General features: G+C 60.1%; 217 protein-coding genes, 3 tRNA genes and 2 pseudogenes (2 of these 222 only partly in view). 104 read left to right on the top strand and 118 right to left on the bottom strand.

All coding sequences use genetic code 11. The features are described from left to right. The 3 genes in view from MUY21_RS01440 to MUY21_RS01450 are tightly spaced (at most 53 nt apart) and all read left to right on the top strand, a layout consistent with a single transcriptional unit that may run on beyond the window. Nucleotides 1-217, top strand: partial view of a tyrosine-protein phosphatase gene (locus MUY21_RS01440; protein ID WP_248408635.1) — the final stretch only. 470 nt of this gene lie to the left of the window's left edge; 217 of the gene's 687 nt are visible here — the last part of the coding sequence; the start codon falls outside the window, past its left edge; it ends in the stop codon at nt 215-217. Next, nucleotides 214-2,091: an ABC transporter ATP-binding protein gene (locus MUY21_RS01445; protein ID WP_248408636.1), complete on the top strand. Its 1,878-nt coding sequence runs from the start codon at nt 214-216 to the stop codon at nt 2,089-2,091. Before MUY21_RS01440 ends, MUY21_RS01445 begins: the two co-directional genes overlap by 4 nt. 53 nt (nt 2,092-2,144) lie before the next feature. Then, nucleotides 2,145-2,888 (top strand): folate-binding protein, encoded by a 744-nt coding sequence (locus tag MUY21_RS01450; RefSeq protein ID WP_248408637.1) that lies wholly within the window; start codon nt 2,145-2,147, stop codon nt 2,886-2,888. 6 nt (nt 2,889-2,894) lie between these two features. Here MUY21_RS01450 and MUY21_RS01455 read toward each other — a convergent pair whose 3' ends face one another. Continuing rightward, nucleotides 2,895-3,440: a pseudouridine synthase gene (locus MUY21_RS01455; protein ID WP_248408638.1), complete on the bottom strand. Its 546-nt coding sequence runs from the start codon at nt 3,438-3,440 to the stop codon at nt 2,895-2,897. Nucleotides 3,441-3,506: 66 nt separating this feature from the next. After that, a complete protein-coding gene (efp, locus tag MUY21_RS01460; protein ID WP_248408639.1) occupies nt 3,507-4,070 on the bottom strand; it encodes an elongation factor P in 564 nt (187 codons plus the stop codon). 214 nt (nt 4,071-4,284) lie between these two features. Between efp and MUY21_RS01465 the strand changes: the two genes are divergently transcribed. Further along, nucleotides 4,285-4,602, top strand: coding sequence for a DUF6280 family protein (locus tag MUY21_RS01465; RefSeq protein ID WP_191285003.1), 318 nt, complete (start codon nt 4,285-4,287; stop codon nt 4,600-4,602). A 120-nt stretch (nt 4,603-4,722) separates the two neighbouring features. Continuing rightward, complete coding sequence (locus MUY21_RS01470) at nt 4,723-6,168, top strand: cobyric acid synthase (protein WP_248409167.1); 1,446 nt, start codon at nt 4,723-4,725, stop codon at nt 6,166-6,168. Between the two features lie 9 nt (nt 6,169-6,177). Here the strand turns inward: MUY21_RS01470 and MUY21_RS01475 are convergent, their stop codons facing one another. From MUY21_RS01475 to MUY21_RS01485, 3 genes are all read right to left on the bottom strand, one after another. Beyond that, a complete protein-coding gene (locus tag MUY21_RS01475; RefSeq protein WP_248408640.1) occupies nt 6,178-6,993 on the bottom strand; it encodes a hypothetical protein in 816 nt (271 codons plus the stop codon). Between the two features lie 99 nt (nt 6,994-7,092). Next, entirely contained in the window at nt 7,093-8,478 is a 1,386-nt protein-coding gene (locus tag MUY21_RS01480; RefSeq protein WP_248408641.1) for a TolC family outer membrane protein, read from the bottom strand. 77 nt (nt 8,479-8,555) lie between these two features. Then, entirely contained in the window at nt 8,556-9,209 is a 654-nt protein-coding gene (locus MUY21_RS01485) for a protein-L-isoaspartate O-methyltransferase (protein ID WP_248408642.1), read from the bottom strand. A 195-nt stretch (nt 9,210-9,404) separates the two neighbouring features. Here MUY21_RS01485 and MUY21_RS01490 point away from each other — a divergent pair. The 3 genes from MUY21_RS01490 to MUY21_RS01500 all read left to right on the top strand — a co-directional run bounded on the left by MUY21_RS01490 (nt 9,405) and on the right by MUY21_RS01500 (nt 13,230). Next, a tRNA-Cys gene (locus MUY21_RS01490) sits at nt 9,405-9,478 on the top strand. Between the two features lie 530 nt (nt 9,479-10,008). Next, nucleotides 10,009-12,117 carry a hypothetical protein gene (locus tag MUY21_RS01495; protein WP_248408643.1) on the top strand — a complete coding sequence of 703 codons (2,109 nt, stop codon included), beginning with the start codon at nt 10,009-10,011 and terminating at the stop codon, nt 12,115-12,117. Nucleotides 12,118-12,162: 45 nt separating this feature from the next. Next, the gene (locus MUY21_RS01500) at nt 12,163-13,230 is read left to right on the top strand and encodes a TAXI family TRAP transporter solute-binding subunit (protein ID WP_248408644.1); all 1,068 of its coding nucleotides are present in this window, start codon (nt 12,163-12,165) and stop codon (nt 13,228-13,230) included. 97 nt (nt 13,231-13,327) lie between these two features. Here the strand turns inward: MUY21_RS01500 and MUY21_RS01505 are convergent, their stop codons facing one another. Genes MUY21_RS01505 through MUY21_RS01515 form a run of 3 tightly spaced genes read right to left on the bottom strand, consistent with a single transcriptional unit; the run spans nt 13,328 to nt 16,519 of the window. Further along, the gene (locus MUY21_RS01505) at nt 13,328-15,253 is read right to left on the bottom strand and encodes an AAA family ATPase (protein WP_248408645.1); all 1,926 of its coding nucleotides are present in this window, start codon (nt 15,251-15,253) and stop codon (nt 13,328-13,330) included. A gap of 48 nt (nt 15,254-15,301) precedes the next feature. Beyond that, the gene (locus tag MUY21_RS01510) at nt 15,302-15,823 is read right to left on the bottom strand and encodes a hypothetical protein (protein ID WP_248408646.1); all 522 of its coding nucleotides are present in this window, start codon (nt 15,821-15,823) and stop codon (nt 15,302-15,304) included. A 3-nt stretch (nt 15,824-15,826) separates the two neighbouring features. Further along, the gene (locus MUY21_RS01515; protein ID WP_248408647.1) at nt 15,827-16,519 is read right to left on the bottom strand and encodes a response regulator transcription factor; all 693 of its coding nucleotides are present in this window, start codon (nt 16,517-16,519) and stop codon (nt 15,827-15,829) included. 859 nt (nt 16,520-17,378) lie between these two features. Between MUY21_RS01515 and MUY21_RS16055 the strand changes: the two genes are divergently transcribed. The 9 genes from MUY21_RS16055 to modC all read left to right on the top strand — a co-directional run bounded on the left by MUY21_RS16055 (nt 17,379) and on the right by modC (nt 29,328). Further along, nucleotides 17,379-20,021: a hypothetical protein gene (locus tag MUY21_RS16055; protein ID WP_282568902.1), complete on the top strand. Its 2,643-nt coding sequence runs from the start codon at nt 17,379-17,381 to the stop codon at nt 20,019-20,021. 95 nt (nt 20,022-20,116) lie between these two features. Continuing rightward, nucleotides 20,117-22,153, top strand: coding sequence for a hypothetical protein (locus MUY21_RS01545; RefSeq protein ID WP_248408652.1), 2,037 nt, complete (start codon nt 20,117-20,119; stop codon nt 22,151-22,153). 24 nt (nt 22,154-22,177) lie between these two features. Beyond that, nucleotides 22,178-24,145 (top strand): type I secretion system permease/ATPase, encoded by a 1,968-nt coding sequence (locus MUY21_RS01550; RefSeq protein ID WP_248408653.1) that lies wholly within the window; start codon nt 22,178-22,180, stop codon nt 24,143-24,145. Between the two features lies 1 nt (nt 24,146). Beyond that, nucleotides 24,147-25,499 carry an HlyD family type I secretion periplasmic adaptor subunit gene (locus MUY21_RS01555; protein WP_248408654.1) on the top strand — a complete coding sequence of 451 codons (1,353 nt, stop codon included), beginning with the start codon at nt 24,147-24,149 and terminating at the stop codon, nt 25,497-25,499. Between the two features lie 155 nt (nt 25,500-25,654). Continuing rightward, nucleotides 25,655-26,104: a peptide-methionine (R)-S-oxide reductase MsrB gene (gene msrB, locus MUY21_RS01560; protein ID WP_248408655.1), complete on the top strand. Its 450-nt coding sequence runs from the start codon at nt 25,655-25,657 to the stop codon at nt 26,102-26,104. Next, nucleotides 26,101-26,610: a peptide-methionine (S)-S-oxide reductase MsrA gene (gene msrA, locus MUY21_RS01565; RefSeq protein WP_248408656.1), complete on the top strand. Its 510-nt coding sequence runs from the start codon at nt 26,101-26,103 to the stop codon at nt 26,608-26,610. The genes msrB and msrA overlap by 4 nt, the downstream gene beginning before the upstream one ends. Before the next feature lie 170 nt (nt 26,611-26,780). Then, nucleotides 26,781-27,539, top strand: a complete 759-nt coding sequence (modA, locus tag MUY21_RS01570; RefSeq protein ID WP_248408657.1) for a molybdate ABC transporter substrate-binding protein — start codon at nt 26,781-26,783, stop codon at nt 27,537-27,539. Beyond that, nucleotides 27,536-28,231, top strand: coding sequence for a molybdate ABC transporter permease subunit (gene modB, locus MUY21_RS01575; protein ID WP_248408658.1), 696 nt, complete (start codon nt 27,536-27,538; stop codon nt 28,229-28,231). Before modA ends, modB begins: the two co-directional genes overlap by 4 nt. After that, complete coding sequence (modC, locus tag MUY21_RS01580) at nt 28,228-29,328, top strand: molybdenum ABC transporter ATP-binding protein (protein ID WP_248408659.1); 1,101 nt, start codon at nt 28,228-28,230, stop codon at nt 29,326-29,328. Before modB ends, modC begins: the two co-directional genes overlap by 4 nt. Here modC and MUY21_RS01585 read toward each other — a convergent pair. The 3 genes from MUY21_RS01585 to MUY21_RS01595 form a co-directional block, all read right to left on the bottom strand. Beyond that, nucleotides 29,325-30,626: an FAD-binding oxidoreductase gene (locus MUY21_RS01585; RefSeq protein ID WP_248408660.1), complete on the bottom strand. Its 1,302-nt coding sequence runs from the start codon at nt 30,624-30,626 to the stop codon at nt 29,325-29,327. The two genes, modC and MUY21_RS01585, sit on opposite strands and share 4 nt — an antisense overlap. Before the next feature lie 54 nt (nt 30,627-30,680). After that, a complete protein-coding gene (locus MUY21_RS01590) occupies nt 30,681-32,075 on the bottom strand; it encodes an aspartate aminotransferase family protein (protein WP_248408661.1) in 1,395 nt (464 codons plus the stop codon). A gap of 123 nt (nt 32,076-32,198) precedes the next feature. Beyond that, nucleotides 32,199-32,858, bottom strand: a complete 660-nt coding sequence (locus MUY21_RS01595; RefSeq protein ID WP_248408662.1) for a GntR family transcriptional regulator — start codon at nt 32,856-32,858, stop codon at nt 32,199-32,201. Between the two features lie 164 nt (nt 32,859-33,022). On the opposite strand from MUY21_RS01595, the gene MUY21_RS01600 reads away from it, so the two are divergent. From MUY21_RS01600 to MUY21_RS01625, 6 genes are all read left to right on the top strand, one after another. Beyond that, nucleotides 33,023-34,108, top strand: coding sequence for a polyamine ABC transporter substrate-binding protein (locus MUY21_RS01600; protein WP_248408663.1), 1,086 nt, complete (start codon nt 33,023-33,025; stop codon nt 34,106-34,108). A 71-nt stretch (nt 34,109-34,179) separates the two neighbouring features. Next, nucleotides 34,180-35,325, top strand: a complete 1,146-nt coding sequence (locus MUY21_RS01605) for an ABC transporter ATP-binding protein (protein ID WP_248408664.1) — start codon at nt 34,180-34,182, stop codon at nt 35,323-35,325. After that, the gene (locus MUY21_RS01610; RefSeq protein WP_248408665.1) at nt 35,322-36,212 is read left to right on the top strand and encodes an ABC transporter permease subunit; all 891 of its coding nucleotides are present in this window, start codon (nt 35,322-35,324) and stop codon (nt 36,210-36,212) included. The genes MUY21_RS01605 and MUY21_RS01610 overlap by 4 nt, the downstream gene beginning before the upstream one ends. Next, a complete protein-coding gene (locus MUY21_RS01615) occupies nt 36,209-37,021 on the top strand; it encodes an ABC transporter permease (RefSeq protein ID WP_191285068.1) in 813 nt (270 codons plus the stop codon). Before MUY21_RS01610 ends, MUY21_RS01615 begins: the two co-directional genes overlap by 4 nt. Continuing rightward, nucleotides 37,018-38,364 carry a glutamine synthetase family protein gene (locus MUY21_RS01620; protein ID WP_248408666.1) on the top strand — a complete coding sequence of 449 codons (1,347 nt, stop codon included), beginning with the start codon at nt 37,018-37,020 and terminating at the stop codon, nt 38,362-38,364. The genes MUY21_RS01615 and MUY21_RS01620 overlap by 4 nt, the downstream gene beginning before the upstream one ends. 4 nt (nt 38,365-38,368) lie before the next feature. Then, nucleotides 38,369-39,694: an FAD-dependent oxidoreductase gene (locus tag MUY21_RS01625; protein WP_248408667.1), complete on the top strand. Its 1,326-nt coding sequence runs from the start codon at nt 38,369-38,371 to the stop codon at nt 39,692-39,694. An 80-nt stretch (nt 39,695-39,774) separates the two neighbouring features. Here the strand turns inward: MUY21_RS01625 and MUY21_RS01630 are convergent, their stop codons facing one another. Continuing rightward, nucleotides 39,775-41,301: a malonyl-CoA synthase gene (locus MUY21_RS01630; protein WP_248408668.1), complete on the bottom strand. Its 1,527-nt coding sequence runs from the start codon at nt 41,299-41,301 to the stop codon at nt 39,775-39,777. Nucleotides 41,302-41,436: 135 nt separating this feature from the next. On the opposite strand from MUY21_RS01630, the gene MUY21_RS01635 reads away from it, so the two are divergent. Then, complete coding sequence (locus tag MUY21_RS01635) at nt 41,437-41,997, top strand: flavodoxin family protein (protein WP_248408669.1); 561 nt, start codon at nt 41,437-41,439, stop codon at nt 41,995-41,997. A gap of 27 nt (nt 41,998-42,024) precedes the next feature. Here MUY21_RS01635 and MUY21_RS01640 read toward each other — a convergent pair whose 3' ends face one another. Both MUY21_RS01640 and MUY21_RS01645 read right to left on the bottom strand, forming a co-directional pair. Next, nucleotides 42,025-42,330, bottom strand: a complete 306-nt coding sequence (locus MUY21_RS01640; protein ID WP_248408670.1) for a DUF1992 domain-containing protein — start codon at nt 42,328-42,330, stop codon at nt 42,025-42,027. A gap of 103 nt (nt 42,331-42,433) precedes the next feature. Continuing rightward, nucleotides 42,434-44,005, bottom strand: coding sequence for a 5'-nucleotidase C-terminal domain-containing protein (locus MUY21_RS01645; RefSeq protein WP_248408671.1), 1,572 nt, complete (start codon nt 44,003-44,005; stop codon nt 42,434-42,436). A gap of 180 nt (nt 44,006-44,185) precedes the next feature. Here MUY21_RS01645 and MUY21_RS01650 point away from each other — a divergent pair, with 180 nt between their 5' ends. Genes MUY21_RS01650 through arsC form a run of 3 tightly spaced genes read left to right on the top strand, consistent with a single transcriptional unit; the run spans nt 44,186 to nt 45,923 of the window. Continuing rightward, nucleotides 44,186-44,524: a DUF952 domain-containing protein gene (locus MUY21_RS01650; RefSeq protein ID WP_248408672.1), complete on the top strand. Its 339-nt coding sequence runs from the start codon at nt 44,186-44,188 to the stop codon at nt 44,522-44,524. Next, nucleotides 44,521-45,585 (top strand): quinone-dependent dihydroorotate dehydrogenase, encoded by a 1,065-nt coding sequence (locus MUY21_RS01655; RefSeq protein WP_248408673.1) that lies wholly within the window; start codon nt 44,521-44,523, stop codon nt 45,583-45,585. The genes MUY21_RS01650 and MUY21_RS01655 overlap by 4 nt, the downstream gene beginning before the upstream one ends. After that, a complete protein-coding gene (gene arsC, locus MUY21_RS01660; protein WP_248408674.1) occupies nt 45,582-45,923 on the top strand; it encodes an arsenate reductase (glutaredoxin) in 342 nt (113 codons plus the stop codon). Before MUY21_RS01655 ends, arsC begins: the two co-directional genes overlap by 4 nt. Before the next feature lie 3 nt (nt 45,924-45,926). On the opposite strand, the gene MUY21_RS01665 is transcribed toward arsC, so the two are convergent. Genes MUY21_RS01665 through MUY21_RS01675 form a run of 3 tightly spaced genes read right to left on the bottom strand, consistent with a single transcriptional unit; the run spans nt 45,927 to nt 48,243 of the window. Next, nucleotides 45,927-47,243 (bottom strand): MATE family efflux transporter, encoded by a 1,317-nt coding sequence (locus MUY21_RS01665; protein ID WP_248408675.1) that lies wholly within the window; start codon nt 47,241-47,243, stop codon nt 45,927-45,929. Further along, nucleotides 47,240-47,755, bottom strand: a complete 516-nt coding sequence (locus MUY21_RS01670; protein WP_191285079.1) for a PaaI family thioesterase — start codon at nt 47,753-47,755, stop codon at nt 47,240-47,242. Before MUY21_RS01670 ends, MUY21_RS01665 begins: the two co-directional genes overlap by 4 nt. Beyond that, complete coding sequence (locus MUY21_RS01675) at nt 47,752-48,243, bottom strand: PaaI family thioesterase (RefSeq protein ID WP_248408676.1); 492 nt, start codon at nt 48,241-48,243, stop codon at nt 47,752-47,754. The genes MUY21_RS01670 and MUY21_RS01675 overlap by 4 nt, the downstream gene beginning before the upstream one ends. A gap of 103 nt (nt 48,244-48,346) precedes the next feature. On the opposite strand from MUY21_RS01675, the gene MUY21_RS01680 reads away from it, so the two are divergent. The 8 genes from MUY21_RS01680 to MUY21_RS01715 all read left to right on the top strand — a co-directional run bounded on the left by MUY21_RS01680 (nt 48,347) and on the right by MUY21_RS01715 (nt 56,837). Continuing rightward, nucleotides 48,347-49,471 (top strand): putative manganese transporter, encoded by a 1,125-nt coding sequence (locus MUY21_RS01680; protein WP_248408677.1) that lies wholly within the window; start codon nt 48,347-48,349, stop codon nt 49,469-49,471. A 92-nt stretch (nt 49,472-49,563) separates the two neighbouring features. After that, nucleotides 49,564-49,932: a MerR family DNA-binding transcriptional regulator gene (locus MUY21_RS01685; RefSeq protein ID WP_191285082.1), complete on the top strand. Its 369-nt coding sequence runs from the start codon at nt 49,564-49,566 to the stop codon at nt 49,930-49,932. A 252-nt stretch (nt 49,933-50,184) separates the two neighbouring features. Next, complete coding sequence (locus MUY21_RS01690; protein ID WP_191285083.1) at nt 50,185-50,574, top strand: MerR family DNA-binding transcriptional regulator; 390 nt, start codon at nt 50,185-50,187, stop codon at nt 50,572-50,574. Between the two features lie 23 nt (nt 50,575-50,597). After that, a complete protein-coding gene (locus tag MUY21_RS01695) occupies nt 50,598-52,373 on the top strand; it encodes an acyl-CoA dehydrogenase C-terminal domain-containing protein (RefSeq protein ID WP_248408678.1) in 1,776 nt (591 codons plus the stop codon). A gap of 27 nt (nt 52,374-52,400) precedes the next feature. Then, on the top strand, nt 52,401-52,613 hold the full coding sequence (locus tag MUY21_RS01700; RefSeq protein WP_091430943.1) for a hypothetical protein: 213 nt from the start codon (nt 52,401-52,403) through the stop codon (nt 52,611-52,613). Nucleotides 52,614-52,753: 140 nt separating this feature from the next. After that, nucleotides 52,754-53,389 carry a glutathione S-transferase family protein gene (locus MUY21_RS01705; RefSeq protein WP_248408679.1) on the top strand — a complete coding sequence of 212 codons (636 nt, stop codon included), beginning with the start codon at nt 52,754-52,756 and terminating at the stop codon, nt 53,387-53,389. 22 nt (nt 53,390-53,411) lie between these two features. Then, nucleotides 53,412-54,617, top strand: coding sequence for an acetyl-CoA C-acetyltransferase (locus MUY21_RS01710; protein WP_248408680.1), 1,206 nt, complete (start codon nt 53,412-53,414; stop codon nt 54,615-54,617). Between the two features lie 15 nt (nt 54,618-54,632). Further along, complete coding sequence (locus tag MUY21_RS01715) at nt 54,633-56,837, top strand: 3-hydroxyacyl-CoA dehydrogenase NAD-binding domain-containing protein (RefSeq protein ID WP_248408681.1); 2,205 nt, start codon at nt 54,633-54,635, stop codon at nt 56,835-56,837. Nucleotides 56,838-56,894: 57 nt separating this feature from the next. Here the strand turns inward: MUY21_RS01715 and MUY21_RS01720 are convergent, their stop codons facing one another. From MUY21_RS01720 to MUY21_RS01730, 3 genes are all read right to left on the bottom strand, one after another. Beyond that, nucleotides 56,895-57,458 (bottom strand): MAPEG family protein, encoded by a 564-nt coding sequence (locus tag MUY21_RS01720; protein WP_248408682.1) that lies wholly within the window; start codon nt 57,456-57,458, stop codon nt 56,895-56,897. A 91-nt stretch (nt 57,459-57,549) separates the two neighbouring features. After that, nucleotides 57,550-58,200: a sulfotransferase family 2 domain-containing protein gene (locus MUY21_RS01725; protein WP_248408683.1), complete on the bottom strand. Its 651-nt coding sequence runs from the start codon at nt 58,198-58,200 to the stop codon at nt 57,550-57,552. A 20-nt stretch (nt 58,201-58,220) separates the two neighbouring features. After that, nucleotides 58,221-59,210 carry a DMT family transporter gene (locus tag MUY21_RS01730; RefSeq protein ID WP_248408684.1) on the bottom strand — a complete coding sequence of 330 codons (990 nt, stop codon included), beginning with the start codon at nt 59,208-59,210 and terminating at the stop codon, nt 58,221-58,223. Nucleotides 59,211-59,243: 33 nt separating this feature from the next. Here MUY21_RS01730 and MUY21_RS01735 point away from each other — a divergent pair, with 33 nt between their 5' ends. Continuing rightward, entirely contained in the window at nt 59,244-60,887 is a 1,644-nt protein-coding gene (locus MUY21_RS01735) for an AMP-binding protein (protein WP_248408685.1), read from the top strand. An 81-nt stretch (nt 60,888-60,968) separates the two neighbouring features. After that, nucleotides 60,969-61,985 (top strand): hypothetical protein, encoded by a 1,017-nt coding sequence (locus MUY21_RS01740; protein WP_248408686.1) that lies wholly within the window; start codon nt 60,969-60,971, stop codon nt 61,983-61,985. 21 nt (nt 61,986-62,006) lie between these two features. Here MUY21_RS01740 and upp read toward each other — a convergent pair whose 3' ends face one another. From upp to MUY21_RS01760, 4 genes are read right to left on the bottom strand one after another with little or no spacing between them, the layout of a single operon-like run. Then, on the bottom strand, nt 62,007-62,639 hold the full coding sequence (gene upp / locus MUY21_RS01745) for a uracil phosphoribosyltransferase (protein WP_191285091.1): 633 nt from the start codon (nt 62,637-62,639) through the stop codon (nt 62,007-62,009). After that, nucleotides 62,632-63,624 carry an adenosine deaminase gene (locus MUY21_RS01750; protein WP_248408687.1) on the bottom strand — a complete coding sequence of 331 codons (993 nt, stop codon included), beginning with the start codon at nt 63,622-63,624 and terminating at the stop codon, nt 62,632-62,634. The genes upp and MUY21_RS01750 overlap by 8 nt, the downstream gene beginning before the upstream one ends. Then, nucleotides 63,621-64,835 carry a phosphopentomutase gene (locus MUY21_RS01755; protein ID WP_248408688.1) on the bottom strand — a complete coding sequence of 405 codons (1,215 nt, stop codon included), beginning with the start codon at nt 64,833-64,835 and terminating at the stop codon, nt 63,621-63,623. Before MUY21_RS01755 ends, MUY21_RS01750 begins: the two co-directional genes overlap by 4 nt. After that, on the bottom strand, nt 64,832-65,242 hold the full coding sequence (locus MUY21_RS01760) for a cytidine deaminase (protein WP_348984575.1): 411 nt from the start codon (nt 65,240-65,242) through the stop codon (nt 64,832-64,834). Before MUY21_RS01760 ends, MUY21_RS01755 begins: the two co-directional genes overlap by 4 nt. Nucleotides 65,243-65,430: 188 nt before the next feature. Here MUY21_RS01760 and MUY21_RS01765 point away from each other — a divergent pair, with 188 nt between their 5' ends. From MUY21_RS01765 to MUY21_RS01775, 3 genes are all read left to right on the top strand, one after another. After that, nucleotides 65,431-67,704, top strand: coding sequence for an NADP-dependent malic enzyme (locus tag MUY21_RS01765; RefSeq protein ID WP_248408690.1), 2,274 nt, complete (start codon nt 65,431-65,433; stop codon nt 67,702-67,704). A gap of 231 nt (nt 67,705-67,935) precedes the next feature. Continuing rightward, complete coding sequence (locus tag MUY21_RS01770; protein ID WP_248408691.1) at nt 67,936-69,825, top strand: propionyl-CoA synthetase; 1,890 nt, start codon at nt 67,936-67,938, stop codon at nt 69,823-69,825. Between the two features lie 128 nt (nt 69,826-69,953). Further along, a complete protein-coding gene (locus MUY21_RS01775) occupies nt 69,954-71,432 on the top strand; it encodes a sigma-54 dependent transcriptional regulator (RefSeq protein WP_248408692.1) in 1,479 nt (492 codons plus the stop codon). A 21-nt stretch (nt 71,433-71,453) separates the two neighbouring features. Here the strand turns inward: MUY21_RS01775 and MUY21_RS01780 are convergent, their stop codons facing one another. Further along, nucleotides 71,454-72,215, bottom strand: coding sequence for an NAD kinase (locus MUY21_RS01780; RefSeq protein ID WP_248408693.1), 762 nt, complete (start codon nt 72,213-72,215; stop codon nt 71,454-71,456). A 170-nt stretch (nt 72,216-72,385) separates the two neighbouring features. Between MUY21_RS01780 and glyA the strand changes: the two genes are divergently transcribed. Continuing rightward, nucleotides 72,386-73,678, top strand: a complete 1,293-nt coding sequence (gene glyA / locus MUY21_RS01785) for a serine hydroxymethyltransferase (RefSeq protein ID WP_248408694.1) — start codon at nt 72,386-72,388, stop codon at nt 73,676-73,678. A 116-nt stretch (nt 73,679-73,794) separates the two neighbouring features. On the opposite strand, the gene MUY21_RS01790 is transcribed toward glyA, so the two are convergent. Then, entirely contained in the window at nt 73,795-74,157 is a 363-nt protein-coding gene (locus MUY21_RS01790; RefSeq protein ID WP_248408695.1) for a hypothetical protein, read from the bottom strand. Between the two features lie 123 nt (nt 74,158-74,280). On the opposite strand from MUY21_RS01790, the gene MUY21_RS01795 reads away from it, so the two are divergent. Further along, nucleotides 74,281-75,039 (top strand): alpha/beta fold hydrolase, encoded by a 759-nt coding sequence (locus MUY21_RS01795; RefSeq protein ID WP_248408696.1) that lies wholly within the window; start codon nt 74,281-74,283, stop codon nt 75,037-75,039. 43 nt (nt 75,040-75,082) lie between these two features. Here the strand turns inward: MUY21_RS01795 and MUY21_RS01800 are convergent, their stop codons facing one another. After that, nucleotides 75,083-75,394, bottom strand: coding sequence for an ETC complex I subunit (locus MUY21_RS01800; RefSeq protein ID WP_248408697.1), 312 nt, complete (start codon nt 75,392-75,394; stop codon nt 75,083-75,085). Nucleotides 75,395-75,994: 600 nt separating this feature from the next. Between MUY21_RS01800 and uvrB the strand changes: the two genes are divergently transcribed. Then, nucleotides 75,995-78,172, top strand: coding sequence for an excinuclease ABC subunit UvrB (gene uvrB, locus MUY21_RS01805; RefSeq protein WP_282568905.1), 2,178 nt, complete (start codon nt 75,995-75,997; stop codon nt 78,170-78,172). A gap of 837 nt (nt 78,173-79,009) precedes the next feature. On the opposite strand, the gene MUY21_RS01810 is transcribed toward uvrB, so the two are convergent. The 3 genes from MUY21_RS01810 to MUY21_RS01820 form a co-directional block, all read right to left on the bottom strand. Beyond that, a complete protein-coding gene (locus MUY21_RS01810) occupies nt 79,010-81,244 on the bottom strand; it encodes a molybdopterin cofactor-binding domain-containing protein (RefSeq protein ID WP_248408698.1) in 2,235 nt (744 codons plus the stop codon). 2 nt (nt 81,245-81,246) lie between these two features. Beyond that, nucleotides 81,247-81,705, bottom strand: a complete 459-nt coding sequence (locus MUY21_RS01815; protein ID WP_282568906.1) for a (2Fe-2S)-binding protein — start codon at nt 81,703-81,705, stop codon at nt 81,247-81,249. 92 nt (nt 81,706-81,797) lie between these two features. Continuing rightward, entirely contained in the window at nt 81,798-82,556 is a 759-nt protein-coding gene (locus MUY21_RS01820) for a DeoR/GlpR family DNA-binding transcription regulator (protein ID WP_248408699.1), read from the bottom strand. Between the two features lie 112 nt (nt 82,557-82,668). Here MUY21_RS01820 and glpD point away from each other — a divergent pair, with 112 nt between their 5' ends. The 4 genes from glpD (at nt 82,669) to MUY21_RS01840 (ending at nt 87,880) form a co-directional block, all read left to right on the top strand. After that, complete coding sequence (glpD, locus tag MUY21_RS01825) at nt 82,669-84,237, top strand: glycerol-3-phosphate dehydrogenase (protein WP_248408700.1); 1,569 nt, start codon at nt 82,669-82,671, stop codon at nt 84,235-84,237. 100 nt (nt 84,238-84,337) lie between these two features. Then, the gene (locus tag MUY21_RS01830) at nt 84,338-85,678 is read left to right on the top strand and encodes an NAD(P)-dependent oxidoreductase (RefSeq protein ID WP_248408701.1); all 1,341 of its coding nucleotides are present in this window, start codon (nt 84,338-84,340) and stop codon (nt 85,676-85,678) included. Beyond that, the gene (gene preA, locus MUY21_RS01835; protein WP_248408702.1) at nt 85,678-86,982 is read left to right on the top strand and encodes an NAD-dependent dihydropyrimidine dehydrogenase subunit PreA; all 1,305 of its coding nucleotides are present in this window, start codon (nt 85,678-85,680) and stop codon (nt 86,980-86,982) included. Before MUY21_RS01830 ends, preA begins: the two co-directional genes overlap by 1 nt. After that, nucleotides 86,930-87,880 (top strand): DMT family transporter, encoded by a 951-nt coding sequence (locus MUY21_RS01840; RefSeq protein ID WP_248408703.1) that lies wholly within the window; start codon nt 86,930-86,932, stop codon nt 87,878-87,880. The genes preA and MUY21_RS01840 overlap by 53 nt, the downstream gene beginning before the upstream one ends. On the opposite strand, the gene MUY21_RS01845 is transcribed toward MUY21_RS01840, so the two are convergent. After that, entirely contained in the window at nt 87,861-88,487 is a 627-nt protein-coding gene (locus MUY21_RS01845; RefSeq protein WP_248408704.1) for a TetR family transcriptional regulator C-terminal domain-containing protein, read from the bottom strand. The genes MUY21_RS01840 and MUY21_RS01845 overlap by 20 nt on opposite strands. After that, complete coding sequence (locus MUY21_RS01850; RefSeq protein WP_248408705.1) at nt 88,480-89,196, bottom strand: TetR family transcriptional regulator C-terminal domain-containing protein; 717 nt, start codon at nt 89,194-89,196, stop codon at nt 88,480-88,482. The genes MUY21_RS01845 and MUY21_RS01850 overlap by 8 nt, the downstream gene beginning before the upstream one ends. Before the next feature lie 139 nt (nt 89,197-89,335). Here MUY21_RS01850 and MUY21_RS01855 point away from each other — a divergent pair, with 139 nt between their 5' ends. The 6 genes from MUY21_RS01855 (at nt 89,336) to MUY21_RS01880 (ending at nt 95,718) form a co-directional block, all read left to right on the top strand. After that, on the top strand, nt 89,336-90,583 hold the full coding sequence (locus MUY21_RS01855) for a Zn-dependent hydrolase (protein ID WP_248408706.1): 1,248 nt from the start codon (nt 89,336-89,338) through the stop codon (nt 90,581-90,583). 94 nt (nt 90,584-90,677) lie between these two features. Beyond that, nucleotides 90,678-92,135 (top strand): dihydropyrimidinase, encoded by a 1,458-nt coding sequence (hydA, locus tag MUY21_RS01860; RefSeq protein WP_248408707.1) that lies wholly within the window; start codon nt 90,678-90,680, stop codon nt 92,133-92,135. A gap of 2 nt (nt 92,136-92,137) precedes the next feature. After that, nucleotides 92,138-92,920 (top strand): ABC transporter ATP-binding protein, encoded by a 783-nt coding sequence (locus MUY21_RS01865; protein WP_248408708.1) that lies wholly within the window; start codon nt 92,138-92,140, stop codon nt 92,918-92,920. Next, nucleotides 92,913-93,848, top strand: a complete 936-nt coding sequence (locus MUY21_RS01870) for an ABC transporter permease subunit (protein ID WP_248408709.1) — start codon at nt 92,913-92,915, stop codon at nt 93,846-93,848. Before MUY21_RS01865 ends, MUY21_RS01870 begins: the two co-directional genes overlap by 8 nt. Next, nucleotides 93,845-94,690: an ABC transporter permease gene (locus tag MUY21_RS01875; protein WP_248408710.1), complete on the top strand. Its 846-nt coding sequence runs from the start codon at nt 93,845-93,847 to the stop codon at nt 94,688-94,690. The genes MUY21_RS01870 and MUY21_RS01875 overlap by 4 nt, the downstream gene beginning before the upstream one ends. 38 nt (nt 94,691-94,728) lie before the next feature. Then, nucleotides 94,729-95,718, top strand: coding sequence for an ABC transporter substrate-binding protein (locus MUY21_RS01880; protein ID WP_248408711.1), 990 nt, complete (start codon nt 94,729-94,731; stop codon nt 95,716-95,718). A 75-nt stretch (nt 95,719-95,793) separates the two neighbouring features. Here MUY21_RS01880 and MUY21_RS01885 read toward each other — a convergent pair whose 3' ends face one another. The 8 genes from MUY21_RS01885 to MUY21_RS01920 form a co-directional block, all read right to left on the bottom strand. Then, nucleotides 95,794-96,501, bottom strand: coding sequence for a NapC/NirT family cytochrome c (locus tag MUY21_RS01885; protein WP_248408712.1), 708 nt, complete (start codon nt 96,499-96,501; stop codon nt 95,794-95,796). 32 nt (nt 96,502-96,533) lie between these two features. After that, nucleotides 96,534-96,962: a nitrate reductase cytochrome c-type subunit gene (locus MUY21_RS01890; RefSeq protein ID WP_248408713.1), complete on the bottom strand. Its 429-nt coding sequence runs from the start codon at nt 96,960-96,962 to the stop codon at nt 96,534-96,536. A gap of 26 nt (nt 96,963-96,988) precedes the next feature. Next, entirely contained in the window at nt 96,989-97,912 is a 924-nt protein-coding gene (gene napH / locus MUY21_RS01895) for a quinol dehydrogenase ferredoxin subunit NapH (protein ID WP_248408714.1), read from the bottom strand. Further along, nucleotides 97,909-98,775: a ferredoxin-type protein NapG gene (gene napG / locus MUY21_RS01900; protein WP_248408715.1), complete on the bottom strand. Its 867-nt coding sequence runs from the start codon at nt 98,773-98,775 to the stop codon at nt 97,909-97,911. Before napG ends, napH begins: the two co-directional genes overlap by 4 nt. Before the next feature lie 26 nt (nt 98,776-98,801). Continuing rightward, the gene (gene napA / locus MUY21_RS01905) at nt 98,802-101,297 is read right to left on the bottom strand and encodes a nitrate reductase catalytic subunit NapA (RefSeq protein ID WP_248409170.1); all 2,496 of its coding nucleotides are present in this window, start codon (nt 101,295-101,297) and stop codon (nt 98,802-98,804) included. Between the two features lie 20 nt (nt 101,298-101,317). After that, nucleotides 101,318-101,590, bottom strand: a complete 273-nt coding sequence (locus MUY21_RS01910) for a chaperone NapD (protein WP_248408716.1) — start codon at nt 101,588-101,590, stop codon at nt 101,318-101,320. Then, entirely contained in the window at nt 101,587-102,087 is a 501-nt protein-coding gene (napF, locus tag MUY21_RS01915; protein ID WP_248408717.1) for a ferredoxin-type protein NapF, read from the bottom strand. Before napF ends, MUY21_RS01910 begins: the two co-directional genes overlap by 4 nt. Nucleotides 102,088-102,386: 299 nt before the next feature. Beyond that, nucleotides 102,387-103,241 (bottom strand): LysR family transcriptional regulator, encoded by an 855-nt coding sequence (locus MUY21_RS01920; RefSeq protein WP_248408718.1) that lies wholly within the window; start codon nt 103,239-103,241, stop codon nt 102,387-102,389. Between the two features lie 115 nt (nt 103,242-103,356). On the opposite strand from MUY21_RS01920, the gene MUY21_RS01925 reads away from it, so the two are divergent. The 3 genes from MUY21_RS01925 to MUY21_RS01935 all read left to right on the top strand — a co-directional run bounded on the left by MUY21_RS01925 (nt 103,357) and on the right by MUY21_RS01935 (nt 105,886). Beyond that, nucleotides 103,357-103,836 (top strand): cytochrome c, encoded by a 480-nt coding sequence (locus tag MUY21_RS01925; RefSeq protein ID WP_248408719.1) that lies wholly within the window; start codon nt 103,357-103,359, stop codon nt 103,834-103,836. A 26-nt stretch (nt 103,837-103,862) separates the two neighbouring features. Then, nucleotides 103,863-104,747, top strand: coding sequence for a cytochrome c (locus MUY21_RS01930; protein ID WP_248408720.1), 885 nt, complete (start codon nt 103,863-103,865; stop codon nt 104,745-104,747). A gap of 200 nt (nt 104,748-104,947) precedes the next feature. Beyond that, entirely contained in the window at nt 104,948-105,886 is a 939-nt protein-coding gene (locus MUY21_RS01935; protein WP_248408721.1) for a carbohydrate kinase, read from the top strand. Nucleotides 105,887-106,065: 179 nt separating this feature from the next. Here the strand turns inward: MUY21_RS01935 and MUY21_RS01940 are convergent, their stop codons facing one another. The 6 genes and pseudogenes from MUY21_RS01940 to MUY21_RS01965 all read right to left on the bottom strand — a co-directional run bounded on the left by MUY21_RS01940 (nt 106,066) and on the right by MUY21_RS01965 (nt 111,032). After that, nucleotides 106,066-106,941 carry a hypothetical protein gene (locus MUY21_RS01940; RefSeq protein WP_248408722.1) on the bottom strand — a complete coding sequence of 292 codons (876 nt, stop codon included), beginning with the start codon at nt 106,939-106,941 and terminating at the stop codon, nt 106,066-106,068. Nucleotides 106,942-107,160: 219 nt separating this feature from the next. Continuing rightward, nucleotides 107,161-107,313 (bottom strand): annotated as a pseudogene (locus MUY21_RS01945) (RraA family protein); the annotation flags it as partial. 104 nt (nt 107,314-107,417) lie between these two features. Beyond that, complete coding sequence (locus MUY21_RS01950) at nt 107,418-108,509, bottom strand: PLP-dependent cysteine synthase family protein (protein WP_282568907.1); 1,092 nt, start codon at nt 108,507-108,509, stop codon at nt 107,418-107,420. A gap of 205 nt (nt 108,510-108,714) precedes the next feature. Further along, on the bottom strand, nt 108,715-109,974 hold the full coding sequence (locus tag MUY21_RS01955; RefSeq protein ID WP_248408723.1) for a D-amino acid dehydrogenase: 1,260 nt from the start codon (nt 109,972-109,974) through the stop codon (nt 108,715-108,717). Between the two features lie 125 nt (nt 109,975-110,099). Beyond that, nucleotides 110,100-110,531 (bottom strand): nucleoside diphosphate kinase regulator, encoded by a 432-nt coding sequence (gene rnk, locus MUY21_RS01960; protein ID WP_248408724.1) that lies wholly within the window; start codon nt 110,529-110,531, stop codon nt 110,100-110,102. 48 nt (nt 110,532-110,579) lie between these two features. Then, complete coding sequence (locus MUY21_RS01965) at nt 110,580-111,032, bottom strand: hypothetical protein (RefSeq protein WP_248408725.1); 453 nt, start codon at nt 111,030-111,032, stop codon at nt 110,580-110,582. A gap of 556 nt (nt 111,033-111,588) precedes the next feature. Here MUY21_RS01965 and MUY21_RS01970 point away from each other — a divergent pair. After that, nucleotides 111,589-111,906 carry a DUF1127 domain-containing protein gene (locus MUY21_RS01970; RefSeq protein WP_248408726.1) on the top strand — a complete coding sequence of 106 codons (318 nt, stop codon included), beginning with the start codon at nt 111,589-111,591 and terminating at the stop codon, nt 111,904-111,906. A 232-nt stretch (nt 111,907-112,138) separates the two neighbouring features. Here the strand turns inward: MUY21_RS01970 and MUY21_RS01975 are convergent. From MUY21_RS01975 to MUY21_RS02010, 8 genes are all read right to left on the bottom strand, one after another. After that, nucleotides 112,139-112,213 (bottom strand) — tRNA-Gln (locus MUY21_RS01975). A gap of 138 nt (nt 112,214-112,351) precedes the next feature. Continuing rightward, nucleotides 112,352-113,812 carry a phosphomannomutase/phosphoglucomutase gene (locus MUY21_RS01980; protein WP_248408727.1) on the bottom strand — a complete coding sequence of 487 codons (1,461 nt, stop codon included), beginning with the start codon at nt 113,810-113,812 and terminating at the stop codon, nt 112,352-112,354. Continuing rightward, nucleotides 113,812-114,648, bottom strand: coding sequence for a 3-deoxy-8-phosphooctulonate synthase (kdsA, locus tag MUY21_RS01985; protein WP_248408728.1), 837 nt, complete (start codon nt 114,646-114,648; stop codon nt 113,812-113,814). Before kdsA ends, MUY21_RS01980 begins: the two co-directional genes overlap by 1 nt. A gap of 1 nt (nt 114,649) precedes the next feature. After that, nucleotides 114,650-116,371, bottom strand: coding sequence for a capsule biosynthesis protein (locus MUY21_RS01990; RefSeq protein ID WP_248408729.1), 1,722 nt, complete (start codon nt 116,369-116,371; stop codon nt 114,650-114,652). Then, entirely contained in the window at nt 116,349-117,008 is a 660-nt protein-coding gene (locus MUY21_RS01995; protein WP_191285138.1) for an ATP-binding cassette domain-containing protein, read from the bottom strand. Before MUY21_RS01995 ends, MUY21_RS01990 begins: the two co-directional genes overlap by 23 nt. Nucleotides 117,009-117,208: 200 nt before the next feature. Then, nucleotides 117,209-118,507, bottom strand: a complete 1,299-nt coding sequence (locus tag MUY21_RS02000) for a Na+/H+ antiporter NhaA (protein ID WP_248408730.1) — start codon at nt 118,505-118,507, stop codon at nt 117,209-117,211. A 148-nt stretch (nt 118,508-118,655) separates the two neighbouring features. Beyond that, a complete protein-coding gene (locus MUY21_RS02005) occupies nt 118,656-119,705 on the bottom strand; it encodes a permease (protein WP_248408731.1) in 1,050 nt (349 codons plus the stop codon). After that, the gene (locus MUY21_RS02010; RefSeq protein WP_248408732.1) at nt 119,698-120,039 is read right to left on the bottom strand and encodes a metalloregulator ArsR/SmtB family transcription factor; all 342 of its coding nucleotides are present in this window, start codon (nt 120,037-120,039) and stop codon (nt 119,698-119,700) included. Before MUY21_RS02010 ends, MUY21_RS02005 begins: the two co-directional genes overlap by 8 nt. A 96-nt stretch (nt 120,040-120,135) precedes the next feature. Here MUY21_RS02010 and MUY21_RS02015 point away from each other — a divergent pair, with 96 nt between their 5' ends. Continuing rightward, nucleotides 120,136-120,744 carry a uracil-DNA glycosylase family protein gene (locus tag MUY21_RS02015; RefSeq protein WP_248408733.1) on the top strand — a complete coding sequence of 203 codons (609 nt, stop codon included), beginning with the start codon at nt 120,136-120,138 and terminating at the stop codon, nt 120,742-120,744. Beyond that, nucleotides 120,741-121,529: an SseB family protein gene (locus tag MUY21_RS02020; protein ID WP_248408734.1), complete on the top strand. Its 789-nt coding sequence runs from the start codon at nt 120,741-120,743 to the stop codon at nt 121,527-121,529. The genes MUY21_RS02015 and MUY21_RS02020 overlap by 4 nt, the downstream gene beginning before the upstream one ends. Nucleotides 121,530-121,577: 48 nt before the next feature. Here MUY21_RS02020 and MUY21_RS02025 read toward each other — a convergent pair whose 3' ends face one another. Continuing rightward, nucleotides 121,578-121,826: an accessory factor UbiK family protein gene (locus MUY21_RS02025; protein ID WP_191285144.1), complete on the bottom strand. Its 249-nt coding sequence runs from the start codon at nt 121,824-121,826 to the stop codon at nt 121,578-121,580. Nucleotides 121,827-121,918: 92 nt separating this feature from the next. On the opposite strand from MUY21_RS02025, the gene lgt reads away from it, so the two are divergent. Genes lgt through pgeF form a run of 3 tightly spaced genes read left to right on the top strand, consistent with a single transcriptional unit; the run spans nt 121,919 to nt 124,667 of the window. Further along, the gene (gene lgt, locus MUY21_RS02030) at nt 121,919-122,827 is read left to right on the top strand and encodes a prolipoprotein diacylglyceryl transferase (RefSeq protein WP_248408735.1); all 909 of its coding nucleotides are present in this window, start codon (nt 121,919-121,921) and stop codon (nt 122,825-122,827) included. Continuing rightward, the gene (locus MUY21_RS02035; protein WP_248408736.1) at nt 122,824-123,912 is read left to right on the top strand and encodes an SAM-dependent methyltransferase; all 1,089 of its coding nucleotides are present in this window, start codon (nt 122,824-122,826) and stop codon (nt 123,910-123,912) included. The genes lgt and MUY21_RS02035 overlap by 4 nt, the downstream gene beginning before the upstream one ends. Beyond that, a complete protein-coding gene (gene pgeF, locus MUY21_RS02040) occupies nt 123,909-124,667 on the top strand; it encodes a peptidoglycan editing factor PgeF (RefSeq protein WP_248408737.1) in 759 nt (252 codons plus the stop codon). Before MUY21_RS02035 ends, pgeF begins: the two co-directional genes overlap by 4 nt. A gap of 16 nt (nt 124,668-124,683) precedes the next feature. Here pgeF and MUY21_RS02045 read toward each other — a convergent pair whose 3' ends face one another. Continuing rightward, entirely contained in the window at nt 124,684-125,184 is a 501-nt protein-coding gene (locus tag MUY21_RS02045; protein WP_191285148.1) for an Lrp/AsnC family transcriptional regulator, read from the bottom strand. Nucleotides 125,185-125,428: 244 nt separating this feature from the next. Between MUY21_RS02045 and trxB the strand changes: the two genes are divergently transcribed. From trxB to MUY21_RS02060, 3 genes are all read left to right on the top strand, one after another. Further along, nucleotides 125,429-126,370, top strand: coding sequence for a thioredoxin-disulfide reductase (gene trxB, locus MUY21_RS02050; protein ID WP_248408738.1), 942 nt, complete (start codon nt 125,429-125,431; stop codon nt 126,368-126,370). Continuing rightward, a complete protein-coding gene (locus MUY21_RS02055; protein ID WP_248408739.1) occupies nt 126,367-126,807 on the top strand; it encodes an RES family NAD+ phosphorylase in 441 nt (146 codons plus the stop codon). Before trxB ends, MUY21_RS02055 begins: the two co-directional genes overlap by 4 nt. 123 nt (nt 126,808-126,930) lie before the next feature. After that, complete coding sequence (locus MUY21_RS02060) at nt 126,931-129,006, top strand: bifunctional sulfate adenylyltransferase/adenylylsulfate kinase (protein WP_248408740.1); 2,076 nt, start codon at nt 126,931-126,933, stop codon at nt 129,004-129,006. Nucleotides 129,007-129,079: 73 nt separating this feature from the next. Here MUY21_RS02060 and MUY21_RS02065 read toward each other — a convergent pair whose 3' ends face one another. Both MUY21_RS02065 and MUY21_RS02070 read right to left on the bottom strand, forming a co-directional pair. Beyond that, the gene (locus MUY21_RS02065; RefSeq protein ID WP_191285152.1) at nt 129,080-129,319 is read right to left on the bottom strand and encodes a DUF1150 family protein; all 240 of its coding nucleotides are present in this window, start codon (nt 129,317-129,319) and stop codon (nt 129,080-129,082) included. A gap of 4 nt (nt 129,320-129,323) precedes the next feature. After that, nucleotides 129,324-129,737 carry an Hsp20 family protein gene (locus MUY21_RS02070; protein ID WP_191285153.1) on the bottom strand — a complete coding sequence of 138 codons (414 nt, stop codon included), beginning with the start codon at nt 129,735-129,737 and terminating at the stop codon, nt 129,324-129,326. A 167-nt stretch (nt 129,738-129,904) separates the two neighbouring features. On the opposite strand from MUY21_RS02070, the gene MUY21_RS02075 reads away from it, so the two are divergent. The 4 genes from MUY21_RS02075 to MUY21_RS02090 all read left to right on the top strand — a co-directional run bounded on the left by MUY21_RS02075 (nt 129,905) and on the right by MUY21_RS02090 (nt 132,707). Beyond that, complete coding sequence (locus MUY21_RS02075) at nt 129,905-130,123, top strand: DUF465 domain-containing protein (RefSeq protein WP_191285154.1); 219 nt, start codon at nt 129,905-129,907, stop codon at nt 130,121-130,123. A 54-nt stretch (nt 130,124-130,177) separates the two neighbouring features. Next, a complete protein-coding gene (purE, locus tag MUY21_RS02080; protein ID WP_248408741.1) occupies nt 130,178-130,666 on the top strand; it encodes a 5-(carboxyamino)imidazole ribonucleotide mutase in 489 nt (162 codons plus the stop codon). Then, nucleotides 130,659-131,735, top strand: coding sequence for a 5-(carboxyamino)imidazole ribonucleotide synthase (locus tag MUY21_RS02085; protein ID WP_248408742.1), 1,077 nt, complete (start codon nt 130,659-130,661; stop codon nt 131,733-131,735). The genes purE and MUY21_RS02085 overlap by 8 nt, the downstream gene beginning before the upstream one ends. Nucleotides 131,736-131,981: 246 nt before the next feature. Next, nucleotides 131,982-132,707: an outer membrane beta-barrel protein gene (locus MUY21_RS02090; protein WP_248408743.1), complete on the top strand. Its 726-nt coding sequence runs from the start codon at nt 131,982-131,984 to the stop codon at nt 132,705-132,707. Nucleotides 132,708-132,734: 27 nt separating this feature from the next. On the opposite strand, the gene MUY21_RS02095 is transcribed toward MUY21_RS02090, so the two are convergent. The 3 genes from MUY21_RS02095 to MUY21_RS02105 all read right to left on the bottom strand — a co-directional run bounded on the left by MUY21_RS02095 (nt 132,735) and on the right by MUY21_RS02105 (nt 135,056). Continuing rightward, nucleotides 132,735-133,253, bottom strand: coding sequence for a DUF2937 family protein (locus MUY21_RS02095; RefSeq protein WP_248408744.1), 519 nt, complete (start codon nt 133,251-133,253; stop codon nt 132,735-132,737). A 108-nt stretch (nt 133,254-133,361) separates the two neighbouring features. After that, a complete protein-coding gene (gene proS / locus MUY21_RS02100) occupies nt 133,362-134,714 on the bottom strand; it encodes a proline--tRNA ligase (protein WP_248408745.1) in 1,353 nt (450 codons plus the stop codon). Nucleotides 134,715-134,867: 153 nt separating this feature from the next. Next, a complete protein-coding gene (locus MUY21_RS02105; RefSeq protein WP_248408746.1) occupies nt 134,868-135,056 on the bottom strand; it encodes a hypothetical protein in 189 nt (62 codons plus the stop codon). A 173-nt stretch (nt 135,057-135,229) separates the two neighbouring features. On the opposite strand from MUY21_RS02105, the gene MUY21_RS02110 reads away from it, so the two are divergent. From MUY21_RS02110 to MUY21_RS02125, 4 genes are read left to right on the top strand one after another with little or no spacing between them, the layout of a single operon-like run. After that, nucleotides 135,230-136,324: an AI-2E family transporter gene (locus MUY21_RS02110; protein ID WP_248408747.1), complete on the top strand. Its 1,095-nt coding sequence runs from the start codon at nt 135,230-135,232 to the stop codon at nt 136,322-136,324. Next, nucleotides 136,324-136,995, top strand: a complete 672-nt coding sequence (locus tag MUY21_RS02115) for a DnaA/Hda family protein (protein ID WP_248408748.1) — start codon at nt 136,324-136,326, stop codon at nt 136,993-136,995. The genes MUY21_RS02110 and MUY21_RS02115 overlap by 1 nt, the downstream gene beginning before the upstream one ends. Before the next feature lie 53 nt (nt 136,996-137,048). Next, complete coding sequence (locus tag MUY21_RS02120) at nt 137,049-139,247, top strand: RNA degradosome polyphosphate kinase (RefSeq protein ID WP_248408749.1); 2,199 nt, start codon at nt 137,049-137,051, stop codon at nt 139,245-139,247. A gap of 50 nt (nt 139,248-139,297) precedes the next feature. After that, nucleotides 139,298-140,839: a Ppx/GppA family phosphatase gene (locus MUY21_RS02125; protein WP_248408750.1), complete on the top strand. Its 1,542-nt coding sequence runs from the start codon at nt 139,298-139,300 to the stop codon at nt 140,837-140,839. On the opposite strand, the gene MUY21_RS02130 is transcribed toward MUY21_RS02125, so the two are convergent. From MUY21_RS02130 to MUY21_RS02140, 3 genes are read right to left on the bottom strand one after another with little or no spacing between them, the layout of a single operon-like run. Continuing rightward, nucleotides 140,836-141,186 (bottom strand): hypothetical protein, encoded by a 351-nt coding sequence (locus MUY21_RS02130; protein WP_248408751.1) that lies wholly within the window; start codon nt 141,184-141,186, stop codon nt 140,836-140,838. The genes MUY21_RS02125 and MUY21_RS02130 overlap by 4 nt on opposite strands. 9 nt (nt 141,187-141,195) lie before the next feature. Further along, on the bottom strand, nt 141,196-142,239 hold the full coding sequence (locus MUY21_RS02135; protein WP_248408752.1) for an endonuclease/exonuclease/phosphatase family protein: 1,044 nt from the start codon (nt 142,237-142,239) through the stop codon (nt 141,196-141,198). Beyond that, nucleotides 142,239-142,919 carry a molecular chaperone DjiA gene (locus MUY21_RS02140; protein WP_248408753.1) on the bottom strand — a complete coding sequence of 227 codons (681 nt, stop codon included), beginning with the start codon at nt 142,917-142,919 and terminating at the stop codon, nt 142,239-142,241. The genes MUY21_RS02135 and MUY21_RS02140 overlap by 1 nt, the downstream gene beginning before the upstream one ends. A gap of 174 nt (nt 142,920-143,093) precedes the next feature. On the opposite strand from MUY21_RS02140, the gene nhaA reads away from it, so the two are divergent. Next, nucleotides 143,094-144,287, top strand: a complete 1,194-nt coding sequence (gene nhaA, locus MUY21_RS02145; RefSeq protein WP_248408754.1) for a Na+/H+ antiporter NhaA — start codon at nt 143,094-143,096, stop codon at nt 144,285-144,287. Here nhaA and MUY21_RS02150 read toward each other — a convergent pair. From MUY21_RS02150 to MUY21_RS02190, 9 genes are all read right to left on the bottom strand, one after another. After that, nucleotides 144,284-144,757, bottom strand: a complete 474-nt coding sequence (locus MUY21_RS02150; protein WP_248408755.1) for a GNAT family N-acetyltransferase — start codon at nt 144,755-144,757, stop codon at nt 144,284-144,286. The two genes, nhaA and MUY21_RS02150, sit on opposite strands and share 4 nt — an antisense overlap. Beyond that, on the bottom strand, nt 144,754-145,371 hold the full coding sequence (locus tag MUY21_RS02155; RefSeq protein WP_248408756.1) for a VOC family protein: 618 nt from the start codon (nt 145,369-145,371) through the stop codon (nt 144,754-144,756). Before MUY21_RS02155 ends, MUY21_RS02150 begins: the two co-directional genes overlap by 4 nt. Before the next feature lie 67 nt (nt 145,372-145,438). Continuing rightward, complete coding sequence (scpA, locus tag MUY21_RS02160) at nt 145,439-147,565, bottom strand: methylmalonyl-CoA mutase (RefSeq protein ID WP_248408757.1); 2,127 nt, start codon at nt 147,563-147,565, stop codon at nt 145,439-145,441. Nucleotides 147,566-147,600: 35 nt separating this feature from the next. Next, complete coding sequence (locus tag MUY21_RS02165) at nt 147,601-149,145, bottom strand: hypothetical protein (RefSeq protein ID WP_248408758.1); 1,545 nt, start codon at nt 149,143-149,145, stop codon at nt 147,601-147,603. Nucleotides 149,146-149,147: 2 nt separating this feature from the next. Then, on the bottom strand, nt 149,148-151,193 hold the full coding sequence (locus MUY21_RS02170; RefSeq protein WP_248408759.1) for an acetyl/propionyl/methylcrotonyl-CoA carboxylase subunit alpha: 2,046 nt from the start codon (nt 151,191-151,193) through the stop codon (nt 149,148-149,150). Between the two features lie 131 nt (nt 151,194-151,324). After that, complete coding sequence (locus MUY21_RS02175) at nt 151,325-151,531, bottom strand: hypothetical protein (RefSeq protein WP_191285174.1); 207 nt, start codon at nt 151,529-151,531, stop codon at nt 151,325-151,327. Between the two features lie 355 nt (nt 151,532-151,886). Next, nucleotides 151,887-152,234, bottom strand: coding sequence for a hypothetical protein (locus MUY21_RS02180; protein WP_248409172.1), 348 nt, complete (start codon nt 152,232-152,234; stop codon nt 151,887-151,889). Between the two features lie 14 nt (nt 152,235-152,248). After that, nucleotides 152,249-152,746: a DUF6497 family protein gene (locus tag MUY21_RS02185; RefSeq protein ID WP_248408760.1), complete on the bottom strand. Its 498-nt coding sequence runs from the start codon at nt 152,744-152,746 to the stop codon at nt 152,249-152,251. Beyond that, nucleotides 152,716-154,248 carry an acyl-CoA carboxylase subunit beta gene (locus tag MUY21_RS02190; protein ID WP_248408761.1) on the bottom strand — a complete coding sequence of 511 codons (1,533 nt, stop codon included), beginning with the start codon at nt 154,246-154,248 and terminating at the stop codon, nt 152,716-152,718. Before MUY21_RS02190 ends, MUY21_RS02185 begins: the two co-directional genes overlap by 31 nt. Before the next feature lie 169 nt (nt 154,249-154,417). Between MUY21_RS02190 and MUY21_RS02195 the strand changes: the two genes are divergently transcribed. The 3 genes from MUY21_RS02195 (at nt 154,418) to MUY21_RS02205 (ending at nt 157,938) form a co-directional block, all read left to right on the top strand. Beyond that, on the top strand, nt 154,418-155,632 hold the full coding sequence (locus MUY21_RS02195; RefSeq protein ID WP_248408762.1) for a multidrug effflux MFS transporter: 1,215 nt from the start codon (nt 154,418-154,420) through the stop codon (nt 155,630-155,632). A 72-nt stretch (nt 155,633-155,704) separates the two neighbouring features. Continuing rightward, nucleotides 155,705-157,108, top strand: coding sequence for a helix-turn-helix transcriptional regulator (locus MUY21_RS02200; protein ID WP_248408763.1), 1,404 nt, complete (start codon nt 155,705-155,707; stop codon nt 157,106-157,108). Further along, on the top strand, nt 157,105-157,938 hold the full coding sequence (locus MUY21_RS02205) for an alpha/beta hydrolase (RefSeq protein ID WP_248408764.1): 834 nt from the start codon (nt 157,105-157,107) through the stop codon (nt 157,936-157,938). The genes MUY21_RS02200 and MUY21_RS02205 overlap by 4 nt, the downstream gene beginning before the upstream one ends. A 49-nt stretch (nt 157,939-157,987) precedes the next feature. On the opposite strand, the gene MUY21_RS02210 is transcribed toward MUY21_RS02205, so the two are convergent. The 4 genes from MUY21_RS02210 to betI all read right to left on the bottom strand — a co-directional run bounded on the left by MUY21_RS02210 (nt 157,988) and on the right by betI (nt 162,080). Further along, nucleotides 157,988-158,227, bottom strand: a complete 240-nt coding sequence (locus MUY21_RS02210) for a DUF465 domain-containing protein (RefSeq protein WP_191285179.1) — start codon at nt 158,225-158,227, stop codon at nt 157,988-157,990. An 85-nt stretch (nt 158,228-158,312) separates the two neighbouring features. Further along, nucleotides 158,313-159,968, bottom strand: coding sequence for a choline dehydrogenase (betA, locus tag MUY21_RS02215; protein ID WP_248408765.1), 1,656 nt, complete (start codon nt 159,966-159,968; stop codon nt 158,313-158,315). Nucleotides 159,969-159,993: 25 nt separating this feature from the next. Then, the gene (betC, locus tag MUY21_RS02220; RefSeq protein ID WP_248408766.1) at nt 159,994-161,502 is read right to left on the bottom strand and encodes a choline-sulfatase; all 1,509 of its coding nucleotides are present in this window, start codon (nt 161,500-161,502) and stop codon (nt 159,994-159,996) included. Next, nucleotides 161,499-162,080, bottom strand: a complete 582-nt coding sequence (gene betI / locus MUY21_RS02225; RefSeq protein WP_248408767.1) for a transcriptional regulator BetI — start codon at nt 162,078-162,080, stop codon at nt 161,499-161,501. Before betI ends, betC begins: the two co-directional genes overlap by 4 nt. A gap of 193 nt (nt 162,081-162,273) precedes the next feature. On the opposite strand from betI, the gene MUY21_RS02230 reads away from it, so the two are divergent. From MUY21_RS02230 to choV, 3 genes are all read left to right on the top strand, one after another. Next, nucleotides 162,274-163,206, top strand: coding sequence for a choline ABC transporter substrate-binding protein (locus tag MUY21_RS02230; RefSeq protein ID WP_248408768.1), 933 nt, complete (start codon nt 162,274-162,276; stop codon nt 163,204-163,206). Between the two features lie 79 nt (nt 163,207-163,285). Then, the gene (choW, locus tag MUY21_RS02235; RefSeq protein WP_248408769.1) at nt 163,286-164,116 is read left to right on the top strand and encodes a choline ABC transporter permease subunit; all 831 of its coding nucleotides are present in this window, start codon (nt 163,286-163,288) and stop codon (nt 164,114-164,116) included. 1 nt (nt 164,117) lies between these two features. Then, nucleotides 164,118-165,176 carry a choline ABC transporter ATP-binding protein gene (choV, locus tag MUY21_RS02240; protein WP_248408770.1) on the top strand — a complete coding sequence of 353 codons (1,059 nt, stop codon included), beginning with the start codon at nt 164,118-164,120 and terminating at the stop codon, nt 165,174-165,176. A 12-nt stretch (nt 165,177-165,188) separates the two neighbouring features. Here choV and MUY21_RS02245 read toward each other — a convergent pair whose 3' ends face one another. The 5 genes from MUY21_RS02245 to MUY21_RS02265 form a co-directional block, all read right to left on the bottom strand. Further along, on the bottom strand, nt 165,189-165,665 hold the full coding sequence (locus MUY21_RS02245; protein ID WP_248408771.1) for a hypothetical protein: 477 nt from the start codon (nt 165,663-165,665) through the stop codon (nt 165,189-165,191). A gap of 110 nt (nt 165,666-165,775) precedes the next feature. After that, entirely contained in the window at nt 165,776-168,571 is a 2,796-nt protein-coding gene (gene polA / locus MUY21_RS02250; RefSeq protein ID WP_248408772.1) for a DNA polymerase I, read from the bottom strand. Between the two features lie 92 nt (nt 168,572-168,663). Next, nucleotides 168,664-168,846, bottom strand: a complete 183-nt coding sequence (locus MUY21_RS02255) for a zinc-finger domain-containing protein (RefSeq protein ID WP_248408773.1) — start codon at nt 168,844-168,846, stop codon at nt 168,664-168,666. A gap of 68 nt (nt 168,847-168,914) precedes the next feature. Then, the gene (locus tag MUY21_RS02260) at nt 168,915-169,301 is read right to left on the bottom strand and encodes an HIT domain-containing protein (RefSeq protein ID WP_248408774.1); all 387 of its coding nucleotides are present in this window, start codon (nt 169,299-169,301) and stop codon (nt 168,915-168,917) included. 33 nt (nt 169,302-169,334) lie between these two features. Beyond that, a complete protein-coding gene (locus MUY21_RS02265; RefSeq protein WP_248408775.1) occupies nt 169,335-170,912 on the bottom strand; it encodes a DUF5928 domain-containing protein in 1,578 nt (525 codons plus the stop codon). A 153-nt stretch (nt 170,913-171,065) separates the two neighbouring features. Between MUY21_RS02265 and MUY21_RS02270 the strand changes: the two genes are divergently transcribed. Together MUY21_RS02270 and MUY21_RS02275 are read left to right on the top strand one after the other, a co-directional pair. Then, nucleotides 171,066-171,884 (top strand): sulfotransferase family protein, encoded by an 819-nt coding sequence (locus MUY21_RS02270; RefSeq protein WP_248408776.1) that lies wholly within the window; start codon nt 171,066-171,068, stop codon nt 171,882-171,884. Nucleotides 171,885-171,923: 39 nt separating this feature from the next. After that, entirely contained in the window at nt 171,924-172,340 is a 417-nt protein-coding gene (locus tag MUY21_RS02275; protein WP_248408777.1) for an OsmC family protein, read from the top strand. 24 nt (nt 172,341-172,364) lie between these two features. Here MUY21_RS02275 and MUY21_RS02280 read toward each other — a convergent pair whose 3' ends face one another. Continuing rightward, nucleotides 172,365-173,360: an adenosine kinase gene (locus tag MUY21_RS02280; protein WP_248408778.1), complete on the bottom strand. Its 996-nt coding sequence runs from the start codon at nt 173,358-173,360 to the stop codon at nt 172,365-172,367. Further along, nucleotides 173,357-174,001: an endonuclease III gene (gene nth, locus MUY21_RS02285; protein WP_248408779.1), complete on the bottom strand. Its 645-nt coding sequence runs from the start codon at nt 173,999-174,001 to the stop codon at nt 173,357-173,359. Before nth ends, MUY21_RS02280 begins: the two co-directional genes overlap by 4 nt. Nucleotides 174,002-174,135: 134 nt before the next feature. On the opposite strand from nth, the gene MUY21_RS02290 reads away from it, so the two are divergent. From MUY21_RS02290 to MUY21_RS02300, 3 genes are all read left to right on the top strand, one after another. Continuing rightward, nucleotides 174,136-174,984 (top strand): bifunctional helix-turn-helix domain-containing protein/methylated-DNA--[protein]-cysteine S-methyltransferase, encoded by an 849-nt coding sequence (locus MUY21_RS02290; RefSeq protein WP_248408780.1) that lies wholly within the window; start codon nt 174,136-174,138, stop codon nt 174,982-174,984. Nucleotides 174,985-175,079: 95 nt separating this feature from the next. Further along, the gene (locus MUY21_RS02295) at nt 175,080-175,745 is read left to right on the top strand and encodes an OmpA family protein (RefSeq protein ID WP_248408781.1); all 666 of its coding nucleotides are present in this window, start codon (nt 175,080-175,082) and stop codon (nt 175,743-175,745) included. 107 nt (nt 175,746-175,852) lie between these two features. Next, on the top strand, nt 175,853-176,611 hold the full coding sequence (locus tag MUY21_RS02300; protein ID WP_248408782.1) for an FCD domain-containing protein: 759 nt from the start codon (nt 175,853-175,855) through the stop codon (nt 176,609-176,611). 78 nt (nt 176,612-176,689) lie between these two features. Here MUY21_RS02300 and MUY21_RS02305 read toward each other — a convergent pair whose 3' ends face one another. From MUY21_RS02305 to MUY21_RS02325, 5 genes are all read right to left on the bottom strand, one after another. Further along, a complete protein-coding gene (locus MUY21_RS02305) occupies nt 176,690-177,262 on the bottom strand; it encodes an ATP F0F1 synthase subunit B (protein ID WP_248408783.1) in 573 nt (190 codons plus the stop codon). Then, nucleotides 177,259-177,801 carry a F0F1 ATP synthase subunit B' gene (locus tag MUY21_RS02310; protein WP_191285198.1) on the bottom strand — a complete coding sequence of 181 codons (543 nt, stop codon included), beginning with the start codon at nt 177,799-177,801 and terminating at the stop codon, nt 177,259-177,261. The genes MUY21_RS02305 and MUY21_RS02310 overlap by 4 nt, the downstream gene beginning before the upstream one ends. Before the next feature lie 72 nt (nt 177,802-177,873). Next, nucleotides 177,874-178,110 (bottom strand): F0F1 ATP synthase subunit C, encoded by a 237-nt coding sequence (locus MUY21_RS02315; protein WP_055188564.1) that lies wholly within the window; start codon nt 178,108-178,110, stop codon nt 177,874-177,876. Nucleotides 178,111-178,167: 57 nt separating this feature from the next. Then, a complete protein-coding gene (locus MUY21_RS02320; RefSeq protein WP_248409173.1) occupies nt 178,168-178,971 on the bottom strand; it encodes a F0F1 ATP synthase subunit A in 804 nt (267 codons plus the stop codon). 28 nt (nt 178,972-178,999) lie between these two features. Continuing rightward, nucleotides 179,000-179,350, bottom strand: coding sequence for an AtpZ/AtpI family protein (locus MUY21_RS02325; protein WP_248408784.1), 351 nt, complete (start codon nt 179,348-179,350; stop codon nt 179,000-179,002). 228 nt (nt 179,351-179,578) lie between these two features. On the opposite strand from MUY21_RS02325, the gene MUY21_RS02330 reads away from it, so the two are divergent. Then, nucleotides 179,579-179,902, top strand: coding sequence for a metalloregulator ArsR/SmtB family transcription factor (locus tag MUY21_RS02330; RefSeq protein ID WP_191285200.1), 324 nt, complete (start codon nt 179,579-179,581; stop codon nt 179,900-179,902). Between the two features lie 8 nt (nt 179,903-179,910). Here the strand turns inward: MUY21_RS02330 and MUY21_RS02335 are convergent, their stop codons facing one another. Further along, complete coding sequence (locus MUY21_RS02335; RefSeq protein WP_248408785.1) at nt 179,911-180,801, bottom strand: LysR family transcriptional regulator; 891 nt, start codon at nt 180,799-180,801, stop codon at nt 179,911-179,913. Between the two features lie 115 nt (nt 180,802-180,916). Between MUY21_RS02335 and MUY21_RS02340 the strand changes: the two genes are divergently transcribed. Continuing rightward, a complete protein-coding gene (locus MUY21_RS02340) occupies nt 180,917-181,483 on the top strand; it encodes an NAD(P)H-dependent oxidoreductase (protein WP_248408786.1) in 567 nt (188 codons plus the stop codon). A 35-nt stretch (nt 181,484-181,518) separates the two neighbouring features. Here MUY21_RS02340 and MUY21_RS02345 read toward each other — a convergent pair whose 3' ends face one another. Next, complete coding sequence (locus tag MUY21_RS02345; protein WP_248408787.1) at nt 181,519-182,778, bottom strand: glycerate kinase; 1,260 nt, start codon at nt 182,776-182,778, stop codon at nt 181,519-181,521. A gap of 304 nt (nt 182,779-183,082) precedes the next feature. Here MUY21_RS02345 and MUY21_RS02350 point away from each other — a divergent pair, with 304 nt between their 5' ends. From MUY21_RS02350 to MUY21_RS02370, 5 genes are all read left to right on the top strand, one after another. Continuing rightward, nucleotides 183,083-184,240: a site-specific integrase gene (locus MUY21_RS02350; RefSeq protein WP_248408788.1), complete on the top strand. Its 1,158-nt coding sequence runs from the start codon at nt 183,083-183,085 to the stop codon at nt 184,238-184,240. Nucleotides 184,241-184,291: 51 nt separating this feature from the next. After that, entirely contained in the window at nt 184,292-185,110 is an 819-nt protein-coding gene (locus tag MUY21_RS02355; RefSeq protein ID WP_248408789.1) for a hypothetical protein, read from the top strand. 167 nt (nt 185,111-185,277) lie between these two features. Next, nucleotides 185,278-185,493, top strand: a complete 216-nt coding sequence (locus MUY21_RS02360) for a helix-turn-helix domain-containing protein (RefSeq protein WP_242110745.1) — start codon at nt 185,278-185,280, stop codon at nt 185,491-185,493. A gap of 138 nt (nt 185,494-185,631) precedes the next feature. Further along, a complete protein-coding gene (locus tag MUY21_RS02365) occupies nt 185,632-185,847 on the top strand; it encodes a hypothetical protein (protein ID WP_248408790.1) in 216 nt (71 codons plus the stop codon). 166 nt (nt 185,848-186,013) lie between these two features. Further along, nucleotides 186,014-187,225 (top strand): hypothetical protein, encoded by a 1,212-nt coding sequence (locus tag MUY21_RS02370; RefSeq protein ID WP_248408791.1) that lies wholly within the window; start codon nt 186,014-186,016, stop codon nt 187,223-187,225. Between the two features lie 497 nt (nt 187,226-187,722). Here the strand turns inward: MUY21_RS02370 and MUY21_RS02375 are convergent, their stop codons facing one another. The 4 genes from MUY21_RS02375 to MUY21_RS02390 form a co-directional block, all read right to left on the bottom strand. Next, a complete protein-coding gene (locus tag MUY21_RS02375) occupies nt 187,723-189,612 on the bottom strand; it encodes a GtrA family protein (RefSeq protein ID WP_248408792.1) in 1,890 nt (629 codons plus the stop codon). Between the two features lie 30 nt (nt 189,613-189,642). Next, a complete protein-coding gene (locus MUY21_RS02380) occupies nt 189,643-190,671 on the bottom strand; it encodes a glycosyltransferase family 2 protein (protein ID WP_248408793.1) in 1,029 nt (342 codons plus the stop codon). An 896-nt stretch (nt 190,672-191,567) separates the two neighbouring features. Then, a tRNA-Thr gene (locus MUY21_RS02385) sits at nt 191,568-191,643 on the bottom strand. 47 nt (nt 191,644-191,690) lie between these two features. Then, complete coding sequence (locus tag MUY21_RS02390; protein WP_191285203.1) at nt 191,691-193,355, bottom strand: iron ABC transporter permease; 1,665 nt, start codon at nt 193,353-193,355, stop codon at nt 191,691-191,693. A gap of 86 nt (nt 193,356-193,441) precedes the next feature. Between MUY21_RS02390 and MUY21_RS02395 the strand changes: the two genes are divergently transcribed. Then, on the top strand, nt 193,442-194,317 hold the full coding sequence (locus MUY21_RS02395; protein ID WP_248408794.1) for a hypothetical protein: 876 nt from the start codon (nt 193,442-193,444) through the stop codon (nt 194,315-194,317). Nucleotides 194,318-194,373: 56 nt separating this feature from the next. Here MUY21_RS02395 and MUY21_RS02400 read toward each other — a convergent pair whose 3' ends face one another. After that, nucleotides 194,374-194,631 carry a DUF2312 domain-containing protein gene (locus MUY21_RS02400; RefSeq protein WP_191285205.1) on the bottom strand — a complete coding sequence of 86 codons (258 nt, stop codon included), beginning with the start codon at nt 194,629-194,631 and terminating at the stop codon, nt 194,374-194,376. Between the two features lie 154 nt (nt 194,632-194,785). On the opposite strand from MUY21_RS02400, the gene MUY21_RS02405 reads away from it, so the two are divergent. Beyond that, entirely contained in the window at nt 194,786-195,001 is a 216-nt protein-coding gene (locus MUY21_RS02405; RefSeq protein WP_191285206.1) for a hypothetical protein, read from the top strand. Between the two features lie 26 nt (nt 195,002-195,027). On the opposite strand, the gene MUY21_RS02410 is transcribed toward MUY21_RS02405, so the two are convergent. From MUY21_RS02410 to MUY21_RS02445, 8 genes are all read right to left on the bottom strand, one after another. Continuing rightward, a complete protein-coding gene (locus MUY21_RS02410; RefSeq protein WP_248408795.1) occupies nt 195,028-197,121 on the bottom strand; it encodes a 3-hydroxyacyl-CoA dehydrogenase NAD-binding domain-containing protein in 2,094 nt (697 codons plus the stop codon). 165 nt (nt 197,122-197,286) lie between these two features. Continuing rightward, on the bottom strand, nt 197,287-197,499 hold the full coding sequence (locus MUY21_RS02415) for a hypothetical protein (protein WP_248408796.1): 213 nt from the start codon (nt 197,497-197,499) through the stop codon (nt 197,287-197,289). A 64-nt stretch (nt 197,500-197,563) separates the two neighbouring features. Next, nucleotides 197,564-197,890 (bottom strand): TraR/DksA C4-type zinc finger protein, encoded by a 327-nt coding sequence (locus tag MUY21_RS02420; protein WP_248408797.1) that lies wholly within the window; start codon nt 197,888-197,890, stop codon nt 197,564-197,566. Nucleotides 197,891-197,972: 82 nt separating this feature from the next. Next, nucleotides 197,973-198,986 carry a FliM/FliN family flagellar motor C-terminal domain-containing protein gene (locus MUY21_RS02425; protein WP_248408798.1) on the bottom strand — a complete coding sequence of 338 codons (1,014 nt, stop codon included), beginning with the start codon at nt 198,984-198,986 and terminating at the stop codon, nt 197,973-197,975. Between the two features lie 63 nt (nt 198,987-199,049). After that, nucleotides 199,050-201,755, bottom strand: coding sequence for an ATP-binding protein (locus MUY21_RS02430; RefSeq protein ID WP_248408799.1), 2,706 nt, complete (start codon nt 201,753-201,755; stop codon nt 199,050-199,052). Continuing rightward, a complete protein-coding gene (locus MUY21_RS02435) occupies nt 201,755-202,057 on the bottom strand; it encodes a hypothetical protein (protein ID WP_248409174.1) in 303 nt (100 codons plus the stop codon). The genes MUY21_RS02430 and MUY21_RS02435 overlap by 1 nt, the downstream gene beginning before the upstream one ends. Nucleotides 202,058-202,111: 54 nt before the next feature. Further along, entirely contained in the window at nt 202,112-202,480 is a 369-nt protein-coding gene (locus tag MUY21_RS02440) for a response regulator (RefSeq protein ID WP_248408800.1), read from the bottom strand. Between the two features lie 142 nt (nt 202,481-202,622). Then, a complete protein-coding gene (locus MUY21_RS02445) occupies nt 202,623-203,963 on the bottom strand; it encodes an XRE family transcriptional regulator (protein WP_248408801.1) in 1,341 nt (446 codons plus the stop codon). 297 nt (nt 203,964-204,260) lie between these two features. On the opposite strand from MUY21_RS02445, the gene MUY21_RS02450 reads away from it, so the two are divergent. From MUY21_RS02450 to aat, 6 genes are all read left to right on the top strand, one after another. Beyond that, nucleotides 204,261-204,542 (top strand): glucose-6-phosphate isomerase, encoded by a 282-nt coding sequence (locus MUY21_RS02450; RefSeq protein ID WP_191285214.1) that lies wholly within the window; start codon nt 204,261-204,263, stop codon nt 204,540-204,542. A 277-nt stretch (nt 204,543-204,819) separates the two neighbouring features. Next, nucleotides 204,820-205,362, top strand: coding sequence for a helix-turn-helix transcriptional regulator (locus MUY21_RS02455; RefSeq protein WP_248408802.1), 543 nt, complete (start codon nt 204,820-204,822; stop codon nt 205,360-205,362). A gap of 103 nt (nt 205,363-205,465) precedes the next feature. Further along, complete coding sequence (locus MUY21_RS02460) at nt 205,466-205,873, top strand: hypothetical protein (RefSeq protein ID WP_248408803.1); 408 nt, start codon at nt 205,466-205,468, stop codon at nt 205,871-205,873. Nucleotides 205,874-206,073: 200 nt separating this feature from the next. Continuing rightward, nucleotides 206,074-206,580 (top strand): acetyl-CoA carboxylase biotin carboxyl carrier protein, encoded by a 507-nt coding sequence (accB, locus tag MUY21_RS02465; RefSeq protein ID WP_248408804.1) that lies wholly within the window; start codon nt 206,074-206,076, stop codon nt 206,578-206,580. 10 nt (nt 206,581-206,590) lie between these two features. Continuing rightward, entirely contained in the window at nt 206,591-207,943 is a 1,353-nt protein-coding gene (gene accC, locus MUY21_RS02470) for an acetyl-CoA carboxylase biotin carboxylase subunit (protein ID WP_248408805.1), read from the top strand. A 5-nt stretch (nt 207,944-207,948) separates the two neighbouring features. Beyond that, nucleotides 207,949-208,605 carry a leucyl/phenylalanyl-tRNA--protein transferase gene (gene aat, locus MUY21_RS02475; protein WP_282568909.1) on the top strand — a complete coding sequence of 219 codons (657 nt, stop codon included), beginning with the start codon at nt 207,949-207,951 and terminating at the stop codon, nt 208,603-208,605. On the opposite strand, the gene MUY21_RS02480 is transcribed toward aat, so the two are convergent. From MUY21_RS02480 to MUY21_RS02545, 14 genes and pseudogenes are all read right to left on the bottom strand, one after another. Beyond that, nucleotides 208,569-208,898, bottom strand: a complete 330-nt coding sequence (locus MUY21_RS02480) for a DUF2155 domain-containing protein (protein WP_248409176.1) — start codon at nt 208,896-208,898, stop codon at nt 208,569-208,571. The genes aat and MUY21_RS02480 overlap by 37 nt on opposite strands. Before the next feature lie 29 nt (nt 208,899-208,927). After that, on the bottom strand, nt 208,928-209,383 hold the full coding sequence (mlaD, locus tag MUY21_RS02485; RefSeq protein WP_248408806.1) for an outer membrane lipid asymmetry maintenance protein MlaD: 456 nt from the start codon (nt 209,381-209,383) through the stop codon (nt 208,928-208,930). 54 nt (nt 209,384-209,437) lie between these two features. After that, complete coding sequence (locus MUY21_RS02490; protein ID WP_248408807.1) at nt 209,438-209,812, bottom strand: NADH:ubiquinone oxidoreductase subunit NDUFA12; 375 nt, start codon at nt 209,810-209,812, stop codon at nt 209,438-209,440. Between the two features lie 187 nt (nt 209,813-209,999). Further along, nucleotides 210,000-211,268, bottom strand: a complete 1,269-nt coding sequence (clpX, locus tag MUY21_RS02495) for an ATP-dependent Clp protease ATP-binding subunit ClpX (RefSeq protein ID WP_191285222.1) — start codon at nt 211,266-211,268, stop codon at nt 210,000-210,002. 159 nt (nt 211,269-211,427) lie between these two features. Then, complete coding sequence (locus tag MUY21_RS02500) at nt 211,428-212,057, bottom strand: ATP-dependent Clp protease proteolytic subunit (protein ID WP_191285223.1); 630 nt, start codon at nt 212,055-212,057, stop codon at nt 211,428-211,430. A 240-nt stretch (nt 212,058-212,297) separates the two neighbouring features. Continuing rightward, a pseudogene (locus MUY21_RS02505) lies at nt 212,298-213,143 on the bottom strand (ABC transporter permease); the annotation flags it as partial. Between the two features lie 14 nt (nt 213,144-213,157). Further along, nucleotides 213,158-214,432 (bottom strand): ABC transporter permease, encoded by a 1,275-nt coding sequence (locus MUY21_RS02510; RefSeq protein WP_248408809.1) that lies wholly within the window; start codon nt 214,430-214,432, stop codon nt 213,158-213,160. Between the two features lie 75 nt (nt 214,433-214,507). Beyond that, nucleotides 214,508-215,614: an extracellular solute-binding protein gene (locus MUY21_RS02515; RefSeq protein WP_248408810.1), complete on the bottom strand. Its 1,107-nt coding sequence runs from the start codon at nt 215,612-215,614 to the stop codon at nt 214,508-214,510. Nucleotides 215,615-215,727: 113 nt separating this feature from the next. Next, complete coding sequence (locus tag MUY21_RS02520) at nt 215,728-216,828, bottom strand: ABC transporter ATP-binding protein (RefSeq protein ID WP_248408811.1); 1,101 nt, start codon at nt 216,826-216,828, stop codon at nt 215,728-215,730. 181 nt (nt 216,829-217,009) lie between these two features. Continuing rightward, entirely contained in the window at nt 217,010-218,218 is a 1,209-nt protein-coding gene (locus MUY21_RS02525; protein WP_248408812.1) for an aminopeptidase P family protein, read from the bottom strand. Between the two features lie 190 nt (nt 218,219-218,408). Then, nucleotides 218,409-219,623 carry an HlyD family efflux transporter periplasmic adaptor subunit gene (locus MUY21_RS16060; protein WP_282568910.1) on the bottom strand — a complete coding sequence of 405 codons (1,215 nt, stop codon included), beginning with the start codon at nt 219,621-219,623 and terminating at the stop codon, nt 218,409-218,411. A 4-nt stretch (nt 219,624-219,627) separates the two neighbouring features. Beyond that, nucleotides 219,628-221,991, bottom strand: a complete 2,364-nt coding sequence (locus tag MUY21_RS02535) for an ABC transporter permease (protein ID WP_248408813.1) — start codon at nt 221,989-221,991, stop codon at nt 219,628-219,630. A gap of 2 nt (nt 221,992-221,993) precedes the next feature. Continuing rightward, nucleotides 221,994-222,725 (bottom strand): ABC transporter ATP-binding protein, encoded by a 732-nt coding sequence (locus tag MUY21_RS02540; protein ID WP_248408814.1) that lies wholly within the window; start codon nt 222,723-222,725, stop codon nt 221,994-221,996. A gap of 136 nt (nt 222,726-222,861) precedes the next feature. Next, nucleotides 222,862-223,578 (bottom strand): metallophosphoesterase family protein, encoded by a 717-nt coding sequence (locus tag MUY21_RS02545; RefSeq protein ID WP_248408815.1) that lies wholly within the window; start codon nt 223,576-223,578, stop codon nt 222,862-222,864. Between the two features lie 562 nt (nt 223,579-224,140). Between MUY21_RS02545 and MUY21_RS02550 the strand changes: the two genes are divergently transcribed. The 4 genes from MUY21_RS02550 to MUY21_RS02565 all read left to right on the top strand — a co-directional run. Next, the gene (locus MUY21_RS02550; RefSeq protein WP_248408816.1) at nt 224,141-225,880 is read left to right on the top strand and encodes a type I secretion system permease/ATPase; all 1,740 of its coding nucleotides are present in this window, start codon (nt 224,141-224,143) and stop codon (nt 225,878-225,880) included. Further along, nucleotides 225,870-227,165 carry an HlyD family type I secretion periplasmic adaptor subunit gene (locus MUY21_RS02555; RefSeq protein WP_248408817.1) on the top strand — a complete coding sequence of 432 codons (1,296 nt, stop codon included), beginning with the start codon at nt 225,870-225,872 and terminating at the stop codon, nt 227,163-227,165. The genes MUY21_RS02550 and MUY21_RS02555 overlap by 11 nt, the downstream gene beginning before the upstream one ends. A gap of 143 nt (nt 227,166-227,308) precedes the next feature. Next, nucleotides 227,309-228,130, top strand: coding sequence for an ABC transporter substrate-binding protein (locus MUY21_RS02560; RefSeq protein ID WP_248408818.1), 822 nt, complete (start codon nt 227,309-227,311; stop codon nt 228,128-228,130). A gap of 11 nt (nt 228,131-228,141) precedes the next feature. Beyond that, nucleotides 228,142-228,523 carry the start of an amino acid ABC transporter permease gene (locus MUY21_RS02565; protein ID WP_248408819.1) on the top strand. 449 nt of this gene lie beyond the right edge of the window, so 382 of the gene's 831 nt are visible here — the first part of the coding sequence; its start codon is at nt 228,142-228,144; the stop codon falls past the right edge of the window.

Here is a 228,523-nt window from a genome sequence, read left to right on the forward strand (position 1 = left end):
GGACCAGAAGGGCGCCGACATCGACGCGGCGCAGGCGCAACTGTCGTTGAAATACGCCCATCAACGCTGGTCAAAGGCGGGGATTCTGGATCATCTTCTGGACAGCTATGCCGCCCATTGCGACACCGATCCGATCCCGGTACGCGATTGGCTGGCGCATCACTATGACCCCGAGGCCGTGACGGCCTCGTTCCACGCCAAGCGGAGCAAAGGATGAGCGAGACCCCGCACCCTGACATGATCCGCTGGATGTGGCGCAGCTATATGCGCGCCTATCGCTGGCCGCTGATCGCCGCGGTGTTCCTGATGCTGCTCGAGGGGCTTGCACTGGGGGGCTTGAGCTACATGATCAAGCCGATGTTCGACGTGGCGTTTTCGTCTGGCAGCACATCGTCTATCGTGGGGGTTGCCCTGGTCGTGGCCGGGATCTTCATCACCCGCGCCATCGCGGCCTTCGGGCATCGGGTTCTGATGGTGCATGTGGGCCAGCGGGTTGCCGCAAAACTGCAATCGGACATGGTTGCGCACATGCTGACGCTGGACAGCAATTTCTTTCGCGACAACTCGCCCGGCACATTGATCGAGCGGGTGCGCGGCGACGCGCAGGCCATTGCCACGATTTGGGAGGTCGTCTTGGCCGCCGTCGCGCGCGATGTGGTGTCACTTCTGGCGCTGCTGGGCGTGGCCCTGTCGATCGACTGGCTGTGGGTCGTGGTCGCGGTGGCGGCTGCGCCCATTCTGACCATTCCCATGGGTATCTTGCAAAAACGGGTGCGCCGCACGACAACCGACAGCCGGTCGTCTGCCGCCCAGATCTCAACCCGGCTGGACGAGATCTTTCACGGCATCAACTCGATCAAGCTGTCGGGTACCGAACGCCATGAACAAGGCCGTGTCGACCGCGAGATCGACGCCTTCGCGCGCACCCATCTGCAAAGCCAGGCCAACCAGGGCGGCATCGTTGCGATGGTCGATATCATCGCCGCTGTCGGCTTCTTCGGCGTGCTGGTTTACGGCGGCATGCAGATCAATTCGGGCGCCAAGACGGTCGGTGAATTCATGAGCTTTTTCACCGCCATGGCGTTGGTTTTCGATCCTCTCAGGAACCTCGGCAAGGTCTCGGGCGCTTGGCAGGCGGCGTTGGCCAGTCTTGCCCGGATCCGGGGGGTGTTTGACGAACGTCCGTCTATCCTGTCACCGGCGACCCCTGCCACCCTGCCGATACCTGCGCGAAAGGCAAGGATCGAGTTGAAGGACGTGCGTTTTTCCTATGGCGACACGCCGGTCTTGCGCGGGGCGAGCTTCACTGCTGAAGCGGGTAAAACGACAGCCTTGGTGGGGGCGTCGGGCGCGGGTAAAAGCACGGTGTTCAACCTGCTGACACGATTGGCGGACGCAAAGGCCGGCAAGGTGATGGTGGGCGGCATGGATGTCACGCGGCTGCCTCTGGATCAGTTGCGCGCCTTGTTCTCGGTCGTCAGCCAAGAGGCGCTGTTGTTTGATGAAACCCTGCGTGACAACATCCTGATGGGGCGCACGGATGTGGACGAGAAAACGCTGAAACACGCGCTGGACGTGGCCCATGTCTCGGATTTTCTGCCACAGATGGAGCACGGGCTGGACACTCAGGCCGGGCCGCGCGGATCGAACCTGTCGGGTGGACAACGGCAGCGGGTTGCGATCGCCCGTGCGGTGCTGCGCAATGCGCCGTTCCTGCTGCTGGACGAGGCGACTTCGGCCCTTGATGCGAAGTCTGAAAAACTGGTGCAGAAGGCGTTGGACGAGCTGTCAAAAGATCGCACGACCCTGGTCATTGCCCACCGTCTGGCGACCGTGCGCGAGGCAGACAAGATCGTGGTGATGGATCAGGGCCAGGTGGTCGATCAGGGCACCCATGACGAGCTTCTGGCGCGTGGCGGCATCTATGCCCAGCTTTACAAGCTGCAGTTTCAGGATGAAGGCACCCCGGCTCAGGCACCAGCGCGAGGGAAACGCCGCAAGCGGCGTATGCCGCAGATCGAACAAACCGAACCATCACGCTGGTCCGTGCGCAACCTGTTCCGCGGGCTGGTGGGAAACAGCCGCGACTGACCCTTTCGCTTTGCGCAACCGCGCCTATATTGAGGCCGCGACAGGAGAGCAACATGACAACAGACACATCCCGCAGCGTGCTGCGCCTGACTGGCCGCGACCGGCAGGATTTCCTTCAGGGCCTTGTCACGAATGATGTGAAAAAACTAGCCGATGGGCTGGTTTACACGGCGTTGTTGACACCGCAAGGCAAGTATCTGGCCGACTTCTTTCTGGTGCCGGATGAAGATGCAATCCTGCTGGATGTCGCGGCACCTCTGGCCGCGTCACTGGCGCAACGCCTGTCGATGTATAAGCTGCGGGCGGATGTGCAGATCACACCCACCGACATCACGCCCGCCTGCGGGCTTGGCGACACGCCGGATGGTGCTTTTGCCGACCCTCGGCACGCGGCGTTGGGCTGGCGGGCATATGACGGGCGCGCCGGTCAGGATGGCATCGACTGGGACGCCATTCGGGTCGCCCATTGCATCCCTGAAACCGGGATCGAGCTGACCCCGGACAGCTATCCGCTGGAAGTGGGGCTGGACCGTCTGAACGGCGTGGATTTCCGCAAGGGGTGCTATGTCGGGCAAGAGGTCACGGCCCGCATGAAACACAAGACGGAACTGAAAAAAGGTCTGGCACGGGTCAGGATTACGGGCGCAGCCCCGGTTGGCACCGCGATCACCTCAGGCGGCAAGCCGGTTGGCACCTTGTTCACCCAATCTGGCGACCATGCCATTGCGTATCTGCGGTTTGATCGTGCTGGCACAGAGATGACGGCCGGGGACGCCGCTGTATCCTGGCCGGAGTAACGCCCGTCAGGCTCGTCGCCATTTGCCCGACGCCAGACCGTCCAGCGTCCAGGCCCCAACCGCACAGCGGATCAGGCGCAGCGTCGGGTGCCCTACAGCAGCGGTCATCCGGCGCACCTGCCGGTTTCGGCCTTCGCGAATGGTCAGTTCGATCCAGCAATCGGGCACGGATTTGCGAAACCGCACCGGCGGGTCACGCAGCCACAACCCCGGCGGGGTGTCGATGCGCCGGGCCTTGGCGGGGCGGGTCAACCCGTCTTTCAGCGTCACACCATCACGCAATGCCTGCAACGCGGCTTCGTCCGGGATGCCTTCGACCTGCACCCAATAGGTCTTTGGCAGTTTGTGGCGCGGGTTGGCAATCTGCCCTTGCAGCTTGCCATCATCCGTCAGCACCAACAGCCCCTCGCTGTCCCGATCCAGCCGACCGGCCGGATAGACGTCGGGCAGGTCGATGTAATCGGACAAGGTTTGACGCGGCGACCCCTGGGTGCCCTTGTCGGTGAATTGTGACAGCACGTTGAAGGGTTTGTTGAACAGGATTGTGGTCATTCCGGCCCCCTCAATGCAAAAGGGCAGAGCAACCGCCCTGCCCCGATTTGTGCTGTCCGTCCCACATCAGGCGCGTTCGGCATATTCCATGGTTTCGGTATTGACGACGATCGCCTCGCCCTGTCCGACGAAAGGCGGCACGGAAATGCGCACGCCGTTGTCCAGAAGAGCCGGCTTGAAGCTGTTGGCGGCAGTCTGACCTTTGACGACCGGTTCGGTCTCTTCAATGGTGCAAGTCACTTTCTGTGGCAGGGTCGCGTTCAGGGCTTCGCTTTCGTAAAACTCCACCACGATTGTCATGCCATCTTGCAGAAAGGGACGACGCTCCCCCAAAAGATCGGCGGGCAACTGGATCTGCTCATAGGTTTCGGTGTCCATGAAGATCAGCATGCCGTCATCTTCATACAGAAACTGCTGGTCCTTCTGTTCCAGCCGCACACGCTCGACCTTGTCCGCCGACCGGAAGCGTTCATTCAGCTTGGATCCGTTACGCAGGTTGCGCAGTTCTACCTGAGCAAATGCACCGCCTTTACCGGGTTTGACATGATCGACTTTCACCGCAGCCCACAGGCCACCATTGTGTTCAAGCACGTTGCCTGGCCGGATTTCGTTACCGTTGATTTTGGGCATGTTTTAAACCTTCGCAAAAGGTTGAACTCTGTTGGCCTGCACCTATATCTTGACGGTCTGGTTCTGGCAAGGCGACGAATTTCGCATGTCTGGAGCCTAAGACATGCAATAAATGCATAGCAGACATGTGGCTGCGGGGATACCGAATCGCGCAGAAAACGCCATATTGTCTGCTATTCCGACAAGCGCAAGAGCAGAATGATAAAGGACGACCATGCTGGACTCCGTAGACGGTACCGCTTTCAACAACGAACAAGGCAATCGCGCGCGCAAACTGTTTGCTGCGGTGGTGCTGGCCGCGTTGGATGATGCAATCGCTGATGACAAGAAATACGGCAACGGCCCGGATCAAATTGCCCGCTGGGCCCGCTCGCGCGACGGGCGCGAAGTGCTGAGCTGTGCTGGCATCGACCCGAACGAACGCGTCGTCAAAGGCTTGATGGAGTTCGTGTCCAAAGGGGTTCGCACCTCGGTGGCGCTGAGCCGCGAAGAAAGCGAACGCCGCCACGCCGCGCAGGCCGAAGCCGCCTGACCGGACGATCCCTTATGGATCACACGAAGTCGCGCCCCCCGGGGCGCGTTTTTCGTTTCAGGCCGGTCTTCGGTCGGTTCAGGGCTGGGCAGACCCGTGAAAAGCCCCTATGCAACCGACATGACCAAGGCGATCATGATCCAGGGCGCGGGCTCGAATGTCGGGAAATCCATGCTGGTGGCTGGGATTGCGCGGGCATGTGTGGCGCGTGGACTGAAGGTCGCGCCCTTCAAGCCGCAAAACATGTCGAACAACGCCGCCGTGACCGTTGATGGCGGCGAGATCGGGCGGGCGCAGGCCCTTCAGGCGCGCGCTTGTGGGTTGGACCCGGTGGTCGACATGAACCCGGTACTGCTGAAACCCGAAACCGACACCGGGGCGCAGGTGATTGTGCAAGGCCAACGCTTTGCCACGATGAAGGCGCGCGACTATGGCCGGGCCAAGGCCGATCTGTTGCCGCGTGTGCTGGACAGTTTTCACCGCCTCGGCGAAGGCCGGGATCTGGTATTAGTCGAGGGCGCTGGAAGCCCGGCCGAGATCAATCTGCGCGCCGGTGACATCGCCAATATGGGATTTGCCGAGGCGGCGAACCTGCCCGTCGTGTTGGTCGGAGACATCGACCGCGGCGGCGTCATCGCGCAGCTTGTGGGCACCCATGCGGTGTTGCCAGAGCAGGACCGAAACCGCATCAAAGCCTTCCTTGTGAACAAGTTTCGTGGCGATCCCACACTGTTCACCGAAGGCGCCGCCGAAATTGGTACGCGCACCGGATGGGCGGACCTTGGCACTTTGCCCTGGTTTGCAGACGCCTGGCGCTTGCCCGCCGAGGACGTGATGGACATCGCCACCCGCCCCGGCGGTGCATTCAGGATTGCCGTGCCGCGCCTGAACCGGATTGCAAATTTCGACGACCTGGATCCCTTGGTGAATGAACCCGGTGTCACGGTCGACATCGTTGAGCCGGGCCGCGCCCTGCCCGGCGATGCGGATCTGGTGCTGATCCCCGGATCGAAATCCACCATCGCCGATCTTGCCGATTTCCGCGCGCAGGGGTGGGATGTGGATCTGGCCGCCCATATCCGGCGCGGGGGGCATGTGCTGGGCATTTGCGGGGGCTATCAGATGCTGGGTCAGAAGATTGTGGATCAGGACGGGATCGAAGGCTCGCCCGGAGAGGTGACGGGACTGGGACACCTTCAGATCACAACCTGTCTGGAACCCAGGAAGACTCTGGCCCTGACCAAAGCGCGTCACATCACATCAGGGGAACCGGTCACGGGCTACGAGATTCACTTGGGCCGCAGCAGCGGTCCCGACACCGCGCGCGCCTGGCTGTCGGTCGATGACCAGCCCGAGGGTGCAACAAGCCCCGATGGCCGCGTCCAGGGATGCTATCTGCATGGACTGTTTTCAGCGGATGGATTTCGCAGGGCTTTTCTGAGCGGATTGGGGGCGCAGGCGGCAGGCACCGGGTTCGAAACCCGCATCGAAACCACGCTGGATGCCTTGGCACAGCATGTCGAAACCCACCTGGACCTGGATCGTTTCCTGTCCCTGGCCGAATAATCCCCGCGCCTATTCAAGCCCTTTCAGGGTCAGGGCGCGTTCGATTTCACGCCGGACGAAGCGGCGGATGGATTGGGTGATCTTCTCGCCCACTTCGCCTTGCAACTCTTCGCGCACCAATCGGGCCACCATGGCCTGCACCACCTCTTCATCAATGATGTCGGTGTCGTCGGCGACAATCTCGACAGCGCGCGCAGGCGCAGGGACAGGTTCAGAACGGCTTGGCAAAACGTCCGGGGCGCTGGCGTTGGGGGTGGGCGTATCGTCCACCGGATCGGTCACGGCGATGAACGGGGCTTCCCCCGCGTCCTTGCCCGCATTGCCCGCATCGTCAGACCAGCCATCAGCGCGGCTATCGCCTACGATGGACCCGTCTTCTTCTTCCGTGTTCAGCCGAGCAGCGTGAAACATCAAAACGTCGGTCTGGGCGGTTTCATCCCCGCCATCGGCTTCCCATTCGTCGTTCTGAGGGCTGCGGCCCGCATCAGGATGATGGTCCGCATCTGCGTCTCGCGCCGGGTCATAACCACGATGCGAAAAAACCGGGACCGAGGACGTGGCGTCCGTCTGGTCCGCAGGCTTATCCGCCGTGGTGCTAGGGGGAGTGCCGCCCGCAGGCGAGGCGTTCCGACCTGCATCGGGCTTGGCCTGTGGGGTCGCGGGTTTCGTGACTTCGGGATCATGAACCCGAAACGCCGGAGTCAGAACCAGCTTTTCCGCTTTTCCCGCATTTTCTCGGCCATCTGATGCCTTGCTTTCAGAAATCAGTCGGCGAATCGAGGAAAGGACATCCTCAATCTCGGCATTTGAAACCGGGTCAGACATGCGAAAACACCTGCATTTTGTACCACGGGCCGGTCCATCCGGCCTTCGTTACAGGAACATTACCCAATGCAGCACGTTCGCACAACTGAACGAACTGTTTCAATTTTTGCCAAGAGCTTCCAACAGGCTGTCCAGACGCTTGCCCTGCGGGCTGACACGATGGACCGGAGCGGACTTCACAGTGTTGAAATAGGCTTCGGGATCATAGGTCACGACCCCCAGTTTCAGATGTTCCGCCGTCAAAAGCCCCATCGCAGACAACAGCGAGTACGCCGCAAGATACTGGTTGGACTGGGCCGTGATCCGGCTGGCTTCGGCGTTCAGAAGCTCTTGTTCCGCGTTCAGCACGTCAAGCGTGGTGCGTGACCCAAGTTGCGCCTCTTCCCGCGCGCCGCGCAACGCCACGCGGCTGGCGCGGATCTGACGCTCGGTCGCCTCAAGCGAGGCCGCGGCGATGGCAAGCTGCGCCCAGGCATTCGCGACCCCCTGATCCACCGCCAGAAGCGCCTGATGCAACCCGGCACGCGCCGCTTCGGCATTGGCCACGGCCTTGCGGTGTTCCGCAGACAGTTTTCCGCCGGAATACACGGTGCCGCGCAAAGCCACGCCAACGCTGTTTGAGACGAAATCGGTCCCGCCGACATCCTGCCACTTGGTTTCCGCACTGCCGACCAACGCTGGCTTCATCGCCGCCATGGAAATCTCGATGGCAAGATCTGCGGCAGCAACATTGTGTTGGGCTGCCAGAATATCAGGATGGCGCTGACGGGCGATGCCCTTCGCGGCCTCAAGCGTGTTGGCCGTCATCGGCAAGGCGGGCGGTGCGGACAACGCGCCCGGCAAATCACCGGTCGCCGCGCGATATTCTTCACGCGCAATGGCAAGATTGCCCTGCGCCGAAGCCTCGTTCGCACGAGCGGCCGCCAGACGCGCCTGAGCCAGGGCAACATCCGTCTGCGTCACTTCCCCGACTTCGAACCGGTCATTTGCCGCGCGCAGTTCCTGTGTCAGAACCCGCACCGAATTGCCCTGAAGCTGGACGTTTTCGACAGCCGAGCGCACGTCGACATAGGCCTTGACCGCCCGCAACAGCACCTGTTGTTCGACACTGATCAACCCGTCACGCGTGGCCAGCACGATTTCTTTCTGAGCCGCAACCGCCGCCTTGCCGCGCCCGAAGTTGTAGATCAGAAATTCAGCCGTCAGCGACGCCGTCGTCGCCCAGGCCGAATTGCCGGAAATGCTGGTGTTGGGATCTGTCCAGCCATGGGAAATGGCATAGTTCAGCGTCGGCCGCAGCGCCGCCTGTGCGATTGCCACGTCCTCGTCAGCGGCCCGCAGCAGAGCCTGGTTCTGTTCCAGCAGTCCGCTGTGCTTGTAGGCCGATGCCATCGCGTCGGACAGTGTTTCCGCCACGGCCACGGAGGCCAGTGGAGCCTGTGCAACCGTCAGGCCGATCGCCAGCAAAAGACGTGCACTTCTCATTCCAATCCGACCGACCATTCTGCAACCTCGTCAAATTCTGCCAATGGGCCAGACGCCCCGGCCCATCAATTGTCTTTTCAAAGCACGAACTCGCGGGCTTTCTGGAACCCGTCAACCAAGGGGGCACCGGCGCTGAACCCGTGGCGCCAGACGACATTGCCGTCGATCTTGTACCCCACCTTGACCGTGCCCAGCATGCCTTCGGCAAAGATGCAGCAGATCCGGCCACCGTCCTTCAGCTGATCGGTCAGGTGTGTTGGCACGACCTCTACCGCCCCTTGGATCAGGATCACGTCATAGGGTCCGTTCTTTGCATTTCCATCTGCCAGCGGCCCGACAACCACCGCGACATTGTCGGCGCCATGCTCGGACAGGTTCGCCTGCGCTTCGGCCGCCATTGTTTCGTCTTCTTCGACCGCAACAACGAAATCGGCAAGGCGTGCCACGACCGCCGAACTGTATCCAAGCCCACACCCCAGATCGAGCACCAACTCGTCAGGCTGGATGTCCACGGCATCAAGCATTTTTGCCAGGGTGCGCGGCTCCAACACAACGCGGCCGCCTTCCAATGCGATGTTTTCCCCGACATAGGCCGCTTCGCGCTTGGCATCGGGCACATAATCTTCACGTGGGACAGAAAGCATCGCGTCGATGATCGGGAACTTGGTCACATCCGAGGGGCGCACCTGCGTGTCCACCATCATCGTGCGGCGCATGGCAAAATCAGTCATGTCTGGCCTATCTTTACTTGGACGTCTGGTTTCTCTTGCCATAGATAGACAGACGCGGCAATCCCGCACCGCATGATATGGATAAAGCGTCGCAATCACGACAAGGTGCATTATCGAAAGGTTTTGCACCAACGCAGCGGTTCCGGGCTGGACATGCCCCCGGAATTGGCGCTAGAGAAACCCAACACCACGGATGGCGAGTTGGCGGAGTGGTGACGCAGCGGATTGCAAATCCGTGTACACCGGTTCGATTCCGGTACTCGCCTCCATGTTTCGTGATGATGCGCATTCCGACAAGACCAGGTCCTGTTGGCGTCAACTGGTTGTCGCTGGCATCGGCTCGGTTTTGGTGCTGGCCAGGGCTGTCATCACACAGCGACGTTCAAGTTCGTTGGCGCACCGCGCTTCGACTACGCATGCTGTCTCTATCGGCTATTCATCAGCATGTACCGCCCTCGGGCCTGACATGAGATCTGAGCCTGCAGGTCTCCGCGGATAAGGGCTCGTGAACGGTGCCTATCCCCCACTGATTCCAAGGGATTGTTCGGGACAACGAGCAGTTCTGCGCAGCTTGGCTTGACCGCGATTCTCACAGGTCGAATCGACTCTCTGCCGAAGTTATGTTAAGGAGATAGGATTAAAGTTTTAATGGTATTTGGGGGGATGCCGTTTGCATGCTTTTATTTTTAGAGCGTTTTTTTGCCTGATTGTTCTTCTTCTGCCACTTCACGCAAGTGGTCAGACATCACTGGAAACACCTGACGATAAAGGCCCGTCCACTTCGTCGTTGCGCCAAATATTGGCGCTTTTGGAAGACGAGATCGAACAGGCAACACAAGAACGCGACCAACTGTTGGAAGAAACCGCGACTGCCGAAGCCCGGCTTCGGTCGATTGAGGAAGAACTGGTTCAGCAGCAAGACCAATCGCGCACCAATCTGCTTTTGGCGGCAGAGATCGAAAGAACCCGAAAATCGCTGGAAGGTGAATTGTCCGAGGCACAGAAATTGCTGGACAAATACACGTCGGCATCGGAATCCGCGTCGCTCGAGCTGGCCGAACGACAGGCCAAGGCAGAACAGATTGCCGCAGACACTCAGGCAGCACAGGCGGTCCTGACGGGTTTGCAAGCGAAGATCGAGACATTGAAAGATACCGCTGAACAACTGCGTCTGGACAGCGAGAAGGCGGACGACATGGCCGCAGAGATCGTCGAACTCGAAACGCGGAAGGCCGACGGCACCGCCGCTCTTGAAGATCTGACCGCGCAGATAGAGGCTGCCCGCACCGAGCTTGAGGGGCTGAAAGCTGGTATTGCCGAAGACGTTGCCGCACACGAATCCACAAAGAATGAACTTGCCGCCTCCGAAACCCGGCTGACGGAACTGCGTGACGGCATCGCCGAGGCCGAGGCAGACGCCGTACGGCTGGATGAGTTGCAAGCCCAGACGGCATCGTTGTCTCAGAAAGTTACGGCGTTGACGGATGACATCGAGGCTCGGGAAACCCGTCTGACCGATCTGAACAACCAGATGAAGGACGCGGAAAGCAAACTTGCAAACACGCGCGACGCGATTTCGGACGAAACCCTCAATCTTTCTGCCCTGCGCACCGAACTTGCCGCGGCACAAGCGATCATTGACGATCAGAACGTGGCAGCGGCAAAGCTCAACGAGCTTCGAGCGGAACTGGCAACGGAGAAGCAGGCGCATCAGACGGCGGTTTCACAGACCGCAGCAGCGAAGCAAGAGCTTCAGGCGTTAAACGCCGAACTGGCCCGGACCCGCGATGCGCTGGCTGTCGCATTGACCGAAGCCGAGGCTGCCGAGGCCAGAACTGCCAGTGCCGAGGAAGATCTGGCGGCGGCCACAGGACAGCTTGAAACTGTAGAAGCGCAAATTGCCGAGCAAGAGTCGCTGGTCGTGGACAACACCGACGCCCGCGCCAGTTTGTCTGCGCTCAGGACTGATATTCAGGCTGCAACGGCTGAAAAAGAAACGCTTGCCGAGTCGTTGGCAGCCGATCAGCAAGAGCATGCGGCGCTGCAGGCCGATATCGCTACGGCCAAGACGAATCTGGCCACCATTGACGAGACCGTAACGGCCCAGCGCCAGTTTCTTGCCGAACTGACGGATGAAATCGGCAAGAGCCAGGCGCGCCTGCTCGACCTGGCCCAACAAACCGCCGATGCCGAAGCGCGGCAGCAGGAGCTTGATCAGAAGCGTGCCGAACTGGCCGAGTTGACGGAAAAAAGCAGTGCCATCTCGGACGAGCTTGACGCCCTGCAAGACAAGGTCGCCGTAACACAGGCAGAGCTGGACACCACGCAGGATGAACAACAGCGTCAGTCTGCCGAATTGGCGCAAACCGTTGAGAAGCTTGAGAATGCCCGCAACGAACTGGCCGGGATCGAGCAGGCCAAGCGCACCCGCGAAGATGAGGTGGCACAGCTTGAAGCGGACCTCGCCGAGTTGCGCACCAACCGCGAAACGGTCCGCGCCAACATTCACTCCATGACCCAGGCCTTGACGGGGTTGATCGGGACTGGCGCGTCATCCTCAACCACAGCGCCGCCGACCGTTGCCGAGACCGCACCACAGGCCATGCCGGTTGTCGCCTCGCAAACGGAAGACGCCCAAACGACCGGCGCAACGGACGCGCAATCGCCGGATCGTAGCGAGGCAAGCCAGGTCGCGCAGCGCCGTCGCGCGGTGCCGTTGACCGCAGTTCAGGTGCAAGCCCTGCTGTCGCAAACGCCCGGTCTGTCCGGCGCCGACCCCGACGCGCTGGCAGTATTGCGGACCGAGCTGGAAAACGGCGCCTGTACGGTGCAAGCCCTGCAATCGGCCTTTGGCACGGTCAACCGGCAGACCCTGGTTGCCATGGTTCGCGAGATCGGTCCGTGTTGATTATTTCAAAGATATTTAAGCATTGAAGAAGAAGGGGATAAGCAAGTGAGACAATTTGATTTCGGGTTTTTCAAGCGGGCTTGTCTGGGCGCTTGCCTGATGGTCGGGGCGTTCGGCGGCACCACGGCCGCAGCGCAGGAGTTTGGCAAGAACATTCTAACAGGCGGCCCCAACGGCACCTATATTCAGATCGGCCGCGACCTGGCCGAAGTGGCCGAAGCCTGCGGGCTCACATATGCCATTCAGGAAAGCGCCGGGTCGCTGGAAAACTTCCTGGGGGTGCGCAGGCGGTCGAACACCCAGTTCGGCATTGTGCAAAGCGACGTGCTTGAATACCTCAAGACCTATGCCAGCGACGACCCGAACATCGCCCGCGCGATCTTTGGCGTCCGCATCGCTTTCCCTTTGTACAATGAAGAGGTCCACATTCTGGCCCGTCGCGACATCACATCGCTGGCCGGTCTGAACGGCAAACGGGTTGCGGTCGGGGTCGAAGACAGTGGCACCTTCCTGACCTCGTCTCTGGTGCTGGATCTGGCGGGGGTCAAACCGTCCGAAAGGGTCACGATCAACGCAACGGATTCGATGGAGCGCCTTCTGGCAGGGGATATCGACGCGATGTTCTATGTCGCTGGGGCCCCGACGAAGCTGTTCCAATCCGACCAGATCGACGCGACACAATTCCATCTTTTGCCCATCGACGATCCCACGCTCAGTTCGGTCTATGTGCCGACCAGCATTGCGGCGGGCACCTATCCGTTTCAAAGCGACGCGATCGACGTTGTCGCGGTCAAAGCGGTGCTGATGACATATGACTACAACGCGAAAAAGAACGAGTATCACAGGCTGAGCTGCAAGGCGGTCTCGGACATGTCGAACCTGATCCTTACAAATTTCCGCCAGTTGCAAGAGGTCGGCCACCCGAAATGGAAGAGCGTGGACCTGAACGATATACCGCCGGGATGGGATATCGGTGAATGCGTGAACGCAGGTCTTGCCGACAGCTATCAGATGCAATGCGCCTCTCCTGCCCCGATGGCGGCGGATGAATCGCTGGAAAGCCAGGCGAACGAGGCATACCGCGCCCGCATCTGCGCCGCGATTGGTTGCTGACACCTGCATGGCACGGCTTTTGCGCACTGCGCGGCGCCGTGCCAATCGGTGCTGATCGGGACCGGGCCACCTGTAAGGGAAGTCAGAAAATGCCGGATCAGGGGGCGTTCAGGGCGGCCTTGGTGGCGTCGCCTGATCCGTCACTCGCCGCAAGATCAATGGGAAACCAGTCTGACACGGCACCGGCCGACACGTCGTCCACAACCTGCGCACGCACCCGCCAAAGCGCCGCGCCTGCGGGAACGGGGTGACGCAGGACCGAGCTTTCGACGCCTTCTTTTGCCGCAACCACCCTGCCCTGACGATCGGCAAACTCGATTGCATACAGGGCCGGGTCTGCCCCGGCGCCGCTGGTCCAGACCAGCGCCGCTGTCTGACCGTCCACCAGAAACGACAGCAGAGGCAAGGGCGCCGTCGGCGCCCCCTGCACGCGGTCGGGCGGCGGCACGGTCAACCGATCCGCAGCGGCTTCGACCTGACCCGCGGCCTGTTCATAGTACCTGCGCGCCAGCACGTGATCGACTGGCACCCCTTCGCCCAACTCGTAAATCTGTCCCAGAAAATACGCCGCACGCGCGTGACCCGAACTGGCTGCCAGAGCAAAGGCCACCACGGCCGCCTGCGGGTTTTTGTCAGCTACGGTCAGTGCAAGCCGATACCAGTCGTCGACTTCTTCCGGTGGTGCGCCGAAACTGTCCAGCACAGCCAGGGCTGCCGATGTGTCGGCAAGGCGCGGCGGCGGAGGTGCGGCAGCCACCGCCTTCGGCACGGCAGGTTCATCTCCGCTCTCTTTGGATGTGCCTGCCGCGACATCCTCCTGCGTTTCGGCGACCATCTCGGTCCCGGACGCAGGCTCCCCCCCCATCTGTCCCGCAAGCATCGCCGTATCGGATGCGCCACCTGTATCGCGCGCGTCTCGGGCCGGTCCGATGACGCCATAGGCTACCAGCGCAAGGCCGGCCACCCCGGCAAGACCGGCAAACAGCCTTGGGCGGGACCGTTTCCCGCGCTTGGAGGCGGGGGGTGTGGCAGGCGAAGGCTTGGGACCAGGTGCCGCGAATGGATCCTCATCCGGATTTTTTACCGCCGCAGATGCAGGCGGCGCAGCGGGGCCAGCCGTGCTGTCCGGCATTTGCACCTTCCGGTTGCTCTTGAAACTTGGCGGCGGCAGGTCCGGCAGGTCCCCGCCCTCGCCGGTCGCCACTGGTGCCTGAACATCCAGCTTCAGACCCAAGGCTTTCGTGGTCGACAGTTTGCACCGCTCGACCATCGGGGGCTTGATCTGGGTCTGTCCCAGCGACCGGGCCTCATTCAGCAACATCTGGCAAAGCAGGTTGATCGCTTGCGGGTGTCCTTGCGTGCGGTCGTGGACCGCCTTGAGCGCCTCATCCTGGAAGCCCACATCATTGACGCCTGCGACCGTCAACCGATGCCGGACATAGCCCGCCGTATCCTTGTCCGCCATCGCATCCAGGTTGAAGGACGGCCCCAGCAACGCGGCTGAGGTCTGGTCAAGCCGCGTCAGCAGGTCAGGCAGACCCACAAGAACAATCTTGAACAACGCTTTCTCGGGCCCTTCATTCAGCCGTGCGATATCGAATAACGCAAACAGATGCGCGTCTTTCAGGTTATGGGCGTCTTCGACAATGACGGTTGGCAGGTCGATGTCCTGCTTCGCGGCCTCAAGGCTTTGTTCCAGAATACGACGGTGCAGGTCCTTTTCCCCCGGCCCCGGATCAGCTCCGAACGCTTCGAGAATTGCGCGACAGGGATCGACCTTGATCCGGGGACCGTATGGGCAGATGCCAAGCAGTCGGGCGGATTGCGCGTCCGACATCACCTTGCGAACCACGGTCGATTTTCCCGCCCCCTCGGCGCCGGTAAACACCGTCAAAAGGATGCCGCTATTGATCGCAAAGGTCAGACGGTCGACCGCCAGCGCGTGCACCGCGCTCCAATAGTCATACTCGGGTGAGGTGCTTTGAAACGCATCGACAGTCAGGACGGGATCAGGATCAGACATTCAACCTGTTACCTTCGTTTACATTCCAGTCTTGCCCAAGGCGCCGGCTCAGGCGGGGTACCCGTGGTTCTGGATCAGCATCCACACATCAGAATTCAACGCTTTGAGGTCATTCAGCGACTGTTCGATGTCATCAATGGTCGCCCCATCCAAAGCCGACTTTTGCCCGACCTTGATCTGGTTCTTGCGGTCGGCCACCCGCATCCGGATGGTCGAAATATCGCCGCTTTGGGAGTTAAATGAGTAAATGCAATGATTGTACTTGTTGCGCAGGCCGGACAGCAGCTTGATCCGGCGGGTGATTTCCAGCACCGCCTCTCGTTCCGCCTGTGACACGCGTTCAAGTTTCGAAAGCCGTTCGACAAGATCGATCCGGGCGCGCGTGGTGTTGAGCGTCAGAAAGATTACCACCGCAGTGTCTTTATCCGTATGTGACAGCCCTGCAATCAGATGGATCAACAGGCTTTCGGTGTTTGTCCAGCTGTAGTTCAAACGGCCAAGCAGCAGGAGGAACCGGTCAAAATCCCCGCCGGGTCTGTCCTGTGGGTCTGGGTGATCGACGGCGGTCATGGATTACCTTCCCTGCAGTCTGTCCAATGTTTGGCCGTGCGACAGGAACCAGTTCGTGGCGCTGACCCTGTTATGCACCTTGAGCTTGCCGAAGATGTGATGAACGTGCAGCTTCACGGTATGTTCGGACAGGCCGAGCTGTTCGGCGATGGTCTTGTTCGCCATTCCAGTGGCCAGCAGGCCCAGCACCTCGACCTCGCGCACGGTCAGGTTTGGCAAGGCCGACGGCGGAGGGGTTTTCTCTGCCGTTTCATCCGCCTGACCCGGCACTGGTGAAGTCCCAGTTTCAGCCCCGGCAGAGATCGGATTTTGACGGGTCAGCAATTCGGCGGGAACGAACGCCTCGCCCAAAAGCAGAAGCCTGAGCGCGGCGAACCAGGCGTCCAGAGACGATTTCATCGGCAAGAACCGCAGAGTGTGTTCGTCTGATGAACCCGCCAGTTGTTGGCGCAGCACGCGCCCCGCCTGCGCCGAGGAATAGGCAAGCACCTTGCCGGCACCGCTGTACACCGGGTCCAATGCAGGCCGGGTCCGCAGATAGGTTTCCATCGAAGGTTCGTCGAAGATGATCAGGTCCGTGGCCAGCTTGCTGACATCATCCAGAGCGTCCAGATCTGATACGCACCGAAGGCGCATCGCCGTGACGTCTTTGAACTCATACTCAAGCGTTCTGAGCAACCGGTCGGAGAAAACCATGCTGTTTCCCAGAAAAATCAGGACGGTATGATCGGGTTGGGCCAATGACTTTGGGGCTTGGGCAATCGGGTCTCTCTGCTTATCTCGCATCTGCAACACAACAGCGTCCTCCAATACTTGGTCTGTCGAGGAGCACTTTGGCTTGCCAGAACGAGCTGAATGACCGGCACCGGTGACGTCGCGCGTTTTCCTGACAATTGCTCCTGTCGAAAAGCAATATCTCTAAATAATTCAGTCTAAAATCGTAATTATATTCTTATGACTATAACACAGTTGGCGGCGTTGAACAAATTTTCGTCACAATTCCCATCAAACCGGTCGATAACTAATCAATTCGTACTAGGAGAACCACGCGCATCTCGCTCATGGCGTGTAAATCACGGGGAGTCGATCTAGTAAGAATCGCGCAAATGGTCTGCATCACTCGATTCAAAGTTGATTCAGCATCGATCATTTCCGCGTTTTCGAACAAAAAAAATGCCTTATTTCAAAACCCTGCACAGCTAAATCCTTTGTCCGGCTGTTTTTCGGGGCAACTCCAATACAGGCTAAACGTGCGTCTGCATTTTCAGGCGCCGTAGTTTGAATTGGTTCAGCAAGTTTATTGAAACGCCAGGTCGGCAGCCCGTCTTTTCGGGCAAGCAATATCAGGCACCGATCCATATTTTCGGATCAAACACTGGTTTCGACCGGCACAGCATAAAGGGGGGACGCGCATTCAGCTTCACGCGGCTGATCCTGTTTTGCCTCGGCAATCCGCTTCACCCGCATCTCACAACATCAAACTCAACCATGCCCGCAGATTGGCCACTTTGGAAAGACTGGTGGCGTCCATGGGCATCAGTAAAGGAATTAAGTCATGTCAAAAGACAGAGGACATCACACCGCCAACCAGTTCGCCATCGGCGAAGTGCAGGTTGACGAAGCAAATTTCGACGTCGATGCAGATATTGATGTCGGCTATGCCGATGTTGATCTTGACGCCCAGCAGCAGCAACAGCAGCAGCAGGTCGATACGTCGGATGTAAACGACAACGCCAACAATCAGGGCCAGGATCAAGGTCAGGGCCAGGATCAGGGTCAGGGTCAGGACCAGAACCAACAAGCAAGTTCCGACCAAAGCCAGACCAATGGCGGAGATGACAGCAACGACAACTCCAATTCGGTCAATATCGACTTTGGCGGCGGCGAGTGGATCCCGCGTGACGATGATGTCGTGGACATCGACGTCAAGGACGGCACCGTTGAAAATGTCGTGACCGCTGGGGGCGACATCGCGCTGGATCCCGGCGACGACATCGGTGACATCATGACCAACGTCAGATTTGGCGCGGGCAATGATACCGGCGTCGTGAACGTGCAGGAGGCTTATCTGTCCGACGATGACCACCTTGGCTCAGCCTCGGTGGCCAACAATGGCGACTTCACCCAAAACGGCAACGCCAACGGTGGCAGCGCCTCGGCTGGTGACGGTATCGCAAATGACACCTACACCGGTGACGGTGGCTCAGGTGCGAATGCGGATGGCGGCCAAGCCAATGGCGGTGAAGCGATCGGCGGATATGCCGATGCGACAGGCGGTGACAGCGGTGATGGTGGCGACAGCGACGCAACCGGCGGCGATGCCGGCGACAGCGGCGCAGCAACCGCACTGGGTCTGGGTCTTGGCCTGGGCATCAGCGGCAATTCTGGTCAGACCAATGGTGGCGACAGCGGTGACGCGGATGCCAACAGCGATGCGACCAGCGATGTCAGCAGCAACAACAACACCCAGGGGTTTGGCGGTAACAGCGGCGACTCCTATGCCGAAAGCGACGCCAATGATGGCTCGATCAGCAGCGATGCCAACGGCAACGCGGTTGGTGGCTATGGCACCGGCGGTGATGGCGGTGACGGCGACGGCGGCGACGGCGGCGACGGCGGTAATGGCACCGGCGGTGACGGCGGCGGCGGTGACGGCGGCGACGGCGGCAATGCCCATGGTGGCGACGCAACCGGCGGCATCGGCGGTGCTGGCGGAGACGGCACAGGTGGCGCATCGACCACTGGCAATGGCGGCGACGGCGGTGATGGCACCGGCGGCGACGGCGGCGGCGGTGACGGCGATGGCGGCGACGGTGGCGACGGTGGCAATGGCACCGGCGGCGATGCGGTCGGCGGCTATGGCACCGGCGGCATTGGCGGCGACGGTGGTAATGGCGCTGGCGGCGACGGAGGCAATGGCCCCGGCGGCGACGGCAACGCAAACGCCAATACCAGCAACTCGGGCTTCAGCGACAATGACGCCACGACCGACAACGATGCCTCCAGCGACAATGATGCAACCGGAAACGGCGGCGACGCCGGGGCAGCATCTGGTGCCGCAGCCGGCGCAGCAGCCGGGCTTGGACTGCTGAACCTTGCTGGTGCAGGCGCCATGGCTGGCGACCCGACGGCAACGGCCGGCAATGGCCCAGCCGATGCGGGTGGTGCGTCAGACGCAGGAGGCAACGCCGATGCGGCCGGTGACGGCAGCGGTGATGGCGATGCTGATGCCAGCGGTGACGGTGGCAAAGGCACCGGAGGCGCCGGAGCCGGCGGTGACGGAGCCATGGGTGCCCAAGGCACCGGAGGCACCGGAGCCGGTGCAACCGGCGGCCAAGGTCCAGGCGGTGCAGGCGCAACCGGTGACGGTGGCGACGGCGCAGCCGGTGACGGCGGTCAGGGTCCGGGCGGTGCTGGTGCGGCTGCAAACGGCGCTGACGGCGGCCAAGGCCCCGGCGGTGACGGAGCCATCGGTATGGGTGGCGTCGGCGGTCAAGGCCCCGGTGGGGCTGGTGCAGTCGGTGCAGCCGGTGACGGTGGCCAAGGCCCGGGTGGCGATGGTGCCATGGGCGATGGTGGCGACGGCGCCATGGGTGACGGTGGCATGGGCGGTGACGCCGATGGGTCCGCTGACGCCAAGAATGACGTCGACGGCACCGCAAGCTCGACGGCAGATACCGGAGACGGCGGCCTGGCCGATGTCTTCTCGGAATCGGCCACTGACGGTTCAGCCGACAGCATGGCAGATGCCATCTCGGGCTACGGCGGTGCGGCGGACACCAACCAGACCTCGTCCGCCAGTGCCGATGGCCAGTCCGGCGGCACCAACACCGCAGCCAGCGGTGCCGGTGGCATGGGTGGTACGGCCAACTCGACCGGAGGCTATAGCGGTGACGCCATGGGCGGCAGCTCGAACGGCGGCATGGCAGATGCCAGCGGTGTGACCGGCGGCATGGGTGGCACGGCCACCAATGGCGCAAGCGGCATGGCCGATGGCGGCAAGTGGGGTTCAGGCAATGGTGACGACGGTTATGTCACCGGCGAATCCTATGCCTCGGCCGCAGCCGTGGTGGACACCGCCGCGTTCAATCAGAGCATCGTGATGGGTGCCAACGTGCTGGGCAACACGGTCGACATGACCGTTGTTGGCGGCTCGATGAGCTCGACCTATGTCGGTGACGATTCGAACGACGCCTAAACAATCAACGTCCGGGGCCGCTTGTCGGCCCCGGACCCGTTCAGTGCCAGGTTCGTTTGTTTGACAACAGTATTCAGCAAGGAGTTGACGCAGCCATGAGCCTTGACCAGACAACCGAGTCCATCGCGCACTTCATTGGTTTGTTTCACCTCGCTGAAAACGAAGCACGGCTCAGAACGGATTACTACGAATTCAAACTGAAACAGAAACTGGCCGAGGCGGGTGAATTTGAGTTCAAACCCGTCCTCAACAAAGCCCCTTTTGAACTGGGTAAGTTCAACCCCCACTCACAGTACACGCCAACCCCCGAACCGCCTGCTCAGGTCGCAGGAAACGGGTCACTCGCCCTTCCGGCGCTGACCGTGCCGCTTGATGGCACGGGCGCCATCGGTCCAGATGGCCCCGTCCCGATCGACACCGGGGCTGCGGTGGATTTCATCATGGGCAGCGTCACGATCCTGCCCTTCATCCCCCTGCCCTCATCCGTGATCACGGTGACGATCCAGACCATTCACCTGGATGACAACGATGTGATTGGTGATGTCGATGCGGCAGGGTTCCAACCGCTCGACGGTCTGTATGCCGCACTTGAGGCCGCGATCGAACTGGCCGAAACACTCCAGCCCTGGACCACTGACGGGCTGATTGCCGAGCTTCTGGACGATGCCGGAAATGTTCTGCCATTCCTCGACATGATCAACGCGGTCGAAGACCCCGAAATCGAGGGGCTGAACATCGCGATCATCGAAGACGAGGACACGGAAGGTGTGTACGTCAACGGCGAACTGGTCGACGAGGTGCCGGAACTTGACGACCATCTGCCCGCCTTTATCAAAGCAAAGCGCGACAAGCTGAACGACGACGAGGATGAAGACCAACCGGCCGGTGTTGCCAAGGATCAGGTCATCCTGGACACCGGAAACGACGCCTGGCCAACCCCCGTCAATTCCGAACACAATGTCAGCGCCGGCGCGAACGAGGCACATAACCATGCCGCAATCCACACAAGCTGGATCGACGCGGGCGTCATCGCCGTGGCTGGCGATGTGATCAACCTGAACGCGGTATCTCAGGTCAACGTGCTTTATGACACGGACCAGTATCACGACACTCTTCAGAACGACCCAAGCGCGCCGTCACAGGCCCAGAACATCGCGTCAACCCAGATCGACAACCGCGACGTTCCCGACGGGTTCGAAATCGAAGCATCGACGTCGACCGACCTGCCGTCAAACTGGCATGTGGTGCGGCTGGAAGGCGATGTGACCGTCACCAACTATCTGCAACAGCACACGTTCGTGATGGATTCCGACCGGCTGGACCTGACATTTTCGGCCAACTCCACCTCGATCGTGACGGGCGAGAACCTGACCTACAACCTTGGTGCGGCCGCCGATTTCGGCCAGGGCTATGACCTGATTTTCGTTGGTGGCACCATGCTGTCGCTGAACGTGGTCAATCAGACCAACGTCCTGTTGGACAACGACCAATTCTATGGCTCGGGAATGGATGACGCCGCCGTGTCGGGGCACGACAACCTGTTGCGCAACGAGGCCAGCATCCATCAGGAAGGTATCGACACACAGGTCGACATGCTGGACGATTTCAAGACCGCGCTGGATGATCTGCAACAAGGGGTCGACGACCTGTCGGCTGCCGTGGCCCAAAGCGCCTATTTCGAGGGGCTGGACCAGCTCAGGGTTCTTTATATCGACGGTGATCTGACCCAGATGAACGTCGTCGATCAGGTCAACTATTTGGGCGACATGGATCAGGTGCATATGGCACTGGATTCGGTCCAGTCCGCCCTGGACGACATTCCGGTGGCCATTACCACCGGGTCCAACCTGTTGACCAACACCGCGTCAATCACCCAGACGGGCTTTGACTCGGATGTGATGGCGGGCGGCGATTATTATAACGACGCCCTCCTGTACCAGGCCGATCTGATCGACACCGACGCCAACCCAGCGGGTGTCGGCATGACCGGCCTGACCAACGAAGCCGTGGCCTTTCTGGCCGATGACATGATTGCCGATGCGGTGAACGAGTCCCTTGAAGCCGCAGGCATCACCAACGATGCCCATACCGGCGGCACGGCGTTGGACGTTATGCAGACAATGACAACTTAATCCATTTTCAAAGCGAGTGATTACATGACCAATGCGGCACAGCAGGTCCGCGACCCGGAAGCACCTTCAAAACCACGGTTGGTGTTGAAAACGGTCGACCGGGTCGAAACCGAGACGCAGCCGACATCCAAGATGGACGGCGCGGGGATCGGTGTAACCATCGACCAGAAGGCGAACCAGCCGATTTCCAACAAGCCCACCCCTCCCACCAATCGTTCCGGCGGTGGTGGCGGCGGCGGTGGCGGCGGCGCCAATTTCCACAAACGGATCGGGCCGCAGGATTTCTCGCAAAGCCTGAAGGAAGGTATGGCGGCGGTGCGCGGCAACCTCATGTTCGTGATGGTGATGACCTGCGCCACCAACATCCTGATCCTGTCGATCCCGATCTATCTGTTCCAGATTTCCGACCGGGTGCTGACCAGCCGGTCGACAGACACGCTGATCATGCTGACCATCGTGATCGCGGGGGCGGTGATCCTTCAGGCCGTGTTTGACGCGGTCCGGCGTTTCGTCCTGATGCGCACGGCGGTCGAGGTTGCGGCGAAGCTCGGCACCCCGATCCTGAGCGCCGCGGCGGCGGCTTCCCTGAACGGCACCGGGCGTGAATATCAGACGCTGGGCGATCTTCAGCAACTGCGCGGCTTCATTGTGTCCGGCACGCTGATCTCGTTCCTTGATGTGCCTTTTGCCCCGCTGTTCATCCTTGCCATTTTCCTCGTGCATCCGCAGCTTGGCATGATCGTGATCGTGACCTCGCTTCTGCTTCTGGTGATCGCGCTGATCAACCAGAAGGCCACGGCAAAGCCCTTTGCCGAAGCCAACCTGGCGCAATCCAAGGCGAACATGCACCTGGATTCGATGTCGCGAAACAGCCAGATCATCAACGCGCTGGCCATGATCCCCGAGGCCGTGTCGATCTGGGGCAAGGACACCGCCGCATCACTGACCGCGCAGGTGCGCGCACAGGATCGCAACATCATCTCGGCCGCGTTTTCGCGCGGCGTGCGCCTGTTGACGCAGATCGGGATGCTGGGCTGGGGTGCCTATCTGGCCATTCAAGGCGAGATCACGGGCGGCATGGTCATCGCCGCCTCGATCATCGCGGGCCGCGCGTTGGCGCCCATCGAGGGGTCGATCGAAGGGTGGAATGCTTTCATCCTGACCCGCGGTGCCTATGGCCGTATCCGCACGCTTCTGCAAAACTCGAAACTGCAATTCGAAAAACTGCGCCTGCCCCGACCCGAAGGCCGGCTGGATGTGGAACGTCTGCTGTTCGTGCCCCCCGGCACCAAGGATGTGGTGCTGAACGGTCTCAGTTTCCAACTGAACCCCGGCGAAAGCCTGGCGATCATCGGCAATTCCGGCGCGGGCAAGACGACGCTGGGCAAGATGCTGGTTGGCTCGATCCTGCCCACATCGGGCAATGTGCGGCTGGACCTGATGGACCTGCGCAACTGGGAACCGCGCCAGTTCGGTGAAAGCATCGGCTATCTGCCGCAGGACGTGCAACTGTTCCCCGGTTCGATCAAGGACAACATCGGCCGGATGCGCGCCGATGCGACGGACGAACAGATCTATGAGGCCGCCAAACTGGCCGATGTGCACGAGATGATCGCCAACCTGCCGCAGGGCTATGAAACGATGGTGGCCGCCGATGGCTCGCCGCTGTCGGGCGGGCAGAAACAGCGTATCGCGCTGGCGCGCGCCTTTTTCGGCAACCCCCGTATGGTGGTGCTGGACGAGCCGAACTCGAACCTTGATGCAGCCGGCGACAAGGCACTGGCGCGCGCCATAGAACATGCGCGCCGCAGCAAGATCACCGTGGTCGTGATCACCCAGAAACCCGCCCTTCTGGACGTGGTCGACAAGATCATGCTGATCCGCGACGGTTCGATCGCGCTTTTCGGAACCCGCGACACCGTGTTGCAGCGGATCCGCGACGATCAACGCGCCCGCCAACAGCCACCCAAACCACTGGGGGAGCAAACCTGACATGACCCAGTCAAACCTTCCCACCAACGCCGTCGTCCTCCATGAATGGCATGACAAAGTGCCGCGCTCGATCAAGAAACACGTGATGTTCGGACTGCTTCTGCTGGTCGTGACCTTTGGCGGGTTCGGCGCATGGGCGTTCCGCGCACCGCTTGCCGCTGCAGTCATCGCGCAAGGCAGCTTCGTCGCCACGGGGCGCAACAAGATCGTGCAGCACCTTGAAGGCGGTATCATCCATGAAATCCTGGTCAGAGAAGGCGACGAGGTCGCGGCGGGCGACGTTTTGCTGACCCTTGATGAAACCGCCGCGCTGGCCAACCGGCGCGAGTTGCACATTCGCAAAGCGCGGCTTGAGGCGACCGTGACCCGTCTTGCCGCCGAATACCGCGAGCTGGAACTGCTCGATTTTCCGCAACAACTTTTGGACGAGGCCAGTCAGGATCCGGAAATCGCGTCGATCCTTGATGGTCAGCGGCTGTCATTCAGCACCGCCCGCGCTTCGCTGAACAATGATGTCTCGCTATTGGAACGCAACATCAACGCGCTCGAAATCCGCAAGACCGGGTATCAGATCCAGCATGATTCCCACGTCAAGATGGTCGAACTGCTGGATCAGGAATACGCCGACAAAAGCAAATTGCTGAGCGGTGGTCTGATCCGCCAGACCGAGGTGAACGCGCTGCTGCGCGCCAAGATCGAAGCACAGGGCCAGATCGGGCGCCTGCAAGCCGAGGTGAACGAAAACGAGCAGTTGATGCTGAAACATCAGACCCAGATCGAAAAGGTCCGCAGCCTGTATCGCGAAAATGCGCTGGATGAATTGCAGGTCATCCAGGCCGAACTTGAAAGCGTGCGTGAAAAATACCGCAAGGCGGAAAACGTCCTGACCCGGTCCGAAGTCACGGCCCCGGTCAGCGGCACGATCCTGCGCCTGCACTATTTCACCCCCGGCGGGGTGATCGAAACCGGCAAGCCCATCGCGGAAATCCTGCCCTCCAGCGCGCCCCTGATCGTCGAGACGCTGATCCTGCGCACCGATATCGACAGTGTGCATCGTGGGCAGAACGCCGTTGTGCGGCTGACGGGGCTGAACGCGCGTACGACGCCGGTGCTGGACGGCACGGTCGATTATGTCTCGGCGGATGCGATTGCCGACAACGCAAACGGTGTCACGCGCGAAGTGTTCGTGGCACGTGTGACCCTGTCGCCCGAAGAACTGGCCCTTGTCAAAGGCTTCGTCCCGACGCCGGGTATGCCGGCCGAGGTGATGATCCAGACGGCCGAACGGACCTTTGCGCAGTACATTGCCCGGCCGCTGGCCGACAGCATGGCGCGCGCGTTCCGGGAACAGTAGGGAACCGGGAAGAACGCGCTTGCCGAAAGTGCGATGCCAGCGTGATATCTGGCCGAGGCAAGCAGTCGGTTGTGGGCCGCGATCCGCGCCCCATGGAAATTCAGCCATGCAACCCCCATCTTAGACAGGACTGACTTTTCCAAGGGGGTTCAGATTTGAAGACTTATGAAAAATCCGCTGAAGCCATCGCCAAACTGTCGCCCGAACAATATCGCGTGACGCAGGAGAACGGCACCGAGCGTCCGGGAAGTGGTGAATACCTCGGCAATAAGGCGCCCGGCATTTACGTCGACATCGTTTCGGGCGAGCCGTTGTTTGCGTCCTCGGACAAGTATGAAAGTGGCTGCGGCTGGCCCAGCTTCACCAAGCCGATCGAGCCTGCTCATATCACCGAGCTTCAGGATGCCTCGCTCGGGATGATGCGGACCGAGGTCCGATCGTCCCATGGCGACAGCCATCTGGGTCACGTGTTCCCCGACGGGCCAAAGGACCGGGGCGGGCTGCGCTATTGCATCAACTCGGCCTCGCTCAGGTTCGTGCATCGGGACGACATGGAGGCGGAAGGCTACGGGGACTATCTCAATCAGGTGGAGGATATCGGATGACACAAGAGCGTGCAGTTCTGGCCGGGGGGTGTTTTTGGGGGATGCAGGATCTGATCCGCAAGCTGCCCGGCGTGATCTCGACCCGGGTGGGATATACGGGCGGTGACGTGCCCAATGCCACCTATCGCAATCACGGCACCCATGCCGAGGGTATCGAGATCATTTTCGACCCTGACAAGATCACCTATCGCCGCTTGCTGGAGTTTTTCTTCCAGATCCATGACCCGACCACACCGATGCGGCAGGGCAATGACATCGGGCCGTCCTATCGGTCCGCGATTTATTACGTGGATGATGCACAGAAGGCCGAAGCCCTGAACACCATCGCGGATGTCGAAGCATCCGGCCTGTGGCCCGGGAAGGTCGTGACCGAGGTTGAACCCGTGGGTGAATTCTGGGAAGCAGAGCCTGAACATCAGGATTATCTTGAGCGCGTTCCCAACGGATACACCTGCCACTTCGTGCGCCCCGACTGGGTTCTGCCCAAACGCGACGCCGCCGAATGACAGGTTAAACCAGGACGCGGGCCGGTCATACCCGGCCCACGCGCCCGATCTGTCGCAGCAAAAGACCTTGCCGCCCCCGTCTGCATGTCGTTATCTGCTCGGCGATCATGTATATCCGTCGCGCCCTTTCTGTTGCCCACATTCTCCTGCATCGCTCAGGCCTGCTTGCGGTGCGGCTTGGCTGCGCGGTGGCTGTGTCCCTGTTGTTCACGGCCACGGTTGCGCGGGCGGATGAGATTACCGTGTTTGCCGCCGCCAGCCTGAAGGACGCGTTGGATAAAGCCGTTCAGGGCTTCGAGGCCGAAACCGGCCACACCGTTCATTTGTCCTATGCCGGCTCGTCGGTGCTTGCCCGGCAGATATCTCAGGGCGCGCCTGCGGATGTGTTTATCTCGGCCAATACCGACTGGATGGACGTGCTGGAAACCGATGGGCACATCGCAACCGAGACACGGGTTGATCTTGTCGGCAATGATCTGGTGCTGATTGCCCCCGCGAATGCTGCGGCCCCCACACCGGTCGAACTGACCGATCTTGCCGGGTATCTGGCCGGACGGCGATTGGCCATGGGGCTGGTCAAGGCCGTTCCCGCCGGCATCTATGGCAAGGCGGCGCTTCAGTCTCTGGGCCAGTGGGACAGCGTTGCCGCCCTGGTCGCGCAAACCGACAATGTACGCGCGGCCCTAGCGCTGGTGGCGCTGGGGCAGACGCCGTTGGGCATCGTCTATGGCAGCGACGCCTTGGCAGATGCACGGGTGCAGGTGGTGATGCGATTTCCGCCCGAGAGCCACCCTGCCATCCGTTATCCGGCAGCAGTCATCGCGGGCGAAGGCCGGGACACCGCCCGCGCATTCCTGAACTGGCTTCAGCACGACACGGCTATTGAGGTTTTTCTGAACCACGGCTTCACCGCGCTGGAGGGGACATGACCGGCTGGCTGGGTCCGCAGGAATGGCAGGCGGTTGCGCTGTCGCTGAAGGTGGCGTTCTGGGCAACGGTATTTTCCCTGCCGCTGGCAATCCTTGTCTCGCACGCTCTTGCGCGGTGGGACTTTCCGGGCAAGCAGGTCGTCAACGGGCTGGTGCACCTGCCCCTGATCCTGCCGCCGGTCGTCACCGGCTATCTTCTGCTCTTGGTTTTCGGGGCGAACGGCCTTGGCGGGCGGGCGCTGGAGGCGTTGGGCATGGGCATCGCCTTTCGCTGGACCGGGGCCGCGCTGGCCGCGGCGATCATGGGGTTTCCGCTGATGGTGCGTGCGATACGGCTGTCCATCGAAGCGGTCGACCAGCGGTTGGAGCAGGCCGCCGCCACATTGGGGGCCAACCGACTGAATGTCTTTGCCACTGTCACCCTGCCGCTTGCCCTGCCCGGCATTCTGACCGGCACCATTCTTGGGTTTGCCAAGGCGATGGGCGAGTTTGGGGCGACAATCACTTTCGTTTCGAACATTCCGGGGCAGACGCAAACCCTGCCCTCGGCCATCTACAGTTTTTTGCAAGTGCCTGGTGGTGAAACCGAAGCAATGCGGCTGGTCATCGTGTCGATCATCGTCGCCATGGCCGCGCTGATATTGTCCGAGGTCTTTGCCCGCCGCATCGCCAATCGGATGGAAGGCGCATGACCCACCCTGCCCTTTCCGTTCACCTGAAACAGGACCTCGACACCTTCGCGCTGGATGTAAGCTTCGACGTGCCCTCTGGCCTGACCGTGCTGTTCGGCGCTTCGGGGTCGGGCAAGACCTCGGTCATTGATGCGGTCGCGGGGCTGGGCACCTCGGCCACCGGGCGGGTCACGGTTGGGGATCAGGTTTTGATGGATACGGCGCGCAACATCCATCTGCCACCACACAAAAGGCGGCTGGGATACATCTTTCAGGACGACCGCCTGTTTCCGCATCTGAGCGTGGCGCGCAATCTGGATTATGCCCGCTGGATCACCCGCCAACCCAAGGATCAAAAAGCCTTCGATCGAGTGGTCGAGATGCTGGGCATCGGATCGCTTCTGCCGCGTCGCCCGGCGCGGTTGTCGGGGGGGGAAAAACAACGTGTTGCCATTGGACGCGCGCTGTTGGCCCGCCCCAAGCTGATCCTGGCGGATGAACCTCTGTCCGCGCTGGATGGTGCGCGCAAGGGGGAAATTCTGCCGTATTTCGAGCGGTTGCGCGATGAAAGCGATGTGCCGATCCTGTATGTGACCCACGCCGCAACCGAGGTGGCGCGATTGGCGACAACCGTCGTGGCGCTGGCGGCGGGACGGGTGATCCGACAAGGTACGGCCGCCGAGGTTCTGGGCGACCCCAGCTTCACACCTGGCGGCTTGCGCGATATCGGGGCGGTGATCGAAGCACAGGTGGTGACCCATCACGCAGACGGCTTGACCGAGCTGGACGCGGGCGGCCTGCCCCTTCTTTTGCCGCAAGTGGTCCGATCTGTCGGTGACAAGCTGCGGCTGCGCATCGCCGCGCAGGATGTGATCCTGTCAAAGACCCGGCCCAAGGGGATATCGGCCCTGAACATCCTGCCCGGCACCATCGCGGACATTCAGCCAAGCGACGGTCCGGGCGCGGTGGTCTCGCTGGATACAGCCGCTGGGCGTGTGCTGGCGCGGGTCACGAAACGATCCGCGCAGGCAATGGGATTGCAGCCGGGGGGGAGCATCTTTGCGGTCGTCAAATCGGTCGCCGTGGCCCCCGGCGACGTTGGCACAGCGTCACGCTAAAGCTTGTCGCGCAGGGAAAACCAGAACATGGCCGCGACCAGAAGGGGCCAGCGCATCGCCACGCCACCGGGAAAGCGTGGGGTTGGCACGGACGCCATCAGGTCGAACCGCTCGGCCTGACCTGCGATCGCCTCGGCCGCCAGTTTGCCACCCAGCGTCGCCATTGCCACCCCGTGCCCGGAATAGCCGGATGCCGACAGGACATTGCCCTTCAACCGTGCGAAATGCGGCATGCGGTTCAGCGTGATGCCCAGCGTGCCGCCCCAGGCATAGTCGATCCTGGTGTCCCTCAGTTGCGGATAGATCTCCAGCATCGGTTTGGACACCAGCTTCACAATGTCCTTCGGGAAGCGATAGCCATAGCTTTCGGCACCACCAAACAGCATCCGGTTATCTTCGGACAGACGGAAATAGTTGATGACGAACTTGCTGTCCGCCACCGCGTGACCGTCGCGGATCAGCGATTTGGCAAACCCGTCGTCCAGAGGTTCAGTGGCGAGGATGAAGTTGTTGATTGGCATGACCCGCGCGGCCACGCCCGGTTCGACCTTGCCAAGATAGCCATTGCACGCCCACAGGACGTGATCGGCGGTGACCCGCGCCGTGTCGGTTGTGACAACCACCTTTGCCCCATCGCTCACGCCCGTGACGCGGCTGGTCTCGCAGATACGCGCGCCCGCAGCCTCGGCCGCCCGTGCCATGCCGAAGGCCAGACGCAGCGGATGGGTATGCCCCCCGCCCATATCCAGCGAACCACCATGATAGGCGGGCGAGCCGCATAGCTGGCGCATCTCGTCCCGATCCACCGCGCGGATCAGGTCATAGCCATATTCTTCGTTCAGCTTGCGCACATAGGCATGGTCTTCCGGCACGTACCGTGCGCGGTGCATCGCGTGTAGGATACCATCGGTGAAGCCTGCGTCGGGTGCGTGTTTCGCCACAATGTCGCGCACCAGCTGAACGCTCTCCAACGACAGGTCCCAGAGCTTTCGCGCGTCGTCGCGCCCCACCATCTTTTCCAGCGCGTCCTGTTCCAGCCGCTGCCCGGTGCCCACCTGACCGCCATTGCGGCCCGACGCCCCGAAGCCCACGCGCTGCGCCTCGAGCAGCAGCACGTCATAGCCGCGATCTGCAAGGTGCAGGGCTGCCGAAAGACCGGTATAGCCACCACCGATGACGCAGACATCGCATCGCATATTCCCTGCCGCCGCAGGGTACGGCCCGGGGGCATCCGCGGTGGCGGCATACCAGGATTGCGGGTATTCCCCTGTGCGGTCATTGGCGGTCAGTAAGTCCATGAACCCCTCATAGGACAGGGGCCGGGAGATCCGGCCCGATCAAGTCAGGTCAGATCAGCCTGCGACCAGCAGACCTTTCTCTTTCACGATCTCATAGGCTTCGTCCAAAGACTTGCGCGCGCGTTCGATCAGCGTGTCGATTTCGGCCTTGGTGATCACCAGGGGCGGCGAGATGATCATCCGATCCCCCACATGGCGCATGATCAGGTTGTTCGCGAAACAGCGTTCGCGCGTGACATAGCCGACCGTGCCGGCATCAGCGGCAAATGGTGCGCGTTTCGATTTGTCCGGCGTCAACGCCAGCGAGGCCATCATGCCGACGATCTTGGTCTCGCCCACAAACGGGTGATCGGCAAGCGAATGCCATTTCTCGGCCAGATAGGGTGCGGTTTCTTCGCGAACGCGGTCGACGATGCCTTCTTCTTCCAGAATGCGCAGGTTTTCCAAAGCGACCGCACAGGCGACGGGATGGCCGGAATAGGTATAGCCGTGGTTGAACTCGGTCGCTGCCAGCACGTCGGCCACCTTGTCCGATACGATCGAAGCACCAATGGGGACATAGCCCGAGCTGAGCCCCTTCGCGACGGTCATAATGTCGGGTTTGATATCCAGGGTTTGACTACCGAACCAGTTGCCGGTGCGGCCGAAGCCGGTGATGACCTCGTCAACGATCAGCAGAATGTCGTATTTCTTGCAGATGCGCTGGATTTCAGCCCAGTATCCGTCGGGCGCGACGATCACACCGCCCGCCCCCTGCACGGGTTCACCAATGAACGCCGCAACCTTTTCGGGGCCGATTTCCTTGATCTTGGCTTCGAGCTGCTGGGCGCGTTCCAGACCGAATGCCTCCGGGTCCGTGTCGCCGCCTTCGGCATACCAGTTGGGTTGGTCAATAAACTCGATCCCCGGAATGGGCAGGCTGCCCTGCCCATGCATCCCCTTCATGCCACCCAGCGAGGTGCCGCCAATGGTCGACCCGTGATAGGCGTTCCAGCGCGAAATGATTACTTCGCGCTCGGGCTGCCCCTTCTCGGCCCAATAGGTGCGCACCATGCGGATGTTGGTATCGTTGGCGTCCGAGCCGCCATTGGCATAGAACACATGGTTCAGATCGCCCGGTGCCAGTTCGGCCAGCTTTTGTGCCAGCGCGATGGCGGGCACATGGGTCGTCTGGAAGAACGTGTTGTAATACGGCAGTTCACGCATCTGGCGAGAGGCCACATCCGCCAGTTCGTCACGGCCATAGCCGATATTGACGCACCACAGACCCGCCATGGCGTCCAACACCTGCTCGCCCTCGCTGTCCTTCAGCCAGATACCCTTGGCCGAGGTGATGACCCGCGCGCCTTTCTGTTTCAACTCGCCATCGGCGGTGAAGGGGTGCATGTGGTGCGCTGCGTCGATCGCCTGAAGCTCGGCGGTGGGCAGATGGTTGGTAATCTTGTTCATCTCGGGACTCCTAGAACGGTGCGGGGCGGGCGGCCATGGAATCACCAGTGGCGCCGCCCAGAGAAAAGCTGCGGTCAGAATATGATCAAAAATTTCGCTGTCAACGGCGAGACCGAAATATGATCAAACCTTTTCGGCCAGAAGGGTTTCCCGAACCTGGGCGATTCCCTGCTCGATGTCACCGCGCACCGCCGCCGCCACGCGGTCGGCGTCACCGGACTTCAGCGCCTCCAGCGCCTCGGCGTGTTTGTCAGGCAGGTTCGCCGTGCCGTATCGCCCCAGCACCACGCGCAGCGATGGGCCTGCGCGCAGCCACAGCATGTTGGCGATGGATGACAGAACCTCGGTGCCCGCAAGATCGTACAGATAGGCGTGGAACCTGTAATTGTGCTCCAGATAGCCGCGCACATCACCACGATCAATCGCCGCGTTCAGCAGGTCATCGTAGCCGACCAGCCGTTCAAATTCTGCCGGGCCGACATTTTCCGTAGCCATACGAGCCAGCTCCGGCTCGATGCTCAGACGGGCGAACGCGATTTCATCCCATTGCGCCATGTCAGGCTGCGGCACAGACACGCGGCGGTTTCCCTTGAAGATCAGAGCGCCCTCGGACGTCAGGCGGCGGATCGCCTCGCGCACCGGGGTCATGCCCACATCCAGAACCTGCACCAGCCCCTGAATTGTAACCGGCTGCCCCGGAGCAAGTTCGCCAAACAGAATCATTTCGCGCAATTTGCGGTAAACGCGCTGGTGATCTGGCAGTTTCGCGGGTTTCTCGGACAAGTGCGCCCCCTACATCACATTTGTTTTGCCAATTCCGGCGGCAAAGATAATCTTTGAAAGCAATCTACTATGCTATCGGTAATATTACCATATTGCGCCGATGGTATTTTTTTGATCAAATGTCGCAAGTCTGGGCGCAAGCCCAAAACAGGGAGAGACTGCAAATGAAAAAAACTTGGGTAACATTGGGTGTCGCACTGGCCATGGGGGCAACCGCCGCCACCGCCGAGGAAGTGCGCGTGTACAACTGGTCGGATTATATCGACGAGGACTTGCTGGCGAAATTCGAGGAAGAAACCGGGATTGACCTTGTCTATGACGTGTTCGATTCCAACGAGGTGCTTGAGACCAAGATGCTGGCCGGTGGGTCGGGTTATGACGTGGTGGTGCCTACGGCATCATTCATGGAGCGTCAGATCACTGCCGGCGTGTTTCAGACGCTTGACAAGTCCAAGCTGCCCAATGCCGGCAACCTCTGGGATGTAATCGCGGAACGCACCGCCCAATTTGACCCGGATAACGCCTATTCGATCAACTATATGTGGGGCACCACGGGTCTGGGTGTGAATGTTGGCAAGGTCAAGGAAGTCCTGGGCGAGGATGCGCCGATTGACAGCCTTTCACTGATCTTTGACCCCGCCAACATGGAAAAGCTGGCCACATGCGGCGTGCATATTCTGGACGCACCGGACGAAGTGGTGCCGGCCGCTCTGACCTATCTTGGGGAAGACCCCAATAGCCACGACCCCGAAGTGCTGGCGAAAGTCGAACCGTTGATGTCGGCGATTTCACCCTATGTGCAGAAATTCCACAGCTCGGAATACATCAACGCGCTGGCGAATGGTGACATTTGCGTGGCCTTTGGCTGGTCCGGCGATGTCCTTCAGGCACGTGACCGGGCAGCCGAGGCCGACAACGGCGTTGAAATTGCCTATAACGCCCCGAAAGAGGGTGCGCTGATGTGGTTTGACCAGATGGCTATTCCGGCGGACGCCCCCAACCCGGACGGTGCGCACAAATTCCTGAACTTCATGCTGGATGCGCAGAATATGGCGGCGGCATCGAACTATGTCTATTACGCCAACGGCAACAAAGCATCGCAGGAGTTTCTGGAAGAAGATGTGATCGGTGATCCCGCCATCTATCCGACAGAAGATGCCATGGCGAACACTTATGTGAAAGCGGCCTATCCTTCCAAGGTTCAGCGGGTCGTGACGCGCATGTGGACCGCGATCAAATCGGGCACCTGAGCCTGACCTGACGCGCCTTCCGTGTGATTTCTACATGCGGAAGGCGCCTTCATTTTCCCGCCGAGGTTATCATGTCTGACGCCGCAACTGCTCCGGTTTCTGTTTTCGCACCCTGGGAAGACCCTCAGGCCAAGCCCCTTATCCAGTTTCAGAATGTCACCAAGCGATGGGGGGATTTCACCGCCATCGACGATCTTTCCATCGACATCTATGCGCAAGAATTCTTTGCGTTGTTGGGGCCGTCAGGCTGCGGAAAGACGACGATGATGCGGATGCTGGCCGGGTTCGAGACACCTACCGAAGGCAAGATCCTTATCGACGGGCAGGACGTCGCGGTGATCCCGCCAAACAAGCGCGCCGTGAACATGATGTTTCAAAGCTATGCGCTGTTTCCGCATCTGTCGGTCGCCGAAAACATCGCTTTTGGTCTGAAACGCGACAAGCTGCCCAAGGATCAGATCGCCGCGCGGGTCGAAGAAATGCTGACCCTTGTGCAGTTGAACAAGTTTGCCAATCGCAAACCGCATCAGATTTCCGGCGGGCAGCGCCAGCGTGTCGCGCTGGCCCGGTCGCTGGCAAAGGCGCCCAAGCTCTTGTTGCTGGACGAACCGCTTGGCGCGCTGGACAAGAAACTGCGCCAAGACACGCAGTTCGAACTGATGGACATTCAGGAAAAAACCGGCACCACATTCGTGATCGTGACCCACGATCAGGAAGAGGCGATGACCGTCGCCAGCCGCATCGCGGTGATGGATCACGGCCAGATCATCCAAGTCGATACGCCATCCAAGATTTATGAAGAACCGAAATCGGTTTATGTTGCGGATTTCATCGGCGATGTGAACCTGATCAAGGGCAAAGTGTCCCACTATGACGATGGCCATGCCGCGATCAGCTGGGCCGAAGGACAGCCGGAGTTGAAAGGTATCTCGCCCCTTTCACTGACCCTTGGCAGCGAAGCGACCCTCGCCGTTCGCCCCGAGAAGCTCAGCATCTACACCTCGCGCCCGAAAGATCAGACCAACGTGATCAAGGGCAAGGTTCTGGACATTGCCTATTTGGGCAACATGTCCACCTATGTGATCGAAACGCCGACCGGTGAACATATCAAAGCCCAGATCGCGAATACGCGCCGCATTCAACGCCGGCAAATCACGTGGGAAGACAAGGTGTGGCTTAGCTTCACGGAAACCGCCGGTGTGGTGCTGGACAGATGAAACGCCTCGCTCTGATCTCTGTCCCATATCTGTGGCTACTGGCCCTGTTTCTGGTGCCCTTTCTGATCGTGTTGAAGATCAGCCTGTCGGACACAGCCCTGTCGATCCCCCCCTATACGCCAACGCTTGACCTTTCCGATGGCTGGGCGGGCGTGAAGGAATGGTGGGCCGGGCTGGATATGGAGAACTTCTGGTGGCTGACCAGTGATGACCTTTACTGGAAGGCCTATCTGTCCAGCCTGAAGATCGCCGTCATCTCGACCATCCTGACGCTTCTGGTCGGATATCCCATCGCCTATGGCATGAGCCGCGCGCCGGATGAATGGCGCCCCACCCTGATGATGCTGATCATCCTGCCCTTCTGGACCAGCTTCCTGATCCGCGTCTATTCGTGGAAGGCGATCCTGTCGAACGAAGGGCTTCTGAACCAGCTTCTGATGAACCTGGGCATCATTCAGGAGCCGCTGATCATCCTGAACACAAATGTCGCTGTCTATATCGGCATCGTCTATACCTATTTGCCCTTCATGGTGCTGCCGATCTATTCGGCGCTGGAACGGCTGGATGAAAGTCTGCTGGAAGCCGCCGAAGACCTTGGCTGCTCGCGCTTCACGGCCTTCTGGCTGGTGACCTTTCCGCTGTCCAAACAGGGCATCGTGGCCGGATCGTTCCTTGTGTTCATCCCCGCCATGGGTGAGTTCGTGATCCCGGCCCTTCTGGGTGGGTCCAAGACGCTGATGATCGGCAAGGTGTTGTGGGAGGAGTTCTTCTCGAACCGCGACTGGCCGGTGGCCTCGGCCGTGGCCGTCATTCTACTGCTCCTGCTGATCATCCCCATTGTCCTGTTCCAGCGGAACGAGGAAAAGCAAAGGGAGGCCGAGAAATGAGGCGTCTGTCCTGGTTCAACGCAATCTCCCTGACGCTGGGATTTGCCTTTCTTTACATCCCGATGCTGATCCTGATCACCTATTCCTTCAACGCGGGCAAACTGGTGACAGTCTGGTCCGGCTTCTCGACCAAATGGTATGGTGAGCTGTTCCGGAACGAGGCGTTTCTGGACGCGGCCTGGGTCACGCTGAAAGTCGCCGTGATGTCGTCCACCATCGCCACCGTCCTTGGCACCATGGCCGCATACGTGATGGTGCGCGCCGGGCGCTTTCCGGGGCGGACGCTGTTTTCCGGCATGATCTATGCGCCGCTCGTGATGCCCGAAGTGATCACCGGCCTGTCGCTGCTGCTTCTGTTCATCTCGATCGGGCTGGATCGCGGGGTTTTGACCATCGTGCTGGCGCACACCACCTTTTCGATGTGTTTCGTGTCGGTCGTCGTGTCCTCGCGCCTTGTCACCTTCGACCAGTCGCTGGAAGAGGCCGCGCTTGATCTTGGCTGCACCGGGTTCGAGGCGTTTCGCCTTGTCACCCTGCCCATCATCATGCCCGCCGTCGTGTCGGGCTGGCTGCTGGCGTTCACCCTGTCGCTGGACGATCTGGTGATCGCATCCTTCACCTCTGGCCCGAGTTCAACCACCCTGCCGATAAAGATTTTCTCGGCGGTGCGATTGGGCGTCAGCCCGGAAATCAACGCGCTGTCGACCATCATGATCGGTCTGGTGACGATCGGTGTGATCGGGGCTTCGCTGACCTCGAAACGGTCTATCGCAAAACGCCAAAAAGACGAGCAAGGGGCCATCCAATGAGCGATTTCCTGAACGAGTTCGCCACCTATTGCGACACGCATGGCCGCCCCGACCGGATCGAGCTGATGCTGTGCGATATCAACGCTGTCCTGCGCGGCAAGTGGTTGCCGGGGGACGACGAAAAGAAACTGTCTGAAGGGGCCGTGCGCCTGCCGCATTCGACCTATGTGCCCAACATCCTTGGGGCCGAAGTGTCCGAGACAGGTCTGGGCATCATCATCGGCGACCCGGACGGGCGCATCGTGCCGATCCCCGGATCGCTGAAACCGGTACCATGGGCCAAGGGCAACATGGCGCAGGTGCAGGTTGAAATGCTGGACCCGGACACCGGCAAGATCAGCGAATTGTCCTCGCGCAAGCTCTTGTCCAACATGGTGGATCGCTTCCATGATCAGGGTTGGCACCCGGTACTGGCCAGCGAGTTGGAGTTCTATCTGATCCAGCCCCGGCAGGACGAAGATGAGGCGCCAACCCCGCCCGAGCGCAGCCCGGATGCCCAGAACTATGACCTGGAGGTGTTGGAGCGCACCCAGGATGTGCTGGACGACATTCTTGAAGTGGCAGCCAAACAGGGTCTGGCAACCGATACGCTGATTGCCGAATACGGCCCCGGCCAGTTCGAGGTTAATTTTCACCACACCGACGATGTGATGAAAGCCGCCGACACGGCGCTGTTGTTCAAACGCCTCGTGCGCGGCGTGGCCCGCAATCACGGGCTGGAAGCCACGTTCATGGCCAAGCCCTATGCCAATTTCCCCGGCAACGGGATGCACCTGCACGCCTCGGTCGTTGATCGGGACGGCAAGAATATCTTCGACGACGGCAGCGGGCAGGCCTCGGACATGCTACGCGCGGCGGTGGGTGGCACGCTGGACACGATGCGCGATCTGCAGGCGATCTTTGCGCCGCATCTCAACTCCTATCGTCGCTATCGCCCGATGAGCTTTGCGCCCTCGGCCCCGGACTGGGGCTATGACAACCGCGCCGCCGGTGTGCGCCTGCCCGAAGTCTCTGGCCCGGGTGCGCGGCTGGAACACCGGATCGCCGGGGCGGATGTGAACCCCTACCTCGTGATCACCGCGATTCTCGGGGGCATCCTGCACGGGTTGAACACCAAGCCCGATCTGCCGCTTCCTCTTGACGACCCGAACGCCGAAACCGCGCCGCGCCTGACCGCCGACTGGATCCGCGCCGTCGACCGTTTCTCGCAGTCCGACATCGCGGCCGACATCTTCGGGACGCGCTATCGCGACATCTATGCCGCGGTGCGTCTGGACGAGATTGACCAACTGACCAACGAAATCAGCCAGATCGAATACCGCGCCTATCTTGGCCGGCTCTGACGCCATGCCCCGCCGCATCTATGAAGACTACGCCTATTCCGATGCGGCGCGGGCAGAATGTATCTGGCCCTTGCCCGACCACGACTGGCCTGCGCTGAAAGCAGAGGCGCGAACCGACGTGGCCATCATCGGCGGTGGTTATACGGGGCTGTCGGCAGCCCTGCATCTGGCGCAGGCGGGCGTAGGTGTCACCGTCCTGGAAGCCAATCAACCGGGTTGGGGGGCTTCTGGTCGAAATGGCGGCTTCTGTTGCATTGGTGGCGACATGCGGGGTCTGGGCGCGATCCAGAAGCGCTATGGCGACACGGCAACCCAGGCTTATTTCGACGCCCAGCGCGATGCGATCGACCTGGTGGCCGACCTTCTTGCAACCCATGCGATCGACGCCGACACCCACTCGGACGGAGAGGTCCAGCTCGCCCACCATCCCAAGGTGATGGCACGGCTCGCCACTGAGAAGGACCACTGGGCCGCCTTCGGCATCGACGCCCGCCTGATCCCGGCAGATGGCCTTGCTGCCCGGGGCCTCGCGGGCCGGTTTCATGGCGCGCTTCATGTGCCTTTGGGTTTTGCCCTGAACCCCGGTAAATATGTTGGCGGTCTTGCCAAAGCGGCCACCCGTGCAGGCGCCACGATCCATGCGCACAGCCCCGTCACGCGGATCGTCAGGACACCAAGCGGTTACACTCTTAATACCCGGCTGGGCAGGATCACTGCCGACAGACTGATCCTTGCCACCAACGGCTATGGAACCGACGGCCTGCCAGACTGGATGACCGGACGCTACCTGCCGCTGCAATCCAATATTCTGGTGACACGCCCCCTGACCGGGGACGAGATCGCCGCGCAAGGCTGGTCCTCCGACCTCATGGCTTATGACAGCCGAAACCTTCTGCATTATTTCCGGCTGCTGCCTGACCGCCGTTTCCTGTTCGGCGCACGCGGCAATATCCGGGCCAGCGCGCCGGGACAGGACGCGATGCGCGCTCGGATGCGCCGCGATCTGGCGGCCTTGTTCCCCGCATGGGCCAATATCGAAACGCCCCATTTCTGGTCTGGCCTTGTCAGCCTCTCGCCAGACCTGATGCCCTATGCCGGCCCGATCGGAGACTGGGAAAACGCCTGGGCAGGCATGAATTATCACGGAAACGGCGTCGCCATGGCCACATGGGTGGGTGCGCGGCTGGCCGACATGGCCCTTGGGCGCCAACAAGCCCTTCCCGTCCACACCCGCCCCCTGCCCCGTTTTCCCCTTGCGGGGATCCGACGCAGCTATCTCTATCCTGCTGTTCTGGGTTACCGCCTCATGGACGGTCCGCCCCCCACGTGACCCCGTGTTTTCTTCTGGCCATAAATATCCTGGGGTGAATTGGCACAGCCAAGAGGGGCAACGCCCCTTCCCCTTGTTCCCTATCCCTGCAACAGATCGGCGTAGGTTTCGCGCAGAATGTTCTTTTGCACCTTGCCCATCGTATTGCGCGGCAAGGCCTCTGCCACGACGACGCGCTTGGGCTGCTTGAATTTCGCAAGGCGGCCCGACACCCCGTCCAGGATCACACGCTCGTCGATCGACGCCCCTGCCCGGGCAACGACGACAGCCACCACAGATTCCCCGAAATCCGGGTGTGGCACGCCGATCACCGCGCTTTCCAGCACACCAGGCAGGGCATCAATCACGCCTTCGACTTCTTTCGGATAGACGTTGAAGCCCCCGGTGATGATCAGGTCCTTTCCTCGCCCGACGATCGTGACATAGTCATCGGCGTCGATCATCGCGAGGTCCCCGGTGATGAACCAGCCATCCGAACGCAGCTCTTCCGCCGTCTTCTCGGGCATCTGCCAATAGCCTGCAAAGACGTTGTCGCCGCGCACCTCCAGCACACCGATCTCGCCCCGGGGCAGTTCGGCACCCGTCTCGGGATCACACACTTTCACGTCAACGCCGGGCAGCGGGACGCCCACGGTGCCCGCGCGCCGTTCCCCTTCATAGGGGTTCGAGGTGTTCATGTTGGTTTCCGTCATTCCATAGCGTTCAAGGATCGCGTGGCCCGTGACCGCCTGCCATCGTTCGTGCGTTTCCGCCAGAAGCGGCGCTGACCCGGATATGAACAGGCGCATGTTGCGCGCGGCGTCCGTCAGCCGGTCATCTTGCAACAGCCGGGTGTAGAAGGTCGGCACCCCCATCAACGCAGAGGCCTCTGGCATGGCGCGGATGATCGCATCGGCATCGAAGCCGGGCATGAAAATCGCCGCCCCACCCGCCATCAATGTGACATTGGTTGCGACGAACAGCCCATGGGTGTGAAAAATCGGCAGGGCGTGGATCAACACGTCCTTGTCAGTGAACCGCCAGTAATCGCGAAGGGTTTCGCTGTTCGACGCCAGTGCCCGGTGGGTCAACATCGCGCCTTTCGACCGACCGGTCGTCCCCGAAGTATACAGGATCGCCGCCAGATCCAGCGCAGCGCGTGGCACCGCCCGGAACCCCGGCTCCTGCGCATCACGGGCGGGCACCAGCGTCCCTGCCTGCCCCTCGCCCAACGTCATCACATGGGCCACATTTGCATCCGCAGCCACAGACGCCAGCGCGTCCAATTTCCCCGGGTCGCAGATGAAGACGCGCGGCGCGGCATCGCCAAGGAAATAGGCCACCTCGTCCGGCGTATAGGCCGTGTTCAGGGGCAGAAACACACCGCCCGCCAACACCGTGCCCACGTAAAGCTCCAACATCGCGGGTTCCTTCGGGGCGTGCACCGCCACCCGATCCCCCGGCGCAAGGCCACGCGCCACCAGCGCCGCCGCCATACGCTCCGCATTTGACCAGAAATCACCATATGTGATCGTGCGGCCGTCGCGCACATCCGTCAGGAAGGTTGCGTCGTGGCGTCCGTCAGAGGCGCGCGAAATGGCATGGGCAAGGTGGTTCTGGTCGTACATTCTATCCTCCTGACGCTGTTCATGAATTAGCCGCGCGTCCTTGTGGGGTCAATCGACCTGACCCGGAACGGCGCGACTGCCGATCCACGCCACCGAGCAATTTGACAATCGCAGCGATTGCCCCAATCTGGGCGCATGACGGACCACAAGATTTGCATTCCTTACTATTCGGGCTTCGGCCATACGAAGCGGATCGCCCAATCCATTGCCAGGGGTGCCGGGCCCTCCGCAACGCTGTTGGATGTCGAGGACATGAGCGGCGTCGACTGGGAGGCGCTGGATGCAGCAGATGCCATCATCTTCGGGGCGCCCACCTATATGGGGTCGGCCGCAGCGCGGTTCAGCCTATTTCTGGAACAGGTGGACACGCGTTGGGAGCACGGCAGGTGGGTTGACAAGATCGCCGCCGGGTTCACAACCGCGATCCACCCCTCGGGCGACAAACTGGCCACGCTGCAACGCCTGTCCCTGTTCGCGGCCCAGATGGGCATGATCTGGGTCGGTCAGGCCGAAATCGGCGCCCCTGTGAAACCGGATCGGCCGGGCGCAAATCGCGACGGAAGCTGGCTGGGTCTGATGGTGACCGAGCAACTGGGGCAGGATGACGATCTTCCGGGCGAGGATCTGGACACTGCTTGCCGGTTCGGGCAACGCGTTGCGACGGCGACGCGACGGTGGGCGTGCGGGCGCGCCTGACCTCGCCTTCAGCGGGACTGCCGACCGCTAGCGATACGCCTTTCGTGCGATGGCAATGCGCGCCTCCATCATCGACATATCCTTCAGAATGTCGTGGCGGCGGGACGGTTCGCCGGTGGCGGCAAGTTCGTCCCGCAACTGCCGCAGTTCGCGCGACAGGCTGACAAATTCGGGCACAGCGTTGCTGTCTCGGATCAGGCGGTCCAGCAAAGCGTTTTCGGGAACTTCGACCCTTGGCAGGGGTTTGCCAGCCCCTGGCAGATCATCAAATTCACCCGCCGCCTGCGCGTCGCGAATGCGTTGGTCAACAAGGTCGAACAAGGGGTGGTCCATGAAGAAAGAATACCCCGGCACCGCAAGGGATCAAGAAATGAAAACCCCCGCCGATCTCGGGCGGGGGTTTGTCCGATTCATGGAAGCGCCATGAATACTCGGTTTACTTCTGCGTGATCCGCCCATCCAGCGTCGGCGCGGTCGACCCCAGTTCGGCCAGATATTCTGCCGTCACATCCGCAAGGTCCGGCCCGAAATCATAGGCGTTCTGGGCATCACGGAACATTTTGTATCCGTCCCCGCCATTGCGCACATAGTTGTTGGACACAACACCATAGGTCTTGGCCGGGTCGATGGGGACGAAGCTGTCACCTTCCATCACCATCACATCCGAAATCCGTTCGCCTGCGGGTTTCGACACATCGAACGTGTATTTCAGACCCGCCACCTGCGGGAAGCGGCCTGCACCTTCCTCGTGCTGGCTGACCCCGTTTTCCAGTGCCTCGACAATGGTCGCGCCGCTGACCTGGAAGGTCGACAGGGTGTTCTGGAACGGAAGAACCGTCAGGACTTCGCCCATCGTGACCTCGCCCGCGTCGATCGAGGCACGGATACCGCCACCATTCTGGATCGCGATCTGAATGCCCTGATCCTTGACCCGTGCCAGCATCGCATCGGCAATCAGATTGCCCATGGCGCATTCCTTGGAGCGGCAGCTGTCCCGCTCGCCGTCGATCATTTCCGAGGTCTGCGCCACGACCCGGTTGCGGATTTCGTCCAGAGGTGCGGCCGCTTCGGCAATGCGTGCCACGGTCGCTTCGTCCTCGGTCACGGCAGCGTCCATGATGATCGGCTCGCCCGTGGCGTCGGTGATGTTGCCTTCGTCATCGAAGGTGACGTTCAACTCGCCCAGGAATTTGCCATAGGCATAGGCCGACACGATCGCAGTGTTGCCCACCATGGTCGGATAAGGCCCTTCGGCGCGTTCGTTGGAGTTCGACAACAGCGTGTTGGTATGCCCCCCCACGATGATGTCCACGCCGGTCGTTTCAGCGGCCACCTTCTGATCGACCCCATAACCAGAATGGCTGAGCACAATGATCTTGTTCACCCCTTCCGCGGTCAGCTTGTCGACTTCGCCCTGAACCGCCTGCACGGGGTCGGTGAAGATGATGTTGGGACCGGGCGAGGCTAGTTCGTCGGTGTCCTGCGGGGTCAGACCGATCAGGCCCAGCTTTTCCCCGCCCCGTTCGATGATGGTTGACTTCGCCAGCTTGTCCGCCAGCATCGGCTCGCCCGATACATCGGCGTTGGACATCAGGACCGGGAAATCCACCGCGTCCATGAAGCCGCGCAGAACTTCGGGGCCGTCGTCGAATTCGTGGTTGCCCACAGTCATGGCGTCATAGCCCATCTTGTTCATCATCTCGGCGGCCAGCTTGCCCTTGTAATAGGTATAGAACAGCGTGCCCTGAAACTGGTCGCCCCCATCCACGAGGATCGAGTTATTCGAGCGCGCGCGCGCTTCGGCAATCGCGCTGACCAGACGGGCGGACCCGCCGAAGCATTCGCCTGCGGTGTTGTCTTCGGCCGAGCACCCGCTGTCATACTTGCTGATCGGCTCAAACCGGGCATGGAAGTCGTTGGTGTGCAGAACGGTCAATGTATAATCCGCCGCTGCTGTGCCTGCTGTCATGGCCAAAGCCGCTGCGGTCGTCATGAAACGCGTAATCATTGGGAACCCCCTGTTATTGTGTCTTGCCAACAAGTTGACGCGAGTCGGCCCGACTTGTCAAAGATCGCGATATGATTGACGAACTGACGTAACGGGAAGATGTCAGCGCGGGCAGCGACCAATTGCTGCGTTCCGCCAACACCGCTTGACGTCAGGCAAGCTGCGCGTCACATGAAGGGCATGCAGATATACAAGATCTTCCGCGCCGCAGAATGGCAGGCGTTCCAGGCAACGGGCAAAACCTTGGGCGCCCCGATTGACCTGACCGATGGCTACATCCACTTCTCGACCGCTGATCAGGTCGCCGAGACCGCGCGAAAGCACTTCGCAGGCGAAGACGGTCTGGTTCTTGCAGCCTTTGAAACCGATGCGATGGGCACCGCCCTGAAATGGGAACCGTCCCGCGGCGGTGCGCTGTTTCCGCATCTGTATCGCGAACTGGTCCTGTCCGAAGTCCTGTGGCATCGCACCTTGCCTCTTGGCGAAGGCGGCCACGTATTCCCCGAGTGTCTGGCATGAACCTGATCGAAAAAATCGGACTGAAACTTCTGCATCAGGTTGATCCGGAACGCTCGCATACGCTTGCGTTGATGGCGATGAAGGCCGGTATTGTGCCGATGCCGGGCATCGTCACAACCGACCGGCTGAAAACCTCGTTCTGCGGGATGACGTTGACCAATCCGGTCGGTCTTGCCGCAGGGTATGACAAGAACGCGAGTGTCGTGGATGCGCTGACGCAAGCCGGCTTCGGGTTCGTCGAGGTGGGCGCCGTCACCCCTCACCCGCAACCCGGCAACCCGAAACCACGGCTGTTTCGCCTGACCGAGGATCAGGCGGTGATCAACCGGTTCGGCTTCAACAACGAAGGAATGGAGGCCGCCGCTGCCCGGCTGACCCGCCGGTCGCGCCGCCGTCCGGTGCCCGTGGGTCTGAACCTTGGCGCCAACAAGGACAGCAACGATCGCGCCGCCGATTACGTGCAGGTCTTTGAAACCTGTGCCCCTTTCATCGACTTTGCCACCGTCAATGTCAGTTCGCCCAACACGGAACGACTGCGCGATCTGCAAGGGGCCGAGGCGTTGCGCGGGCTATTGTCTGGCGTGCTGGCCGCACGCGAAAACCAGGACAAGTATACACCGATCTTTCTGAAGATCGCGCCGGACCTGACCGACGCGGAACTGGCCGAAGTGGCCAAGGTGGCGCAGGACGTGGGCGTGGACGCCGTCATCGCCACCAACACCACCTTGTCCCGCGATGGACTGAAAAGCCGTCACAAGGACGAGGGCGGCGGCCTGTCCGGCCCCCCCTTGTTCGAAAAATCCACTCGCGTGCTGGCACGGCTGTCGAAGCTGACGGATGGTGACATGCCCCTGATCGGGGTGGGCGGCATTGCCTCGGCGGACGATGCGTATAAGAAAATCCTTGCCGGGGCTTCGATCGTACAGCTTTATTCGGCGCTGGCTTACAAGGGATTGAGCCTTGTGGAGGAGATCGCGCTGGGGCTGGACGCATTGTTGGAACGGGACGGGTTCGCCCATGTCGCGGACGCCGTCGGAACCGGACGAGAGGACTGGCTATGACCGAGATATGGCACAACCCGCGTTGTTCGAAATCGCGCCAGACGCTGGCAATTCTGGAAGATCGCGGCGAGGACGTTACCGTGCGCCGCTATCTGGACGATCCGCCCGATGCGGGCGCACTCAGGTCAGTGCTGACGGCCCTTGGCGTGGCCCCCATCGAACTCGTGCGCACGGGCGAAAAGACGTTCAAAGAGCTCGGGTTGTCCAAGGACAGCCCGGATGACGAGTTGATTGCTGCGATGGTGTCCCATCCGATCCTGATCGAACGACCCGTGGTGATCAAGAACGGCAAGGCCCGGATCGGCCGGCCGCCGGAAAGCGTGATCGACATTCTCTAGACTTCAGGCCGCACTGCGCTCCAGCGCAGGATAGCGCAGGCCCAAAGTCACGCCGCGCGCGATGAACGAGATCAGCAGCGCCAGCCACAGCCCGTGATTACCCAATGGCGGCATCAGGATCAGCACCGCGATGATGTAAAACACTGTGGACACCACCATCATGTTGCGCATGTCAGCGGTGCGGGTGGCGCCAATGAAGATCCCGTCCAGCATCCATGACGGCCATCCGACCAACGGCGCAAACACCATGTAGATCAGAAAGACCCGTGCGGTGGCGCGCACCTCTTCGGCGGTGGTCATCAGGTCGATGGCCATACCGCCAAACAGCAGAAACCCCAGCGCCAGCGTCGCCGAAATGCCTGCCCCCCACTGGCTGGACATGATCGCGGCCCGGCGCAGCCCGGCCCTGTTGCGCGCGCCCAGCGCCTGACCGACGAAGGTCTCGGCCCCGAAGGCAAAACCATCCATCGCATAGGCCGTGACGTTCAGGAATTGCAACAGAATCTGGTTCGCAGCCAGTTCCACGTCGGAAAACCGCGCGCCGAGGAACATGAAACTCGTGAACATCGCGGTCAGCAGCAGCGAACGGATCAGGATATCGCTGTTCACCACCGCAATGCGTTTCAGGGTTTCGGCGTGCATCACCCGTCCCCAGTCACGCCAGGCAGCGTTGGAGAACACATCCCGGCACAGCCAGATGGCCAGTGCGGCACCGCCGACTTCGGCGATCAAAGTGGCGATCGCGACACCCTCCACGCCCCATCCCAACCCCATGACAAACCACAGGTCCAACACGATGTTGACACCGTTCATGGCGACCTGAAGAACCAGAACGGCGCGCGTCCGCTCCAAAGCGATCAACCAGCCGGTAAAGGCGTTCAGCGCGATGGCAAAGGGCGCGCCCCAGATGCGGATCGTCAGATAGGCTTGCGCCATGCCCTCGACCTCGGCCGAGGCCGGGGCCAGTTTGAACGCCGCCCAGAACAGCGGGATTTGCAGCGCGATCAATGCCAGTCCGGCGACGGCCCCGATCATCGTGGCACGGGTCAGCATGGCCGACACCTCGCCCATGCGTCCTGCGCCATAGGCCTGTGCAGTCAGGCCTGTTGTGCCCATCCGCAAAAACCCAAACACCCAATAGAAGGTCGAGATGATAACCGCACCGATTCCCACCGCGCCGATCGGTGCCGCCTCGCCCAACTGGCCGATCACGCCCGTATCCACGATGCCCAGGATCGGCACCGTCACATTGGACAGCACAATCGGCCCTGCCACCGCAAGGATACGGCGGTGGGTAATCTGAACTGCACGCGAGGTCATTTCTGAGGCATCAGGAAATGGCCGGTCGCCTGTGCATAAAGCTTGTTTCGGTTGTCTTGCCAGGCCTCGACATGCACCGAAGCATAGCGCCGCCCCTGCCGAACGATCCGCGCACGTGCATAGGCGTCGCGCGGCAGACCCGACCGAAGATAGTCGATCGAAAAGTCGATGGTCTTGGGCAAATAAGGAAGGTTGTCCGGCCCCAGAGTGCCAGGATCCAGCTTGCCGCTCTCCATATCTTCCCACAGAGAGACCCAGCTGAGTTCGATCACTGCAGCGGTTTCAAGAAACGCTGCCGTCACGCCACCGTGAATGGCCGGCAACAACGGATTGCCGATCAGCTTGTCGGAAAAAGGCAGAACCGCCGTCAGCTCGTCGCCATGGCGTTCCACGGTGATCCCGAGAAAGGTCAGGTATGGCACGCTGCCCACCAAAGCCGACAGGGTCGCATCGCGCCGTTTTTTGACGACCTCGACCGGTTCCGGGCGCGGGCGTTTGACAGATCCGCTCATGTGCCATCGCCTCCGCTGATTTCGGCCGAGATTTCGGTCGAACGCCGCCTGGGATCCCCATCGGCGGAAAACGCGCCGGTTGCCGTGGCCACCGGGCGGCTTTCATCTTCATCCAGTGCAACGGCACGCACAAAGGCCACCGACCGCGTGACATGATAGCACGTGGCACGCGCGGTGATCCGCTGCCCGGGCGTCGCGGGTCGCATATAGTCGATGCGCAGGTCGATCGTGGCCGTGATGGCGGGGGCGTCCGGGTGGCTCATCACCGCCGATCCGCAGCAGGTATCCATCAGTGCCGACACCGCGCCGCCGTGAATCACCCCCGATCGCGGATCACCGATGAAACGGGGATCATAGGGCATGGACATTACGGCCTCGCCCTCGCCCAATTCGTCCAGCGTCATCCCCAATGCCCCGCAATGCGGGATGGCCTCGGTGAATTTCCGAGCGATTTCAGCTTTCTTCTCTGCAGTCAGACCTTTGATCATCACGGGCCCTCTTTTGTATCTCCGCCATTTATTGGCCCTTGCAAATCGCGCGTCCAGCCCTTACTTTCGCAATTAAGAATTATTCTCAATCGCAAGAGCTTCCATGACAGACGCCACAACCCTGACAGCCCCGATGGGGAGAATGCGCCCGAAACGCCTTTTGGTGTTGGCGATCATGCTTGCCTTGTCAGTGGCACCCGGACAACTGGGTGAACTGACACGCGAGCTGATGACCGATGCTTATGTTCAGGTTTCAGTCTTCGTGGCGGCCACGCTGTTGCTGTTTTACGGGGCCGAGCGGCTGTTCAGCTTCGACATCGGCGAAAGCCTGTCCAGAGCGCGCGGGGCACAAGTGCCTCTGGCGGCGCTGTTGGGGGCCACTCCGGGTTGCGGCGGGGCCGTCGTGGTCGTTGCTGCCTACAGTTCAGGCCATGTGGGATTCGGCGCCGTGGTGGCCACGCTGACGGCCACCATGGGCGATGCGGCGTTCCTGCTGATTGCCACGCGGCCTGATGCTGCCATCATCGTTCTGCCCCTGTCTTTGCTGGTCGGTATCCTGTCCGGCTGGCTGATCGACCATTTCCACAAGGTTGAATACCGCGCCTCGACGCTGGCAAGTTGCGAGCTTGCCCCGCTGATCGGGCGCACCCGCCCGCAGGACGTGGCCTATCTTGTTCTGGCGGCTCCGGGTCTGGTGGTGGGTGCCGCGCAACTTGCTCAGGTCGAGATCAACGCGCTGTTCGGCATTCCGGTCCAATGGATCGCCCTTGCCGGTACATTTCTGGGCCTGACGATCTGGGCCACCTCGAAACTGGCTGCAATGACCAACACCCATGACAGCCCGCTGACCCGGATGGCCGAAGAAACGAGCTTTATATCGGTCTGGGTGATCGGCGCCTATCTGGCTTACGATTACGTTGCCGAGTTCGCCGGGGTGGATATCGAGCTTCTGTTCCAGTCCATCGCCCCGCTTTTGCCGTTGATGGCCATTCTTGTCGGGCTGATCCCCGGCTGCGGCCCGCAGGTGCTTGTCACCACCCTGTACCTGAACGGCGTCATTCCTTTCGCCGCGCTGATGGGGAATGCGATCTCGAATGACGGCGATGCGCTGTTCCCGGCGATTGCGCTGAACCCGAAAGCGGCGCTGATGGCCACGCTCTATTCCACCATCCCGGCCCTGATCGTGGCCTATGGCTTCTATGTTCTGGCACCCGGCTTCATGAACTAGATCTGCGCAGCAGAGGATAAGGCTCTCGGCAATTGCACCCGCTGCAACGCTCCTTTACGCTGTGCTCCAATAAGACTGGAAATGGGGCACCGATGACCGACGACCGCCTGACCTTCAAGGAAATGTGCGCGAAATTCGACGTAACACCGCGCACGCTCAGATACTACGAATACATCGAACTTCTGAGCCCGGAAAAGGAAGGCCGCGCCCGGTACTATACCCCGCGCGAAGTTGCCCGCATGACACTGATTCTGCGCGGGCGGCGGTTTGGCTTCTCGCTTGAAGAACTGCGCCAGTGGCTTCTGATCTACGATGAAAAAGGGACCGAGGCGCAAAACCGCGCCTGGGTCGAGCTTGCCGACCGGCAACTGGTCGACCTGCGCAGACAGCAGGAACAACTGGCCGAAAGCATCACGGATTTGCAGAAGCTGCGCGATGACGTGGCCAATGCGCTGGACTGACCTGCGCTGATTCCCCCGGGAATCGCGCCCGAAGGCCGCCGTCGCCTTTGTTTTTCCAGGATCCGGCCAAACCGGCGCTGTTTTGGTTTTTGATGACAAAACATGCCCTTGCGTAATGCACTGGCGATTTCGACGTTACGTAACGACAAGAAAACCCCTGACGCCACGTTACATTTACGTCAACGTCAACTTATATAGTAAGACGTGCTGGTCAGAACACACGACCGGCGTCGGGTAAAGATTGGAGCAAGTATGACCGACGAACTGATGACCATTCGGCAAATGTGCGATGCATTCAACGTCACCGCGCGTACGCTGCGTTTTTACGAGGCGAAGGAACTGATCGCCCCCATTCGCGAAGGCCAGAAGCGGCTGTTCACCAGACGTGACCGCGCGCGACTGAAGTTGATCCTGCGGGGCAAACGCTTTGGCTTCTCGCTGGAGGAGATTCGCCAGCTTCTGGATCTCTACGACCGTGGCGATCAGCAGAAGACTCAGTTGAAACGCACCTATGACGTGGCACTTGGACATCTGGATGACCTGAAGCGCCAACGCGCTGAACTGGACGACGCAATCGACGATCTGACAAACCAGTTGCAATGGGTGAACGACAAGATCGCTTCGCTCGACGATGACCACTAAGATCTAGGACAAGGACGACCCCTATGCCCAGCTATACCGCGCCGACCAAGGACATGGCCTTCCTGCTGCATGAAGTGCTCAAGGCAGAGACACTGAACATTCCCGGATATGACGACCTGGAACCCGATTTTACGGGGGCCGTTCTGGAAGAGGCCGGAAAAGTGGCCAGCGAGGTTCTGACACCCCTGAACGTGGTGGGCGATCACGAAGGGTGCCGGCTGGAAAACGGCGTCGTTTACACCCCGTCCGGGTTCAAGGATGCGTTCGAGCAGATGAAGGAAGGCGGCTGGACCGGCTTGGACATGCCCGAAGAGTTCGGCGGCCAGAACATGCCCGTCCTGCTGGGCACGGCGGTGGGCGAGATGTTTTCGGCCGCCAACCAGGCGTTCACCATGTATCAGGGGCTGACCCACGGCGCGGCCTCGGCGATTCTGGCGCATGGCACGGATGAGCAGAAGGCGACCTTCCTGCCCAAGATGATCAGCTGTGAATGGACCGGCACGATGAACCTGACCGAACCGCATTGCGGTACCGATCTGGGCCTGATGCGGACCAAGGCGGAACCGCAGGATGATGGGTCCTACAAAGTGTCAGGGCAAAAGATCTTCATCTCGGCCGGCGATCACGACATGTCCGAGAATGTCATCCATTTGGTGCTGGCAAAAATTCCGGGCGGTCCCGACGGCATCAAGGGTGTGTCGCTGTTCATCGTGCCGAAATACAACGTGAATGACGATGGGTCGATCGGCGCGCGCAACGGTGTCAGCGTGGGCAACATCGAGAAAAAGATGGGGATCCACGGCAACTCGACCTGCGTCATGAACTATGACGAAGCGACGGGCTATCTTCTGGGTGACATGCACAAGGGGATGCGCGCGATGTTCACGATGATGAACGAAGCCCGCCTGGGCGTCGCCATGCAAGGCCTGGCGCAAGCGGAAGCTGCTTATCAGAACGCCGTGATCTATGCAAAGGACCGCCTGCAAGGACGTGATGTGACCGGCGTCAAGAACCCCGACGGACCCGCCGATCCCCTGATCGTGCATCCCGACATTCGCCGGTCACTGATGGATCAGAAAAGTTTTATCGAAGGTGCGCGCGGCTTCCTTCTGTGGGGGGCGCTGCTGATTGACCAGGCGCACCGCGCAGACGACAAGGACGCCGACGGCCTGATCAGCCTGATGACCCCGGTCCTCAAGGGTTTCCTGACCGATCAGGGCTTTGACATGACCGTTCTGGCGCAGCAAATTTACGGCGGCCACGGCTATATCGAAGAACACGGGATGAGCCAGTTCGTCCGCGACGCCCGGATCACCCAGATCTACGAAGGGGCCAATGGCGTTCAGGCACTTGACCTTGTGGGCCGCAAGCTGGCCGCCGACGGGGGCAAACACGTCATGGCCTTCTTCGATTTGATCAAGGCCTTTTGCAAGGATCAGGGTGAAGATGATGCAATGAAAGAGTTCATCGACCCCCTTAAAACCGCGTCGAAGCATCTGCAGGCCGCGTCGATGTTCTTCATGCAGAATGGTATGAAAAACCCGAACCACGCGCTGGCAGGCAGCTATGACTTCATGCACTTATTCGGCCATGTCTGCCTGGGCTACACTTGGGCGCAACAAGCCCGCGCCGCGCTGGAAGCCCTTGCAAACGGTGCCTCTGACGCCACGTTTTACGAGACCAAACTGACAACGGCGCGCTACTATATGGCACGCCGTTTGCCCGCCACGTCAATGCATCTGGCACGGATCGAAAGCGGCGCGGACACCGTCATGGCGCTGGACGCCGACGCGTTCTGAACCGCGCCAACAAAGCTAGGAGAGAACATGCCGAAACGCTTCAAACTGACCCGCCGCTTCCCCTGTGCCATGACAGAGGATGGCTATCGTCGGCTGAGGCGTTTCGCGAAAGAGGCAGGGCTTGACGAAGGTGAAGCCCTGTCCTTCCTCTTTGAACATTTCGACAGCGTAACAGACCATGAAAATCTGACAGCGCGTCTGCGCCTGTTCAATTCGGAACTGGATGCACGCAAACGCTGAACACACCGCCCGCGGCCACCACAGGAGCCTCCGGCGGGGATATTTATGACAAGAAAAATCGCGCTCTTTTTCTTGTCACAAATATCCCGGGGGTCCGGGGGCAGCGCCCCCGGCGACGAGACATCAACAAGGAGGCATGGATGACGGTTAAACTCTATTGTTTTGGGGAAAGCGGCAATGCCTACAAGGCGGCTCTGACGCTGGAGTTGTCCGGTTTGGAGTGGGAGCCGGTTTTTGTCGATTTCTTCAACGGCGAAAGCCGAAGCCCCGCGTTTCGCGAACTGAACCCGATGGGTGAAGTGCCGGTCATGATCGACGGCGATGTGACCCTGTCGCAGTCAGGCGTCATTCAGGACTATGTGTCGTCGAAATCCGGCAAATTGGGTGGACGCAGCGCGAATGAACGCCGCGAAATCCTGCGCTGGCAGTTCTGGGACAATCACAAGATGTCTTCTGTTGCAGGCAACACCCGTTTCCTGATGAACTTCCTGCCTGAAGACAAGCGCCCCGCCGAAGTCATCGCCTTCAATCAGGCGCGACTGAAAAGCGCCTACAAGGTGCTTGAAGGCGAGCTTGTTGACCGAGATTGGCTGGTTGGCGACGCCCTCACGCTCGCGGATATCTCGTGCTGTGGTTATCTGTTTTACCCTGAACCCTTCGGCTTTGACCGCGCCGAATGGCCCGCCATCGACGCCTGGCTGACCCGGATTTCGGAGACGCCCGGCTGGAAACACCCCTATGACCTGATGCCCGGCTCCCCTGCGGACCGCGCGTAAGATCCTGAAAGGAAGTAAGAAAATGACCGACGCCTATATCTATGACGCCGTGCGCACCCCGCGTGGCAAAGGCAAGAAGGACGGCACGCTGCACGAAGTGACGGCCGTGCGCCTGTCTTCGGTGGCCTTGAACGCTTTGAAAGAGCGTAACAATCTGGACGGCCACGCCGTCGAGGATGTGATCTGGGGCAATGTGACCCAAGTGGGCGAACAAGGTGCCTGTTTGGCCCGCTCCTCGGTGCTGTATTCCGATCTGGACGAGCGTATTCCAGGCGTGTCAATCAACCGGTTCTGCGCCTCGGGTCTGGAAGCTGTGAACATGGCCGCCAACCAAGTGAAGGGCGGCGCAGGTGATGCCTATATCGCCGGTGGTGTGGAAAGCATGAGCCGCGTGCCGATGGGCATGGATGGAGGCGCGATTGCGGCCGATCCGCATCTGGCGATGAAAGCCTATTTCGTGCCTCAGGGCATCTCGGCCGACATCATCGCGACCGAATACGGGTTCAGTCGCGACGATTGCGACGCTTATGCCGTCGAAAGCCAGAAACGCGCCGCTGCCGCCCGTGCGGACGGTCGGTTCAAGTCGATCATTCCGGTGCTAGACCAGAACGGGCTTGAGATCATGTCCGAGGATCAAATGATCCGCGAAACCACCATGCAAACGCTGGGCGGACTGAACCCCTCGTTCAAAGCGATGGGTGAGGCGATGCCGGGCTTTGATGCCGTGGCACTTCTGAAATATCCGCATCTGGAAAAGATCAACCACGTGCACCACGCAGGGAACTCGTCCGGGATTGCCGATGGATCCGCCGCCGTGCTGATCGGCAACAAGGAGTTTGGCGAGCGTCACGGTCTGAAACCGCGTGCGCGCGTCAAGGCAACATCCAAGGTTGGCACCGACCCAACCATCATGCTGACCGGTCCCGTTCCGGCGACCGAGCGTGTTTTGCAAGCCGCTGGCATGTCCTTCGGCGACATCGACCTGTTTGAGGTCAACGAAGCCTTCGCGTCCGTCGTGCTGCGCTTTATCCAAGCGTTTGACGCCGACACTGACAAAGTCAACGTGAATGGCGGCGCCATCGCCATGGGCCACCCGCTGGGCGGCACCGGCGCGATGATCCTGGGCGCGTTGCTGGACGAGATGGAGCGGTCGGACAAGGAGACCGGTCTGGCCACGCTCTGCATCGGGTCGGGCATGGGCGCTGCAACCATTCTTGAACGCGTATAAGAAGGAGACGTTACAATGGCTGATTTTCACTATTCCGTGGACGCCGATGGTGTCGCCACCATCACCTGGGATGTGCCGGGCAAATCCATGAACGTGCTGTCCTATGACGCGCTGCGCGAGCTGGACGCACATATCGACACCGTTCTGGCAGACGACGCCGTGAAAGGCGCGATCATCACCTCAGGCAAGAAAGATTTCGCCGGGGGGATGGATCTGAACGTGATCGCCCAGATGAAGAACGACGCTGGCGACAACCCCGCGAAGGGCCTGTTTGACGGTGTCATGGGCATGCACGGTGTGCTGCGCAAGATCGAGCGCGCAGGCATGGACCCCAAGACCAACAAAGGCGGCAAACCGATTGTCGCCGCCCTGCCCGGCATCGCGCTTGGCATCGGTCTGGAAATCCCGCTGTCCTGTCACCGCATCATTGCGGCGGACAATCCGAAGGCCAAGATCGGCCTGCCGGAAATCATGGTCGGCATCTTCCCCGGTGCAGGCGGCACCACCCGTCTTGTGCGCAAGATGGGCGCGATGGCGGCGGCTCCGTTCCTGTTGGAAGGCAAAACGGTTGCCCCCGACAAAGCCAAAGCCGCTGGTCTGATCGACGAGGTTGTTGCACCGGACGACTTGCAAGCCCGCGCAAAAGAATGGGTTCTGAACGCGACCGACGCAGATATCGTCAAACCATGGGACCAGAAGGGCTACAAAATGCCGGGCGGCGCGCCCTATCACCCCGCAGGCTTTCAGACCTTCGTGGGGGCCGCTGCGATGATCCACGGCAAGACCAATGGCGTTTATCCTGCCGCCAAGGCTTTGCTGGCTGCGGTTTATGAAGGGGCCATGGTGCCGTTTGACGACGCGCTGCGTGTTGAATGCCGCTGGTTCGTCAATGTGCTGATGAACCCGTCTTCAGCTGCCATGATCCGCTCGCTTTTCATCAACAAGCAAGCGTTGGAAAAGGGCGCGGTGCGTCCGAAACACGTGGATGATCAGTCGGTTAAGAAGGTCGGCGTTCTGGGTGCTGGCATGATGGGGGCTGGCATCGCGCTGGTGTCCGCCATGGCCGGGATGGAGGTCGTCTTGATCGACCAGACCCAAGAAGCCGCCGATCGCGGCAAGGCCTATTCCGAGGGTTATCTGGACAAGGGCATCGCCCGCAAGAAAGCCACGCCCGAGAAGAAAGAGGCCGTCCTGTCCGCCATCACCGCGACCACCGATCTGGACGCGCTGAAAGGGGCTGACCTGATCATTGAAGCGGTGTTTGAGGACATGGGCGTCAAAGCCGAGATGACCAAGAAAGTCGAAGTAGTGGTCGGGGAAGATTGCATCTTCGCCACCAACACTTCGACCCTGCCGATCACCGAACTGGCCAAGGCGTCAGTGCGTCCCGATCAGTTCATCGGCATCCACTTCTTCTCGCCGGTCGAGAAGATGATGCTGGTCGAGATCATCAAGGGTAAGGAAACCGGGGACCGTGCGGTGGCCAAGGCGCTGGACTATGTGCGCCAGATCCGCAAGACGCCCATCGTCGTCAACGACGCGCGCTTCTTCTACTGCAACCGCTGCATCATTCCCTATATCAACGAAGGGATGCGTATGGTTGGCGAGGGCGTCGCACCCGCACTGGTCGAAGGAGCGGCGAAGCTGTTGGGCTTCCCGGTGGGGCCGCTGCAACTTGTCGATGAAACCTCGATCGAGCTGGGCGTGAAAATCGCCAAGGCCACCAAGGCGGCGATGGGTGATGATTACCCTGACGACGCGGTGGACGACATCATCTTCTGGATGGCCGATCAGGGTCGCATGGGGCGCAAGGCCAATGCTGGCTTCTATGACTATGATGACAAGGGCAAACGCGCGGGTCTGTGGGAAGGTCTGGGCGAGAAGTTCCCGCTGTCGGATGATCAGCCTGACGTGACCGAGGTAAAGCATCGTCTGATGATGGCGCAAGTGCTGGAAGCTGTCCGCGCGCTGGAAGAAGGCGTGTTGGAAGACATCCGCGAAGGTGACGTGGGCGCCGTTCTAGCCTGGGGCTTTGCGCCGTGGTCCGGTGGCCCGTTCAGCTGGCTGGACATGATCGGCGCAGACAAGGCGGTCGAGATTTGCGATGGCCTGACCGACGCACACGGCGCACGCTTCACCACGCCCGCGCTGCTGCGTGATCTGGCGGACAAAGGCGACACATTCTATGGCCGCTTCGACACCGCGCAAGACGCTGCCTGATGGCCGCTGAAAACACCCAAAAAGCCCGGCCGACCGCCGGGCTTTTTCAGTTTGCGCCTACCACATCAGGGCAAGCAACAGATATCCGGCCATCCCGTAGAGCGCGGCCAGGCTCACGCTCATGAATATCCCGCGCAGCCCTGCTTTGCCCCGTAGCGCGCTGTAGGTATAGCCCAACCTGCCAATGGCAAACCCGATGATCCAGATCTGAGCCGCGAGCGTTGATGGCGAAGCCAATGCCATCAGCAAAGCCAGCCCCCCGAAATACACCGTGTTTTCGGTCGCATTTCGGTGCGCATTGTGATGCCGTTCCAACGCGCTCCAACCCAATGCCGGCACATCTTCCTTGCGCGCATTGGCTTCTGCATATTCCTCGGGCGAGGCATAGATGCCGTGATGCAGGCGGGTCAGTTCGGTCGCCGTCATCAGCCAAGTATGGTTCAGCAGCAACAGCGCGCTTGCCACAACCAGCGCTGCCATGACCCCGACAGATGGCAGGGCCACCGTCAAAGGCTCAATGCCAAGTATAAGGTTCACCACCATCGCAATCACGATCAGCCCGATGGGGTAGACGACGATGATCCGTGTAAATTTTCGTATGCGTGCCGCACTGTCCGACATGAAACCCTCCCGTTTCGGCGCGTTTCATCGCGCGCAATGCAATCGCCCATAGATAGGGGCTGAGATCGTCTTAAAAAGGGGCGGCGATCAATCAGTCAAACCGATACCCGAAACGGGCAATGTCCGCGGCACAACATTCTGCAACGATTTCAGCAAGCTCGTCGGTATAGGCGGCACGATAATCGCGGGCGCGGTCAGATCGGTTTACATGCGGCAAGGGGCACAGTGAAAACCCCAGATGGGTTTCAAAAGGTGCAAGATCATCGGACAGCGCCTCCATCCGAACGAACAGGTCGCAGCGCTCTTGCCCGTTTTGATCCGTCACATATGACGCAAACGGCGACGCGGCGAAGCTGTCCAGCGTATGCTGGTGGGTTACGAATTCCGAAAAGGTCAGGACATGCGCCAGATCGACCGCCGGATGATCGAAATGCTGTGCCTTGAGCCAGTGATAATAGCTGACCAGCCGGTCCCACGGGTTGCGCACGAGCGTCACGACAAAGTAGGCCTCGATCTGTTCTTGCGTAACGGGGCCATAAATGTCGCGCAGGCGCGAATGCTTCCACAGCCGCCCGGAGGACTGAACATGCGCCATGCGTTTGCGCCGGCGGATCGCCTTGGGCGTATCGCCCAGTAAGATGTCGTCTTTCATCGCCCGAGCCTCAAGCGCCATTGCAAGAGACGTACCCCCGGTTTTCGGCGGATGAATGAAGATGTAACGACGCCCATGCGAAATGATCATGCCCCGACCTTAGCCGGGTTTCAGACCACGCGCGAGCGCAGAGAGATGATGGCCCCCGAAACGATAATCAGAACCATGCCGAAAATGGCGCGGGCAGGCACCGGATCGCCGAACAGCACGAAACTCCACCCTGCCGCAAAGGGGAGCAACAGGTATTCATAGATCGCCACCTGTCCCGCCTCTCCCATCTGGTAGCCCTTGAAAATCAGGCCAACCGCGACAAGCGACCCCACCGCCTGCATCACCGTCAACCCCCAGCCCAGTGGCGTGGGCCAGACCAGACCGCGCAGGATGAACCCGTCCGCTCCGGCAGGCGCCTCGGGCGCCCAAACGGTCATCGCGATCGACCCGATCAGACCGAACAACCCCAGCGACAGGAAGAAGAACAGCAGCATGGACAGGGCACTTTCCCCTTCGCACCATTGCCGGGTGGCGATCCCTCCGATGGCATAGAAGAACCCGGCGGCCATCGGGACCAGCGCCAAAGGGGCAAGACCGTTGGCAAACGGGTCCAAAACGATCAGCACCCCGACAAATCCGACAATCGCGGCGCCAAGGCGGATTGCACCGACCGGTTGGCCAAGAAACAGGGCACAAATCAACAAAACCCAGATCGGCGCGGTGAACAGCCCGGCAGCAACCTGACCGATGGGCAGAAAGGCCAGGCACCCGAAATAGATCAGCATGGCCACCGCAGCGAACCCACCACGCACCATCACCGCCCACGGGCGAACAGGCGACAGTCGTGCATGTCCAAACCGGGATAGTAGCATCAGAATACCAACAGCCATGATGGCGCGCATCAGGTGGAACTGCCACAAACCAAGGTCTTGCGCTATCAGCGTCACGAAATTGTCGAAAAAGCCCAGAAGGAACATTGCCAGACAGATCGTGCCCGCCGCCGCAAATGTCCGATTTCCTGACATGTCGTTTTCGTCCTTCCTGAACGTCATCCCGGCATTGACCACACGGGTATCGTTCTGGTCTGCTTCCAGAACGACATACAGCACTGACAAACCGAAACAAGACAGGGAGCAATGCCAATGGGCTGGATGGCTGATGAAACCGGGTTGGATAAATGCGCGGCGAATTTCGTGCCTCTGACGCCCCTGTCGCATCTCAGACGCGCGGCGCTGGTCTTTCCCAAGCGCGAAGCACTGGTCTATGGCGCGCGGCGTCTGACCTATGCCGACTATCATGCGCGTGTCTCGCGTCTGGCCGCGGCACTGGCCGGGCGCGGGATCAAACCGGGCGACGTGGTGGCCACACTTCTGCCCAACATCCTTGCGCATGTGGAAGCCAGTTTTGGCATTCCCGCCTGTGGGGCCGTGCTGAACACGATCAACACGCGGCTGGATGTGGATACTGTGGCCTATATCCTTGACCACGGCGCGGCACGCGCGGTGCTGGTGGACACTCAGCTTCTGCCGCTGGCTGAACGCGCCATCGCGCAACTCGCGGATCAGGGCCAGCCCGCCCCGACCATCATCGAGGTCGCCGACCCCGATGCCGGGTTTCCCGCCACCGGAAATCATCTGGAATACGAGGATCTGCTGGCGGAAGGGGATCCCGCGTTCGACTGGATCATGCCGCAGGACGAATGGGAAAGCCTTGCGCTGAACTACACCTCTGGCACCACCGGGCGACCCAAGGGCGTGGTCTATCACCACCGCGGCGCCTATTTGATGACCATGGGCACGCCGATCAGTTGGGGGATGACGCTGTATCCGCGCTATCTGACCATCGTGCCGCTGTTTCACTGCAACAACTGGAACCACACATGGATGATCCCCGCACTTGGCGGCACGGTGATCTGCTGCCGCGACATCACCGCCAAGGCGATCTATGATGCGGTCGCGGACGAGGGCGTGAGCCATTTCGGCGGTGCCCCGATCGTGCTGAACATGATCGTGAACGCCCCCGACACCGACCGCCGCAACTTTGACCACACGGTCGAGGTCTTCACAGCCGGCGCCCCGCCCGCCGCCGCCACCCTGGCTGCGATCGAGCCACTGGGATTCAACGTCACTCAGGTCTATGGCCTGACTGAAACCTATGGACATGTCACCGAATGCCTTTGGAACGGCCCGGAATGGGATGATCTGCCGCAGGACGAGAAGGCCTTGATGAAAGCACGAACCGGCGTTGCCATGCCGATGATGGAGCATATCACGGTCCTGGATCCCGAGACGATGGAACAGGTGCCGATGGATGGCGAGACGATTGGCGAGATCATGATCCGGGGCAACTCGGTGATGAAAGGTTATCTGAAAAACCCGGATGCCACGCGCGAGGCGTTCCGGGGTGGTTATTTCCATTCGGGTGACATCGCGCATCAGACACCGGATGGCTATATCCGCATCACCGACCGGGCCAAGGACATTATCATTTCCGGCGGCGAAAACGTCAGCTCGGTCGAGGTTGAAGGCATCCTGATGCATCACCCCGCCGTCAGCCTGTGCGCCGTGGTCGCCAAGCCTGATGAGAAATGGGGCGAGGTGCCCTGCGCTTTTGTCGAGTTGAAAGACGGCGCACACGTCACCGAGGACGAGTTGATCGCCTTTGTGCGCACGCGTCTGGCCGGGTTCAAAACCCCGAAAATGATCGAGTTTTGCGAGCTGCCCAAAACCTCGACCGGGAAGATACAGAAGTTCGAACTGCGCGACCGGCTGCGGAACACGTCCTGATCCACCACGCGCATTGCCCCGACGCGGGCAACGCTCTATTCTTGCGGCAATGATAACGAGCAGGCGAGACCCGTCCCGACCATGACGGCCCTCACGAAATATCAACGGCTGGAAGCGGCCGGGTTGTGGCGCGCCGATACGCAGGCGCAGCGCCGCGATGTGATCGTGTCGCTGGGGGATGCGACGCTGACCATCACCGACACGCATGAAACCGCGCTGACCCATTGGTCCCTGCCCGCCATTCTTCGGCTGAACCCGTCCGAACGCCCGGCCCGCTATGCCCCCGGCGACGATGCCACGGAAGAGTTGGAGATTGACGACGACACGATGATCCGGGCGATTGAAAAGGTGCGCCGCGTTGTCGAACGCCGACGCCCCCACCCCGGCCGCCTGCGTCACTGGATCACGGCCGGCCTGTTTTGCCTGTTGTTGATGCTGGGTGTGTTCTGGATGCCGGGGGCGTTGCGCAGTTATACGGTCTCGGTGGTGCCGGACCCTACACGGGACGCCATCGGGCAAAGAATTCTGGATCGGATAGGCCGGGTGGCGGGCCAACACTGCGACGGGCACGAAGGGTTGGAGGCGCTGGACCGCTTGCAATCCCGCGTCCTGAACAGTGCGGATACCCGCGTGATCGTGCTGTCGGGCGGGGTGCAGACCGCGACCCACCTGCCCGGTCGGATCACCCTTCTGAACCGCGCCTTGATCGAGGATTACGAAGAACCCGACGTGGTCGCCGGTTTCCTGCTGGCCGAGGATCTGCGCCGCCAGAACACTGACCCGATGAACGCCCTTTTGGAGCACGCGGGGCTGAAAGCGACCGCTCAGCTTCTGACGACCGGCGATCTGCCCGATAGCGTCATAGACAGCTATGCAGAGGACCTGCTGACCGCTCCGCCTGCCCCGCTGGACCAATCTGCCTTGCTGGCGCGGTTTGAACAGGCGGGCGTGCGCTCCACCCCCTATGCCTATGCGCTGGACCTGACCGGGGAAACCACGCTGGACCTGATCGAGGCCGATCCGGTCCCCTTGGCAGAGGCGACGCCCCTGTTGACGGATGCCAACTGGGTGCGTCTGCAGGGGATCTGCGGCGAATAAGCGGCCCGACGGATACCTGCCTTACTTCGTGCCGAACATCCGGTCGCCCGCATCACCCAATCCCGGCATGATATACCCTTTTTCGTTCAGCTTTTCATCCAGCGCGGCTGTGATGATCGGCACATCGGGATGGGCTTCCTTCATCCGGGCCACCCCTTCGGGCGCGGCCAGAAGGCACATGAACCGAATGTTGCGCGCACCAGCCTTTTTCAACAGATCAATCGCCGCGGCCGAGCTGTTGCCGGTGGCCAGCATCGGATCGACAGCAATGACCAGACGATCTTCCAGCGCCTCGGGCACCTTGAAGTAATACTGCACGGGTTCCAGCGTTTCCTCGTCGCGGTACAGTCCGACGAACCCCACGCGGGCCGAGGGGATCAGTTCAAGAACCCCGTCCAGCAAACCATTGCCCGCCCGCAAGATCGACACCAGCGCCAGCTTGCGACCCGCCAGCACCGGGGCGTCCATCTCCTGCATCGGCGTCTTGATCCGCTGGGTTTCCATCGGAAGCTCGCGCGTCACCTCATAGGCCAGAAGCTGGCTGATCTCGCGCAGAAGCTGGCGGAAATGGTTGGTCGGCGTGGTCTCGTCGCGCATCAGGGTCAGCTTGTGCTGGATCAACGGGTGCTTCACGACGGTCAGATGTTCATACATCCTGGGCCTCCACTATCTTGCGCACACGCTCGCGTGTCGCATCATCACAAAACGCCGCCTCGATGGCGGTCAGGTTCAGGGCTTTGAAATCTGCCGCATCCCAGCCAAACTGGCGCGACAGATCTTCGTATTCTTTCACCATGTCGGTGCGGAAAAACGGCGGGTCGTCGGTGGACACCGTGACCTTCACACCTCGATCTCGCAGCCTGGCAATCGGGTGGGCTGCAAGGTCGGGATAGACACCAAGAAAGACGTTGGAGCCGGGGCAGACCTCTAGCGTGATCCCGTCTTGGACCAATCGGTCGACCAACGCAGGGTCTTCGATGGTGCGCACCCCGTGGCCGATACGTTCAACCCGCAGATCATCCAGGGCTGCCCGCACCTCGTCCGGGCCGTTCCATTCGCCCGCATGGGTAGTCAGCTTCAACCCGGCCTCGCGCGCCATGTCGAATGCATAGGCGAAATCGCCCTGTTTGCCGGATTTCTCGTCCCCGCCCATGCCAAAGCCGGTGATGAACTCGCCCGCGGTCTGTTGCGCACACCGCGCGACCTCACGCGCCGCGTCCGGGCCGAAATGGCGCACGGCGGTCACGATCCCGCGCAGCGTGATGCCCGCATCACGCTCGGCCTTTGCGGCGGCGTCCTGAATGGCAGCAAGATAGTCACGCCACGCCGACACATCACGCCCACCGCAGAAATCGGGCGAGATGAACGTCTCGACATAGACCACGCCCGCCTCGGCGCAGTTCTCCAGCACCGCACGGGTCAACCGCGCATAATCTTGCGGAGAGTTCAGCACCGAGGTTGCCGCTTCATATACTTCAAGGAAATGCCAGAAATCGCGATAGGCATAGCCGCCATCCGCCGCGAAGATACCGGACAGATCGACGTTTTTTTCCTTTGCCAATCCGCGAATGAAATCTGGCGGCGCGGCCCCCTCGATATGGGTGTGCAACTCAACCTTTGGCAATGCTTTGAAACTCATAGAAACGACTTCCCCGCCCCGCAGGCGTCCAGCCCCAAATGTGCCGCGACAGATGCCCCAATGTCAGAGAAACCGCAAATGCCAATTTCCTTTGCGCCCAGCCCGATGCCGATCACCGGGACACGTTCGCGTGTGTGATCTGTGCCGACCCAGGTCGGATCATTGCCGTGATCGGCGGTGAAGATCAGCAAGTCACCGTCGCGCATCTTGTCAAACACGCGTGGCAGTTCGGCGTCGAACCATTCCAGTGCACGGGCATAGCCCGACACGTCGCGCCGATGGCCGTATTGGCTGTCGAACTCGACAAAATTTGCAAAAACCAGATCGCCATCCTGCGCGCTGTCCATCGACGCCACAAGATGTTCCATCAACTCGGCGTCTGCGCCTTTCTTCAAGGTATCAATGCCGCGATGGGCGAAGATGTCGCCAATTTTGCCAATTGCATGAACCTTGCGTCCCGCGTCATGCACCCAATCGCACAGGGTGGGCTTGGGTGGGGTCATCGCGAAATCGCGGCGGTTGGTGGTGCGCTTGAAGCCCTCGGCCTCGGACCCGACGAAGGGGCGGGCAATGGCACGGCCAACCTGCATTTTGTGGACGATGGGTGCGATGTCCTCACACAGCGAAATCAGCCGATCCAGGCCAAACGTCTCTTCGTGGGCGGCAATCTGGATCACGCTATCGACCGAGGTATAGACGATGGGCTTGCCGGTGCGCACATGCTCGGCGCCCAGGTCTTCGATGATCTGCGTGCCGGATGCGTGCTTGTTGCCCAGAATGCCATCCACACCGGCGATTTCGCAAATCTTTCGAGTCAGGTCTTCGGGAAAGGCAGGCTGGGTATCGGGGAAATACCCCCAGTCCCATGGCACCGGCACACCAGCAATTTCCCAATGGCCGGACGGCGTGTCCTTGCCATTCGACACCTCTTGCGCCGCGCCCCACAGGCCGTGCGGGGTTGCGTTCAGCCCCGGCGTTTCATCAGTCGAGGCCAGCCGGATCGCCGCCCCCAGCCCCAGCCCGTCCAGATTGGGCATCTTCAGTGGGCCAGAGCGCCCATCCTCGGCCCGGCCTTCGGCGCAGGCCTGCGCGATATGGGCCAGTGTGTTGGACCCGGTATCCGGCACCGTCTTGTCGTTGAAAAACTTGTGCGCGTCAGGGGCGCCGCCACAGCCGGCGCTGTCCAGTACGATCAGGAAGGCACGGGTCATGTGTTCTCCATATGCTCGGTGCCAAAAGCGCCCGGCAGCAGCTCGGCCATGGTCATGGTCAGGCTTTCGCCACCCATCGTCATCATGGTGATGGTGGCATCTGCATCGGCGAACTCGGCCAGTTTCTGGCGGCATCCACCGCAGGGTGTCACCGGCAAGGGGGCATCCGCGATGACCACCGCTTCCACAACCTTGTGATCCCCCGCAACCACCATGGCAGCGATGGCACCTGCTTCGGCGCATGTGCCTTCGGGATAGGCCACGTTTTCAACATTGCAGCCCGCATATACATGGCCCGACGCACATCGCAGTGCCGCGCCCACTTTGAAACTCGAATACGGGGCATACGCATTTTCACGCGCGGTTTTGGCAGCATCCAGCAGCGACATCGGGCCTCCTGAACGGATATGAGGTTGGTATTCAGACACCGTGACCCGCCACGCAGCGGGATGCAAGGCCAAACCGCCCATATTGACGCGCCTGCGATTTCCTGCGCTATCCTGTGATTGCGCAAGCAGGCTTGATTGCGCACCTTTACCTGTAGTAAAGCGACCCAAAAGATAGTTTAAAGTTAAACTTCTTGCCGGAGGACACCGTGAGCGACGACAACTACCCCCGCAAACGCGCGCTGGATTACCATGAATTTCCGAAGCCCGGAAAGCTGGAGATCCGCGCCACGAAACCGATGGCGAACGGGCGCGATCTGAGCCTGGCGTATTCGCCGGGGGTGGCCGAAGCCTGTATCGAAATCAAGAACGACCCTTCGGCGGCAAGCCGGTACACCGCGCGGGGCAATCTGGTTGCCGTTGTGTCGAACGGGACTGCGGTACTCGGGCTTGGGAATATTGGCGCGCTGGCTTCGAAACCGGTGATGGAAGGCAAGGCGGTTCTGTTCAAGAAATTTGCCAACATCGATTGTTTCGACATCGAACTGAACGAAAAAGACCCCGAAAAACTGGCCGAGATCGTCTGCGCCATGGAACCCAGCTTCGGCGCGATCAACCTAGAAGACATCAAGGCCCCCGATTGTTTCATCGTTGAACAAATCTGTCGCGAGCGGATGAACATTCCGGTGTTCCATGACGACCAGCACGGCACCGCCATTGTCGTGGGCGCGGCTGCGACCAACGCACTGCGCGTTGCGGATAAATCCTTCGATCAGATCAAGGTCGTGTCCACCGGCGGTGGGGCGGCAGGGATTGCCTGCCTGAACATGCTGCTGAAACTGGGTGTGAAGCGCGAAAACGTCTGGCTGTGCGACATCGACGGGCTTGTCTATGAGGGCCGCGAGACCGAGATGACACCGCAAAAGGCCGCCTATGCACAGGGCAAGACCCCGGCCACACTTGACGATGTGATCAAGGATGCCGATCTGTTCCTGGGTCTGTCCGGCCCCGGCGTGTTGAAGCCCGAAATGGTGGCCAAGATGGCAAAGCGCCCGATCATCTTTGCACTTGCCAACCCCACGCCCGAGATCATGCCCGACGAAGTGCGCGCCGTTGCGCCCGATGCGCTGATCGCAACCGGTCGGTCGGATTTTCCCAACCAGGTCAACAATGTCCTGTGTTTCCCCTTCATCTTTCGCGGTGCACTGGACGTTGGCGCGACCGAAATCAACGACGCGATGCAGCTGGGCTGTATCGAAGGGATCGCGGCTCTGGCGCGTGCGACAACCTCTGCCGAGGCCGCCGCTGCCTACAAGGGTGAACAACTCAGCTTTGGCGAGGACTATCTGATCCCGAAGCCCTTTGACCCGCGTCTGATGGGTGTCGTTGCCAGTGCAGTTGCGAAAGCCGCGATGGAAAGCGGTGTCGCCACACGCCCGGTGGACGATATCGCAGCCTATAAGGCGACGCTGGACGGGTCCGTATTCCGTTCGGCCCTGATCATGCGCCCGGTCTTCGAAGCCGCCGCCACCGCCGAGCGCCGCATCGTCTTTGCCGAGGGCGAGGATGAGCGCGTGTTGCGCGCCGCCAATGCAATGCTTGAGGAAACCACCGATGCGCCGATCCTGATCGGGCGGCCCGATGTGATCGCGCATCGCTGTGAACGTGCCGGTCTGTCAATCACGCCCGGTAAAGATTTCCAGATCGTGAACCCGGAACGCGATGACCGCTATCGCGACTACTGGACCGCCTATCACCAGATTATGGCGCGCAAAGGCACCACGCCGGATCTTGCCAAGGCGATCCTGCGCACCAACACCACCGCCATTGCTGCGATCATGGTACATCTGGAACAGGCTGACAGCATGATCGCCGGGACATTCGGGCAATTCCTGTGGCACCTGAACTATATCAAGCAGATCCTCGGCACAAAGCAGCTGCATCCGGTCGGCGCGCTGAGCCTGATGATCCTGCCCGACGGGCCGCTGTTCATCACCGACACGCATGTGCACAACACGCCGACCTCGGAACAGATCGCCGAATCCGTCTGCGCCGCCGCCCGGCACGTCCGCCGTTTCGGGGTCGAGCCGAAGATTGCGCTGTGCTCGTATTCGCAGTTTGGCAACCATGATGGCGACAGCGGGCGTCGCGCGCGTGGCGCGCTTGAGATTCTGGACAGTCGTCCGCGCGATTTCGCCTATGAGGGCGAGATGCATGTCGACGCGGCGCTGGACATGGGTGTACGGAACCACATCTTCCCCGATGCCCGTTTCGACGGGCCGGCCAACACGCTTGTGTTTGCCAATGCCGATGCCGCCAGTGCCGTGCGCAACACGTTGAAGGTCAAGGGCGGCGGGCTTGAGGTCGGGCCGATCCTGATGGGCATGGGCAACCGCGCCCATATCGTCACGCCGTCAATCACGGCACGCGGGCTGTTGAACATGTCGGCGGTCGCCGGCACGCCCGTTGCCAAGTATGGCTGAGACGACTCAGGGCTGCTAATCTTTGCAAGGCGGAGTTTGCAGATTTGCAAATTCCGCCTTTTTCAAAATTCAGACGCTTGTTTCGCTGTGGTTTGCAAAAATTTGCAAGCCATTTCCTGCCCGATTGCAAATTTTTTCCGTCAAACCGTCGCACCATGAAACAGCACGCTTGCCCCAAGGACCGTCAGGCGCGTAACACTTCTTACCAAGGGAAACTGGAGGAAGTGCACCATGGCATACAAAGACGTTTACGCTGCGTGGCAGGCAGACCCGGAAGCATTCTGGATGGACGCCGCCAAGGCGATCACCTGGGACAAGTCGCCGTCGAAAGCGCTCTTTGACGAAAACGCACCGCTTTACGAATGGTTTTCGGACGGCATGGTGAACACATGCTACAACGCCGTCGACCGCCATGTCGAAAACGGCCGCGGCGATCAGGTGGCGATCATTTATGACAGCCCGATCACCGGCAACAAGGCCAAGATCACCTATGCCCAGTTGCAAAACCGCGTCGCAGCCATCGCGGGCGCGCTGAAAGCAAAGGGCGTCGAAAAAGGCGACCGCGTGATCATCTACATGCCGATGGTGCCCGAGGCCCTGATGGCGATGCTGGCCGTTACGCGGATCGGTGCCGTGCATTCGGTGGTGTTCGGCGGGTTTGCATCGAACGAACTGGCCGTGCGTATCAACGATGCCAAGCCCAAGGCGATCATCGCCGCCTCCTGCGGGATCGAACCGGGGCGCGTCATTGCCTACAAACCATTGCTGGACGGGGCGATCGACATTGCCGAGCACAAGCCGGAGTTCACCATCGTCCTGCAACGCAGTGAAGCAGTGGCTGACCTGATCGACGGGCGCGATTTTGACTGGGCGGAGCTGGAGGCATCGGCTGAACCGGCCGATTGCCTGCCGGTCGAAGGCAACCACCCTGTCTATATCCTCTACACCTCTGGCACGACCGGGCAGCCCAAGGGTGTGATCCGTCATACCGGCGGACATCTGGTGGCGCTGAACTGGACAATGAAGAACCTCTATAACGTCGATCCGGGTGACGTGTTCTGGGCGGCGTCTGATGTGGGTTGGGTCGTTGGTCACAGCTATATCACCTATGGCCCGCTGATCCACGGCAACACCACCATCGTGTTCGAGGGCAAGCCCGTGGGCACCCCGGATGCAGGCACCTTCTGGCGGGTGATTTCCGAACATAACGTGAAGTCCTTCTTTACAGCCCCCACCGCATTTCGCGCGGTAAAACGTGAAGACCCCAAGGGTGACTTCGTCAAGAAATACGACCTGTCCTGCTTGAAACAGGTCTATCTGGCCGGCGAGCGTGCCGATCCGGACACCATTGTCTGGGCACAGGAACAGTTGAAAGTGCCGGTGATCGACCACTGGTGGCAGACCGAAACCGGCTATGCGATTGCCGCAAACCCTTTGGGGATCGAGGAATTGCCAGTCAAGCTGGGCTCGCCTTCCGTTCCGATGCCGGGCTATGACGTGCAGATCCTTGACGAAGGAGGCCATCCGATGCCCGCGGGCGAGTTGGGGGCCATCGCGATCAAGCTGCCCCTGCCCCCCGGCACCCTGCCCACGCTCTGGAACGCGGAAGAACGGTTCAGATCAAGCTATCTGAACACCTTCCCCGGCTATTATGAAACGGGGGATGCCGGTTACAAGGACGAGGACGGATACCTTTACATCATGGCGCGCACCGACGACGTGATCAACGTCGCAGGGCACCGCCTGTCCACCGGCGCGATGGAGGAGGTTCTGGCCAGCCATCCCGATGTGGCGGAATGTGCCGTGATCGGCGTCACCGACCAGTTGAAAGGGCAGTTGCCCTTGGGGCTGATCTGCCTGAACGCGGGGACCGACCGGCCCGAGGGTGAGGTGACAGCCGAATGCGTCAAGCTGGTGCGTGACAAGATTGGGCCCGTGGCGGCCTTCAAACTGTGCATCGTGGTGGATCGTTTGCCCAAGACGCGGTCGGGAAAGATCCTGCGCGCAACCATGGTCTCGATCGCCGACGGCAAGGATTACAAGATGCCCGCCACGATCGACGACCCCGCCATTCTGGACGAAATCCGCGAGGCGCTGCACAGCCTTGGCTATGCCGGCTAAGGCAGGTCCATGACGGCAAGCAACTCGTCCGGCCCCGCGTCGGATGAGTTCTTTTTTGATTTTTTCCAACGGTAGGCTAGAACCAATAGAGCATATATTTTTTTGAGCAGATTTATTGGGGAGCAACCATGGCGACACCGGACCGCGGTCATTCTGACCCTGCCTGCTCCTCCGCCACCGCCACCACCGGTTCGCGTCCCGTGGTGATGGCGCTGATCCCGCCCCAGATGTCCAGCCTGTTCCCGTCCGACATTCTCCAGTCGCTGGACTGCGACATGAGGCAAGCAAGCTCGATCACGGATGCGCAATTTCTGACCGAAGGGCAGCGTTCCGATCTTGCCATCGTGCCGCTGGATGTGAACGGATGCAGCACGCTTCCCCTTATTCGCGATCTGATGAAACACGATCCCGATCAGGCGATTGTCGTTGTATCCCAAAGTGACCAGATCAACGATGCCGCCGAAGCCATGCGTATCGGGGCGCTGGATTGCATTTTCGTGCCATTCACACCGGATCGCCTGAAAAAAACAATCACTCAGGCGCTGTGCAAAAGCATCGCAGAACGCTCTGACACGACGGCATCAACCGATGTTTCCAGCCCCCCTGCGCGCCCGATCACCTTGCAGTCCACCCACAAGGAAACACCCAACCCCGACGACGCGCATCCGATACGGCACGGCATGGTCCTGTCTGATTTGTCCATGAAACCGGTGCTGCACGCGTTGGACACCATCGCGGCATCCAACGCACCAATCTATATTCAGGGGGAAACCGGCACGGGAAAAGAGCTGCTGGCGCGTGCATTTCACGCAGAGAGCCAACGCGCATCAGGCCCGTTCATCGTTGTCGATTGCGCGCGGTTGGCCCCGGACACGTTGGCCCAACAGCTTTTTGCAAGCTCGCGCGGACCGGGTGGCGCCGCCAGTGCTGCCGATGGCGGTACGTTGTTTCTGGACGGCATCACCCGGATGGATCTGCAGGTGCAAAATCAACTGATGCGCTTCCTGGAAAGCGGCGACCTATCGCCATTGGGCTCACATGATGCAACACGTGTGGATGCCCGCATTATCTGCGCCAGCAGCGAGGACGCGCAGACCGAGATCGAAGCCGGGCGTCTGCGTGGGGATCTATACTACCGCCTGCACGTCGTGCCGATCACTTTGCCCGCCCTGCGCGACCGCGGCGAGGATATTCTGGCGATTGCCAACACGAAACTGGTTCAGATGGCCCGCCGCGAAGGACGCCGGTTTCGCGGTTTCACACCTGACGCGGTCGATGTCCTGCAGGCGCACCCCTGGCCCGGAAATGTCCGGCAGTTGATCAACGTCATCTGGAACATCGTGCTGCACCACGACGGCGAAATCGTGACGACCGAGATGTTGCCAGATGACCTTCTGGCCGGGCTGTCCGTGCCTCGCATCAGCTCTGAACCAGCAGGACCGCTGGACCAGATGGGGCTGTTGGGCCGGCCGCTGGCAGAAATCGAACGCATCGTGATTGAAGAGACGATTCGCATGCAGGGCGGATCGATTCCGCGCGCGGCCCAAGTGCTTCAGGTGTCACCCTCGACCCTTTATCGGAAACGGGAAAGCTGGAGCCACCGCTGAACCGGCAGCACGGGCTGTGGATCAGACGAACTGTTCTCGGATCAATCGTTCTTCCAACCCGTGGCCCGGATCGAACAGAATGCGATGTGCGATCTCATTGTTTGACTTGATTTCGACCGACACCACGTTGCGCACGGATCGCCCGTCGGCATCGGCCATGACCGGGCGCTTTTCATGCTCCATCACATCAAACCGCACCACGGCGTTTTTCGGCAGCAGCGCCCCGCGCCACCGGCGCGGACGAAACGCGGCCATTGCCGTCAACGCCAAAACGTCTGACCCGATGGGCAGGATCGGACCATGTGCCGAGTAATTATAAGCCGTTGACCCGGCCGCCGTGCACAACAAGGCGCCGTCACAGACAAGTTCAGGCAGGCGCACCCGACCATCCACACTGATTTGCAGTTTCGCCGCCTGCGGACCGGCGCGCAACAGGCTGACCTCGTTGATCGCAAGCGCCTTGTGAATGCTGCCATCCGCCCCTTCCGCCCGCATGGCAAGCGGGTTGATCACCTCTTCCTCAGCGGCGATCAGGCGTTCGACCAGGTCATCGGGCGAATATTCATTCATCAAAAACCCAACCGTGCCGCAGTTCATGCCATAGACGGGTGCGGACAAGTCTTGCGTGTCATGCAGCGTTTGCAACATGAACCCATCGCCACCCAGCGCGACAATGATGTCGGCGGCGTCCACACGTTTGTTGCCATAACGGGCCACCAGTTCTTCCTTCGCGGCTTCGGCGATTTCGGCATTGCTGGCGACGAACGCGATATTGTGGCTCATCTTCGGGTTTCCTGTGCCTGTCCCTTGGTTTCCGAAAGAAACACATGTTTCCCCAAAGTGCCAGAAATTGCCGCGTCTTTCCGCAGCGATGTCGCTTTCCGGTCTTTGCGATCTGTGGCGTTTCCGATAGGAAATCCGGACATCTGGCTTCCAACCCAAGGATTACGCGCATGACCGCCACCCGTGACCAAGGTTTCTTCACCGAACCCCTCGCCTCTCGCGATCCCGAGCTTTACGGCTCGATCACCGATGAACTGGGCCGCCAACGCGACGAGATCGAGCTGATTGCCTCGGAAAACATCGTGTCCGCCGCCGTGATGGAGGCTCAAGGCTCGGTCCTGACCAATAAATACGCCGAAGGCTATCCAGGGCGTCGTTACTATGGCGGGTGCCAGTATGTCGACGTGGCCGAAACGCTCGCAATTGATCGCGCCAAGCAGCTTTTCGGGTGTGAGTTCGCCAACGTTCAACCCAACTCGGGCAGCCAGGCCAATCAGGGTGCCTTCATGGCGATGATCCAGCCAGGCGATACGATCCTGGGGATGAACCTTGCCTCGGGCGGTCACCTGACCCACGGCGCGGCCCCCAACCAGTCGGGCAAGTGGTTCAATGCGGTGCAATATGGCGTTCGCAAGCAGGACAACCTGATCGACTATGACGAAGTGCAGGCGTTGGCGACCGAGCACAAGCCCAAGCTGATCATTGCCGGTGGCTCGGCCATTCCGCGCCAGATCGACTTTGCGAAGTTTCGTGAAATTGCCGATTCGGTCGGGGCATTCCTGCTGGTTGACATGGCGCATTTCGCCGGTCTGGTGGCGGCGGGCGAACACCCCTCGCCCTTTCCTTATGCCGATGTGGCGACGACCACGACCCACAAAACTCTGCGCGGCCCGCGCGGCGGCATGATCCTGACCAACCGCGAGGACCTGGCCAAGAAGATCAACTCGGCCATTTTCCCCGGCATTCAGGGCGGCCCGCTGATGCATGTGATCGCTGCGAAGGCCGTAGCGTTTGGCGAGGCGCTGCGCCCCGAATTCAAGACCTATCAAAAACAGGTTCGCGCCAATGCCGTCGCGCTGGCCGATCAGTTGATGAAGGGCGGGCTGGATATCGTGACCGGCGGCACCGATACGCATGTGATGCTGGTTGATCTTCGCCCCAAGGGCGTGACCGGCAACATCGTCGACAAGGCCCTTGGCCGGGCGCATATCACCTGCAACAAGAACGGAATTCCGTTTGACCCGGAGAAACCCACCGTCACCTCGGGTATCCGCCTTGGCACACCTGCCGGCACCACGCGCGGCTTCGGCGAAGCCGAGTTCCGCCAGATCGCTGACCTGATCGTTGAAGTGATCGACGGGCTGGCCACCAATGGCGAGGACGGCAATCAGACGGTGGAGGCTGCAGTGAAGGCGAAGGTCGCCGATCTCTGCGCGCGGTTCCCGCTCTATCCGAATCTGTAAGGCCGCAACTTAACGCCGTCGCTTGCAGGTATCGGATATTGAAACGGCAGAAAGCCCCGCCAACCAGACGGGGCTTTCATTTTTTCCACCAACCGTGTTTATGTCCTGAAACTTGCTCAAATCAATCCGCGCCAAAGGGCGAGACACAGACCCAAGGCGATGACGATCAGGATATTCGTCAGAATGCTGGTCGAAACGCTGACCGCAATGCCCCGTCGTCGGTCCCACGCATCGAAGTTCAGCAAATAATGCTCGATCGCATTGGCCGCTTTCTCCAGCCTCACCTGATCCAACTGCCGCCCCAACCGCGGATGCTGGGCCAGTCTCATGGCCTCAACCAGTCTGTCACCGTCACGGCGCAAATGGCGTGGCAATAACCGACCGGCGCGGCGCAGTTTGGTTTCAAACCCCGCGCCGCGAATATCCAGCCGCTGTTCCAGCAGCTGGGCCAGCCGATCTGTGCACGCGTGTATGTCCACGACGTCGCCTGCCTTCCATGATCCCTCTTCGCGTCCATCTTATCGGCATTGCGACCAGACGCGAAAGAGGCGACAGAAGAAAAAAGGGGTTCAAGCGCACCCATCGCCGCGCTATCAAACCGCATGCTCGAGATGCAGACACATGGCACCGACACGGTGCAACCGCCGGTCCTGATTGCGCATGGGCTGTTTGGGTCCGCGCGCAACTGGGGCGTGATCGCCAAACGCATGTCAGGCACTCGCCAGGTGGTCTGCGTGGACATGCGCAACCACGGTCAAAGCCCGTGGACGGACAGCCACAGCTATCCCGACCTTGCCGCCGATCTGGCCGAGGTGGTGAACAGCCTGGGCGGCACCGCAGATGTGATCGGGCATTCCATGGGCGGCAAGGCGGCGATGGTCTTTGCGATGACCCAACCCGACATGGTGCGCCGCCTTTTGGTGGCTGACATCGCCCCCGTTGCCTATGCCCACAGCCAACAATCCATGATCACGGCAATGCGCAGCATCGACCTGTCGCAGGTTGAAACGCGTGGGGATGCAGACCGGCAACTGGCGCAGTTCGTCGATGAAGCGTCTGTGCGGGCGTTCCTGCTGCAATCGCTGGACGTCAAGGCGCGCGCATGGCGCCTGAACCTTGATGTGCTTGAACGCGACATGGATCTGATCGTCGGATTTCCCGAGATGACGGAACAGTTCACAGGCCCCGTGCTGTTCCTGTCCGGGGCGATGTCAGATTACGTGCTGCCCGACCACAGGCCGCACATCAAAACACTGTTCCCGAAAGCACGGCACGCCAAGATACCGCAGGCTGGACATTGGCTGCACGCCGAAAAGCCACGCGAATTTGAAGCCTCGGCGCTTGCGTTTCTAGACGCCTGACAAGACATGTCAAACTGACTGGTGAATGTGGGCTTGCGGCGCTTCAGTGGGTCCAGGGACCACGCCGATTGGTGGCAAAATTCTCGCCATACCCCCCCGGCCGAATATTCGGGTGACGTTTGTGCGGCTCTTGCACAATCGCGTCGATTCCGTGATCGCGGGCATAGTTCAGCGCGGCTTCTTTCGTGTCGAATTTCAACCGCACCTGGCTTTGCGTGTCGGACGAACTCGTCCACCCCATCAACGGATCCACATCCCGCGCCTCGTCCGGGGCGTATTCCAACAGCCAAACCCTGGTTTTGGCCTGTCCTGACGTCATGGCGTTACGGGCGGGTTGATAGATACGTGCACGCATCCGGGATCTCCTTGAAAGCCTGGACGGTTTATCCGGCATGCCGGGCGGATTTTCAAGGGAAATTGGCAGGTAATCCGGCGTCCGGCGCAATCGGGTACCGACAGGGCACATGCGACTTCCAACCCTGCTGCGGGCTGGAAGCGCATCGTGAGTGGTGGTTTTGAAAAAGAGAGTGGCTGCCGGTAGCTCCGAGGGAGCGAGGGGTGGGGTGGGGTGGGTGTATCGTCGCCACCGGCAGACCGTTCTGCTGCTTGCCCGTTCAACTTAGCGTGCTGCCATGGGCTGAGCAAGCCCAAAAAATACCATCAGTTGTATTTTTTGAGAGAAATTTTGCCAATTTCGACAAATATTTCTGTTATTTTTCATACATTTAGATAGCAGTAAGCAAAAAGGTGGCTTTCGCTCCTCTCTGCACTCATGCAACCTTTGGTTGCTAACTGGTAAATGCCTTCACAATTCCGAAAGCGACTATCTTGGTGTCATGATCCGAAATCTGGGCAAATCGCTCAATTCGCTAATTATGGGGAGGAAGAGGTAAAGTTTTCCTTACCCCTTGAAGCAGAACAAAATGTGACCATTCTAACCAGCGGAAGGATTCGCATGACCCACAGCCCGTTGACCAACCCGACCCTTGCCCCGACAGCCCGCCCCAAACTGGAAGGCGGCAAGCGATTTGTGATGAGCACCCCGTTCAAACCCGCAGGCGATCAGCCCACCGCCATCGCTGAACTGGTCAGCGGGATCAACAGCGGGGAACGCGAACAGGTTCTTCTGGGGGCAACTGGCACCGGTAAGACCTTTACCATGGCCAAGATCATCGAGGAAACGCAGCGTCCTGCGATCATCCTGGCCCCGAACAAAACGCTCGCCGCGCAGCTCTATGGCGAGATGAAAGGGTATTTCCCCGACAACTCGGTCGAATATTTCGTCAGCTATTACGACTATTACCAGCCCGAGGCTTACGTCCCCCGGTCGGACACCTTCATCGAGAAGGAAAGCCAGATTAACGAGCAAATCGACCGGATGCGCCACTCGGCCACGCGGGCGCTTCTGGAGCGGGACGATGTGATCATCGTGGCGTCGGTCAGTTGCATCTATGGCATCGGCAGCCCCGAGACCTATACCGCCATGACGCAGGATATCGAGGTCGGCAAGGAATACGACCAGCGATCCGTCATGCGTGACCTCGTGGCCCAGCAATACAAGCGCAACGACAACGCCTTCCAACGCGGGTCGTTCCGGGTGCGCGGCGACAGTCTGGAAATCTGGCCCAGCCACTTGGAAGACCGAGGCTGGCGCCTGTCTTTCTTCGGCGAAGAACTCGAGGCGATCACCGAGTTCGACACTCTGACCGGCGCGAAAACCGACACGCTGGAAAAGGTCCGCGTCTATGCCAATTCGCACTACGTCACGCCCACGCCGACGCTGAAACAGGCGATTCAGAGCATCAAACAGGAACTGGCCGTCCGTCTGAAGCAGTTCGAGGACGAAGGCAAACTGCTGGAAGCCCAGCGCCTTGAACAACGCACGAAATTCGACCTCGAAATGCTTGAGGCCGCAGGCTTCTGTAACGGGATCGAAAACTATTCTCGTTATCTGACGGGCCGCGCGCCGGGCGAACCTCCCCCCACCCTGTTTGAATACATCCCCGACAATGCGATCGTGTTTGCCGATGAAAGCCATGTCTCCGTGCCCCAGATCGGTGGCATGTATCGCGGCGACTACCGGCGCAAATACACACTGGCCGAACACGGGTTCCGCCTGCCCTCCTGCATGGACAACCGCCCCCTGAAGTTCGAGGAATGGGACGCCATGCGCCCGCAATCGGTGTTCGTCTCAGCCACGCCCGGCAGTTGGGAGCTTGAGCAGACCGGTGGTGTCTTCGCCGAACAGGTGATCCGCCCCACCGGCCTCTTGGACCCCGAAGTCGAAATCCGCCCCGTTGAAATGCAGGTCGACGACCTGCTGGACGAAGTGCGCAAGGTGGCCGACCGCGGTATGCGCACATTGGTCACGACATTAACCAAGCGCATGGCCGAAGACCTGACCGAATACCTGCACGAACAGGGCATCCGCGTGCGCTATATGCATTCGGACATCGACACGATTGAACGCATCGAAATCCTGCGTGACCTGCGCTTGGGCGCTTTTGACGTGCTGGTGGGCATCAACCTGCTGCGCGAAGGATTGGACATTCCCGAATGTGGCCTCGTCGCCATTCTGGACGCGGACAAGGAAGGCTTCCTGCGCTCGGAAACTTCGCTTGTGCAAACCATCGGCCGCGCCGCGCGCAACGCCGAAGGCCGCGTCATCATGTATGCTGACCGGATCACCGGCTCGATGGAACGCGCGTTGAACGAAACCAACCGGCGGCGTGAGAAACAGAAAGCCTATAACGAGCTGCACGGCATCACACCCGAAACGGTCAAAAAGAACGTGGATGACGTGCTGGCTGGTCTTTATGACGGCGACACCGATATGGCGCGCGTCACGGCGACCATCGACAAACCGATGATCGGCGACAACCTGATCGCCCATCTGGAAGGGTTGAAAGCCCAAATGAGCAAAGCGGCCGAAAACCTGGAATTCGAAGAAGCCGCGCGTTTGCGGGATGAAGTGCACCGGCTGGAAGCCGTCGAACTGGCGATCGCAGACGATCCCCTGGCGCGTCAATCTGCGATTGAGGCGGCAGGAGAGGCCGCGCAGTCGGTAAAAGGACGCTCAAAGGCCGGCAAGCCGGGGCAGCGGGCTGGTCGGAGGAAGAGGAAGGGTCGCTAATCAGTTGCGGAAGTTTCAAAGCTTCTTGAGTGCTGCATTAAGAGCGTCAATCGCCACTTCAGCGTCTTCGCCAGCCCCTTCTAGCAGTTCAACGGCCTCCTGTATCACCTGCTTTATTTCGAATACCGTTTTTGCTCCAACTTAAGGACCCGGTTGTGGCAAGTTCTCCTCGGATAAAGGGGTGGCATTGGGGTAGTCGCAATTACCAGACGCGACCTCACCAACTCTCCCGCCGTTCACACCAAAATAAGATGCGATATCGTGCTGACGATCGCCGCGTTCCAGCATTCCTTTGATAAATCTGTGTTTCTCCAAAACTGAAAGCCATATTTCTCTATCCCAATTCACTTCCACCAAAGAACCCTGAAGAGAGCGTCACGCCCCCCGATACTGCAGTCAATGCGGCAAATTCTGTCAGAGATTGTGGTGGGTTTGGCGGATCGAAAAGAACTAAGCGACTGGTTGGTACACTTTCTACATATTCAGAGCGAATGGCGCAGTTAATCTGCAGACACTGGGATCACACAAGTCCAATCCGCTCCCTAACAAAATTTGGACCCGCGGTAGCTTAAAGATCGCCTCACCAGAGCAGAAGACATTAACGGCACGGAGTTAGTTTCAAACGATCTCGGTTTTCCGCGTGCTTCACCACTATCTTAATTGCCAGATAGCAGCACCAATCAATCCACACCCCTTCTTCTGGCTCCAAATATCCTGGGGTGAATGCGCGCATGCGCAGAGGGGCAAGGCCCCTCCTCATCCCCCCTATATCAAACGCGCCCGCCATTTCTGACGAGCGCGCCTTGATGTCTGACCCCGTGAGTGGTGGAAGATCGGTCAGACGAATGTGAACGTGTTGGCGAAGGGCATTTCGGTCGGGCGTTCGCCGGTTGCCTGGAACAGCGCCTCGGCCAAGGCCGGTGCGGCGGGCGGCACGGGCGGCTCACCGATGCCCGTCACCCGATCACGGTTTTCCAGCCCGCGCACGAAAATTTCAGGCGTCTGGTAATTCCGCAGTCCTTCGAAATCGAAAAAGTTCTGCTGCTCGGCCATGCCATCGGCATAGGTGATCTGGCTGTTGATCGCATGCCCCAGCCCCCAGATCACACCACCCTGCACGAGGTTCTCGAAGTTGATCGGGTCCACGACGCGGCCCACCTCGGCCGCCACCCAGACTTTGTCCAGGGCAATTCCGGCCGCGGTTTGGCTGATCTGGACCACTTCGGCGACCGGGGTGCCGAAGGACAGGCTGAAGGCCACGCCGCGCGCCGTGTTCCGATCAAGTGATCCGCCCCAGTCCGACATATCGGCCACGGCTTCCAACACCTTGCGCGACGGCGCATCTGTCATCAGGCGCAGCCGTTCTTCGACCGGGTCGGCACCGGCCTCGTGGATCAGCGCATTCAGGAAGTTTTCGTGAAAGAACGCGTTCTGTGACGCCCCGACCGACCGCCAAGAGCTGACAGGCCCCAGTTTGGGCGGGCGATAGCCGACCACGCGATAGTCTGGAATGGCATAGGGTTGGTCCCACAGCGCCTGGGTGATTGCGCTGTCCGGACCGGGCAGGTTCATCCCCTGCCGCTCGCCCATCTGGCTGTCCAGGATCGAGGGGCTGGCCACGCGAACTTCCATCGCCGTGACCTTGCCGCCGTCAACCGAACCGCGCCCCCGCATCAAAGCGATCGGGCGGGTATAGTCCTGCGCAGTATCCTCTTCGCGTTTATAGGTCAGCTTGACCGGCGTGCCCGGCAGCGCCATCGCCAATTCGGTCGCGCGCTTGACGACCTCGTCTTCCAGTCGGTGGCCGAAACTGCCACCCATCATCAGGATATGCACATGCACATCGCGGGCCGGCACGCCCGTCATGTCGGCCACGCTGGCCTGGGTCATGCGCGGGATCTGGTTGCCGGTCCAGACATCTACGCGTCCCTCCCCCACAAGAACCGTGGCGTTCAGCGGCTCCAGCGGCGCATGCGCCACATAAGGCGCGCGATATTCAGCTTCGATTGAGGCATCGACAGCATCCATATCACCATCGTCGCGTGGCGTCGCATCCGGGGCGGCCGCATCAAGCGTGTCCGTCAATACCTGCCAGTGTTCACTCTGCGCGGCGGGGTAAGGGGCCGGACCCCACTCGACCTCGATCGCGTCGGCGGCCTGAAAGGCTCGCCAGGTGTTATCCGCGATCACGCCAACGCCGCCCGTCACCGCGATGACCTGCTGCACGCCCCGCATGGCTTCGGCGGCGGAGGCGTCAAAGCTGACAACATCGCCTCCCTTACGGGGGTTCAGACGGATCGCCGCATGCACCATCCCATCGATCCGGTGGTCGATACCATAGGCCTGCGTGCCAGTGGATTTCGCCACCATATCAACCCGTTGCATGGGCTTTCCGATCAGTCGCCACTGGGTCGACGGCCGCAAAGTCACATTCGTCACAGGATCAATCCTGGCCGCAGTTGCTGCAAGCGCCTGATACGGAACGCGCTGGCCATCCGGCAACAGCACCGCCCCGCGATCCGTTTTCAATTGGGTAACGGCAAGCCCGGTCTGTTCGGCAGCGGCTTGTTTCAGCGTCTCGCGGGCGACCGCGCCGGCCATGCGCAGTTTCTCGTACCCGTCGGGCACAGTGGTCGATCCGCCTGTCAGTTGCAGCCCCATGAATTTCATCACCGCATCGACGGTGCCCCGCATGGCATTGGCTGCCGTGCTTTGGTCCGTGCTGGGAAGGGGCACGGCCTCGTTGGCCAATGCGGTGTTGTAATAGGCTTTCGACGGTGGGCCGGGGTCGACGCGGATCTGGTCAAGCGCGACATCCAGTTCCTCGGCGATCAGCGCGGCCTGAACCGAGTAGCTGCCCTGCCCCATATCCGCCCGTGGCGTGGTTAGGGTGATGCCGTCTGCGTTGATCAGCACATAGGGTGTCAGGGCGGCTTCGTCCTTGCCCAGCCCATCAAGCAAAGGGTTCTTGGGCGGGCGTTTGTATTGATAATACCCGAACGCCACCCCGCCCAAAAGGGCGACAGATCCGACCACGAAGCTACGGCGTGCAATGGTTCCGGCCCGGCCCATGATCAGCCTCCCCGCATGGTTCTGGCCGCGGTCTTTACGGCGGCACGGATGCGGGGATACGTGCCGCAGCGGCACAGGTTGCCCGACATTGCCTCGTCAATATCGGCATCCGTGGGGTCTGGATTTTGCGATAGCAGATCGGCTGCCTGCATCATCTGCCCCCCCTGGCAATACCCGCATTGCGCCACCTGGTGTTCCAGCCAGGCCGCTTGCACGGCGTGCATTTCGTCAGGTGTCCCCATCCCCTCGATGGTCATCACTGGCCCATCCACGTCGGACACCAGGGTTTGACACGACCGCACGGCCACCCCACCGACATGCACAGTGCATGCCCCACAGGCCGCGACGCCGCAGCCATATTTCGGTCCGTTCAGCCCGATCTCGTCCCGCAGGACCCACAGCAGCGGCATGTCGTCTTCGACATCCACCTCGTGTACAGTGCCATTCACGTTAAGTTGCAACGATCCACCCTCGGCCGAAGTTTTTGCTACTGCTCGTTTGGACGGCGGATAAATGACCGCCGGTCATGTGATAGTGACCATAGAATCGTGCGTTAAGCAACATTGATATGGGTCGCCGCCGCGTGACATATCCGGGACAAATCAGCAGGAAGAGCGCAATCGGTCACGATATGATCCAGTTCTGAAACGGATCCGATGCGCGCGGGCGCGGCCCGCGTCAGCTTGGACTGATCGCAGACCAGAACAGTAGCGCGCGCCTGGTTCAACGCAGATTGGCTGACCACCACTTCCTGCATGTCGTAATCCAGAATATCCCCGTCATGATCCAGTGCGGAACAGCCGATGACAGCAAAATCAAACTTGAATGCAGACACGAAACGCGCGGCCAGTTCCCCCACGACACCACCATCGGCAGGGCGCATGGTGCCCCCCACCACGATGACCTGACAATCCGGATTGGTCCCCAGGATCTGCGCCACATTGATGTTGTTCGTGACCACCAGCAGGTTCTGATGGTGCACAAGCGCGCGGGCGACAGCTTCGGTGGTGGTGCCGATGTTCAAAAAAACCGCACAATCGTTGGGGATCATTCGTGACGTGGCCGCAGCGATCCGGGCCTTGGCGGATTGGTTCAGCGCGCGGCGCTCCTCATAGGCGATATTCGTAATGCCCGATGGCAGGATCGCCCCACCATGCACACGTTCCAGCCGACCGGCATCCGCCAGTTCCGACAAATCCCGCCGGATCGTCTGCAAGGTGACGCCGAAATGCGCCGCCAGCTTGTCGACCGACACTTGACCGTCCCGGCGCGCCATTGCCAGAATTTCGGGGATACGAAATGTTTGAGACATGGTTTGCCCTTCCTGATCCCAATTTGCCGGAAAACGAACATCTACGAAAGTCTTTTCCTTTCGCTTGCGGCAGAATCGGCGCATAATCCCTGCGAAACGAAAAGGTCTTCTTATGGCTTCGACTGACGACATCATCGACCTGTTTATCATCGGGGGCGGGATCAACGGCTGTGGGGTTGCGCGCGATGCGGCCGGTCGGGGGCTGTCCGTCACGCTGGCCGAGATGCATGATATCGGTGGCGCAACCTCGTCTGCTTCAACAAAACTGTTTCACGGCGGATTGCGGTATCTTGAGTATTTCGACATCCGTCTGGTGCGCGAAGCCTTGATCGAGCGCGAGGTTCTGTTGCGCGCGATGCCGCATATCAGTTGGCCGATGCGCTTCGTGCTGCCCTATCACAAGGATATGCGGTTTGAGGGGGACACGCCGACCTCGAAACTCCTGTCTTTCGCGATGCCCTGGATGAAGGGACGCAGGCCTGCATGGCTCATCCGGCTTGGGCTGTTCCTCTATGACACTCTGGGCGGACGTCAGATTCTTCCCGGCACCGAAACGCTGGCCTTGCCGGGCACGGCAGAAGGCCAACCCCTCGACCCCAAATTCACCCGTGCCTATGAGTATTCTGATTGCTGGGTCGAGGATGCCCGTCTTGTCGTCCTGAATGCGCGCGATGCGCAAGCACGCGGGGCCTCGATCCTGCCGCGCACAAAGGTGGTTGCAACGGCGCGACACGCGGACCATTGGATCATACGCACCGAGGACAGTCGCACGGGGCAAACCACACTGCACAAGGCCAGAATTGTTGTGAACGCCGCCGGGCCCTGGGTTGGCAAGCTGATCGACGGGGCGCTTGACGTGAACACTGCCGAGAAGGTGCGCCTTGTGCGCGGCTCGCACATCGTGACGCGAAAGCTGTTTGATCACGACAAGGCTTATTTCTTTCAGGGCACAGATGAACGGATCATCTTCGCCATCCCGTACGAGACCGATTTCACGTTGATTGGCACCACTGATGCGCCACATGAGGATGCCGATATCCGTCCGGTCTGTTCGGATGCGGAAATGGACTACCTCATCGACTTTGCCAATCAGTATTTCAGGAATGACATCACAAGGGATGACGTGGTTTGGACCTATTCCGGCGTGCGCCCGCTTTACGATGACGGGGCACGGTCGGCCACGGCGACAACGCGGGAATATGTGCTGAAGCTGAATGACGCGGATGGGGCGCCTGCGCTGAACATCTTAGGCGGCAAGATCACAACATATCGCCGTCTGGCCGAGGCCGTCATGGCGAAACTGGACCCGCATTTGCCCGTGCACGAACCGGACTGGACCGCCGGTGTACCCTTGCCCGGCGGCGATTTTGCGGTGGATGGCGTGTCTGGCATAATCGACAAACTGCAAGCGGACTTTCCATTTCTGACCCCGTTCTGGGCCAACCGCCTGCTGCGCGCCTATGGCACGGAAAGCTGGGATGTGCTGGGGGACGCCTGTTGCGAGGATGATCTGGGCACCGCCTTCGGCGCAACCCTGACCGAGCGCGAGGTGCGGTGGCTGATCGACAAGGAATTTGCGATGCGCGCGGAAGATGTGGTTTGGCGACGGTCGAAACTGGGCCTGCGGATGCAGAAAGGCGAGATCGAAGTTCTGGACAACTGGATCACGCGCAATCTCTGACGGGTCTGGGGCCGCTTTTCAGATTTATTTTTTACCATCTGGTAAAATTCTTGATTTTGTGCCTTCATGGTAAGGTCAAAACAAGAATGGGAATCGAAAAATGCCCCAAATCAACAGGGAAAACGGAGTGTCTCCGGGTCGAATAGCGCCAGCCGACGTGCAAGCCAATTTCTCGGACCTCCATCCAGAATATGACGATCACGAGGCTTTGGTGGCCGCCGATCGGTGCTACTTTTGCCATGATGCGCCGTGCATGACGGCGTGTCCGACCTCGATCGACATACCGCTGTTTATTCGGCAGATCGCGACAGGCACGCCCGAAGCGGCGGCCAAGACCATCCTTGACCAGAACATTCTGGGCGGGATGTGCGCGCGGGTCTGCCCCACCGAAACGCTGTGCGAAGAGGTTTGCGTGCGCGAAGTCGCCGAAGGTAAGCCCGTCGAAATCGGCCGCCTGCAACGCTTTGCAACCGACACGCTGATGGCGGCGGGCAAACATCCATTCACCCGCGCGGATGCGACCGGCAAGAAAGTTGCGGTTGTGGGCGCTGGCCCCGCGGGCCTTGCCTGCGCGCATCGCTTGGCGATGTTGGGACATGACGTGGTGGTATTTGAAGCCCGCGCCAAGGGCGGCGGCCTGAACGAATTTGGCATCGCGGCCTATAAAACCACCAACGACTTCGCGCAGAGGGAACTGGATTGGCTTCTGTCGATTGGCGGGATCGAAATCCGCTATGAACAGGCTTTGGGGCAATCCGTCACGTTGGACGGGCTGCAATGTGATTTCGACGCCGTGTTCCTTGGCATGGGCTTGTCCGCCGTGAACGCCCTGCGGCTGGAGGGCGAAGATAAGGACAATGTCTCGCCCGCCGTCGATTTCATCGCCGATCTGCGTCAGGCCGATAATCTGACCACCCTGCCCGTTGGGCGGCGCGTCGTCGTCATTGGCGGCGGTATGACCGCGATTGATGCGGGTGTGCAGGCCAAACTGCTGGGCGCCGAAGACGTGACCATCGTTTATCGTCGCGGGCAAGAGGCGATGGCCGCATCCAAATTCGAACAGGATCTTGCGCGGCAGAAGGGTGTCAGGTTGATCTGCAACGCGACCCCTGTCGGGATCGAAGGCAACGGGTCGCTGCGCGCCGTCACATTTGCCTATACCGAGACGCGGGATGGCAAGCTGGTCACGCTGGACGAGACCTTCACCCTGCCCGCCGATCAACTGTTCAAAGCCATCGGCCAGAAACTGGGCCACACGCCCGACGCGCTGGCGCTGGATGGCGGCAAGATCAAGGTCGATGCCACGCAGAAAACCAATCTGGCACATGTCTGGGCCGGGGGCGATTGCGCCTCAGGCGGCGACGATCTGACCGTCACCGCCGTTGCCGAAGGTCGCGATGCGGCCATGGACATCCACGCCACTCTGACAGGAGCAAGCTAATGGCCGACCTGACATCAAATTTTCTTGGAATTGAATCCCCCAACCCGTTCTGGCTGGCCTCGGCCCCACCCACCGACAAGGAATACAACGTGCGCCGCGCGTTCGAAGCTGGTTGGGGCGGTGTCGTGTGGAAAACGCTGGGGGCTGAAGGGCCGCCCGTCGTCAATGTGAACGGCCCGCGCTATGGCGCCATTCACGGCGCAGACCGTCGCCTGTTGGGTTTGAACAACATCGAACTGATCACCGACCGCCCGCTTGAGGTCAACCTTGAGGAAATGGCCCGCGTGAAGAAGGACTATCCCGATCGCGCGCTGATCGCATCCGTGATGGTGCCCTGCGAAGAGGATGAGTGGAAACGCATCATTCCCCGCATTGCCGAAACCGGCTGCGATGGGTTCGAGCTGAACTTCGGCTGTCCACACGGCATGGCCGAACGCGGCATGGGGTCCGCCGTGGGGCAAGTGCCGGAATATATCGAAATGGTCACGCGCTGGTGTAAGGAAGCTACCGACCTGCCCGTCATCGTGAAGTTGACGCCCAACATCACCAACATCCTGAACCCGGCGCAGGCCGCGAAGGATGGCGGGGCCGATGCGGTCAGCCTGATCAACACGATCAACTCGATCACCAATGTCGATCTTGACCTCATGGCACCCGAGCCGACCATCGACGGCAAAGGCACCCATGGTGGCTATTGCGGCCCGGCGGTGAAACCCATCGCCCTGAACATGGTCGCCGAGATTGCCCGCAACCCCGGCACGCGCGGCCTGCCCATTTCGGGCATCGGCGGCGTCACCACATGGCGCGATGCGGCCGAGTTCATGGCCCTTGGCGCGGGCAACGTGCAGGTCTGCACGGCGGCCATGACCTATGGATTCAAAGTGGTGCAAGAGATGATCTCGGGCCTGAGCCAGTGGATGGACGAAAAGGGCTACACCTCGATTGACGAGGTTGTGGGCCGCGCCGTGCCCAATGTCACAGATTGGCAATATCTGAACCTGAACCACGTCACCAAGGCGCGGATCGACCAAGAGGCTTGCATCAAATGCGGGCGCTGCTATGCAGCCTGTGAGGACACATCGCACCAGGCGATCAGCATGTCGGATGATCGCGTCTTTGACGTGAAGGACGACGAATGCGTCGCGTGCAACCTCTGTGTCAATGTCTGCCCGGTCGAGGGCTGCATTACCATGGAAACCATCGCGCCAGGTGCCGTGGACGAACGAACAGGCAAGGTTGTTGAGAAAGAATATGCCAACTGGACGACCCACCCCAACAACCCAACCGCCACTGCCGCCGAATAAGACCGGCGAGGCCCTGTCCCCCGCGCGACAGGGCCATCTGGCGATGCTGTCCTTCTCGGCGCTGGTGTCGCTGTCGTTCAGCTTTGGACACATCGTCGCGAAAGAAATCACCCCCGCCGCCCTGAACACGGTGCGGTTTGCACTGGCCGCGCTGGTCCTTTTCGGACTGGCGCGCGTCTTGCGGGTGCCGGTGCGCCCCGTCTTTCGCGGGTTTTGGCGGTTCGGGCTGATGGGCGGGCTGATGGCCGTTTATTTCATCACGATGTTCGAGGCCTTGCGGATCACAACCGCCGTATCCACCGCCGCGGTCTTTACTCTGACGCCTTTGATGGCGGCAGGCTGCGGATTGCTGATCGCGGGGCAGAGGTCAGGCCGTTGGACGCTGATCGCTCTGACCATCGGCGCGGCTGGGGCCGTCTGGGTGATCTTTCGCGCGGATATCGGCGCGCTGATGCGGTTCGAACTTGGCCGCGGCGAGGCGTTGTTTGCCGTCGGCGCGTTGGGTCATGCGCTGGTGCCTGCGCTGGCGCGGAAGCTGGCCCATGACGTGAAACCGTTGCAAACATCGCTTGGCACCGTGCTGGGATCGCTGATCGTGACCGGCATCTACGGATATGGCGACCTGATCCACACCGATTTTGCCGCCCTGCGTCCGGCGGTCTGGCTGGTCATCGCCTATCTTGCCATCGTCACCACGGCTGGCACCTTCTTTCTGGTGCAATACGCCGCCCAGCGCCTGCCCGCCGGAAAGGTCATGGCCTACACTTATCTGGTGCCAAGCTGGGTGGTGCTGTGGGATTTCCTGTTCTATGGCGCAACGCAACCGCCGCTTCTTTTGATAGGCGTGGCCGCCACACTTCTGGCGCTGGCAATGCTGCTTAGGGGAGAAGCGCCCTGACGAGCATGTGTTTGATGAACGCCTCGGCGTCCTCGAACCGCGTGTCACTGCGTACGGGACCCAGAACCGCCTGCACCTGAAGGTCGAAATCGGCATAGTGCTGCGTCATCGCCCAGATCGAGAAAATCAAATGATGCGGGTCGATGGTGGCAAGCCGCCCCTCGACCATCCAATTGGCAATCACCGCGGCCTTTTCATCGACAAGCGTTTTCAGATCGTCTGTCAGCATTTCCCCAAGTCGGGGCGCGCCATGCAGAATCTCGGTCGCGAACAACCGGCTTTCACGCGGCATCTTTCGCGACATTTCCATCTTCCGGCTCACATAGGTCAGGATTTCGTCCAGCGGCTCGCCATCGGCAGACAGGTCGCGCAGGGGACTGACCCATTCTTCCAGCAGACTTTCCAGCAGCTCGGAATAGATCGCTTCCTTGCCATTGAAATAGTACACAATATTCTGCTTGGACAACCCGGCGGCATTGGCGATCTGATCAAGGGTCGCGCCGCGCAGACCTTTCTCGGAGAACACGTCCAGAGCAGCCTCGAATATGGCCTGCCGCTTTTCGCGCTGGATGCGGGTGCGGCGCGGGGAAACATCTGCCTTAGCCATCCGTCGCGACCCCATCCTGCCCCGGCAATGCCACCCCGGACAACAGCAGGTCTTTCACCGCTGTCTTGGTGTCCTCCCATTGCGCGTCGCTCAGTTCGACCCCGTCATTCAACGTCGTGATCTGGTGGGTGAAGTCAGCATAATGCTGCGTCGTCGCCCAGATTGCATAAAGCAGGTGGCGGGCACTGATCGGGCGAATCTGGCCGTTTTGCACCCACGCCTCGATCACGGTGATGCGGTTTTCGGTCCAGGAGCGCAACTCGTCTTCCAGATAGTCCTGCACGATGGGGGCACGCTGGATGATCTCGTTCGCCCAAACCTTCGAGCCATAGGGCCGGGTTCGGGCAAGATCGAGCTTGGTGTCGATGTATTCACCCAGCGCATGGATCGGGTCGTTGTCGACGCTGATGCTGTCTGCGGCGGCGCGCCAGATATCGAAGATCTCGCCCACCACGCGGCGATAGAGCGCCTCTTTCGTTTCGAAGTAGTAGACGACATTGGACTTGGGTATCCCGGCGGACGCGGCGATCCGGCTGATGGATGCGCCAGCATAGCCAAATTCGGCAAACACCTTTTCGGCGGCGACCAGAATGCGGGTCGTCACCTCTTCGCGATTGCGGCTTTGGATGCCTCTTGTCGTCTTGTTCACGTCGCTCTTCACACTCACCTTCCATGTGCAAAACCCGCACAGGGTTTCATCTTGTGCCATGGGTTCTGCCCGAAAAACAGGTGTTTCTGCACGATCGGTCAGAAAAAGATTGACCGATCGTGCAGAAATCCGTCAGCCTGTCATCAAGACGGAATCTAGAATCCGCGCCGCCGAAAGCATATCCAATTGGGAGATTGACATGAGCCACGGAAGCAATTTGCGCATTGATCCTGACCGCCTATGGGACAGCATCATGGAGATGGCCCAGATCGGCCCGGGCGTTGCGGGCGGCAATAACCGGCAGACCCTGACCGACGCAGATGCCGAGGGCCGTTCCCTGTTTCAAAAATGGTGTGAAGACGCCGGATGCACCATGGGCGTCGACACCATGGGCAATATGTTTGCCACGCGTCCGGGCGAAGACCCCGAGGCCCTGCCCGTCTATATGGGCTCGCATCTGGATACGCAGCCCACTGGCGGCAAGTATGACGGGGTTCTTGGCGTGCTGGGCGGGCTGGAAGCCATCCGCACGATGAACGACATGGGGGTCAAGACGAAACACCCCATCGTTCTGACCAACTGGACCAACGAGGAAGGCACACGCTTTGCCCCGGCCATGCTGGCCTCGGGCGTGTTTGCCGGAAAATACACGCAAGACTGGGCTTACGACCGCGTGGACGCCGAAGGCAAAAAGTTCGGCGACGAGTTGAAACGCATCGGCTGGGTTGGCGATGAAAAGGTCGGCGCCCGCAAGATGCACGCGATGTTCGAACTGCACATCGAACAAGGGCCAATTCTGGAAGCTGAAGGCAAGGATATTGGCGTTGTCACTCATGGTCAGGGGTTGAACTGGCTGGAAGTGACGATTGTGGGCAAGGAAAGCCACACCGGATCGACCCCGATGCCCATGCGGATCAATGCGGGTCGTGGCTTGGCCCTGATCACCGAACTGGTGCATGAAATCGCGATGAAGCACCAGCCCAACGCGGTGGGGGCCATCGGTCACATCGACGTTTATCCGAACTCGCGCAACATCATTCCCGGCAAGGTCGTCTGCACCGTCGATTTCCGCTCGCACCTGAAAGAGGTGATCGACGCGATGATCGCCGAGTTTGACGAGCGCGCGCCGAAGCTCTGCGCGGATATCGGCGTCGAGATGAGCTGGGAAATGGTCGGCACCTTCGACCCGCCCGCCTTTGACGAGGGCTGCGTGGACGCCGTGCGAAATGCCGCGAAAGAACTGGGTTACAGCCATATGGACATCGTGTCCGGCGCGGGTCACGACGCCTGCTGGATCAACGAAATATACCCGACCGCGATGATCATGTGCCCTTGTGTGGATGGGTTGAGCCACAACGAGGCCGAGGAAATCTCGAAGGAATGGGCACAGGCGGGGACAGATGTGTTGTTGCACGCCGTTCTGAACACCGCGGAGATTATAAAATGATGTGACGGTCGGACCGGGGCGCTGCCCCGGACCCCGGGATATTTAACGCCAGAAGAAGCAGGGAAACTGCGCCTGGCCATCAGGGAGACAAGATATGAGCACCACAGCCATCAAAAACGGCACCGTCGTGACCGCTGACCTGACCTACAGGGCAGATGTCCTTGTTGAAGGCGGCGTCATCATTGAAATCGGGGCGGACCTGAAGGGCGACAAGGAGTTGGATGCCACCGGCTGCTATGTCATGCCCGGCGGGATCGACCCGCATGTGCACCTCGAGATGCCATTTATGGGCACCTACTCATCGGATGATTTCGAAAGCGGCACGCGCGCCGGTCTGGCGGGCGGTACCACGATGGTGGTCGATTTCTGCCTGCCCAATCAAGGCGAAAGCTTGCTGGACGCGCTGAAGCGCTGGGACAACAAATCGACCCGCGCAAACTGTGACTATTCGTTCCACATGGCCGTAACCTGGTGGGGCGAGCAGGTGTTTAACGACATGAAAACCGTCGTTCAGGACCGCGGCATCAACACCTTCAAGCACTTCCTGGCCTATAAGGGCGCGCTGATGGTGAATGATGACGAGCTCTACTCTTCGTTCAGCCGTCTGGCCGAACTGGGCGCGACCCCGATGGTGCATGCCGAAAACGGCGACGTGGTGGCGGAACTCTCCGCCAAGCTGCTGGCCGAGGGTAACACCGGGCCGGAAGCCCACGCCTATTCCCGCCCGTCGCAGGTCGAAGGCGAAGCCACCAACCGCGCGATCATGATTGCCGACATGGCCGGTGCACCGCTCTATGTCGTGCATGTGTCCTGCGAGGAAAGCCACGAGGCGATCCGCCGCGCCCGCATGCAGGGCAAACGGGTTTGGGGTGAGCCGCTAATCCAGCACCTGACGCTGGATGAAAGCGAGTATTTCAACAAGGATTGGGACCACGCCGCACGCCGCGTGATGTCGCCCCCCTTCCGCAACAAAAAGCATCAAGACAGCCTATGGGCTGGCCTGCAATCGGGCAGCCTGTCGGTTGTCGCCACCGACCATTGTGCGTTCACAACCGAGCAGAAACGCTATGGTGTGGGGGATTTCACCAAGATCCCGAACGGCACCGGCGGTCTGGAAGATCGCATGCCGATGCTCTGGACGAATGGCGTGGCCACGGGGCGCCTGACGATGAATGAATTTGTCGCCGTCACCTCAACCAACATCGCCAAAATCCTGAACTGCTATCCCAAGAAAGGAGCTGTTCTGGTGGGGGCCGACGCCGACCTTGTTGTGTGGGATCCCGAGAAGGAAAAGACCATCACGGCAGGCAGCCAACAATCGGCCATCGATTATAACGTGTTTGAAGGCCACAAGGTCAAAGGCCTGCCCCGCTTCACGCTGACACGCGGCCAGGTTGCGGTGCATGACGGCGAGATCAAGACCCAGGAAGGCCACGGCAAATTTGTCGAACGCGCGCCGAATGCGACGGTCAACGCGGCGCTGAGCAAGTGGAAAGAACTGACCGCGCCGCAGCCGGTCAAACGCACCGGCATTCCAGCGACAGGGGTCTGACTTTGGCTACAGAAACCGCGATCAAGGCCGAGACCCTCTCGCTGACCTTTCAAACCAATGACGGCCCGGTGCATGCGTTGAAAGACGTGTCGCTTGACATCAATAAGGGCGATTTCGTCAGCTTCATCGGACCGTCAGGCTGTGGCAAAACCACCTTCCTTCGCTGCATGGCGGATCTGGAACAACCCACGGGCGGGTCAATCACGGTCAATGGCGTGTCCGCCCGCGAGGCGCGCAAGTCACGCGCCTATGGCTATGTGTTTCAGCACGCAGGGCTTTATCCGTGGCGCACCATCGGGCGCAATGTGCGCCTGCCGCTTGAGATCATGGGCTATCCCAAGGCCGAGCAGGACGCGCGCATCAAGAAGGTTTTGGAACTGGTTGATCTTGCAGGGTTTGAGAAGAAGTTTCCCTGGCAATTGTCAGGCGGGATGCAGCAGAGGGCGTCGATTGCGCGCGCACTGGCCTTTGACGCCGACATCCTGCTGATGGACGAACCCTTCGGCGCGCTGGACGAGATCGTGCGGGACCACCTGAACGAGCAGCTTTTGAAGTTGTGGGCAAAGACGCAGAAAACGATTGCCTTCGTCACCCACTCGATCCCCGAGGCGGTGTATCTGTCGACCAAGATCGTCGTCATGTCACCGCGTCCCGGCCGGATTTCGGACGTGATCGAAAACCCCCTGCCTGCCGATCGTCCACTGGACATTCGCGACACGCAGGCGTTTCTGGATGTGGCACACCGGGTGCGCGAAGGGCTGCGCGCGGGGCATTCCTATGACTAAAACCGCGCTTTCCGTCCTGACGGTTTTGGCGTCGATCGTCGTCATCTGGTATCTGGCGGTCGCCCCGATGAACATTCGTGTGGCCCTGGACCAGGCCGAGCGCACAGGCGCCGCGATTGATCCGCCTTCTGCGGTCGAGCGGCGCAATATATCGGTCTGGACCCTCATGGCACAGAACCGCGAGCACATCGCGGAGGGCTACAGCCTTGAGCGACCGCGCCTGCCCACCCCTGCGCAGGTCGGACAGGAGCTGTGGCGCACCACGGGCGAAATGGTTCTGAAAGGGCGCACATGGTCCAAACGCTCGTTGATCTATCACGGCTGGATCACGCTGCAATCAACCTTCTGGGGCTTCCTTCTGGGCACGACCATCGGGATCGTCGGCGCGATTGCCATCGTGCAATCACGGGTGATCGAGATGTCGGTAATGCCATGGGCGATCATATCGCAGGCCATTCCCATCGTGGCGCTGGCGCCGATGATCATCGTGCTGTCCTCACAAGTGGGAATCGAAGGGCGCGGCTTTCCCAAAGCCCTAATCTCATCCTACCTGTGTTTCTTCCCGGTACTGGTCGGGATGGTGAAAGGTCTGCGTTCGCCCACCGCCGAGCAGCTGGACTTGCTGAAGACCTATAGCGCCTCGGGTGTGCAGCGGTTTCTGAAACTGCGCGTGCCTGCGTCACTGCCTTATCTGTTCACCTCGCTCAAGATCGGGATTGCGGCCGCGCTGGTCGGTGCCATCGTGGGGGAACTGCCAACAGGTGCGATCAGCGGTCTGGGCGCACGGATCCTGATCGGCGATCAGTTCGGCACACCACTGGCGATCTGGGCGGCGCTGTTTGCCGCCGCGATCCTGGCTGGCGTGCTGGTCACAGTGATTGACCGCACGCAGCAGGTGCTCTTGCGTCGGATGGGGATGCGCTCATGAACTGGTTGATCCTTGCCCTTGTTTTCTGGCTGGCCGCATGGGCCGCGAATGTCGCAATGGTCCGGTCGAAATGGGCCGAGACACGGTTGGTGCGTGTCGTGGTGCCAGTGATCTTCGGGCTGACGCTTGTCGTCGCCTGGGAGGCCCTGGTCCATGCCTTCAATGTCTCGGCGGCAATCCTACCCCCACCCTCTGCCGTCGCAGATACGTTCGCCAGATCAACCGGGATGCTGTGGGAGGATTTCACGCAAACCGTGCTGAAAGGCGCGCTGCGCGGCTATCTCATCGGCGCGGCAGCAGCGTTCGGTGTGGCGATATTGATCGACCGGTCACCCTTCCTGACCCGGGGCCTGTTGCCCATCGGAAACTTCGTCGCGGCCCTGCCGATTGTTGGGGTCGCCCCCATTCTGGTCAGCTGGTTCGGGTTCGACTGGCAATCCAAGGCGGCGGTCGTCGTCGTCATGGTGTTCTTCCCCGTATTGGTCAACACCGTGCAGGGGCTGCGCGAAACAGACGTGATGTTACGCGATCTGATGAAAACCTATGCGGCTGGCTATTTCACGACCCTGTGGAAGCTGCGCATTCCCGCCGCCATGCCGTTCATTTTCAATGGATTGAAGGTCGGGGCGACGCTGGCCCTGATCGGAGCCATCGTAGCCGAATATTTCGGATCCCCTACCCGAGGCATGGGGTTCCGTATCTCAACCGGGGTCGGAAGCCTGTCAATCGACCTCGTCTGGGCCGAGATCGTCGTCGCGGCCTTGGCAGGCACGCTGTTCTATGGTGTGGTTGCGTGGTTTGAAAAGAAGGTGACGTTCTGGCACCCATCCCAACGAGGCTGAGCAAACAAAAAAACATAAGGTTCAACAAGGAGAAGATTATGAAAGTCAAATCAGTGATCGGGGCGATGGCCCTGGCCGTCACATCTGGCACCGCCATGGCGGCAGATGATGTGACCTTGCAGCTCAAATGGGTCACGCAATCCCAGTTCGCGGGCTACTATGTCGCGCTGGATCAGGGGTTCTATGCTGAAGAGGATCTGAACGTCACAGTCCTGCCCGGCGGGCCGGACATTGCGCCCACGCAGGTGATCGCAGGTGGCGGGGCAGATGTGATCGTGGAATGGATGCCGGCCGCATTAGCCGCACGCGAAAAAGGTCTGCCACTGGTCAACATCGCCCAACCTTTCGCGTCCTCGGGCATGATGCTGACCTGTTGGGGCGATGTGGGTATCGAAAGCCCGGATGATTTGACCAATCGCACGCTTGGTGTCTGGTTCTTCGGCAACGAGTTTCCGTTCATGAGTTGGATGTCAAAAATGGGCATTGCAACCGATGGGGCCAGCGAAAACGGGGTCGAAGTGCTGAAACAGGGCTTCAACGTCGACCCGCTCTTGCAACGACAGGCCGACTGCATTTCGACCATGACCTACAACGAGTATTGGCAGGTGATCGACGCAGGTGTGACCCCGGAAGAGCTAATCACCTTCAAGTACGAGGATCAGGGCGTCGCGACACTGGAAGATGGCCTTTACGTTCTGGAAGAAAATCTGAGCGACGAGGCATTCGTCAACAAGATGGAACGCTTTGTGCGCGCCTCGATGAAGGGGTGGAAATGGGCCGAGGAAAACCCGGAGGACGCGGCCATGATCGTCCTGGAATATGACGAAACAGGCGCCCAGACCGAAAAGCACCAGGTTCGCATGATGGGCGAGATTGCCAAGCTGACTGCCGGTTCCAATGGGGCACTTGACCCGGCGGCCTATCAGCGGACGGTCGAAACGCTGTTGTCCGGCGGATCCGACCCCGTGATCACCAAGGAACCCGAAGGGGCCTGGACGAGCGTCATCACGGATGCAGCGTTGAACTGACTCAGATCAGAGGTCAAAAAAGGAAACGGCGCGCCAATCACGGCGCGCCGCTTTTTTTTCACACCCCTGTCAGGATCAGTTGGTCGATCCCGACAGATATCCGTTCAACTCGTCCTTGGCATCTGCGACGACGCGCCCATCGGGCAGCGTCAGATTGCCCTCGGCGGCAAGCTGGTTGGACATTTCCTCATACTCAGCCTGCCAGTTTTCGGGCAACTCATGCGCAACGCCCTGGTGACAGTCGATGCAGGTTTTGCCTTCGTCCAACGCGATCTGGTGATTGTCGGCGGCACGGTTTTCCTGCTGCGTAAAATCCATGAAATCGAAGCTGTGGCAGTTGCGGCATTCCTTGGAATCCGTCGATTTCATCCGGCGCCATTCCCGCGTTGCCATGACAAGCCGGTGATCTTCAAACTTCTCGCGCGTCCAGATGGATCGGGTGATGAAGTGGCCGTAAAGCTCTTTCGACGCCTGGATCTTGCGCACGATCTTCGGGCCCCAATCCTTGGGCACGTGACAATCCGGGCAGGTCGCCCGCACGCCAGAGCTGTTGTTCTGGTGAACGGTGCCCTGGTACTCTGCATAGACGTTATCTTCCATCTCGTGGCACGAGATGCAGAATTTCTCGGTATTGGTCATTTCCAGCGCCCAGTGGAAACCGCCCCAGAAGACAACCCCGACGAAAAAGCCGGCAACCAGAATGACACCGAGTGATACTGCCCCTGCCGGGGACCAGAATTTGCGCCACAAACGGCGGATGAAACCGGGGTTTGCTTTAGACATGTCCCTTTTCCTTTTTCCCTATTCGTCCGGTTTCAGTTCGAAGGCTCGAATGTATTGTCGACCAGCTCCGGCGCGTCAGCCTGAGGCACGTGGCACTGGTTGCAGAACCAGCGCGTCCCCGCCACCGTATCCATCTGATTGCCTTCCCGATCCAGATAGTGGGTCATCGACAAGGTTGGCGCCTTGCGTTCGCCTGCAACTGTCCAGTCGTGGCAGGACAGACAGCGGTTGGCTTTCAGGTCGATCTGATATTGGTCGATCGAATGCGGCACCAGTGGCGGTTGCTGGCGATAGTTTCGCGCAAATCGCGTTTCGTCCTGGTGGAACACATCCTCGACCGCGACAGGGTCTGCCACATCCGCCCCGCGCAGCGTGCTGACGCCGCCCGCGCTTTGCGCAAAGGCGACGGTGGCCAGAAGCGTCGGGGCGACGATGGCGCTGATCAGAATGTTCTTTTTCATTTGGGCATCTCCCGTATTTTTGTGTCTCAGGCCGCGCGACTGGCCTCGGGTTGACGTTGTTTGTTCCGGCGTGACGCGCGGGCTGGCGCGGGGGTCGTGTCAAACCGGGTGGTGAATTTGAAAACATCGGGCGCGCAGACATCCACGCAGCGGCCACAATTGGTGCAGTCGGGCGACAGGATGATCGGCGTGTCCTCATCCGCGCCGCGAAGCGCGGGGGTGATGACGTGCATTTCGGGGCATACCGCAAAGCAATCCATGCAATCGTCGCATTCGGCGCGGTTCACGGCGCTGACGCGCAGAAGAGAGCCCTGCCCCAGCAGTCCATAGAACGCGCCGACCGGGCAGAGGTGACCACACCAGCCGCGGCGCGAAACCACAAGATCGAACAGAAACACGGCAAGCACGAAAGTCCAGGCAAAGCCCATGCCGAAGATCAGCCCACGGTGCAGCATCGAGATCGGGTTCACGAACTCCCACGCGATGGTGCCGGTCAGGGCGGACACGGCAAACACCATGCCAAGCACCCAGAAACGCGTGTTGCGTTTCGGCTGCCAACCTTTCGCAAGGCCCAGCTTGTCATGCAGCCAATGGGCCGCGTCGGTTACGGGGTTGATCGGGCAGACCCAACTGCAATAGACGCGCCCACCGATCAGCGCATAGGCCACGCCGACGATCAGCGCGCCGATGATCGCCGTCATCTCGGGCCAGTGTTGGCCGACGATGCCTTGCAGCAGAACGAACGGATCGGTCAGCGGCAGAAAATCGAATGTCATCGACCCGGCCAGATTGCCTTTCACCCACCAGATCCCGAACCACGGCCCCAGCAGAAACAGACCAAGGAAAAAGGCTTGCGTCAGGCGGCGCAGGATCAGAAACCGATGGGCTTTCCACCAGCCTTTCTCCTGAATGGCCTCTTGTCCAACGGGAAGAGCGGTTTTTTCGCTCATTGTCCTGTCCCTCCTGTGCCGGGAAGGCCGAAGGACGGCGAAAAGCCACCCTCCATTGACGGATCAGGTAAGCCTTCGGGCAAGTAACCACCGGGCGCGGCAAGGTTGTCGGTGCCCGGTCCGGGCAGTCGGTCGGGCAGGTCGATCAACTCGTCCACCATGGGATTTCGGTCTTCCCACCCCAGTTTATAGTGTTCAGCCGCCTCGGCAGTGGCAAGGCGGCGCGGCAGTACCTTGATGGCGGACTCACCGGGCAGAACGCAGGATTTTTCGCATTTGCCGCAGCCGGTGCAGTGGTCGGAATGGACAATGGGCATGAAGATCGCATGTGCGCCCGACCGTTCGTTATGCCGGCGTTCCAACGTGATGGCCTTGTCGATCACCGGGCAGACGCGATAGCAGACGTCACAGCGCAAACCCAAGGCGTTCAGGCATCGTTCTTCATCAATCAGAACCGCCAGACCCATGTCTGCGTCGTCGATATTGGTCAGCCCGTGATCCAACGCGCCCGTTGGGCAGGCCACGACGCAGGGGATGTCGTCACACATCTCGCACGGAATGTCGCGCGCGGTGAAATAGGGGGTGCCGGTCGCGGGACCTTCGATCCCCAGCTCGGCCAATTTCAGCGTGTCATAGGGACAATCCCGGACGCACAGGCCACAGCGGATGCAGGCGGCCAGAAAATCCTCTTCCGGCAGGGCGCCGGGGGGACGAATGGCTTGCGCTGGCAAGGCCCGCGCATCTGTCGCCAGTTTGCTGAGCGCCATGCCCGCCACCGCGCACGCCCCCGCTGCCCGCGCGGCATCCTGAAGGAAGCGACGGCGGTCAAGCGGCTTGGGTTTACGTTTGTTGGCGGCGGACATGATCTTTTCTTTCGTCTGATCTGCGCTTAGGCGCGTTCAACCTTGCAGGCGCATTTCTTGAAGTCCGTTTCCTTGGAAATCGGGCAGGTAGCGTCCAGCGTCAGCTTGTTGGTCAGCTGGCCCTCGTCGAACCACGGCATGAACACGACGCCTTTGGGCATCTTGTTCCGGCCACGGGTTTCGACCCGCGACAGCACCTCGCCGCGCCGGGTCGAGATCGAGATCTCCTGCCCGCGACGCAGGCCACGGTCCTTGGCGTCATCGGGGTGCATGAAGACAACAGCCGACGGGAACGAGCGGTGAAGCTCGGGCACGCGACGGGTCATCGAGCCAGAGTGCCAGTGCTCCAGCACCCGCCCCGTGACGAACCACAGGTCGTACTCCTCGTCCGGAGTTTCCGCAGGCGGCTCGTAGGGGGCGAAGATGATGAAGGCCTTGCCATCCGGCTTGCCATAGAACTTCACGCCCTCGCCTTCCTTGACGTAGGGGTCATAGCCTTCGCGGAAGCGATAGAGCGTTTCCTTGCCGTCCACCACGGGCCAGCGCAACCCGCGCGCCTGGTGGTAAACATCGAAATCCGCCAGGTCGTGAGCATGGCCGCGCCCAAACTCGGCGTATTCTTCGAACAGGCCTTTCTGCACGTAGAACCCGAAATGCTCGCTTTCGTGGTTGTTGAAGCCTTCGGCCACTTCGGACACCGGGAACTTGTTGACCTTGCCGTTCTCGTACAGCACTTCGTACAGGGTCTTGCCCTTCAGCTCGGGCATGGTGTCCAGAAGCTCGGCGGGCCACACCTCGTCCGTGGTGAAGCGTTTCGAGAACTCCATGACCTGCCAGACATCCGACTTCGCCTCGCCCGGTGCGGACACTTGTTCGCGCCAGAACTGGGTGCGGCGTTCGGCGTTGCCATAGGCACCTTCCTTTTCGACCCACATGGCGGTGGGCAGGATCAGGTCGGCCGACATCGCTGTGACGGTGGGGTAAGGGTCCGACACGGTGATGAAGTTGTCGGGGTTGCGATAGCCCGGCAAGCCTTCTTCGTTCATGTTGGGCGCGGCCTGCATGTTGTTGGTGCACTGCACCCAGTGGCAGTTCAGGTCGCCATCTTTCAGCTTGCGGTGCATCAACACGGCGTGGAAGCCGGGTTTCGGTGGGATCGTGCCCTTTGGGATGCCCCACGCGGTTTCGCAGATGTCGCGATGTTTTTCATTCGCGACAACCATGTCGGCGGGCAGACGGTGGGCAAAGGTGCCAACCTCGCGCGCTGTGCCGCAGGCCGACGGTTGCCCGGTCAGCGAGAAGGGCGAGTTGCCGGGTTCCGAGATTTTGCCCACCAGCAGGTGCACGTTGTACATGAGGTTGTTTACCCATGTGCCGCGGGTGTGCTGGTTGAAACCCATCGTCCACAGGCTCATCACCTTGCGGTTCGGGTCAGCATATTGCTGGGCCAGACGCTCCAGCGACGCCGCCGGCACGCCCGACAGTTCGGACACGTATTCCAGCGTATAGGGCGCGACGGCTTCCTTGTATTCCTCGAACGTCATGTCCGACAGCTTGCCGTGCCCGCCGTCATGTGCCGGGTTCTCGGCGGCTTGCTCCAGCTCGTGTTCGGGGCGCAGGCCATAGCCGATATCGGTCGCGGTGCGTTTGAAATGGGTGTTCTTTTCGACAAACTCCCAGTTCACCGCGTCGTTCTGGATGATGTAGTTGGCGATATAGTTCAGGATCGCCAGATCCGTCTGCGGCACGAAAATCATGCCGTTGTCGGCCAACTCGAACGAGCGATGCTCGAACGTGGACAGCACATGCACTTCCGCGCCCGGCTTGGTCAGGCGGGTGTCGGTCAGACGCGACCACAGGATCGGGTGCATCTCGGCCATGTTCGAGCCCCACAGGACGAACGTATCGGCATGTTCAAGATCGTCATAACAGCCCATCGGCTCGTCAATGCCGAAGGTGCGGATGAAACCAGCCACGGCGGACGCCATACAGTGGCGCGCGTTGGGGTCGATATTGTTGGACCGGAACCCGGCCTTCATCAGTTTGGCAGCGGCATAGCCTTCCCAGACCGTCCACTGACCGGACCCGAACATGGAGACTGCGGTCGGGCCTTTTTCCTTCAGGCTGGCCTTCCACTTCTCGGCCATCACGTCGAAGGCTTCGTCCCAGCTGACCGGCTCAAAGTCGCCGTTCTTGTCATAAACGCCGTTCGCCTTGCGCAGAAGCGGCGTGGTCAGGCGGTCGGCGCCATACATGATCTTGGACAGGAAATAGCCCTTGATGCAGTTCAGCCCGCGGTTCACGGGCGCTTCGGGGTCGCCCTGCGTGGCCACAACGCGGCCATCCTTGACGCCCACAAGCACCGAACAGCCGGTGCCGCAGAAGCGGCAAGCGGCCTTGTCCCAACGAATGTCAGGGCTTCTGGCTTGCGCAAGCGCACCGTTGGGAAGGGTGATGCCGGCGGCCGAGGCGGTCGCGGCAGCGGCGCTGGCCTTCAGGAACGAGCGGCGGGATGAAGTCATGGGCATGGTCGGTCTCCCGTTTAATGGTGTTGGGTCGTCGAAGGCGCGGCGGGGGTTCCGTCCAGCTCTTCGAAATGGTGGTATGTCAGTGTGATGGTCAGAACGCCGGGGATCTGGTGCATTGCCATGATCTGGTCGGATGCGCGCATGTCCGGCGTGTCTTCGACGGTCACGACGATGCGACCGTCTTCATGGGCGTGCACTTCGCCACCTTCTGTCGCGTCGATCGCGGCGATGACCTGTTCGGTCATTTCGGGCATCGTATGCACAAGGCAGCCGCAGATGTTGGTCATGGGCAGGCCTCCGTCTTTGGTTTTGTTTTCTTGAACGTGATGGCGCCCACAGGGCATGCCATCGAGCATCCGCCGCATCCGTTGCACAGGTCTTCGTCCAGCACGGGCTGGGCACGACCGCCGGTTTGCAGCCGAAAGCCAATGGCGCGCTGATCACAGTGATCTTCGCAGGTACGGCAGTTCACGCCGTTCATCGACAGGCAGGACGGTTCGACCGACCCGCGCCAGAGCCATTCGTTCTCGGGGCTGAGAGCGCCAAAATCGCAGGCATCGGTGCAGGCATGACAAAAGGTACAGGCACCGGCGTTGAAATCCAGAAACGGGCGGTCGCCCGCATCCTTCATGATGATCCCTTCGGGACACGCGGCTGCACATTCGCCACACTGGGTACAGGCGTCATGGAACTCGGCTTCGGGGCCAGCTCCGGGGGGCCGCTGGCGCGGAACCTCTTGAACTTTGCCTTTCAGAAAGGCGCGTCTGGTAGGGGATGCAGACATATGACTCGCTTGCTTACTGCTGGCTTGTCATTGTTCTTTAACCGATCAGGGGGTGCGACCTTTTGACTTGGATCAACAAACACGTCGATTTTCGATCTTCGATCAAATGAGACCGGCGCCAACTGACGATAATCAACCTTATTCTCAAACGGGACGCCCTGATCCGGGCGCACCGTGCGCCGGCTGTATCTCAATGCCAATCGGGGGCCTGACGAGCAGTCAACATGCGATCGTTTCGTCTGGTTCACGGCCTGGAGGATGGGACGCCCCCCCCGCAGCGGCGGGTCACCCGCCCGCCCTTATCCAAGCAGCATCGTGCTTAGCCCCTGAAGATAAGCCCCCAATCGTTTGCGCACGACCCGCAAATGCTGTGTCTCGACGGTATCCACATGGCGCGCGATCCAAAGCGGGACGGTCAGGTGGGGCATCAGATCATGCCGCCGAACCAGTCGCTGGTCGCGATCCCCGACAAAACAGGGAAGCACCGTGATCCCGCCGCCCATCGCCGCCATTTCCCGCAATGTCAGAAAACTGTCGCACGAAATGGTGACATCATCCGGACTGATATGATCGCCCATCCACTTTGCCGCAACCGACCGCGACAGGGGGCCCGTCATGGCAAACCATTTCGTTTCGCCGTGATCGGCGGCATAAGCCGCAAAGCCCAGATCGGCGACTGCCGTCCCGACAAGATCATCCGACAACGCCTCGGACGGGCGGACCACGATATGCGCCTGCTCCCGGATCAGGTCCAGATGCGTGTTGCTGCTGAGCAGGGTCATGCGAAACCCAAGTTCTTTTTCCGTCATTTCCCTGGCAAACTTGGACAAAACCCCCGCACAAAGCGTGTCTGTCGACGTAATCCGGACGGTGCCGATAACTTCTTGTCGTCCACCACTTGCCAGACGGATGACCTCCTGAATGGCAGCTTCGGCCGTTTGGGCCGCGCGAATGACGTGAACGCGGTCAGGCAACAGGCGATATCCTTGCGCGGTGCGTTCAAAAATCGTGGTGCCGTGACGCGTCTCGAAGGCCGCCACATGGCGCAACACCGTCGCGTGGTTGACACCCAGACGCTTTGCAGCCTGCAACACAGATCCCGTTTCGGCCACCGTCAGGACATAGCGCAGGTTATCCCAGTTTTCGTTGTGCAATTTTTCGCAGCCTTATTTGCTATATTGCGCACTGTTACCATATTTATGAACAGTTACCCTAGGGTCGACAACCGACAAAACACGCACCCACAAGACGCAACACGGAGGATGAAACATGCGGAAAACACTGATGACCGGGCTTGCACTTTGTGCACTTTCTGTCGGCCAACTGGCACTTGCGGACAATCACATCAGCGACAAGCAGATCGAAACCGCCGTCAAGGCACGCAAGGCACATATGCAGCTTTATGCCTTCCACCTTGGCACGCTCGGGGCCATGGCCAAGGATGAAGCCCCCTATGACGCCGAAGCGGCACAAAGCGCGGCAGACGCGATTGCAGCTTTGGCAGGCTTGCCGCAGTCCGGTTACTGGCTGCCCGGTAGCGACAACGGTAGCATCGAAAAAACCCGCGCTCTTCCTGCGATCTGGGCCGAAGGCAGCGATATCGGAACAAAGGCGCAAGAGTTTTCAGCCGCCGTCATGGCGATGCAAACCGCAGCGGGAAGCGGAGTTGAAGGGTTGAAGGCTGCGATGGGTCCGCTGGGCGGGGCCTGCAGTGCTTGCCACAAAGAATACCGCCAATCCGACGACTGATCGCGGGCATCAACTGAGCCATGCAATTGACAAGAAGACTGATCGTCAGATTGCTGATTTTCGGGGGGCTGCTGTGCGTGTTGGGTTTGTACCTGACCCGGCCACAGCAGCTTCCTGCTGATGCTTTGGCAGACCACACGCCCGATGCCACCCATGGGGCTGTGGTCTATGCCGCCATGGGCTGCGCCAGTTGCCACATGGCACCTAAGTCCGAAGATCAAACGGTGCTCAGCGGAGGCAAGTCCTTCGTCACTGACTTCGGCACTTTCTATGCCCCCAACATTTCGTCTGATGTCGATCACGGGATTGGCGGGTGGAGCGATCTGGACATCGCGAACGCCATCGTCAAAGGGACATCGCCGGGCGGGCAGCACTATTTCCCGGTATTTCCCTATGGGTCATATCTGCGCGCCGAGCTGTCGGATGTCGCGGATCTGATTGCGCATCTGCGTCAACTGCCCGCCGATCCAACCCCCAACCGTGAACATGATGTATCCTTCCCCTTCAACATTCGCGCGAGCCTGGGGGGGTGGAAACTGCTTTTCCTGCGCGATGACTGGATCATCACCGACACGCTGACCCCTCAACAGGAACGTGGGCGCGAGCTGGTCGAGGCACTTGGCCATTGCGGAGAATGCCACACACCGCGCAACATATTTGGCGGCATGAAATGGGATGCATGGCTGGCAGGTGCCCCGATACCGGGCAGCAAGGGGCGCACCCCCGACATTCGCCCCGAGAAACTGCAATGGTCGGCGGGCGATATCGTCGCGTATCTGAAAACCGGCCTGACACCCGAATACGATTCAGCAGGCGGCGAGATGGTCGAGGTCATCGCAAACACCAGCCAACTGCCCGACAGCGACCTGGAGGCCATTGCCGCCTATCTGCTGATGCCCGCACTGAACTGATTCTGACGACACAGTTGGCGCTGGCCGGACGGCCCAACCACATCCCGAGGACTTTCGCATCGGGCCGGATTTGACACCCCCTTGGAAGAACTGCCCGTTGATCTTCTGCCATTGCTTATTCACGGTCACCACAACACCCCCACGCCCTGCCCTTGTGGCAATGGGGCACCGAACTTGCCAACTGATGAAAGCTGATTTCGATGATCCTGTGTTGTGGTGAAGCGCTGATTGACATGATCCCGGAACCGACCGTCGCAGGACGCCAAGGCTACGTCCCACATGCCGGGGGTGCGGTGTTCAACACATCGGTCGCACTCGGCCGATTGGGCGTGAAAACCGGCCTTCTGACCGGGCTGTCAAATGACCTGTTCGGGCAACAGTTGTCTGATGCCCTGCGCGAAAGTCATGTCGACACAAGGCTTATCATCATCAGCGACCGCCCCACGACACTGGCCTTCGTGCAACTGCAAGATGGGCACGCAAGCTATTCGTTTTACGACAAAAATTCGGCTGGACGCATGATTGCCCCAAGCGACCTGCCAGAAATACCGAACGATACGACCGCGTTGTATTTCGGCGGCATCAGCCTTGCCTGTGAACCGGGGGCCAAGACTTATTGCACCTTTGCTGAACGCCACGCTGCCACACGACTCGTTGTGCTCGACCCGAATATCCGCCCTGATTTCATCGCGGACGAAACACACTATCGCACCCGACTCGATCGCATGATCTCGCTCGCGGACATTGTGAAAGTGTCCGATGAAGATCTTGATTGGTTCGATCCTGCGCCCACGTCGCTTGAAGGCAAGGTAAACGCCATGTTGAGCCGGGGGCCGAGCCTGGTCATCGTCACACGGGGAGGCGAAGGGGCAACCGGGTATCTGAAAGATGGTACAGTTGTCGAGGTTCCCGCGCAGCAGGTTCAGATTGCCGACACCGTTGGTGCGGGCGATACGTTCAACGCTGGCGTCATGGCCAGCCTGTCCCAGCAAGGCCTTTTGGCCAAACACAAGCGCGCTTCGTGGGACGCCAGAACGGTGGCCACGGCTCTGGCCTTCGGCGAAAAGGTCGCCGCCGTCACAGTGTCACGCATCGATGCAACCCCTCCTTGGGCCGAAGAACTGGTTGCAGGGTCGTAAGTTGCATCATGGCGACGCCTTTTCTGGCAACGGCGCCCTGCAACGGTCGCGGTTCCGGCGGGTAACGCCCCCAAATCGCACCTCCGGGCAGCCCCCTGCCCGCTCTGCCAACGACCGTAGCTTATTCCCGGGCGTGGGTGTCTGAGGCACGGACCAAGCTGGAACGTGACCAAGCGCAATCAGGAGCCAGAGGAACGCCCCTGCCCAATCCGCTGACGCACAGTTCTCAGAAACTCCTTTACCTTAGCCTCCAACACCACATCTTTTGACGGGCTGATACAATGAAACAGCTCGGGCCGACGCCATAGGCAGTCCGCGAAAATCGTTTCTTCATCATGGGCATAGGCCATCTCTCGCGCGCGATTTGCGGCCTCCTCAAACTCGACCTCAACGTCGCGCCACACTGGGGCATGAGCCGACAAAAAACTCGCATTGAGCGGCAGCAGAGCGCCATAATACCGCATGGCATTGCCATAGTGGGACAGCCGATCGTGAGGCAGTTCCATCTTTTGGATCGCCTTGACATCCCTGTGACGCTTGAAACGCGACAAAGAGGCATCTATCCAGGCCACTGGGCGCTCGCCACCATCGGACCGGGCAAGAGCCGAAGTTAAAAACACCTTGCTCAACCATATCGACAGCATGGAGCAGTAGACGTCCTCTCCACTTCCACGAAAGTCCCGCCAGTAATGCACGACCCCTTTTTCCCCGTTGTATTCAGCCGGTTTGGCGAAACGATCCAACTCCATACGTCGACAGGCTTCCAACATTTCCTGTGCCAGACCAAATGCCGGCAAATCGACGATTGAAAGAAACCGCTCTACCAGATGAATGTTCCTTTCGGCACACAGCTCCCGAACATGGGACATTTGGTGCTCATCATCGCTGTAGAACACAAGATCCTGGTCGCGGATCATGTCGAGTGTCGCGGGCAGGTATGAGTAATATAAACTTTTGGGCCGCTTGGTGTTACCGGCGATCATCCAGTACCCAGAGCAATAAAGCCGCCTTTTCGCGTCAGACTTGCTTTTCACGTCTGTCAAACCCTGAACCATCGTCCTTCTCCTCTGAGTCTACATTGCACGCGACAGCCTATTGAAAACAAGCGATCTTTCGCGCGTCCGGGCGAAACCCTTTGCCTGTTGCAAACTGACCTGATCCTGCAGCTTCTGCAGAGGTTCGTCTTGCCAATAGACCCACCAAGGCTGACTGTGCGTCGTCCGTCAGATGGGTTGGAAGGCACACATTCCGCGTCACTGCAGAAGACTGCGCAGGCCTTCGGACATATGACGGTAATACTCCATACGCCGCGCCTTGATGACTTCGGGCGCTTCAGTCGGCGTGGTGACAGCGGCAATGCGGGCGGTACGGGCATAGCCCACAATGGCCGGGGCATCCGGGTGCGAGGCCAGCATCGTGCCACGGGTATGTGCCGCTTCCGGATGTGACGCCCATCGCTATGGCACTTGATCCCCGCACGGACCCAGTCCAACCAAAATAGTCATTCTGTTGATCAGGCTACGGTGAATGGTCAACCATGGGCGGCAGCCAACTCCTCGTGATATTGTTGGCAATTGCCGATACAGTCGCTGACCCAATCAGAATTGTAATAGGTGTCAAGATACCGTTCCCCACTGTCGCACAACAACGTGACGATAGAGCCTTGGCGACCTTCCTTGACCATATCCTGAGCAATCCGCAAAGCCCCCCAAAGGTTTGTCCCTGTTGATGGGCCTGCCTTGCGTCCGATCAGCTCTTCCAACCACAACATGGTGGCAATGCTGGCAGCATCGGGCACTTGTATCATGTGGTCGATCACACCGGGTTGAAACGAGTGCTCGACCTTTGGGCGGCCAATCCCTTCCACCCGGCTGGATTTGTCGGAAATCAGAGTGCGATCACCGCTTATGTAACTGTCATAGAATACCGAGTTTTCCGGATCAACGACCGTAAGTTCGGTGCTATAGCCTTTGTAGCGAATATATCGGCCCAGTGTCGCCGACGTGCCGCCTGTGCCAGCGCCCATGATCAAATGCGCAGGGATCGGGTGAGGTTCGCGTTCCATCTGCGTGAACACGCTTTCAGCAATATTGTTGTTGCCACGCCAATCTGTCGCTCGCTCGGCATAGGTGAACTGATCCATGAAATAGCCATCAATCTCGCGGGCCAGCTCGACCGATGCACTGTGCATTTGCGGAGCGGAACCCACAAAGTGAATTTGGCCGCCATAGAATTCAATCAGCTTGATCTTACTGCGCGCGGTGCTTTCGGGCACGACGGCGATAAAGGGCACACCGATCATGCGCGCGAAATAGGCTTCGGACACGGCGGTGCTTCCAGATGACGCCTCAACGATGGTCGTGTCTTCCCGAATTTTGCCGTTGCACAGCGCATACAAGAACAGCGACCGAGCAAGCCGATGCTTGAGGCTTCCCGTCGGATGGGTGCTTTCGTCCTTCAGGTAGATGTCCACACCCTCAAGGCGCGGCAAAGGGAGCTTGAAAAGATGAGTGTCAGCTGAACGATGCGCATCCGCGTTGATCTTTCCGATTGCGTCAGTAACCCAGCTGTTCATCCAGCGTCCCTTCTGGCGATAGTGCCAATCCGGCACTTTGGCTTTCATCTTATCAGGTTCGCCTGCCCAGATGCACCCAGACAAATAACGGACTACGACAGATGATGGTTTCACCATCAGAACACGAGCCCATCCGATCCAGATGGTTCTCGGACTTTGGAAACAAGTCGCCCGCATATCTTCCATCGCAAGCCCGAAACCTGTTTCGTCAACCGTCGGCGTTGCGCTTCTTACCGGACCGCGAACACGCGTGCTAGCGGGCGTATCGAGCCGCCGTCAGACCGTCCATAGAAATCTCTGGTGTCTTGCCCAGCACGATGTCGGCCACCGCGCGACCCGAGCCGCAGGCCATCGTCCAGCCCAGCGTCCCATGCCCCGTATTCAGAAACAGGTTGTCATACTGCGTTGGGCCCAGAACCGGCGTTCCATCAGGCGTCATCGGGCGCAGACCGGTCCAGCCTTCGGCCTTAGAAATTTCTCCGCCTTTGGGAAACAGATCTTTGATCACGTGCTTGACGGTATCCGTGGCATGTGGGCCGAGACGGTCGGAATAACCCGCAATCTCGGCTTGTCCTGCAACGCGGATGCGATCCCCCAAACGCGTGATCGCGACTTTATGGGTTTCGTCCATGATCGTGGATTGCGGTGCAAACGCATCGTCGGTGACAGGCAAGGTCACCGAATAGCCCTTGACCGGGTAAACCGGCAGTTTGATCCCGATGGGAGTCAGCACGTTCACGGCATAGCTGCCCATGGCACAAACGTAAGCGTCCCCTGTGATACGACCGGCGATTTCCGTGTCAACACCTACAACCTTGCCAGCCTCAACAGCGATGGATTTGATGGATTGACCATAGTGGAATTCGACCCCCATCTCGTTGCATTTTTCGGTCAGGGCAATTGTGAACATGCGGCAATCGCCGGTGCGATCTGCGGTCAGGCGCAGGCCACCGACAAACTTGTTGCGCACCTCGGCAAGCGCAGGTTCGACGGCGATACAGGCGTCGCGACCCAGCACTTCGTAAGGCGATCCATATTCCGCCAATATGTCCTGATCGGCCTTCGATGCCTTCATCTGTTTGGCCGTGCGAAACAGCTGTAATGTACCCTGCTGACGCCCGTCGTATTCGATGCCAGTTTCGGCAATCAGATCTGGCATGACATCGCGCGAGTAGCTTGAGATACGCACCATGCGCCCCTTGTTGATGCGATAGCTTTCCTCGTTGCAGTTTCGCACCATCTGCACGCACCATTTCCACATGGTCGGGCTGATCAAAGGCCAGATAAACAAAGGGCGGCGCTTCATGAACATCCACTTGACGGCTTTCATCGGAATGCCGGGGGCTGCCCATGGTGATGTCATGCCATAACTCAACTGCCCCGCGTTGGCATAGCTCGTCTCAAGACCCGGCCCGGTCTGACGGTCGATCACCACGACTTCCGCGCCTTGTTTTGCCAGATAATATGCGGTGGTGACGCCAATGACACCCGCACCCATAACGACAACTCTCATCACAAACACCTTTCGATTGCAGTGCGTGGCATGAACCTCGACAGATCTTTGTCTGGCTGCTGTCAGGCAAGCACCGCGCTACAAGATGGGGGCTCGCCTGAACGGTCTGTTCCGCAACGCGGGCTTCAAATATCCGTCTCAGGTTGCTCTACACCGATGATGGTCAACGTGCGGCGCTGATTCTCCCGTGTATCCCAGTAAAAACTTGCCCCCTCGGCCAGCCCCAGCAGAGCCACACCGATCGGTGTCATCACCGACACTCGAAACTGCGTGATATCGGCGTCTTCAGGATAGACCAGCGTCACCGTTTTGTTTTGCCTCGTGCTTTCATCACGGTAGGTTACGGTGCTGCCGATGCCCACAACATTTTTCGGCATCTTGGAAGGCGAAACAATCCGCGCCCGGCTGATTTCATCAAGCAGGCGATCAGCGAGCGCCGGATGACGCCTCATCATGCCATCGACCAGCCCTTCCAAATGCGTAATATCATCCGCGTTGATGACGATTTTCGGGTGCCGATTGCGTGATGTTTTCGGTGTTTGGATAGAGGTAGACATTGAACGTCTCCTTTCGTTCAAGGGTAAATGCGGGACTTGGCCAGGGTCTTAGATCGGACTTGAGACGTCGACGACGGCAAGCCTGCCAATGGTTCCGTCTTCGTTCAGAAGCGGCGCACGCTGACCGACCCGCATCCCGATCAGGGTGGCTCCAAGCAACGACGCAACGGGGATAACTCCGCTGGTCAATCCCGCTCTGGCCCGGTGGACAAGCAAACCAGTCTGGGGCGTTTCGTCATCAATTGCATAGGTGACGCGTGATCCACCGATCGCCAGATCAGAACAATGCAACCCATCCACGGGCCGCGTGTTCATCAGCTTATTTGCCAGAACATACGCCAGAAGTTTAGAACTGGGGCGCAAAGCACAATCACATGCATCAAGATGTTCCTGCAGTTTCCGGTGGTCCGCCTTGGGCAAGGCCAAAGGCGTGTTCAGCAGCACGCTGCTAAGGGAATGAACTGCGATGGTTGCCCGGTCAGACTGACTGAGATCGAACATGATTTCTCCTCCGGCGACAGACGCCGTGTTCACGTTTCAGGAATGTGAGGAGACCCCGGGGGTGTGGCAGGCGCGGACGCGCCTAGACCGCCCGGGGAAAGGGGCGGTTCAGCAGTAGGAATCGAAAATGATCTGCATGTACCATCATGTAAATGGACCTAGGTATTGAAGGATCAATAGTCAATCCGAAGACGCAAACTTGGGCCATTTGGGCGTTCTGTGGCCCAAATGGCCCAACAATCTGAGGGCTGGCTTCGAAACCCTCTGTTTAGGTCCATCAAGATTGAAAACGCGACCCGAGTGTGCCATATATGGAACATGATGATGACCCGCATGCATAAGAGGTTCCTGCCATTCGCAGGAAAGACACTGAACCGCCGGTAGCCCCGAGCGGGGCTGGCAAATGTTGCCGCTCTACGCCTCGGGGTTGTTACAGATCATCTGGATCTGAATGAGAAGACGCAGGTTTTGCACCGCTTCGCTTACTCTTGCGATATTTCGCCTCTCGAAATCTCACGACAGCAAAATCAACGTCACGGCTTCAGCAATCTTATGTATGGAGGATGACATGCATCCGATATTGTTCCACCACAAACTATTGGTTCTGCGCGCGGAGCGGACGAAAACGAGTATCGTTTCCGTATCAGAAAAAGGCGACTTCTTGCGCCGCTGGTGGCGCGCGACCATCGGAAGCTGGAAACGGCGCAAATTGATCGCGGCGATGCAAAAGTTGGACGATCGTGGGCTCGGAGACATGGGCATCAGCCGTAAAGACATCGGTCGTATTGTCGACGCTCTCAATGATCGTGAACTTGGAATGGTTCCGCTTGTAGCGGATCAACATTCAACTGGAGAATATCAAGGCGCCGTTTGAACAGTGGTCTGTTTCCACCTCTTCGGATCGGGTCATTCTTCGCCTGTCAAGGAATGACCCGATCAACAATAAAACAATGTACATATCAATCCGAAAGGCGTACGCGCCAAACAGAGGCTGAGGCTATACGCCTTGCCCGCAACTCTCAGTCGTTCACCCACGAGATGCAGCTGGGAATAGATTCCCAACGAGCGAAAAGAGTCTTAGTAAAATCAATAGGTTTTTTAGAAGTTGGCTGGGGTGGTAGGATTCGAACCTACGGTACACTGTACCAAAAACAGTTGCCTTACCACTTGGCTACACCCCAGCAGTGCGCGCTTTCCTAGCTAAAGCCGGCGTAGGGCGCAACCCCAAAATGAGGGATTGGCCCCAGAATCCACGCAAGCAGAATAGCTGCGACGCAAGTTACACCAACCTTACTTCTGACACCGCCCAGGACGGCTGTTCACGAACGCTGGGACAACCCGATTCCCTGATCATATGCGCCGATGGCGGGTTCTTGGCGCAGGATTTCGTCGAAGCCCGCAAACAGGGCATGAAGCTGCGCCTGGCTTTCAAAACTCTCGCATACCACCACCAGGTTCGGCGTGTTCGACGAGGCCCGGACCAAGGCCCAGTCACCGTTTCCGAACTGCACCCGCGCCCCGTTGGCGGTCAAGATGTCCACAATCGGCTGGCCAGCAATCGTGTCACCGTGTAGCTGCATCCCGCGAAGGATATCCGTCAGCCGATCGACGACAGCGTACTTCTGATCATCGGGGCAGGCAGGCGACAGGGTCGGAGAGCACCAGCTTGGCGGCAGTCCGTCCACAAGGTCGGATAAGTTGGCGGAGGGTTGATGATCCATCAGCCGACACACAGCGACGGCGGCACGCAAGGCACAGTCATAGCCTCGCCCGACAGGAGGCCCGAAATAGATATGCCCGGACTTCTCGAATGCCGCCAGCGCGCCTGACTCTCGCAGCCGTTGTTTCACGTGGCTGTGTCCGGTTTTGCAATACTCGACCGTCGCGCCGTGTGAGGCCAGAACCGGGTCGATGGCGAATACGCCCGTGGATTTCACATCCGCCAGAAACTTTGCGCCCGGGTGGCGCACTGCCAAGTCCCGTGCAATCAGCACCCCCAGCTTGTCAGCAAAAACCGCGCGACCGTTCTGGTCAACGATGCCGATCCGGTCCCCGTCCCCGTCCAGACCGATGCCGAAATCTGCAGCGCTGTCACGGACGGCGGCCCCCATATCGTCCAGCATTTCCAACGCTTCGGGGTTCGGGTTGTAATGCGGGAAGCTGTGATCAAGCCCACAATGGCGTTCGATTACGTCGACGCCCAACCGGCGCAACAGGTCGGGAGCAAACGCCCCTGCCGTTCCGTTTCCGGTGGCGCAGACCACGCGCAGCGGGCGCGAGATCACACCCCCTTGGGCAAGATCGGCAAGATAAGCGGCCTGCACGCCGGGCATCGGGGTAATGCTTCCGCCGTCTTGCAGATCGAAGGCGCGGGAAAGGACGATGTCGCGCAGCTCGGCCATCTCGTCCACGCCATGGGTGCAGGGGCGGTCGAACCCGACCTTGATCCCCGTCCAGCCGTTGGGATTGTGGCTGGCCGTCACCATCGCAACCGCATCCACGTCCATGTGAAATTGTGCGAAATAGGCCATGGGCGACAGGCTCATCCCGATGTCGCAGACATGCGCGCCGGCCTGGACAAGCCCTTTGCACAAGGCATCCCGGACCGCGGGTGAATAGCTTCGGTGGTCGTGGCCGACGATGATCTTTCGTCCCCGACCACGGCGGGCCATTTGCGTGCCCAACCCCAGCCCGACTGCCTGCATCCCTTCCAGATCAAGATCCTCGGGGTACCGCCAGCGCGCGTCATATTCACGAAAGCCGCTTGGGGAAATGCGCATCAGATCGGCCTGAGCGGTCGCTGCCTGGCAAGCTGATCAAAGGCCGCCAGATCCGCCACCAACGCCGCCATCTGATCCAGTGGAACCATGTTTGGCCCGTCCGAAAGCGCCGACGCAGGGTCGGGATGCGTTTCAAGAAACACCCCGGCGATACCCAGCGACACCGCCGCCCGCGCCAGTACGGGGGCAAATTCCCATTGTCCGCCTGAAGCGCCCCCTTGCCCGCCGGGCATCTGAACCGCGTGGGTCGCATCCATGATCACAGGGTGGCCAAGCGCGATCATCTGCGGCAACCCGCGCATATCTGTTACCAGAGTGTTGTAGCCGAACGATGTGCCACGCTCGGTCAGCATCAGTTGCTGATTGCCCGATGCGGTAATCTTGTTCACCACATGCTCCATATCCCAAGGTGCCAGAAACTGACCTTTCTTGACGTTGATGGGAATGCCGGTTTTTGCCGCGGCGGTCAGAAGATCGGTTTGGCGGCACAGGAAGGCTGGGATTTGCAGGATATCGACAACCGCCGCCACCTCGGCGCACTGGTCGGGCAGATGAACATCGGTCAGCACCGGCACGCCCAACTCGTCCCTGACAGCGGTGAGTATTGCGAGCCCGTCAGCCATGCCCGGACCCCGCGCGCTTGACAGGGCGGTCCGGTTCGCCTTGTCGAACGAGCCCTTGAAAATATAACCAAGCCCATGCACCGCGCAGATCTGCGCCATATGTTCGGCAATCCGAAGCGCGTGATCGCGCCCTTCCAACTGACACGGCCCGGCGATAATGGTCAGAGGGCGCGTATTGCCCACATGCACCCCCTTGACGACGATATCCCCCATATCAGGACGACACCTGTTCGCGCAGGATCGACGCAGTGATCGATGCCATCAGATACAGACCCGAAAAGATCAGGAATGCCAGCAACGTGTTCTCAAACGATTTCGGATAGGTCGGTTCGTCCGGCGCAACGGGCCGAACACCAAGTTCAAGATATCGGGTCTGCTTGTTGGCCTCGATCCGTGCATTTTCCAACTGTTGCAAGGATTGTTGCATCAACACCGTGCGGGTCTCCAGATTGGTTTGGGCAATCCTGAGACGCCCGCTGATCGACGCCAGCGACCCGTATTCGCCCCCGGTCTCGGTCAGTCGTCCGCGCAGTTCGGCAATCAGCGTTTCAAGCCGACCGATGTCGCCGCGCAACCCGTCCACCCGCGCCTGATTGGGGCGCGTGTTGTCCAGCAGCTGTTGCAGCGACAATCTTTTTTCCTGCAACTGGCTTTCGAACCCGGTGATCTGCGACATCAAGGCTGATGCATCCGATGTCGCGTCGAACACGCCCATCTCCTCCTGCAAGCGCAACACCTCGGCCTGCGCGTCCAGCATGTCACGCTCGGCCTTTTCATAGCTTTCGATGGCACCTTCCATCTGATCCTCGCGCAGTCGCTGGGTCAGGTTGTCCACCCGTTCTTCCGCATAGGAAATCAGGACTTCGGAAAATGTCGCACTTTGTTCGGGTGTCGGGGCGACGACCTCCATCTTGATGATGCCCTCGGTGGGATCGAACCCGATCTTGACGTTCTTTTTGTAGAGCTTGTAGGCCGCTTCATTGGTGGCATCAGGATCAAGGCGCTGGATCGGATCAATATCCGGATCCGAGAATACCGATTTATAGCCGATGTCACCGTCCAGCCTGAGCATCGCATCACGCGAGGTCAAATAGCTTTGCACCGTAATGCTGTCCTGCGACGTGGCCAGCCCGGAGCCGGCAAACAGGCCACCCAGCCCGCTGCCCCCTGCCCCGTCCGCCTTCTGGATGACAAACTCGGTCTTGGTCGCATACATGGGTGTGGCATATTTGTAGTAATAGATCCCGGCGACAAGCGTGGGCAGAAAGACGAAAAACGCCAGACGCAAAAACAGCATCCGCAGCTTTCGGCGCCGCCTGCGGGCGATATCCAGCTGGATTTCCCGGATGGAACGGGCACGATCCGCGTCATCATATACGTGATTTGCCGGAAGCTGTGGCATTGGCCGGGTCTGTGGCAGGTTGGCGGATGACCGGCTGTCCGGTTTCCCGCCCCCATCCGCGCCGACCAGTTCCAGCATATTCGAACGTTTGAAGGGGTCGATACCGGCTTTGCGCAGTAGGTAGACGGCTTCGTAATCGCTGCCAAAGGCGACACCGTGTTTCTGAGCGACACGACGCGCCATACGCAACTGCCGACCGGTCAAACCCTCTTTCTGGATGGCGGCGATGGCGGCTGCCTCGTCGTCTTCGGACGCCCCGTCGCCAACAGCGGCATTGGCCGGTATACCTTTGGGTCTAAACCCTTCCTTGGGAAAGCCGTCTTCGGTTGGGGACTGGGCCAGTTCCTCCATCGGGTTGGGGTTCCGTGACCGGGGCACGGTGGGGCCGGGCCTTGCTGCGTCCGAATTGGCCGGTCTTGTCGCGGCCTTCACCCGCTGGGTGGCAGCATCGCCTTCGGCACCCGCCGGGTCGGAATGTGGCGCGCGCGTGGATCGGCTGATGCGGAATTTCTTAGCCCTGGGTTTGGTAGTCATACAGCCGTTTCGCTTCTTCCAGAGTTTCAAACATATGGAACTGTCCGTCCCGCAGCACCGCCGCCGATTGGCAGAATTTCTCAAGCGTCTCGGCCTGGTGCGAGACGATGATGACCGTCGAGTTGGTCAGCCGGTCACGCAGCACGTCACCCGCCTTGCGGTTAAACTGGGCATCCGTGCTTTGCGGCATCCCTTCGTCAATCAGATAGATGTCGAAATCCAGCGCCAGCAGCAAGGCAAATGAAAACCGTGCACGCATCCCCGCACTGTAGGTTGCGACGGGAAAATCATAGTATTCTTTCAGTTCGCACAGCCAGCGGGTGAAGGCCTCGATATAATCCGGGTCAAGGCCATAGAGCTTGGCGATATAGCGGGCGTTTTCCTTGGCTGAAAGCTTGCCAATGACCCCCCCCATGAAGCCAAGGGGAAACGAAATGCGGCAGCGGCGCCGGATCTCGCCCTCGTCGGGTTTTTCCAACCCGGCCATCATGTTGATCAGCGTGGTCTTGCCCGTTCCGTTGGGGGCCAGAATGCCAAGCGAATTGCCCAGATCGACCCGAAAGGACACATTGTCCAGGATGACCTTGCGCTGTTGTCCTGTCCAGAACGACTTGCTGACATTATCGAACTCGAGCATTTGGGTGCCCCGGCACTGCTTTCGCCTTACGCTTGTACACAAGCTTTCTTAACGATGCGCTATAATCGCTCACTTGGGCATCATTATGTCGAAGACCATCAACAATCATCAAGAAAATATGGGGAATTGTCGGCAGATGGTCCCTAATGCGTCACAGGGGGCGGCACCTTCGGCCCCAACGGGCCGAAGGTATGCGGGCGTCAGCCCTCTTGTTTTTCCACCTTGAAGATCTTTCCAGCCGCAAATGACAGGAACACCGCGCCAAAGCTGAACAGGGCGCCCATCTTGGCGGCGTCCTGCACCGGTCCGGGCGCAAAGGCGACCGACGCGACGAACAGCGACACGGTAAAACCGATGGCCGCCACGAAACCAATCACGATCAGGTCAACCGATCGCATCCCCGCCGGCAGTCCAAGCCGCATCGGATAGGCTGCAAGCCATCCCATGATGAAAATACCCACGGGTTTGCCGATGATCAGACCCGCCAACACAAGCCATGTGGCTTCCGAAATTGCACCGAACTCCACCCCGGCGTTCAGAAGCCCGAAGAAAAACAGGACGATGTCGACCGGAATGGCCAGCCCGTGTTCCATGTCGTTCAGGATGTCGTGCAGGTATCTTTCAGCGTCAGCGAAAATGCCGAAGGCGCGGTCGGCATGCGGGATCGCCGGAATGACGGGCAACAGGCCCAGCGCCGGATGGATGCCCGCCTGGGCAAAACCGAACCAACTCAGGCAGCCCGCGATGGCATAGGGATACCAGGTCAGCTTCTTGCGCACCCAGGTCGACCGGGGGCGCAATTGATCGCCACGGTCCAGACGCCGTGGCAGCCAGTTGAACAGAACGAACGCTGCAACGGACGCCGCCACCGACAGCAACAGCCAGATCGGGGCAAGCTCGCCAGAAGGATAGAAAATCGCAAGGATGATCAGCCCCGCTGCGTCATCGGCAATGGCCAACAACAGCAGGAATCGCACCGCCGGGTGACCGGCCCCGAACACCATGCGCCCGACCAGGTAGCTGAAGGCGATGTCGGTTGCGGTCGGGATGGCCCAACCGCGAGCAACCGCATCGAAAGTCGTTGACCCCAGGAAATAGGCGATGCCCAAATAGACCGCGATCGGACCGATCATACCACCTGCTGTCGCCACCAGTGGCGTCGCCGCCTTTTTGCCGCGCAGCGATCCGTTTTCAAGGATCACGGCCTCCCAGACCTCTTTCCCGGCGATGGCAAAAAACAGCGCCATCAACACGTCGTTGATCAAGTAGTGAAACGTGACCACACGCTCAATATCACCGTATTCAAAGTGATGCGCCGCTTCGCCATAGGCTTTTTCCCAGTACCCGATGTCAATGCCGATCGTCGAGTTGAACCAAAGCGGGTATTCCACGAAATGATGGTATGAGTGTGGATCAATATTGGCCCAGATCAGCGCAAGAATTGCCCCGCTGATCAAAAGAATCGAGTAGGTCGTGATAAAGTTCCACACGCGATACATATGTTGCCCCGTCTAGTTCCTGATTTATAAACAGGTCGCGTCCCGGCGAATGCTGCTGGAACGCGACCCTTTGCTTCTTCGTTTCAGGAAATACTTCAACTCGGCCAAAACGACAATGGCCGAGCGCAATATCTGTCCACACCCCGCGTCAGGCGACGGTTCCCCAGACCAGACCAGCCACGACTGCGCCCACCATGGCCAGCCCCAGATAGGCGGCAAAGACTCGTGGTTTGACCAAAGCCCAGACCGCGACAGCCGCGGGGATGCAACTGACCCCGCCCGCGATCACGAAACTCATCGCGGCGCCGTTTGACATGCCCTGTTCAAGCAGCGCGGCCACCATCGGCACCGCCGCATAGCCATTCAGATAAGCAGGAGCCCCGACGAGTGCGGCCAGCAGGATCGGGCCGATCCCGGTTCCGCCCAGCACCTGCGCCACAAGATCGGCAGGCACATAGCGCAGCATCAGGGCTTCGATCATATAAGCCAGCAGCAGCCATTTCGACAGGAACAGAGCGTTTTCAAACGCGGTGCTGCGAAAACTTGCGCGCCGCGTCCTGTCGGTCCAGAAGCGCCACTGCACTTCGCCGGAATACACATCCGCCCCTGACCCGGCCCCACATCCGGACGACGAACAACAGGCAGGGGCGGGGGCGTTTTTCAACGGGTCAGCAAACAGGGCGGATTTCGCCATCGCCTTGACCGTGAAGCCTCCGAACAACCCGATCGACACCGCCGCGAATGTCTTTGCCACCGCGAACCCGGTGCCAAGAGTACCTGCGGTGATCGCAAACATCGCCGGATCCATCAGAGGCGAGGACAGCCAGAACGCCATGACCGCGCCCAACGGCGCCCCCACCGCGAGAAGCGCGGCGATGAACGGAATCACCTCGCATGAGCAAAAGGGCGACAGGCCGCCGGCAAAGGCGGCCAGTACGATCATCCGAGCCTCTCGCCCTTCGAAGGCACGGGCCAACAGGTTCTCCGCCCCCGTTGCCTTCAGATAGGCCACGGCCAGGATCGCGAACAGAATAAAGGGCGCCGTGTGCATCAGCGCGCTCAGCGCGAAGGTGATGGTGGGCCAGACCTCTTGCGGTGCGAACAGGGTCAGACCGGCAGGGATCGCCAGAATTGCAACCCATGCCTTGTCGATACGCCAGCGTTTCGCGGGTGGGTGGGTTTGCGTCGTCTCAGCCATGATCGTGGCCCTTTCCGTCCGGACAATCCGCGCAGCATTCCGAAAGAAGATAGTTGGAAAGCGCGCGCATCACATCGTATTCTGCGGCAGCACATATGATGCTGCGGCCCTGTTTTTCCTGCGTAACCAACCCCGCCGCCGCAAGGATTCTCATATGGTGGGTCAGGGTCGAGCCTGTGATCCCACAGCGTTCGCCCAGCGCACCGATACTCAACCCCTCAGGCCCCGCACGCACGAGTGTGCGCAGGACAGACAGGCGGTGTTCAGACCCCAGCGCGGCAAACTGCGACGCCGCGATATCGACATGGAGCGGCTCGGGAGATTCGTATTTCATATTTCTAGAAATATAGAAATATAACCGTGGAGCAAGGGTTATTTCGAAAAGCCTCGAAATATTGCATACAACCCGTCCACACCCTAGCCTGCGACCATGACCAGCCTGACCAAATCCATTGCGGCCTGCCGCCTGTGCGCCAATCGCTTCGCCGCGACCCAGACAGGCCATTCCCCCCGCCCGGTTGTCTGGTTCCAGAAGGGCGCAAGGGTGCGCATCATTGGGCAAGCACCGGGAATGCGGGTGCACAAGTCCGGCCTGCCTTTTGACGATCCGTCCGGGGATCGACTGCGCGACTGGATGGGGGTGGACCGCGACACGTTCTATGACCGGACCCGCATTGCCATCACGCCAATGGGCTTCTGCTTTCCCGGCTATGACGCAAAGGGGTCTGATCTGCCACCACCCCGCATATGCGCAGAAACATGGGCGGATCGCGTAGATGCGGCGTTGGCGGATACCCCCCTGACGCTGCTGGTAGGTGGATATGCTCAAGCGCGGCACCTTGGCCACGATAAAGGCGTGACCGAGACGGTCAGGGGCTGGCGCGATCATGCGCCGCGGCTGTTTCCCTTGCCTCATCCATCGTGGCGCAATACGGGATGGCTGAAGAAGAACCCGTGGTTCGAAACCGAATTGCTGCCCGTGCTGCAAGCCCGGCTGGCCGAACTTCTGCAATTTCCCAGCGCAAAGGATGCGCCATGACCGACACGACCCGCCTTGATGATGCCCATGCCGCAATGCAGGCCGATCTGGAGGACGATGCCGCGCGGCTTCGGTTCTATGAACGACTGGCGGATGGAGAGCTGTTTCTGCTTCTGAACCAGGAACCCGAGGGCGATGACCTCTCGCCCGAGCTGTTCGAGCTTGAAGGCACGACATTCGCTCTTGTCTTTGATCGCGAGGAACGGCTGGCCGAGTTCGTCGGCGCCCCTGCCCCCTATGCCGCACTGCCGGGGCGGTTGGTCGCCAATATGCTGGCGGGGCAGAACATTGGTCTGGGTGCCAATCTGGGCGTCGCCCCTTCGTCAATCCTGATCCCGCCCGAGGCGTTGTCGTGGCTGGCAGAGACACTGAAATCCGGCCCCGAACAGGTCGAGGCCCGGATTGCCGAAGTTCACCCCCCATCGGTGCCGGACGCATTGGTTGCCTCATTGGATGCCAAGCTGGCCTCGGCAGTTGGATTGGCCAGTCATGCCTGTCTGGCAGCAGTCACCTATGCGGATGGTCGAAAAGGTCACCTGCTTGGCTTTGTGGATGCCGTCGCCGGTTCCGAACGCGCTTTGGCTGGGGCCGCGAACGAAGCCCTGACCTTTTCAGGGCTTGAAGCCGGAGAAATGGATGTTGGGTTCTTTGACAGCAAGGATCAGGCTTCAGGGAAGCTCGCAGCCCTTGGGATCCGGTTTGATCTGCCAGAACCCGAACCACAGGAACGGTTGGCACCGGTCGCGCCCGGTTCAGACCCGGACAAGCCACCCATCCTGAAATGACGGGCTGAGGGGCAGCGTTCGACAAATTGCCGAACGCCGCAGCAATAATCAGCCTTTGGCCTTCTTCTCAAGCGCGTCCAGACGTGACTTCAGCGCCTCGTTTTCCTCGCGCGCTTTCTGCGCCATGGCCCGCACGGCATCGAACTCTTCGCGTGTCACGAAATCACGATCTGCCAGCCAGCGGTCCATCCAGCTTTTCATTGCTGTTTCGGCCTCGTCCTTTGCCCCCTGGGCCACGCCCATGGCGTTGGTCATCAGTTGGGACATGTCGTCCAATATCTTGTTGCGCGTCTGCATCGGCATCTCCTCGCTTGTTGGGGTCTATATGGGGATTCCCGAAGGCAGAGACAAGGTTGACTTGCCCCGCCTGTCAGGGTCAGGAATGCGGCATGTTCTTGGCTATTCCCTTTCCCGCCATCTCGCCCGAAATCTTCTCGGTCGAGATTGGCACATTCACCTTTGCCCTGCGCTGGTATGCGCTGGGGTATCTGGTTGGCATCGCCATTGGCTGGTGGATCATTGCACGCGCGATTGCGCGCCCGGGCTTGTGGCGCGGCGACGCACCGATCACGCGCGCGCAGCTCGAGGATCTGGCCACCTGGGCTATTGTCGGCATCGTGCTGGGGGGGCGCCTGGGTTATGTTCTATTCTATGACCCGGTGTACTTCCTGCAAAACCCGCTGGACATCCCGAAGGTCTGGACCGGCGGCATGTCGTTCCATGGCGGCTTTCTGGGCATCATCGCCGTCACATGGCTGTTTGCCCGCAAACACGGGATCGCCGTGGCGAAGCTGGCAGACCTGATGGCCTTTGCCGCACCGATTGGCATCGGGCTGGTGCGGATCACCAATTTCATCAATGCCGAACTTTGGGGCCGCCCGACCACCGCGCCCTGGGGTGTCATTTTCCCCGGCGAGGCGGCGCAGGACTGTCCGGGTTGGGATGTGGCACTCGGCGCGTGTGCCCGCCACCCCAGCCAGCTTTACGAAGCGTTGCTTGAGGGGCTTTTGCTGGCCGCGATCCTTCTGACTCTGGCCTTCCGCCGCGGATGGCTGAAACGCCCCGGCCTGCTGACGGGACTGTTCTTTTTGGGCTACGGGCTGTCGCGCTTCGTGATCGAGTTTTTCCGGCAGGCAGATGCGCAGTTCATCACGCCCGACAACCCGTGGGGTCATGTCCTCCGGCTTGGCGACTGGGGGTTGACCATGGGGCAGGTGTTGACGCTTCCGATGATCGTGATCGGGGTTGCCACGATGATCTGGGCAACCCGGAAATCGCCATCACCTGCCGCCCCATGACCCCGCTTGCAAAGATACTGGCGCGACAGATCGCCACCACTGGCCCGATTTCCGTCGCAGACTTCATGGCTGAATGTCTGCTGCACCCGGACCATGGCTACTACGCAACCCGCGACCCCTTCGGCACGTCAGGCGATTTCACAACCGCCCCCGAAATCAGCCAGATGTTCGGCGAGCTGTTGGGGCTGGCACTGGCGCAAGCCTGGCTGGATCAGGGCGCACCTGCACCGATTACATTGGCCGAACTTGGGCCGGGTCGCGGCACCCTGATGGCGGACATCCTGCGCGCCACAGGACGTGTGCCGGGGTTCCACGCTGCCGCCCGGCTGCATCTGGTCGAGGCGTCTCCGGTATTGCGGACGGCACAGGCCAAATCCCTTGCTCCACACGACGTCACCCACCACGATACGGTCGACACGCTGCCAGATGCGCCGCTGTTCCTGATCGCCAACGAGTTCTTCGACGCCCTGCCCATCCGTCAGTTCCAACGCGATGGCACCGGATGGCGCGAACGGCAGGTGGGGCTTGAGGAGGGTCACCTGACCTTTGGTCTGACCGCCGCCCTGCCCGTCCGCGATCTGGCGCACCGTTTGGACGACACGCGCGACGGTGATCTGGTCGAAATCTGTCCCGCCAGCCCCGCAATCATGGCGCAGGTCGCGACCCGGATCGAGGCACAGGGCGGCGCGGCGCTGATCATCGACTATGGGGATTGGCGATCTGGGGGCGACACGTTTCAGGCCATCGCCGCCCATGATCACGTTGACCCGCTGGCAACCCCCGGCACGGCCGATCTGACCGCGCATGTGGATTTCGAAGCTCTGGCGCGGTCCGCCGCCCCGCTGACCCCGCATCTTTTGACCCCGCAGGGCCTGTTTCTGGAACGTCTGGGCATCACCCAACGGGCGCAGACATTGGCCGCGAACCTGTCCGGCGACGCGCTGGAGGCCCATGTCAAAGCGCACCGACGCTTGACGCACCCGGATGAAATGGGGACTCTCTTCAAAGTGCTGGGGCTGACTCGCGCGGACGCGCCTGACCTGCCTGGCCTCACCCGAACACCCGACCAGACCGGCCCCGCATGACCCTTGAGATCATTACTTCCAACGCACTGGCACCCATCCAACACGGGTTTTTCACCCGTCGTGGCGGTGCATCATCAGGCGTCTATGCCGGGCTGAACTGCGGGGCGGGAAGTCAGGATCAATCCGAACTTGTATCAATCAACCGCGACCGGGTGGCTGATGCGATGGGGGTGACATCTGACAAGCTGTGCGGTGTGCATCAGGTGCATTCGCCCGACGTGTTGACGGTGGACGGGCCCATCGACGGTGCCAAACCACAAGCCGATGCGCTTGTCACGGCGACCCCCGGCCTTGCCCTGACGATCCTGACCGCCGATTGCCAACCTGTGTTGTTCGCGGATCCCAAGGCCGGCGTGATCGGTGCTGCCCATGCCGGGTGGAAAGGCGCGCTGGACGGCGTGCTGGAGGCCACGATAGGCGCGATGGTCGACCTTGGGGCCAAACGGGACAACATCACCGCCATCATCGGTCCCACCATCAGCCAGCGGGCCTATGAAGTCGGGCCGGAGTTCTTTGACGCGTTCATGGGGCAGAACCCGGACTATGGCCGCTTCTTCGCCGGGGGCTCAGGGGACCGCGCGATGTTCGACCTGCCGGGTTTCGGCCTTTACCTGCTGCGCGAGGCAGGCGTGGGTCGGGCCGAATGGATCGGGCATTGCACCTATGGCGACCCGGATCGGTTCTATTCCTATCGACGCAGTTGCCACAGGAACGAGCCGGATTACGGGCGTCTGATCTCGGCCATTCGCCTGTAAGCGCACGGCACCCGGATCAGGGTGCCGATCCCAGCCGCGCCTCGAGCACGTCAAAAGGCACGCCGGGCTCATCCTTGGCGCCACGAATGACCAGCGATGTCTTCACCGAGGCCACATTTTCGGCGGCTGTCAGTTCCTCGGTCAGGAAGGTCTGGAAGGTGGACAGGTCCGGGGCCACGCATTTCAGGACGAAATCGACCTCGCCATTCAGCATGTGGCATTCACGAACCAGCGACCAGCCCCGACACTGGTTTTCAAAGGCGGTCAGATCGGCTTCGGCCTGGCTGACAAGCCCGACCATGGCAAAGACCTGCACCTCGAACCCAAGTGCACGCGCATCGACATCGGCGTGATAACCGCGAATCAACCCTTGTTCTTCCAGCGTTCTGACCCGCCGCAGACAGGGCGGAGCGGAAATGCCCACACGTTTGGCCAGCTCGACATTGGTCATGCGACCATCGGCCTGAAGCTCGGCGAGAATCATGCGATCAATCGGATCAAGTTTGCTTGCGGTCATGGAGGAACCTTCTCGGGTGGGTCCACTGATCCCGGCAGAACCAGAGATTTCGATGGAAATTGCGCAGAGATTACCGCCCAGAGATCGAATACGCAACAATCTTTCGCGCCTGCGCAACATAATTTCCACTCAAATGCATATCGTCGCGACCGGAAGTCCTGTCAACGGATGCGCAGACGGGCTTTTCACCAGCCGCCGGTCGCCTTATATGCGTTGCAAACCCAGAACGCTCAAGGAAATCCGCATGTCCGACACACGCAAAACCAAAGTCCTGATCATCGGCTCCGGCCCGGCCGGTTACACCGCCGCCGTTTACGCGTCCCGCGCCATGCTGGAGCCGATCCTTGTGCAAGGGATGGAGCCCGGCGGCCAGTTGACCACGACCACCGAGGTCGAGAACTGGCCCGGCGAGACCGAAATCCAGGGGCCCGACCTGATGGTCAAGATGGAAGCCCACGCGAAAGCCGTCGGGACCGACGTGATCAGCGACCTGATCACGGATTTGGACCTATCCGAACGCCCCTTCACCGCAACCGGTGACAGCGGCACGATCTACAAGGCCGACGCGGTCATTCTGGCGACCGGTGCACGCGCCAAGTGGCTTGGGCTGGACAGTGAAGAGAAGTTCAAGGGCTTCGGTGTGTCCGCCTGCGCAACCTGTGATGGGTTCTTCTATCGAGGCCAGGAAATTGTGGTGGTCGGTGGTGGCAACACCGCGGTCGAAGAAGCCCTGTTCCTGACCAACTTCGCGTCAAAAGTGACGCTGGTGCACCGCCGGGACGAACTGCGCGCCGAAAAGATCCTGATCAACCGGCTGATGAAGAACGAAAAGATCGAACCGCTCTGGGATCATGTGCTGGAAGAGGTCGTGGGCGACGAAGACCCGCTGGGCGTCACGGGCGTGCGCGTCAAGCATGTCAAAACCGGCGAGATCACGGAAATCCCCGCCAAAGGCGTCTTTATCGCCATCGGCCACGCACCCGCGAACGAACTGGTCAAGGATGTGTTGGAGACCCATATGGGCGGTTATGTGGTCACGCAGCCGGATTCGACCGCGACCTCGATCCCCGGCGTATTCGCTGCGGGCGATCTGACGGACTATAAATACCGACAGGCCGTGACCTCGGCGGGCATGGGCTGCATGGCCGCGCTTGAGGCCGAGCATTTCCTGGCCGAACAGGAATGATCCGGTTCACCGGCACGGTCTATCGCCTGAACTTCATTGGACAGGACACGACCGCGCCGGTGCCTTCGCCCGAGGGGCGGTTTCACCATTCCGGACAGCCTGCCATCTATACGTCCCTTACAGTCGAAGGGTGTGGGGTTGCGATCAAGCGGTACTTACGCCCGGATGACGCACCGCGCCATATCGTGCCGCTCGCGGTCGATCTGGACCGTGTTGCCGACATTCGCGGTCAGGTGGGTGCCTCGGTCATCTGGCAGGACAGTCGCGCTGCAGGCTGTCCCGCGCCGACTTGGAGTTACTCGGATCAGGCCCGTGCGGATGGGGCGCAGGGTTTGATGTATTCTTCACGATCCCGCCCGGATTTGACCCATCTGACCCTGTTTACAACCGACCCGGGTGCCGTGCGCCTGGCCGGGCCGCCAATCCCGTTTCCCTAGACGCAAAAGTGCGTTGCGCATGGGTCACGGTCTGCATTTTCCCGACATTCCCCATGATTCCGCTTTGCCTTGGCGGCAATTCGTGCAATGCGTTCACGCGTGAACACTCTTTGAGTCGCTGTTATGACGTCGCACCCGGTGAAAGCCAACTCTGCCGAGGAAGACCAGATCTTCCGCCTTCTGCGCCAGCTTGATCTGGCGCCGGACGCGTCGCAACGCGCGATTGCGGCAGCGATCGGGATATCACTGGGGCGGCTGAATGCGCTGCTCCGCAACTGCGCTGATCGCGGATTGGTCCGGGTCAGCGAACGCGCCGGTCCCGACAAGCGCCCGCGCTTTGCCTATTCCATCACCTCTCAGGGTGCCGCCGAAAAGGTGCGCCTGAGGGATACATTCCTTGCCCGAAAATTCGCCGAATACGACGCCCTGCACGCCGAGTTGACCGGCACCTCCAGCGGCCTCTCGCCCTTAAAACACAGGACACATCCCATGCAGAACAACCTCTCTCCCATCCCCGAGCTTTATGTCTCGTATGAAAGTGCGCAGAAGTTGAAAGTCGAGGCCGCAGACCTGATCAGCCACGACCTGACCCAACGGCAAACCTGCGATCTTGAGCTTCTGATGAATGGCGGTTTCAACCCGCTGAAAGGCTTCCTGTCGGAAGAGGATTATAACGGCGTCGTTGACAATATGCGCCTGGCCGATGGCACGCTGTGGCCGATGCCCATTACGCTGGACGTTTCGGAAAATTTCGCAAACTCGATCGAACTGGGGCAGGACATCGCCCTGCGCGATCAGGAAGGCGTCATTCTGGCGACGATGACCGTCACCGACCGGTGGGAGCCGAACAAATCCCATGAGGCCGAAAAGGTTTTCGGGGCTGATGACGACGCGCACCCGGCGGTGAATTACCTGCACAACGTGGCGGGCAAAATCTATCTGGGCGGGCCGATTGTCGGCATTCAGCAACCCATCCATTATGACTTCCGCGGCCGTCGCGACACACCGAACGAATTGCGCGCCTATTTCCGCAAGCTGGGCTGGCGCCGCATTGTTGCGTTCCAGACCCGCAACCCGCTGCACCGCGCGCACCAGGAACTGACCTTCCGCGCCGCGAAGGAAGCTCAGGCCAACCTGTTGATCCACCCCGTCGTGGGCATGACCAAACCCGGCGATATCGACCACTTCACCCGCGTGCGGTGCTACGAGGCTGTGTTGGACCAATACCCCGCCGCCACCACCACCATGAGCCTTCTGAACCTTGCCATGCGTATGGCGGGTCCGCGCGAGGCCGTCTGGCATGGTCTGATCCGCAAGAACCACGGTTGCACCCACTTCATCGTCGGTCGTGACCACGCCGGCCCCGGCAAGAACTCGGCTGGCGAGGATTTCTATGGCCCCTATGACGCACAGGACCTGTTCCGCGAGTATGAGGACGAAATCGGCGTCGAAATGGTGGATTTCAAGCACATGGTCTATGTGCAGGACCGCGCGCAGTACGAACCGGCGGACGAGATTCTGGACAAGGACGACGTGACGATTCTGAATATCTCGGGCACCGAACTGCGCCGCCGCCTGTCGGAAGGTCTGGAAATTCCGGAATGGTTCAGCTTCCCGGCTGTTGTGGAAGAACTGCGCAAAACCAAGCCGCCGCGGTCTGAACAAGGCTTCACCGTGTTCTTCACCGGCTTCTCGGGCTCGGGAAAATCCACCATCGCAAACGCTCTGATGGTCAAGCTGATGGAGATGGGCGGACGTCCCGTCACGCTGCTCGATGGTGACATCGTGCGGAAAAACCTGTCAAGTGAGCTAGGCTTCTCGAAGGAACACCGCGATCTGAACATCCGCCGTATCGGCTATGTCGCGTCCGAAATCACCAAGAACGGCGGGATTGCCATCTGTGCGCCCATCGCGCCCTATGCCACCACCCGCCGCGCCGTCCGCGAGGAAATCGAGCAGTTTGGCGCCTTTGTCGAAGTGCATGTCGCCACCTCGATCGAGGAATGCGAACGCCGCGACCGTAAGGGGCTGTACAAGCTGGCACGTGAAGGCAAGATCAAGGAATTTACCGGCATCTCAGACCCCTATGACGTGCCGCAAAACCCCGAGCTTAGCGTCGAGACCGAGAATGTCGACGTGGACAACTGCGCCCATCAGGTTCTTCTGAAGCTGGAAAGCATGGGGCTGATCAAGGCCTAAGCCAACCAGATTGAAAACGCAAAAAACCCGGGGATTTCCCCGGGTTTTTCATGATCGGATGGTCCGGCTCGGATCAGTGGATCGAGACCGGTGAAAAATCGTTCTGTCGCGCCAGCGCATAGGCGAGGTCGCGGTCGACCACCAAGGCCAGTTGCTCTCCGTCCTCGCGGTGGACTGCATAAAGCGTGTCTGCCCCATCTGCCTGTTCGCGGGCCTCGTCCTGAATGGAATCTGGCAAGTCGTCAATCGCAACGGCTTTGACATAGACGATATTGCCAATCCCGAACTGGCCAAATGGAAGTTTATGGTTCATCGGCTCACCCCTTCTTTATCTGGATCGTTTGCACAAGGCGCTCTGGTTCGGCGCGTTCAAGATCAATGTGCAACAGACCGTTTTCCGTGTGTGCCCCTTTGACATCGACGCCATCGGCCAGCACGAAACTTTTCACGAATTGACGCCCGGCGATGCCACGGTGCAGAAACACGCGTTCCCGGCCATCGTCGCCCTGCGCGCCCCGGATCACCAGCTTCGCATTTTCAACCGTGATCGACAGGTCGTCATCGGCAAACCCGGCAACCGCCAATGTGATGCGATACGCCCGGTCGCTGACCTGTTCTATATTGAAAGGGGGATAGCCGTCCTTGCCCGATTTCGCGGCCTGTTCGACCATGCGTTCAAGCTGTTCAAAACCAAGCAAGAAGGGATGAGTTCCCAAGTTCATCTTTGTCATCGACACGTCCTTGATAAAGCGACACGTTTGCAGGCCCCGCACAGGCGACCTTGTGAAAAATATGGGGTGTCGGATGAAGGGTTGCAAGAGCCGCTTTTCCTTGGCCTTGCGCCAGACTTGGCGCTAGACTGTGGCAGCAAACGCCCCAGAAAAGACGATCCGAATAAATGAGCAACGCCAAAGAGATGAAGACCGAAGAGGTGCTTCGTGTGGAGCTGGAAGTCTTTCGCGCCGAGCATCGGGATCTGGACGATGCGATCCACGCCCTTGAAGAACGCGGGATGGCGGATCAGTTGCAACTGCGGCGTCTGAAAAAGCAGAAACTGGCCTTGAAGGACAAAATCTCGCGGATCGAGGACAAACTGACGCCGGACATCATTGCCTGATTGCATCGCGGCCCCAGCCCCTTATAAAGCGGGCTTCCAAGACACGAGGTCACAATGACAGATGTGAAAGTCGGGATCATCATGGGCAGCCAGTCGGATTGGCCCACGATGAAGGAAGCCGCCAATATTCTGGATGAACTGGGCATTGCCTATGAAGCGAAGATCGTTTCGGCCCACCGCACCCCGGATCGGCTTTGGGAGTATGGCAAGACGGCAGCAGATCGCGGCCTTCACGTGATTATTGCTGGCGCGGGCGGGGCGGCGCATCTGCCCGGCATGATGGCGTCAAAAACCCGCGTGCCGGTGGTGGGCGTGCCGGTTCAGACCCGTGCCCTGTCGGGGGTCGACAGCCTGTATTCCATCGTGCAAATGCCCAAGGGCTTTCCTGTCGCCACAATGGCCATCGGCGCGGCGGGGGCGGCCAATGCAGGGCTGATGGCGGCGGGGATCCTTGCGGTCTCGGACCCGGCGCTGGCCGACCGGCTGGACGCCTGGCGCGCGGCGCTGTCCGCCTCGATCCCGGATGAGCCGACCGATGACTAGGCCCCTGCCCACCGGATCGACGATCGGGATCCTTGGCGGCGGCCAGTTGGGCCGCATGTTGTCGGTCGCGGCATCGCGTCTTGGGTTCAGGATCCATATTTACGAACCAGGCGCCAACCCGCCCGCCGGTCATGTCGCCGATCGTGTGACGACCGCCGACTATGACGACATCGCAGCGTTGGAGCAGTTTGCCGCTTCGGTCGACGTCATCACCTATGAGTTCGAGAACATCCCGACCGCAGCCCTGGACGCGCTTGAAGCGCATCGCAGCATACGCCCCGGCCGCGAATCGTTGCGCGTCAGCCAGGACCGGCTGATAGAAAAGGACTTCTTGTCCGGGCTGGTACTGCGCGTTGCCCCCTATAAAAACGTCGAGACGGTTAACGACCTGAAACAAGCAATCGAAACGGTTGGCACACCCTCGATCCTGAAAACCCGCCGTTTTGGTTATGATGGAAAAGGTCAATCCCGGATCATGTCCGCAGATCAAGCCGACCAAGCCTTTTCCGACATAGGCGGCGCCCCGTCGGTCCTGGAAGGCTTTGTTGATTTCACCCATGAGGTCAGCGTCATCGCGGCCCGTAGTGCTGCGGGCGACATCGCCTGTTTCGACCCCGGAGAGAACGTGCACAAGGATGGTATTCTGGCCACCACGACCGTCCCGGCTCGTTTAAGCCATGCGCAGCGCACGGACGCTGTTCTGATGGCGGCCAAGATCCTGAACGCATTGGATTATGTCGGCGTGATGGGCGTGGAACTTTTCGTTACATCTCAGGGGCTTATCGTCAACGAGATTGCACCCCGAGTCCATAACTCCGGCCACTGGACGCAGCAGGGATGCAGCGTCGACCAGTTCGAACAACACATCCGCGCGGTGGCGGGATGGCCCCTGGGCGATGGTGTGCGCTACGCCGATGTGGTCATGGAGAACCTGATCGGCGAAGACATGGACAGGGTGCCTGACATCGCATTGGAACCTCGGGCGTCCCTGCACCTGTATGGCAAGGCCGAGGTCAAACCGGGCCGCAAAATGGGTCACGTGAACCGAATCATCGCGACAAAGAAATAGAACTTTATCTACAACGGCCTTCTGCCACACGCATTCAGGTGGCTGTCGCATTATCTGGAAATTGAAAGCCGTGGCGTGGTTGGTGCGTCCTGGTCTGGTCTGATCCGGATCAGGACGAATATTCGACCACTGCGGCAGATTGCGAATTTGCGCTGGCCGCTACAAGATATATTGCGAAAACATGTTCCAAACCCCAAGTTTTGTGGCTAAGAAAAGCTGTCTGAAAGTTTTAAGTGATGGATTATCATGTTGCGCTGTTCTTTGTTCGCCAAACCCCTCGCCGCTCTCACACTGATTTTTTCCTCGCAAGCCGCGCTGGCCGGAAGCCTGTCCGATCCGGTGATCGAAACCCCGGTCGACCGCATCGTTGTGGACAATCGCCCCTATTGGGAGGGCGCTTATGTCGGGGCCACACTGGGATATGATTTCAGCGGCGGTGACCGAATTGGCATCACGCAAGCGTCGGGCAACCGGTTCACGCTCGGCACCTATGAAAACAGCGGTTGGGCTGGCAGCCTGCGCGCCGGGTATCGCTGGCAAGTAGACCGCTGGGTCTTTGGTCCGGAACTGGCCATCGAAGGCGGAATGATCGAAGACAGTTTCTCGACACGGGGGTATCGCGGCACGACCACGATGAATCACGCGCTGTCGCTGCGCCTGAAGGCCGGCTATGTCTGGCCGGTGCTGAACTCGATCGTCTATGGCACGGTGGGCGTGTCACGCGCTGAATTCGATTACAGCGTCTTGGGCTCGGGTTCGGCGGGGCCGATCGCGATCAACGACACTTATACAACCAATGGCTACATTCTGGGCGTGGGCATCGAACAACCGCTGACCAAGCGCCTATCGCTCACCGGCGAGTACGAATACATGAACTACGGCAAGGATATGCTGTCGGACGGGTTGGGCAACGACACGCTGGCAACCCCCTTGTTTCACAGCGTAAAAGTCGGCCTGAACCTGCGGTTCTGATTGCCCCCTCTGCGGTCGTGCAAGCCCTCAGGCAGTGCGACGGAATGGGCGCAGGAACGCACCAAGGATCAACGACACCAGAAGCCATCCGCCGACAAAGCCGATCCCGGCGCATAAAAGGCCATCTGCCGTCACCGGGACGGCAGGGCGGAAATCTTCCCAGGTGCGTTTGGCCAGATCGGTATCACGGAAGTGCCAGACCTTTGCCAGTCGTGCCATGGGTTCAGTGCCTTTCAGGGCGGTATAGGCGGTATCCAGACGTTCAAACCGGGCAAAGTTGCGCCGCATCTGGTCGCGCAGGTTATCCTGAAATCCGGTGCCCCCCATATTTTGCAGGGCTTCGTCGCGCGTATACCCGGCGGCCTTGGCGGTCAGGTCGAACCCGGCGGTCACGATCTGCAATTCGGTCCGCGCACCGGCCAGCCGTTGCATGTACTGTTGTGTGAACTCGGGGAACTGGCTCATCGCCACCGCGCCCGCGATGCCGCCAATCATTGCCAAGGTTCGGATCATGTGCTTCACCTGCGCGTTTCTTGTCTTTGCCATCAGCCTTCCAAAGCCGAGGGATCAGGTCAAGTCACAGCCCACGTAGCCCGGTACAAAACAACAAAGGCGCACCAGATCGGCACGCCTTCGCTTTGGGTGTCGGCTTGATCAGAGGCCACGTACGCGGTGCGGTTCGAATATCTCGATGACCTTCGCCACGGCCGCGTCCGGCGTCAGTTCTTCGCTGTCGCCGGTGCGGCGGCAGGTCAGTTCAACCACCCCGTTCTTCAAACCGCGCGGCCCGACAGTGATGCGCCAAGGCAGGCCGATCAGGTCCATTGTCGCAAACTTGCCGCCCGCGCGTTCGTTGCGGTCGTCGTAAAGCGGCTCCAGCCCGGCTTTGGTCAGGTGCTGATACAGCGCCTCGCAGGCCGCATCGGCCTCGGGGTCGCCTTGTTTCAGGTTGACGATCCCGCAATGGAAGGGCGTCACGCCTTCGGGCCAGATGATGCCCTTGTCGTCATGGCTCGCCTCGATGATCGCACCCAAAAGGCGGCTGACCCCGATCCCGTGCGATCCCATGTGAACCGGCACCTGGTTTTGATCCTTGTCGACCACCGTCGCGCCCAGCTTGTCAGAATAGGTGGTGCCGAAATAGAAGATCTGCCCGACCTCGATCCCGCGCGCCACCCTGCGGCGGTCTTCAGGCACCTTCTCGAACGCGGCTGCGTCATGGGTTTCGTCCGTGCGGGCATAGCGCGAAGTGAACTCGTCCATAACCCCCTGACATTGCGCCACATTGTCATAGTCGATGTCGCGGTCGCCAAAGGTCAAATCCGTGACTTCGCTGTCATAGAAGACTTCGCTTTCGCCGGTTTCGGCCAGCACAAGGAACTCGTGCGTATAATCCCCACCAATCGGACCACTGTCGGCCCGCATCGGGATGGCTTGCAACCCCATCCGTTCATAGGTGCGCAGATAGCTGACCAGATGGCGGTTATAGGCGTGCAGCGCGTCCTCTTTCGTCAGATCGAAGTTATAGCCATCCTTCATATAGAACTCTCGCCCCCGCATCACGCCAAAACGCGGGCGGATTTCGTCGCGGAACTTCCATTGGATCTGATACAGGGTCAGCGGCAGGTCTTTATAGGAATTGACATGCGCGCGGAAGATGTCTGTCACCATCTCTTCAGCCGTGGGGGAAAACAGCATGTCGCGACCGTGACGATCCTGCATGCGCAACATTTCCTCGCCATAGCCGTCATAGCGGCCGCTTTCACGCCACAAATCCGCCGATTGAATGGTTGGCATCTGCATCGGAATGTGTCCGGCGCGGACTTGCTCCTCGTGCACGATATTCTCGATCTTGCGAAGCACTTTGAACCCCAGCGGCAGCCACGAATAGATACCGGCGGATTGCTGTTTGATCATACCGGCGCGCAGCATGTAGCGGTGGGAAACGATCTGTGCTTCGGAAGGGGTTTCCTTCAGAACGGGCAGGAAATAGCGGGACAGGCGCATATGGACCTCTGTTCAATCACGACTTTGTCGTCAGCGGTCTATGACATCAAGACAGGCGGGGCAATCACGCATTGATTGGCGCACTGGTTTTTCCGCGCGCGCCTGCTGGCGTCGCGCGGCACACGACCCAAAGTCAGGCACGCGGGCTGCCGGTCAGATCGTGCCCCCGACACTGATCGTGATCTTGGTTTCCTGATCCGGCGAGACTTCGCCACCGGAATACGTGACACCCGCCTTGGTTTCTCCGGAAATCGAGATTCCCGGATCGCGGGGTTCGTAGTCATGTCCGGTACAGGCCGACAGCACTACAGACCCCAGTAAGAGTACAACACCAACGCGCATTGGATCCCCCTTTTTCAAGATGTCGGATATCGCCGGTGGCATCAGTATTTCACCCAATTCCAGGCAGGGGCAAGGGCGAACTTGCACAGCGCCGCGGTGCACCCCGCGCAGGGCTGCACTTGAATTGCCACGCAAGCTGCGCGACATAGGGATCAGTATGTTGAGGAGCTGAAATGGCCTTACCCGTTCAGACGCAGGTGAAATTCTGGTCGATCACGATCGCCATTCTGGCGGTTTCGCTGTGGTATCTGGGCGACGTGATCATGCCCTTTATCCTGGGCGGTGCGATTGCCTATTTCCTTGACCCGATCGCAGACCGGCTCGAAGCAATGGGCCTGTCCCGCGTCGCGGCCACCGCGATCATCTCGGTCCTCGCGATCCTTCTTTTCGTCATCGCCTTTCTGATGGTGGTGCCGACACTTGTTTCGCAGGCAGTTGCCCTTGCCGACGCGGCACCCACGCTCTTGAAACGGCTGGAGGTCTTTCTGATCGAGAATATCCCGTCGATCATAGACGAGGATTCAACCATTCGTCAGTCGCTGGCCAGCCTGGGACAAGCCATCAAGGAACGCGGCGGCGAACTGGTGGGCACGGTGCTGAGCTCGGCAATGGGCGTCATCAACATCGTGATTCTGTTGATCGTGACCCCGGTGGTCGCGTTTTACATGCTGCTGGATTGGGACCGGATGGTGGCCAAGATCGACGCCTTGCTGCCGCTGGATCACCGCCCCGCCATCCGGCAGATCGCCAGTGACATCGACCGCACCCTGGCCAGTTTCATTCGGGGTCAGGGCACGGTTTGCCTGGTGCTGGGCACCTATTATGCGGTCGCCTTGATGGCAGTCGGGTTGCAATTCGGGCTTGTCGTCGGCTTCATCGCGGGACTGATCACCTTCATCCCCTATGTCGGCGCCATTGTCGGCGGAACCCTTGCCATCGGGCTTGGACTGTTCCAGTTCTGGGGAGAATGGTGGCATCTTGCGGCGGTCGCCGGGATCTTCATGTTCGGCCAGTTTTTCGAGGGCAATATCCTGACACCAAAACTGGTGGGCAGCTCGGTCGGGCTGCACCCGGTCTGGCTGCTTCTGGCCTTGTCGGTATTCGGCTCGCTGTTCGGGTTTGTCGGCATGCTGGTGGCGGTGCCCGTTGCGGCCGCGCTGGGAGTAGTTGCCCGGTTCTTTGTCGGGAAGTATCAGGAAGGACTGCTTTATCAGGGCCTGTCCATTCCCGAAGCCCCCAAGACCAGTGACGAAGGCGACGCGGACTAATGGCACGCCAACTGACCTTTGACCTGCCCGCCCATGCGGCGCAGGGGCTGGATGACTTTCTGGTCACACCCTCCAATGCCACGGCCATGGCCGCGGTCGAGACGTGGCGGGACTGGCCAAACCGCAAACTGGTTCTGGTCGGTGACAAGGGCACTGGAAAGTCCCACCTTGCCCTCGTCTGGGCGGGGATGTCTGGGGCGGCGGTGATTGCCGCAAAGGATCTGGCCGGGGCCGACATTCAATCGCTTGCCGGTCGGTCCGTCGTCGTCGAAGACGCCGATCAGGTCGCGGGGAACGGACCGGCGGAAACCGCCCTGTTTCATCTTCACAACCTTGTTCTGGCCGAAGGTGGTCATCTGCTGATCACGGGCAAAACCGCCCCGTCGCGATGGGGGACCAGCCTGCCCGACCTGAAAAGCCGGCTGGAGGGGACGACACCCGCCACTCTACACGCGCCCGATGACCTGCTGTTGTCCGCTGTGCTGGTCAAACTGTTCGATGACCGCCAGATCGCTGTCCCAGCCAATCTGATCGACTATCTTGTACCCCGGATGGACCGGTCGCTTGCGGCTGCTGCGGCGTTGGTCGAGCGGCTGGACAAGGCCGCCCTGTCCGAAGGGCGCCCCCTGACCCGCAGCCTGGCCACTCGCGTCTTGCAAAAAGAAGCGTGATCCGGGGCATAACGTCATCTTTCCGTCACATGCAGGCGTGTTAGACTGGGGGCATGAACAAGACCAACACACCCAAGATTCCCCTTGCCGATTTTCTGGCGTCCGGCTTCCCCGCCCCCCAGGATCTGCCGCCTGACGCCTATGACGGGCCACGGCGTTTCTTCAATCGCGAACTTAGCTGGCTTGGCTTCAACTGGCGCGTGCTGGAAGAGGCTGAAAATCCGCGCGTGCCACTGTTGGAACGGCTGCGCTTCCTGTCGATTTCCGCCACCAACCTTGACGAGTTCTATACCGTTCGCGTGGCGGGTCTGCGTGAACTGGTGCGCGAAGGTGTGACAACCCCCGCCGCCGATGGGCTGAGCCCGACCGAGCAGTTGAAGCTGATTGATACCGATGCCCGTGCGTTGATGGCGCGGCAACAGGTGGTGTTTGAGGAACTGGCAGGCGAGATGCAGAGCCAGGGCATCATCATTTGCCGTCGCGACGACCTGACGAAAGAAGATCACGACTATCTGGATCGCATATTCCTGAGCCAGGTCTTTCCTGTCCTGTCTCCGCTTGCCATCGACCCGGCACACCCGTTTCCGTTCATCCCGAACACCGGCTACACGCTGGCGCTGCAACTTGAACGCAAGTCGGACAAGCAGAAATTGAAGGCGCTTCTGCCCATCCCGCAACAGATCGACCGCTTCGTGCCCCTGCCCGCCGAAGAAGGCCAGTATCGCTTCCTGCCGCTGGAAGATTTGCTGCTGGAGCATTTGGGCTTGCTGTTTCCCGGCTATGTCGAAAAAGGCAGCTGCGCCTTCCGCATCCTGCGCGACAGCGATCTTGAGGTCGAGGATGAAGCCGAAGACCTTGTGCGCGAGTTTGAAACCGCCCTGAAACGCCGCCGACGGGGCGAGGTGGTACGGATGAAGATCACCAAGAACGCGCCATCCGGGCTGTTGTCGATGATCATGCGCGAACTGAAAGTCACAGATGACGAAATTGTCGAGGTCGACGGCATGATCGGTATGGCCGATCTTGGCCAGCTTGTCCTGAAAGACCTGCCCGACCTATTGTGGCCCAGCTTTTCGCCGCGGGTGCCGGAACGGGTTCAGGACCATGACGGCGATATGTTCGCCGCGATCCGGCAAAAAGACATGCTGCTGCACCACCCGTACGAGACCTTCGACATGGTGGTGCGTTTTCTGCATCAGGCCGCGCGTGATCCGAATGTGGTGGCGATCAAGCAGACGCTCTATCGAACGTCACATGACAGCCCGATCGTCTCGGCCCTGTGCGAAGCGGCCGAGGACGGCAAATCCGTCACCGCGCTGGTTGAACTGAAAGCCCGCTTCGACGAGGCCGCGAACATCCGTCAGTCACGGCGACTGGAACGCGCGGGCGCGCATGTGGTCTATGGCTTCATCAACTATAAAACTCACGCCAAGATCTCGACCGTGGTGCGCCGCGAGGGGGACGAACTGGTGACATACACCCATTATGGCACCGGCAACTATCACCCGATCACCGCGCGCATCTATACAGACCTCAGCCTGTTCACCTGCGACCCGGCACTGGGGCGTGACGCAACGCGCGTTTTCAACTACCTGTCGGGCTATGCCGAACCGCAATCGCTTGAAAATCTTGCGATTTCTCCGCTGGATTTGAAATCGACACTGATCGAACGCATCGAAGCCGAAGCCACCCATGCCCGCGACGGCAAACCGGCAGAAATCTGGGCCAAGATGAACTCGTTGGTCGAACCTGACGTGATCGACGCGCTTTATGCGGCCTCGCAGGCGGGGGTGAAGATCAGCCTTGTTGTGCGCGGCATCTGCGGGCTGCGACCCGGCATCAAGGGGCTGTCCGAGAACATCCGCGTCAAGTCGATTGTGGGCCGGTTTCTGGAGCATTCCCGGATCGTCTGTTTCGGCAACGGGTATGGATTGCCGTCGAAAAAGGCGCGCGTCTATATGTCTTCGGCGGACTGGATGGGGCGCAACCTGAACCGCCGCGTGGAAACCCTGGTTGAAATCGAAAATGCCACCGTCAAGGCCCAGATCGTCAGTCAGATCATGGCCGCCAACCTGGCCGATGTTGCCCAAAGCTGGGTCATGCAGCCCGACGGACGCTTCCACCGCGCCGATCTTGGCAATATCGAACGCCCGTTCAACTGCCACCGCTTCTTCATGGAAAACCCGTCGCTGTCCGGTCGTGGCTCGGCCGGGGCATCCGATGTGCCGGAGCTGACCCATTCGCAAGATTGATCGCGGGCGGACACCCAGCTAACGTATCACCACGAAACAGAGGACATTCGATGGACGGACGCGGTGAAACCGGTGACGATTGGGGACCATTTGGACGTCCACTGTTTGATGATCCCTCCGTACGGGCGCTGCGGCGTGTCGGGGTGGTGGATATCGGCTCGAACTCGGTCCGGCTGGTGGTGTTCGACGGGGCGGCGCGCAGCCCGGCCTATTTCTTTAACGAGAAGATCCTGTGTGGTCTGGGCACGGGTCTGGCGCAAACCGGCCGCTTGCATCCCGAGGGTCGCGCCCGCGCGCTTGCCGCCATCAAACGGTTTCAGAAGCTCGCAGAGGGGATGAAAATGCCCCCCCTGTCGGCAGTGGCCACCGCAGCGGTGCGCGAGGCCAGTGATGGCCCGGAGTTCTGCGCCGAAGTGCTGCGCGAAACCGGGTTGAACATCTATGTCATTGATGGCGAGGAAGAGGCCCGCTTGTCGGCACAGGGTGTGCTGCTGGGCTGGCCGGATGCCAACGGGCTGATGTGTGACATTGGCGGCTCGTCGCTGGAACTAGCCAGCATTTCCGGTGGACAGGTTGGCAAACGTGTGACCTCGCCGCTTGGGCCTTTGAAACTGGCCGGCGTTCCGGGTGGCAAGAAGGGGCTGAAGGCCGAAATCGCCCGCGTGGTCGGGCAGCTTGCCGAAACCATGGGCACCGATCACAAGCGCCTGTTTCTGGTCGGCGGATCATGGCGGGCCATTGCACGACTGGACATGGAGCGGCGTGGCTATCCCCTGACGGTCCTGCACGAATATCGTATGACGCCGAAATCCCTGATCACCACGCTTAATTGGATTGACGAGATCGACCTGAACCAGATCCGCCAGCGCACAGGCACATCGGCTGCACGGATGGCGCTGGTGCCGATTGCCGCGCAGGTGCTCAAGCGTCTGGTGCGAGAGTTTCGCCCGAAAGAGATCGCCGTCAGCTCGTTCGGCATCCGCGAAGGGCTGCTCTATCAGCAAATGCCCGAACGTCTGCGCAGGCGTGATCCGTTGATCGAAGCCTGCTATGTCGCCGAACAGAAGGATGCACGCATCCCCGGCTTCGGCAAGCGTTTGTTCGCGTTTCTGCAACCTCTGTTCAAATCCGCCAAACCCGCAGAACTGCGACTGATCAAGGCGGCCTGCCTGTTACATGACGTCAGCTGGCGCGCCCACCCTGATTATCGGCACGAGGTCTGTTTCGACAACGCGACCCGCGCCAATCTGGGCGGATTGACCCATCAGGAGCGTGTGTTCCTGGGCCTTGCACTTTTGCACCGTTACAAGAATGCCCGCGAAGGTTCGCGGTTCGAACCGCTGTTCGGCATTCTGACTGAACAGAACATCAACCGGGCCGAAGTGTTGGGCAAGGCGATGCGGTTCGGCGCAATGCTGACAATGAAAGACCCGACCAAACTGGCCGCGCTGAAGTGGTTTCCTAAGAAACGGCAACTTGTCCTGATCCTGGACAAGGGCGGCAAAGACCTGTTCGGTGAAGTGGCCGAAGCCCGCTTCACGGCGTTGGCGAGCGCGCTCCAGGCAGAAGCCACCGTGAAGTTCCGGCGTTAAAGCTCGGTCTCGCCGGGGGCTGCCGGATCGACGCTCAGCGGGATGCGCCGCCGGATGATGATATCGCCATTGGGCAGGGTTTCGGGCGGGTGATAGGCGTTCAGATCGCCGAACCGGTCGACCAGTTCGGCCCAGCCTTCCGCCCATTTGTCGGCCATCGGCTCAATCTCTTTCGCCAATCCATCCAACAGCAGTTGAAACCCCCGGTTCAACAACTCTGCCCCTTCGGACAGTTCAGGGTTGTCAGGCGGCGGGGTATCCATGCCGTTGTCTTCGGCCAAAGCCGGGGCGGTCAGGCAGGCAAGGGCGATCAGCGCCGATGCGGTGGTATTTGTGATCTGTTTCATCCACTGTATTTAGGCGCGATCCGGCTGATGTGAAGGCGACAGATCAAAGTCAATCGACACCGGGAAATGATCGGATGCGGTCAGCAGGGCCTCGCGCAGTTCGGGTGCGCCATAGCATTCGGGGTCATCGAACGGGTGCCAGATGCGCCACTGCGGGTCCCTGGCCGCCAGATCGGGCGAGACCATTACGTAGTCCAACAGCGCCTGAAGAAAGCGCCGCTCCTTGGCTATATAGAACCGCGACGTGGCCGGGCGGGCACCCGACCTGTGGGTCAGGATCATCCGCGCGTGCGGGTCATACATGCAGGTTGCGTCATCCTCTCCCATCACGATCTCGACGCCGGAACGGCCGAACAGTTTCTCGTAATCGTCCAGCCCCGGACCGTCATTGAAATCACCCAACACGATCAGCGGATCACCGGCACGCAAGTGGTCGTCCACCCGTTGGCGTATCCAGATACATTGTGCCATCTGCTTGCGGCGGTTCTCAATCGCCAGTCGTATGATATCGCTTGGCCCCTGCGCACCGTGGGGGGCCTTCGATTTCACGTGAACACCGATCAGTCGCAGCGGTGTTCCGCTTTCCCGGTGCGTCAGCTCCACCTCAAGCGGCGGCTTGGAAAACACGATCGGCTCGGGCGAGGCATCGGTGTCCAGATCAAGATGAAAAACCCCGTCAAATCGCGGCGCAACAGGCGCACCAACCTCGCCCAGCGGGTCATGGCGGGCGGAAAAGACATAGGGGTCATACATCAGCGCGATTTCCTGCTGGGTGTCATTCGCAAACCCGATCAGCGCCTTGCGGGCGCGCAGATCGAACAGATCGGCGAACCGTTCCAGCGCTGGCACAGTGTGTCGGCGCCTGTTCTGGTCGGGCGCTTCGATCACCATGATGGCATCCGCGTCAAGCACCCCGAACACCATTCCCACTGCATTCAGCTGCGCCCGCCGCGTGACATCACGCCGCCCGGACCATTGTTCGTCGAACAGCGGGTGGCCTTCGTCGTCAAACAGCGAATTGAACCATTCGACATTATAGGTCGCGATCCGCATCAGGACCGACCCTTGCTGATCTCTTCCCAGGCCCGGTTGACGGCGATCAGCCGTTTTTCGGCCAGTTTGACAGCCTCTTCCGGAACGCCACGCGCCAGCATCCTGTCGGGGTGGCTTTCGCGCACCTCGGACCGCCAGACTTTGCGGATCTCTTCAAGCGGCGTGTCGGGCGTAACGCCCAACACATCGTATGGATCAGGGTGAGCATCCGGCACAAGCCGCGACCGCAAGGCCCGGAACTTACGCGGGGCGATGCCGAAAATCTCGGACACATGTTGAAGGAAGTCGTTTTCCGCCGGGTGATACTCACCATCAGCGATTGCGATGTGAAAGAGCCCCTCCATCAGATCGCAGAGCGCCGGATCATCCGGTCCGAACATCGCCGCGACCTTCTGCGCATAAAGCTCGAACCCCGCCACATCGGTGCGGGCCAGGTTGAACAGCCGGGCCGCGTTCTTTTCTTCACTCTCCGGGATGTCGAAAACCTCGCGAAAAGCCGACACTTCGTCCCGCGTAACCAGGCCGTCGGCTTTCGCCATCTTTGCGCCCAGCGCAATCACGGCAATCGCAAACCCTGCCGAGCGTTCGGGGGGCGTGCGCAAATGTGCAAACACGTCGGACAAGGTTTCGCCCTTGGCAAGGGCGGACAGGGCATCGGTTATGCGCGACCAGATAGACATGCGCTTTTGTTACACAGTCCGGCACATGAAAACGAGCATAAAGCGTGTGCCAACCGCCATGATTTTTGCGTCAAAGCACTGGGCGCGTGTCGTTTTTCCAGTTTACAATCCTTGAATATTGACCCCAAGTCACCATGTGACACCAAATATGACTAAAACAGTAGGGATACATGAATGCTCCTGAGGACATTTGACCGCTTCTTCCGCCATGATGCATCGGGGGGCGTTCTGTTGATGCTGTCCGCCGTTGCCGCGATGATCGCCGCCAACGGGCCCATCGCGGGTCAGGTCAATGATGTTCTGGGGGCCAAGTTTTCGATCCTGATCAATGATCAGGGACTGTCCAAGCCGCTGATCTTGTGGATCAATGACGGATTGATGGCCGTGTTCTTCCTGCTGATCGGGTTGGAGCTGAAGCGCGAAATGCTGGAAGGCAAGCTGCGCAACCCGCGCGACATCATCCTGCCGGGCATGGCGGCCGTGGGTGGCATGGCCGTGCCCGCGGTCATCTATGCCGCCATCAACTGGTCCAATCCCGAAACACTGTCAGGCTGGGCCATTCCGGCGGCCACGGATATTGCCTTTGCGCTGGGTATTCTGGCGCTGATCGGAACACGTGCCCCCGTGGCGTTGAAGGTGTTTTTGCTGACCCTTGCCATTCTGGATGACCTCGGCGCCATCATCGTGATCGCGCTGTTCTATACGGCCGAACTGAAGGTCGAGTACCTGTTGTACGCGCTGGTGCCGCTGGTCGCGATGTGGTGGCTGAACATGCGTCAGGTGCACCGGATCGCACCAATTCTGATGCTGGGTGCCGTGCTTTGGGTGCTGGTTTTGAAGTCCGGCGTGCATGCCACATTGGCTGGTGTCGCCACCGCCTTCTTCATTCCGATGAAGGACAAATGGGGGAAATCCCCCCTGCACAGCCTTGAACACGCCTTGGCACCTTACGTTTTTTTCATGATCGTGCCGATCTTCGCCTTCGCCAATGCAGGTGTCGCGCTTGAAGGCATGTCGGCAGACGCGTTGATGGCCCCTGTGCCGCTGGGGATCATTGCCGGTCTTGTACTGGGCAAACAGCTTGGCGTCTTTGGCCTGACCTTCCTGACCGTGAAAGCCGGGTTCGCGCAGTTGCCGCACGGCGTGGGCTGGGCGCATGTCTATGGCGTGTCGGCACTGGCAGGTATCGGGTTCACCATGTCGCTTTTCATCGGCAGCCTCAGCTTTGCTGACCCGGCCTTGATGAACGATGTGCGCCTTGGTGTTCTGGTCGCGTCCGGCCTGTCGGCCCTGATCGGAGCGGCGGTGCTGGTCATGGCAGGCAACCCGGCGCGCGAGGCGGACAAGGCCGAGGCTGAACCCGCCTAAAGCCGCTTCTGCATCAACACAAGGTCGTGCCACTGGCCAAACTTGCGCCCTGCCTCTGCCACGCGGCCCACGGTGACAAAGCCGATGGCCGCGTGAAACGGCTCCGCGCCCGGGTTTGAGGCGGAGATGCACGCGATGATCGAGTGCACCCCCAGATCGCGCGCGCGCTGCTCCACCTTTGCCATCAAGGCCCGACCCACCCCCTGCCCCCGCGCCGACGGGGCCAGCATGATCGAGTGCTCTTTGGTGTGGGCATATCCCGACCCTGCTCGGAACGGGAACAGCGCGGCAAAACCAGCGATGCGTCCTTCCCGCTCGGTCACCAGAAACGCATCATGATCGCGAAGGGCATCGGCCACGTCCTGTTCCGTTTTTTCAACGCTGTTGAAGGTGATCAATGTCTCGCGGATCGCGAGGTTCCAAAGCGTGAGGATGCCGGGAATATCAGCCTGCGTGGCGGCGCGGATCATGGCAGTTCAACCAAGCCATGCGGCGTATCCAGCCACGCGCTGACCCCCGGAGCACCGGAATGAACCGACAGCCGACGATCCGCCACCAAAGGGGCAAGCGCAACCGACAGCGCCTCGGCCTCGGGGTGCGTGACCTCAAGTGCTGCCAAACGCAGCCCGTGGTCGGGCAGGTCGGGCGCGGGTTGGGCGCCCTTCCAGTGCAGAAGCCCCGGTGCACACCCTGAAAACGGTAGCCGCCCATCCGACGGGATCGCCATATCCCACGCATATGGGCCACGTTCCAGGGACAGCACGTCGCCCGTTCCGTCCGGCGCGCGATGCAGTGCCTGCGTCAGATCCGGCACCCGGACAACCCAGTTGGTCAGACGCGCAGGGCCAGTGAAATAATCCAGGTCAAACCATCGCGCCCGACCGGGGTCGGGTGCTTCGGGGTTGATGGCGATGACCTCAAGATACGTGGATGACCCCAGCGACCAAAGCACATTGTGGGTGCCCATGAGCGGGTGTTCTCCTCCCCCCGCCATGGGCACCCCCAGCAGGTCCTCAAGGCACGCGACACCTTCAGACAGGGTCGCGGAGGACACCACAAGGTGATCAATCTGTCCCAGAGCCAAGCCAATCTCCTTCCCGGTCTGGGGTGAGGCTGGCGGGATTTGCCGCCAGCCGCAAGGGTCTTGTGCGTCAGGCGCGCGCTTCGCGCACCAGTTTCAGGATGTCCTGCGCGGCTTCGGGAATGTTCGTGCCCGGACCGAAAATGGCTTTCACCCCGTTTTTGTAAAGGAAGTCATAGTCCTGCTGCGGAATGACGCCACCGCAGATCACGATGATATCCTCGGCCCCCTGATCTTTCAGTGCGTTCACCAGTTGCGGGGCCAGCGTCTTGTGACCCGCAGCCTGAGAGCTGATGCCGACAATATGCACATCGTTGTCGATCGCGTCCTGCGCGGCCTCATCCGGGGTCTGGAACAATGGGCCCACATCGACGTCAAAACCAATATCGGCAAAGGCCGTGGCGATCACCTTGGCCCCCCGGTCATGCCCGTCCTGCCCCATCTTGACCACCAGCATGCGCGGGCGGCGGCCTTCGGCGTCAGCGAACTCTTCCACCGATTTCTGAATGGCGGCAAAGCCTTCGTCGCCTTCATAGGCGGCGCCATAAACACCGGCCAGCGTTTTCACCTCGGCGCGGTGGCGACCGAATACCTTTTCCATAGCCATTGAGATTTCTCCGACAGTTGCGCGGGCGCGGGCGGCCTCGACAGCCGCTTCCAGCAAGTTTCCAACTTCTTTAGCACGGCGGGTCAGTTCCGCCAGTGCAGCTTCGCAGGCGGCGCCATCCCGTGTCGCGCGGATCTTTTCAAGCCGTGCCACCTGGCTTTCGCGCACCGCGACGTTGTCGACATCCAGAATGTCGATCGGGTCTTCTTTTTCCAGCTTGTACTTGTTCACCCCGACGATGGTTTCTTCGCCGCGGTCGATCATCGCCTGCCGCTTGGCCGCCGATTCCTCGATGCGCAGCTTGGGCATGCCGCTGGCGACGGCCTTGGTCATGCCGCCCATCTCTTCGACCTCTTCCATCAGGGCCCAGGCCTTGTTGATCAACTCATCCGTCAGCGCCTCGACATAGTAGGACCCCGCCAGCGGGTCGACCACGTTCGTGATCCCCGTTTCCTCCTGCAAGATGATCTGCGTGTTGCGCGCGATCCGGGCCGAGAAATCGGTGGGCAGGGCGATGGCTTCATCCAGCGCGTTGGTGTGCAAGGACTGGGTGCCGCCCAGCGCCGCCGACATGGCTTCATAGGCCGTGCGGATCACGTTGTTATAGGGGTCTTGCTCCTGCAGGCTGACGCCTGAAGTCTGACAGTGGGTGCGCAGCATCTTGGACCGTTCGGATTTCGCACCAAAATCGGTCATCACGCGGTGCCACAGAGTGCGGGCGGCGCGCAGTTTCGCGGCCTCCATGAAGAAGTTCATGCCGATGGCGAAGAAGAACGACAGGCGGCCTGCGAACTTGTCCACATCCATGCCAGCCTCGATCGCGGCACGCACATATTCGCGCCCGTCTGCCAGCGTATAGGCCAGTTCCTGCACCAGGTTCGCGCCAGCTTCCTGCATGTGATAGCCGGAGATCGAGATCGAGTTGAATTTCGGCATCTCGTTCGAGGTGTATTCGATGATGTCCGAAATGATCCGCATCGACGGTTCCGGCGGATAGATATAGGTGTTGCGCACCATGAACTCTTTCAGAATGTCGTTCTGAATGGTGCCCGACAGAAGCGCCCTGTCATGTCCCTGCTCTTCTCCGGACACGATGAAATTGGCCAGGATCGGGATCACAGCCCCGTTCATCGTCATCGAGACCGAGACCTTGTCCAGCGGAATTCCATCAAACAGGATTTTCATATCCTCGACCGAGTCGATCGCGACACCCGCCTTGCCCACATCGCCCACCACGCGGGGGTGGTCACTGTCATATCCCCGATGCGTGGCAAGGTCGAAGGCAACCGACACACCTTGCTGACCCGCCGCCAGGTTGCGGCGATAAAAGGCGTTGGATTCCTCGGCGGTCGAGAAGCCGGCGTATTGCCGGATGGTCCAGGGACGGCCCGCATACATCGTCGCCTTCACACCACGCGTGAAGGGGCCAAAGCCGGGCAGATTGCCCATATGATCCAGTCCCTGCGTATCTTCGACGGTGTAAAGCGGCTTGACGTCGATCCCTTCCAGCGTGTGCCATGTCAGGTCATCCAGCGCACGGCCGCGCAGTTCCTTTTCGGCCAGTTCCTTCCACTTGGCTGTATCGCTCATTGCGTCATCCTTTTCGTATTTCGGTGTCTGTCCCGTCATGGCGCGCCCTCGACCCACATTTCTGCGGCGCCGACGACGCGCGGGGCGAAGTCTTCGATCTGTTTGCGCAAGGCTGGCGCGGCATCCGGTGTGGTGGCATAGAAGCTGACATCGCGTCCACCAAGGAACCCGCCCGCGCCGGTATAGCGCAGCGTTCCAACCTTGACCCAACCCGCGCCGATGCCGTTTTCAATCAAATGGTCATAGATCATCGCAAGCTCGACACCTGCGTCTTGAACAAGCGGATCGGCCCATCCATCCTGTGGATTGTCCAATCGCGTCGACAGCGCGCGATACGAGGCAAGGCCCCATAAATCCAGCACGTAATTTGGGTTGTTCCAAGCCACATAGCCAAGGTCGTTCACAGCAACGGGCTTTTGATAGACCTCTTTTGCAAACGTGCTCATATTGCCTTGCTGGGAATGGATCGCGAGCGCACCGTATTTGCCGTTTTGCACCAACCAGACGCCATAAGACAGGGCAAGATAGGCAAACCCGACCACCAGAAGGGCGCGCGCTGATCTCATACCGTCGGAGCGGAACAGGCCCAGCATCAGCATACCGAACACGAAGCTCAGCGCATACAGCTCATATCGATTGAACCACCCGAACTGGCCAAGCACAAGATGACCGGACCCGGCAAGAACAGCCCCTGCCATCAACGCACGAGCCGCGCCATGGACGCGGGTCAAGGCAACCGCGCCGATCATCACGGCCATCAGCATGACCAAGGCCTTGTCTGACGACATGACCTCGGCCACGACCTTCAGCGGCAGGTCAATCAGGTTGAAGCGACTGTCCTGCCCGCCCCCTGCCAATTTCGCCATGACGGAATTGGGCAGCGGCTCCAACCCAAGTGAGGTCAGAAACAGCATGAACCCCGTAACCAGAGCCACCGCCACGGCAAACAGCGCCGCGCCCGCCTTCCACCGCCCCAGCATTGCCAGAGCGAGCGCCGCGCCACCGGTGACGGCCAAGCCTTCAAAGCGGATCATCGGCCCCAGAAGCATGCCCGCCACCAAGAGCCAATGCAGCCGCCCTTGGTCAAGCTGAAGTTGCAGCCCGCGCAAAACGGCCAAGCCGGCCAGCATATGCAGGGTATGTTCCATCCCTACCTGTACTATCCCGGCCAAGTTGAACGCCAAGGGGCCAAGGATCGCCAAGGCAAGTGCCACACGCCAGTCCGCGACCGCGTCCTGCACAATGCGCCCCCAAAGCAAAGCCGCCAATACCAGTGCAACCACGTTCCAGAACACAGGCACCATCGCATGAAACTGGGTGCCTGCGAACGGCACCAACAAGAGCGGGTAAATCGGTGACGACGCGGCCGAGGTATATTCGCCCGGATTCACCCCATACCCCCCTGCCGCGATCTGTTCCGAGACAGCCAGATGAATATAAACATCGTCCAAGGGGTATTCGAACGCACCCACCAAGCCGTATGCCATGGCTTGCACAAGCAGAAACATCGCCACGCTGACGCCAACCGCAACTGCGGGTTCAAAGCGACGCACGCCTGTGATCGTGGCGGTCAGGCTCATCCTTACTCAAACTCCATGATCACTTCGTCAACGGCCAGACTGTCACCGGCGGTCGCGTTGATTTTGGACACGACGCCCTTCTTTTCAGCGCGCAGAATGTTTTCCATCTTCATCGCCTCGATGGTGCACAGGGCCTGGCCTTCCTGCACCTCTTGCCCGGTTTCCACATCCACCTTCACCATCAGGCCCGGCATTGGGCAGAGCAGCATTTTCGATGTATCCGGCGGAAGTTTTTCGGGCATCAGGCGCGCCAATTCGGCCTGGCGGGGGGTACGCACGTGCACTTTCAGGTCTGCCCCCCGGGTACGCACGCGCAACCCGGCGGTGACTTTGTCGACCTTCAGCACAAGCGGTGTGCCGCTGACATCCAGAACGGCAAGGCTGTCGCCCGGCGTCCAGTCGGACTTGACGCGCAGCTTCGATCCATCCTCGAACTTGACGGTCGATCCTTTCTTGTCAGCCTTGATCTTGACCGCGATGTCTTCACCCTGGAGGGTCACGACCCATTTCTTGCCGACCTTGCGTTCATGGTTGTCCATCCGCCCGGTGATGCGGGTGCGGCGGATTTCGGCGACACGGTGCATCGCGGCAACCGAGGCCGCCACACGCTTCAGGTCATCCTTGCCCAGCGTGACCCCTTCGAACCCATCGGGATACTGTTCTTCGATGAAGGCGGTCGTCATGTCGCCCTTGATGAAGATCGGGTGATCCATCACGGCGGACAGGAACGGCAGGTTGTGGCCAATGCCTTCGACCTCGAAACTGTCCAACGCCACGCGCATCGCCTCGATCGCCTCGTCCCGTGTCGGGGCCCAGGTGCAGAGCTTGGCGATCATCGGGTCATAATACATGCTGATCTCGCCGCCCTCATAGACGCCGGTATCGTTGCGCACGGCGGTGTCGCCTTCCGGCGCGTCCCCCTGCCACTTGTCATTGTCCAAAAGCGGGCCGGCCGCAGTTTCCGCAGGCGGACGATACCGCGTCAGCCGCCCGATCGAGGGCAGGAACCCACGATACGGGTCTTCGGCATACAGACGGTTCTCAATCGCCCAACCGGTCAGCGTGACATCCTTCTGGCCAAACGACAGCTTTTCACCTGCCGCGACCCGGATCATCTGCTCAACCAGATCGACGCCGGTGATCAGCTCTGTCACGGGATGCTCCACCTGCAAACGGGTGTTCATTTCCAGGAAATAGAAATTCTTGTCGCCATCCACGATGAACTCGACCGTGCCCGCGCTGGCATAATTCACCGCCTGCGCAAGCGCCACCGCCTGTTCACCCATCGCCTTGCGGGTCGCCTCGTCCAGGAACGGGCTTGGTGCCTCTTCCACCACTTTCTGGTTCCGACGCTGGATCGAGCATTCCCTTTCACCCAAATAGACACCATTGCCGTGACTGTCGCACAGAACCTGAATTTCGATATGGCGCGGTTGCGTCACGAATTTCTCGATGAAGATACGATCATCCCCAAACGAGCTTGCGGCTTCGTTCTTTGACGACTGGAAACCTTCACGCGCTTCGTCATCGTTCCAAGCGATCCGCATCCCTTTGCCGCCACCCCCGGCGGAGGCCTTGATCATCACCGGATAGCCGATTTCGTTCGAGATCTTCACCGCCTCGTCGGCATCCTCGATCAGGCCCATGTAGCCCGGGACGGTTGATACATCCGCGTCCTGCGCGATTTTCTTGGATGTAATCTTGTCGCCCATAGCCTCGATCGCACCAACGGGCGGCCCGATAAAGGCGACACCTGCTGCGGCCAATGCTTCGGCGAATTTCGAGTTCTCGGACAAGAACCCATAACCCGGATGGACGGCTTCCGCCCCCGTGTCCTTGATCGCCTTCATGACTTTGTCGATCACGATATAGGACTGGTTTGCGGGCGGCGGGCCGATATGCACGGCTTCATCCGCCATTTTCACATGCAACGCATTCCTGTCAGCATCCGAATAGATGGCAACCGTCTGAATGCCCATCTTTCGGGCGGTCTTGATCACGCGGCAGGCGATCTCGCCCCGGTTTGCAATCAGGATCTTCTTGAACATGTCCTGTCCCTTCCGTTCAAATATAGGCGCGACGGGCAAGCCGATCGCGCAAAGTGGCATGGAAAAGCCCACCGGAAACGGTCCCGGCGGGCTGAAAATCATGAGAAGCGCCGCACACAGCGGCGATATGGTCAGTTACAGATGCGCACACCGACATCATCGCACAGCGCACCCGCGCCCGCGCCGATGACCGCGCCTGTAAGAAGGTTGCCGCTGGCCGCTTTCGCAACCACCGCACCCGTTGCCGCGCCGACACCGGCGCGCTGAAGGTCGTTCCACTGGCATCCTGCCAGCAGGGCAAGGGCCGTGGCCCCCACAAGAAGTTTGCTGATCTGCATCGTTGACTGCCTCTGGTTGTATTCTTTATGACACCCAGTTTGCCTTGATTTGCCAAAATTCCAAAGCAGATTTTTGCCCCCTGCCCGACCTGCGCGTCATATACGGCCAGAAAGCTATCGCCCCGAAAGCCCTTGGCAAAAAAGAGGCCCGGTTCAGTTGCTTTCGCAAAGAACCGGGCTGAAGAAGGGGAAGGGTAATGGTTTCGACAAACCATAGCGGAAAACGGGGATATGTCGTCCGCTTGAGAAACAGATTGGCATGCTTTTCCCGCGTTACAAGAACGCGTTGCGGCAACACCCGCCTTTTGGGCTGGAATCTGCCGGTTCGATGTGCGGGCGGGCGGGTTCATGCCGATCAGTCCTCGAAAATGTCCGGAAATGCGGCCGCTGCGCGGGTCACGTCGATCACCAGAAGGGCTTCATAGCTTTCAGGGTCGAATGGGTCCTCGGCTGGAACAACCTCGCGTCCAAACAGCCAGGACAGGCGTCCTGCATCCAGATTGCCACGCTCAAAGGGCTGATCGCCAAAATATTCCCACAACGCGCCCATAAAGCCTGCATCGGCACGGCGATCCGCTGGGCGTCGATCCGCGAAGCGTTCCCGCGCGACCAGTGGCGTTGCACCGGATTTGTTGGGCCGGCGAATGGTGAATTGAAAGTCAGATCCCGGAAGTCGCCCCGGAAACCCTTTGTGTTTCGTCATATATGGCAAAGCCATCAGAACCCCTCCCAAACACACATGCCGCCTTCGGGACGGTAGGCTTCAAAGAATTGCGTCGCCTCCGGGTCCGCAACGCCATGTTCGACGAACCGGTCTGACAGCACGATGATGATCTGATCGGGCAGATCGGTGCCTGCGTCGATCATGTGCGGCAGCACGAAATCCTGACACAGCACTGCCATGTCGGCCTCCGCCTGCATGAATTCCACGTCCCCGGTGCCGCGGGCGATGCGCGGAGCAAGGAACCGCACCCGGATCGCCGTTCCGACGGCACTGTCTTCGCCTTCGATCACATCCAGGAATGTCACCTCTTGCCCCGATGGCACATCAAGCCGGGTGCCGGATTCGAACAACGCAACCGTGGACCCGGCCGCGGCTGGCGCAGACAAGGACAGGGCCACGGCACAAGTTGCCGCCCCGACCAGACCCAGCGGGCCGTTATGCGTTGCCTGCCCCGACATCCTTACAGTGGGATATTGTCGTGTTTTTTCCACGGGTTCTGGATCTTCTTGTTGCGCAGGGACGCAAACGCCCGGCAGATCCGCATCCGCGACGACCGCGGCTGGATCACCTCGTCGATGAAGCCACGCTCGGCGGCCACGAAGGGGTTGGCAAAGCGTTCTTCATAGTCCTGCGTGCGCTGCGCAATCTTCTCGGGATCGCCCAGCTCGGACCGATAGAGGATCTCGGTCGCCCCCTTGGCACCCATCACCGCGATCTCGGCGGTAGGCCAGGCATAGTTGAAATCGCCGCGCAGATGCTTGGACGCCATCACGTCATAAGCCCCGCCGTAGGCCTTGCGGGTGATCAGCGTAACCTTCGGCACCGTGGCCTCGCCATAAGCAAACAGCAGTTTTGCTCCGTGCTTGATGACGCCACCATATTCCTGGCTGGTCCCCGGCAGAAAGCCGGGCACGTCGACCAGCGTCAGGATCGGAATTTCGAATGCATCGCAGAACCGCACGAACCGGGCGGCCTTGCGCGAACTGTCGATGTCCAGACACCCGGCCAGCACCATCGGCTGATTGGCGACGACACCGACGGTCTGGCCCTCAAGGCGCACAAATCCGGTGATGATGTTCTTGGCGAAATCCTCCTGGATCTCATAGAAATCGCCTTCATCCGCCAGCTTCGTGATCAGCTCTTTCATGTCATAGGGCGCGTTGGCATTGTCGGGCACCAACGTATCAAGGCTTTCGTCCACACGGGCCGGATCATCGAAGAACGGGCGCGTGGGGGCCTTGTCGCGGTTGTTCAGCGGCAGAAAATCGACCAGTCGGCGGATTTCAGACAAAGCCTCGACGTCGTTCTCGAACGCGCCGTCCGCGACCGAGGATTTCCGTGTGTGAGTCGACGCCCCACCCAGTTCTTCGGCGGTCACGACCTCGTTGGTGACGGTTTTCACCACATCCGGGCCGGTCACGAACATGTAGGAGCTGTCTTTCACCATGAAAATGAAATCTGTCATGGCGGGGGAATAGACCGCCCCACCCGCGCATGGCCCCATGATGACCGAGATCTGCGGCACCACGCCCGACGCCATGATATTGCGCTGGAACACCTCGGCATAACCGGCAAGCGAGGCGACACCTTCCTGAATACGCGCACCACCGGAATCGTTGATGCCGATCACGGGCGCGCCGTTTTGCATCGCCATGTCCATGATCTTGCAAACCTTTTCCGCGTGCGTTTCCGAAAGCGAGCCGCCAAAAACGGTGAAATCCTGACTGAACACATAGACCAGCCGTCCGTTGATCGTGCCCCATCCGGTAACAACGCCATCCCCTGCGGGCTTGTCTGCCGCCATGCCAAATTCCGTGCAGCGGTGGGTCTTGAACATGTCGAATTCTTCGAACGAGCCTTCGTCCAGCAACAGCTCGATCCGCTCGCGCGCGGTCAGCTTGCCCTTTTGGTGTTGACTGTCGATGCGACGCTGGCCACCCCCAAGACGGGCGGTTTGACGACGATCTTCAAGCTCCTGATGGATATCTTTCATCTGGCGACACTCCTTGATTTCGGGGCAAAGTAACCTTTAAGCATCCGACCTGAAAGAAAAATTGGGCGAATTTGCAAACTTATTGCAATGTAATTATTGCAAATTGAATAACTGCAAATTCTTCACCTCCGGGATGGACAGTCGAACAGCCCCCGCCTAGCCATATCCCATGCCATCAAAACCCGCATCCCGTTTTCTGGACTCCTCCACGCCGCCGCATGTCTTTACCCTGACATTCGTCGCGGCGGCGGCAACGCTGTCGATGAATGTGTTTCTGCCGTCGCTGCCCGGCATGGCGCGGTATTTTCAGACAGACTATCACATCGTACAGTTGTCCGTGGCGCTTTATCTTTGCGTCAATGCGGTGATGCAGGTCATTGTCGGTCCCGTGTCTGACCGGTTTGGCCGCCGCCCCGTGATCCTGGCGGGGTTTGCCGTTTACATCCTGGCCACGCTTGGCTGCATCTATGCCCCAAGCATCGAAGTGTTTTTGGGCTTTCGGATGCTGCAGGCCGCGGTCGTTGTCGGCGTGGTCCTGTCACGCGCAGCCATTCGCGACATGGTGCCGGGCGATCAGGCGGCCTCGATGATCGGATATGTGACCATGGGCATGTCGATCATACCGATGATCGGCCCCTCGATCGGTGGCATTCTGGATCAGGCCCTTGGCTGGAAGGCCAACTTCTGGCTGCAAGCTGCCGCGGGCATTGCGGCCATGTTGCTGACATGGCGCGATCTGGGCGAAACCATCACCCCGCAGCCTGGCGGATTCAGCGCCCAGTTCCGCGCCTATCCGGCTTTGCTCACCTCACCCCGGTTCTGGGGATACTGCGCGTCAGCGGCGCTCACCTCGGGGGCGTTCTTCGCCTATCTTGGCGGCGCACCCTATGTCGGCAGCGAGATCTACGGCATGAGCCCTGCCCGCCTTGGCCTGTTCTTCGGCGCACCTGCGGCGGGGTATCTGGTGGGGAACTACCTCTCGGGCCGCTATTCCATGCGGGTTGGCCTGACCCGGATGGTGTTTTGGGGGGCCATCATCACGGCGACGGGACTGGCGCTCTCGCTTGCACTTTTCCTGCTTGGCCACGGGTCCGAGTATGTCTTTTTCGGCTTCATGACCTGGGTCGGGGTCGGCAATGGCATGACACTGCCCAACGCCACCTCGGGTATGATGAGCGTGCGCCCTGAACTGGCGGGCAGCGCCTCGGGCTTGGGCGGCGCGCTCAACATCGGTGGTGGGGCGGCCTTGTCGGCAATAGCCGGGTGGCTATTGGCACCGGGATCAACCGCCCTGCCGCTGTTGCTGTTGATGTTCACCTCGTCGGCGCTGGCGGTGGTGGCGATTATGTTGGTCATCCGGCGCGAGGCGCGGTTGAACCTTTGACGCGCCACCTTTGCAAATGATACAAAGGCACAACCGCAAATTCTGCAAAACTTCCAAGGGAACGCCCCGCGCATGGCCACCCAAAAGCTCTATGCTGGTGTAAAACTTCGTGAAATTCGCACACGCCTTGGCCTGAAGCAGAAGGTCTTTGCCGAAAAACTGGGCGTCAGCCTGCCTTACCTGAACCAGATGGAAAACAACAACCGCCCCGTTTCAACCGGGGTGGTTCTGGCGTTGGCGCAGGAGTTTGGCTTCGACGTTGCCGAATTGTCGACCGGGGATGCCGAGCGGCTGGTCAGCGACATGCGCGAGGCGTTTGCCGACCCGGTATTCTCGGACGTGCCGCCCCTGGCGGATCTGCGTCTGGCCGCGTCCAACGCCCCCGCCCTTGCCCATGCGCTTCTTGAACTGCACCGCGCCTATCGGATGGGCCATGAACGATTGGCGTCACTGGACGAAAGTCATGGCAGAGATGATCACGGATCCAAAGCCAGCCCGTGGGACGAGGTGCGCGATTTCTTTCACTATTGCGACAATTACATTGATGCAGTGGACCGTGCAGCCGAGCATTTCGCCACCACCGGAAAATCGCGCGGGCTGGACCCCGCCGGGATGGCCGAGGCCGTACTGGGGGACCGGGGCATTCGGGTTGATCGGGTCGATCAGGAGGCCATGCGCAGCTATGACCCCGAAAGCCGGGTGCTGCGCCTGTCCCGCCGCCCGCCGCGCGCCACGCAGGAGTTTCAACTGCTGATGCAGGTCGCCCTGCTGACCCAGGACGCGCTTCTGGAAGCGACATTGGATTTCGCACGATTCCAAACTGACGAGGCCCGCGCCATCGCAAAACTGGGGCTTGCCAACTATTTCGCCGGCGCGGCCCGCCTGCCCTATGAGCAGTTTCTTGCCGCCGCTCACGAGACCCGCCATGACTTGGAACGGCTGGCAGAGCGTTTCGGCGCGTCGATTGAACAGGTGGCGCATCGGCTGTCAACGCTTCAACGGCCGGGCGCGAAGGGCATTCCGTTCTTTTTCGTGCGCGTCGATCAGGCCGGGACGATCACCAAGCGGCATTCGGCCACGCGGCTTCAGTTTGCCCGGTTCGGCGGCGCCTGCCCGCTGTGGAATGTTCACCAAGCCTTTGAAACACCAGGACGATTTCTGCGGCAACTGGCGCAGACGCCGGATGGTGTCAGGTATTTCTGCCTGTCGCGGAATGTCTCGAAATCAGGGGGCAGCTTCGATGCGCCGGTGCGGCGCTATGCGATCGGGTTGGGGTGCGAGGTGAAACATGCCGGTGCCCTTGTCTATGCCGACGATTTGGACGTCACGAATGATGCCGCATTTGAACCAATCGGCGTTTCCTGCCGCATCTGCGAACGTCAGGATTGCCACCAACGCTCGGTCCCGCCCCTTGAACGCAAGCTGCAAGTCGACCCATATTCACGGGGTATGCTTCCCTATGAGATCAAGCGATGAAGAAATTCCCCTTTCTGGTGCTTTTGATGGTGGCCATGTCTTGCGCCACTGTCGTGCCCGCGCCCGCACCTGCCCAGGCAAACAGCGTGCAATCCGCGCTTGAACGCAAAGTCTTCTATCAGTTCAATCCCCAGAAGGCGGACCCGAAAAACGCCCACCCGAAATTATCGGCGAAACGCTACAAGGGTGCGGTGATCTGGGTCACCCCGCCCGAAGCGGGCAAGCCGACGATCTATTACCTGCCGGGATCCGGGGGAAACCTTGGAACGCGGAAGAGGAAATTTCCCTGGTTTGTCAATCAGGGCTATGGGCTGGTGGCCCTGGCCTATCCAGGGATGAGCGGCAGCAAGGGTCTGCCCAGCCGCAAAACCATTCAAAACCTGGCCAATTCGCTGTATCGCGATCTGCCTGAATATGTCGGAAATGGTCCGGTAATCATCATGGGGGAAAGTCTGGGTACAGGTGTCGCTCTTCAGATCGCTGACAGCAAGATCGGACGCCAGCGCCCCCCTTTGGGGCTGATCCTGCAAGCGCCTTATACATCGCTGAATGATCTGGTCGCCGCCAAGCAACCCGCGATGGTTCCGCTGTTTGCGGCACGCAATGACCTTTGGCCATCGAAACGCATCATCAAACGCGTCACTGTGCCGATATTCATCATGCATGGAGGCAGCGACAAAACGGTGCCGGTTTCGATGGGACGCACGCTTTTCAAGATGTCGCCCAGTCCAAACAAGCTGTTTGTCACGCAAAAAGCCGCCGGTCACACAACGATCTGGTCAACCAAATCCCTGAATAAAATGAAGAAGTGGATCGCGGCGCTTCAGTAAGGCAAGCCACCCCGCGACGCACGGGATGACTTGTCTGATGCAAGACGGGTCAGGCCGCCGTCAGCCGTCGGTAAATCTCATCCTTCAGGGCAGCGCGTTTTTTGCGCATGTCCTCTTCATTGAACTGGTCTGTCGGCTCTACGTTGGTTTCGGCGCGATGCACGGCGCGATTTAACTCGTGATATTCGTCGGCCAGCTTGGCGAAATGGGCGTCGGACTGTTTCAGTTCGGTCATCTTGTCGACCATTTCCGGAAACTCTTCATGCAATTCATGGGGGGTGTGGGACATTCGCGACTTCTCCTTCTGTCTGTGTTCGACACAAGATTGCGCGCACGCCCGACCCGCCGCCTTGACCCGGATCAAACCACTGTCGTTAACGCTGTGAATTTTGCCAGTCTGGGTGGATCCAGGGCCGGTCATTCAACGACGGCAACCGACGCCCAAGGATGTGGTCCGACGCCTTTTCCCCCACCATGATCGACGGTGCGTTCAGATTGCCGTTGGTGATGCGCGGAAAGACTGAACTGTCGGCCACCCGCAGCCCGTCGACACCGATCACCCGCAATTCCGGGTCGACCACAGCCTGCGCATCATCCGCCCGCCCGATCCGGCACGTCCCGCAGGGGTGATAGGCGCTTTCGGCGTGATCACGAATGAAGCCGTCAATCTCGTCATCGCTTTGCAGCGCGCTTCCGGGCTGGATCTCGTGTTTCACGTGGTCTTTGAACGCATCCTGAGCAAAAATCTCGCGGGTCAGGCGGATGCAGGTGCGGAAGTCCTGCCAGTCCTGGTCCGTCGACATGTAGTTGAAGAATATCCGCGGCGCCTCGTTCGGGTCGGCGCTTTTCAAGGTGATTTCACCGCGCGACGGGGATCGCATCGGGCCGGTATGGGCCTGAAAACCATGCCCTTCCGCCGGCGCAGTGCCATCGTAACGCACTGCCATGGGCAGGAAGTGATATTGGATGTCCGGGTATTCGACGCCTGCGCGTGATCGGATGAAGGCTGCGCTTTCAAACTGGTTCGATGCGCCCAACCCGGTCTTGGTGAACAGCCATTGCGCACCAAGGATGCCCTTCCACACCAGGTTCCAATACCGATAAAGCGTGATCGGCTTCTGCGATGCATATTGCATATAGACCTCAAGATGGTCTTGCAGGTTCTGCCCGACACCCGCGCGATCCGCGACCACGTCGATGCCATGTTCGGCCAGATGTGTGGCGGGACCGATCCCCGACAGCATCAGAAGTTTGGGCGAGTTTATGGGGCTTGCTGCGATGATGACCTCGGCTTCGGCGCGGATCACCTCAACCCGGCCACCGCGTTCGACTTCGACACCTGTGGCGCGCCCATCCTCGATGATGACCTTTCGGGCGAACGCACGGATCAAGTCGCAGTTGGGCCGCTTCAGCGCAGGGCGCAGATAGGCATTCGCCGCCGACCAGCGCCGCCCTTTCCAGACGGTCTGCTCCATAGGGCCGAAGCCTTCTTGCTGTTGCCCATTGTAATCCTCTGTCACCGGATAGCCGGCCTGTGTTCCAGCCTCGACAAAGGCGTGGAACAGCGGGTTGGCACGGGGGCCTCTTGTGACATGCAGCGGCCCATCTGTGCCACGCCAATTTGCGTCCCCCCCATGACCGCCGTCATGCCAGTGTTCCATCCGTTTGAAATAGGGCAACACATCGGCATAGGACCATCCATCCGCACCGCTTTCAGCCCAATGGTCGAAGTCTTTTGCATGTCCGCGCACATAAACCATGCCGTTGATTGAACTGGACCCGCCAATGACCTTGCCGCGCGGCGTGACCAGCCTGCGCCCACCCAGATGCGGTTCCGGTTCAGTCATGAACCCCCAGTCATATTGGCGCATGTTCATCGGATAACTCAGCGCGGCGGGCATCTGGATGAAGGGGCCTGCATCCGTGCCGCCATGCTCGATCACCAACACGCGCTTGCCCGCTTCGGCCAGCCGATAGGCTATCGCACAGCCCGCGCTGCCTGCGCCCACGATGATATATTCTGCTTGCATAGTCGTTTCGTCCTTGTCGGGCCGCTTATTCCCCGCGTGGGAAACGTTGACCTTCTTCCAGAGTGTCCAGGTTCATGTGATTGCGCATGTAGCGTTCCGACGCCCGTTGCAGCGGCTGATAATCCCATGGGAAATAGGCGCCATTGCGCAGCGCCTCATAGACCACCCAGCGCCGGGCCTGGCTTTCGCGCACGTCGGCGTCAAAGGCGGCCAGATCCCAGCGCGCTTCAGACTGGGCGCGCAGGCGGTCAAGCGTGCCTTGATGCGCCGGGTCACCTGCGAGGTTCGTCAATTCGTGCGGGTCGTCTTGGATGTTGAAAAGCTGATCGGGATCCAGCGCACAGCGGGTGTATTTCCACGGTCCATGTCGTAAAGAGACAAGTGGTGCATAGGACGCTTCCGCCGCATATTCCATCGCAACGGGGCTGTCGCGCCCTTCGCCCTTGGCCAGCGGGACCAAGGTTTCGCCATCAACCCATGGCTGCACCTCGTCCAGTGAGATGCCGGCCAGATCGGCCAGTGTCGGGGTCACATCCAGCGTCGAGACAGGCGTTGTAACCAGCCCCGGCTCAAGCCCCGGCGCCGCGATCATCAAGGGCACCCGCGCAGAGCCTTCATAGAAGTTCATCTTGAACCACAAACCACGTTCACCCAGCATGTCGCCGTGGTCTGAAACAAAGACGATGATCGCCTCTTGCCGCGTGCGTTCCATCACGTCCATCATCTCGCCCACTTTGTCGTCCAGATAGGAAATGTTGGCGAAATAGGCGCGACGCGACCGGCGGATATCCTCATCCGTGATGTCAAAACTGCGCCAGTCATTGGCGTCGAAAATCCGTTGCGCGTGGGGGTCGTGATCGTCGTAATCCATTGCGGGCACATCGGGCAAAAGATGTTCACAATCCTCATAGAGATCCCAGTATTTGCGCCGTGCCACATATGGATCATGCGGGTGCGTAAAACTGACCGTCAGGCACCACGGGCGGTCGTCATGCCCCCGCGCCAGATCGTAAAGCTTGGCGCAGGCGTGATAGGCGACCTCGTCATCATACTCCATCTGGTTGGAAATCTCGGCGACCCCTGCCCCGGTGACGGACCCCATGTTGTGATACCACCAGTCGATCCGCTCGCCGGGCTTGCGATAGTCCGGTGTCCAGCCGAAATCGGCCGGGTAAATGTCTGTGGTCAGACGGTCCTCGAACCCGTGCATCTGGTCTGGACCGACAAAGTGCATCTTGCCGGACAGCGCCGTTTGATAGCCCGCCCGACGCAAGTGATGCGCATAGGTCGGAATGTCCGACGCGAACTCGGCAGCGTTGTCATAGACCTTGGTGCGACGTGGCAACAGACCGGACATGAAGCTGGCCCGCCCCGGCGCACAAAGCGGGCTGGCGGTGTAAGCGTTCTGGAACCGCACCGACCCTGCCGCCAGCTTCTTCAGGTTGGGGGCGTGCAACCAGTCGGCAGGGCCGTCCGGAAACAGTGTTCCGTTCAGTTGGTCAACCATGATGATCAGGATATTTGGCTTGGTCATGTGTAGCTCTCCAGCATGGTATCGAGGCATTTGAGCACGCGGTCACAGGCGCGTGCGCCGCTTGGAGTATCCTCACGCAGGGCGTGGCGGATATAGAGCCCGTCAATCATCGACGCGAGTGTGTCCGCCAGATCATGCGCGTCGTCACCGACAAGCGGGCGCAATGCATGGACCAGGTTGGAATGCAGACGGTGCTGATAGACGCGCAACAGACGACGCGCCCCGTCATTGCTTTGCGACATGACATAGAAGTTCAGCCACGCCGCAATGACCTCGGGCCGGAAATTTCCCGCCTCGAAATTGGCGCGGATGATCGCTTCGACCCGGTCGCGAGGCGAGGTGGCGCCGAACAAGGCCGCGCGCACCTGCGCACCGTAAACCGACAGGATATGGCGCATCGCGGCCAGGAAGATCTGTTCTTTCCCACCGAAATAATGATGCGCCAGCGCGCTGGACACGCCGGCCCGCCGGGCGATCTGGGTCACGGTGACGTCCAGACTGCCCGCGCGCCCGATCTCGTGAATCGTGGCCTGAACCAACGCTCCGCGCCGGATCGGCTCCATTCCAACCTTAGGCATGACGCCTCCTGTCCTGGTGTTCCGGCAGGGTTGCGTTTTTTTAATTGACTCGTCAATCAATAAAAAGCAGCGTCTGTGACCAATGAAGCCGGTTTCACCCCTTCGCCCACTGCGATAGGGTTGGCACGAACGGTTCGGAACCACCCGGGCCATCGGTCGCACAGAAACCGCACCACAAAACAGGGAGCGAACCATGAACCTCAAATCAACACTTTCCGCCATCGCATTGTCCGCCGTGGCCTCTGCCGCATTTGCGCAAGAGGGCTGCAACGAAGTCGTGTTCTCGGACGTGGGCTGGACGGACATCACCGCCACCACTGCCGCCACCACGGTTGTGCTGGGGGCGCTTGGATATGACACTGATATCAAGGTGTTGTCGGTGCCGGTCACCTATACCTCGATGGCCGAAGGCGATATTGACGTGTTCCTTGGCAACTGGATGCCCACGATGGAGGCCGACATCGCCCCCTATCGCGAAGCAGGGACCGTCGACACCGTCCGCATGAACCTTGACGAGGCCAAATACACCTTGGCCGTGAACAAGGCGGCGATGGATCTGGGCATCAAGGATTTCGCAGACATCGCGGCGCACAAGGACGCGCTTGAGGGGAAGATTTATGGTATCGAGCCGGGCAATGACGGCAACCGCCTGATCCAGTCGATGATCGACGACAACGCGTTTGATCTGCAAGGGTTCGAGGTCGTCGAAAGCTCGGAACAAGGGATGCTGGCGCAGGTCGCACGGGCTGACAAGAAGGACGAGCCGGTGGTGTTCCTTGGCTGGGAACCGCACCCGATGAATGCCAATTTTGACATGGGTTATCTGACCGGCGGGGATGACTTCTTTGGTCCGAATCTCGGCGGCGCACAGGTCATGACCAACACCCGCAAAGGCTATGTTGAAGAATGCCCGAATGTCGGCAAGTTTCTGCAAAACCTCGAGTTTTCGCTGGCCATGGAGAACGAGATCATGGGCGCGATCCTGAATGATGGCGAAACCCCCGCAGATGCGGCCAGCGCGTGGCTGAAAGCCAATCCGGATGCGTTCATGGCCTGGCTGGACGGAGTCACCACGGTTGACGGCGGTGACAGCGTCGCTGCCGTGAAAGGCGCGCTGGGACTTTGATCTGAGCTAAACGAACAGACACGCCGGGGCACGCTCCGGCGTGTTTCTTTGATCTTCCCCTTTTTTAACAAGGCAAAGCATGGACTGGCTGACCGACACGAAGATCCCCGTGGGCAAGACCGCCAAGCAACTGTTTGACTGGCTTCAGGAAACCGGGGAGCCGTTTTTTGACTGGCTCAGCTGGCTGATGGAGCTTCTGATCGACGCCATCCTATGGGTTCTGCAGACTCCACACCCCCTTCTTGTGGTCGCGACCTTCGTGGCCATCACATGGGTCTTGCAACGCAAATGGAAAACCTGCGCGCTGGTGTTCTTCGGGTTCCTGTTCATCCTGAACCAGGGCTATTGGGAGGAAACGACCGAAAGCCTGACGCTGGTCCTGTCGGCCTGCGTGGTCTGCATGGCCGTCGGCATGCCGATCGGGATCGCTGCGGCCCACCGCCCGCGGTTGTTCCGTGCCATGCGCCCGGTTTTGGATCTGATGCAAACCCTGCCCACCTTCGTGTACCTGATCCCGGCCATCGTGTTCTTTGGTATCGGCATGGTGCCCGGTCTGATCGCCACCGTGATCTTCGTGCTGCCCGCGCCCATACGCCTGACCCATCTGGGGGTCAGCTCCACCCCGCCGGCCCTTCTGGAAGCCGCACAGGCCTTCGGCGCCACACCGCGCCAGACCTTGTGGAAGGTCGAACTGCCCTATGCGCTGCCGCAAATCATGACCGGGCTGAACCAGACCATCATGCTGTCCTTGTCGATGGTGGTCATCGCGGCGCTTGTCGGTGCGGATGGTCTTGGCGTGCCGGTCGTGCGGGCGTTGAACCAGGTGAACACCGCCCTTGGCTTTGAAAGCGGCTTCATCATCGTGGTCGTCGCCATCATGCTTGACCGAATCCTGCGCGTGGAACGCTGACATGACACAGACACCCAATCCCACCGACTCTACCGGAGTTGCCGTCAAATTCGACAATGTCTCGATTGTGTTCGGACAAACGCCGGAAAAAGCCCTGCCCCTGATGGACCAAGGCATGACCCGCGCCGAGGTGCAGGAAGCCACAGGCCAGGTGCTGGGTGTCCATGATTGCTCGCTGACCGTGCAGGAGGGCGAAATCCTGGTGCTTATGGGGCTGTCCGGGTCCGGCAAATCAACCCTGCTGCGTGCCGTGAACGGGTTGAACCCGGTGGTGCGGGGCGCGGCCCATGTCTGCGACGGAAACGTGCTGGTGGATGTGACCCATGCCGACAAGAACACCCTGCGCCGCATCCGTGCGCGCCGCGTGGCGATGGTGTTTCAGCAATTCGGCCTGCTGCCCTGGCGCACGGTGCGCCAGAATGTCGGACTGGGGCTGGAACTTGACGGTGTCTCTGCCGCCGACCGAAAAGACCGGGTCGATGCGCAATTGGCGCTTGTCGGTCTGTCCGACTGGGCGGACCGCAAGGTGGGCGATCTGTCCGGTGGGATGCAGCAACGTGTCGGACTGGCGCGTGCCTTTGTCACCGAAGCCCCGATCCTTCTGATGGACGAGCCGTTTTCGGCACTGGATCCGTTGATCCGCACCCGGCTTCAGGATGAACTGCTGGAACTGCAACAAACTTTGCGCCGCACCATCATCTTTGTCAGCCACGACCTGGACGAGGCGTTCAAGCTTGGCGACCGGATCGCCATTATGGAAGGCGGGCGGATCGTGCAATGCGGCACGCCACGTGACATTTTCACCCAGCCCGCCAATGATTATGTGGCGGATTTCGTGGCGCACATGAACCCGTTGGGCGTTCTGACTGCGCGGGATGTCATGACGGATAATATCTGCACCGCCCCTGTCAGTGTCGATGTACGCGACCGCGTGGCAAAGGTGATGACCGCGATGGATGGTCAGACGGAACTGTCCGTCACCGAGCGCGGCATACCCGTCGGGCGGATCACGTCGGACGATGTGATGAAGCGCCTTCTTAACCCGCGCGGCGACGCCTGAGCCGGCCCTGCCCTACATGCCCGACAGGCAATAGCGTCGCGTGGGGGTCTTTCCGACCGCCTTGCGCGGGCAGGCCCCGTCAGGCAAGGCACCTACACTGACCTTGCCCGGTGTCGGCACCGCGACGATCTCGTGCGCCCACCCAAAGGGCCGCGCCTGAAGGGTCCAGCCGGACAGGACGGGCCTGCCATCTGTTGCGGCCACCGCCAGATGGTGATCGTCCGGAGACATCAACAGCCAGTAGCTGCGCCCACGAAATTTCGAGTGCACCTGCCCGACTTTCATCCAGACACCGTCGCCTGCAGGTTTCGAGCAGACCTCGGCCCGAGTAACCGCGCGCTCAGAGCCCGGTTCACCCGACACGGGCTGCCACCCGATCACCCGGTCACAGAAGGTCACATCACCGGAGGGCGTTTCGGTTTTGCTGCCTTGGCAACCCGCCAGACTGATGGATGCGATGACCGCTGAGACCACGAGTGTTCGACGCATGTTGGCCCTCCAGTTGAACATCGAAACCCTAGCGCAGTTGCAGGGCGGGTCAAGGACCGTCAGACAGGCCGGGCGCTGCCCCGCTTACCGCGCCAATCGCGGGGGATGGGTCAGTGCGCTTCGGCCCAGTTCATGCCGACGCCCGCATCGACAATCAGCGGCAGGTCCAGTTTCACCACCGGCTCCGCCGCTCCTTCCATGACGCCCTTCACGACGCCGATCACCTCGTCCACCGCGCCCTCGTCCACCTCGAAAATCAACTCGTCATGCACCTGTAACAGCATCTTTGCGGGCAGTTTGGCGATGGCATTGGGCATCCGGATCATGGCACGGCGGATGATGTCGGCGGCAGTGCCCTGAATGGGCGCGTTGATCGCCGCGCGTTTGGCAAAGCCTGCATGGGGGCCTTTGGCGTCGATGTCGGGTGTGTGTATCTGACGACCGAACAGGGTTTCGACCCGCTTGTGGTCCTTGGCAAACGCCACGGTGTCGTCCATGTATTTGCGAATGCCGGGGAAGCGTTCGAAATAGCGGTCGATGAAGCCCTGCGCCTCGGTGCGTGGGATGCGCAGATTGCGGGCCAAACCGAAGCCGGAAATGCCGTAGATCACGCCGAAATTGATCGCCTTTGCCTTGCGGCGGATGTCGGGCGTCATCTGGTCCATGGGAACATCGAACATCTCGGACGCGGTCATGGCGTGAATGTCCTGCCCATCGCGGAACGCCTGTTTCAGCGCGTCAATTCCCGCAACATGGGCCAGGATGCGCAGTTCGATCTGGCTGTAATCCAGACTGATGAGCCGGGTGCCCTCGGGCGCAACGAAGGCTTCGCGAATACGGCGCCCTTCTTCCGAGCGGACCGGGATATTCTGCAAGTTCGGATCGGTCGAGGCCAGACGCCCTGTGTTTGCCCCGGCAATCGAATACGACGTGTGCACCCGCCCGGTTTCCGGGTGAATGTGATCCTGCAACGCGTCCGTATAGGTCGATTTTAGCTTCTGGAGCTGACGATAATCCAGCACGCGGGCGGCGAAATCGTGTTCGGTGGCCAGATCGGCCAAAACATCGGCTGGGGTCGACCACTGGCCGGACTTTGTGCGCTTGCCACCTTCAAGCCCCATCTGATCAAACAGAATTTCCCCGACCTGTGCCGGGCTTTGGACGTTGAACTCCTTGCCCGCAATCTCGTAAAGCTCGGCTTCGTAGCCGGCCATTTTCTGCGCAAAGGCGTTGGACATGCGCGACAGCACGTCACGATCGACCTTGATGCCCGTCATTTCCATCTGCGCCAGCACAGGCACCAATGGGCGCTCAAGCCGCTCATAGACACGCGTGACCTTGACGCTGTGCAGGCGGGGTTTCAGAGTGTGCCACAAACGCAGCGTGATATCGGCATCCTCGGCTGCATATTTCACGGCGTCTTCGACCGGCACACGATCAAAGGTAATGGCCGACTTGCCCGTGCCCAAGAGCGATTTGATCGAGATCGGCTTATGCCCCAGATAGCGATCCGACAGCGTGTCCATGCCGTGATTGTGAAGCCCCGCATTCTGCGCATAGGACATCAGCATCGTGTCATCAATCGGCGCAATATCAACGCCATAGCGCGCCAGGATCTTGGCGTCATATTTCATGTTCTGGCCGATTTTCAGGATCGCGGGATCTTCAAGCACAGGCTTCAGAAGGGCCAGAACCTCGTCCATCGGCATTTGCCCGTCGGCCAGATCGTCGCTGCCGAACAGATCATCCGTCTGGCTGGTCTTGTGGGCCAGCGGGATATAGCACGCCTGCCCCGGCTCAACCGCCAACGAGATGCCGACCAGATCGGCCCGCATCTCGTCCAAGCCCGTGGTTTCCGTGTCAAAGGCCACATATCCGCGCCCGTAGATCCGGTCGATCCACGCCCTGAGCGCGGTGGAATCCTTGACCCATTCATAGGTGTCAGGCTGAATTTCGGGCAGTTCGGGGCCATCTGCCCCCCCGCTTTCGGGTTCCGCCACCTTGATCTCGGGCGCGTCCATCCCAAGCTTCTTGGCGACGCGATTGGTCAGGGTCCGGAACTCCATTTCTGCCAGGAATGTCAGCAGCGTATCCGGATCTGGGTCTTTCAGTTCCAACTCATCGAATGAAAGATCCATGTCCATGTCATCGTCCAGACGCACCAGATCACGACTGATGCGGATCTGTTCCACATTGTCGATCAGGGTCTGCCGCCGCTTGGGCTGCTTGATCTCACCGGCGCGTTCCAGAAGCGTATCGAGATCGCCGTACTCGTTGATCAACAAGGCTGCGGTCTTGATGCCGATGCCCGGCGCGCCCGGCACGTTGTCGACACTGTCGCCTGCCAGCGCCTGCACATCCACAACGCGGTCCGGGCCGACGCCGAATTTTTCTTCGACCCCTTCCACGCCGATCCGCTTGTTCTTCATCGGGTCCAGCATTTCGACCCCGCCGCCAACAAGCTGCATCAGATCCTTGTCCGACGACAGGATCGTGACCCGCGCGCCTGCCTCGTCGGCTCGTTTGGCCAGGGTGGCGATGATGTCATCTGCTTCGAACCCCTCTTTCTCGATGCAGCAGATATTGAAGGCGCGGGTCGCATCGCGGGTCAGTGGAAACTGCGGCACAAGGTCTTCGGGCGCCGGGGGACGGTTGGCCTTGTAAAGCGGATACATATCGTTGCGAAAGCTCTTGCCCGAGTAATCGAAAACCACTGCGACATGAGTTGGCGCATCGGGACCGGTGTTGTCTTCGATGAACTTGAACAGCATGTTGCAAAACCCGGCAACCGCCCCGATGGGCAGCCCGTCGGATTTGCGCGTCAACGGTGGCAGCGCATGATACGCCCGGAAGATAAAGGCCGATCCGTCGACCAGATGCAGATGACACCCTTTTCCGAAGCTCATCGAACCCTCGCTTTCTTTGCCCTGCGCCCATGGACGCAAAAGGCCGCGTGGCGTCTGCCCGCGGCCTGTCTTTTCTGACCCAATGACAGCGTTTACGCTGCCTTGTCCGCATGATCCTTGTGCACGTATTTGCAATCGCAATACGGGCATTCGACCCAGCCGTGCTCCTGCGGAATCTGCAAGTAAACGCGCGGATGGCCCAGCGCGCCTTCACCGCCGTCGCAGGCGACTTTGTAGCTGTCCACAATCTTGGTTTCAGGTGGAGTCTGGGTCATCCGGGACACCTCGTTCATTCGTTTCGCCGTATGATACCAGCCCCGCCACGCGCTGCAAGGCTGAACGATCATTCCCCGGCGCGTTTCAGCATCCGCCCCAACATGCGCCCCCCCAGGATATGGGTATGGAAATGCGGCACCTCCTGCACGCCATGCACGCCAGAGTTTGCAATCGTGCGATAGCCCTGCCCATCATCACCCGGTGCGATGCCCAGCGCCGCACAGACCTTGCCGATCGCGCGAGTGTAACCTGCGATTTCGGCATCCGTCGCGGCGGTCGCGAAATGGTCATGGTTCACATATGGCCCTTTGGGGATCACCAGCACATGCACCGGCGCCTGGGGCTGGATGTCGCGAAAGGCCAACGCATACTCATCCTCGTAAACCGTATCATTGGGAATCTCTCCGCGCAGGATCTTGGCAAAGATGTTCTGGTCGTCATAGGTGTATGGCATATCAGCCTCCTGTGGTTCAGGTGTGGGTGGCGATCAGTCGGTGAACAGGTGCCCCAGTTCTGCGATCTCTTTGGCGCGTTCCTCGGTGATCGAAAGGAACCGCGACAAGGGTATCGTGTTTTCTTCCACACTGGCAGATTCGCTGATGCGGTAATACTCGGAAAAGCCGGCATCCCGGATCTGTTCGCTTTCAAAGGCGACATCCGCCCGGATCGTCGGCAACAGCCGGTTGATGGCATCCTGTGGCGTGTTGTCACCGGCCAGGCCCACGCGCTTGGCATGGCCCAGAAGATAATCGTCCGAGAACTCGCAATTGATCTCCAACAGCCGTGTGGTCGAACGGTCGGCAAAGAAATCCTGCATCAGGTCAAGATTGTTGGGGTCCATGCAAACGACCAGTCGATTGGTATCATGGTAATCAAACAACATCCGCATCAATGCCCGTCGGTGCCGTGTCCGCTTGCCCATTCGGGTCTGAATACCGCCCAGATCGGGCATCGGGCAGCTTTCTTCGTCGAACAGATATTCGATCGCGGGCAGGTCGGTCACCGCGGCGATCTTCCGCAACAGGCGTTTGCCGACATGCCACTTCTTGCACACGATGATCAAAAGCTCACGATCCCGGCCCAGACTGCTTTCGGCCTCCCAGAAACGAGGAGCGAAGCGTTGACCGATCCGGCCCCGGCCGGTCAGGAATTTGAACAGGCTGCGCCCCTCGTTCGAGATCTGAAAGGTGACACCTTCGGCGGCGTAAAGATCGCCCAACCGGCGCTTCAACTCGTGCGCTTCGGGGCTGATCTTGCGGGCAAACAGGAAATCCTGGCTTAGCAGCAAATCATAGTGATCGTTATAGAACGTCACCGGCATCCCGTAGTCGGTGAACATCAGAAAGGTCGGTGTGCGTGCGCGTATCTCGCCCTCGGGCACCAGATGGCGCACCAGAGTCTGAAAGAAGGTCTCGTCCGGGATCCAGGTGGTGCGAAAAAAGCGCATCACATCGCGGCGTTTGCGGGTGAACTCAACGATCCACTCCACCGTGCGCCGCCTCAGACACCACCACTGGCTGCCGATCATCACCTGAATATCGGACGGAATATCCCGCCTCAGCTTCAGTTTTTTTTGCAGATTGAAACTGGCATAGAACCGGCGTTTCTGTGTGCGTTCGTTGAAGACGTGGCGATAGATCAGCCGTTCTTCCTTCATGCCGGTCTTGATCCAGTCGCTTTCGAAGTAATCAAAGCTTTCAATGTAATCGACATCGGCGGCATCCAGGAAATTATGGGTATATTCGGCCGATTTGATCGCCATGCAGTCGCCGGACACCATATAGAAATGCGTGGCGCGCGGAAAATCTTCCAGCGCGGCCTCGACCGCGTTCAGGGTGGCCTGGACCAGCGACCACTCCCCCCAACCGCATTTCACGCGTTTACGGGCAAAGGTCACGTTGGGGTTGTCGGCCAAGGCCTCGCGGATTTTCTGATAATGCGCGGGATTGGCACTGGCGTCGAAATGGATCGCCATGCAGTCGCCAACCGCCGTCAGCCGCGTGGCCTGATTGATAATGGCCTCAGGATCCTTGTGGCACAGCAGGATGAAGGCGATTTTGGCCATGGTGACGTCACAAAACCCTTGTCGGCGCGAAGACTGCGGCCATTGTTAGCGTGAAAGACCATTGAATAAACAGTGTTTCTTTGCTTTTTTCTGAACGGTATGGCTGACTTTTGTGCAATCGGTCTTTGAAAGGGCCTCGGAGGTATTGAGTTCATGGGATTTCCCGGCACCTGGATGACCGAAAGCGAAAGCGTCGTGTATCGCGTCGTGCCAAAATGTGCGTGTTCGACGATTGGGCAGATCATGTTCTATTCCGATCATGGCACTTTTTTCGATGGCGACATCCATGACAGTACCGAGGGGCTGCACAAATGGGCGCAGGAGGGCTCGCAACCGCTGATCGAAGCGAATGTGTTGGCGCATAAAAGCTATGCGTTCACCTGTGTGCGCAACCCCTATACCCGCATCCTGTCCAGCTTCTTCGACAAGATTTGTGGCATTCAGCGCAACGGGCGGCGCTATCGCGGCAATCTGGTACCGCTTCTGATCCAGAAATACGGGATCGAGGTAGGCGACCCCGAGAACGGGTTCGATTTCGACCAGGTGAAAAGTTTCCGGCGTTTCCTGTTGTTTGCGCGTGATACGATCCGCTGGCGCCGTCCGATGGACCCCGACATTCACTGGTCAGCGATGTCCGGTCATGTCGCGACCTTCATCGCCAATGGCGGGTGCTATGACAAGATTGTCTGGACCGAACAGTTCAACGACGGGATGCAACAGGTGCTTGATGCCATCGAAACTCCGCAGCCGGTGGCCCTGTCTGACATTCCCCGATTCAATGAAAGCGAAGGTCACGGTCCCAAACGTGCCCATCCGGTCGAAGATTACTTCGATGATCTGTCGATGCATCTGATGTACGAGATCTATAATCGTGATTTCGACCTGTTCAGATACGATTTCGACAATCCCGCCAACAAGATGCCGGTGGGCGAAATTGATCTGGACGAGGTGCATGCAAAGCTGGGCGACTAGTCCAAACCCCGACAGTTCCAAACACAAGGTGAAATCATCATGAAAGCACGCGTCAAATGGGCCGAGGACCGCACTTTTGTCGGCACGTCAGGCACGGGTCACAGCATTGTACTGGGCACAAGTCACGGCGACAGCGGCACCCCCGGCCCCAGCCCAATGGAGCTGTTGCTAATCGGCACGGCGGGGTGCTCAGCCTATGACGTGGTGTCGATCCTGGAAAAATCCCGTCAGACCATCGAAGACGTGCGTGTCGAAGTGGATGCCGAACGGGCCGAGTCCGATCCGAAAGTGTTTACGAAAATCCACCTGCATTTCGTCGTGAAAGGCCGCGGGATCGGCGCCGACAAGGTCGAACGCGCCATATCCCTGTCGGTGGACAAATATTGCTCGGCCTCGGCGATGATGGCTGCCATGGCGGACGTCACCCATGACTTCGAGGTGGTGGATACCGCCTAGGCCAGGCCGCCCGGCTGTTGAGCGTCAGGCGACCAGCCCCTTGTCCCGCAGCAATGCCAGCAGGTTGCGATCGGCGCGCGGCCCGATATGGCGGATCACCTCGCCGGCAATCACGCAGCCCATTTCGCCGCAAGTACGCATGTCGGCACCATGTGCCAGACCATATAGGAACCCGGCGGCAAATCCATCCCCGGCCCCGGTGGCATCGACCGGCACAATGCGTTCAACCGGCACATCGACACGTTCACCATTTGCCAGGATCGCAACGCCATCCCCGGACCGGGTGCAGACCACCATCGGGCAGATCGCGGCGGTTTTGGCAATCGCGTCTTCCATGTCGTCTGTTTCAAACAGGGATTTGATCTCTTCCTCGTTGCCGATGACATAATCAAGATCGTTCTCGATCAGCGTCAGGAAATCGTCGCGGTGACGTTCCACACAGAAGGGGTCGGAAATCGCAATCCCCGCCAACCCACCTGCCGCCCGACAGGCCCGCGCCATGGCAATAAACGCGTCTTTTCCCTTGTCTTTATCGAACAGATAGCCTTCCAGGAACACGATCTCGGCGTCGGCGGCCACATCGGGATCGACGTCTTCGGACCCAAGTTCGGCCGAAATGCCCAGATAGGTGTTCATCGACCGCTCGCCATCGGGCGAAACAAAGATCATCGACCGCGAGGTGGGCAGTTCCCCCCCCGGCACCGGCGGATTGATGAAGCGGGTGCCATCCATCTCCATCGCGTCGGCATAGAACCGACCCAGCGCATCATCATGCACCCGGCCCACGAACCCGGTCGGCAGCCCCAGGTTGCCGATCCCGGCCAGCGTGTTGGCGACCGACCCGCCAGCGGCCTGCTTGCGGTCCTTCATCGCGGCATAGAGCACCTCGGCCCGGTCGCGTTCGACCAGTTGCATGATGCCCTTCTCGATCCCCATCAGCTCCAGAAAGCTGTCATCGGCCACGGTCAACACGTCGACAACCGCGTTTCCGATGCCAACCACCTTGTACTTTTTCGTCATAAATTCTTGTCCTCATAGGGGCAAAGATCCCGAATTATGCAGTTTCCGCACATCGGCTTGCGCGCCTTGCAGGTATAACGACCATGCAGGATCAACCAGTGGTGGGCATGCTGCTGGAAATCGGCCGGGATGTTGTCTTCGATCGCGCGCTCAACCGCGTTCACATCCTTGCCAACCGCAATCCCGGTACGGTTGCCAACGCGAAAGATATGCGTGTCGACCGCCTGCGCCGGCACGCCCCACCACATGTTCAGAACCACATTCGCGGTCTTGCGCCCCACGCCGGGCAACGTTTGAAGGGCCGCGCGGGAATTGGGCACCTCGCCGCCATACTCGTCAACCAGAATGCGGCTCAGCTTGATGACGTTCTTCGCCTTCTGTCGATACAGGCCGATGGTCTTGATATGTTCGATCAGCCCCGCTTCGCCCAGGGCCAGCATCTTTTCCGGTGTATCGGCGATCTTGAACAGCGCCCGGGTGGCTTTGTTGACACCCACATCCGTGGCTTGTGCGGACAGAGCCACCGCCACCACCAACGTGTAGGCGTTCACATGCTCAAGCTCGCCCTTCGGCTCTGGCTCGGCGGCGTGAAAGCGGTCGAAGATCGCGCGGATCTGGTGATATCCCAGTTGCTTTACCATGCTGACCCTATGCCTGTTTCTGTCCCCCCGGACAAGACGGATCCCCCGATGATCGTGACCGGATGCGCAATTTCCGGGTCGCCATTGCCACTTGAATTGCGCCAAGCTGAACCCGACACGACATCGAGGACGCCATGACCCACCCCGAAGACAGCTATCATTACAACGTGATCCGCCGCGCAATCGACCATATCGACGCGGCAGAGGGCGAGCCGTTGTCGCTGGACACACTGGCCGCGCAGATGGGCATGTCGCCCGCGCATTTCCAACGGGTGTTTTCGCGCTGGGTCGGGGTGTCACCGAAACGGTATCAGCAGTTCCTGACGCTGGGGCATGCCAAGACCTTGTTGCAGGACCGGTTTTCGACGCTGCAAACCAGTCATTCGGTGGGGCTGTCGGGACAGGGCAGGTTGCATGATTTGTTCCTGCGGTGGGAAGCCATGAGCCCCGGCACCTATGCTGCCGGTGGGGCGGGTCAGACCATCAACTGGGGCTGGTTTGACAGCCCGTTCGGCCCCGCTCTGGTCATGGGCACCGACAAGGGCATTTGCGGGCTGGGTTTCGCTGCCGAAACAGGCGAGGACATCGCCATGTCCGACCTGCGGTCGCGCTGGCCAAACGCCACGTTTTGCGAAAACCCGACAGATTTGACGACATGGGTGGACCAGGCATTTGAACAACGGGGCATGACCCCCCTGCACCTGATCGGCGCCCCCTTTCAGATCAAGGTATGGGAGGCGCTGTTGACGATCCCGACGGGCCACGTCACCACCTATTCACAGATTGCCGACACCATCGGATCGCCACGCGCGGTGCGGGCGGTCGGTACGGCCGTGGGTCGAAACCCGGTTAGCTGGCTGATTCCCTGCCACAGAGCGTTGCGCAAATCCGGCGCGCTGGGGGGGTATCACTGGGGCTTGCCGGTTAAGCGCGCCCTGCTTGCCTGGGAAAGCGCCCGAACCGAGGACGCCGCAAGCGCCTGAATCCAGCTGTTTTTCGCCAATCCCGGGGCTTGTTATTCGATATCAAACAGCGTTCATGTAAAGGAAACGCGAAAAGCTAACCTGAGGAACGCAGTATGCAATTGAAACACACAGTTCTGTCCTTCGCCGTGATCGGCGTATTGGCAACCACCGCCTGCACGTCGCCCACCCAAAGCCCGACCAGCAATGTCGGGCCGCGCACCCAGAACGGTGCGGCCATCGGGGCCATTGCAGGCGGCCTGTTGGGCGCGACCCGCAAGGGCGATGGCAAGTTGGGCAAGGCCGCCGTCGGCGCCGTGATCGGTGGCGTGATTGGTGGGGCCATCGGACAGCAGCTTGACAAGCAAGCCGGCGATCTGCGCCAGTCGATCAACAATGACCGCATCAAGATCGTGAACACCGGCAGCGAACTGATCGTAACGATGCCGCAGGACATTCTGTTCGCCACCGACAGCGCCCAAGTCAGCTATGCGCTGCAATCCGATCTGCGCGCGGTGGCTGACAACCTGCGCCAATACCCGAACTCGGTCATCGAGGTCGTGGGCCACACGGACAATGTGGGCAATGCCGAATACAATCTGTCGCTGTCAAAACGACGGGCCGCATCGGTCGCATCTGTTCTGATATCGAACGGCGTGCCCAGCTCTCGCGTCGTGACCATAGGCTATGGTGAAGATCGTCCGGTTGCGTCGAACCTGGATGCCTATGGGCGCCAGCAAAACCGCCGGGTCGAGATCATCATTCGTCCGATCCGCAACTGAACCAAACAGACCAATCTGGAAAAAGCCGGGCAATGACCCGGCTTTTTTCATTGAGGCGTCCGCCCGGATGTGGTCATATTATATGACCAATTCGCGCAGGACAGGAAATGCCTTTTCAAAAGATAGCGGCAGGCAAGCTGTCACAATCAGTAGTCGAACAGATTGAGTTGTTGATTTTGCGCGGCATTTTGCGGCCGGGCGAACGTTTGCCATCCGAACGGGATCTGTCCGACAGAATGGGCGTGTCGCGCCCATCCTTGCGCGATGCCATTGCCGATCTTGAAGAAAAAGGGTTGCTGTCACGCCGGGCTGGTGCCGGTATCTTCGTCAGCGAAAGCCTGGACAGCTCTTTCCCCCCGGCGCTGACACAGCTTTTCTCGCGTCATGACGAGGCCGTTTACGACTACATCGCGTTTCGACGGGACATGGAGGGGCTAGCGGCGGAACGGGCGGCGAAGTTTGCCTCCGATACCGATCTGAAAGTCATCGACGAGTTGTTCCACAAGATGGAACACGCGCCCCAGGGTCAGGGGGCCGATCTGGACAGCGATTTTCACATGGCGATCATCGAAGCCAGCCACAACGTGCTGATGGTCCACATGATGCGCGCCATGTATGACCTGCTGAAGCAAGGGGTGTTTTATAGCCGCCAGGTGGTGATCCAGATCACCAACACCCGGCTTGACCTCTTGGAACAGCACCGCGCCATCAACGATGGGCTACAAGCCCGTGATCCGGTGCGTGCCCGTGCGGCGGTCGAAGCGCATATGGATTTTGTCACGCAAGCCTATACGGACCTGCGCCGGGCAGACCGAAACGAAGAGGTTGCCCGTCAACGCCTGACCTATGAGAACGAGCGCGGCTGACTCTCCGAATTCAACGGTGTGGTTGCATAAAAAAACCCGACCTGAACGGCCGGGTTTTCAAAGTCTTATTCGGATCACTTAGTGCAGCTTGGCTTCAACCGTCTTGATCGCATCGTCGATCAGGCTGTTGCCTTCGGTTGCCGTCATCTGCTTGGCGATCACGTCGCGGGCCGCAGCCACTGCCACCTGAGCGGCTGTGTCGCGCACCTCTTTCACCGCAGCGGCCTGCGCCGATACGATCTGATCTTCCGCATTTGCCAAACGACGCGCGATCGAGGCTTTCAGATCCTCTTTTGCGGCGGCGGCGGCATTGGCAGCCTCTTCCTTGGCATGGGCGACGATGCGCTCGGCCTGTTTGGCGACCTCTTTCTGCTGGCGTTCATAGGTCGCCAGAATGGTCTGCGCCTCTTCACGCAACGCGCGCGCCTCTTCCAGTTCGGACTTGATGCCATCTGCGCGATTGTCCAACTGCGTACCAAGCATCTTGTGGACGCCCATGTAGCCCAGGAAAGTGACGAACAGCAGGAAGGCCAGCGTCACAACCATGTTGGTGTTGGCCAGGTCGGTCCAACCGGCATCCCCAGCCGCAAAGGCAGGGGCAGCCGCCATCACCGAGAAAGCAACGAGAGCAAGTTTCTTCATCTGTCTCATCCTTTCATCCGTGCGTTCACCGCTGCGGTAATGGACTTGGCGTCGGCCTTGTAGCCCATGGTTGCCAGGATTTCCTTGGCGGCGTCCTTGGCGACGGCTTTCACGCTGTCGACGGCTCCGGCACGAATCTCCGCAATCGCGGCTTCGCTTTCGGCGGCCTTCGCGGCGATCTCCGCGTCTGCCTTGGCAGCGGCGGCATCGACTTCGCCCTGAATTTCGGCGCGGGCTTCGGCAACGATCTTGTTGGCCTCCGCACGGGCATCCGCCAGAGCTTTGTTATAGGCTTCTTCGGCTTCAACAGCCTTCTGCTTCAGATCTTCGGCAGCGGCCAGGTCGCTGGTGATCGTGCCGCGACGTTCGGACAGCACGGCCTCGATCCGGGGCAGTGCGATCTTGGTCAACACGAAATAGATCACGACCAGCGTGACAACGAGCCAGAAAATCTGGTTCCCGAAGGTCGAGAAATCCAGCTGCGGCATGCCGGCGGCGTCTGCGCCGCCGTGTGCGGCATCCGCGGTCTGATGCGTATTACTTGCCATGTCTTATCTCCAAACCGGGTTCCTGGGGGCGAAACGCGGACGCCTCGCCCCGGCGTAAGGATGGTTCAGGTCTTAGACAGCAAACATCAAGAGCAGAGCGACCAGGAACGAGAAGATGCCCAGGGCTTCTGCAAATGCGATACCGATGAACAGTGTCGCGGTCTGTGCGGCAGCCGCCGACGGGTTGCGCAGGGCACCGGCCAGGAAGTTACCAGCAACGTGGCCCACACCGATGGCGGCGGCACCCGAACCGATAGCTGCCAGACCTGCACCGATGAATTGACCCATTTGAGCGATATTGCCTTCCATTGTGATTTCTCCTTACGTTGGAATGCTTGAATTGGATGGATGAGCGGGCTGCAACCGTCAGTGCGACGGATGCAGGGCGTCTTTCAGGTACACGCAGGTCAGGATGGTGAACACGTATGCCTGGATGAAGGCCACCAGCACCTCAAGTGCATAGACGGCCGAGATGGCGAGGATCGGCAGGAAGCTGAACACGCCCAGCGCGGCGGCAAAGCCCGCGAACACCTTGATCACGGCGTGGCCTGCCATGACGTTGCCTGCCAAACGAATGGAGTGGCTGACGGGACGCACGAAGTACGAGATCAGTTCGATGATCGCCAGAACGGGGCGCAGCGGCAGCGGCGCGGCCGACACCCAGAACAGGCCCAGAAACCCCATGCCGTTTTTCACGAAACCCAGAACGGTCACGAAAACGAACACGATCAGGGCCAGCACAGCGGTCACGGCGATGTGGCTGGTTGCGGTGAAGGATGTCGGGATCAGTCCCAGAAAGTTGGCAAACAGGATGAACATGAACAGGGTCATGATGCCGGGGAAGTATTTCACGGCGTCCTTGCCGGCCACGTCTTCGACCATCTTGTAGACAAACCCATAGGCCAGTTCAGCGAGCGATTGTCCACGGGTCGGCACAATGGCGCGGCCACGCGATCCAACGACCAGAAGCAGCACGATCCCCAAGATCGCCAGCACCATCCACAAGGTCTGGTTGGTCGGCGTGAATGTGCCCAGGTGATCACCGCCGAACAGCGGTTTGATCTCGAACTGGTCCATCGGGTGAATGGCCAGACCCGGATGCTCAGGAGCGAAAATCAGACCCGAGATCAGGACCAGCGCCAGAACGACAAAGAATGCAATCTTGATGATCGGGCCACCACCCTGTTTTGCGCTTTGATCAGCCACGTCCGTTACCCTCTTCTTCTGCGGCATCTTGCGCGCTTTGCGCATCTTCCGCCTTCTTCTGCATCTGGGCCGCGGTCGACAGCATCACCTTCATGCCTGCCGCAAAGCCCAACAATATGAACAGCACCATGAAAATGGGCTTCGTGCCAAACAGCGCATCCAGCCCATATCCGATGCCAAAGCCGATCAACAGACCGACCGTAAGCTCTATGACCATCTGCCAGGCAAAGGACGCCTGGTTATAGGCCTCGTCCCCCGTGGCGGTTCCCTCGTCCTCTCCCTTCGCGGCCTTTAAGCGAGCCTCAAGCTCTTTCAGGCGCTCAGCATCAGGAGTTTTGGACACGGATATACCTCCGGTGACGGTTGCTGCATGTGCTAAGGGCTGAGGGGGCATGAGTCAACGACCTTTAGCGCCAACAGACACAGCCATAAGCTGTTGTTTTACAACACTTTCATGAATGACACGGTACACGGGTATATCGCCACCCTGCGAAAACCGCCGCAAAACCCGAAATCTGCATTATTCAACCATTTGGTTGACGATCAAACCGCCCCCGCCTAACCCATAGCCATGGAGAACCGCCTTGACCTTGCCTTTGCTGCCCTGTCCGACCCGACCCGGCGCGCCATCCTGACCATGTTGTTGGAAGATGACATGGCGGTCACCGATGTGGCCGACCCTTTTGATATGTCACTGGCGGCCATTTCAAAGCACCTGAGCATCCTGACCCGCGCCGGGCTGATCAGTCAGGAAAAACGTGGCCGCGTCAAATGGTGCAAGCTGGAACCCGACGCCCTGCGCGATGCCTCGGTCTGGATGCAGAGCTTTGGGCAGTTCGAACCGGTGAACCTGGACGCGTTCGAGCGGTTTCTTGAAGCTGAGCTGAGGGAGTGACCGCCCCATCAAGGCAGGGTCAGTCCCTGTTCCGATTGCGCCCAATGGCGGGCAGCGTCCTTCAGATGGGCCAGAACCGCCTGCACTTTGCTGGACCGATGCAGATCGACGTGCGTGACCAGCCAAAGATGCGACACCCATTCGGGACGCGGGGGCAGCACTTCGACCAGTTCCGGCAACGCGCCGTGCACGGCAAACCCCAAACCTGCCCCGGCCAGCAGCGCCTCTTGCATGGCGACGTCGTCCGAGACGCGAAAGCTGATATCCGCTGATGGAACCACCTGCGCCAACCATCGCATGAACGGGGCGCGGGAATTGGTCTCTTCCGGTCCAACGAAGCGGTGCCGGTCCAGTGTCTTTTCCACAGGCATGCCATATCGCTCGACATAGCAGGGCGCGGCGTAGAGCCCGAATGCCACGTCCAGAAAGGGTTGCACCACATTGTCCGGTTCCTGCGGCGCCGTACCTGCCCGGATGGCAATATGGGCTTCGCCATATTCCAGTCGAAACAAGCGTGCACCCGTCAGAAGCTGCACCCGCAAATCCGGGTGGCGGGACTGGAAATCGGTCAGGACAGGGGCCAGCCGCGCCGAGAAGCCCGGCAAGGCGGTGACCACCAGATTTCCCGACACCTCGTCCCCCTGCCCCTTGAGCCGCCCTTCAAGCTGGTTGAACTGGTCTTCGGTCATCTGGGCGATCCGCGCCAGATCCGCCCCCGCTTCGGTCGGCGTATAGCCACGCGCGTGACGTTGAAACAGCTTGACACTCAGCCGCCGTTCCAGCGTGTCGATATGGCGAATAACGGTCGCGTGATGGATGCCCAAAGCGTCCGCCGCGCCGCTGACCGTGCCCGCACGGGCCACATGATACGCCGTTCTGATCTCATCCCAGTCTTTCATTCGACTGTCCTGCCGCTGTTCTGTGCAATTTTAAACATGTACTGTGATTTCGTGCAGATTGCGTTCTATTTTGCAAGGCTTCATATGTATGTCAAAGCACAAGCAGGAGCATACCATGACACATATCCTTCGCATTGACAGTTCGGCCAGGTCAGACGGATCCATCTCACGCGCACTGGCGGACAAGGTGATCGCAAGATACCCAGGTGTCGACGTCACGACCCGCGACCTGGCGCAGGGCATTCCGCATCTGGATGCCGCCTGGACCGCAGCAACCTTCACACCTCCCGAAGCCCGCAGCGATCAGGACAACGCTGCGCTGGCCCTGTCAGATCAGATGATCGCCGAGGTGCAGGCCGCCGATCTGATCGTGATTTCCGCCGCCACCTACAACTTCTCGATCCCCTCAACTCTGAAAGCATGGATCGATCACCTGGCCCGCGTGGGCGTTACCTTCCGGTATCGCGACGACGGTACGCCCGAGGGGCTTCTGACCGGAAAACGCGCGATCATCGTCACCGCGTCCGGCGGCACACCCATCGGGGCGCCACATGATTTCCTCAGCCCGTATCTGAAATTCATTCTGGGCTTCATGGGCATCTCGGATGTCGAGTTCGTTTCCGCCGCAGGCGCCGACGGCATCGCCGAGGCCGACGCGACCATCGAGAAGCTGGCCGCCTGAAAGCGGCTGGAAGGCCACTCGGGCACCCAAAACCCTTATCGAATCAGGATCGCCCGAAAATCATTGACGTTCGTGCCGGTCGGCCCCGGCACGAACAGATCACCCAAGGCATCAAATGCCCCCCAGGCGTCATTTTGGGCCAGCATGGCGGACGGATCCCGCCCCATCGCACGCAAACGCCCGGCGCTGCGCCCATCGGCAAATGCCCCGGCATTGTCCTCGGACCCGTCGATCCCATCGGTATCGGCCGCCAAGGCGGTGAACCCATCCAGACCAGCGCAGGTGATGGCAAGGGACAACAGAAATTCGGTATTCCGACCGCCGCGTCCCGTGCCCTTCAACGTGACCGTGGTCTCACCACCCGAGAGCAGAACGCACGGGGGCTGGAAGGGTCTATGACGAGAGAGCGTTTCGCGGGTAATTGCACCGTGCATCTTTGCCACTTCGCGTGCCTCGCCCTCGATAGCATCGGACAGAATGAAGGCCGGAACGCCCTGCGCAGCGGACCGCGCCGCTGCCGCCTCCAGACTCAACCGAGCCGAGGCAATGACCGTCACCCGGTTCTGTGCAAACACCGGATCAGAGGGGTCCGGCGCAGGATTTGCACGAATATGTTCGATCAGTCCTGCGGGCAGATCAATGCCCCACGCATCGATGGCCGCAAGCGCATCGGCCTGATTGGCACCGTCGGGCACGGTGGGCCCCGACGCCACTTGCGACGGGGCATCGCCCGGCACGTCCGAGACGATCAGGGAAACGACTTTTGCGGGATGGGCCGCCTTCGCCAAACGCCCCCCCTTGATCCGTGACACATGCTTACGGATGGCATTCATCACAGAAATCGGCGCCCCCGACGCCAACAGCGCCGTGTTCAACTGCTGTTCATCTTCCAGAGATAAACCATCTGGCGGCGCAGGCAGCAAGGCCGAGCCGCCCCCCGTGATCAGTGCGATAACAAGATCGTCCGGGCCCAGTCCGCTGACCGCCCCAAACAGCGCCTCGGTCGCCGCCAGCCCGGCCTTGTCCGGCACCGGGTGGGCCGCTTCCAGAACGCGAATGTGCTGACAGGGCGCGGCATATCCATAGCGCGTGACCACGACACCTTCGACGGGCGCAGCCCAAAGCGCCTCGAACGCGGCAGCAAGTTGCGCGACACCCTTGCCCGCTCCGACAACAACGGTTCTGCCTTTCGGCTTATCAGGCAAATGCCCCCGCAAAACCTGCTCAGGGTCGGCGGCCCTGATGGCGGCGTGAAACAGGTCGGTCAGAAAGGTTTTGTCGGCTGCATCAATCATGGCGCAACCATAGCGGGGCGTGTCGACTATCAGCAAGCTTGATGCAGAGTAACAGAAGGCAAGAGGCTTGATTTTGTAGGAATGGTGCCCCCACACGGACTCGAACCGCGGACCTACTGATTACAAACGGCCAAAATGGGTTTTCGCCGGTTTTCGCTGCACCGCGCCAAATCGCCATAAATGCATGAATTAAAACGGTTTTTATTGACGCCTCACACGCCAACCTTACATGATGAACGCCACGAAACGCTGCACAGTGCTTCCGATATGCTTCCGGATTTCGTGTTCAACAGTAGGAGTGACGATGCCAAAACTGACCAAGCGACTTGTCGAAAGCCTATCACCTGAACCCAAAGAACGCATCCTTTGGGATGATGAATTGGCAGGCTTTGGGGTCAGGATTTACCCGACAGGGCGGCGGGTCTATGTGGTGCAATATCGGTTGCATGGGCGGACGCGGCGAAAGAACCTCGGACAGCACGGCCTCCTGACCGCCGAAGAAGCCCGCAGGGATGCCAAACTGGTGCAAGCGGACGTGGCGCGGGGGTCTGACCCGTCAGCCGAACGTAAGGCGCGCTTGCGCAGCCCCACGATCAAAGAGCTTGGGGAACGGTTCCTGACCGATCATGTGGCACTGCATTGCAAGCCCACCACCCTATACGACTACCGCAACTTGTTGCGCGGTGTCGTCAATCCGGTCCTGGGCAGTATCAAGGTTTCTGAAATCACCTTCACCGACATTCAGGCGTTTCACCTGAAACGACGCGATACGCCCTATCAGGCAAACCGGGGCGTTATGGTTTTGTCAAAAATGCTGAACCTTGCCGAAGATTGGGGGCTGCGCCCCATGAACACCAATCCCACGAAACGGATCAAGCGGTATCCAGAGGAAGAAAAGAAACGCTATCTGGACGAATGCGAACAGGAACGGCTTGGCACGGTTCTGGCGAACATGCTGCAAAACGGGGAAATCACCCGATACGTTTTCGCCGCGTTCTATTTGCTGTTGCTGACAGGGTGTCGCCTTGGTGAAATCCAGAAGCTGAAATGGGATTACGTCACCCGCACCCATCTGGAATTGCCCGACAGTAAAACAGGGCGGCGGCGCATTCCCCTGCCCCGCGAAGCCCGCGCGCTTCTGGACACATTGGAACGCCGCGTGGGCAACCCCTATGTGATCTTGGGGTCGCACTCAGACGGTTATTACAACGACCTGCAAAAACCTTGGCGCAAAATTCGGGAACGGGCCGGATTGAGTGATGTGCGGGTGCACGACCTGCGACACACCTATGCATCAGTCGCGGTCATGAACGGAATTGATCCATTCACCTTGAAGGAAATTCTCGGTCACAAGAACTTGTCCACGACATTGCGATATGCGCACCTGTCTGACGATGCAGTGCAAAAAGCAGCGGGGCAGATTGCCAATCGGCTTGCAAGTGCGCTGGGAAGTGTGGCGTAGGCTTAGGCATTGGGCTAGATCACGAGCGACACTTAAAGCCGCGAGATAGCCATGACTAAGCCACATCCCAATTTGCAAATAGACCTGCGCCATTACCATTATTTGGGCGAAGCCTTCTTTCGCGTCGGCTTGTCTTTATTTCCCGATGACTGGACCGGACGGGAACAATTTGCCGTACCAGATTTCACCGGGGAACAAATTGAGCAAGAACGGGCGGCTCTTGAAAAGAATGTGTCCCGATTGCGCCAACAAGAACTTGAATTGGCAATGACCCCGACGGACGGCTTGTCCGATAAAGAATATGTGGCGTTTCGAGAGAATAAGGCAGCAACCCGTGATCGTAGGATGGTTGCAGAACAGAAGCTATTTTCTCTTGGCAAACCCGACCACTACCAACATCAAGAAAACGCAGCGTATCAGCGCCGGATGGACGCTGAGGCAACATTGATCGCCGCCTTCAAGGCTAAGGAACTCGACTTGATAACTTATGGTGGTCTGGTGGTCGATTGGTCGACCTGGCCCGACAGGAAGGGATGGGACTATAGCTTTCCATACTCAACGATCAATGCGCCACCCTCCATTTCTTCGATGGGGTGCGCCATAGCATTGGTAAGAAGAACCGCGTTTGAATACTGGCACCAGCAACAACCTTTTTTTCAGAATACGTTGCGTGAATTGTCAGACGAGGAACGTGCCTTGATTTGGATGAAAGAGCTGGTTAGCACGAATCCAACACCGCAAAAGAAGGTTTCCATCTTAGCGGATATGAAATCCGAATATCCTGAACTTTCAGAACGCGCTCAAAAACGAATATGGGATGCTGCCGCACCGGAAGCATGGAAGCTGTCTGGACCGAAACGCCCTGCATAGAACTATGCACCGAACTATTAGGAATCACGTAACAAATTGTTTTCATTGGTATTAGTTCAGTGCAGCCTAGTGCACTGAACTAAATGTTCGTGTCGTCTATTTGCGTCTAGTGCGCCCGCCTATCTTCACCTCACAAATCAAACGCCAACCAACGTGAGGTCAACACAATGCAACACAACCAACCCAAACCCAGCACCCTTGTCGACGAACGCGAAGCCGCGTCGATCCTTTGCTATTCCGTCCGCGCTTTGCAGAACTGGCGGCATCGCGGCGGAGGACCGGACTTTGTGAAAGTGTCCGCCCGGTCGATCCGCTATCGTCGCGCCGATCTGGAAAAGTGGATCGCGGACCGCACGGTGTCCAACACCTCACAAACCATCTGACATTCAGTTTTGCCCCGCAACAGTTGGTAGCGGTTGCGGGGATTTTGGGGCCGAGAGGCTTTCAAACGGGGCGCGGGGTGTCGCCACCCTGCGTCCTTTCTATGTCTGCCATCAACTCAAATCCTTGAAAGGAATACCATGTCAAACCAACCCGCCTTCAAGTTCAGGCTTGGCCTGATCACCGCCACCATCTGGAAGAATGACAGCTTCTATTCCGTCGATTTCACCCGCTCCTACAAGGACGGCCAGGGCGATTGGCACAACACGCAAAGCTATGCCCATGCCGACCTTCTGAACATCGCCAAATGCGCGGAACGCGCCGAGAACTGGATTGCGAGACAGACCAATGACTAAACCGAACCTCCACACCGAACACCACTCACGGCCCCAAAACAAAAGCTACCCCGCCGGAGGCTCCCACCCGCGCGGCGCATCCCGCCGGTCGAATGGGGCGACCCCAAAGAGGGGGGTGATAGTAGCACCCCCCTCTGGAAATACAGAAACGCCGGAAGATTACACCGTGTTGCATCGTGGCTTTGACACGCTGGCGCTGTCTATTCAGGCCAATATCGGCCCCAAGCTCTTTGAATATCTGGAAGCGCAGAAAGCCATCGCCGAGGATGAACAGCGGGAACTCCTGATCTCCTATGAAGGTCCGCAATTCCTGCTCAAGCCCTATGGCGGGAAAGGCTATCGCTTCTTGCTGGACGGCGGGCCTGATGGTGCAAGCTGGGCGATCAAGAAACCCAATGCGCGCGACAAGTGGGGCATTCGCATCACCTTTGGGTCGTTCTTTCTGGCGACCTATGGTCTGGGCGCGGCCAAGGCGCATTGCGAGCGTGTTCTGGACTGTCTGGGCGTCCGCTTTGGTCCCGATGATGTGAGCATATCGCGGGCAGACTTCTGCGTGGATGTTCTGGTGAATGACCTGACCCTGAAACCGGACAATCTGGTGATGCACAGTTCCACCGGTCGGCGCGATCATGTCGCACAGGATGATATTGCCGTGCATGGTAAATCCGGTTGGGTGTCATCCGTCACAGCGGGCAGCATCGCAAACCGGCAAGTGATCATTTACAACAAACGATCCGAGGTCATCGCCCGTGGCAAGACCCATTGGTGGGATATCTGGAACCACACGTTACGTAATGGTCTGGGCAATACCAACGCGGCTGTTACCTTACATAAGGGACAGCCCATCGGCCCCCTGACCCCAGATGCGGACAAAGCCAAACACAACCAAGTCTGGCGCGTCGAGTTCCGGGCGGGCAAAGACCTTCTGAAAGACACTTGGGGCATCCGCACTTGGGCGCAGTTCTTTGACCGCTACGGCGATCTGTGTCGGTCAACGGGCGAGCTTGTCCGATACGCCGAACCTGACCCGTCCGACACCAACCGTTCCCGCTGGCCGAACCATCCCTTGTGGGACGTCGTGTGCGCCGAAATGAACGACGACCTGATCGAAATGCGCAGCGGGGCGGACCCCAACCCGATGAAGGAAGTTCACCGCGCGGAACACATTGCCAGCCTGCTAAAACAGGTGACAGGCACCTGCATCACAATCGCGGCGCTGGAAGGTTGGGAACATGAAGAACTGCCCGTGGCGTTCAGCGGGTTTGCTGAACGAATGACAGACGCGGTGAACGATAACCCCGAACGGTCGGCCAAGCAGTTGCAGGATGCCAAAGACCGGTATGTGTTCATCCGCCAACCCGACGCGCCGCCTACGTAACGTATACGTAGGGACCGGCCAGCCGACCGCCTACGTAATGTTACCTTACATAGGAACCGTCAGAACCCAGAAAGCGCCTATGTTACGATACGTAGGCGCAAGGTCGCGCCTCGGCTTGATCATTGCTACCACAAGGGGCTCAATAGCCGCACCGAGAACAGCTCCTTGCCCTTCCGAAAACGAGAGCCGACGATGCAAGGTTTCCAATCGCCGGGTGGATTACACCGCTTTGTTTTCATGGAGTCCGCAACCCGCAATTCCTTCGACCCATCAGCCCGCCGCCGTTCGGCTCTCACCATCCGTCACTATCGGCTTGAAGCGTTTGATGCTTGTAACTCCGCAGCCAATGTTGCCTGATCTGAGAGCCTTCTTCCCTTCACCCGCCGAGCGAAGTTAATGTGGTCGCTGACCTTGATGAATACTACACCCGATCACCACGCCCAGACGTCAGAGGCCCTTGCACAATGGGCGGCAACCACAGAAGTTGCTAAGACTGCCTATGATTTTGGCATATACCGAAAATAGGTGAAGCGGTCGGTTTGCCTGATCTCTTGATACTGGCTAATAATGCCAGACCAAGCGGGATCTTGTGCCATGAAGGTTAGCCAAGGAAACCGGCGCGTCGAAAAATACCCTGAATCCCGGTCGATGACGAGGAGTTCTGGTTGATATCTGGCGATATCTGAAATGTTATCGGAGCGATTCCGCGCGGCGATGGCTTCAAGCTTTGTGCAGGTGTCAGGATGCTTTGCGCAGTCGGTTTTCGCAATCCGGTTTAACGCACCTGGCACCAGCCAATTCGAAGAATAATGACTTACCCATTTCGCATTGATCGCGATTGCGGCAGGTGGTCCTGCATAAACATGCGGGGTGAGAACCATCAGGCTGTGCACATCGCCGATCTCCTTGGCCACATGGGCGATCTGCCTTGCCGCTCCATTATGATAAAAGCCGCGCAGGCCGAAGAATGATAAAAGGCCAGCGACAGCCACGGCTGATGCAATCACCGCAGGATCCACGCGGCGCGCGCGCAAAATTACAAAAATGCAAGCGACAAGCGCGAAGGCACGGAAGGGAATCGCGTGATAGCTGAAACCTGTCCCTTGCAAAAAATACGACCCCAGCCCCGCAAGCGCGACAAAGGCGAACGGAGCAACGCCTGCCTTGTCCCGCCGCGCAACGAGTAGGATAACGGCAGGCAGCATCACTAAGAGTAGTTCGAATGAAATTCTGACGAACACGCTTGCGAACGGTGCGCCGTAAGCGCCGTAGACTTCACGTGCCATCGGAACAATCTTTGTCAAATAGGCAGGATGGACGGTCGCGACGAAGGCGATAAAGGTAAGACCAACGGCGAGAAACGCCAGGTTCGCGGGCGACAGGATAGGCCTTAGCGAGCGCTGTCGCACGATTTTCAGAACTGTTATTGCCAGCGGAAAAACCACAAAATGGGGCTTAAGGCAGACGCCCAATGCGGCCACAGCGGCGCGCACGATCTGCTGTCGCATCGACGCAGGTTTTTCGCTCACCTCACCCAATAGCCAAGGCATGCTTAGGATAACCAAAACCTGCTCGCGCTGGCCGAAATCATTCAGGGCGGGCACGACCAGTGACACCCCAATCCCGATCAGCAAGAGCGAACCACGCATGGGCGAAAACCCAAGCGAGTCCTCAATGATCGCGCGGCACCAAACCAAGAATACGAACAGCAAAACCGCTAGCGCCAGATATTCCCCGTTCGTGTCACTGATCCCGAACAGTTCGGCAAACCCGATCGCGGGCAGTGTAAAGTAGAAGTTGAGGGGCGGGTTTACCTCGCTAATATTGGTATAAAGCCCTTGCCCTGCCAGCCAATCGCGCGTGGCAATCAGATACCATGCTGTATCGTGATTGATCTCGCGGCCCCAGAATACTGCCAGCACGATTAGCGATAGCGCGGCAGCAAGCCCCAATCCGATCCAGTCAGGTCTTGTGCGTTCGCGCGCGCTCTCAAAAACCCAAAATCTAAACATGAGATAGCTCATCATCGGAACCACAACGGTCACCGCCATCATGGCAATGGCAAAGTAAATTCCCATAACGCTTACGAGCAACCAAACGAGAAAGCTGCTCGTTCCAAGCGAGACGAGCGCGGCAATAACAAAGCGCAGGAACTGGTCGCTCGGTTTCACAGCGCGTCTGAAGGTGAAACGCGTATGCCCAATGTAGGAAAAGAGGACGGCGCAGAGAAATCCCGTAAAATTCGCGTCTAGCGGGGCAAGGCCACACGCCTCACGCGCCATCATCGCGACGAAGACGTGCAAAAGTGTTGCAACGCCACCGACGCCACCAAAGCGGATTATTTGCCCAATCACAGCGATATCAACCTTTTCAAGGACAACCGCCACACGCGACGATCCGAACGGAATACGAACACGTCAGATCTCCGTGTTTTTGGCGAGGTGTTGCGAGCGGATGATATAAACGGGTCTCTGGCGGACCTCGGTGTAGATGCGACCGACATATTCACCGATGATTCCAAGCGCGAACATATTGATGCCCCCGAAGACAAGGATTAGCATTATCGTCGAGGCATAACCGGGAACATCAACGCCAAACAGCAGCGTTCTGGTGAAAATAAATCCCGAATATGCCAGCGACGCAAAGGCCATCAACATGCCGATATAGGTCCAAATCCGCAAAGGGATGGTAGACGAGGCGAATATCCCGTCCAGGGCTAGTTTCCATAGTTTCCAATAGGACCAGCAGGTTTCCCCCGCGGTCCGTGCCGGACGATCATAGGTGACCTCTTCCGCCTCAAACCCGACCCAAGAAAAGAGCGCCTTGTTGAAGCGCGAGCGTTCACCAAGCTGGCAGATTGCGTCAACAACTTCACGGTCGAGTAGACGAAAATCACCGACCCCGCGTGGAATCGGGTGCTCGGCCATAGCGTTGAAGATGCGGTAAAAAGCGTTCGCTGTCTGTTTCTTGAGCCAGGTATCGTTGTCGCGGCGGACACGGCGCGCATTCACCACCTTCGCCCCATCCAGCCAGAGCGCGATCATCTCGATGATCACCGCAGGCGGATCCTGCAGATCAACGTCGATAGGAATCACGGCGTCACCCCTGGCCTTGCGTAGGCCGGCGAGCAATGCAGCCTCTTTTCCGAAATTGCGCGAAAGGTTAATCAGTCCGATATTGTCGCGCTCAGCGGCGGTATTAAGGATCAGCTGCTCCGTCGTGTCCCGGCTACCATCGTTGACAAAAAGAATGTCAAAGCGAATTTCCGGCTCGATCTCGCCAAGGACCGACATCACCTTGTCAAGGAACGTAGGGATGCTCGCTTCCTCGTTATAAATCGGCACGATCAGCGTGATTGAGCGGGTATCTTGAAGGCCCAAGGAGGCCTTGCTATCGACCTTAAAATGTTTCAACTTTTCTCTCGCGGTTAAAATGGCTTGCTCCATTTAGTGATCGAAAAATGGCATAAAGGTGTCCGCAGAAGGCCTATTGTGTGCCAATTGAAAACAACGCGCGGTAGGCTCAACACAGCCAAGCAGCACACTGTGCAAAACCGTCTCTACCCGTGTTTGATAATGACTCTGTCGCGCAAATCAGCTGGGAGCCGCCATTGGCAGCTCATCATTCGAATGCCGGTCTGGGCCGAAATGCCTGAACGGCGCATTTGCACGCCTCACACCGTCAATGCTAAAAACTCTGGCATTCGCCCATTACAATATGATCACTTAACAAACCAATTTCATGTGCTCTCTTCATATCCACGCCGAGCCAGCCACCGGGCGAAACCATGCTTAAAAGGAAGCGTCCAGTTTCTGTGGAATAATTAAATACCATAGTCGCAACTCTAGAGTTTAGGCAGGTCACGACATCCGGAGCTTTGGTGGGAAATGCGCGCTGGCATTTGTAAACGGTATCAGTTCCTTCCACACCAACAACCTGACTGAAGTCATCAGAAAAGCGGATGGTATACTTTTACCCGATGCTTCGTTTTCGTAGCTCGGCTTCCAGTCTCCGTTCTCGGCAATCACTCCCACCGTGTGTTTGGCAACGCAATAAAGAACAGTCTCACGCGCGGCCAATGGGGAACTCGACAGCGCCAATAAGAGGCTCGCAATTAGAGTAGATTTGTTGAACAATACCGGTGCTCTCCTTCAATTTTTGCTGCGATAGCATATTCTCAACACCGAGAAGTTTACTGAATGATAGCGGCAAACCGAATCTATCGCTTGACCGTATCGCGCTTGCCACACCCCTAAACCTGCTTCCGATATGCTTCCGGATTTTTCCAGCTCATTTTCGCCGCATCGCAGAATCGCGCAAATCATTGATATTATAGATAAAATGGTGCCCCCACACGGACTCGAACCGCGGACCTACTGATTACAAATCAGTTGCTCTACCAGCTGAGCTATAGGGGCACTGGTGGGGATTTAAGGGGTTCTGCGGGCGGGTTCAAGCAAAAGGTTCACGGGCGGCTGGCGCGGGCCATCAGGGCCACGGCACACAAGCCTACGGCAATCACCATCAAGGCTGGGGGGGCGGCCTGTTCCAATTGCTCAAGCGACGCCTGTTCGTACACACGGGTCGCCAATGTGCCATAGTTGAACGGGCGCAAAAGCAGGGTTGCGGGCAGCTCTTTCACACTGTCGACAAAGACCAGAAGCAGCGCCGTCCCGACCGAGCTTCTGATCAGCGGGACATAAACCTCGGTCAATGCGCCGCGTGCCGAGCGGCCCAGCGAACGCGCTGCCATCGGCAGGTTGGGCGAAACTCGTCCGATCGCCGCATCCGCCGCCCCCTGTGCGATAGCGAAAAAGCGCACGCAATAGGCATAGACCACGGCAAAAGCGGTGCCCGTCATCATCAGGCCGGGATCCCAGCCGGTCAGCGCCAGAATGCCATCGGCCAGCGCATTGTCGGTTGCCGCCATCGGGATCAGGATACCAATGCCCAGCACCGCCCCCGGTGCCGCATAGCCAATCGTGGTCAGTGGCATCAGCTTGCGCGGCAGGGAGCGTCCGGACATGCGCACACCATAAACCAGGAACAGGGCCGCCGTGACGGTTACGACAGCGGCAATTCCACCCACGGTCAACGTATGCCACAGCGCCGAGGCAAGCCCGTTGGACAGCCAGTATTCAGGTTTCGAGATTGCGTGGATCATCAGGACGGCAACCGGCAAAACGAACCCGATCACGAAGGGTATGGCACAGGCAATCAGCGCCAGCAGGCCGGGTACGGGGCCAAGCGCGCGCGGCTCGACCGGGCGGCTTTGGCGCGACATGCGATAGAACCGGCTGCGGGACCGGCTGATCTTTTCCAACGCGGCCAGCAGGAACACGAAAACAAGGATCACCATGGCGATCTGGGCCGCGCCTCCGGCATTGTGGCTTTCCAGCCAGACCGTGAAGATGCCTGTGGTCAATGTCTGCACCGCAAAGTAATCCACGACGCCGAAATCCGACACGGTCTCCATCATCACGATGGCGACGCCTGCGGCAATGGCAGGGCGTGCCAGCGGCATACCGACCCGCCAGAACCGCGCAAACGGCCCGGCCCCTAGCGCACGCGCGACCTCATACGCATCGCCGGATTGCTCGCGAAAGGCGGCCCGGGCCAACAGGAACACATAGGGGTTCAGGGCCGCGGTCAGCACCAGAACGGCCGACCAGCGCGACCGGATCTGAGGAAACCAGTAGTCAGCCGCGCTGTCCCAGCCGAACAGGGCGCGCAGCCCGGTTTGCACGGGGCCGGCATATTCCAGAAAATCGACAAGCGCATAAGCGCCCACATAGGCCGGGATGGCCAGCGGCGTCAGCAACAGCCATTCCAGCCAGCGGGCACCCGGAAAACGATACATGGTGATCAGCCAGGCGGACCCCGTGCCCACTGCGGCCGACAAGGTGCCGACCGACAAACACAACAGAAGCGTGTTCGAGACATAGCGCGGCAAGGTCGTATTCCACAGATGCGGCCAGGCGTTTTCAGCCGGGGTCATCGCCAACCATATGATCGAGAAAATCGGCAGCAACACCAGCAATGCAATGCCAATCGCCCCGGCAGACCAGAGGTCGGGCATCTGTCTGACGCGGCGCGTCGCTGCAATCTGAGTCTTTTGGTCGGTCATCATTTGCCCGTTTAGCCCGAAACAGGTTTAACTGTCCAGAAATCCACCATATGTTTCATTGGGACGACCGCAAGAAGGGCCAGTTCTGAATGCAAATCTGTTTCCACCTCGGCGCCCACTGCACGGACGATGACCATCTGATCAAATCCTTGCTGAAAAACAGCGGACAACTGGCAAAGCAGGGCATCGCGGTGCCGGGTCCGGGGCGTTATCGGGGGCTGTTGGCCGATGCTTTGGTCAAACTGCAGGGCGCACAGGCCGATGACGAAACGCAAGAGATGCTGCTGGACAGTTTCGTCGACAGCACCGACGCCAGACGGTTGGTTCTGGGCCACAAGAATTTCATGGGCGCCCCGCATCGGGCGATTGAAAACAACCAGCTATATCACCTGGCCAAGCGCAACACGGTCTGGATACGCAACCTCTTCGCCAACCACGATGTCAGTTTTTTCATCGGGATGCGTAACCCGGCAACCTTCGTTCCGGCCATTCTGCACTCCGCACCCGTGGCGGACCGGGCGGCCCTTCTGGCCCAGATCGACCCGCACGGGCTTCGATGGTCAGATACGCTTATGACCATCCGCGAGGCCAATCCCGCCACACCCATCACCGTCTGGTGTAACGAGGACACCCCCCTTCTGTGGCCCGACATCATGCACACAATCGCCGGTGTGAACGGTACGCAACTCCTGTCCGGGGCGCTTGACATCCTGCAGCCCATCATGGTGCCGGAAGGGCTAGACCGCTTGCGGGACTATCTGGATAACACCGAGATGCCGACCCCGCAGCAGCGCCGCCGTGTCATCGCCACCTTCCTTGAGAAATATGCCATCCCGGAGGCGCTTGAGGAAGAGATTGACCTGCCCGGCTGGACCGAAGACATGATCGACGATCTGACCGACGCCTATGATCGCGACCTTGACCGGATCGAGCGGATCGAAGGCGTCACGCTGCTGCTTGCCTGAAACAATAAACCCGCCAAGCCGGCGGGTTTACTGGCAATTCAAACGCCGCAGCGCAGTTACATGCCCAGCGCTTCCTTATACATCTCAAGCACTGCTTCTTCTTCGGCGATGTCGTCCTTGTCGCGTTTGCGCAACGCGATCAACTTGCGCATCACCTTGGTGTCATAGCCGCGTGCCTTGGCTTCGGCCATCACCTCTTTCTGCTGGTCGGCCAGATCTTTTTTCTCCATATCCAGCCGCTCGATCCGCTCAATGAATTGGCGCAGTTCGTTGGCGGTCACGCGATAGCTGTTATCGGGCTGAGTGTCGTCCATGTCGTCCTCTTCTTCGGGTTGCCCCTGACTAGCCCGTCGCCCTGCCCGCTTCAAGAGAGACCGGCGCGATGAATTTGTCAGACGGCAACCCACCGCCGGGGTTGCACCGGGACGCATGTCGGGCTAGGCGAACATCACACAGACGGAGGGTGCCATGGACTGGCTGATCATCATCGGAGCGATCTTGTCGCTTGTCGGGCTGGCGGGCCTTCTGGCCAGTGCGTTTCGGGTCATGAAAGCCAAGCGCGAGAACCTGGACGATGCTGCCCTGCGGGCGCGGGTGCAAAAGGCGATGGCACTGAACATGGGTGGTCTGGCGCTGTCCGTGATCGGTCTGATGTGCGTCATCCTGGGCGTGTCGCTGTCCTGACAACAGGCAACAACCAGAACACCCGCTCAGTCGCCGTTCAGATCGCTGAAGTGGCGCCCGTTCTTGATCAACTCGTCGAACAAAGGTGACGGGGCCCAGAATTTCGGCTCTTCCGGCTGATAGGACAGCAGCGCGTTCTTCACCGCCAGCAATCCGCGCTGGTCGGCCGCCATCATCGGGCCACCGCGAAACCGCGGAAATCCGTAGCCGTAGAGCAAAACCACATCAATATCCGACGGGCGCAGCGCCACCCCTTCTTGCAGAAGCCGCGCGCCTTCATTGGCCATCGCGTTCAGGCACCGCTGCTGAATCTCGTCCGCTTCGAAATGCCGTGGAGTGATATTTTTCCTGCGCCGCTCGTCTTCGATAATGGCCAAGGCATCCTGGTTTTCGACCGGGCCAAGCCCATGGCCATGCACGTAATAACCCCGGCCTGATTTCTGCCCGAACCAGCCTTCTTCACACATCCTGTCGCCGATCGCGACATAGCGGTCATCGGGGTCGCGCGTTGCGGCAAGTCGCTTGCGGCGCGCCCAGGATATATCCAACCCGGCCATATCCAGCACCTGATACGGCCCCAACGGAAAACCATAGGCGCGCATCGCGGCATCAATTTGCGCAGGGCTTGCACCGTCTTCCAGCATGAAATCCGCCGCCAGTCGATAGGCGGCCAGAACCCGGTTTCCGATGAACCCGTCTGCAACCCCGGCTCGAACCGGCACTTTTCTGAGCTTCTTGGCCAGGGCAAACCCGGTGGCCACCACGTCGCGATGCGTTTTTTCACCCACCACGATTTCAAGCAGCTTCATGATGTGGGCAGGCGAAAAGAAGTGATACCCGACCACATCCTCCGGGCGCGAAATCGTCGCGGCCAATGCGTCAATGTCCAGATATGAGGTGTTGGTGGCCAGGATCGCCCCCGGACGCAGCACCTTGTCCAAGTGCTGAAACACATCGCGCTTGACCGTTTCGTCCTCGAACACCGCTTCGATCACCAGATCGACATCGGACAAACGCCCCATATCGGTTGTGCCGTTCAACCGTGACAGCCTGTCATTGGCGGCAGATTGATCAATGCGCCCCTTGCCCACCGATTTCTCATAATTGTCCTTGATGCGGGCGATCCCGCGCGTCAGACCGTCATCGTCACGTTCAACCAGCGTGACCGGAAAGCCCGCATCCAGGCAGGAAATGGCAATGCCAACGCCCATGGTGCCTGCGCCGACGACCCCGATGGTCGACACGTCGCGCAGTTGTGCGCCCTCCAGCTCGGGCACTTTCGCCGCGCGTCGTTCGGCAAAAAAGGCATGGCGCAGAGCCGTGGCCTGAGGACCGGTTTCGCAATCATCAAAACACTGGCGTTCCAGGGCGATACCGGCTTCAAACGGCAGCAGAAGCGCGGCCTCGACGCAATCGACGATACAGCGCACTGAGGGCACGAAGTTACCGGCCACCCGCGCGCGCCAGGATTTAATCGCCTCGCTAAACTGGATCGGGTCTTCAAACCCTTCATGACGGTCACGTGTTGGGCGCGGCGGCGTTGACTGGGCAATCATGTTCCGCGCAGAAGCCAGAGCCGCGCGTTCCAGGTTCTTGTGAATCACCTTCTCGATCAGGCCCATCGCGGCAGCCTTGTCAGCCGAAATCGGCTTGCCGGTGACCATCATCTCCAACGCGGCATTTGCGCCGACAATGCGCGGCACACGCTGCGTCCCGCCGCCGCCCGGCAACACGCCCAGGTTGACCTCGGGCAAGCCCATGGTCGCGTCCTGCAGGGCGATGCGATAGTGGCAGGCCAGCGCCAGTTCGAACCCGCCGCCAAGAGCATGGCCGTGAATGGCCGCCAGAACGGGTTTGGTGCAGTCTTCGATCCGGGCACAGACATCGGACAGGATAGGGGCGGCACGGGGGCGCCCAAACTCGCGCACATCGGCCCCCGCAGGAAAGGTCTTTCCGTCAGCCATCAAGACGATGGCACCGATGTCGTCATCGGCATCGGCCTTCTCGAACGCATCGATCAATCCCTGCCGGATTGTCTGGCTCAGCGCATTGACCGGAGGATTGGAAATCCTGATGAGGGCAACGCCATCCGTGACGTCATAACGAACCTGTGCTGTCATCTGTGCCTCTGTCCCTGCCTGCTTTCAGTCGCCAGAAAAAGGCGCCTTTTGTCAATGGTCTGGGGTCAAAAACCGATTACTTTCGACCAATTGGTCGGTAAAGCTGCGCACAGGACACGTTCAGATCGGCGCACAGCCGCCAATCCGGCCGCGCGCCGTCGCCGGTCAGACCGGCAAATTGTCGAACAGATCGTCGGCATCATCGTCTTCGAGGTCAGCTTCGAACTTGCGAAAATCCTCCGGCACCGGCTGCCCGGTCTTTTCCAGTTCCGAAATTTTCTCGCGCAGCTGCTCCTGCAACACGTGACGGTCTTCGGGACGCTTGGCGATTTCGTCCAGGATCATGCTGATCGAGGCTTTAAGCTCTTCAAATGCCATATTCTCCTCCAAGGTTCGTGATGTTGTGTCCGGAATGGCCACGCCCGGTCGAGTCGGTTGCGGGTCAGGCGTGTGTCGCGGCGCAATCGCGACAGAACGGTGTATGCGGCACAACATCCAGACGTTCAGATTGAATCTCGGTGCCGCAGGTCACGCAAAAGCCGAACTCGCCTTCATCCACACGCGCGAGTGCCGCTTCGATCTTTACAAGCTCATCCTGCCCCGAAGCCCCCAATCCTTCAAGGACTTCATCCTCTTCACGTTCGACGGCAAGTTCTTCCCAGTCTTTCGAACTGTGACTTTCCAACTCTTCCTCGATCTCGTGAAGCCGCGCGTTCAACTCTTTCTGACGCGCCAGCAGCATGTTTCGATACTTGCTTACATCAACCATGTCTTGTCTCCTTCTTGACTTGATAGTGGGACCAAGCCGGTCAGGGTGCTTTGACACAGGTCAATCAGAGCGCAGCACGGTCTCAGGCAGAGTTATCAGCGGTTTGCTTACCCTGCCGAGGATCCGTTTCACCGTGGCTTGCCCCACCTGGCAAAACGCCGGCGACCTGATCGTGCGGCGCAACCGGGTCCGCCATTTGGGGGCGCCCCTCCTGCCCCGGCAGGTCCAATCCGATCCTCAGCGCCCGTTGCCCAGCCGCCTGCCCCAGTCGACACGTGGCGTGCACCTGTCCGGTCAGGTCTTCCAACTGGACCCTGTCCAGCACCTCGCGGGTCAGTGCAATGGTGACGCCCGGCACCAGCCCCGTCACCTCGTCCAGAGACATGCGGCACCGATGTAGTACCGCGCGCAGATCGACCCGTGCGCCCAGCATGACAGGCGGCGCTTCGGTGGCTGGTTTCTGAACCCCATCGGTTTGCGGCGCATCATTTGGCTGGCGCGCTGTGAAAGGCAGCAGCAGGGTCAAGCGCCCTTTTTTGCCGCCATCGCCCAGATCAAGAACCGCCTGAAAACGGCGATAGGCGATTTCGGGCAAGGTCATGGTGGCGGCGCGATAATCATCCAGTTGCAGGGCAAAACGATATCCGCTGCAAAGGCCGGCAATCGGCAGCCGAGCCGCGGATAAGGCGTTTTCCAGTTGCTCCAAAACCTCGTCAAAGAAATCGGCGCACATGGCCGCGTCAGTGCGGGTGGGGGCGCGCGCCTGGGCGGGGGTCGGCAATACCCGCCCGACGGTCTGCATTTCGATCACGGCGGCGACCAGATCGGGGTCGGCGATCAACAGGCCGAACCGGCTGTCCGCCCCTTCGGCGATCGCCAGAAGATCATGTTCGCCGACTGCTTTCCCAGCGGCGGACAGGACAACCCGGTCTTCTGTAACATCAGTTGCCGCGATCGCCAGACCCGCCGTCGCATCCCCCGCGCGTGCCAACGCCTTTCCCAAGGCCCCGGCAGCCGTAACGGGCGGGATTTCGGGCGGTGGGCGGCCGGCCCCCGCCTTTTGGCGCAACGCGCTGATCTGAACCGGGTCAGCCATGATTGGTCCGTTCTGGTCGCATGCACCAGACCTGACAAACCAAGGTTGACAATTGGTTTAAATTCAACCGCGGTGGGGTATTTTTTCCAGTGGCAGCGTGACACGAAACGCCGCGCCCCTTTGCCCCGGCAGATAGGTGATCGCCCCGCCAAGCCGGTCCATGACCTCGCGGCAAATGGCCAGACCCAGCCCGGCGCCACCCGCAGCGGCGTTGTCTGTCAGGCGCGAGAATTTCTCGAAGATCATCACCTGGCTTTCGGTCGGGATACCAGACCCGTTGTCCACGAAATCGATCCGCAACACGCCGTCACGCACGCCCACCCGGATGGTCAACCGCTTGAACTTCGCATCACCATATTTTGCCGCATTGGCAATCAGGTTGATGAACACCTGCGCCAGCCGGTCGGTGTCGGTGGCGATGACAATCTGTTCGCGCGCCAGATCGCGGTGGATGCGTAGGTCTTCGGCCACGATCAAGGATTGCGTGGCGGCGACAGCCCGGTCCAACACCTTCGACAACACTTCGCGCTGAGGGTTCAACTGCACCTGACCATGTTCAAGCACGCTGAGATCAAGCAGGTCATCCAAGAGCCGCGTCAGGCGCAATGCCTCGTCATGAATGATCGAGGCATGTTTTTCCGCTGCCTCGGCATCCCTGATCCCGCCATCGCGCAGGATCTCGGAAAACGCGCGGATCGAGGTCATGGGCGTGCGCAGCTCGTGGCTGATCTGGCTGAGAAACGCATCTTTCTGGATCGACAGCTTGGTCAGCTTCTCGTTTGCAGCCGAGAGTTGCCGCGCGGTGGTCGTCAACTCCTTCTGCTTCGCTTCAAGCTGCGAGGAATAGACCAGCATCTGCTGGGTTTCATCCGCCACTGCCATAAGATCGTCGACCGATACTGTGGCCCCGCCCATGATCTGGGCGATCATCGCGTGGGCAGTGGCCGCCCCCACTGAACCCGACAGCTCGCGTTCAAGGCGTGCCATGAAATCGGGGGTGGTGTCGGGCAAATACCCCTCTTTCCCCTGCGCACTGGCCTGTGTCTGAAACAGCGTCTGCGCCGCATCGGCCCCCATGGTACGTTGGGCCATCACCAGCAGATCCTCGGCCACCGCCGCAGACGCAATACCGCCCTGCGTTTGGTGGGTGTGGTCCAGCACATTGACGAACTGCGCGCCCTGCAACCGCTCCAACGGACCGGGGAAAGAGATGAGGGACACGCCGACAAAGGCAAAACTGTTCAGGATCATCGACCAGAAAACCGCATGCACCACCGGGTCAAGCCCCGTGACGCCGAACAGAGCCTGCGGTTTCAGCCAGGCAATCCCCAGTGGTCCTTCGGCCAGCAGAGATGCGCTCATCAACCCGGCGTCGCCGAAACTGGGCAGAAACAGGGTATAGGCCCAGACGATGAACCCCGTGACCAAACCCGCCGCCGCGCCGTTGCGCGACGCACCACGCCACAGCAAGCCTCCGGCCATTGCGGGCAGGACTTGCGCCACCCCGGTAAAGGAAATCATGCCGATCGCCGCCAGGGCCGTCCCACCGCCCGACATACGGAAGTAAAGATATCCCAGCACCAGCACGCCAATGATCGACAAGCGGCGCGCGGCCAGAAGCACCTGGCGCACGTCACCTGACACCGTAGCTTCTTCGGGTCGGATGGACAGCCAGAGGGGCATAATGATGTGGTTCGACACCATGGTCGCCAGGGCAATCGATGCCACGATCACCATCGAGGTGGCCGAACTGAACCCCCCAAGGAAAGACAGCATCGCCAGCCCGTCCTGATCGAAATGCAACGGGATGGTCAGCACGAACAGGTCCGGGTTTTCTCCGGCCGGCAAGGTGCCAAGACCGACCACCGCGATCGGCACGACAAAGAGGCTCATCAGGAACAGATAGGTCGGAAATGCCCACGAGGCGACGGCAAGCTGACGTTCGCCCAGATTCTCGACCACCAGCACATGAAACATGCGCGGTAGCGTCAGAAATGCAGCGGCAGACAGGAAGGTCAGCCCGACCCAACGCCCGCCAGTGATGGACCAGGCGCCGTCCGGTGCGGCGCGCATCGCCTGATCCACGGCCTGCGCGATACCCGCCGGGCCGCCACCCACGCCCCATACGACGAAGACGCCCACGGCCAGCAAGGCAACCAGCTTGACCACCGCCTCGACCGCGATGGCGGTGACCACGCCGTGATGTCGTTCGTTCACGTCGAGGTTGCGCGTGCCAAACAGGATCGTGAAAAGGGCCAGACCGCCCGCCACCCAAAGTGCCGTCGCATCCAGATCGGGCACGCTCCACCCCGCCGAGCGATCCCGCGCAAACACCGAAAATGCCAGCGTGACCGATTGCAGTTGCAACGCGATATAGGGGGTCGTGCCGATCACTGCGATCAGCGTCACGATCACCCCAAGCAGGTTCGACTTGCCATAGCGCGACGACAGCAAATCCGCGATCGATGTCACCCGCTGCGCGCGGCCCACCCGCACCAGTTTACGCAAGAACCACCACCAGCCAATCATCACCAGCGTCGGGCCAAGATAGATCGTGACGAACTCCAACCCCGAGCGCGCCGCGTACCCCACTGCACCATAGAACGTCCACGCTGTGCAATAGACCGATAGCGACAGGGTATAGATCAGCGGTGAACTGAGAAACCTGTTCTTGTTGCGCGCCGCACTTCGATCGGCCCCGAAGGCCACCAGGAACAACAGGATCACATACAGCAGACAAACCGCGACGAGCGTATTGAAACTGAGCATCAGTCGCGCCCTGCCTGTCGGTCAGGGTTATCCCGGGCAGAGGACGGCAATTTGTCGTCGGGGTCTTGCGATACGCCCGGCCAACGGGTCAGACCCCGTGCGATGATCGCGGTGGCGACGATTAGTGCAAACCAGGCTGCAAACAGATACAAGCCCTGCGCAGCCGTGCCGACCCCGGGGGCCAACAAAGGCAGCAGAAACAGAAACACGCCCAGGACCGGCAGCAGACGGGCAGCATCTTCAAGCCGGCGCCGTCGATAGCTCTGGCGCGCCAGAAACAGGGGCTCGCGACGGACCCTCATACGCAGGCGGCCCGTGTCCATGGCATTGGGATCGGATGGCACGACATGGCGTCTTTAACCCGGCACAAGCTCATTCAGGGTCTCAACCACCTCGGCGTTTGAAAAGGGCTTGGTCATGAAGCGGTTCACGCCAAGCCGTTCGGCCTGTTCGCGGTCGGTGCGCTGGCCGCGCGCAGTCAGCATCAGAACGGGCAACCGCCGCGTCAGTTCGTGGGCGCGCAGGTCCTGCAATATGTCATATCCCGACCGGCCCGGCAGCATCACATCAAGGATCAACGCATCGGGTTTGGCATCCAGCACCGCCTGCACCGCCGTTTCGCCATTGGCATGCGTGCCCACCGTCCAGCCATCCCGGCTGAGAATGAAACTGATTGCCGCGACAATATTTGGTTCGTCCTCGATGACGAGCACCTGTTTTGCCATATATCCCTCCGCTGGGGCTGGCTGTCGCCGCACCCTTGTCCGTGAATATCGACAATGCACAGACCCATGTCAAAACAAACCAAAACCGAGAATGGGTCAGGCTGTCGAAATACCCGCGCGCAGGCTCTTGTCGCGCGCGGACCTAAACGGCATCGGCGGACAAAAGCGACGCCTCGCGCCGTGCCGCACAGCCGGGGCGCGGACAGACCCGGCATGACGAGCCAACGGGCAAGGCGTGGGCCTCCGCATCCCCCGTGCGCGCATCGTCGAACGGTTCGATCAGCATATAGGCGTCCAGAACCGGGGGCAGGTCGAATCGCAGAGCCTCTCTTGGCAGGCAGATCGCCTGACACAAAAATCGGCGCGGCGTGGCGCCGGGCATTTCCACAACGGCGCGCAGCGGGTGTCCGGGACGGCTGAGCGCCTGATATAACGGCCAGTACGAACAGGCCGCTCCGAACCTCGGCAGGGAAAATCCCGGCAGTGCCTTGCGCAGGAAAAGCGTGCCCGATCCATCGCATGACACAAGCCCGACCGGCGGAAGATCATCCATCGTCGGTGCAAACGCCAAACGGCGCATGACGGCTGGCAAGGGCTGCTGAAACCGGGCGGCCAGTTGGCTGGGATCCCCGCCGCAATCCAAGCGCGCCGCTTGAAACGCCGCCAGCGGCATCGCGGTGGCATCTTCCACATATTGCCGGAAATGCTGTCGCGCGACGTCTTTGGCCGCTGCGGTTTCAAGACTGCCAACCTGTGCGATCAGACCATTGATCCGGGCGGAGACCTGATCGCGTGTCGCGCCATGCAACCCTTCCAGTTCAGGAAGGTGATGGTCGCGCTGATCCAGAAAGACGGCCAACTCCTCTCCCGGCACGACCGGGGCCATGTCGCGGTCGGCGCCCGCATCCAGATATTGCACCAGGCCCTGCGCCGCGCTGGACAGACGCCGGCCCTCGTCCCGCATATTGCCCATGAAGCGCAGCCGCCATTCCGGGGCGATCTCCCCCCCTTCAGTCAGGATACCCACGGTCGAGCGGATCGCTGTGACGGCCGAAATCACCTCGTGCAGAGATGCAGCCAGTTCGGGATCATGGGTCAGACGGTCGGACAAGGCTTCGACCAGTTGTTCAAGGTCGCGGATGCGCTGGTGCTGCGCGGCCACCAAAGCCGCCCAACCGGGAAATCGCCCGGCAAGATCCTCGGACCGGTGCAGTTCCGGGGTCAGTTCCGGCATCCTCTGGCCGGCTTCGCGCAAAGCCCCAAGCAACGCGGCCTCGGCCCCTTCGGTCAGGGATCGGGGGTCGGTGCGCAGCTCTCGTGCCAGATCTTGCAACAGCTTGCCCCCGGCCCGGCGGCGATTGTGTTCGATCAGATTCAGATAGGCGGCCGAGATCCCGACAGCCGCGGCAAGCGCCGATTGCTTCTGCCCCAAAAACAATCGGCGCTCGCGGATACGGCTTCCTGTCAGACGGGACTGTGGCATTGTGATACTCGCGCGGCGTTTCCGACAAATGCGCTGCCGGATATTTACAGAAACACTGAGTGTTTTTTCTCGTATTTACAAGAAATCTGTTTAATCCAAGCGTGTTGCTGCCGCCTTAGCTTTGTGGCGCGATATTTCTGTTCCGTTATGTAAAGAATCTGCTCACCCTGCACGCACGCATCAGCCGCCCTTGGCGACTTCCCGCCACTTCGCCCCCATCGGATGCACACAACATTCCCTTGCGGCCACAAATCCTTACAAACTAAGGTGAACTCACGATTCATCCAGGAGGATACCATGAAGAAAGCCATTATGACCCTTGCTTGTGTTGCAACGCTGGCGCTGCCCGCCTGCAACCGCCCGCTGACCGACCAGGAAAAAACCATCGTTGGTGGCGTGGCAGGCATTGGCGCCGGGATACTTACGGCGAACGCGATCGGCGCAAACAAAAACTGGACCGTGCTGACCACGCTGGCCGGTGCAGCCGCTGGTATCATGGTTGCCCGCAACTATCATACCAACCAATGCGCCTATTCGAACGGTGACGGCACCTATCGCACCCGTCCCTGCCCGGTCTGATTGGCAGTTGGAACAGAACAGAAAGGCGCGCCTTCGGGCGCGCCTTTTTTTGTGCACGCGACCTGCGTTTGGCTGCTCAGATGACCGGTAAAGGTTGGTTTATTGCTGCCAATTGATGGTCTTGGCACCGCTTCCCCCAATTTAATGTCTGATTTGTGCAATCCAGGACGCAAATCCGATCCGCCCCGAGCACCGCCCCTTCGACGCGCTGCCAAGCAATTCCGACGCGACACCACACGCAATTGAATTGCCACCCTTCCTTTGGCAGGATGGCGCAATGACGCCAATGGACCTTGCCTTCATGCACGCACCGACCGGGCTTGCGCTGACCGAAAACCGGATCGTGCGGCAATGCAATCTGCGCTTTGCCGAAATGTTTGGCGACCAGGTCGACGCCTTTGCGGATATGCCGCTGGAACGGCTCTATCCGTCGCTAAAAGACTACGAGCGGATCGAACGAGTCGGCGGCGACCGCTTGCGAAAAACGGGGCGTTATGAGGACGAACGCATCATGCGGCGCCTGGACGGAGAGCTGTTCTGGTGCCGTGTGCGCGGCACCAGCCTGACGCCGGATACACCCTTCAAACAAGGGGTGTGGAGCTTTGCGGACCTGTCTGCCGAACGTCCGGTCGTGGCGCTGACCCCGCGTGAACGGGACGTGGCGATCCTGACGTGCCAAGGGCGGACATCAAAGGAAATTGGCCTGATCCTGAACCTCAGCTATCGCACGGTCGAAGCCCACCGCGCACGGCTTTTGCAAAAATTCGGCGCGCGAAAACTGCCGGAACTGGTGGCGAAATTCTCGGGCATGCCGCTCTAGCAGTTAACCATTCCGTGTTTTCTCCTGCTTCAATTAACGCTTTAGAAAGAATGATTAATTATTCTCGAACGCGGTCGGAAGCAAACCACAGAGGGAGCCAGACATGGAATTCACAATACCTGCCCCGCTTGGGGCGCAGGCCAGCTTACTGGCAAACATGCCGGTGCGAAAAATGCCGGACAGCACGAAGGTCGAAGCCGCCCCGAATGCCGGAAAGGCGCGCGCGGACATGCACAACTCGGCGCGCCACGGCGCAGATCAGTCAAGACAGTCCGAGGTCACGCCCCGGCCCTCTGACCTTCCGGTCGATCCCGAAACATTGGCCGGCCCACCCCCCAGCTTCCAACTGAATGTGCTGGAACTGGACCAGAAACTTCAGCAGCAACTGGCGCGGCTTGAAACCCATCGTGCCCATGCGCAGCAGACCGAAGGGCCCGACACGCCGCAGACGGGCGACCAAAAGCCTGAACCATCCCGGTTGTCTGAAAACATGACTTCGAACGACGCCTGACCTCATCGAACTGAAGGTTTGTTTGCAAAAATTCCACGACACGCGACTGACCTTTGTTCCTGTGGTCTGCCCAAAAAAACTGTGGTTCCTCACCACCAGGAAACCTTAATCGCTTTTCTCCTCTTACCTGGCGTCCTATAAGCGTTGCAATCATGCATTGCCCACGCATACTTCGGGCAAACAAACAACGGTAAGGCCCCATGACGAAAAAACATCATGAGAATGACGTGTCCTTCATCGAGGCACTGGCGAAAATCCTTCAGGAAAACGATCTGTCCGAAGTCGAGGTCATGCGCGATTATGGCGAGAATGACAGCCTGAATGTCCGCGTGAGCCGCGCGAAAGAGGTCGTCCAGATGGCCGCCGCCCCCGCGCCTGCCATGGCCGCTGCCCCGGCCCCTGCACCGTCCCCGGTTTCGGCTGCAGCCGACACCAGCGCACCGGCCCGCGCCTCGGAAGACCCCGCAAGCCATCCGGGCGCCGTGCCGTCGCCGATGGTCGGCACCGTCTATCTTCAGGCCGAACCGGGCACACCCGCCTTTGTCAGCATCGGCGACAAGGTCGAAGAGGGGCAGACCCTTCTGATCGTCGAGGCCATGAAAACCATGAACCAGATCCCCGCCCCACGCGCCGGAACGGTCAAGCGTATTCTGGTCGAAGACGGCGCACCCGTCGAATTCGGCGCCCCCCTGATGATCATCGAATAAGGGACATCACATGGCCCATTTCGACAAAATCCTGATCGCCAACCGCGGAGAGATTGCCCTGCGCGTCATCCGAGGCGCGCGCGAGATGGGGATCAAGACAGTGGCGGTGCATTCCACCGCGGACGTGGATGCCATGCATGTGCGCATGGCGGATGAAAGTGTCTGCATCGGCCCGCCCTCCAGCACCGACAGCTATCTGTCGATCCCTGCCATCATCGCGGCCTGCGAAATCACCGGCGCGCAAGCGGTGCATCCCGGCTATGGCTTTCTGTCCGAGAATGAACAGTTTGTGCAGGTTCTAGAAGATCACGAGATAACGTTCATAGGCCCCTCGGCAGAGCATATCCGCATGATGGGTGACAAGATCACCGCCAAGGAAACCGCGATCAAGCTGGGCATCCCGGTGGTTCCCGGATCGGATGGGGGCGTGCCCGACCTAGCCACCGCCCGCAAACTGGCCGCCGAGATGGGCTATCCCGTGATCGTCAAGGCCACCGCCGGTGGTGGCGGGCGCGGCATGAAAGTCGCCCGATCTGAGGCCGAGATTGACACCGCGTTTTCCACGGCCCGATCCGAGGCAAAAGCCGCCTTCGGCAATTCCGAAGTCTATATGGAGAAATACCTGCAAAAGCCGCGTCACATCGAGGTGCAGGTGTTTGGCGATGGCCAAGGCAACGGCGTACATCTGGCAGAGCGTGATTGTTCGTTGCAGCGGCGCCACCAGAAAGTGTTTGAAGAAGCCCCCGGACCCAGCATCAGCCCCGAGGAACGCGCCCATATCGGCGGCATCTGCGCCAAGGCCGTGGCCGAGATGGGCTATCGCGGTGCCGGTACGATCGAATTCCTCTATGAAGACGGCGAGTTCTATTTCATCGAAATGAACACCCGCTTGCAGGTGGAACACCCGGTGACCGAAGCCATTTTTGGCGTCGATCTGGTGCGCGAACAGATCCGCGTTGCCGAAGGCATGCCGCTGTCCTTCGGGCAAGACGATCTTGAGGTCAACGGCCACGCGATCGAGATTCGCATCAACGCCGAACGCCTGCCCAACTTCTCTCCATGTCCTGGCAAGATCACTCAGTACCACGCACCCGGCGGGCTGGGTGTGCGGATGGACAGCGCGCTGTATGATGGCTATTCGATCCCGCCCTATTACGACAGCCTGATCGGCAAGCTGATCGTGCATGGCCGTGATCGGCCCGAAGCACTGGCGCGGCTTCACCGTGCCCTTGGCGAGTTGATTGTTGACGGCGTCGAGACCACGGTGCCCTTGTTCCACCAGTTGCTGGCCGAGGAAGACATCCAAACGGGTCGTTACAATATCCACTGGCTGGAACGCTGGTTGGAAGAAAACCTGGGCTAGGGCCATTGGCCCCGCCCCTTGATCCACCGCCGCTGAGCGCCGACCTTCTGCTGCGTGCTTATGCCATGGGTGTGTTTCCCATGGCCGAAAGCCGTGACGATCCGCGTGTCTTCTGGGTGGACCCCGAGGCGCGCGGCATATTTCCACTCGACGGTTTCAACATCTCGCGCAGCCTTGCGCGCACAATCCGGCGCGCACCCTTTCACATCGCCCTGAACCGTGATTTCGCGGGAACCGTCGCCGCCTGTGCGGACCGTGACGAAACCTGGATCAACACCACGATTTTCGGCCTGTACAACGACCTGCACCGCTTGGGCCATGCCCATTCGCTGGAGCTGTGGGACGGTGATACGCTGGTCGGCGGTGTCTATGGCGTCACGCTGGGGCGGGCCTTTTTCGGGGAAAGCATGTTTTCGCGCCGCCGGGATGCCTCGAAGATCGCGCTGGCTTATCTGACCCGACACTTGTCAGACACGGGGTTCACCCTGTTTGACACGCAGTTCCTGACGCCACATCTTGCCAGTCTGGGCGCGGTGGAAATTCCTCGTGCGGCGTATCACGAGATGCTGGAGCAGGCGCTGTCGCACGGGGTCGCTGATATTACCTCCCGGTCCTTGCCCGATGCTCAATCCGTCGTGCAGCGCAAGACCCAGACGTCATAGCGTTGATGGTCCAGCGCGTTCAGTGCCGGGGACGACGCAACCATCCAACCTTCGAATGTGGTCTGGTCATCGTTGCCATCGCGGATCACGAGCCAGGCATACGCATCCCCGGACGGGTTATCCGTGGGGTAACGGCATTCCCCCAGCGTGACACGCAATTTGCCCAATTCGACCGTGTCCCCAACCTTCATCGAGAAATCGACGGGCATACCGGACACCTTGTCCAAACCGCGCAACAGCGCGCCGGTGGCCTTGCCGGTTTCGGCCGTGGCAGAAAGGGCCGACACGGCCAGCGCGCCGGCGGTCAATGCGACCCTGAAGATCACTGGCTATCCTCGCTTCCAGCGACGTATTTCAGCAATAGCTGCACAAGGCTGACGGACCCTTGCGTGTCCTCGATCTCGGCGCCAGGTTCCAGGTTGAAGGGCGATCCGCCGGGCAACAGTTCGACATAGGATCCACCAAGCAATCCTTCGGATGAAATCAAGATGGCCGTATCATCTGGTAACGCCACGTCGGATTGCACCGTGAAATCTGTGTCGGCGCGGAAGGTTTCCGGGTTCAGTTCGATCGCCGTCACACTGCCCACCTTGACGCCGCCCAAGCGGACATCCGTCCCGACCGAGATCCCGTCGGCGGTGCGGAACGACGCGGTATAGCTGTGGCTGGCGCCAGTCCCGGACAGGCCGACGATCTGGCCGGCATACAGGAAGAACCCGACTGCCGCGGCCAGAACCACGCTGCCGGTGATGACTTCTGTTGTATGGCTATCGCTCATGGCAGCCCCTCTCAAACAGTGAACACGGAATGCGGGTCTGACGGCGCTTGCGGCCTATTCTGGTTGCCAGGCTTCATAGTCGCGGCGATCCGCTGGTTCGGCATGACGCAGCGATCCGGCAGGCGCATAAGCCAGCGGAGTGCCGGTCAGGTTGTCCTGATGCGGTTTTTCCCAAGGTTTGCGGGCCAGCGGCGCCTCGGCCGGGCTGTTATCGAACGTGTGGTGCAACCAGCCATGCCATTCGGGGCTGACCCGACTGGCTTCGGGTTCGCCGTTGAAGATGACCCAGCGGCGGCTGTCGTCACGGTTGCGATAGAAGACATTGCCTTGCTCATCCTCACCCACCTTCACGCCTTTGCGCCAGGTGAACAGACGGGTGCCAATGGTTTCGCGGTGATACCAGGTCAGCAGGGACAGGATGAAACGCATGTCAGTCTCCGATTTTATTCACACTTCATATGGCGCAAGCGGGCCGGAAGGTCCAGTGTTTTGCGCCGGATTGGGCGGGCTTGGCGCAAAATGCGGCGGCTTGGCGCAGTTGTGTCATGCAGGTAAAAAGCCACCGCGCGGGCGGTGGCTTGATTTTCGTTCAGGTGATACTCCCCCGCAGATCAGGTCAGCTTGCGCTGACCTCTTCCTTCGCGGGTTCGCCATAGATGATCAGGGGCTTGGCGTCCGAGGTCACGGCCTCTTCATTCACCACGACCTCGTCGACATTCTCAAGCCCCGGCAGATCGAACATGGTGTCCAGCAGGATGTCTTCCATGATCGAACGCAGGCCACGTGCGCCGGTCTTGCGTTCGATGGCGCGTTTGGCGATGGCCTTCAACGCGTCATCGGTAAAGGTCAGTTGCGCGTCTTCCAGTTCGAACAGGCGTTGGTATTGCTTGACCAGCGCATTCTTGGGCTTGGTCAGGATGGTGACCAGGGCTTCGGCATCCAGATCTTCCAGCGTCGCAATGACGGGCAAACGCCCGACAAATTCCGGGATCAGCCCGAATTTCAGCAGGTCTTCCGGCTCAAGTTCTTGAAACAGCTCGCCCACGCCGCGATCGTCGTTTTCACGCACGTCCGCGCCAAAGCCCATCGCCGAGCCCTTGCCGCGCTGCGCGATGATCTTGTCCAGCCCCGCAAATGCCCCACCACAAATGAACAGGATATTGGTCGTGTCGACTTGCAGAAACTCCTGCTGCGGATGCTTGCGCCCGCCCTGCGGCGGAACCGAGGCCACGGTGCCTTCCATGATTTTCAGAAGCGCCTGTTGCACACCTTCGCCCGACACGTCGCGGGTGATCGAGGGATTGTCCGACTTGCGGGTGATCTTGTCGACCTCGTCGATATAGACGATGCCGCGCTGCGCGCGTTCGACATTGTATTCCGACGCCTGAAGCAGTTTCAGGATGATGTTCTCGACATCCTCGCCGACATAGCCGGCTTCGGTCAGCGTGGTCGCGTCCGCCATCGTGAAGGGCACGTCCAGAATGCGCGCCAGCGTTTGTGCCAACAATGTCTTGCCGCAGCCCGTGGGACCGATCAGCATGATGTTGGATTTCGCCAGTTCGATCTCATCCCCGGCCGCAGCGGCGTGGTTCAGGCGTTTGTAGTGGTTGTGAACCGCAACCGACAAGACGCGCTTTGCGTGAGCCTGTCCGATCACGTAATCGTCCAGCACCTGACAAATCTCGATCGGGGTCGGCACGCCATCGGCGGCTTTCAGGCCAGTCGTCTTGGTTTCTTCACGAATGATATCCATGCACAGTTCGACACATTCGTCGCAGATGAACACGGTCGGGCCCGCAATCAGCTTGCGCACTTCATGTTGGCTTTTGCCGCAGAACGAACAGTACAGAGTGTTCTTGCTGTCGCCGGAAGAATTATTCGCCATCATCTCGTCCTATAGGGTTCACGCCGGAACCCGGTTTGCGCCCGATCGAGCGGTCTTTGCTACCGTTCCTGCAAGTTTAGGGCAGTGTCCGGGCAGGCACAATCCGGTTTTTCCCGTGCCCTGCCCGGTGTGATTTGCCCCGTCAGAACGGGTCAGGCGCTATTCCTCGTCACCGCCCTTGCCGCGATTCTCGACGATCTCGTCGATATGGCCCCAGTCCTTGGCCTCTTGCGGCGACATGAAATTGTCACGCTCCAACGCTTTTTCGACGTCCTTCAAGGCGTTGCCGGTGTGCTTCACATAGATCTGGTTCAGCGTGTCCTTGACCTTCTGGGTCTCAGCCGCGTGGATCATGATATCCGTTGCCTGCCCCTGAAACCCGCCCGATGGCTGGTGCACCATGATACGTGAATGCGGCAGCGAGAAGCGCATTCCCTTTTCCCCGGCCACGGACAGGACCGACCCCATCGACGCCGCCTGCCCGATGACCAGTGTCGACACCGCGGGCTTGATATACTGCATCGTGTCATAGATCGACAGACCCGACGTCACCACCCCACCAGGCGAGTTGATGTACATCGAAATTTCTTTCTTGGGGTTTTCAGCCTCAAGATGCAGAAGCTGCGCCACGACAAGGCTGGACATGCCGTCATGCACCGCGCCATTCACGAAAATGATCCGCTCTTTCAGCAGGCGCGAGAAGATGTCATAGGCCCGTTCGCCCCGCGATGTCTGTTCCACCACCATGGGCACAAGAGTGTTGTTATAAATTTCAAGAGGATCGTGCATTTCAGCCTGCTTTCATATTCACGCCAGCGCCGTTGGTTCGGCCCCTGACGCATGATGTTAGTGTCCGTGCAAAGGGGCTGCAAGGGGGGGTGATCCCCCGTTTGGATCCCGTTCGGCACAATCGGGTCCGGGATGCCCGAAATTGGTTAACAATTTGCTGATCCAAGGGCGGTTGGATGTCCCAAACAAAAAACGGCACCCGATAAGGGTGCCGCTGTTTGATGTACTGGCGTCCTGCAATCAGCCGGGGCTCATCCCGCGCAGGCGCTCCGACCGTCGGCGCAGAAGCTCGACAATTGTGAGCAATACGATGGACACCGCCACAAGGATCGTGGCCACCGCAAGGATGGTCGGGCTGATCTGTTCACGCAGGCCGGTGAACATCTGCCACGGCAGGGTCTGCTGCTTGGCCGAACCGACAAAGATCACCACGACCACCTCGTCAAACGAGGTGATGAACGCAAAGAGCGCGCCCGAGATGACCCCCGGTAAGATCAGAGGCATCTGCACCCGGAAGAACGTCGTCACCGGATCGGCTCCCATATTGGCTGCCGCCCGCGTCAAGGACCGGTCGAACCCAACCAGCGTCGCCGTCACGGTGATGATCACGAAGGGAATGCCCAGCGCCGCATGCGCCAGCACAACACCCCAGTAGGTGCCCGCCAGATTGATCTTGGAATAGAAGAAATACATGCCGGCGGCCGAGATGATCAACGGCACGATCATCGGTGAAATCAGGATCGCCATGATCGCCCGGCGCGCCGGCACGTGCGGCTGGCTCAGACCGATGGCAGCCAACGTGCCAAGTGACACGGACAATATGGTCGCCACAGGCGCGATCTTGATCGAATTCCACAAAGCACTCTGCCAGTCGGGGTTCGAGAAGAAATCGCGGTAGTGCTTCAGCGAATACCCCTCCGGGTCCAGCCGCAGCATTTCGGGCGTGAAGGTAAAGAAGTTCTCGGCGTTGAAGCTGAGCGGGATCACCACCGCAATCGGCGCGATCAGAAAGAAGAAGATCAACCCGCAAATCACCAGGAACGTATAGTGCCAGATGCGCTGTCCGGTCGTCGCATAAGGAGGAAGTTTGGCCATGTCCGTTACCCCAGCTTCACGTTGTCGATGCCGACGATCTTGTCATAGGCCCAATACAGGACCAGAACGACCGCCAGAAGGATCGCCCCAAGTGCCGAGGCCAGACCCCAGTTGAGCGATGTCGAGATGTGGAACGCGATCTGGTTCGAAATGAACGTCCCCTTCGTGCCACCCACCAACGCGGGCGTGATGTAGTAGCCAATTGCCAGAATGAACACGAGGATCGAACCTGCCCCGATACCCGGGATGGTCTGCGGGAAATAGACCCGCCAAAATGCCGTCCAGTCCGTTGCGCCAAGGCTTTTCGCCGCCCGCAGATAGCTGGGCGGGATGGTCTGCATCACCGAATACATCGGCAGGATCATGAACGGCAGCAGGATATGCGTCATCGCGACGATCGTGCCGAACTGGTTGTTGATGATGATCAGGCGGGCGTTGTCATCGACCAGCCCGATCCACACAAGGACGTCATTGATCACCCCTTGTTGTTGCAGCAGGATCTTCCAGGCCGAGGTGCGCACCAGAAGCGACGTCCAGAACGGCAGCAGGACCAGGATCATCAACAGATTGGCCTGTCGGGTCGGCAGGTTCGCAAGCAGCCATGCCACGGGATAGGCCAGCAGGATGCACGAGAAGGTGATCAGCAGCGACATCCACAACGTGCGAACCAGAAGGTTCATGTAGATCCGCTCGGATTCCGGGCGCATTTCCGGCCCGTCAGCCCCCACGCGCATGTCGACGGCATTCAGGAAGTAACCCGAGGTGACGCTGGGCGAATAGGTCTGGATGGTGCGCCAGATCCCCGGATCGGCCCAATCCTCGTCCAGATCAATCAGTTCCTCTTTCCAGGGTCCGCCATTCTCGATGTCGAATTTCTTGGCTTTTCGGCCGGTCTTTCGGAACACCGACGCGATGCCGGGATACTCATAGTTCAGCCGCGAGCCCACCTTGGTATGGGTCTTGGCCTCTGACGCCTCTTTCAGATCGGCGGCCATCGCGGCAAACACCGCTTCGTCCGGCAACTCGCCCGAGTTCGCATCCCAAGACGACAAGGCCTCGACCGAGCGCGGCAGGGTCTGAACGACGATCTTGTTTTCCACCGAACGGTACAGCATGTCCGCAATCGGCAGGATAAAACTGATCAGGATGAACAGCAAAAGGGGGGCGATCAGCAACAGCGCACGCAGCTTCTGCCGCCTGAGCGCCTTCGCCAGACTGCGTTTCAGCGGTGTTCCATCTGCGGCCAGTACGGGGCCGCTCGTGTTGGTCGTATCGCTCATGTCATCCCTGTCAGCGTCAGCTTTTTATTGGTTTTGGGGTGGAAGGGGCCGGTCGGCCCCTCCCGAAAGCCAGGATTACTTGGCCAGCCAAGCCTCGAACTTGGCGTTCAGATCGTCGCGGTTGTCAGCCCACCATTCATAGTCATAGACGTGAACGTTGCCGGCATTTGCGGGATCGGTCGGCATATGCGGTGCCATCTCGATGCCCAGCTCGGCATGTTTGCCAACCAGCGGAGCCGACGATTTACGTGCCGGACCATACGAGATGTACGCGGCTTGATCGGCCAGACGCTGCGTGTCGGTAGCGAACTTCAGGAAGTCCATGACACGCGCCTTGCGATCTTCCGGCAGACCGGCGGGAACAACCCAACCGTCCAGGTCGAAGGACTGCATGTCCCACAGCATGCCGATCGGCTGGTTCTGTTCAGCAATGGCCGAGAACAGACGACCGTTGAAGGTCGAACCCATCACAACTTCGCCGTCAGCCAGAAGCTGCGGGGTTTCGGCACCAGCCGTCCACCAGACGACCTGATCCTTGATGGTGTCCAGTTTTGCCAAAGCCTGCGCGACACCTTCATCTGTGCCCAGCGTGTCATAGATGGCATCCTTTTCCACACCATCGCAGTACAGCGCCCATTCCATGTTGTCGATTGGACGCTTTTGCAGCGCACGCTTGCCGGGATACTTCTCAAGGTCGAACACATCGCAAACCGAGGTCGGCGGGGTGTCTCCCACCAAATCGGTGCGATAGCCGAACGTGGTCGAATACACGATCTGCGGGACAAAGCAGTCCGACACCAGCAGATCGCCGAAGTCTTCCGAGGCCGGGGTGCCATCAGGCGCAGCCGCCAGAACTTCGTCGTGGTCCAGCTCTTCTGCCAGACCTTCGTCACACAGACGCATCGCGTCGGACGCCACGGCGTCGACCAGGTCCCAGGTCACGTTGCCGGCTTCGTTCATCGCGCGCAGCTTGGCCACGGCTTCTGCCGAGCTTTCGTCCCAGGTCACGCTGACCTCGGGGTGCATTTCCAGATACGGCTCGACATATGCCTTCACCTGGCTTGCCTGATAGGCTCCACCCCAGGAAACGAGAGTCAGCTCGTTGGCCATGTCCTGCGCCGAAACCGCGCCAGCGGCGGCGGTCAGGGCTGAACTGGCCAAAAGAGTCTTCACAAGTTTCATACTTAATCTCCCTAGTTATCCCCGTTCGATTTGTCGGGTTCGCATGAACGGGAACATTGCGAACCTCTGGCTAAAATGCCCGGCGCCCCTGACGGGCGCCGAAGCAAATCAAATCAGGCGTCCAGCGCGCGGCAATCCGTGGGCAACCAGCCAATCTCGATCTGCTGACCGGGGGTCAGGCGTTCGACATCCGGCGCGTTCCGAGTCTTGATGATGAAATCGTCATTTCCCGCCACCCGCAGACGCGTGCGGAAGATGTCGCCCATATAGATGAACTCCAGCACCTCGGCTTTCAGGGTGTGAACCCCTTCCTGCAAACGTTCCTTGTTGTATTCAACACGCTCGGGGCGGATCGACACGGTGGTTCGATCACCGACCTTGGAGACATTGATAGGAGTTGCATCAATAATCTCGCCATCATCCAGCTTGACGATGCAGGTATTGCCTTTGATCTCGGTCACCACACCTTCCAAGGTGTTGTTTTCACCGATGAACTGGGCAACAAAGCTGTTCTCCGGCCGCTCGTAAAGCTGATCGGGCGGGGCAAGCTGCTGGATCCGCCCATCGTCGAACACCGCCACGTTGTCGGACATGGTCAGTGCTTCGGTCTGGTCGTGAGTCACGTAAACGGTGGTGATCCCCAACTGGTGCGCAAGGTGGGTGATTTCGAACTGCATCTTTTCGCGCAACTGCTTGTCCAGCGCGCCCAGGGGTTCATCCATCAGCACAAGTTCAGGTTCAAACACCAGCGCCCGCGCCAAGGCAACGCGCTGCTGCTGTCCACCCGACAGCTGGGCCGGGCGACGTCCACCGAAGTCACCCATTTCCACCATGTCCAATGCACGTTTGACTTTCGCCTCGCGGTCGGATTTGCCGATTTTGCGCACTTCCAATGGGAACGACAGGTTTTCGGCAATCGTCATATGAGGGAAAAGCGCGTAGTTCTGGAACACCATCCCGATGCCGCGCTTGTGAGGTGGGATATTGTTGATCGGCTTGCCACCAAGCCGGATGTCGCCGTGCGTCGCGGTTTCAAACCCCGCAAGCATCATCAGACATGTTGTTTTGCCAGATCCGGACGGCCCAAGCATGGTAAGGAATTCGCCCTTCGCCACTGACAGGTTCAGGTCTTTGACGACCAGCGTTTCCCCATCATAGCTTTTCTGGACACGATCAAAAACGACGAACCCGTCGTTGGAAGCTGCATCAGCCAAGTGACCCCCCTGGTCTATGTTTTTCTTTTCGTTTGTTGGGCATAAGCCAACACGAACCCAACGTGAATTTCAACAGCAAATCCGCAGGCTGTCGCGAAAGTTTGACCTCGCGACAGCCATAGCCTCTACCCAAATCTGCTGATTTCAGGGTTCGATCGCGACATGATTTGCGAATTTCGCGTCATGCCTGCACGATGTTGTGCGCGGGCCCATACGGGAAGCCGGTGATGTTCTCGGCGTCCGTTTCGCCCACAACAAGAATATCATGCTCGCGATAGCCACCGGCACCGGGCGTGCCTTCGGGCAGGAACAACATCGGCTCCATCGACACGACCATGCCGGGCTCCAGCACCGTGTCGATGTCTTCGCGCAGCTCCAGCCCGGCTTCACGGCCATAATAGTGCGACAGCACCCCGAAGCTGTGCCCATAGCCGAACGAGCGATATTGCAGCAGACCTTCGCTTTCGAAGAATTTGTTGATCTCGGCGGTGATGCCCGAGCAGGTCGCGCCGGGTTTGATCAGCGAAATGCCCAGTTCATGCGCGGCGACATTGGCCTCCCAGATGCGCAGGCTTTCCTTGTCCGGATCGCCGATGAACAGGGTCCGCTCCAGCGCCGTGTAGTAGCCCGAGATCATCGGGAAGGTGTTGAGCGACAGGATGTCGCCAGCTTCCAGCTTGCGTGTTGTCACCGGGTTATGGGCGCCATCGGTGTTGATGCCAGACTGGAACCAGACCCAGGTGTCGCGAATCTCGCTGTCCGGGAAAGAGCGTGCGATCTCTTCTTCCATCTCATCGCGACCGGCCATGGCGATATCAATCTCGCGCGCGCCGACCCGGATCGCATCACGAATGGCCGCGCCACCGTGGTCGGCGACACGCGCCCCTTCGCGGATCAGGGCAATCTCCTCGGCCGATTTCACCATACGCGCCTGCATGGTGTCCGGGGCGATGTCGGTGAAGCTGGCACCTGCCAGGAACTCTTCAGCCAAAGCCCGCTGTGCCAAGGTCAGGTGATCGCCTTCGATCCCGATGGACCTGGCCCCACCCATGACGTCTTTGACAGCACGCCAGTAGTTGTTGCGCTCCCAGTCGGTGTAGATGACGTTGTCACCAAAGCTGCGCCGCCAGGGCTGGCCCGCGTCGATATTGGCCGACACGGTGGTGCAGCGATCCGCCGTCACAACGCAGCCATAGGGACGCCCGAACGAGCAATACAGAAAGCCCGAGTAATAGGCGATGTTGTGCATCGACGTGAACAGAACCGCGTCAATCCCACGGTTGGCCATGATCCCGCGCAGGGTTTTCAACCGGCGCTCGTATTCCGCATTCGAGAAAGGCAGCGGGGTTTTCTCGCCATTTTCACAAACAAAAAACTGTGTGCGTGACATATCTCAGATCTCCGTATTCCGAGGCCGAGATGGATGTCCCCGGCCAACCAAACTCCCCGGCGTGCAGGGCAGTTGATCTCCGGACCTTGCACGGGCTACGGGGCCGATGCGCAGGGCAGCGACGCCATCGCTGCGGATGGCGCGATTTTTGGCGAAGGATCGGGATTCTGTCAATTTCAAAATTGCGGCGTCACAGCGTCGCGCGGTCCACCACTAGAACGCCATCGGTGACGCGGTCGCCGGGATGGGTGACGACCTGTTCCCCTTCCGCAAGGCCGGACAGGACCACGGCTTCATCGCTGTTGCGACGGCCCAGCATCACCTTGCGCTGCGTGACGTGATCGCCGTCGACCACGAACACCGCCCAGTCAGCGCCGTCGCGAAACAACGCCGACAGAGGCACGATTACGCCTTCGCCCTGCCATTCGACGATACGCAAAAAGACGCGAAAGCCGTGACCCAGCGCCGCGCGATCCTGCTTCGGCGTCAAAAGGTCCAGCACCACGCGCACGCGTTGCTCTTCGATGCCCAGCGCCGAGACCTTGGTGAACCCGGCTGGCTCGATCACACGCACGCGTGCCGACAGCGACCCATCACCGCCCCACCTGTCGACATAGGCCTGCGCGCCGGGCGTAAGGCGCACCGCATCGGTTGAAAGGACTTCGGCCGTGATCTCAAGATCATCGGTTTCGCCGATGGACAGGATCGGGGCTCCGGGCAACACCGGTCGCGCGCTTTCATTGGCAACGCTCAGCACCTTGCCCGAAACGGGGGCCTTCACATCTATGCAGCAGGCGTCGTCCGGTGCGGGGTCGTTGCGGTCGCGTGGTTCGATCAGGGTGGCCCGTTGCGCGGACAATTCCGCCACCCGCATGTCATAAGCCGCATGGGCGCTGTCCAGTTTCGCGGCGGCCACATCGACGCCCAGTTCGGCATCCTCCAGCTGTGCCTGTGGGATGGTGCCGCGTGAATGCAGGTCGTGCAGCCGGTTCAGAATGGTCTGCGCGTGGGCCAGATCCGCCTCGGCCATCGAGATCTGCGCCTCGGCCACCGACACCGCCGCCGTGGCCTGTGCCACCGCCGCTTCGGCCTGCGCCCGTGACCGTACATCCAGAAAAGCCGGGTCTCCGGGGGCGATCCGGGCGACGACGGTTTCGCCAGCCGTCACCATGTCGCCGATCGACACCGGGCTGCGCGCCAGGTGACCCGCTACGGGGGCAGACACGTCATAGACATCGCGCACCCGGGTGCGGCCTTCGACGTTGACGGTCACCTCGATAGGGCCACGCGCGATGGTGGTGATGTCGACGGGCACCGGTTCTGGTTTGGTCGCGACATAGGCAAATCCTGCCACGGCCACCACCGCGACCCCGGCCAGTATCGTCTTGCGCATGTTCCAGCTCATCGGGTTACTCCCTTGTTTTCATCACGGCGACCAGGTCCATCCGGTCGATCCGCCGCCGCACGATCAATGCCGACACGACCGATGCCACCGCCACAACGCCTGCCGCCCAACCATAGGTTCCGCGCGACACGACCAAGGGGATGGAATACAAATCGCTGTCAAAACTTGCGACCATCGCCCCGGCCAGCAGCCGACCAATCACCAGACCAAGCGGGATCGCGGCGGCTGTCAGCAGGAAAAGCTCGCCCAGCAGGATATAGCTGACCTCGCCACGGGTGAAACCCAGGATACGCAGGCTCGCCAACTCGCGCGCGCGTTCGGAAAGCTGAATGCGGGCCGAATTATAGACCACGCCGATCGCAATCAGCGCCGCCAGGAACGAATTGATCGTGGTCGTCATGCCCGCGTTCTGGGCGATCGTATCGGTGAACGACTGCCGCACCTGCGCCAGCAATGTCAGCCCCGCTACCGCCGGTGCCATCTTGATCGACTGAAACAGATCGTCCTCGCGCGCAGGATCAATCAGCAGATTGGCCTGCGTGACCTGCACGGGCTGGTCCAGCAGCCGCGCCAAAGTCTCGGCATTCATATAGGCACCCAGCCCGAAATACTGCCCAGCCAGCCCCGTCACCTTCAACCGGTGCTGGCTGTCGGGAATGGTCAGAAATTCGACTGTCACCGTGTCGCCAACCGAAGCGTTGATGTGATCTGCCAGTCGCCGGGCCAGGACGATGCCGTGTTCCGGTTGAACGAGGTTCCGGGTTTCGACATCAAACACCCGCGACAGTGTATCGTCGGGCCGCCGGCCCTCGACCGCGATGCGCCGGGTTAAATGACCGTTGGTCAATCGGACAGGCATGGTCCACACCCCTTCTGCGGATAGCACGCCGGGCAGGTTGGCGACATCTTCCAGAACGCCTTCGGGCCGTTCCAGGGCGAATTGCACGATCGCATCCTGCCGGTTGATCTGCACAAAGCTCACATCCAGCAACTCGTCCATCGCATCAAACATGAAAAGGGCCGCGATCATGACCGACGCCGAGGTGGCAATGCCCAGCGTCGTCAAAGCAGCCCTCAGAGGCCAGCGCCCGATGGCGCGCAGGATCATCATCGTGGGCTGGCGCGGTTTCAGCCAGACAATCAGATGATCCAGCAAGCCGCGCCTGAACCGGGTGGGCGCCGGGGGGGCCATGGCCACCGCCGGGCTCAACCCGACCACCCGCCGCACCGCACTGATCGCGCCCAGCCCCGCAGCCAGAAGCCCTGCCGCGGCGGACACCGCGTAGATCGACGGATACTGCACAAAGACCAGATAGGGAAAATGAAAGAACTCGGAATACAGCCGCGCCATGCCCCGGCCCGCCAACATCCCGAAGCCCCAGCCAAGCGACACCCCAAGGCAGCCGATCACAAGTGCCAGCTTGATATAGTGCCAGCTGATCTCGACCTGCTGATAACCAAGCGCCTTCAACAGCCCGATCTGCTCTCGCTCCAGTGCGATCAGTCGCCCCAGAACCATGTTCACCAGGAAGGCCGAGATGACCAGAAAGATCGGAGGCACCACCTGGGCCATGACGGCAAGCTGCGTCAGCTCGGCGTCAAGGAACGCGTTCGAGGTCTGGTCCTTGCGCGGATAGGCCCCCGTACCGCCATAGGGCTTCAGCAGATCATCCAGCGCGTCCGTCACCGCGTCGACATCGGCATCGCGCGACAGTTGCACCGACACCGCGTTGAACGCACCGGTCAGGTTGAAGGCCGCGCCCAACACGTCCTCGGCCATCCACAGGATGCCGAAGCGTCGGTCATCTGGCATGATCGAGTTCGGGCCGATGGTATAAATGAACTCCGGGCTGAGGGCGGTGCCGGTGATCGTCAGATCGCGTTTCTGCCCGTTCAGTGTGACGCCGAACGTGTCGCCCGGTTTGAACCCGTGCGCGTCCGCGAAGTTCTGGTTCACCAACACCTCGCCGCGCTGCCCCGGTTCGGGCATGCGCCCCTTGGTGATGGTCGGGATGTTCAATGCGGGCAAACCCGAGGCGGGAAAAGACAAAACCTGCCCCACTGCAGGTTCGGACATATCGGCAACATCCAGAATGGCGAAATCCGAGATCCGCGTGTCCACGCGCATAACCCCATCTATCGACAGAATCTCTGCTGCCAGGGCATCAGGCGCGCGCGAGGCGGTGGCAAACAGATCGCCGAACCGGTTGCGTTCATAGAAGGTATCGCGGGTTTCGCGCAGGCTGCGTTCGGCACCGTTGGACATGACCATGATCATCACGCCCACCGCCAGCACCGCCGAAATCGCCAGGCTCTGGGTCCAGAGCCGCCTGAGGTCACGCAATAGCTTTCGATCCAGAACCCGCATCGCTACCACACGATCTCGGTGGGTTCGATCCGCTTGGCGTTTTCCCGGATCTCGGAAATGTCGCCATCGGCGAAGAACACGACCCGGTGTGCCATGGCCTGAATGCCCGCGTTATGGGTGATCACAAGGGTCGATGTGCCAAGCTCGGCATTGATCTTGTGCAGGGCTTCCAGCACCTGAACCCCGGTCTTGCTGTCCAGCGCGCCGGTGGGTTCGTCGCAAAGCAGCACCTCGGGCCGTTTGGCAATTGCGCGGGCGATGGCAACGCGCTGTTGTTCACCGCCGGACATTTCGGCTGGGAAATGGTCCATGCGGTGACCAAGCCCGACACGTTCCAATGCCTCTTCCGGGGTCATGGGGACGGATGAGATTTCTGTCACCAGCGCCACGTTTTCACGCGCGGTCAGGGACGGAACCAGGTTATAGAACTGGAACACGAAGCCCACGTGATCGCGGCGATAACGCGTCAGATCGCGATCGGACTTGGCGGTCAGTTCTTCGTCGCGGAACCAGGCCTTGCCCGACGTTGCCGTATCCAGCCCGCCCAGAATGTTCAGAAGCGTGGATTTGCCCGAACCCGACGCCCCCAACAAGACGATGATTTCGCCTGCCGGCACTTCGGCTGTGACACCGCGCAGGGCGTGGACGTCAACGGCCTCGGTCCGATAGGTCTTGGTCAGGTCCTGCATCCGATAGATCGGAGTGCGGCTGGCATCGCTGTTGTCAGAGCCCATGGTTTCCACCGCTCTTCTGCTTTGGCGCTATGTCCGTGTCGCGCCTCAACCGGATGTTGTCATACCTGCCGGGCGTATCAACCCGTATTCGCCCCCGCCGTGTGGAAAAATCGTCGCAACCCACTGGACGCGCGGATTAACCCAGCGGCCGGACGCCATCGCTCGAGAGGTGGACAGCCGACAACCGGCCAGTATAAAAGGCGCCGGTGTCGATTGCGACACGACCGTCCCGACACTCCACTTCGGGGACGATGGTGTGCCCATGGACGACCCATTGCCCGTCGGTCCGGGCGTGGCGGCGAAAATCAGGATGGCCCCAAAGCAGCGCCGTCCGGTCCTGCCGTGGCATGTCGACAAACGGGTCCGCACCGGCATGCGTCACCCAGACATTGCCCGTGTTCCAGACCAGGGGCAGGCCACGCAGCCAGGCCAACAGCTCCGGCCCCATGGCATCCTGAAGCCCGCTGCGGATCTGCGCGACCTCGTCCGGTGCGGGGGATTTGGCGGACAGGCTGATTCCGAAGCTTTGCAAGGTCGCGACACCACCGTTGCGCAACCAGATCCGATGATCATGCAAACTGCCATCAAGAAACGCCAACAGCATGTCTTCGTGGTTGCCCAGCAGACAGGAAATCCGTTCCGGGTCGGTCGACTGAAGCGCGCACAAATGGCGCAGAACCGCCGCGCTGTCAGGTCCGCGGTCGATATAGTCGCCCACGAACACCACCGGCAGATCCGGCCCGTCCAGCGCCAATCTGCCCAGCACATCAGACAACAGGTCCATGCGGCCGTGAATGTCGCCGACCGCGCAAAACGGGCTGTCGGGCCGGATTGGCGCATCAAAACCAGGCACGGCTTCCCGCGCCGGTCTGACTTTGCTTCGAGCTGTGAACCAACGCATGCGCCGCTGTGCCCCTTCTGATCTTCCCCGATACGACCTCTGATCGCAGGGCTTCTGAGATCATAAGACGACCCGGGCACAGAACGCCAGTGTTGCTGCGACCGATCCGAAAGGTCGCGGCACCTCGGGGCCCCTCGGGGCGACTCGCCTGTACAGTCCGCGTCCTGCACCGGATGCGTGTGCCACGTCGGCGTTTTCACACCGTTTTCGGTCGCATCATTGGGCGAAAACCCGACCAGTCCCTGCCCCGGCTACCTTGATTGGCACAAGTCTGCCGATCGCGGACAGGTAAACAAGCATGGGATCGCCCATTCGCGCAGGGGTGGATCAGACGACTCCACCTTTATTGGTTTTCACCCTTTTTGGCCTGATCACTCACGGAGACCACCGGGCGAATTGGGGTGTGCTGTTCCGGCACTGCCGACAGCCCCCCATTCGTTTCCATTCCGGCCAAGGTGCGTTGCCCAGTCGTGGCGCCGCGCCTGCTGACCATCTCGTCCAAAACGGAGCGGACATGACCGATCCTGACCAACAATCCCGCGAACTTGGCCAAACGCTGGCCGGGTTTCGATCCGACCTTATCGGCGTTGCTGTCTTCAGTGCGGCGGTCAACCTTCTGATGCTGACCGGCCCACTATTCATGCTGCAAGTCTATGACCGGGTGCTGTCCAGCCGGTCGACAGCCACCTTGTTGGCCCTGTTCGGCCTGGTGGTTTTTCTGTACTCGCTGATGGGGTTTCTGGACCATGTGCGCGGGCGTGTTCTGGCGCGCGTGGGTGCGGGGTTTCAGGCGGCGCTGGACCGGCGGGTATTTGACGCCGTGCTGCGGCAGGCGGAAAATGCCGATCAGCGGGCGCGCCCGGCGACGGGGCTGCGCGATCTCAGCAGCATTCAGTCGCTGCTGGCCTCTCCGGCACTTACCGCGCTGATCGACCTGCCCTGGGCACCGGCATTTCTGGCCCTTCTGTTCATATTCCACCCGATGATGGGGTGGTTCGCCCTAGCCGGAGGCACGGTTCTGTTCGTGCTGGCATTTGCCAGCCAGCGCACTTCGAACACGGCCATGGCCGATGCCCGCCAGCACGCCGCCCGCGCCGACAGCCGCACCGCTGACATGCGTAAATCCATCGAGACCATTCAGGGTCTTGGCATGAAAGAGCCGCTGACCAATGACTGGAGCGAGGTGCGCACCAACGCGCTGCGCAGCCGCATCCTTGCCGCCGACAAGCGCGGACGGCTGGCGGCGACAACCAAGGCCCACCGGCTGCTGTTGCAATCCGGCATTCTGGCCCTTGGGGCCTGGCTGGTCCTGCGCGGCGAACTGACTGCGGGCGCAATGATTGCCGGCTCCATCCTTCTGGGTCGGGCGCTGGCCCCGGTGGAACAGACCGTCGCACAATGGGGTGCGTTTCAGGCGGCCGCTCAGGGCTGGCGGTCATTGCGCAACATCCTGTCCACCACCCCGCCCCGCCCTTTGCCGATGCGCCTGCCCGCGCCGCAAAGCCGGATGGAGGTCAAGGGACTGGCCGTGGCCCCCGCAGGTGTGACCAAACCGTTGCTGATGGGGGTCAGTTTCGATGTGCAGCCCGGCGAAGCTGTCGCGGTCATCGGGCCGAGTGCTGCGGGCAAATCGACCCTGGCCAAGGCGCTGACCGGAGTCTGGCCGACGCGCGCCGGGGAAATCCGGCTGGGCGGGGCCGAGCTTCACCAATACGCCCCCGACCGGCTGGGACGCCTGTTGGGCTATCTGCCGCAGGACGTGGTTCTGTTCCCGGGGACGGTGGCCCAGAATGTCGCCAGGTTCGATCCCGACGCCGACCCGGACGACGTTGTCAAAGCTGCCCAGGCTGCCGGGGCGCATGACCTGATCCTGAGCCTTCCGAACGGCTATGACACGATGATCACCGACGCAGGCAGCCTTCTGTCCGGCGGTCAGCGTCAGCGTGTCGGGCTGGCACGCGCCTTGTTCGGCGATCCGGCGGTCCTGATCCTGGACGAACCAAACTCCAGCCTGGATGACAGCGGGGTCCGGTCACTGAACCAGGCCATTACGGACGCCAAGGTGGCGGGCCGGGCGGTTCTGATCATCTCGCACCGGCCATCGGCGCTGGCGCAATGCGAACGTGTGCTGCTGATCGACAAGGGCAAGATGCGCGCCTTCGGACCGCGTCAGGAAATCATGGACAAATTCGTCAGAAAAAGTCCGGCCGCCGTGCCGGTTCAACAGGAACGGAGGCTTGAACATGCCCAGTGACTGGAACGCAAAACCCTATATCGCCCAAGGTATTTGGGCATTGGTCATCGGATTGGGCGGCTTGATCGCCTGGGGAACCTATTCCACCATCAATGCAGCCGTCGTGGCGTCAGGCTATGTCGAGGTTGATCAGCGCAAGCAGGTGGTGCAACACCCCGATGGCGGTGTGGTCGCCGAGATCAACGTGCGCAACGGTGATACGATCAAGGCGGGTGAAACGATCATCCTTCTGGACGACGCCGAGCTGCGGTCTGAACAGAACATCATCCGCCACGCCTTGTTTGAAGTGCAGGCCAATATCGACCGTCTGTCTGCGGAAGCGGTTGAAGCCGCGCAGATCACCTTCCGCCCGGCGCTTGTGGCGGATGCAAAGGGCGAGCCGGACCTGCACGCCATTCTGGAGACCCAGCAAACGCTGTTTGACACGCGCCGCAAGACGCTGAGCCAGACAGACGACCAGTTGCGCGAACGGCGGGCACAATCCGAAGCGTCGATCGTGGGGCTGGAAAAACAACTGGCCGCCAACCGCAAGCAGGCCGAGTTGACCAACAACAACCTGAAGACCTTTCAGGATCTGCTGAACAAGAACCTGACTGAACGGTCGCAGGTGCTGGATCTTCAAAAGCAACTGGCCCAGATCAACGGCCTGACCGGCGAAACCGAAGCGCAGATCGCCGCCACGCGCAACGCCATCGCGGGGTATGAAATCGAACGGCTGAAGACGCGGTCAGAGCGGCAGGAAAGCGCACAGGAAGAAATCCGCAACCTGCAACCGCGCGAGGCAGAGTTGCAGGAGAAACTGCGGGCGGTCGAAACCCGCCTGTCCCGCCTGAACCTCACGGCGCCGGTCGACGGTGTGGTGTATGGCATGTCCGTCTTCACCGTCGGGTCTGTCGTCCCTGCCGGGGGCGAGGTAGCGGCGATCGTGCCAGACAACAGCCCCCTGATCGTGTCCGTGCAACTGGCCCCGACCGAAATTGACCGGATCACGGTCGGACAGGACGCCGTGTTGAAGTTCCCGGCGTTCAACGTGCGCACGACACCCGAGGTTTCGGGACAGGTCAGCCTGATCTCGGCGGATGCGATCACCGATGAACAGACCGGGCAGCGGTATTTCGCAGGCGAGGTCCAGATTGACCCCGCGGCGTTTGACCTTCTGGGCGAGAACGAGATCATCCCCGGCATGCCGGTCGAGGCGTTCATCCAGACCGGCGCACAAAGCCCGGCCTCCTATCTGTTGAAACCCTTCACGGATTATCTGGACCTGGCATTCCGCGAGGAATGAAGACGGGCGCGGATGGGTGCAAACCCGCCGCGCCTGCCCCGTTTGGCGACCGCTTTGTCGCGGTCGCCAGATCTCAACTTCATCTGGACAGCCAAGTTCGGCCCGCCGTAAAGTCACGGGGCGCCTTCCAATTGGAGATTCCGATGAAACCGATTTTCGCAACAGCCCTGATGATCAGCTTGCTGGGGGCGACGTCCGCCCTTGCCGACAACCATTGTGCCGATGGCAAGACCCTGACCCCTGATGTCCTGACCATCGCCACCGGCAACCCCGCTTATTACCCTTGGGTGATGGATGACGATCCTGCCAGCGGCGCGGGGTTCGAGGCTGCCGTTGCCTATGAGGTGGCCAAGCGCATGGGGTTTGAAAAAGAGGCCGTGGTCTGGACCCGCGCAAGTTTCGATCAATCGATCCAGCCGGGGGCGAAAGAATTTGACGTGAATCTGCAACAGTTCTCGATCACCGAAGATCGCGAAAAAGTGGTCGATTTTTCAGAACCTTACTATTCCGCCGCCATGGCGGTTCTGGTGCGGCAACCAACGATTGACGGTGGCGCCACGGCCGACATCGAGTCGCTCAAGTCCCTGAAATGGGGCGTGATGGCAGGCACCACGGCGCTGGAAACCGTGAACGCCGTGATCGCACCGCCCGACGCGCCGCTTCTTTATGATGACAATGTAAATGTGGTCGAGGCGATGAAAGCCAATCAGATCGACGCGGCCTTGTTTGACCTTCCCACTGCGCTTTACCTTAGCGCCGTGACCTTGGATGATGGGGCGCTTCTGGGGCAATTCCCTGCCGATCGCAGTGAAAACCCGGACCAGTTCGGCATCCTGATGGAAGAAGGCAGCCCGCTTAAAGCCTGTGTCGATGAGGCGCTGGCCGCCATGAAAGAGGACGGCACCCTTGCCGCGATCGAGGCTGAATGGCTGCAAGAAACCACCGGCGTTCCGCTGATCAAGTAACGACTCGACCCATGAAAACGGCAAGCGCGGGCCTTACGGCCCGCCAAATCCATGAACGAAAGGCGCGACGCCGGTCGGTGATGATCGCAACGCTGTCCACAGTTGTCGTGGTCGGGTTGATCGTCATCTTCCTGCCGATGACACCGGGCTGGGACCGGGTGCGGGCCAGCTTCTTCGACGGCGAGATTCTGGCCAAGACCTTCCCGTCGCTTCTGTCTGCCTTTCGCTGGGATGTGGCCATTTTCCTGTGGTGTACTCCGGCCATTGCGATCCTAGGCCTGTTGATCGCGCTGTGCCGCGATGCCCGTGCACCCGCCCTGTTTCCCCTGCGCATCTTCGGGGTGCTTTACACCGACATTTTTCGCGGCGTTCCCGTGATCCTGATCGTGTTTC

This window comes from Aliiroseovarius sp. S2029 (assembly GCF_023195575.1).
Lineage (GTDB): Bacteria > Pseudomonadota > Alphaproteobacteria > Rhodobacterales > Rhodobacteraceae > Aliiroseovarius > Aliiroseovarius zhejiangensis.

Bases quoted from the DNA above. Each gene is read 5' to 3' on its own strand.
- MUY21_RS02270 (WP_248408776.1), top strand. From the start codon at position 171,066: ATGGGATTTCCCGGCACCTGGATGACCGAAAGCGAAAGCGTCGTGTAT.
- MUY21_RS02265 (WP_248408775.1), bottom strand. From the start codon at position 170,912: ATGGCCAAAATCGCCTTCATCCTGCTGTGCCACAAGGATCCTGAGGCC.
- modC (WP_248408659.1), top strand. From the start codon at position 28,228: ATGACCCACCCTGCCCTTTCCGTTCACCTGAAACAGGACCTCGACACC.
- MUY21_RS01820 (WP_248408699.1), bottom strand. From the start codon at position 82,556: ATGTCTCAAACATTTCGTATCCCCGAAATTCTGGCAATGGCGCGCCGG.
- MUY21_RS01445 (WP_248408636.1), top strand. From the start codon at position 214: ATGAGCGAGACCCCGCACCCTGACATGATCCGCTGGATGTGGCGCAGC.
- MUY21_RS02310 (WP_191285198.1), bottom strand. From the start codon at position 177,801: ATGGCAAGTAATACGCATCAGACCGCGGATGCCGCACACGGCGGCGCA.
- MUY21_RS01670 (WP_191285079.1), bottom strand. From the start codon at position 47,755: ATGAGCGGATCTGTCAAACGCCCGCGCCCGGAACCGGTCGAGGTCGTC.
- MUY21_RS01505 (WP_248408645.1), bottom strand. From the start codon at position 15,253: ATGTCTGATCCTGATCCCGTCCTGACTGTCGATGCGTTTCAAAGCACC.
- msrA (WP_248408656.1), top strand. From the start codon at position 26,101: ATGACACAAGAGCGTGCAGTTCTGGCCGGGGGGTGTTTTTGGGGGATG.
- MUY21_RS01655 (WP_248408673.1), top strand. From the start codon at position 44,521: ATGAACCTGATCGAAAAAATCGGACTGAAACTTCTGCATCAGGTTGAT.
- arsC (WP_248408674.1), top strand. From the start codon at position 45,582: ATGACCGAGATATGGCACAACCCGCGTTGTTCGAAATCGCGCCAGACG.
- MUY21_RS02140 (WP_248408753.1), bottom strand. From the start codon at position 142,919: ATGTCTATCTGGTCGCGCATAACCGATGCCCTGTCCGCCCTTGCCAAG.
- MUY21_RS02205 (WP_248408764.1), top strand. From the start codon at position 157,105: ATGAAGAAATTCCCCTTTCTGGTGCTTTTGATGGTGGCCATGTCTTGC.
- MUY21_RS01640 (WP_248408670.1), bottom strand. From the start codon at position 42,330: ATGGACCACCCCTTGTTCGACCTTGTTGACCAACGCATTCGCGACGCG.
- MUY21_RS02510 (WP_248408809.1), bottom strand. From the start codon at position 214,432: ATGAGCGATACGACCAACACGAGCGGCCCCGTACTGGCCGCAGATGGA.
- MUY21_RS02115 (WP_248408748.1), top strand. From the start codon at position 136,324: ATGGCACGCCAACTGACCTTTGACCTGCCCGCCCATGCGGCGCAGGGG.
- MUY21_RS01830 (WP_248408701.1), top strand. From the start codon at position 84,338: ATGCCCCAAATCAACAGGGAAAACGGAGTGTCTCCGGGTCGAATAGCG.
- MUY21_RS02300 (WP_248408782.1), top strand. From the start codon at position 175,853: ATGCCTTTTCAAAAGATAGCGGCAGGCAAGCTGTCACAATCAGTAGTC.
- MUY21_RS02230 (WP_248408768.1), top strand. From the start codon at position 162,274: ATGAACCTCAAATCAACACTTTCCGCCATCGCATTGTCCGCCGTGGCC.
- MUY21_RS01545 (WP_248408652.1), top strand. From the start codon at position 20,117: ATGAGCCTTGACCAGACAACCGAGTCCATCGCGCACTTCATTGGTTTG.
- MUY21_RS02410 (WP_248408795.1), bottom strand. From the start codon at position 197,121: ATGACAGCACAGGTTCGTTATGACGTCACGGATGGCGTTGCCCTCATC.
- choV (WP_248408770.1), top strand. From the start codon at position 164,118: ATGACACAGACACCCAATCCCACCGACTCTACCGGAGTTGCCGTCAAA.
- MUY21_RS01700 (WP_091430943.1), top strand. From the start codon at position 52,401: ATGCCGAAACGCTTCAAACTGACCCGCCGCTTCCCCTGTGCCATGACA.
- MUY21_RS01875 (WP_248408710.1), top strand. From the start codon at position 93,845: ATGAACTGGTTGATCCTTGCCCTTGTTTTCTGGCTGGCCGCATGGGCC.
- MUY21_RS02060 (WP_248408740.1), top strand. From the start codon at position 126,931: ATGACGTCGCACCCGGTGAAAGCCAACTCTGCCGAGGAAGACCAGATC.
- MUY21_RS02015 (WP_248408733.1), top strand. From the start codon at position 120,136: ATGACCAGCCTGACCAAATCCATTGCGGCCTGCCGCCTGTGCGCCAAT.
- mlaD (WP_248408806.1), bottom strand. From the start codon at position 209,383: ATGAGCGATAGCCATACAACAGAAGTCATCACCGGCAGCGTGGTTCTG.
- MUY21_RS01940 (WP_248408722.1), bottom strand. From the start codon at position 106,941: ATGGTTCAGGGTTTGACAGACGTGAAAAGCAAGTCTGACGCGAAAAGG.
- MUY21_RS01795 (WP_248408696.1), top strand. From the start codon at position 74,281: ATGCTCGAGATGCAGACACATGGCACCGACACGGTGCAACCGCCGGTC.
- MUY21_RS01950 (WP_282568907.1), bottom strand. From the start codon at position 108,509: ATGAAAGCCAAAGTGCCGGATTGGCACTATCGCCAGAAGGGACGCTGG.
- MUY21_RS02340 (WP_248408786.1), top strand. From the start codon at position 180,917: ATGACACATATCCTTCGCATTGACAGTTCGGCCAGGTCAGACGGATCC.
- MUY21_RS02000 (WP_248408730.1), bottom strand. From the start codon at position 118,507: ATGTATCGCGTGTGGAACTTTATCACGACCTACTCGATTCTTTTGATC.
- MUY21_RS02025 (WP_191285144.1), bottom strand. From the start codon at position 121,826: ATGCAGACGCGCAACAAGATATTGGACGACATGTCCCAACTGATGACC.
- scpA (WP_248408757.1), bottom strand. From the start codon at position 147,565: ATGAGCGATACAGCCAAGTGGAAGGAACTGGCCGAAAAGGAACTGCGC.
- MUY21_RS02560 (WP_248408818.1), top strand. From the start codon at position 227,309: ATGAAACCGATTTTCGCAACAGCCCTGATGATCAGCTTGCTGGGGGCG.
- uvrB (WP_282568905.1), top strand. From the start codon at position 75,995: ATGACCCACAGCCCGTTGACCAACCCGACCCTTGCCCCGACAGCCCGC.
- MUY21_RS02525 (WP_248408812.1), bottom strand. From the start codon at position 218,218: ATGTCACGCACACAGTTTTTTGTTTGTGAAAATGGCGAGAAAACCCCG.
- MUY21_RS01840 (WP_248408703.1), top strand. From the start codon at position 86,930: ATGCCAACTGGACGACCCACCCCAACAACCCAACCGCCACTGCCGCCG.
- MUY21_RS02255 (WP_248408773.1), bottom strand. From the start codon at position 168,846: ATGACCCAGACTCCACCTGAAACCAAGATTGTGGACAGCTACAAAGTC.
- MUY21_RS02070 (WP_191285153.1), bottom strand. From the start codon at position 129,737: ATGACAAAGATGAACTTGGGAACTCATCCCTTCTTGCTTGGTTTTGAA.
- MUY21_RS02065 (WP_191285152.1), bottom strand. From the start codon at position 129,319: ATGAACCATAAACTTCCATTTGGCCAGTTCGGGATTGGCAATATCGTC.
- MUY21_RS02120 (WP_248408749.1), top strand. From the start codon at position 137,049: ATGAACAAGACCAACACACCCAAGATTCCCCTTGCCGATTTTCTGGCG.
- MUY21_RS02305 (WP_248408783.1), bottom strand. From the start codon at position 177,262: ATGAGACAGATGAAGAAACTTGCTCTCGTTGCTTTCTCGGTGATGGCG.
- MUY21_RS02365 (WP_248408790.1), top strand. From the start codon at position 185,632: ATGTCAAACCAACCCGCCTTCAAGTTCAGGCTTGGCCTGATCACCGCC.
- MUY21_RS01890 (WP_248408713.1), bottom strand. From the start codon at position 96,962: ATGAAAAAGAACATTCTGATCAGCGCCATCGTCGCCCCGACGCTTCTG.
- MUY21_RS01885 (WP_248408712.1), bottom strand. From the start codon at position 96,501: ATGTCTAAAGCAAACCCCGGTTTCATCCGCCGTTTGTGGCGCAAATTC.
- MUY21_RS01615 (WP_191285068.1), top strand. From the start codon at position 36,209: ATGAGGCGTCTGTCCTGGTTCAACGCAATCTCCCTGACGCTGGGATTT.
- MUY21_RS02555 (WP_248408817.1), top strand. From the start codon at position 225,870: ATGCCCAGTGACTGGAACGCAAAACCCTATATCGCCCAAGGTATTTGG.
- MUY21_RS02535 (WP_248408813.1), bottom strand. From the start codon at position 221,991: ATGCGGGTTCTGGATCGAAAGCTATTGCGTGACCTCAGGCGGCTCTGG.
- MUY21_RS02260 (WP_248408774.1), bottom strand. From the start codon at position 169,301: ATGCCATACACCTATGACGACCAGAACATCTTTGCCAAGATCCTGCGC.
- MUY21_RS01935 (WP_248408721.1), top strand. From the start codon at position 104,948: ATGATCCTGTGTTGTGGTGAAGCGCTGATTGACATGATCCCGGAACCG.
- MUY21_RS02175 (WP_191285174.1), bottom strand. From the start codon at position 151,531: ATGCAGATCAGCAAACTTCTTGTGGGGGCCACGGCCCTTGCCCTGCTG.
- MUY21_RS01770 (WP_248408691.1), top strand. From the start codon at position 67,936: ATGGCATACAAAGACGTTTACGCTGCGTGGCAGGCAGACCCGGAAGCA.
- MUY21_RS01775 (WP_248408692.1), top strand. From the start codon at position 69,954: ATGGCGACACCGGACCGCGGTCATTCTGACCCTGCCTGCTCCTCCGCC.
- MUY21_RS01705 (WP_248408679.1), top strand. From the start codon at position 52,754: ATGACGGTTAAACTCTATTGTTTTGGGGAAAGCGGCAATGCCTACAAG.
- MUY21_RS02135 (WP_248408752.1), bottom strand. From the start codon at position 142,239: ATGCGGATCGCGACCTATAATGTCGAATGGTTCAATTCGCTGTTTGAC.
- accB (WP_248408804.1), top strand. From the start codon at position 206,074: ATGACGAAAAAACATCATGAGAATGACGTGTCCTTCATCGAGGCACTG.
- MUY21_RS02005 (WP_248408731.1), bottom strand. From the start codon at position 119,705: ATGGCTGAGACGACGCAAACCCACCCACCCGCGAAACGCTGGCGTATC.
- MUY21_RS01585 (WP_248408660.1), bottom strand. From the start codon at position 30,626: ATGGACTTACTGACCGCCAATGACCGCACAGGGGAATACCCGCAATCC.
- MUY21_RS01680 (WP_248408677.1), top strand. From the start codon at position 48,347: ATGACAGACGCCACAACCCTGACAGCCCCGATGGGGAGAATGCGCCCG.
- MUY21_RS01620 (WP_248408666.1), top strand. From the start codon at position 37,018: ATGAGCGATTTCCTGAACGAGTTCGCCACCTATTGCGACACGCATGGC.
- MUY21_RS01665 (WP_248408675.1), bottom strand. From the start codon at position 47,243: ATGACCTCGCGTGCAGTTCAGATTACCCACCGCCGTATCCTTGCGGTG.
- MUY21_RS01675 (WP_248408676.1), bottom strand. From the start codon at position 48,243: ATGATCAAAGGTCTGACTGCAGAGAAGAAAGCTGAAATCGCTCGGAAA.
- MUY21_RS02190 (WP_248408761.1), bottom strand. From the start codon at position 154,248: ATGAAAGATATCCATCAGGAGCTTGAAGATCGTCGTCAAACCGCCCGT.
- hydA (WP_248408707.1), top strand. From the start codon at position 90,678: ATGAGCACCACAGCCATCAAAAACGGCACCGTCGTGACCGCTGACCTG.
- pgeF (WP_248408737.1), top strand. From the start codon at position 123,909: ATGACCCTTGAGATCATTACTTCCAACGCACTGGCACCCATCCAACAC.
- napH (WP_248408714.1), bottom strand. From the start codon at position 97,912: ATGAGCGAAAAAACCGCTCTTCCCGTTGGACAAGAGGCCATTCAGGAG.
- MUY21_RS02450 (WP_191285214.1), top strand. From the start codon at position 204,261: ATGAAGAAAGCCATTATGACCCTTGCTTGTGTTGCAACGCTGGCGCTG.
- MUY21_RS01550 (WP_248408653.1), top strand. From the start codon at position 22,178: ATGACCAATGCGGCACAGCAGGTCCGCGACCCGGAAGCACCTTCAAAA.
- MUY21_RS02420 (WP_248408797.1), bottom strand. From the start codon at position 197,890: ATGGTTGATGTAAGCAAGTATCGAAACATGCTGCTGGCGCGTCAGAAA.
- MUY21_RS02315 (WP_055188564.1), bottom strand. From the start codon at position 178,110: ATGGAAGGCAATATCGCTCAAATGGGTCAATTCATCGGTGCAGGTCTG.
- MUY21_RS02035 (WP_248408736.1), top strand. From the start codon at position 122,824: ATGACCCCGCTTGCAAAGATACTGGCGCGACAGATCGCCACCACTGGC.
- MUY21_RS01610 (WP_248408665.1), top strand. From the start codon at position 35,322: ATGAAACGCCTCGCTCTGATCTCTGTCCCATATCTGTGGCTACTGGCC.
- MUY21_RS02490 (WP_248408807.1), bottom strand. From the start codon at position 209,812: ATGCGTTTCATCCTGTCCCTGCTGACCTGGTATCACCGCGAAACCATT.
- MUY21_RS01645 (WP_248408671.1), bottom strand. From the start codon at position 44,005: ATGATTACGCGTTTCATGACGACCGCAGCGGCTTTGGCCATGACAGCA.
- MUY21_RS02380 (WP_248408793.1), bottom strand. From the start codon at position 190,671: ATGGAGCAAGCCATTTTAACCGCGAGAGAAAAGTTGAAACATTTTAAG.
- MUY21_RS01635 (WP_248408669.1), top strand. From the start codon at position 41,437: ATGACGGACCACAAGATTTGCATTCCTTACTATTCGGGCTTCGGCCAT.
- MUY21_RS01470 (WP_248409167.1), top strand. From the start codon at position 4,723: ATGACCAAGGCGATCATGATCCAGGGCGCGGGCTCGAATGTCGGGAAA.
- MUY21_RS02055 (WP_248408739.1), top strand. From the start codon at position 126,367: ATGATCCGGTTCACCGGCACGGTCTATCGCCTGAACTTCATTGGACAG.
- MUY21_RS01590 (WP_248408661.1), bottom strand. From the start codon at position 32,075: ATGAACAAGATTACCAACCATCTGCCCACCGCCGAGCTTCAGGCGATC.
- accC (WP_248408805.1), top strand. From the start codon at position 206,591: ATGGCCCATTTCGACAAAATCCTGATCGCCAACCGCGGAGAGATTGCC.
- MUY21_RS01510 (WP_248408646.1), bottom strand. From the start codon at position 15,823: ATGACCGCCGTCGATCACCCAGACCCACAGGACAGACCCGGCGGGGAT.
- MUY21_RS02360 (WP_242110745.1), top strand. From the start codon at position 185,278: ATGCAACACAACCAACCCAAACCCAGCACCCTTGTCGACGAACGCGAA.
- MUY21_RS02165 (WP_248408758.1), bottom strand. From the start codon at position 149,145: ATGAGCCTGACCGCCACGATCACAGGCGTGCGTCGCTTTGAACCCGCA.
- MUY21_RS01990 (WP_248408729.1), bottom strand. From the start codon at position 116,371: ATGACTACCAAACCCAGGGCTAAGAAATTCCGCATCAGCCGATCCACG.
- MUY21_RS01480 (WP_248408641.1), bottom strand. From the start codon at position 8,478: ATGAGAAGTGCACGTCTTTTGCTGGCGATCGGCCTGACGGTTGCACAG.
- MUY21_RS02430 (WP_248408799.1), bottom strand. From the start codon at position 201,755: ATGCTCAGTTTCAATACGCTCGTCGCGGTTTGTCTGCTGTATGTGATC.
- MUY21_RS02210 (WP_191285179.1), bottom strand. From the start codon at position 158,227: ATGTCCCACACCCCCCATGAATTGCATGAAGAGTTTCCGGAAATGGTC.
- efp (WP_248408639.1), bottom strand. From the start codon at position 4,070: ATGCCCAAAATCAACGGTAACGAAATCCGGCCAGGCAACGTGCTTGAA.
- MUY21_RS01810 (WP_248408698.1), bottom strand. From the start codon at position 81,244: ATGGGCCGGGCCGGAACCATTGCACGCCGTAGCTTCGTGGTCGGATCT.
- MUY21_RS02345 (WP_248408787.1), bottom strand. From the start codon at position 182,778: ATGATTGATGCAGCCGACAAAACCTTTCTGACCGACCTGTTTCACGCC.
- MUY21_RS02045 (WP_191285148.1), bottom strand. From the start codon at position 125,184: ATGACCGCAAGCAAACTTGATCCGATTGATCGCATGATTCTCGCCGAG.
- MUY21_RS02540 (WP_248408814.1), bottom strand. From the start codon at position 222,725: ATGGGCTCTGACAACAGCGATGCCAGCCGCACTCCGATCTATCGGATG.
- MUY21_RS02125 (WP_248408750.1), top strand. From the start codon at position 139,298: ATGGACGGACGCGGTGAAACCGGTGACGATTGGGGACCATTTGGACGT.
- glyA (WP_248408694.1), top strand. From the start codon at position 72,386: ATGACCGCCACCCGTGACCAAGGTTTCTTCACCGAACCCCTCGCCTCT.
- MUY21_RS01880 (WP_248408711.1), top strand. From the start codon at position 94,729: ATGAAAGTCAAATCAGTGATCGGGGCGATGGCCCTGGCCGTCACATCT.
- MUY21_RS02390 (WP_191285203.1), bottom strand. From the start codon at position 193,355: ATGATGACCGACCAAAAGACTCAGATTGCAGCGACGCGCCGCGTCAGA.
- MUY21_RS02435 (WP_248409174.1), bottom strand. From the start codon at position 202,057: ATGAGGGTCCGTCGCGAGCCCCTGTTTCTGGCGCGCCAGAGCTATCGA.
- MUY21_RS01800 (WP_248408697.1), bottom strand. From the start codon at position 75,394: ATGCGTGCACGTATCTATCAACCCGCCCGTAACGCCATGACGTCAGGA.
- MUY21_RS01450 (WP_248408637.1), top strand. From the start codon at position 2,145: ATGACAACAGACACATCCCGCAGCGTGCTGCGCCTGACTGGCCGCGAC.
- MUY21_RS01695 (WP_248408678.1), top strand. From the start codon at position 50,598: ATGCCCAGCTATACCGCGCCGACCAAGGACATGGCCTTCCTGCTGCAT.
- MUY21_RS02335 (WP_248408785.1), bottom strand. From the start codon at position 180,801: ATGAAAGACTGGGATGAGATCAGAACGGCGTATCATGTGGCCCGTGCG.
- MUY21_RS01980 (WP_248408727.1), bottom strand. From the start codon at position 113,812: ATGCGCATTTCCCCAAGCGGCTTTCGTGAATATGACGCGCGCTGGCGG.
- MUY21_RS02105 (WP_248408746.1), bottom strand. From the start codon at position 135,056: ATGCGCGTTGGTGTTGTACTCTTACTGGGGTCTGTAGTGCTGTCGGCC.
- MUY21_RS01720 (WP_248408682.1), bottom strand. From the start codon at position 57,458: ATGTCGGACAGTGCGGCACGCATACGAAAATTTACACGGATCATCGTC.
- MUY21_RS01855 (WP_248408706.1), top strand. From the start codon at position 89,336: ATGAGCCACGGAAGCAATTTGCGCATTGATCCTGACCGCCTATGGGAC.
- MUY21_RS02330 (WP_191285200.1), top strand. From the start codon at position 179,579: ATGGAGAACCGCCTTGACCTTGCCTTTGCTGCCCTGTCCGACCCGACC.
- MUY21_RS16060 (WP_282568910.1), bottom strand. From the start codon at position 219,623: ATGAGCTGGAACATGCGCAAGACGATACTGGCCGGGGTCGCGGTGGTG.
- MUY21_RS02500 (WP_191285223.1), bottom strand. From the start codon at position 212,057: ATGCACGATCCTCTTGAAATTTATAACAACACTCTTGTGCCCATGGTG.
- clpX (WP_191285222.1), bottom strand. From the start codon at position 211,268: ATGGCGAATAATTCTTCCGGCGACAGCAAGAACACTCTGTACTGTTCG.
- MUY21_RS01515 (WP_248408647.1), bottom strand. From the start codon at position 16,519: ATGGTTTTCTCCGACCGGTTGCTCAGAACGCTTGAGTATGAGTTCAAA.
- MUY21_RS01690 (WP_191285083.1), top strand. From the start codon at position 50,185: ATGACCGACGAACTGATGACCATTCGGCAAATGTGCGATGCATTCAAC.
- MUY21_RS01970 (WP_248408726.1), top strand. From the start codon at position 111,589: ATGGAGGATGACATGCATCCGATATTGTTCCACCACAAACTATTGGTT.
- MUY21_RS01650 (WP_248408672.1), top strand. From the start codon at position 44,186: ATGCAGATATACAAGATCTTCCGCGCCGCAGAATGGCAGGCGTTCCAG.
- MUY21_RS02395 (WP_248408794.1), top strand. From the start codon at position 193,442: ATGCAAATCTGTTTCCACCTCGGCGCCCACTGCACGGACGATGACCAT.
- upp (WP_191285091.1), bottom strand. From the start codon at position 62,639: ATGTATGAACATCTGACCGTCGTGAAGCACCCGTTGATCCAGCACAAG.
- MUY21_RS02550 (WP_248408816.1), top strand. From the start codon at position 224,141: ATGACCGATCCTGACCAACAATCCCGCGAACTTGGCCAAACGCTGGCC.
- lgt (WP_248408735.1), top strand. From the start codon at position 121,919: ATGTTCTTGGCTATTCCCTTTCCCGCCATCTCGCCCGAAATCTTCTCG.
- MUY21_RS16055 (WP_282568902.1), top strand. From the start codon at position 17,379: ATGTCAAAAGACAGAGGACATCACACCGCCAACCAGTTCGCCATCGGC.
- MUY21_RS01630 (WP_248408668.1), bottom strand. From the start codon at position 41,301: ATGTACGACCAGAACCACCTTGCCCATGCCATTTCGCGCGCCTCTGAC.
- MUY21_RS02010 (WP_248408732.1), bottom strand. From the start codon at position 120,039: ATGAAATACGAATCTCCCGAGCCGCTCCATGTCGATATCGCGGCGTCG.
- MUY21_RS01910 (WP_248408716.1), bottom strand. From the start codon at position 101,590: ATGACCAACATCTGCGGCTGCCTTGTGCATACGATGCCCGAAATGACC.
- glpD (WP_248408700.1), top strand. From the start codon at position 82,669: ATGGCTTCGACTGACGACATCATCGACCTGTTTATCATCGGGGGCGGG.
- MUY21_RS01755 (WP_248408688.1), bottom strand. From the start codon at position 64,835: ATGACCCGTGCCTTCCTGATCGTACTGGACAGCGCCGGCTGTGGCGGC.
- MUY21_RS01475 (WP_248408640.1), bottom strand. From the start codon at position 6,993: ATGTCTGACCCGGTTTCAAATGCCGAGATTGAGGATGTCCTTTCCTCG.
- napG (WP_248408715.1), bottom strand. From the start codon at position 98,775: ATGTCCGCCGCCAACAAACGTAAACCCAAGCCGCTTGACCGCCGTCGC.
- nhaA (WP_248408754.1), top strand. From the start codon at position 143,094: ATGCTCCTGAGGACATTTGACCGCTTCTTCCGCCATGATGCATCGGGG.
- kdsA (WP_248408728.1), bottom strand. From the start codon at position 114,648: ATGGGGGATATCGTCGTCAAGGGGGTGCATGTGGGCAATACGCGCCCT.
- MUY21_RS02455 (WP_248408802.1), top strand. From the start codon at position 204,820: ATGACGCCAATGGACCTTGCCTTCATGCACGCACCGACCGGGCTTGCG.
- MUY21_RS01925 (WP_248408719.1), top strand. From the start codon at position 103,357: ATGCGGAAAACACTGATGACCGGGCTTGCACTTTGTGCACTTTCTGTC.
- MUY21_RS01685 (WP_191285082.1), top strand. From the start codon at position 49,564: ATGACCGACGACCGCCTGACCTTCAAGGAAATGTGCGCGAAATTCGAC.
- MUY21_RS02085 (WP_248408742.1), top strand. From the start codon at position 130,659: ATGACTAGGCCCCTGCCCACCGGATCGACGATCGGGATCCTTGGCGGC.
- MUY21_RS02275 (WP_248408777.1), top strand. From the start codon at position 171,924: ATGAAAGCACGCGTCAAATGGGCCGAGGACCGCACTTTTGTCGGCACG.
- MUY21_RS01955 (WP_248408723.1), bottom strand. From the start codon at position 109,974: ATGAGAGTTGTCGTTATGGGTGCGGGTGTCATTGGCGTCACCACCGCA.
- MUY21_RS01870 (WP_248408709.1), top strand. From the start codon at position 92,913: ATGACTAAAACCGCGCTTTCCGTCCTGACGGTTTTGGCGTCGATCGTC.
- preA (WP_248408702.1), top strand. From the start codon at position 85,678: ATGGCCGACCTGACATCAAATTTTCTTGGAATTGAATCCCCCAACCCG.
- MUY21_RS02445 (WP_248408801.1), bottom strand. From the start codon at position 203,963: ATGCCACAGTCCCGTCTGACAGGAAGCCGTATCCGCGAGCGCCGATTG.
- polA (WP_248408772.1), bottom strand. From the start codon at position 168,571: ATGAGCTTCGGAAAAGGGTGTCATCTGCATCTGGTCGACGGATCGGCC.
- modB (WP_248408658.1), top strand. From the start codon at position 27,536: ATGACCGGCTGGCTGGGTCCGCAGGAATGGCAGGCGGTTGCGCTGTCG.
- MUY21_RS01740 (WP_248408686.1), top strand. From the start codon at position 60,969: ATGACGGCCCTCACGAAATATCAACGGCTGGAAGCGGCCGGGTTGTGG.
- MUY21_RS01605 (WP_248408664.1), top strand. From the start codon at position 34,180: ATGTCTGACGCCGCAACTGCTCCGGTTTCTGTTTTCGCACCCTGGGAA.
- MUY21_RS01725 (WP_248408683.1), bottom strand. From the start codon at position 58,200: ATGATCATTTCGCATGGGCGTCGTTACATCTTCATTCATCCGCCGAAA.
- MUY21_RS01995 (WP_191285138.1), bottom strand. From the start codon at position 117,008: ATGCTCGAGTTCGATAATGTCAGCAAGTCGTTCTGGACAGGACAACAG.
- MUY21_RS02180 (WP_248409172.1), bottom strand. From the start codon at position 152,234: ATGACGAAACACAAAGGGTTTCCGGGGCGACTTCCGGGATCTGACTTT.
- MUY21_RS02355 (WP_248408789.1), top strand. From the start codon at position 184,292: ATGACTAAGCCACATCCCAATTTGCAAATAGACCTGCGCCATTACCAT.
- MUY21_RS02415 (WP_248408796.1), bottom strand. From the start codon at position 197,499: ATGGCATTTGAAGAGCTTAAAGCCTCGATCAGCATGATCCTGGACGAA.
- napF (WP_248408717.1), bottom strand. From the start codon at position 102,087: ATGTCTGCATCCCCTACCAGACGCGCCTTTCTGAAAGGCAAAGTTCAA.
- MUY21_RS02460 (WP_248408803.1), top strand. From the start codon at position 205,466: ATGGAATTCACAATACCTGCCCCGCTTGGGGCGCAGGCCAGCTTACTG.
- MUY21_RS02425 (WP_248408798.1), bottom strand. From the start codon at position 198,986: ATGGCTGACCCGGTTCAGATCAGCGCGTTGCGCCAAAAGGCGGGGGCC.
- MUY21_RS02075 (WP_191285154.1), top strand. From the start codon at position 129,905: ATGAGCAACGCCAAAGAGATGAAGACCGAAGAGGTGCTTCGTGTGGAG.
- MUY21_RS01555 (WP_248408654.1), top strand. From the start codon at position 24,147: ATGACCCAGTCAAACCTTCCCACCAACGCCGTCGTCCTCCATGAATGG.
- MUY21_RS01750 (WP_248408687.1), bottom strand. From the start codon at position 63,624: ATGAGTTTCAAAGCATTGCCAAAGGTTGAGTTGCACACCCATATCGAG.
- MUY21_RS01465 (WP_191285003.1), top strand. From the start codon at position 4,285: ATGCTGGACTCCGTAGACGGTACCGCTTTCAACAACGAACAAGGCAAT.
- MUY21_RS01780 (WP_248408693.1), bottom strand. From the start codon at position 72,215: ATGAGCCACAATATCGCGTTCGTCGCCAGCAATGCCGAAATCGCCGAA.
- MUY21_RS02020 (WP_248408734.1), top strand. From the start codon at position 120,741: ATGACCGACACGACCCGCCTTGATGATGCCCATGCCGCAATGCAGGCC.
- MUY21_RS02350 (WP_248408788.1), top strand. From the start codon at position 183,083: ATGCCAAAACTGACCAAGCGACTTGTCGAAAGCCTATCACCTGAACCC.
- MUY21_RS01600 (WP_248408663.1), top strand. From the start codon at position 33,023: ATGAAAAAAACTTGGGTAACATTGGGTGTCGCACTGGCCATGGGGGCA.
- betI (WP_248408767.1), bottom strand. From the start codon at position 162,080: ATGCCTAAGGTTGGAATGGAGCCGATCCGGCGCGGAGCGTTGGTTCAG.
- MUY21_RS02405 (WP_191285206.1), top strand. From the start codon at position 194,786: ATGGACTGGCTGATCATCATCGGAGCGATCTTGTCGCTTGTCGGGCTG.
- napA (WP_248409170.1), bottom strand. From the start codon at position 101,297: ATGACTTCATCCCGCCGCTCGTTCCTGAAGGCCAGCGCCGCTGCCGCG.
- MUY21_RS02245 (WP_248408771.1), bottom strand. From the start codon at position 165,665: ATGCGTCGAACACTCGTGGTCTCAGCGGTCATCGCATCCATCAGTCTG.
- nth (WP_248408779.1), bottom strand. From the start codon at position 174,001: ATGGTAAAGCAACTGGGATATCACCAGATCCGCGCGATCTTCGACCGC.
- MUY21_RS02095 (WP_248408744.1), bottom strand. From the start codon at position 133,253: ATGGCAAAGACAAGAAACGCGCAGGTGAAGCACATGATCCGAACCTTG.
- MUY21_RS01625 (WP_248408667.1), top strand. From the start codon at position 38,369: ATGCCCCGCCGCATCTATGAAGACTACGCCTATTCCGATGCGGCGCGG.
- MUY21_RS02200 (WP_248408763.1), top strand. From the start codon at position 155,705: ATGGCCACCCAAAAGCTCTATGCTGGTGTAAAACTTCGTGAAATTCGC.
- betC (WP_248408766.1), bottom strand. From the start codon at position 161,502: ATGACCAAGCCAAATATCCTGATCATCATGGTTGACCAACTGAACGGA.
- trxB (WP_248408738.1), top strand. From the start codon at position 125,429: ATGTCCGACACACGCAAAACCAAAGTCCTGATCATCGGCTCCGGCCCG.
- MUY21_RS02170 (WP_248408759.1), bottom strand. From the start codon at position 151,193: ATGTTCAAGAAGATCCTGATTGCAAACCGGGGCGAGATCGCCTGCCGC.
- choW (WP_248408769.1), top strand. From the start codon at position 163,286: ATGGACTGGCTGACCGACACGAAGATCCCCGTGGGCAAGACCGCCAAG.
- MUY21_RS02440 (WP_248408800.1), bottom strand. From the start codon at position 202,480: ATGGCAAAACAGGTGCTCGTCATCGAGGACGAACCAAATATTGTCGCG.
- MUY21_RS02195 (WP_248408762.1), top strand. From the start codon at position 154,418: ATGCCATCAAAACCCGCATCCCGTTTTCTGGACTCCTCCACGCCGCCG.
- MUY21_RS01455 (WP_248408638.1), bottom strand. From the start codon at position 3,440: ATGACCACAATCCTGTTCAACAAACCCTTCAACGTGCTGTCACAATTC.
- MUY21_RS01485 (WP_248408642.1), bottom strand. From the start codon at position 9,209: ATGACTGATTTTGCCATGCGCCGCACGATGATGGTGGACACGCAGGTG.
- MUY21_RS01715 (WP_248408681.1), top strand. From the start codon at position 54,633: ATGGCTGATTTTCACTATTCCGTGGACGCCGATGGTGTCGCCACCATC.
- MUY21_RS02150 (WP_248408755.1), bottom strand. From the start codon at position 144,757: ATGATCCGCGCCGCCACGCAGGCTGATATTCCCGGCATCCTCACGCTT.
- MUY21_RS01965 (WP_248408725.1), bottom strand. From the start codon at position 111,032: ATGTTCGATCTCAGTCAGTCTGACCGGGCAACCATCGCAGTTCATTCC.
- MUY21_RS01845 (WP_248408704.1), bottom strand. From the start codon at position 88,487: ATGGCTAAGGCAGATGTTTCCCCGCGCCGCACCCGCATCCAGCGCGAA.
- MUY21_RS02515 (WP_248408810.1), bottom strand. From the start codon at position 215,614: ATGAAACTTGTGAAGACTCTTTTGGCCAGTTCAGCCCTGACCGCCGCC.
- betA (WP_248408765.1), bottom strand. From the start codon at position 159,968: ATGCAAGCAGAATATATCATCGTGGGCGCAGGCAGCGCGGGCTGTGCG.
- MUY21_RS02090 (WP_248408743.1), top strand. From the start codon at position 131,982: ATGTTGCGCTGTTCTTTGTTCGCCAAACCCCTCGCCGCTCTCACACTG.
- MUY21_RS02290 (WP_248408780.1), top strand. From the start codon at position 174,136: ATGACCCACCCCGAAGACAGCTATCATTACAACGTGATCCGCCGCGCA.
- MUY21_RS02130 (WP_248408751.1), bottom strand. From the start codon at position 141,186: ATGAAACAGATCACAAATACCACCGCATCGGCGCTGATCGCCCTTGCC.
- MUY21_RS02110 (WP_248408747.1), top strand. From the start codon at position 135,230: ATGGCCTTACCCGTTCAGACGCAGGTGAAATTCTGGTCGATCACGATC.
- MUY21_RS01710 (WP_248408680.1), top strand. From the start codon at position 53,412: ATGACCGACGCCTATATCTATGACGCCGTGCGCACCCCGCGTGGCAAA.
- MUY21_RS01735 (WP_248408685.1), top strand. From the start codon at position 59,244: ATGGGCTGGATGGCTGATGAAACCGGGTTGGATAAATGCGCGGCGAAT.
- rnk (WP_248408724.1), bottom strand. From the start codon at position 110,531: ATGTCTACCTCTATCCAAACACCGAAAACATCACGCAATCGGCACCCG.
- MUY21_RS01850 (WP_248408705.1), bottom strand. From the start codon at position 89,196: ATGGCACAAGATGAAACCCTGTGCGGGTTTTGCACATGGAAGGTGAGT.
- MUY21_RS02280 (WP_248408778.1), bottom strand. From the start codon at position 173,360: ATGACGAAAAAGTACAAGGTGGTTGGCATCGGAAACGCGGTTGTCGAC.
- proS (WP_248408745.1), bottom strand. From the start codon at position 134,714: ATGCGCCTGTCCCGCTATTTCCTGCCCGTTCTGAAGGAAACCCCTTCC.
- MUY21_RS02295 (WP_248408781.1), top strand. From the start codon at position 175,080: ATGCAATTGAAACACACAGTTCTGTCCTTCGCCGTGATCGGCGTATTG.
- purE (WP_248408741.1), top strand. From the start codon at position 130,178: ATGACAGATGTGAAAGTCGGGATCATCATGGGCAGCCAGTCGGATTGG.
- MUY21_RS02400 (WP_191285205.1), bottom strand. From the start codon at position 194,631: ATGGACGACACTCAGCCCGATAACAGCTATCGCGTGACCGCCAACGAA.